Source organism: Arthrobacter sp. Cza30 (assembly GCF_059090765.1).
The window spans coordinates 855,247-1,079,870 of the sequence record NZ_JBNHGA010000001.1; the positions used below are offsets into that span (position 1 = coordinate 855,247).

Sequence of the window (224,624 nt, forward strand, 5' to 3'; positions counted from 1 at the left end):
ACGGTCACCCCGGTGACCTTCGCGCGCAGGCTCGTGCCTCGCCACCACCGGGTGACCATGTCGGGCTTGTCTGCCAGCTCGGTCGCCCCCTTCGCTCGGCGCCCGTCAGGCGGTCTTGCCGGCCTTCAGCATGTAGCCGAAGCCGCGCTTGGTCTGGATGAGCGGCTCCGAGGCGTGCGGGTCGATCTTGCGCCGGAGGTACGAGATGTAGCTCTCCACGATGCCGGCGTCGCCGTTGAAGTCGTACTCCCACACGTGATCGAGGATCTGCGCCTTCGACAGCACGCGGTTGGGGTTGAGCATGAGGTAGCGAAGCAGCTTGAACTCCGTGGGGCTCAGGTCGATCGACACGTCGCCCACCTGCACGTCGTGCGTGTCCTGATCCATCGTCAGCTCGCCGGCGCGGATCACCGACTCCTCGTCGGCCTGCATGGTGCGGCGCAGGATCGCCTGGATGCGGGCGACGATCTCGTCGAGGCTGAACGGCTTGGTGACGTAGTCGTCGCCGCCGGCGTTGAGGCCGGTGATCTTGTCCTCGGTCTCGTCCTTGGCGGTGAGGAACAGGATGGGCGCGGTGTATCCGGCGCCGCGGAGTCGCTTGGTGACGCTGAACCCGTTCATGTCGGGAAGCATGACGTCCAGGATGATGAGGTCCGGTTCCTCTTCCAGCACGGCCGAGATCGTCTGGGCGCCGTTGGAGACGGCGCGCACCTGGTAACCGGCGAATCGCAGGCTCGTGATCAGCAGATCCCGGATGTTCGGCTCGTCGTCCACGACGAGGATGCGCGGTGCGGTCATGCCCTCATTATGTCGAGGGTTGGCATGCGCTGGCTGGATATCGACCGGAACGGCCCGATACGGGGGGTTCAGGCCGCGAGGCAGCCGCGTACCGCAACCGCGACGCTCTCCCGCACGGGCGCAGTCGGATCCACGCTCAGCCGGTGCAGGACGATGCCGTCGCTGAACGCCATGAAGGCGTGAAGCGCGGCGTCCGGATGCCGTGCGCCGAGTGCGACGAGGAGGTTCCTGGCCCACGCCGCCATCCCCTCCCGCTGCGCGCGCAGTGGGGCGAAGAGCTCAGGCTCGGCCGCTGCGTCGAGGAAGAGGGCGTATCGCGCGCGCGTGCGCACCGCGTGCGGGCCGGTGAGGAGTTCGATGGCGGCGCTGTACACGTCGATGAAGCCGTCGAGGTCGTCGAACGGCTGCGAAAGGACGGCGCCGATGTCGCGCGTCTCCTGCTCGGCGATCCAAGCGGTGACGCCGGACAGCAGGGCGGCGCGCGTGCGGAAGTGGTTCGAGGTCGAGCCGCGGGGGAGACCCGCGTGGTCGTCCACCCGGGCATGGGTGAGAGCGCGGATGCCTTGATCGCCTACGAGCCGCACGGCGGCATCCAGGGCGCGTTCGCGGGTGGTCGGCACGAGGCGAGCGTAGCAGGCGGACTACACCTATAGTGACTCGGAACTATAAGCGTAGTAGAATTCGTACGAAACACATCCACCACAGAACTGGAGGGCATCATGGACGCTGCACAGTCGCGTCCCGCTTCCACCGCCCGCTCCGCGAACCGGTCGCCCGCCGTGGCCCCACCGGACATGCCGGTGGTGGCGGGGTTCGGCCACCTGTTCATCGAGACTCCCGGTCTGACGACCCACGTGGCGACCGCCGGCGAGGGGGAGCCGGTCGTGATGCTTCACGGCTTCCCGGAGCACTGGTGGCAGTGGCGCACCGTCGGCGCGGGACTCGCGAAGCGCTATCGCGTGATCTGTCCCGACCTGCGTGGTGCGGGATGGACGCGTGCGGAGGTACGGGGCATGACGCGCCTGACCCAGCTGGACGACCTCCTCGCCCTCATGGATGCCATGCAGCTGGAGCGGGTACGACTCGTCGCACACGACCTGGGAGCACTCACCGCGGCGCACCTGGCGTATGCGCATCCCGAGCGCGTGCAGGCGATGGTGATCCTGTCTGTGCCGCCGCCGTTCATGCCCATCACCGTCGGAATGGTCCCCGCCATGCGCCACATCCCGCCGCTGCTGTTCCATCGCCGGGGCCGGTCCATCGCGCACCTGTTCGAGCCGCCGTACGTGGCGAGGCCGATGTCCCCGGCGACCGTCGAGACGTACCTGGCGCCGCAGCGACGCCCCGAGATCGATGCGGCGACCAACGAGATCTACCGGTGGCTCGTCTTCTCGGAGATGCCCCGCATGGCAGGCGGCAGCTATCGCAGGCAGAGGCTGCGCGTTCCGGCACTGTACGCCTTCGGATCGAAGGACAGGCCGCTCACCGCGGAGTTCGTCCGCGAGCACTGCGGCGACACGGCGCGGTACGCCGACCATGTCGAGTTCGTGGAGGCCCCGGACGCCGCGCATTTCATGACGGACGACAACCCGCACGCAGTCGAGGCGCTGATCCGGGACTTCTTCGAGCGGATGGGGCGTCAGGCCGCCTGAAGCTGGTCGGCGTCGAGGATCGTGTACGCGTAGCCCTGCTCGGCGAGGAAGCGCTGACGGTTCTGCGCGAAGTCCTGGTCGACCGTGTCGCGCGCGATCAGCGTGTAGAAGCTCGCCGTGTGACCCGACTGCTTCGGACGCAGCAGGCGGCCGAGGCGCTGGGCCTCCTCCTGGCGCGAGCCGAACGATCCCGACACCTGAATGGCGACGGATGCCTCCGGCAGGTCGATCGAGAAGTTCGCGACCTTCGAGACCACCAGCACGCTGATCTCGCCTTCACGGAACGCCTGGTACAGCTGCTCGCGCTCGTCGACCGGCGTCTGCCCGGTGATCTTCGGCGCGTCCAGCGCCTCGGCGAGGACGTCGATCTGGTCCAGGTACTGCCCGATGATGAGGATGCGCTCGCCGGCGTGGCGCTCCACCAGCCGGCGCACGACGCCGATCTTGGCCGGCGCCGTGGCCGCGAGACGGTAGCGGTCCTCGTCGGCGGCGGCGGCGTACTCGAGGCGGTCACCGGCGGGAAGGTCGACGCGGACCTCGTAGCAGACGGCCGGCGAGATGAACCCCTGCGCCTCGATCTCCTTCCACGGGGCATCGAAGCGCTTCGGGCCGATGAGGCTGAACACGTCGCCCTCGCGCCCGTCCTCGCGCACGAGCGTCGCCGTGAGGCCCAGGCGGCGGCGCGCCTGCAGATCGGCCGTGAGCTTGAAGACGGGAGCGGGAAGCAGGTGGACCTCGTCATAGACGATCAGGCCCCAGTCCAGGGCGTCCAGCAGCGCCAGGTGGGCGTACTGTCCTTTCCGCTTCGCGGTGAGGATCTGATAGGTCGCGATCGTGACCGGCTTGATCTCCTTGGCCTGTCCCGAGTACTCGCCGATCTCCTCGGGCGACAGCGACGTGCGCTTGAGCAGCTCGTCGCGCCACTGCCGGGCGCTGACGGTGTTCGTGACGAGGATGAGCGTCGTCGTCTTGGTCTCCGCCATGGCGCCGGCGCCCACGAGCGTCTTGCCGGCACCGCAGGGCAGCACCACGACACCGGACCCGCCCTCGGTGAACGTGTCGACCGCCTGACGCTGATACGGGCGCAGGTGCCACCCGTTCTCAGCCAGATCGATCGGATGCGGCGTCCCGGGGGTGTACCCGGCGAGATCCTCGGCGGGCCAGCCGATCTTGAGCAGCTCCTGCTTGATCTGGCCGCGGGCCCACGCATCGATGACGAAGGTGTCCTGTGAGGGATGCCCGATGAGCAGCGGCTGGATCCGCTTGTTCTTCGTCACCTCGGCCAGGACCGCGGCATCCGACGAGCGCAGGATCAGCTCGCCGTCGTCGTTGCGCTCGATGACCAGGCGACCGTATCGCCCGACGGTCTCGGCGATGTCGATCGAGACCGACGGCGGCACGGGGAAGCGCGACCAGCGGTCGAGGGTCGCCAGCATGTCCTCGGCGTCGTGTCCGGCCGCCCGCGCGTTCCACAGGCCGAGCCGCGTGATGCGGTAGGTGTGGATGTGCTCGGGGGCGCGCTCAAGCTCGGCGAAGATCGCCAGCTCGTGGCGGGCGCTCTCCGCATCGGGATGGGCGACCTCGAGCAGCACGGTGCGATCGCTCTGGACGATGAGGGGGCCGTCAGCCATAACGGACCAGTCTACCGGCGCGACCGGGTGGCCGGTTCTGCCCGGCGGCGGATCAGACGGCGTGCACGCTCACGATGCTCGACACGGGGAGGGTGCGCTCGATGTCGGCCGCCCTGTCCCGTCCGCGCAGGCGACCGCCGCCGAGGCCCGCCGCTTCGAGTCTGAGCGACCTCTCGGTGCCGTCGGGCATGCGCACGACCACGACGATCTCGGCCCTGGTGCGCACCGCCTGCTCCAGCGCGCGCCCGAGCCACGCCTCCTCGCCGTCGGTCCCGTGACCGCTGCGCAGGGTGGCGATCAGTCGCCCGTAGTCCTCGGCGGGAGACGTTCCTGCGGCGGCCGCCGGGTCGCCCTCGCGGCGGTTCACCCCCACGGGCCGCCCCGACGCATCCAGCGCGACGACGGGGTACCGGGCGTCGGCGAGCGTCCAGTACACGGCGTCGCGCGCGACGCGCGAGGTCAGCGCGCCGTCGTCCGGCAGCAGTCCCAGCGGGCGCAGCGCCTGATCGACGGCCATGGTGTCGAGCATGCCGGCGTCGGTGCTCTCCACGCGGGTGCGCCCGGACGCGTCGTCCGCGCGTACGCGCACGAGTCCATGCCGAGCCGCGGTGCTGTCGATGAGGTATTCCAGCGGCTGAGGGATGCCGGTGAGCGAGATCCGCGCGAGGAACTCGCGGATCGAGGCGGCGGTCTCGCCCTCCGTCATGCCGGCGCCGAGGGACTCCGCCGTGAAGCGGTACGTGGACGCCTGCGCGCGCGACTCGCGGTGGGCGATCGCCCGCAGGCGCAGGTCGAGGGCAGGCGCCAGGGGACCGGGGGCGATCGCGGTCAGATCGGCCTGGAGGTAGACGCGGTCGATCTCGGCGGGAAGGTGCTGCGCCATCGAGGAGGCATCCGCCGGGGCGCCCCGACGCAGGGGCGCGGTCCACGCGAACTCGGCCCCGTCCGCGCCGAACACACCCCACAGGGTCCCGATGCGCTGGAGTCGCGCAGCGCGGTCCGGCCAGGAGGCATCCAGCGGATACGCGCCGGGCCACGACCCGGGCGGCTGGAAGCCGCCGTCCCCGGTGCGCAGGCCCTCCGGCAGGCTCGCTCGGAAGCCCTCGGCGATGACCGTCCAGCGGGCGCCGGTCGCCGCCCTCAGCCACTGTTCACCGGCCTCGGTCACGAGCCATTCCCGGTCCCGAGGGGCGGCGAGCCCCGCCGCCGCGGCGGACAGGAGCAGATCCTCCAGATCATCGGGCGACGCCAGCGCGCCGCTCTCGGTGAGGCGCTTGCGGTCGGCGGCGCTCACCGCGCCGGTCCCCGTCCGGGCGAGCGGCGTGTGCAGGGTCGCCAGCAGGACGTCGGCGAGCGACCCGGCCGTCGAGAACGCCCGCTCGGCCGCCGCCGCGGCAGCGTGCGGATCGGCCTCCGGCGGTGCGCTCCCGTGCTCGGCCGGCGTGAACGCCTCGGGATGGGATGCCCGCGCCGCGTCGATGCGGTCCCGCACGGGGCCGTAAGGTCGCCCCGACTCGTCGACGAGCAGCAGATCGGCGGTGGGGCCCTCGGCGGGAGCCGCGCCGTCCGCGAGCGCGATCAGCGTGGTGCGGTCGAGGCGCGTGAGGGCGCGGTCGATGGACGAGGCATCCAGCAGCCCTTCCGCGGCGTCGAAGAAGTCGTGCCATGAGGCGGACGGGAGGACGCCGCGCGCCGCGAGAGTCTCGGCCAGCGCCGCATCGTCACGGGCCGCCAGCCTCGTCGCCAGTGCACGCGCGTCCGAGATCACTCAGCTCCCTCGGTTGGCTCGCGCCCTCCGCACGAAGCTCATGATGAGCACAGCCAGCATGAGCGCGAAGGCGACGATGGGCGCGACGTACACCAGGACGCCGACGAGGGGCCAGATGCCCGTGCGCATGTCGGCATCAGCCGACGAGGCGATCATGATCGCGAAGAAGCTGACGATGGAGAGCACCAGCAGGCCCAGCGACATGAACGCCAGGATGCGGTCGATCCGACGGACGGGGACGTCCTCGTTCGATGACTTCGTGCTCATCCGTCCCAGCCTAGCGGCTGCCGTCATCGGAAGGGCGTGCTCGCACCCGGTGCCGTAGGCTGGTGCGGTGGGGACCGAGCTCCCCGCATTCGTCATGCTTTGGTTCGCCGGCGCCCCGACAGGGGCGCCCGTTTTCAGTGAGGTCTTGATGCCCACCGGCAAGGTCAGGTTCTACGACGAGGAGAAGGGGTTCGGCTTCATCACCTCCGATGACGGCCAGGACGTCTTCCTGCACGCCACCGCCCTGCCCGCCGGCACGCCTGCTCCGAAGTCCGGCACGCGGCTCGAGTTCGGCGTGGCCGAAGGCAAGCGCGGCCCGCAGGCGCTGTCGGTGCGCGTGCTCGAGGCGCCCGTGAGCCTCGCCAAGCGCACGCGCAAGCCCGCCGACGACATGGCGATCATCGTCGAGGACCTCGTGAAGCTGCTCGACAACATCGGCGGAGACCTGCGGCGCGGCCGCTACCCCAGCGGCTCGCACGCCAAGAAGGTCGCGGCCGTCCTGCGCAAGGTGGCGGATGAACTCGACGCCTGACCCGGTCGGGGACGACACGCCCCAGGCGGACGTCTCGCCGGCCACCGATGCCGTGGACGAGGCTGCGCCTGCGGACCAGGCTGCTCCTGCGCGAGAGGCTGCTGGTGAGGGAGACGCCGAGGCCGCGAACGACGCGGAGCCCGAGCCGGCCGATGCTGCCGGCGAGGCCGCCTCGCGCGACGAGGTCCTGCCCGACCCCGTGCTGCTGGAGGCGCACGACCTCGCCCTCGCGGCACTGCGGGAGATCACGCCGGAGGCCACGATCGGTGTGCCGGCGGGATACCGCGTGGAAGCCGACGGGGTCGTCTCGCTGCGGTTCACGAACCGTCTCGCCGGGTATCCGGGCTGGTTCTGGACAGTGAGCCTCGCGCGTGTCGAAGGCGCAGAGCCCACGGTCCTCGAGGTCGAGCTGCTCCCGGGCGATGGCGCGCTTCTCGCGCCGGAATGGGTTCCGTGGGCGGTGCGCCTGGCGGAGTACCAGGCCGCGCAGGCGGCGGCCGCCGAGGCGGCCCAGTCGGAGCCGACTGAGGACGATGTCGAGACGGACGAGGATCTCGACGACGTCGATGACCTCGATACGTCCGACTTCGACGACGACGGATCGCCGATCCTGCATGCCGGTGACGTCGACGGTGTCGACATCGACGAGCTCGCCGAGGCAGACGACGAGGCCGACGAGGACGACGACGAGTCCGACGAGGACGACGACGAGTCCGACGAGGACGACGACGACTTCGACGAAGACTTCGACGACGAGGACGACGACGAGTCCGACGAGGACGACGACGAGGACGACGAGGACGACGAGTCTGACCTGTCCGACGAGGACGACGACTTCGAAGACGACGACGAGTCCGATGGTGACGACGAGGAGGACCGGCGGTGACTCGCTGATCCGCTGAAACGTCAGAGGGTGGGCGTCCCGCGCGGGACGGCCCACCCTCTTCTCGTTGGATCGGTGAGGGGATCCGCTGGTTCAGCTCATGCGCTCGACGGTGTAGTCGATGCAGCGGATGAGCTGTCGCACGTCGTCCGGCTCGATCGACACGAACGTCGCGATGCGCAGCTGATTGCGTCCGAGCTTGCGATAGGGCTCGGTGTCGACGATGCCGTTGGCGCGGAGGGTCGCGGCCACGGCGGCGGCATCCACCGACTCGTCGAAGTCGACGGTCACGACGACCGGGGAGCGGTCGGCGGGGTCGGCGACGAAGGGCGTCGCGTAGCGGGATGCCTCGGCCCACTCGTACAGCGCTTGGGAGGATTCGCGGGTGCGGGCATCCGCCCAGGTCAGACCGCCGTTGCCGTTGATCCACCGGAGCTGCTCGTCGAGCAGGAAGAGCGTCGCGAGAGCCGGCGTGTTGAGCGTCTGGTTCAGGCGCGAGTTGTCGAGCGCCTGCTTGAGGCTCAGGAACTCGGGGATGTAGCGATCCGACGCCGCACGACGCTCGATGCGTTCGATGGCGGCGGGGGAGACGACAGCGAACCAGAGGCCGCCGTCGGAGCCGAGGTTCTTCTGCGGCGCGAAGTAGTACACGTCCGTCTCGGTCACGTCGAAGTCGATGCCGCCCGCGGCGCTGGTGGCGTCGATCACGGTCAGCGCGCCCTCGTCGCCGTGGACGCGCTGAATCGGGGCGGACACGCCGGTCGAAGTCTCGTTGTGCGGCCACGCGTAGACGTCGACGCCCTCGATGGGCTCAGGGGCGGTGCGCGTTCCGGCGGGCACCTCGCGGACATCGGGCGCAGTCAGCCAGGGCGCCTTGGCGGCCTTGGCGAACTTGCCGCCGAACTCGCCGAACACGAGGTGCTGACTGCGGTCGTCGATGAGGCCGAAGGCCGCGGCATCCCAGAATGCCGTCGAGCCGCCGTTCCCGAGGATGACCTCGTAGCCCTCGGGTGTCCGGAACAGCTCCGCGACACCGGCGCGCACATCGCCGACGAGGTTCTTGACCGTCGCCTGGCGGTGCGAGGTGCCCATCAGCGCGGCACCGCGGGCTGCCAGCGCGTCCAGGTGCGCCGGGATGATCTTCGACGGCCCGCACCCGAACCGTCCGTCGGCGGGCAGGATGTCGCGGGGGAGCTCGATGTGGGGCATCCTCCGATTCTAGAGAGCGCGCCTCCCTGCCTCGGACGGATGCCTCGCGTCGGTGCCGGTCGCGCCACACGATCTCCCAGCAGGAGATGTGCGCGTGCACAGGAGGGATGAGGCCGAGTCCTCCTGCGGAACGCGACAAGTCCTGTGGGCGTCGCATCCTCCACAGGTGGCCGCCCGGCGCGGCTCTGCACGAGATCGGGGTGGCCGGCTCGACGCAGGCGGCGGCGCGCCGATGCTCGGGTGCGTGAACCGGATCGTCGACGCCGTAGCGCGGCAGGGCGGCGTGGTGCGCACGAGCGCACTAGACATCGCGCACGACGCCGCCCTCATGCTGCTGGGGTATCGCGTGATCCGCGTCACCTCTGTGCAGGTGACCCAGCGGTGGCACGAGGTCCAGGACCTCATCATGCGCGCCGTCGCTCAGGGGCTCCATCGCGCTGTCTGAGCACCGCGTCGCGGCATCTCGACAGGAGATGTGGCCCCGTACAGGAGAACCGCCCGGGAAAGGTCCTGTGCAAGAGCGCATCTCCTGCTTCGGACGGATGCCTCGAGTCGGGCCGTCCGCGGCAGAAGATAGGCTGTCATCAGCCCCTTCCACAGCGAGGACACCGCGATATGACCGACCTGATCGACACCACCGAGATGTACCTGCGCACGATCCTCGAGCTCGAAGAGGAGAACATCGTGCCGCTGCGTGCGCGCATCTCGGAGCGGCTGGGACACTCCGGACCCACGGTGTCGCAGACGATCGGCCGCATGGAGCGCGACGGCCTCGTCGTCGTCTCGGAGGACCGCCGACTCGAGCTCACCGACGCGGGCCGGCAGAAGGCCGTCGACGTCATGCGCAAGCACCGGCTCGCGGAGCGACTGCTCTCCGATGTCATCGGACTTGACTGGGCCTACGTGCACGACGAGGCCTGCCGGTGGGAGCACGTCATGAGCGAGCAGGTCGAGCGACGGCTCGTGGAGCTGCTGGGGCATCCCACCGAGTCTCCGTACGGCAATCCCATCCCGGGCCTCGATCAGCTCGGCGACATCCCGGCCAACGGCTTCGAGCAGGGCGTGGTGGGACTGGTGCGCCGCCTGAACGACGCGGGGGAGCCGATCACCGGCACCGTGCGTCGTCTCGCCGAGCCCGCGCAGGTCGACCCGGAGCTGCTGCAGCAGCTGAAGAACGCCGGCGTGGTCCCCGGCGCGACCGGCGACTACCGCTACAGCGAGGGCTACGTGCTCGTGCAGATGGAAGGCAGCGACGAGGGGCTCGAGCTCCCCGTCGAGGTCGCCTCGCACATCTTCCTCGTCGACGACCGCCGCTGACGGCCAGGCGGTGCGCCCGAGTCGCCCAGGACTCTGCCAGGCGCGGAGCGTGACATATTCGTTACCTTCCGGTAGCCTCGGAAAGTCCACCAGGCGAGAAGCCCGCCAACGGACCCCGCGCGGATTGCCTCTCACGGCTCGTCGTCCACGCGTGGTGAAGCCCGCACACCGTGCCCCGAACACCGAGTGCTGACGAGCCAGCGCCACCCGGCGCAGAGGCGCCGGAGGAAAACTTGGCTGAACACAACGATTCGCTCGCGAGCGAACCCGACAACGACGCGACGAGTCTCACCCGACGTGCACGAAGCCGTCGCACGGCGTCCCGCCACCCGCGCGCGGCGACCCCCGCGACCGTCACGGCCACGACCGCCACGGTCGCCAAGCCGGCGGTCAAGCGCGGCGGCGGCATCCGCAAGCCGCTGCGCAGCGTCGTGATCCTGAGCATGGTCGGCGGCCTGGTCGCCACCGTCGCGATCCCCGCCTTCGCCGCGGCTCGTCCGATCGAGGAGCCGGTGACGATCCAGCAGATGGCCCTGGACGACGCGCAGTCGTTCGTCGCGGCATCCGACGCGACGGCGACCGAGCTGTCGCGAGAGAGCTACTCGGCGACCACGGCCGAGGAGATCGAGAAGAAGAAGGCCGCCGAAGCCGCCGCCGAGCGTGCGCGGCTCGCCGCCAAGACGGCATCCGCGTCGGTCGGCGTCAAGGTCGACCTCAGCATGGTCGCCCCCGGCGACGGCGCGGTCCGCTGGCCGCTGACGAACTTCACCAAGGGTGAGGGCTTCGGCACGCGCGGCGGCGCCCACATGGGCGTCGACATGCTCGCGCCCGGCGGCACGCCGATCTTCGCCGCCGCCTCCGGCGTCGTGAAGGTGTCGCAGGAGAGCTACGGCGGCTACGGCGTCGCCGTCGTCATCGAGCACGTGATCAACGGCCAGCGCGTCGGCACCCTCTACGGGCACATGACCTACGGCAGCCGTCAGGTCGTCCCCGGACAGACCGTCGAGGCGGGCCAGGTCATCGGCCTCGTGGGCAGCACCGGTCGCTCGACCGCGAACCACCTGCACTTCGAGACGTACGTCAACGGCTCCAACGTCGACCCATGGGCGTGGCTTCAGGCCAACGCCGGCTGAGCGTCGTCGATCCCGGACGAACCCTTTCGATCCCGAACGGATGCTCCTTCCGCGGTGCGGAGGGAGCATCCGTTCGTCGACACGCCATAACGGGTTCATCACCGCTCGACCCTCACCCCGCTGTGGTGGGTTAGCCTGATCCCGACGCTGAGAGAGCGGAGGGAGCCGATGGGCTGCACACCACGCATCCGCACCATGGATGCGCTCGGACGCCTCGTCCTTCGGCATTGCACGAGTGGACCCCACGGCCATGCCGTGGCGCCAAGGCGCTGTCTGTAGACAGCGCCTTTTTTCATGCCCCTGCGCGCTCGATCGTCGCTGTTTCGAATACCGAGAAGCCGTCCCGGCCATTCGAGAGGAAGATCGATGCGCACTCTGGTGCTGAACGCGGGCTACGAGCCGCTCGCCGTCGTGTCGTTCAAGCGGGCGCTGGTGCTCGTGATGAACGAGAAGGCCACGGTGATCGAACACACCGAGGCAGATCCGGTGTGGGGCACCAGACGGTCCTATGACAGACCCTCGGTGATCATCCTCACCCGGTACGTGCGCGTGCCGGGAGGGCGACGCGTTCCGGTGACCAGACGCGGCGTGCTGCGGCGCGACAATCACCGGTGCGCATACTGCGGCAAGGCGGCGTCGACCATCGACCACGTCCTGCCGCGGTCGCGGGGCGGTGCGGATTCGTGGGAGAACCTCGTGGCGTGCTGCCTGCGCTGCAACAACATCAAGGGCGACCGCACCCCGCAGGAGATGAACTGGGAGCTGCGGTTCACCCCGCGCCCGCCGCACGGTGCGCAGTGGACGGTGCGGGGCACCGAGCGCACCGATCCGCGGTGGGAACCGTACCTCGCACTCGCCGCCTGAGCAAGCCCTCCTGAGCAATCCCGACTCTCGAACATAACTGTCGGAAGTGGGGGTTACTCTCGTACCCTGCGATTGAAGCAGTAGAACATGTGTTCTATTCTGTGGGGGTGAGAGGGATCGTGCAGCTCACGGCATCGTACGTCGAGGAGCCGGTCCGTCAGGTGACGGGCGAGGTCGCTCGACTGCGGGCTCAGCTCGAGCGGGTGCAGGGGCGCCGGCTCGACCCGACCGTGCTGCCGGTCCACCCCGCCCTCGCCTCGCTCCTTCCCGGCGGCGGACTGCGTCCGGGCTCGGCGTACTCCCTGCCCCGGTCCACGTCGCTCCTCCTGGCTCTGCTCGCGCAGCCATCGCAGTCCGGCTCCTGGTGCGCCGTCGTGGGGATGCCTCGGCTCGGCGCCGAGGCGGCCGAAGGGCTGGGGGTCGACCTGTCACGGCTCGTGCTCGTTCCCGATCCAGGTCCGCGGTGGCTGACGGTCACCGCCACGATCGCCGAGGTGATCCCGGTGGTCGCGGTGCGTCCCACGAGCCGGGTCGCCGACGGCGAGATCGCGCGTCTGGCGGCACGGCTGCGGGACCGCGGCGCGGTGCTGCTGGTGCAGGGGCCCTGGCCGCAGGCCGAGGCGGTGCTCGAGGTCGCCGATCCGGTGTGGTCGGGCGTGGAGCGCGGGCACGGGTATCTCGCCGGTCGCGAGGTGACGCTCACCGCGGCGAGCAAGCGCTGGCCGCGCTCTCGCCGTGCGCGCGTGATGCTGCCCGACGCCGCGGGGCACGTCTCGGCCGCGCCCGGGCATGCCGGGGAGCGCCTGCGGCCCGTCGGCGAGCGCGCCGATGCCGCGGCCGGCGTCGTCGAGGAGCGGTTCGTCCCCCTCGAAGCGAGGGCGGTCGGCTGACATGGCTCTGGAGTCGCCCGTGCGGAGCCTCGTGCTGTGGTTCCCCGACTGGCCGATCACGGCGCTCACGCGGGATGCCACCCCGCCGATCGAGCCCGACCGGCCGGTCGCCGTGGTCGAGCACAACCTCGTCGTGGCCTGCTCCGCCGCCGCGCGCGCCGAAGGGGTGCGCCGCGATCAGCGCCGTCGTGACGCGCAGGCGCGATGTCCGAATCTCGTCATCGTCCCCGCGGACGCCGCGCGCGATCATCGCGCGTTCGCCCCGGTCGTGTCGCTGATCGAGGAGAAGGCTCCCGGGGTGCAGCTGATCCGCCCGGGACTGTGCGCGCTGCGTGCCCGCGGCCCGGCCCGGTACTACGGCGGCGAGATCGAGGCCGCCCGCGTGCTGCTCGGTGCGCTGCGCGACATCGGGCTCGAGGGGGTGCGAGCCGGCATCGCCGACGGCCCGTTCACCGCCGAGCAGGCGGCACGGTACGCCGCTCGGGCGGACGACCCGGTGTTCGCGGTGCCCGCGGGGGGAGCGGCGGGCTTCCTCGCTCCGCTGTCGATCGCGGCGCTGGAGTCGTCGTCGTCTCCCGGCCGCGACGCCGCCGACATGGTGGGACTCCTCGCGCGGCTGGGCATCCAGACGCTGGGCGGCTTCGCGGCGATGGAGCCCGACCGGGTGCGCGAGCGGTTCGGGGAGCGTGGCATCCGGATGCACGCGCTCGCCGCCGGGCGGGATTCCCGTCCCGTCGAGCCGCGCATCCCGCCGCCGGAGCTGCAGCGCGAGGTCGCGTTCGAGCCTCCGCTCGAGATCGCCGATCAGGTCGCGTTCGGGATGCGGCTGACCGCCGACGCGTTCATCTCGGGGCTGGGTGCGGTCGATCTGGTCTGCACCGAGCTGCGGGTCGAGCTCGTCGGCGATCGCGGTGAGCGCAGTGAGCGGGTGTGGCTGCATCCCGGTTCGTTCGACGCCGCCGCGGTGGTCGACCGCGTGCGCTGGCAGCTCGCGGAGGAGCAGGAGGCGCTCCGCAGCGGGGTGGCGCTCGTGCGGATCTCTCCCGAAGCGGTGGACGACGCCTCCCATCACGCCCCCGCCATCTTCGGCGGCGGTCCCGAGGAGCGCGTGCACCACGCGCTGTCGCGCGTGCAGGCGATGCTCGGGCACCGCGGCGTGCTGACCCCCGCGATCGGCGGCGGCCGCTGGCTGACCGAGCGGCAGGTGCTGGTGCCGTGGGGCGACCGTCACCCGAAGGGAGCCGACGGGCTCGCCGCGCAGCGGTCGCGGCCGTGGCCGGGGAGTCTTCCCGACCCGCTGCCGGCGACGGTGTTCGCCGAACCGGTGCCTGTGGACGTGCGGGCGCTGGGCGATGCGCTCATCGACGTCGACGAGCGCGGCAGCGTGTCGGCGGTGCCGGCGTTCCTGATCGAGAGCGGCCGCCGTCGCGCGATCGAGGCGTGGGCGGGTCCCTGGCCCGTGATCGAGAGGGGATGGGATGCCGCGCGCGCCCGCCGTGCGCACCGGTTCCAGGTCGTCGACGTCGAGGGCGGAGCGTGGCTGCTGGTGTGCGAGGGCGACGCCTGGACCGCGGAGGCCGTCTATGACTGAGCAGCGTCGCCCTGTCGAGGGACCGCGCTGATGGGCTTCAACAACCCCGGGGTGTCGTGGTCCGAGCTGGAGCGCGTGCTGAGCGGACGCCGCCGGCCGGGCAGTCCGCCCGCGGGCGCGGACGGCGGGGACAGCCCGGCATGGTCGCACAAACGCGGACCGTACGTCGCCCCGCCGATCGAGCGTCCGGCCGAGGCGATCCCGTACGCCGAGCTGCACGCGCATTCGTCGTTCTCGTTCCTCGACGGCGCTTCCTCCCCCGAGGAGCTCGCGGAGGAGGCCGAGCGCCTGGGGCTGCACGCGCTCGCGATCACCGATCACGACGGCTTCTACGGCATCGTGCATTTCGCCGAGGCCGCCGAGTCGATGCGGTTGAAGACCGTGTTCGGGGCCGAGCTGTCGCTGGGGCTGCCCGGACCTCAGAACGGCGAGGCCGACCCGGTCGGCACGCACCTGCTGGTGCTCGCACGCGGCGAGGAGGGCTACCACCGGCTCGCCGGGGCCATCACCCACGGCCAGCTGCAGGGGCAGGAGAAGGGGCGGCCGCTCTACGACCTCGAGGAGCTCGCCGCGCAGGCGGCGGGGGAGTGGGCCGTGCTCACCGGCTGCCGCAAGGGCGCTGTCCGTCAGGCGCTCGCCGAGCGCGGACCGGATGCCGCCGCCCGCGAGCTGGACCGGCTCATCGCGCTGTTCGGGCGCGATGCGGTGCACGTCGAGCTCATCGACCACGGCAATCCGCTCGACACCCGCGACAACGACGTGCTCGCGGGTCTGGCGCGCGAGCGCGGGCTGCCCCTGCTCGCGACGAACAACGTCCACTACGCCGTGCCGCAGCGGCAGCTGCTGGCCGCCGCCGTCGCGGCGGTGCGCGCCAACCGCGGGCTCGACGAGCTCGACGGCTGGCTGCCCTCGCACGCCGGTGCGCATCTGCGTTCGGGAGCGGAGATGGCGGAGCGGTTCGTCCGGTTCCCCGATGCCGTGGCGCGCACCGTGACCTTGGCTGACGAGCTGGCGTTCCCGCTGCGGCGCGCCAAGCCCGCGCTGCCGCGGCAGCAGGTGCCGGACGGGCACACGCCGATGTCGTGGCTGCGCACGCTCGTCTGGGACGCGGTGCCGCGCAAGTACCCCGATCTCACGCCCGAGGACCGGGACCGCATCGAGCGTGAGCTCGGCGTGATCGAGATGAAGGACTTCCCCGGCTATTTCCTGATCGTGCACGGCATCGTGCAGGAGGCGCGGCGGCGCGGCATCCTGTGCCAGGGGCGCGGCTCGGCGGCCAACAGCGCCGTCTGCTACCTGCTCGACATCACGGCGGTCGATGCGATCGCCTACCGGCTGCCGTTCGAGCGGTTCCTGTCGAGCCTGCGCGACGAGGAGCCCGATATCGACGTGGACTTCGACTCCGACCGCCGGGAGGAGATCATCCAGTGGGTCTATGCCACCTACGGACGCGAGCGGGCGGCGCAGGTCGCGAACGTCATCCAGTACCGGCCCAAGAACGCCGTCCGCGACATGGCCAAGGCGCTCGGGCATTCGCCCGGTCAGCAGGACGCCTGGTCCAAGCAGGTCGAGGGATGGGGTGCTCACCTCGACACGGCCGCGGGCCACGACATCCCCGACCAGGTGATCGAGTTCGCCGGCGAGCTGCTGAAGGCGCCGCGGCACCTGGGCATCCACTCCGGCGGGATGGTGCTCACCGACCGGCCCGTCGGCGAGGTCGTGCCGATCGAGCACGCGCGCATGGAGAACCGCACCGTGATCCAGTGGGACAAGGACGACGCCGCCTGGATGGGACTGGTCAAGTTCGATCTGCTGGGGCTCGGGATGCTGGCGGCTCTGCAGTACTGCTTCGACATGGTCCGCGCCTCGACGGGGGAGGACTGGGAGCTGTCGACGATCCCGAAGGAGGAGAAGGCGGTCTACGACATGCTGTGCCGCGCCGACGCGGTGGGCGTCTTCCAGGTCGAATCGCGTGCGCAGATGGGACTGCTGCCCCGGCTGCAGCCACGCGAGTTCTACGACCTCGCGATCGAGATCGCCCTCATCCGGCCCGGTCCCATCCAGGGCGGTGCGGTGCACCCGTTCGTGCGGCGCAAGCTCGGCGTGGAGCAGACGACGTATCCGCATCCGAAGCTCAAGCCGGTGCTGGAGCGCACGCTGGGTGTGCCGGTGTTCCAGGAGCAGCTCATGCAGATGGGCATGGTCATCGGCGGACTCAGCGGCGAGGACGCGGATCTGCTGCGCCGGGCGATGGGCTCCAAACGCGGCGTGGAGCGCATCGAGTCGCTGAAGGAGAAGCTGTACGCGGGCATGGCCGAGAACGGCCTGGTGGGGGATGCCGCCGACGCGATCTACGCCAAGATCCAGGCATTCGCGAACTTCGGGTTCGCCGAATCGCATTCGCTGTCGTTCGCGCTGCTGGTGTACGCGAGCTCCTGGATCAAGCTGCACTACCCCGCGGCGTTCCTCGCGGGACTGCTGCGCGCGCAGCCGATGGGGTTCTACTCGCCGGCGACCCTGGTGGCCGACGCCCGGCGTCACGGCGTGGACGTGCGCCGCCCCGACCTGCTCGCGTCAGGGGTGGACGCGCTGCTCGAGCCGGAGGACCCAGCGCGTTTCGGCTCGTCGCTGCGCACGCCCGGAGCCACCGGCCTCGACAGCTGCCTTGATCGCCACCAGCCTCCGGTGGGGCTGTTCGACATCGCCGCGCCCGACGAATCCGCCGCGCATCGGCGGGACGGGCATTTCGCGGTGCGGCTGGGCCTGGCGGGAGTGAAGGGGATCGGGAAGGCCGTCGCGCAGCGCATCGTCGCTGAGCGGGAGCGAGGGGGCGACTTCCGCGACCTGCGTGACCTGGTGCGCCGCACCGGCGTCAGCGCCGCGCAGCTGGAGGCGCTCGCGACGGCGGGGGCGTTCGAGTGTCTGGGGCACAGCCGCCGGGAGGCGATCTGGCTCGCCGGCTCCGCCGCGCAGGACCGACCGGAGTTCTTGCCGGACTCCCTCGTGGCGGTGCAGCCGCCGCTGTTCACGGACCAGACGAGCTACGAGATCCTGGCCGCGGATCTGTGGGCCACCGGCATCTCGGCCGACGACCACCCCATGACGCACTACCGCTCCGGATTGGACGCACGGGGGGTGCTCACCTCTCGAGAGCTGCGCGCGCACGAGCCCGGGCGACGCATCGAGGTGGCAGGGCTGGTCACCCATCGGCAGCGGCCGGCGACAGCCTCCGGGGTCACGTTCATCAACCTCGAAGACGAGCACGGGTTGGTCAACATCGTCTGCTCGGTCGGAATGTGGAACAAGTACCGCCGGATCGTGCGGGACGCTCCGGCGCTGATCGTGAGAGGCATCCTGGAACGCTCGACGGAAGGGGTGACCAACCTCGTCGCCGATCGCTTCGAGGACCTGCGGCTGGGAGTGCAGCACCGGGCGCGGGACTTCCGCTGATGGAAGTGCGCGAAACGGATGCCTCCCGTTCGTTTCCGGGGTCAACCCGCACATCTGCGAGCAGGACACGTACAGTGGGACTCAGCTGCACGCACGCGTCCACCCCCAGGGCACGCGTCGGCTGAAGGAGGGCGACATGGGCACCATCTACTACGGCGGTTCGGAAACGCCCATCCACATCGATGATGTCGCGCTGGCGCACCTCAAGGTCGTCATCGCGACGAAGCTGCGTCGCAACGAGAGCTTCACGGTGTCGTGGCGCCACCCCGAGGACCAGCCGCGCGGTCGCAGCACGATCTGGCTGCACCCGTCCATCCCGCTGCGCTTCGTCTTCGACGATCCGGAGCCGGCCCTGCTCAACCGTGCCTGGATCGAGGAGCTGGCGAACTCGGCGCACTCCACGGGCGGCATCACGCTCGTTCCCGAGCACATCGCCTCTCCGATCACGGCGGAGCTGCGGGAGCTGACCGAAGCCGCCAGCCATGAGCCCGCGGTCGCTGCGCCCTGACGCGCTGACGAAGCCCACCGCAGCGCGGTGAGCGCCTCACGTCGGGCGCGAGACCTGGTGCGGTGAGCGTCCGTAACGGGCGCGGTAGTACGCTGCGAACCGCGACGGGTGGTTGAAGCCCCATCGGCGCGCGACCTCGGCCACGGTGCCGGGCGCGCCCGCCATGAGCTCGTCGTGCGCGCCGCTCAGGCGGATCGCCCGAAGGTAGTCGCTCGGCGTGGTTCCCGTCGCCCGGGAGAAAGCGGCTTGCAGGCCGCGCGTGGAGATGCGGACGGCGGCGGCCACGTCGTCGATCGTGATCGGCTCCCGGGCGTGCGCGTCCATGTACGCCATCGCCCGGCGCACCGTCGCGGGCGCCGGCCGCGCCTGTGCTGTCTTCTCGAGGGACTCGAGGAACGACGTGCGGAAAGTCATCAATGTCGTGTGGAGCGCGTGCCGCCGCAGCTCGGCCACGATGATCGGGTCGACGTCGACGCCCGACAAGGGCGCGAACGACGCGAACACGTATTGGTAGACGCGCTCCCAGTGCGCGGCGTGCGCGCGGCTGCGCGGGGCGGCATCCTTCACCCGGAGCATCAGCCCGTCGTCGCCGGTGATCTGGCGTGCGATCTCCTGGGCCGAGTCGATGTCGAACACCAGGGCCCGGACCACCGCGCGGCCGTGCCACGCCGCATCCGCGCTGTCGCCGGTGGCGCACGCCCAGGGCTGGCTGATGTCGAGCTTCTTCCCGCCGGTTCTGACCCATCCGTCGCGTGCCGCCACGCGGCAGGCCACCAGCTCGTTCTCGGGGCTCATCGCCGATCGGACGCGTGCGGTGAGCTCGTAGCCGATCACCGACAGACCCTCGGCCTCCACGGAGGTCCATTCCAGGGCGGCGCTCTCAGCATCCTCGGGGCGCTCCAGACGGGCGGACGGCACGAAACGCCGCCACATCTCCTCGACGGCTTCGAACCCTTCCGATCGAGCGCGGACAACCTCGACCATGACTTCTCCTCGCGGGCCGCCCCTCGTCGGGTGGCAACTCCGTGAGTCGATGATGGCAGGCAGGCGCCGCCGCCGCAGCGATCATCCCCGGCATCGCCGGGCGCGTCCGCTGCGGCCGCGCCACCTGTCACTCGCTCGTGGGTGACTGGGTCTCCGAGATCGCGGGGTCTTCGCCCTCTGCCTGCGACGGGTGGCCGGTCTCCGGCTGGGCCTCGCCCTCCGCCGGACGGTCCGGATCTTCGCCTTCGGCCTGGCTCGGCTTGTCGCTCTGCGTTGCGCTGGGGTCGCTCATCGTGCTGTTCCTTCCGTGGTGGTCTGGTCGCTGGGTGGGTCGGTCGGCTGCTCGACAGTCGGGTCCGTGATCGCGCCGGTGGGCTCAGCCGCTTCCACGATGTGATCGGCGCCGAGTCGGTCTGCGACGGTGCGCCCGGCGTCGATGGCTTCCTCGCGGCTGGTGTGACTGGCCGACAGATCGGGGCGGCCCTCGACGTGGTTCTCCCACTGGCCGCGGTTCGACCGCGTGACAACGGGCGGGGGAGTGTCGGTCATGGAGTCCTCCGATCGTGGCGTGGCCTCCATCATCCACGGAGGCCTCGGCCTGGAGGAGGGGCTTGACCCGTTCGGCTCCGTGCCCCGCGAGTTTCACTATTCAGTGTTGCCAAGTACCAGTACCTAGTGTTACCGTCTAGTGGTAGTCAGCAACACTGAGTAGACCGAAGAGGCGAAGCCATGGGCAACCAGATGACGGAGATGCTGAAGGGCACGCTCGAGGGCATCGTCCTCGCCATCCTGGCCGTGCGCCCGGCGTACGGCTACGAGATCACGGCGCGACTCCGGGAGCAGGGCTTCTCGGACATCGTCGAAGGCACCGTGTACGCGCTGCTCGTGCGGATCGAGCAGAGGGGCTTCGTGGACGTGGAGAAGGTCCCGTCCGAGAAGGGCCCGCCGCGGAAGGTGTACTCGCTCAACGCACAGGGGCGAGAACAGCTCGAGGAGTTCTGGAGCACGTGGAGCTTCCTCTCAGAGCGGATCGAACAGCTCCACGACCGACCGACAGAAGGAGAGAACTGACATGGCTGCGAAGTGGATCGAGGCCCTGACCGGGTCACTGGAACAGAAGAAGCTGTACAAGCAGGCGAAGGCGCGCCTCGAGGCGCTGCCGGAGCCGTACCGCACCGCCGCGAACGCGATGCACCGGTACTTCCTGTACTACGGCGGCGTGACCGACGGCGACACGATCGTGCAGATGTTCGTCGATCTGGCGGACCTCTGGGAGCGGGCCGCGACCGACGGCACGCCCATCCGCGAGATCGTCGGCGGCGACCCCGTCGACTTCGCCGAGACCTTCGCCCAGGCCTACGGCGGCAAGCACTGGATCGACAAGGAGCGCGCTCGCCTGGTCAAGGCCGTCGAAGACGCCGAACGAGAGGAGCAGAGATGAGCACCACGCTGGAGGCGCCGGCGATCCAGGTCTCGGGCCTGGAGAAGTCCTACAAGGATCTGAAGGTCCTCCGCGGCGTCGACTTCGAGGTCGCACGCGGCAGCATCTTCGCCCTGCTGGGATCGAACGGCGCCGGGAAGACGACCGCGGTGAAGATCTTGTCGACGCTGCTGAAGCCCGACGGCGGGTCCGCCCGCATCAACGGCTTCGACGTGGCGTCGCAGCCGCGGAACGTCCGCGAGTCCGTCAGCCTCACGGGTCAGTTCGCCGCGGTCGACGAGGCGCTCACGGGACGGGAGAACCTCGTGCTGGTCGCGCAGCTGCGTCACGTCGCGCAGCCGGGAAAGGTCGCCGACGAGCTGCTGACCCGCTTCTCGCTCACCGACGCGGGGAGCCGTAAGGCCGGCACGTACTCCGGCGGGATGCGCCGGCGTCTGGACATCGCGATGAGCCTCATCGGCGACCCGTCGGTGATCTTCCTCGACGAGCCCACGACGGGCCTTGATCCGCAAGCGCGGATCGAGGTGTGGCAGACGGTGAAGGAGCTCGCCGACCGGGGAACGACGGTCCTGCTGACCACGCAGTACCTCGATGAGGCGGAGCAGCTGGCCGACCGGATCGCGATCCTGCACAAGGGACGCGTCATCGTCGAAGGCACCCTCGCCGAGCTCAAGCGGCTGCTCCCGCCGGCGAAGGTCGAGTACGTCGAGAAGCAGCCGACTCTCGAGGAGATCTTCCTCGCCATCACGGGCGACGACTCCGGCGACGCCGCACCCGTCGAGCCGGCACAGACATCGAAGGAGTCATCATGAGCACCACTCATTTCGTCGGCGACACCGCGGTCCTCACGGGCCGGTCGCTGCGTCACATCCTGCGCAGTCCCGACACGATCATCACAACGGCCGTCACCCCGGTCGCCCTGATGCTGCTGTTCACCTACGTGTTCGGCGGCGCCATGCAGCTGGGGGCGGACCAGTCCTACATCGACTACATGCTTCCCGGCATCCTGCTGATCACGATCGCGTCGGGCATCGCCTACACCTCGTATCGGCTCTTCATGGACATGCAGGGCGGCATCTTCGAACGGTTCCAGTCCATGCCGATCGCCCGGTCGAGCGCGCTGTGGGCGCACGTGCTCACCTCGCTCGTGGCGAACGTCGTCTCACTGGCGATCGTCGTCGGCGTGGCTCTCCTCATGGGGTTCCGCACCGGCGCCGATGTGCTGGGGTGGCTGGCGGTCCTGGGCATCCTCGTCCTGTTCACGCTGGCGCTGACCTGGGTCGCGGTCATCGCGGGCCTCTCGGCGAAGACGGTGGACGGAGCGAGCGCGTTCTCGTACCCGCTCATCTTCCTGCCCTTCATCAGCTCGGCGTTCGCGCCGACGGAGTCCATGCCGGGGCCGGTCCGCTGGTTCGCCGAGAATCAGCCGGTCACCTCGATCGTGAACTCGATTCGCGACATCTTCGCCGGTCAGCCGGTGGGATCCGACATCTGGGTCGCGCTGGCATGGTGCGTGGGCATCCTGGTGGTGGCGTACTTCGGGGCGATGGCGATCTATCGCAAGAGGATCTCCTGAGCGAGCGGATGCCGTGGGCCGGGCGTCGGTGAGACGCCCGGCCCATTCGTCTTCGGCCGCCGGGCGCGGTGCAGCTGACAGGCGCCGCCCGGATGAAAGTCCGATTGTCAAGCCTGTTCGTCCCTGACGCCGTGTCACCCAGCCTGAGTGAATGAAGCACGTGACGTACGGTGACAAAGCGCTTCTGCTGGACGACGAGACGGCCGACGGGCTCCTCGCGTACGCGACCGCGCTCGGGAACCTCGGCGGTGCCGACACCGTCACGGTGCGAGGACTGGATACCTCGGGCAACGAGGTGGAAGCGGCGATGCTGCTCAACGCCAGCACGTCCCTGGTGACGGAGACCACCGCCGGAAGCGCGTCTGCGCCGAAGAACGACGGGGTGGTGGAGTACATGCGCGGGCGGACCGCCATGCTGCTTCATCCGCCCGAGGTGCAGCCCGAGCCGGACGGATCGCCCCTGGCCGAGACGGAACTGCGCGAGGCGTTCTGACGGCCGCGGGTTGCCGGGCCGAGCGCTCCCGTGTCGAGGGGTCAGCCGCCGAAGACCGTGTGGCGGCGTTCGCGGTGTTGGGTGAGAGCTTCCACGATCCGCTCGGCGATGGCGCGATGCCCGTCGTTGTTCACATGACCGTCGGGCAGCAGGAACGCCGGGTCGATCACATTCGGTTCGAGCAGGCTGATGTATCTGGCGCCGACCGACCGCGCGCCCTCGCGAACGGCCGCGTCCAGGGCGACGGCGATCTCGTCCACCGCCCAGGGGGTGGATGGCCCGACCGCCACGAGCATCGCCTCGGGAAGACCCGCCCGAAGACCGCTGTAGGTCTCGAGGACCGCGGCGCGGACGGCGTCCGGAGCCTCGGCGAACGCCGGGAAGTCGTTCTGGCCGCCTGCGACGACCACGATGTCGGGGGCGGCAGCCACCACCTCAGGGACCGTCTCGAGGTACGTCGGACAGTATTCGAGTCCGCAGCCGAGGTAGCTGTTGCTGGTGACGAAGCCGGTGCCGCCGCGTCCGAAGTTCAGCTCCGTCCATCCCAGCGCGGCCGCGGCCACCGTGCTCCAGCGCGCGGTGTCAGGCTCGGCTCCGCCGCCCTGCGTGTAGGAATCGCCGATGAACGCGGCGCGCGGCGCGGGGGCGGGCACGGACGGCGTCGGCGTCGCCGCGCCAGAAGGTGTCGGCGATGCGGACCGGGTGGAGGTGGCAGCGGGATGCTGCGGGGGAGCGGTTCCGGTCGTGGGTGGTCGCTGCCACGCGATGACCGCCACGAGGACTGCCGCCAGAAGCAGGACGGCGATGCCGACGAGCTGCCATCGAGGCGGTTCCATCCAACGGCGCCCGTGCTCCGGAGGTGCTGCCGAACCCATGCTGCTGCCTGTCGGGATCAGCGGGCGGCGACGGTGTCTTCCATGTCCGCACGCTAAGCCGGGCCGGCATGATCGGCATGGGGCTTGCGTTCCCGCTCGTGATCTGGTCGGCCGGTCGTGACGGCGCCAAGGCCTCCGGGTGCTGATCGGAGCCGGTGACGACGAGGCAGCGGCGGTCAGTCGATGATCTCGATGGTGACGTTCCCGCCTTCGAGGAGGGACAGTTCCTCTTCGGTGGCGTTGTAGGTGCCGATGTGGAGTGTGCTGTCGGAGTACCCGACACCGTCGGCGTTGTAGTAGAAGCCCAGGTTCCCCCACGAGGTGAAATAGATCAGATCGCCGTTCTCGGGGTCGGATCCGGGGGACCCGGCGTAGTCGAGTTCCCGGGGGAGGTAGGCGATCTTCTCCCGACCGGCGAACTCCTCGAACGACAGTCGCAGCGGGAGCATCGAGAGGAAGTCGCGGACGCCGGGGCTGTCCTCGCCGATCGTGACATCGATGCTGGTCCGGTCGGAGGTGAAGCGCACGACAGTGCCGATGACCCCGTCGGGGGTTTCGGCCGGTGCGGTGGCCGTCGGCCTCGGCTCCGGCGTGACCGGCGTGGGGGCCGGTGTCGCCGAGACCGCGGAGGGGCTCTGCGTCGGCTGCTCCGAGCGTCCCTGAGAGCACGCTGCGATCGTCGAGATCAGCACGGCGGCGGCGGTGGGAAGGAGACGACGGATCATGAGGCATCCACTCCTGCGCTGCCGGAGGCGGCGGCAGCTCCCGGTGCGGTGCGATCGCCGACGTGACGGCGAACCGCTCCGGCGGGTTCTTCACGGTGGGGAACGGGTTCGATCTTCACGAGGATCCTCCTGAGGGGGCGGCCGGAGCGGGGGGACTCCGGCCGCCCGGTTCGGATCAGACGGTGAGCAGCACCTTGGTGGCGCGGCGCTCGTCCATGGCCTTGTAGCCTTCGGCGGCATCCTCCAGCGGCAGGGTGAGGTCGAACACCTTGCCTGGGTCGATCTTCCGGTCCCAGATCAGCTGGATCAGCTCGGGAAGGTACTGCCGGACGGGTGCCGCACCGCCGTGCAGGTGGATGCCCGCCCCGAACAGTTCGGAACCGTCGAGCGTCACGTCGTGGGAGACGCCCACGAAGCCGACGTGTCCGCCCGCGCGGGTCGCGCGGATCGCCTGGTGCATCGATTCCTGCGTGCCGACGGCTTCGATCACCGAGTGTGCCCCGAGCCCACCGGTGAGCTCCTTGATCCTCGCGACGCCTTCCTCGCCGCGCTCCTCGACGATGTCGGTGGCGCCGAAGTGACGTGCAAGGGCCTGGCGGTCGGCGTGGCGGGACATGACGATGATGCGCTCGGCGCCGAGCTCGCGGGCGGCGAGGACGCCGAGCAGCCCGACCGCGCCGTCGCCCACGACGGCGACGGTCTTGCCCGGCCCCGCCTCGGCCGCGACGGCGGCGAACCAGCCGGTGCCGAGCACGTCGGACGCGGCCAGCAGCGAGGGGATGAGGTCGGCGTCCGGCTGGCCGGGGGTGGCGACCAGCGTGCCGTCGGCGAGCGGGATGCGGGCGTACTCGGCCTGGGTGCCGAGGGTGCCCATGAGAGTGCGGTGCACGCAGTACGACTGGTAGCCCGCCCGGCAGATCTCGCACGTGTTGTCAGACGACCAGAACGAACCGACGACGAAGTCGCCGACCTTCACGTTCTTCACCTCCGAGCCGACCTCGGTGACGACACCGACGTACTCGTGGCCCATCGGCGCGTGATCGACCGGCTCGGCGCCACGATAGGGCCACAGGTCGGATCCGCAGATGCAGGACGCGGACAGTCTGATGATGGCGTCGGTGGGTTCGAGGATGGTGGGGTCCTCGCGATCCTCGACTCGCACGTCTCCCGGGGCGTACATGATGACTCCACGCATGATGGTGTCCTTCCTTCGTTGAGGGGTTCAGGAAACCGTTGCGGTTTCCGAGGGGGTGTCCGCTTCCGCCGGGGTCTTCGCCGACGTGCGGCGGCGGAGAAGGAGAAGGCCGGCGACAGCGGCGAGAACGACCGTGATGACGGTGACCAGGCCCAGCGGCAGGATGCTCAGAGCGCCGGCGACGCCGACGAAAGGGGCGGCGATCGCGCCGAACCCGAATCGGACCATACCCAGCAGGGAGGATGCGGTGCCGGCCGTTCGCGGATGATCCGCCAGGGCCAGGGTCGTGGCGCACGGTGCGGTGACCGCGACGCCGCTGGAGAGGGCGAACAGCGACACGATGACGACCCACAGCGGCGTCGGGGTCAGGCCGGCCACCAGCAGACCGAGGGCACCGAGGCCGGTGACGCCGACACCGGTGGCGAGCGTGCCGGGAATGCTCCACCGTTCGGCGGTGCGTCCGGCGATATAGCCGAACACCATGTGGCCGGCGGAGTTGAGGCCGAACGCGGCGGCGTACCACTGGGGCGACAGCCCGTAGATGTCCTGCAGCACGAAGGTCGACCCGGCGAGGTAGGCGAACAGCGCGGCGTACAGGAACCCCTGGTTGAGCACGGCGCCGAGGAAGACGCGGTCGCTGAGCAGGATGCGGTAGTCGCGGAGGGTCTGGCCGAATCCGCCCGTGGTGCGCCGCGAGGCGGGGAGCGTCTCGCCGAAGATGCCGAGAGTGAGGGCGAGGATCGCCGCTCCGATGACGGCGAGGAAGGCGAACAGGCCGCGCCAGTCGGTGAAGGTGTTCAGCAACCCGCCGAGCAGCGGGCCGACGATCGCGGCGAGCCCGCCGATGACCGTGAGGCTGCCGTAGAAGCGGATCAGCGCGCCGCCGGTGAAGATGTCGCGTCCGGCGGCGGTGGCGATCACGATCCCGACTCCGCCGGACAGCCCCTGCACCACGCGGGCCGCGATCAGCACCTCGATGCTGGGGGACAGTGCACACAGCGCCGACGTGAGGATGTACGCCACGATCCCGATGAGGAGGATCCCGCGCCGCCCGTACCGGTCCGACAGCGGGCCGGCGATCAGCTGGCCCGCTGCCAGGCCGATCAGACAGGCTGTGACGGTCAGCTGCGCGACCGAGGTGACCGCGCCCATCTCGGCGGTGAGGGCGGGAAGCGCCGGCAGGTACAGGTCCATCGAGATCGGGCCGAACACCGTCAGCACCAACAGCAGCGTCGGCAGTGCTCGGCGCACGGCGGGGACGGGGGAATCCGGGGTGGGCATGTACCCAGCCTCAGGTGATCCTCGCGTGCGCGGGAGTCTCTGATGAGAGGTGTACCGACAGGGCACCCCTCGTACGGCGCGAGCGACCTAGCCTCGTCGTATGGACAACCGAGCTGAAGTGCGCGCGTTCTTGATGACCCGCCGCGCCCGGGTCACGCCCGACGCGGCCGGCATCACCGCCGGCGGCAACCGTCGCGTCGCCGGATTGCGTCGCAGCGAGGTCGCGACCCTGGCCGGCGTCAGCGTGGAGTACTACTCCAAGCTCGAACGCGGCGCGATCGCCGGCGCCTCCGCGTCCGTCCTCGACGCCGTCGCCCGCGCGCTCCAGCTGGACGAGACAGAGACCGCGCACCTGCTCGACCTGGCGCGCACCGCTGACGGCATCCCTACCAGCGGCCGCTCCCGCCGTCGCAGCAGCAGGTCCGCCGCGCCGCGGCCGAGCCTGCAGTGGGCTCTCGCCTCGATCACCGAAGGGATCGCGGTCATCCGCGACCCCCGCCAGAACCTGCTGGCTGCGAACGACCTGGGCCGGGCGTTCTACTCCCCGATGATCGGCGACGGCGGCCGCACCCCGAATCTCGCCCGGTTCCAGTTCCTGGACCCGGCCGCCCGCGAGTTCTATCCGGACTGGGAGAAGTTCGCCGAGATGTGCGTCGCCATCATGCGCGCCGAAGCCGGACGTGACCCGCACGACAAAGCGCTGCAGGACCTGGTCGGTGAACTGTCTACGCGCAGCGAGCACTTCCGCAAGCTGTGGGCGGCGCACAACGTCCGCACCCACGGGGCAGGAACCAAGCGGTTCCAGCATCCCATCGTCGGAGAGCTCACCCTCGCATACGAAGAGCTGGCGCTCACCGCCGAACCGGGCAACGTCATGCTCATCTACACCGCCGAACCCGGCTCTCCCTCCGCCGAACGGCTGCGGCTGCTCGCGTCATGGGGCGCGCAGCACCCCACGCAGGCCATCGCCGCCGAGCCGGCGCTGACCGACAACGTCGAAGAGACCCGCTGAGGCCAGCGCGTCGGCTCTGCGCCGTCACGGTCCCACGTCGAGCGATGCGCGCCGGCGGGTTCGATGTGCCGCTGCCGCGAGCAGAAGTGAGTGCTGCCCCTGGAGGGACTCCAGGCTAAGCGAGGCCATCACTAAGGGATTGACGCCGCGGATTATTAGCCCCGGATCCGGGTGCTGGCGATTGCACTCACCCCTGCGCTTGCGAAGCAGCACTTGGTAGTGCGGACGGTTTGATGAGGTTGGCCAGAGCGATCATGCCTGAAACAGAGTCATCCTTCGCGCCATGACCGGTGCCAGATGTCAGATGAGCCTGGAGTACGACCTGGCCCATCATGGTCATGAAGCGCTGCTTTTCCGCTGGGTCGCTTATCTGGTTGCTGTACGAAATCATCGTCCCCATCGCCGTCGACAGGTCATTGGCGCGCTGCGCAGCTTGGTCGCGTGCTCGCGCCCGGGCGAGAAGCACGCCCGCGAAAGTGGCCAACGCGGCTGTGGAAACAAGGTGAAGCCCGATTTGCTCCAGGGCCGAGTATTGCGACCCCACCCCCAAGTAGTGGAGCAGCACCGGAAGGACAGCCACAACGGCTGCGGCTCCAAGCACGACGAGACCAGCGGTCCACGCGCCGCGGGATTCTCTAGCATTGCGTTTTGCATCCGCCTTGAAGAGCGAATTCGTCGCGTCGGAGGATGCGGCGGTGACAAGAAGACCTGCTTGCTTCGCACTTGTCTCGAGGTCGTCGCGAGCTTTCTCGATGGCCGATTTCGCCTCGGATGCAACTGCTTCGACATCAATTGCGCTCCGACGTGCCGCGGCTGCTGCCTCATCTACCTCACGCGTCCGAGTTCTCGCGTGTTTGACCAGAAGATTCAGTTGCGGCTCTGTGACTGGAAGTTGCGCAGGCACGGGGACGCACATGAGCTGAAGCCCGAGCTGTGCCTGGCCTTGAGAGATCAGATTCCATCCCTGGCCGACGAGATCGATTCCGCTCGCCGAGGGAAGCCCGAGCGCAAGAAGTTCCGGCACGTATTGCGCCAGCTGGGGGTTACTCGGAAGATGCGCCAGTAGATTATTCGTCGTGTGCACGAGCGGCGCCGCATTGCCGCTCTGAGCAGCAACGGCTGCCCACTTGACGCTCTCCTCGAGGCCCGGGGGACCCTGCTGCATGAGCAACCACGCGAGCAGCGCCGTGGCCCACTCGTGACCCGATTGAGCATGCGGCCGCAGCGCGTCAACTGCAGCCGCCTGATTGCCACTGTTCCAGTACTGCTGGACCTGTTGCACCGTAGCGACATCTGCTGGATCGGGCGTCGGCATTGGCGATATCGGGTCCATAGCAGGAACATACTGGGTGTTTGCGACAGTGGCTGGTTAGCCGAAGCACCCGTCGGGTGCGCTAGCCCGGCGTCCCGCGCTTCGTCATCCGGCTGGTCGTGATGCCGCGCGGTCGCCGCCGGCACAGGATGATGGGGCATCGAATAGGTCGAACCGTCGCAGATCGCCAGTTCATTAGCGATCACTTCGGGACCTAGACGCAGACTCGGCGCTCCGTCGCTCCATATGACTGGCCCGCGTCTTGCAGATCATGTCACCGAGCGAGTGCTCGTGGCGGTGACTGTGCGCGCAGAGGGGCCGACGGTGCCAGTCGTCGGCTTCGGGGTCAGGGAGACAAGGCGGGTTACGTCATCGTGCCTACACGCACGCCGACGATACTTCTTTCGATCCCAGTGCCCGCACAGGGATCGATCAAGGACCGACGGGTCAGACAACAACCAGAGCCACATCCGTGAACCTGTCAATCACACGTAGGGACGTGATCGGAACCACGAGCGCGGCGCCAGCGAGAAACACGCAATAGCCGGTATGTGAGAGGTGAAGGCTCATCGCAACTTGCCATGGAAGCGGCGATGCTGATTGCGGAGGGCTACCGTCGGGCGATTCGCTCCACAGGCGCAGGGCGGGCGGAAGGCCCAGGCGGCGCCGCGCGTCGAGGATTGCCATCAGCGCGCGAAACCGAGCTGGACGTTCGGCCTGGACTAGCCCCCATGCCAACCACGCAAGGCCGATCATCGCACCGGCTGCAATCACGACGCTGAGGATCATCCAGAGGAGTTCGTAGAAATACGCTGTACTGCTTGCATTTGAAGCGCTGACATGGCTTAGGTCGACGCCGATCAACCCGCCCACCCATGCCCCAAGGCCGAAGATCACGGCAGCCCACAATCCTCGCGCAAGCCAGGCCGCTCTCCGTCCCAGCAGCGATCGGCGTGCAGTGAGGGCCCGATCTGGAAGCTTGCTTGCGACGACACATCCGATCACAACGGGGATGGCAAAGACGATAGCTGCGGCGCAGTCGAGAAGGAAGTCGGCCGCGGCGGTGGAGATGAAGAACGAGCGTTGAAGCAAGACGACCACTGCTGTGAACACGACAGAGCAGAGGACGATGAGTCCGGGAAACGATCGTGCCCAGCGCCGCGCGCGGGCGGCATAGTGTCGCCACTTATCCGAGCCGCTCGGCGCGGCGTGCGTCGAACGATCTGTCAGCCCTTCCTCTGATGTCACGGTCGCGAGCGTAGCGAAGACATCCGACTGCAGGAGTGCCGACCCGCCTGCACGCTGATCTCAACCAAGCACGGACCTCGACTGGGAGTTCTCATTGAACGCCCTCAGCGCAACGACCATCAATCCTTCAGCCGACCTCCGCCCGCTGAATGATGGACGTTTCAATCAGACTGCGATGAGTCTTGCGGTGGGGAAGCCCTTCAATGGCAGCGGAGACTTCGCGCGAACCGCGTCCAGAAAGGGATTCGTTGCGCCGCCGCAATCGAACTTGAATGCCACCTTCGCGACCGACGCCACCTGATCCGCTAGGAGATCGAGTATTCGCAGTGTCTCGAGCTGGCTCAGGGCCACGCCCCTAGCCACGTATGGCTGCGTGGTGAGAACCCACCAACGGCCGTGCGGCGGGGATCCTTAAGGTCTCGTCAGGTTTCGCCAATGCCGCCTCGCATTCGACGCATTCGGGTCGCGAGGCATGGGGTCGGCCGTTAGGGTCGGAGGGATTTTGGGGAGATTCAATGACGACGCAGCCGCCCGGGTGGTATCCCGATCCTGTCAACGCGAGCCGGCAACGCTGGTGGGACGGTGAGGCGTGGAGCCCGCACGTCGCCAGCAACGGCACGAGCTCGGTCGAACCGCTTCCCACCACCCCGACGGCGCCCGCCGCCGAGCGTGGCTCCCGGCGGATGCCGGTGTGGGTATGGGTCCTCATCGGCGCAGTGGCGCTGATCCCGCTCATCCTGCTATCGCCGGTCGTGGCCGTCATCGCGCTGATCGTGCTCATCACCGGCATCGTGGCGCTCGCGAAAGGCACCCGGACTTGGCTTCGTCTCAGATCCCGCAAGGCCGCGATCGTAGTCACAGCGGCAGCCGCCGCAGTGCTGCTGGTGACCGGGAGCGTCAGCGCGGCCGTGCTGCCGAACACCGGCGGTAACTCGAACGTCGAGGCGGCGCACTTCGCGGGAGAGTCATCTTCCACCGAATCGAGTTCCGATGAGTCCCGTTCGACGCCGAAACCGACGCCAACGCCGGTCGCGAGCACGCGGGACGAGGTGGTGACCGAGGCGATCCCGTTCACCGAAACGTGGGTGGACGACGGCGCCTTGGCCGCAGGGCAGACACAGATCCGCACGCCCGGGCAAAACGGAGAAAGGACGCTGACTTACCGCGTGCATCTGCTCGATGGGCAGGAAGTCAGCCGCGAACTGGTCTCCGACGTCGTCACGACACAGCCGACCACCCAGGTGGTTGCGAACGGCACCTACGTCGCACCGCCACCACCCCCTCCAGCGCCCGCGCAGCCGGCAGGGAACTGCGACTCCAACTACGCCGAAGCGTGCGTGCCCGTCGACAGCGATGTCGACTGCGCCGGCGGCAGCGGAAACGGCCCCTCCTACTTCAACGGCATCGCGCGCGTCGTCGGGAGCGACGTCTACGACCTCGACCGCGACGGAGACGGTTTTGCCTGCGAACCCTACTAGTGGGCCGCCCGTTCAAAATCGTGGGTCTGGCTGGCCGTTGTCAGCGCACCGGCGAGTGAGCCCTTCACACCGCGAGCACCCAACTGCGCGACTTCGGGCGCCCACCGCAGCGGTGCAAGGAACCCTGCGCCCTCGCGAGACAGGCGCCGCGCGACACGCCGCCCCAACCGATCTAGCCGCGCAGCGACCACCGCTGCTCTCTGAGCCCTGTCGGCTGATCGACGAGAACCTCGCCGCGGCAAAAGGCACGAGCGATACCGCTCGCCCGCGCGTCGGTCAGTCAGCAAAGAACCGCACTCGCCGGATACCGGGGACCGATGTGCCCGCACACGGGGTCGCGGGTGGCGCTCAAGTTATCGCGAGGACCCGATCGCGAGACGCGCAATCTCCGCCGCGATGAACTCACGCAACGCGGGGTCACACACATAGACGTATGTGCCGCGGATGCCCCTCGTCAGGAGGACCCCGTAGATGTTGCGGATGAACTCCAATAGGTCGTCGTCGGAGTAGGCGATCCCGCGTTGCTTGTTGTTCTCCTTGCCCTTCGCGTCCCGATACGAGGTGCGGTCGATATAGAGCCGTCGGGAGTGGGCGTCGTAGCGGAGGTCGTTGCCGATGATGACACCTGCGTAGTTGAGGTCGTAACCCTGGACGGTATGGATAGACCCGACCTCGTGAATGGATGCCGGACTATTGATCCAGTCCTTGGCTTGGCTGTTCCAGCGAAGGCGCACGCCATCGAGCTCGATATCGAACGCTTCCTTATCGCGATTGCTCTTCCACTCCCATGCGTAGCCGGCGACTAGGCGGGCGAGGCCATGCTCGTCGTTGCGGTTGAAGATCTCGCGTCGCATCGCCACGAGGTTGTCGAAGAACCTCAGGTCGTAGTCACCAAAGTCGTGGCGCGCGGCCGCTTTGGACTCTCCCCGCAGCAGGTCCCGAACGAATTGCACGTAGTCGGCGCCTGCACGCACGCGCATCTGGGTCGACAGCGGATACCGGCGATGTGTCGACCTTGCCTGGTCCACGAGTGAGCGGAGGACACTCTGAGGCAGGTCCGCCGGTCGTACGGTCTGCTCGACGTCGAGCAAGAAAATCTGGTGCCGGCTCTGAGCGCGGATCCAATCCAGCTGGGTCTTCGATGGGTCGTCAGCGCCAAAGAGCTCTTCGTTGATTGTGATGAATCGCCTGTTGTTGACGCCGGACGACTGGTTCGCACGCTGGTTCAGGCGATGAGTCTCGTCGACAATCAGCAGGTCCCATGGCTGATCTGATGCCCCCACGTCGAAGGGCGTCAGGATCTGTGCCTCCGTGAGCTTTGGTGTCTTCTTGAAGACACGCTTGATGGATTCGCGCAAGGACTGCTGAGGTACGACGAAACCGATCCGAAGGCCCGCGAGCAGTTCGCGATTGCCGGGCACGAAGAAGTCGGCGAACATGGAGTCTGGTTCGACTTCGTCTGCATCATCGTGGTCGCGGATGTCTGCGAGGAGCTTCATCAGGAAGATCGCGATGATGGTCTTGCCCGTCCCAGGCTGTCCTTCGATCACACTCGTAGACGACGCTCCGTTGCCGAGGTCGGCAAGGAGTCCCTCCACAATGTCTTCGACCGCGATCGCCTGTTCCGGCGTGAGCACTTTGAACGGCGACAGTTTGAAGAGGTCGCTGTTCTCGATCTCAGGGATGCTGCGCTGGAAGATTCCCTCTGATCGCAACTTGTCGAAGATGTCACGGAAGCTCTCCCGGTAAAGGTCGCGCTCGTAGTACCGGGCGTCGATGATCCCCTCGTTGCCATTCATCACCGTGAACTGTCCGTCGCCGGCGAGCCAGCGGATCAGGTGAGACTCCAGATCGAGGCACGCCGACTTGTTGAAGGTGTCGTCGATGACAACGCGCACGCGCCGGAATGCGTTCTTGGCAGGGTTCGCGAGATGCTGGCGCATGCGCGCAGCGGCGTTGACCGTCTCACCGACGTACACGGCCCCGGCACCAGCCGAGTCGGCACCATCAAGCACGTAGACGACAGGCCAGTTTCTTCGACGCTCGTCGCCAGCCACCCAGTCCGAAATCGCGCCTGACGTAAAGTCCAGGCGCTCGATATCAAAGGGCGTCATACTTTGTGCTCCGTCCCCGGGCCCGATCGGCCGGGTACTTCTCTCCAGTCATGACAAGTTTCTCGAGCACGATCTCATCGAGGTCGACGCCGAGCCGTGCGGCGAGCAGTGTGCAATAGGTCACCACGTCAGCAAGCTCGGCTCGCACCTGCGCCTCGTCTGCATCGTCGCTCCACTGGAAGCACTCCAGTAGCTCGCCCGCCTCAATCGCAATGCTCTTGGCCAGGTTCGCCGGAGTGTGAAACTGGGCCCAGTCACGCTCTCGAACAAAGTCCTCTAGGGCCTTATGAACACGCTCACTCGTCACGATTGCGACCGTATCAGGACCCCGGCGCGGGCTCAGCAAGGCGAGCAGGCCGTGCGTTCGGGCTCGTCGTGGTGGCCCCCCGCTCGCGGAAGATCCTCGCCGCCAACTCGATCTGATCGATAGGTTGATCACGTGCCATCGCCCGCCTTCCGCCTCCGCGCAGGTGACATCGTCACACGTGCAGACCTCGTGGTGGAGTATGGCGGAAGCGTTCAGTCTGGCGGCATCGTTCCGAGCAACACGTCCAACTCCGTCTTTGTGTTCACGGACCCCGCCGAGGGCAGACAGTTTGGCTACGTCTATGACGGTTTCTCCCCGGATGGCACGGTGTTCCACTACACCGGCGCGGGCCGAGATGGGGACCAGAAGCTCAGCGGCAGCAACTCAGCGATCCTGACCCACGCCGCGAAAGGGCGCTCCCTCCACGCGTTCAGCGCAGCGGGCGTCGTGGCGGGGTCGAGCACGAAGCTCCAGCGATACATCGGCGAGTTCATCCTTGACCCCGACGTGCCATTTGAGCGCATGCCAGCGCTCGATCGGAGCGGAGCGCTGCGCACAGTCCTCGTCTTCCGGCTGCTGCCGGTGAGCGTGATCCCGGATGACGTCGTTGAGCTCGTCGGATACTCGGGAGTGACGCGCGAACCGAACGCCATCTCTGTTCCCGTCGAGATCAACTCAACCGAGTTCTTCGAGACGGCGGATCGCGCGGGTGGCGTGGCGGTACGGCGCGAGTCGCAGCTTGTCGACGAATTCATCGCACATCAAGTCGGGCACACCTTCACTCGGTGGGCGATCAACCTCCCCGCCGAGCGCACCCGGCTCCTCACCGACATCTACGACGAAGCCGATCACACCCTCTATGAAGCGAAGGCGATTGCCAGCCGCTCGGACCTCCGTATGGCGGTCGGTCAGCTCTACGACTACCGCCGACACGTGCACGTCGACGACTTACGTTGCTCGGTGCTTCTTCCCGAACGCCCCACCGCTGACCTCCGCGATCTTCTCCGCGATGCCGGACTTGGGCTGGCCTTCCGCGAGCAGACAACCTTCGTACTTGTGCCGCCCGACACCTCACATCGGGGAGAACGGCTGCACCAATGACACGGCGATTCAACGTGGTGGGCGCGGTTATCGTGAGCGACGAACGTGTGCTGGCCGCGATGCGAGGGCCGAGCGGAAGTCTGCCCAACATGTGGGAATTCCCCGGTGGAAAGATCGAGGACGGCGAATCCCCGCAAGAGGCGCTCGCTCGCGAAATCGGCGAGGAGTTGCTCGTCGACATCAAAGTCGGCGACGAGATCCTCACGACAGCTCACGATTACGAGTTCGGGGTCGTGACGCTGACCACCTACTACTGCGAACTCCGTTGCGGAACACCGCAGCCCACAGAGCACGCGGCGCTTCGCTGGCTCACGCCGGACGAACTCTTCTCCGTGGAATGGGCGCCGGCCGACATACCCGCGGTCGAACGTGTCCGCTCGGATCTCCGAACCGAATAGATCAGCCTTCCTCCGGCATCCAGCCTAGACAGCGATCGGGCGCGGCGCAGTCCTCGTCGTCGAACGGCTGCTAAGCGACGCGCGCCAGCGCGGAGTCTGCAAGGAGTGAGCGGCGAGAACGGAGACGCGACCGGTCGCTACACTCTCGGCGTCGGAGGGAGGCGCCGCTTCCACCAACGCCAGTTGACGACGTCTTCCGACATCTGTCCACATCTGTCATCGGCCGCATTGACGGCACCCGATCAGTGTCCGACACTGGCCCGATACTGACCGTCGAGCCGGAGTGAGCGGAGGTCGAGATGGGCAGCATCACCCCGTACGAATCGGCGAAGGGCCGCCGCTACCGCGTGCGGTATCGCAAGCCGGACCGCACCGAGGCCGAGAAGCGCGGCTTCACGACGATGCGCGAGGCGAAGCTGTACCTCTCCATGGTCACGGTGTCGAAGTCGTAGGGCGAGTACATCGACCCGTCCACCTCGCGGGTTCCGGTGCGGATGTTCGCGGATAGATGGCTGCGGTCCAAGCAACCGCCGATGTCGAAGCCCTCGTACTACATGACGCTCGAGCGCGCGTGGAAGAACCACGTCGCGCCGGTGTGGGCCGACAGGGAGATCTCGTCGATCCGTCGCTCTGAAGTCCAGGACTGGGTGTCCGACCTCGCGACGCAGAAGTCGCGCACGGTCGTCCTTCGAGCGCTGGGAGTCCTCGCCGGCATCCTCGACGTCGCGATCGACGATCGGCGCCTCGCGAGCAATCCTGCCCGCAACGTGCGCAACCTGCCTCGGCACGGACCGGGCAAGCGTCGCGTCTACCTCTCGCATGACCAGGTCGCGACGCTGGCGGCATGCTCGGCATATCCGACGCTTGTCCTGACGCTGGCGTACACGGGCCTCCGCTGGGGCGAGGCGACAGGTCTGCGGGTGCGCAGCGTGAACCGGCTGCGTCGGCGCTTCGTCATCGAGGAGAACGCGGTGATGATCGCGTACGAGATCCATGTCGGCACGCCGAAGACGCACGAGAAGCGCTCGGTGCCCTACCCCGAGCGTCTCGCGCCGATGATCGAGCAGGCGTGCGCCGGCAAGGGGCCCGAGGGTCTGCTGTTCGGCGACGGGGTCAATCACATGCGCAACTCGGGCAGCAAGGGATGGTTCGCGAACGCGGTGCGGCGTGCGCAGGAGTTCGATCCATCGATCCCTCGACTCACTCCCCACGACCTTCGGCACACCGCCGCGTCGCTCGCGATCAGCTCCGGCGCGAACGTGAAGGCGGTGCAGCGGATGCTCGGGCACGCGTCGGCGGCGATGACCCTGGACACGTACGCCGATCTCTTCGACGACGATCTGGATGCCGTCGCGACGCGACTGAACGACCAGATGCCGTTGGTGGCGCTGCCGTCAGGACCGCAGACCCGCTACGCGCGACCTCAATGACCACCGAGAGCAGATTGCTCAGTTTTTCGACGAGGCAGATTTCGCCCGAAACGCTCGATTTTGGTGCTCTCAGACGTCGCGCGCAGGCATCTGCAGACGGCAATTTTCGGCTCACCGAATTTTCAGAATGCGGGCAGAAAGCGGGCAAAAACGACTTTCGTGTGGTCTGACCACAGAAAAAAGTCCTGGTCAGAGGCAAAAAGAGACTGTGCCCCTGGAGGGACTCGAACCCCCAACCGTTTCCTTAGGACGGAACTGCTCTTCCATTGAGCTACAGAGGCTGGCCCCGCCAGTCTACGGGGAGAAGAGACCCGGGACGGGATCACCGCGGACGACGACGGCCCCGACGCCGAAGCGCCGAGGCCGCCGATGGGCGCGCGTCAGGCCTGCGCGGCCAGCGCGAAGCGCACGGAGCCGTCCTGCGTGAGTTCGGCGTCGAGCACGCGGTCGTCGAGCGCCACGGCCGCACCCTCGTCGAGGAACACCCGGGCGCCGTCCGTGACGACGATCGTGTCCCGCGGCTCGGGGTCGGGGGCGACACTCAGCTCGAAACCCGACGGGGTGCCCGTGTCGCGGATGCGCACTCCACCGTCCTCGGCCTGCGGGACGCGGGAGATGATCTGCTTGACGGCCTCGGCGGCGGTCTGGGTCAGCGTGAGCATGCTGCTTCCTTTCCGTTGCTGTTCCGGACCGGCCACGATTCCGAGAATCGATCCGCCCTGCAACCTGTGCCCGCCATTGCCAGGTGATTCGGACCTTCCGCTCATACGCGTCTCATGTCTAGGGTCGAAGCACCTGCGGTTCGGCCGACGGGTGATGCACGCGGACGAAGGAGTCCTGTGGTGACGACAGTGAGGGTGCGGTGCGAGCGCGCGCCGGGGGAGAAGCGGGTCGCGGCGACCCCCGACAGCGTGCGCAAGCTGGTCGCGGCCGGTGCGGCCGTCGAGGTCGAAGCGGGCGCCGGCAGCGGCGCGATGATCTCGGATGCCGCCTATCGCGACGCCGGCGCGAGCCTGGTCGAGCCCGCGGCGGTGGTGAGCGGCGGCATCCTCCTCCACGTCCGCCCGCTCACGCCCGACGAGGCCGGGGCGCTGACCGCAGGAACCGTCACGGTCGGCGTGCTCGACCCTTTCCAGAACGCCGCGGGTGTCGCAGCGCTGCGTGAGCGGGGCGTCACGGCGTTCGCGCTGGACCTCCTGCCCCGCATCTCGCGCGCCCAGTCGATGGACGTCCTCTCCTCTCAAGCACTGATCGCCGGCTACCGGCTCGTGACGCTCGCCGCCGGCGCGTTCGGACGCATGTTCGGCATGACGATGACGGCGGCAGGGACACTCGCGCCGGCGCGCGTGCTCGTGCTCGGCGCCGGCGTTGCGGGACTGCAGGCCATCGCGACGGCTAAGAGGCTGGGCGGCGTCGTCTCGGCCAACGACGTTCGCGCGGCGTCCGCCGACGAAGTGCGGTCGGTCGGCGGCACCTTCATCGACCTCGACCTCGGGGCGGCGGACGCGGCCGGCGGCTACGCGAAAGAGCTCGCCGAGGACCGCGCGCGCCGTCAGCAGGAGCTGCTCGCGCCGCACGTCGCGGCCTCCGACATCGTCCTGACCACCGCCGCGGTTCCCGGACGCGCGGCGCCGCGGCTCGTCACGGCCGACATGGTGGCGGCGATGAAGCCGGGCTCGGTGCTCGTCGACCTCGCCGCGGAGTCCGGCGGCAACATCGAGGGCTCGGTGCCGGGCGAGCGTCGCGCCGTTCCGGTGGCGAACGGGGCGGTGACGCTCATCGGCGCGCGCGACATCCAATCGGATCTCGCGCCGGATGCCTCGAAGCTGCTCGCCATGAACTGCGCGAACTTCGTCGCGCTGATCCTCGAGGAAGGAGACCTCGTGCTGGACTTCGACGACGAACTGGTGGTCGGCAGTGCGATCACGCACGAAGGAAGGATCCTCAACGAGCGGGTCGCCGCGGCGACCCAGGCGGTGACGGCGTGATGGACGGCTTCGCCCTCATCACCATCACGATCCTCGCGGTGTTCCTCGGGTTCGAGGTGGTCTCGAAGGTCTCGAGCACGCTGCACACGCCGCTCATGAGCGAGGCGAACGCCATCCACGGCATCATCCTGCTGGGAGCCATCATGGTGGCCGGCACCGCGGAGGACCCGCTCGCGCTCGCCCTCTCGCTGGTCGCGGTGCTGCTGGCGACGATCAACGTGGTCGGAGGATTCGTCGTCACCGACCGCATGCTCGAGATGTTCTCGGCCAAGCCTCGGCGCGCCGAGGTGACGTCGTGAAGCTCCTTCCCGCCGAGGTCGTCGCCGCCTGCTACATCGTCGCCGCCGTCCTGTTCATCCTGGCGCTGAAGGGCCTGGGAACCCCGCGGCTGGCGCGCCGCGCGAACCTCCTGGGAGCGTCGGGCGCCGCGCTCGCCGTCCTCGCCTACTGCCTGAGCGTCGAGCTGCGCAATCTCCTGTGGATCGTCGCGGCCATGGTGATCGGCGCGGTCATCGCGGTGCCCGCCGCGCGGCGCGTGCAGATGACCCAGATGCCGCAGCTCGTGGCGGCGTTCAACGGCGTCGGCGGTGGTGCGGCGGCCCTTGTGGCGCTCGTCGAGGTGACACACACCGACGACCCTTGGGCGCGCGGCGTGGTGGGGTTCACTGTGCTCGTCGGCGGCGTCTCCCTCACCGGTTCCTTCGTGACCTTCGGGAAGCTGCAGGGCATCCTCGCGACCCGGGCTGTGACGTTCCCGGGTCTGCGCATCCTCATGGTGCTGCTGGCTGCGGCGGCACCCGCCGCCGGCGTCGTGCTGATCGTCACCGGCGCCCCGGCGTTCGCCTACGGTCTCCTCGCGGTCGGACTGGTGCTCGGAGTGCTGCTCGTGCTGCCGATCGGCGGCGCCGACGTACCGATCGTCATCTCGCTGCTCAACGCGTTCACGGGGCTCGCCGTGGCGGCATCCGGTCTGGTCCTGAGCAACGTGCTGCTGCTCATCGCCGGAACGCTCGTCGGTGCGAGCGGCACAATCCTCACCATGGCGATGGCCAAGGCCATGGGCCGCACCGTCACCGGCATCGTCTTCGGCGCGTTCCGCACGCGGGCATCGGCGGGCGCCGACGGGGGAGCGGCCCGCGACCGGCCGGTGCGGACCATGGGGACCGACGATGTGGCCATCCTGCTCGACTACGCCCAGCGCGTGGTGATCGTCCCGGGGTACGGGCTCGCTGTCGCCGGTGCGCATCACGCCGCGGCGGAACTGGCCGAGGTGCTCCGATCCCGCGGCGTCGACGTCGTGTTCGGCATCCATCCTGTCGCGGGGCGGATGCCCGGACACATGAATGTGCTGCTCGCCGAGGCGAATGTGCCGTATGACGCGCTCGTGGAAATGGACGATGTCAATCCGCGTTTCAAGACGACCGATCTCGTGCTCGTCGTCGGCGCCAACGACGTCGTCAATCCCGCGGCGAAGACGTCACCGGGATCGCCGATCTACGGGATGCCCATTCTCACGGTGGGCGACGCGCAGCAGATCGTCTTCCTGAAACGCTCGCTCAATCCCGGATTCGCGGGAATCGACAATGAGCTCTTCTTCGACCCGAAAGTGTCGATCGTTCTCGGGGACGCGAAAGCGACCCTGACGAAGCTTCTTTCGACCGTGAAGACGAGCGCGTGAGAAAGCGACGCGACGTCAGTTCGCGGCGTCGTAGGCCTCGAGGACGGATGCCGGAACCCTGCCGCGGTCGGACACCTCGTAGCCGTTCTGCTTGGCCCATTCGCGCACGGCGCTGAAATCCTGCTGCCCGGAGCGCCGGCGCCCGCCACCGCGGCGATTCGGCGACGCGCCGCCGCCGGCACGTCCGGCCGACACCGTGCGCGCCGCCTTCGTGTAGCGCTCGAGAGCCGAACGCAGCGCCGCGGCATTGTCATTGGTGAGGTCGATTTCGTAGGCGATCCCGTCGAGCGAGAAAAGGACGGTCTCGCCTTCGCCGATCTCCAGGACGGTGCCGTCGATGTCGTCGACGAGCTGATGCACGATTCTGCGGGCCATGGAATGCACAATACGCCGGAATGGACGCGCCTGCGGGAATTGCGTCGGCGCATATCCGGTGTCATGTGGCATCGGATAAACACCATTCACGCCGATTCGTGCTGATCGGATTCGGACCGGATGCTCGATTCGGGCTGCCCGGTGCGAAACATCCGAATTCGGCGCGGTGATCCGAATCCGCGACCATGCAATCCCGCCGCATGCGGAGGGAAATGCCGGCCGTCAGGGGAGCAGGCCGGCGCGGCGCGCCGTCGCCACGGCGGCGTGGCGGGTCGAGGCATCCAGTTTCGCCATCGCCGACTGCAGATACGACTTCACCGTGCCTTCGCGCAGCTTCAGGGTCGCTGCGATCTCGGCATTGGTCGCGCCGAGCGCGGCGCATGCGAGCACGTCGACCTCGCGAGGCGACAGGCGCACGTCCATGTCGAGCGGCGGCTCTGCGCCGTCCTGGGCCAGCGCCGCCAGCCGGTGCTCGAGACGCGCCAGCCGGTCGCGAACGGCCGCGTCATCGATCGCGGAGGCGATGCTGCGCAGTTCGGCGTAGCTCTGCCGAAGCTCTTCGCGGGCAGCCGGCGCCATCGTGGCGGCAGGCGAGGTGGGCACGAGAGCCAGGCGGCGCTGCACCTCGTCGTGGATGCGCAGCTCGTGCGAGAGCTCCTCCGCGACCGTCAGGGCCGGGCGGGCGACGACGTCGCCGACGGAGGATTCCGCCCACGAGCCGCAGTAGATCACCCCGCGCGCGCGGCCGCCGACCATCACCGGCACGGCGAAGAGCGTGGAGATCCCCTCACCGAGGACCGCGCGATCGTAGTCGTGTGTGATGGTCCGCGATGAGCGGTAGTCCAGGGCGAGGCGCGGGCGCTTCTCGACGAGAGCGCGGCCGCCCAGGCCACGGGATGCCTGCACCACGAGTCCCTCGAGGTTGCGCGTGCGTGCGCCGACGATCGAGGTGACGTGGATGGCCTGATCGCGGGTGAGGCCGCCGAACGCGACCGGGAAGTGGGTGCGGCGCACGAGGTCGTGGACCGCGCGGTCGAGGATCTGGACGTCGCTGACGGTCGTGCCGGCGTCCGCGAGCGACCGTTCTCGGACCGGCGTGCGCGATGCACTGGGCGCCCGCTCCGGGCGCGGTGCGCGATTCGGAATGGGCGCGCCCACGACTACCTACTTCCGGGGGTGACGGCGTCTTCACCGCTTTTCGTAGCGTCGACCCTACCACCCGGGCAACGGCGGGGAACCGCTTGCCCCGGGGCGGTTCCCGTGGGCGTGAGAGCGCCCTCTCATGAGGCAAGGAGGCCACATGTCAGATCCCCGGACCGATACCGCCCCACCGGGCGGAATCGACTATGTCGCGGTCGAGGAGTCCCCGCGATTCGTCGAGCTGAAGCGCCGGCAGCGCGGCTTCATCTTCCCGATGGCGGTCGCATTCCTCGTCTGGTACTTCGTCTATGTGCTGCTGTCGTCCTTCGCACGCGACTTCATGGCGCAGCGGGTGTGGGGCGACGTCACGGTCGGCCTGCTGTTCGGGCTGGGGCAGTTCGTCACGACCTTCGCGATCACGATGGCCTACGTCTGGTACGCCAACCGCAAGCTCGACCCGATCGCCGAGGAGATCCGCGACGACCTCGAGCGTCAGGAGGCATCGGCGTGAACGAGTTCTTCGGTGCCGTCCACGCGGCCGTCCAGACGGTGGAGAACAACCCCGTCCTCAACATCTCGATCTTCGCGGCGTTCGTCGCGGTGACGCTGTTCATCGTCATCCGCGCGAGCCGCAACAACAAGACCGCCGCCGACTACTACGCCGCCGGTCGTTCGTTCACCGGCCCGCAGAACGGCTTCGCGATCTCGGGCGACTACCTGTCGGCGGCATCCTTCCTGGGGATCTGCGGCGCGATCGCGATCAACGGGTACGACGGGTTCCTGTACTCGATCGGCTTCCTGGTCGCGTGGCTGGTCGCGCTGCTGCTGGTGGCCGAGCTCATGCGCAACACCGGCAAGTTCACGATGGCCGACGTGCTGTCGTTCCGGCTGAAGCAGCGACCCGTGCGCATGGCGGCGGCCATCACGACCCTCGCGGTGTGCTTCTTGTATCTGCTGGCGCAGATGGCAGGCGCCGGCGGCCTGGTGTCGCTGCTGCTGGGCATCGACGAGGCGATCGGGCAGTCCCTCGTCGTGGCGGTGGTCGGCGTGCTCATGATCGTCTACGTGCTCGTCGGCGGCATGAAGGGCACCACGTGGGTGCAGATCGTCAAGGCGTTCCTGCTCATCGGCGGCGCGCTCGCGATGACGATCTGGGTGCTCGCGATCCACGGCTTCAGCCTCAACGGCCTGCTGGAGGCCGCCGTCGCCGAGTCGGTGACGGACCCGGCGGATGCCATCCTCGGTCCCGGTCTGCAGTACGGCGCGAACCCGTGGGACTTCATCTCGCTGGCGCTGGCACTCGTCCTCGGCACCGCGGGGCTCCCGCACGTGCTGATGCGCTTCTACACCGTGCCCACCGCCAAGGAGGCCCGCCGCTCGGTGGTCTGGGCGATCTGGCTCATCGGCCTGTTCTACCTGCTGACGCTGGTGCTCGGCTACGGCGCGGCGGCGCTGGTCGGACCCGAGGTGATCGCGAACGCGCCGGGCGGGGTCAACTCCGCCGCGCCGCTGCTCGCCCTCGCGCTGGGCGGCCCGGTCCTGCTCGGTTTCATCTCGGCGGTGGCCTTCGCCACGATCCTCGCCGTGGTCGCCGGCCTCACCATCACCGCTGCGGCGTCGTTTGCGCACGACATCTACGCGAACGTGGTCAAGAGGGGCGACGTCCCGCCGGACGGCGAGGTCAAGGTCGCGCGGCGCACCGTGATCGTCATCGGCGCGCTGGCGATCCTCGGCGGCATCGCGGTGCAGGGGCAGAACATCGCGTTCCTCGTTGCGCTCGCCTTCGCGGTGGCCGCGTCGGCCAACCTGCCGACGATCCTGTACTCGCTGTTCTGGCGCAGCTTCACCACGCGTGGTGCGGTGTGGAGCATGTACGGGGGGCTCGCCGCGGCGATCATCCTCATCGTGCTCTCACCGGTGTTCTGGGGCGGCGAGACGAGTGTGTTCAAGACGGGCACCGCCCTGTGGCCGCTGAACAACCCCGGCATCGTGTCGATCCCGATCGGGTTCCTCCTCGGCTGGCTCGGATCGGTCACCTCGCGGGCCAAGGAGGACCGCCGCAAGGCGGCCGAGATGGAGGTGCGCTCGCTCACCGGCTTCGGGGCCGAGAAGGCCACACACCACTGACGCGCGCGGCGCAGCGCGCCGGCGGGAGCGTGGCCCGGGCAGGGGGTGTTGCCCGGGCCACGCGGCGTCGCGCGGCCTACACGCCCGACGCCTGCTCGAGGTCGAGCAGGTACCGCTTGACCTCGGGGTGCCCGCCGTACTCGCCGATCGAGCCGTCTGCGCGGACCACGCGGTGCACCGGAACCACCACCGAGAACGGCGTGGTCGCGCACGCCGTGCCGACCGCTCGCGCCGCCCGCGGCACGCCCGCTGCGATCGCGACCTCGCCGTATCCGGCGGTCTGGCCGTAGGGGATGTCGCACACCGCCTCCAGCGCGGCGCGGGTGAATCCGCGCACGAGCCGCCAGTCCAGCGGCAGGTCGAACGCCGTGCGCGTCCTGTCGAAGTACTCGTCGAGCTGCCGTGCGGCCGCCGCCGCCGACGGATCCTCGGCGGCATCGCCCTCGGCATCCTCCGGGGCCGGCAGCGCGCGCAGTCGCAGCGCGACGCGCTCGAGCTCGGCGTGCAGCGGGCCGTCGAAGGGATGCAGCGTCACGATGCCGGCATCGGTCGTCACAATCAGGATGTCGCCCACGGGCGAGGGGTGGACGCGATACCGAGGCGGGTCCTGGGAGGTCATGTCCCCATCCTGGTCCGCCGCCCACTGTTCACGACCGCGTGGCGCCGGTCTGTGGGAACGTCGCCGGCCGAAGCGTCTGGGGAGGAGCCGTCATGACCCGCCGTGCGCCAATACCGCGAAACTCAGGTCCATTGCAAGTGCACCGCGCACCTCGCGCATATGGTGGCTCGTGTGTGGCGAGGAGAAGGCAGCGCCGTGATCGGCCAAGAGAACGCCGTGCACGGGTACGACGTGACCCCCGGCGACCTCGGCCTGGCAGAGCCCGACGTCACGGTGGCGCACATCGCCGAACCCGAGCGCGATCGGCTGCGACGGGAGGCGGCGGCGCTGGGCGGCCGTTCGACGCTGCTGCACTTCTCCGAGAGCGCCGACGCCTGCATCGAGATCACCAAGGCGCACCCGGGCAGCCTTCCGCAGTTCATCACCGGACGCTCGACGCTGCTGTCGAACCTGTTCCGCGACGAGGTGGCGCTGCGCGGCGCGCGCCTGGCGGCGGAGCGCATCACCGCCAAGAACCTCGAGCTGCGCACCGCCCGGGGGCTCGACACCGTCCGTCTCGCCGTCGGCCTGGCGTCATGGCGCCTGGGCGGACTGGCCTGCACCGCGCCGGTGCTGCTGCGCCCGCTCGCCATCCGCCGCCACCACGGAGACTTCGAACTGAAGCTGCACGGCGCCTTCAGCGTCAATCCCGAACTGGTCCGCGCCATGCGCACGCACTTCGGCATCGTCATCGACGCGGGTGGGCTCGCGGCGCTCGCCTACGACGAGGGCGTGTTCAAGCCGCAGCCGGTGATCGATCATCTGCGCGCGCTGACGGCCCACATCCACTCGTACGGCGTCAAACCCCGCCTGCTCGTCTCCAGCTTCGCCGACGTGGGCGGACCGATGTCGGCCGACGCCGCGAACCTCGACCACCCCGTGCTCAATGCGCTCGCGGGGCATGCGGCCGACCGTGAGTCGGTGACCATCCGCCGTGAGACTCCTGCGCTCATCAGCCCCGACGAGCGTCCGCCCGCGGCCGACATGCTGCTTCTCGACGCCGACTCGGAGCAGGAGCGCGTGCTGGCGCGCATCGCGGCCGGACAGTCGGTCGTGGTGCACACCCTGCCCGGGACCGGCGGCACGCAGACGGTGATCAACGCGATCGGGGCGCTCGTGCGCGACGGCAAGCGCGTCCTCGTCGTGAGTGCGCGCCGGTCGACGCTGGACGGGGTGCGCCACCGGCTCGCCGGCATCGGCCTTCCCGGCCTCGCCGTGTCGCCGGATCGTCTGCAGCGAGACCTCATCCGCGCCATCGGCCGCAATGAGAAGGCCCAGCCGCCGAAGGTCGCCGACATCGACGACGCCCTGGTCCGCCTTCGCGGCGTCCTGCGCGACTACCGCACCGCGGTGACGGCGGAGCACCCGTCGTTGGGCGTCTCGGTGCTCGAGATCCTGCGGGCGCTGGCCCGCCTGGCGCAGCACGAGTCGCCGCCGCAGACCACGGCCCGCTTCGACGCCCTGGCGCTGGAACGCCTCGCGGACCGGCGGGCGGATGCCGCCGCCAAGCTCGCGGCGGCTGCGAGACTCGGCGAGTTCCGGTTCGGTCCCGACGATTCGCCCTGGTACGGCGTGACCTTCGCCACCGTCGAGCAGGCGCGCGCCGCGCACGCGCTCGCCGGCAAGCTCCACCGCCAGGACGTTCCCGCGCTCCTCGAGCGCGGCTACGAGCTCATCGCGCAGACGCGCATGCGTCCGTTCCAGACGATCGCCGAGCTCGGCACGTACCTGCGACTGCTGCAGGGCATCCGCGAATCACTGGACCGCTTCAGCCTGACCGTGTTCGAGCGGCCGCTGGGCGAGCTGATCCAGGCGCATGCGCCCCGGCGTGATTCGTCGACGATGACCAACGCGAACCGTCGCCGGCTGCGGCGACTGTCGCGAGAGTACGTGCGTCCGGGCGTGCACGTGCCCGACATGTACGAAGCGCTCGTGCGCATCCAGCAGCAGCGCACCGAGTGGCAGCGCTACGTCGACGCCGGCGTCACGCCCGAGGTGCCGCTGGGTCTCGGCGACGTGCACGTGGCGTGGCAGCGCGTCCAGGCCGAGCTCGCCGAGCTCGACGCGGTGCTGCGGCGCGACGCGAGCGAGAGCCTGACCACGCTTCCGGTCAAGCAGCTGGTGCGCACCCTTGCGGGGCTCGCCGCCGAGTCCGATGTGTTCGACAACCTGCGCGAGCGCGCGACGCTTCGCAGCGAACTGGCCGCACTGGGGCTGGAGCCGCTCCTGCTCGAGCTGTCGGTGCGACACGTGCCCGAGGACCGCGTCGCCGCCGAGCTCGAGTACGCGTGGTGGCAGTCGGCGCTCGAACTGCTGCTGAAGACCGACCGCGCGGTCCTCGGTGCCAACACCGCCGTGGTGGACCGACTCGAGCGCGACTTCCGGCTCGTCGACGAGGCGCATGCCGCGGCATCCGGTCCTCTCCTGGCCGCGCAGCTGGCGACGCAGTGGCGCATCGGGATCGTCGACCACGCCGACGAGGCGGACGCCCTCAAGCGGGCGATCAAGAGCGGCGCGATCACGCCGTCGCAGCTGCTGCGGGTCGCCCCGAACCTGTCGCGAACCATCGCGCCGGTGTGGCTCGCGTCGCCCTACGACGTGCCCCTGATCCCGGACGCGGCCGACATCGACGTGGTCGTGGTGGCCGACGCGGGCGCCCTGTGCCTGGCGGAGGCCGCGCCGGCGCTGCGCCGCGCGCGCCAGGTCGTCGCCTTCGGCGACCCTGTGACCCAGAAGCCGACCCCGTTCCGTGTGGCGGCGACGATGGAGCCGGGGGCGGCGGCGGCGACCCTGGACGAGGAGGACGAGCCCGAGGTGCCCTTCGACGGCACGAGCGTGTTCGAGCGCCTGGCGGAGCTGTTCCCCATCGAGACGCTCACGCGCAGCTACCGCGCCGGGGGCGAGGATCTCGCCGAGCTCGTCAACGACGCGTTCTACGGCGGCGAACTGGTGTCGCTGCCGTGGGCGGGGTCGTATCTCGGACGCGGCAGTCTCACCGTCGACTACGTCGAGGGCGGCCACGGCACGCCCGACCCGGTCACGGGTGCGGTGGAGAGCCCCGATGCCGAGGTGGCCCGCGTGGTGACCCTCGTCGTCGAGCATGCCGTCAACCGGGGGAGCGAGTCCCTCATGGTCGTCACGGCGAGCTCCCGGCACGCCGCCCGCATCCGCGCCGCCGTCGAGGCCGCTTTCGCGGGACGCTCGGATGTCGCCGACTTCGTCTCGCGCGACACCGCCGAGCCGTTCGCGGTGCTGACGCTCGAGGAGTCCGTCGCCGAGAGCCGTGACCGGGTCATCTTCTCGCTCGGCTTCGGTCTCACCAAGCACGGCCGCGTGCTGAGCGACTTCGGCGACCTGTCCACTCCCGACGGCGAGCGGCTGCTCACCGTCGGCATGACCCGCGCGCGCCGTTCCATGGTCATCGTGTCGTCGATCCGCCCGTCGGCGTTCGACGACGGACGGCTGGAGTACGGCGCCGCGACGCTCATGTCGATCCTCGGCGGCATCGCCGCGCGGTCTCGCCAGGCGCGGCTCGAGGACCTGGCCGATCCGCTGACCCTCGCGCTCGCCCGAGAGCTGCGCCGGCTCGGCCTGTCCGTCGACGTGCACTACCGCGGCCTGCTGCCGCTGGTCGCCCAGTACGGCGGCAAGGCGGTCGTCGTCGAGAGCGACCCCGAGACGATCGGCGAATCCCTCCGGGAATCGCTGCGGCTGCGGCCGCAGATCCTGCGGCGGCTCGGATGGCACTACGTGCGCGTGCACTCGTTCGACCTGTACCGCGACCCCGCCGACGTGGCCCAGCGGATCGCCGAGATGCTCGGCGTGCCCCCGGACGCGCCGCGCGTCGACCGCGAGACCCAGCCGATCGATGTCGTCGAGTGACCGTCAGCGGATCGAGCGGGTCCCCGGCTCCCGCCGGGCGAAGCTGACACCGGCGCCGGGCACCGGCTCGGAGCCCGTCCCGGCCGACGACGCCGCGGACGCGGACGCGACGAAGGACGCGGCATCCGGTGCCGTCGAGGGGCCGAATGACGAGCGGATGCGGCGGGACGTCCCGCCGCACTGGTGATTCAGGACCGCGCGGACGCGGACTGCTTCTCGAGCAGGTCCCGGATCTGGATGAGCAGCTCCTGCTCGGTGGGCAGCTTCACCTCGTCCTCGGCGGGCGCCGCGACGCCCTTGCGCGCCTCGGCGCGCTGCTTGAAGAGGTTCATCGGGTGCACGAAGACGAAGTACACGACGACGGCGACGGCGAGGAAGCTGATCACGGCGTTGATGAGGTCGCCGATCGGGAAGGTCACGTCCCCCCAGAAGCCGGGCACGGTGAAGCCGATCTCCCCGTTCGCATCGGGCTTCCAGAAGATCGCGATGAGCGGGTTGATGATGCTCGCGACGATCGCGTTCACCACCGCGGTGAAGGCGGTGCCGATGACGACCGCGACCGCGAGATCGATGACGTTGCCGCGCAGGATGAACTCTTTGAAGCCCTTGATCACGTGATCCTCCTCCGATCGCCGGCGTGCGCCGCTTACGCGCCCGTGGACGCGGGGGAGGCCTTCGCCTCCGACTTCGATGATGTCGAAGACGACTCGGAGCCGCCACCGCCGGAGGACTCCGATGCGGCGGGCTTGGACCCGGCACGCGAGTCGGTGCGGTAGAACCCTGACCCGTTGAAGGTCACCCCGATCGAGCCGTACTCCTTGCGCAGCGGCCCGGAGCACTCCGGGCACTCGGTGAGGGCGGGGTCGGCGAAGGACTGGACGGCGTCGAAGCGGTGTCCGCACTGCTTGCAGGCGTAGGCGTAGGTGGGCATGTCTCTTCCGGTGCTGTCAGCGCCCCGCGGGGGCGAGTGTGATGGTGCGCGTGGGCGTCACGATGCCCGTCACGCGCTGGTCGTGGATGTCGCTGGGAACCTCGTCGACGATCTCGGAGTCGTACACCACGGCGTACACCGGCGGGCAGCGCTCCATCGACCCCAGCGTCTTGTCGAAGAAGCCGCGCCCCCACCCGAGTCGCATCCCCGTCGCGTCGACCGCGGCGGCGGGGATCACGAGCAGATCCACGTCGTTGACCGCGATCGGGCCGAGCAGCTCGCCGACGGGTTCGGGCAGTCCGTGCAGGCCTTCGGCGATGTCGCCGTCGGTCGTCGCGACCGCCCAGTCGAGCAGTCCGTCGCTGCGCGTGACGGGAAGGAGCACGCGGATGCCGCGGCGCACCGCATCCGCCACGAACGACCGGGTCCCCGGTTCGTTCGGCGTGGACAGGAAGCACGACATCGAGCGCACGCCGAGGTCGGCGACCAGGGCGTCGAGCTGCTCGTGGATGCCGGCCTCGGCCGTCTCCCGCGCGCCCTCAGAGAGCATCTGTCGTCGCTCGCGGAGGTCGGCGCGCAGCGCCCGCTTCGCATCGGCGATGGCGTCGGACATGCCTTCGATTCTAGGTGCCGCCGCCGTGTCGACCGCCTTTTCACGGCGCGGCGAGCCTCGGACCCTATGATCGAGTGCATGCCTCACACCTCGATCAAGGCCGTCATCCCGGCCGCAGGACTCGGCACGCGCTTCCTTCCCGCGACGAAGGCCATGCCCAAGGAGATGCTCCCGGTCGTCGACAAGCCTGCGATCCAGTACGTCGTCGAGGAGGCGGCCCACGCCGGTATCGACGACATCCTCGTCATCACCGGACGCAACAAGAACGCGATCTCGAACCACTTCGACTCGGTGCCCGAGCTCGAGGTGAGGCTGAAGGACAAGGGCGACGACGAGCGGCTGCGTCGCGTGGTGGCATCCAGCGATCTCGCCGACATCCACTTCGTGCGTCAGGGCGAGCCCAAGGGACTCGGCCACGCGGTGCTGCGCGCGAAGACCCACGTGGGCGACTCGTCGTTCGCGGTGCTGCTGGGCGATGACCTCATCGACGAGCGCGACGAGCTGCTGACGGTGATGATCGCCGAGCACGAGCGCACGGGCGCCGCGGTCGTCGCCCTCATGGAGGTCGCTCCTGAGCAGATCCACATGTACGGCGTCGCGTCGGCCGAGAAGACCGACTCGGATGACGTCGTGAAGGTCACCGGCCTCGTCGAGAAGCCGAAGGCCGAGGATGCGCCGTCGAACCTCGCCATCATCGGCCGCTACGTGCTCAGCCCGAACGTGTTCGAAATCCTCGAGCGCACCGAGCCGGGTAAGGGCGGTGAGATCCAGCTCACCGACGCCCTGCAGGAGCTCGCCGCCGACCCGAACGGCCCCGGCGTGCGCGGGGTGATTTTCCGTGGCCGCCGCTATGACACCGGCGATAGGGTGGACTACATCAAGGCCATCGTGCAGCTCGCGTCCGATCGTGAAGACCTCGGCCCCGATCTGCGTCCCTGGTTCAAGGAGTTCGCGGCGAGTCTCTGACGCCGCCCGTGCGAGGGGGTCTCGTGGATCTGACGGCGCCCCGCAGGCACGGCCCCATCGCGATCCGGCTCATCCGGCCGCGCGATGCACGTGTGCTGCAGAACGAGCTGCTGAGCAACCGTGACTGGCTGCGGCCGTGGGAGGCGACGAGCCCCGACGGCCCGGTGTCGTTCGACATGCGAATCGGCGTCCGGCGCCTGCTGCAGCAGTACCGCGACGGCGCCGGTGTGCCGTTCGTCATGGAGTACGAGGGGGAGATCGCCGGTCAGCTGAACGTCTGGGGCATCGCTCGCGGGTCCCTGGCATCCGCGACGATCGGCTACTGGGTCAGCGAGCGCTTCGCCGGCCGCGACATCACGCCCACCTCGGTGGCCCTCGCCACCGACGTGTGCTTCAACGAGATGCGCCTGCACCGCATGGAGATCTGCATCCGCCCCGAGAACCGTGCAAGCCTGCGCGTCGTCGAGAAGCTCGGGTTCCGCTACGAGGGTCTGAGGCGCCGGTACATCCACATCGACGGCGACTGGCGCGACCACTACGCGTTCGCCCTCGTCCGCGAGGAGGTGCCGGAGGGCGTGCTCCAGCGCTGGCTCTCGGGACGCGCCCCGCAGGATGCCGCCGTCGTGCCGCCCGCGGATCACCTGCACGCGTAGCGGTCGGTCCAGCCCCTGGCTGGTCGGGTTCTTGCATCGATCGCGGGACGACACGCGAGCGCATCCCTGAGCGCGGGCGCCGCGTCCCCTACCGTGGTGTGCATGGATGGGCAGGTGCTGGGTGGGGGCGTGATCGTCCTCGTCGCCGTCGCCCTGTGGCTGGTGTACCTCCTGCCGTCCTGGTACAGCCGCCGGCAGTACGACGCCGCCGAGCGCAACGCCGTCCGATTGAGTCAGGCGCTGCGCGTGCTGGCCGAGACGAGCGAGACCCCAGAAGAGGTGCGCCTCGAGCTGACCACCCGCACCGCGGCGGCCCAGCAGCGTCTTGCCAAGCGCGCCCTCGCCGAACGCGAGCAGGCCGCGCTCGAAGAGGCGAAGGTGCAGTTGGAGCGCGCCCGCGCCGAGCGCATCGCCGCCGAGGCCGCGGCGCGGGTCGACCTCGAGCGGGCGCGGGCCGAGCGCGCTGCCGCCGAAGCCGCCGCGCGCGCTGAGATCGAAGCCGCCCAGGCCGCGGCGCGGGCCGAGATCGAGGCCGCCGAAGCGGCTGCCCGCGCGGAGATCGAGGCGGCCCGGGCGACGCCGGCTGTGCGCCGCGCGCGTGCTCGGCGCCGATTCCGCCTCATCGCCACGATGGTCGGCGTCGTCGGTTTCGCCGTCGCCGGGTGGGGGACGTTCGAGCTGGTCACGGTCGGCGGCCCCCTCATGCTCTCCATCGGCGCGCCTGTCGTCGCCGCATCCGCTCTCGTCCTGCATCGGATGTCGCGCGTGAGCGCGCGCGCTCGGCAGCGGGTGGTCGAGACCGTCCCCCGTCGCCCATCGGTCGCCGTGGTGCAGGACGTCGCCCTCGAGCGCGAGAACCGGGAGTGGGCGCCTCGCGATCTGCCCCGACCGCTCACCGCCTCGGCCGGCTCACGCGCGGCGGCCGTGCTGGACGCACACGCCGCGCGCGAGGCGCTGCGCCAGGCAGCTCTCGAGGAGGCCATGCGGGCCCGGGCCGAAGCGCAGCGCCCGCCGTCCATCGACACGGCCCGCACGGCTCGCACGACGCCCGCCGCGTCGTCGGGCACCGAGTTCTCGCGCATGGGTTACGTCGAGGACGCCGAGATCGAGGCGCACGTGCGGCGACTGCTCGAGCGTCGGGCATCCGGCCAATAGGCGACCTCCGGCAGGCGCTGCATCACGTCCTCGATTCGGGGGAGCATGCCCGCCCGTGATAGTGTTACTGAGGTTCACGGGCCTGTGGCGCAGTTGGTAGCGCGCTTCGTTCGCAATGAAGAGGTCAGGGGTTCGAATCCCCTCAGGTCCACCGAAAAGGCCCCCGCTCGCGGGGGCCTTCGTCGTCGCCGGCGGCTTCAGCGCGATGTGTGCGACGCCGCGAGCTCCGCGACCGTGTCGACGAGATCGGTCACGCCCGGCGCCTCGATGGGGAAGTGTCCGCACTCGCGTAACACGACGAGCTTGGTCGGTGCCGCCACTCGAGCCAGGACGCGGACGCTGAGCTCCATCGGCGTCCAAGCGTCTGCTGCGGGGTGCACGAGTGTCAGCGGTGTCGTCATCGACTCGGGTGGCGTGTGCCGGTAGCGCAAGTAGGAGGCAAGGAAACCGAGGGGCACCCGGGCTGCGCCCCCGAGCGGGTCCGCGGCGCACAACCGTGACAGCTTCTCGTTCCGGCTCATCTTGGCCAGGTCCGCCACCCAGTTCATCGGGATCATCGCCGAGGCCAGGCGGCCCCGCACGATGCCCGCGAGCGGCTTGCCGAGGATACCCGCGGGCCCGAATCGCGTCATGCGCGCACGCGCGCGCGGGTCCCCGGGATCGAGTAGACACGTAGCGGCGACGGAGGAGACGCGGGCCGATTGCGCCGCCACCTCGAGTGCCAGCATCCCGCCGATGCTGGCACCGAGAAGGACCAGTGGCCGCGCGTCTTGTTCGGCGTCGACAAGGTCGATCAGGAGGCGCACCCAGTCGTCGTACCGCACGGCCCGAGGATTCGGCGATGCGGTCCGGCCGTACAGGGGGAGATCCACGGCGGCGACGTCGATTCCCCGTTCGGCCACGAGAGCCGCGACCGGCCACAGCGCGCCGCTGTGTCCACCTGCCCCGTGGATGACGAGCACCCGGGCCGGGGCATCGGCCTGTCGCGCTCGGGCGATGTGGACGTCGTGCCCCCGCCACGACCACCAGGTGTGCTCTGGGTCACGCGTTGCGGCAGAGCGGTGTTGCAGCGGGAGGAAATCGGCGTACGGGTTCGCTGCCACTGATTCACGGTAGCAACGCCGTGGCACGCACCCCGACCTGTGACCGCCGTGTCAGGCGGGCCCGGCCTCCGCGGCCGCGCGGGCGGCCGCCGGGAGGGCGTCGAGGATCCGGGCGACGGCGTCATCGTCGTGGGCGGCCGAGACGAACCACGCCTCGAACACCGACGGCGGCAGCGAGACGCCCTGCTCGAGCATCGCGCGGAAGAACGGCGGGTAGCGGAACGCGTCCTGCGCCCGCACGGTGTCGTAGTCATGCGGCGCCGTGTCGGTGAACTGGATCGAGAACAGGTTCCCGCTGCGCTGCACCACGTGGGCGACTCCGGCGTCCGTGAGCGCCGTGTCGGCGGCATCCGCGATGGTCGCCGCGGCGCGGTCGATCCGTGCGTACGCGTCGGCGTCCAGGCGGTCCAGCGTCGCGCGGCCGGCTGCAACGGCGAGCGGATTGCCGCTGAGCGTCCCGGCCTGGTACACCGGGCCCAGGGGAGCCAGCAGCTCCATGAGCGCCGTCGGGCCGCCGAGAGCGGCGAGCGGCAGGCCACCGCCGACGACCTTGCCGAACGTGATCAGGTCGGGGGTGAACGGGACCGGGTCGATGCCGTACCAGCCGGCGGTGCCGACGCGGAAGCCGGTGAGCACCTCGTCGAGGATCAGCAGCGCGCCGTAGTCGTGCGCCACGTCGGCGAGGGCGGCGTTGAAGCCGTGCGCGGGCGGGACGATGCCCATGTTGGCCGGCGCCGCCTCGACGATGACCGCGGCGATCTGGTCGCCACGGACGGCGAACAGCTCGTGGACCGCGTCGAGGTCGTTGTAGGGGATCACGACGGTCTGGGCGGCGATGGCGGCCGGGACGCCGGCCGAGCCCGGCATGGCGAGCGTCGCGACGCCGGAGCCGGCGTCGGCGAGCAGCCCATCGGAGTGGCCGTGGTAGTGGCCGGCGAACTTCACCACGAGGTCGCGGCCGGTGGCGCCGCGCGCGAGGCGGATCGCGGTCATGGTCGCTTCCGTGCCGGTCGAGACCAGGCGCACGCGCTCGACCGGCCGCGTCAGGCCGTCCCGCGACACACGGGCGGCGATGAGCTCGGCGAGCTCGGTCTCACCGGGCGTGCTCGCACCGAAGCCGAGGCCGTGGGCCGCGGCATCCTGCACCGCCTTGACGACGTCGGGGTGAGCGTGCCCGAGGATCGCCGGACCCCAGGACCCCACGAGGTCGACATACTGGCGACCCTCGACGTCGGTGACGTAGGGACCGGATGCCTCGACGAAGAACCGGGGCGTCGTGCCCACCGAGCCGAAGGCGCGCACGGGGGAGTTGACGCCGCCGGGCATCGCTGCGCGCGCGCGGTCGAACTCCTGCGCATTCGTCGTCATCGGATCCACTCCGCCAGCTCGATGGCCCAATAGGTGAGGACGGCGTCGGCGCCGGCCCGACGGATGCCGAGCACGGACTCCTCGATCGCGCGCCGACGGTCGATCCACCCGTGGGCGGCGGCCGCCTCGATCATCGCGTACTCGCCCGACACCTGGTACGCCCACACCGGCACGGGGCTGGATACCGCGGCATCGGCCAGGACGTCGAGGTAGCTCATCGCGGGCTTCACCATGACGACATCCGCACCCTCGACGACGTCCAGGTCGATCTCACGGAGGCCTTCGCGACGGTTGGCCGGGTCGAGCTGGTACGTGCGGCGGTCGCCCTGCAGCGACGACTGCACGGCTTCCCGGAACGGTCCGTAGAACGCCGAGGAGTACTTGGCCGCATAGCCGAGGATCGGGATCTCGCCGTGGCCGGCGCCGTCGAGCGCCTCGCGCACCGCCGCGACCTGGCCGTCCATCATGCCCGACAGTCCGAGCAGCTGCGACCCCGCCTCTGCCTGCGCGATCGCCATGTCGCGATAGCGCTCGAGGGTCGCGTCGTTGTCGACATAGCCGTTGCCGTCGAGCACGCCGCAGTGGCCGTGGTCGGTGAACTCGTCGAGGCACAGGTCCGTCTGGACCACGAGCGCATCGCCCGCCTCGGCCGCCGCGATGCGGGTCGCGACGTTCAGGATGCCGTCGGGGTCGGTGGCCCCCGAGCCGGAGGCATCCTTGTGCTCGGGCACGCCGAACAGCATGATCCCGCCGATGCCGGCCGCCGCGGCATCCGTAATCGCGCCCTTGAGGGACTCGGTGGAGTGCTGCACCACGCCGGGCATCGACGAGATGGGCAACGGCTCGGTCGCGCCCTCGCGCACGAACATCGGCAGCACGAGGTCGGCGGGGTGCAGTCGCGTCTCGGCGACGAGGCGGCGCATCGCGGGCGTGGCGCGCAGGCGACGCGGGCGGATGGTCGGGTGCAGCAGGTGATCGGGGGAACGGGTCACGGGCGGGCTTCCGTCAGGCCGGCGGCGCCGGCGTCGAGAAGTTCACGGGCGACGGATGCCGCGACATCGCGGGAGGCGTCGTCCTCGGGCCACGTCGCGGCGTGGGACGAGGTGAGGGCGGTCGCGCCGTCGAGGCTGTAGACGCTGGCCGACAGCAGCAGCAGTCCCGCGTCGACGACGGCGCGCGCGCCGACCGGTGCGGAGCAGCCGGCCTCGAGGAGCGCGAGGACGTGGCGCTCGGCGTCGACGGCGGCGCGGGTCTCGGCGTGGTCGAGCGCGGCGACGAGGTCCTCTTCGCCGCGACGCACCTCGATGCCGAGCGCCCCCTGGCCCGGAGCCGTCGGCCACGCGTCGGCGTCGAGGAACTCGGTCACCACATCGGTGCGGCCGATGCGGTTCAGACCGGCGGCGGCGAGGATCACCGCGTCCAGCTCGCCGTCGGCGACGCGCCCCAGCCGGGTGTCGACGTTGCCGCGGATGTCGACCACCTCGAGGTCGGGGCGGCGCGCCCGCAGCTGCGCCATACGCCGCGGCGAGCCGGTGCCCACCCGCGACCCAGCGGGCAGCTCGGCGAGCGTCAGGCCGTCCCGCGCGCACAGCGCGTCGCGCGGATCCTCGCGGGCGGGGATCGCCGCGATCGTGATCCGATCGTGCGGGGCGGTGGGAAGGTCCTTGAGCGAGTGCACGATGACGTCGCAGCGGCCCTCGAGGAGCGCGTCGCGCAGGGCGCCGGTGAACAAACCGGTGCCGCCGACCCGCGACAGCGGCTCGTTCGACCGGTCGCCGTGGGTGGTGATGGTGACCAGCTCGGTGCTGACGCCGGTGGCGTCGGCCAGGTCGTCGGCGACCATGCCGGTCTGCGCGAGGGCGAGCTTGCTCCCGCGCGTGCCGATGCGCAGCGTCGTCACGCCAGCACCTCGGCGATCTCGTCGATGCCGATGCGGCGCCCGGTGTAGAAGGGGATCTCTTCGCGAACGTGCCGACGGGCCTCGGTCTGCCGGAGGTCCCGCATGAGGTCGACGAGCTCGACGAGCTCGGGCGCCTCCAGGGCGAGGAGCCACTCGTAGTCGCCGAGCGCGAACGAGGCGACCGTGTTGCTCAGCACGGTGCGGTGCTGCGCTCCCTTCCGGCCGTGGTCGGCGAGCATCTGGCGGCGCTCGTCGTCGGGAAGCAGGTACCAGTCGTACGACCGCACGAACGGGTAGACGGTGAGCCATGCCTCAGGCTCCTTGCCGCGCATGAACGCCGGCAGGTGGTTGGCCGTGAACTCGGCATCCCGGTGAACGCCCATCGCGTTCCACACCGGCACGAGCGACGACAGCGGCTGAGACCGGCGCAGCATCCGCAGCGCGGCCTGCAGCGCCTCGGGCGGAGTGCTCCCGCCCGGGGCGCCATGCAGCCAGACCATCAGGTCGGCATCGGCGCGCAGGCCCGACACGTCGTAGAACCCGCGGACCGTGACGCCGGATGCCTCGATGCCGGCCACCGTCGACGCCAGGTCGCCGGCGGGCGCAGGGGCTGGACCGGTCGCGGTCAGCGTGTAGTCGCGGCGGAACACGGCCCACAGGGTGTAGCCGAGCGCGTCGCTCTCGGGTGTCGGGTCAGCCGAGGAATCGCTCATACTCCTATCCTTCCACTCCTGCCTGGACGGTCAGCGAGCGAGCAGAGCAGCCGCCGTGCGCTCGGCATGGGCGACGATGCCGGCGAGGCCCGACCCGGCGACGGCCTCGCCGACGACGGTCGCGCCGTCGGGCGCCGCCGCGGGGGCGGGACGGGTCCACGACACGTGAGCGACGTCGACCACCACGGGGAGCGCGACGCCGAGCAGCGCCTGTGCATCAGCGCGCGCGGCGGCTGCGGGCTCGGACGGCGTGCTGTCGTACGACAGCCGCAGCACGTGACGACCCGCGGCTGCTTCGCGCAGCCAGGTCCATTTCGCCGTCGCGTGCGTGAGCGCCCGTGCTCGGACCGGTGCGCCCTGCGCGACCAGCAGCCCGGTGCCCCGTGGCGCGGCATCCAGTTCGTCCTGCTCGACGACGAGCGTGACCAGGTCGATGCGGCGGCCGGCGGCGGCGGGCCCGGTCACACCGGGGGCGGCGACCACGACCGTCCCGTCGAGCCCGGCCGGATCGTCGACGCGCGCGTGCAGGCGGATGTCTCCGCCGTGGCGCTGCAGGTCCTCGGCGAGCGCCGGCACGAGCCGGTGGATGCCACCGCGGATGCCGGCGACGGCCGAGCCCGGGGGAGCGGCGGCACGCAGACGGGCGACGGCGCTGCCGAGCGCTCCAGTCTCGATGATCGCGTCGCGCAGCCGCGGGTGCGCGCGCTCGACCGGAAGATCGTCGGGATGGTGCGAGTGCACGCCGTGCACGACGGGGGCGACGAGGCGGTCCAGGACCTCGTCCCCGAAGCGCCGGCGGACGAGCGGCCCGAGCGTCGCGGGGATGTCGCCGACCGGTGCGGTGTCGAGCGCGGCCGCGCGGTCCGCGGCGGCGGGCCCGATCACACGGACGACATCGTCGGCGAGCGGGTCGGCCGGGATGCCGAGGAGCGCCGTGGCCGGAAGCGGCACGGGCGGCCCGCTCACCGGCTGCAGCCACGCGGGCCCGGGTGCGGGCTGGACGATGTCGCCGGCCAGCCCGAGCTCGTCGATGAGGGCCGCGACGGCACCCCCGCGCACGGCGAAGCTTTCGGCGCCGGCATCCATCGCGATGCCCGCCACCTCGTGACGTGCGACGGTCCCGCCGAGCCGGCCGGATGCCTCGAAGACCGTCACGCGGGCACCGGAGGCGGCGAGCCGCCGGGCCACGACGAGGCCCGCGACGCCGCCGCCGATGACGGAGAAGTCAGCCATGGGCGTGGACGAACTCCACGAGCCGCGTGAGCACGGTGGGGTCGGTCTCGGGCGGCACGCCGTGCCCGAGGTTCAGGACGTGAGCGCGCGCCGCACGGCCTCGCTCGAGCACATCGCGCACGTGGGCCTCGAGCACCGGCCACGGCGCCTGCAGCAGCGCCGGATCGACGTTGCCCTGCAGCGTCACGCCGGGACCCACCCGCCGCGCCGCCTCGTCCAGCGGCAGCCGCCAATCGACGCCGACCGCGTCCACGCCGACATCGCGCATCGCGGCGAGCAGCTCGCCCGTGCCGACGCCGAAGTGCACCAGCGGCACGCCGAGATCGCGCACGGGTTCGAGCGCGCGACCTGAGAACGGTGCGACATGGTCGGTGTAGTCGGCGAGGCTGAGCGAGCCGGCCCAGGAGTCGAAGAGCTGAGCCGCGGACGCGCCGGATTCGACCTGCGCGGCGAGGAAGGCTCCGGTGATGTCGGCGCACCACGTCAGCAGCGCGGCCCACGTGTCGGGGTCGGCGTGCATGAGAGCGCGGGTGCGCAGCTGCTCCTTCGAAGGGCCACCCTCGACGAGATATGACGCCAGGGTGTAGGGCGCGCCGGCGAAGCCGATCAGGGGCGTGCTGCCGAGCTGGTCGACGGTGAGACGGACGGCCTCGCGGATCGGCGTGAGCGCGTCGGGATCGAGCGGCGGGAGGGCTGCGACATCCTGTGCCGTCCGCACCGGAGTCTCGAGGACCGGGCCCCGGCCCGGGACGATGCGGACGTCGACGCCGGCCAGCCGGACGGGGATGACGATGTCACTGAAGAAGATGCCGGCGTCGACACCGTGTCGGCGCACGGGCTGCAGCGTGATCTCGCTGGCCAGCTCCGGGTTCAGACATGCGTCGAGCATGTCGGTGCCGACGCGCAGTTCGCGGTACTCCGGCAGCGACCGCCCGGCCTGCCTCATGAACCACACCGGGGTGGTGTCGGGGCGCTCGCCGCGGTAAGCGCGGATCAGCGGAGCGGCGACGTCGCGTGCGAGCAGGGGGTGAGACGGGTCGAGCGGCACGGATCAACCTTAGGCGCCGGGCCTGAGCGTCCTCCGTGCCTGCACACAGGAGGCGTGCCTTAAGATTGGGGGGTGCTCCTTTGTCTGACCGCGAACCACCGGAACGCGAGCCTCGACACCCTGGAGCGACTCTCCGTCGGTGCGCCCTCCGCGACACGGGCCCTCGTGCAGGACGAGATCTTCGTCTCCGGGGCCGTCGTGCTCGCGACGTGCAACCGCTTCGAGGCCTACCTCGACATCGATGAGCCGCTGACCGGGGGCGAGGCGGTCGCCGTCGAATCCGTCGTCGAGGCGATGGCCGAGGCATCCGGGATCTCCGCCGACCACCTCCGTTCGTCCGTCGCCGTGCATCAGGGCGCGGATGCCGCCGCGCACCTGTTCGCGGTGACCAGCGGGCTGGAGTCGATGGTCGTCGGCGAGGACGAGATCTCGGGCCAGGTGCGCCGGGCGCTCGACGCTGCCCGCGCCGACGGGCTGACCAGCGGCGAGCTGGAGCGGCTGTTCCAGCGGGCGACGCACACCAGCCGCGGCGTGCGCAACCGCACGCGCCTGCGGGGCGCGCACCGGTCGCTCGTGCGCTTCGCGCTGGAGCTGGCCTCCAGCCGCGTCGCCGACTGGGCCGACGCCCGCGTCCTCCTCGTCGGCACGGGCCGGTACGCGGCGCGGACGGTCGAGGCGCTGCGCGCCCGTGGCGCCCGCGACATCCACGTCTTCTCGCCGTCGGGCCGTGCCGCCGCGTTCGCGGTGAAGCACGCGCTCACCCCTGTGGCCGACTTCCGGGCGGCGGCTGCCGAGGCCGACGTGGTGATCACGTGCACCGCCGACGCCGTCGTCCACGCGGAGGCCTTCGCGCCGGGACACCGCGTGCTGGTGATCGACCTGGGACTGCCCCGCAACGTCGACCCCGAGGTGGGCCTCGTCGAGGGGGTCGAGCTGCTCGATCTCGAGACGATCCGCCTGCACGCGCCGCTGGAGGAGTTCAACGCCCACGCCGACGCGCGCCTCATCGTCGGCGACGCCGCGGTGGAGTTCGCCGCCGACCGCGAGGCGGGTCCTGCCATCACGGCGCTGCGGCGAGACGTGCTCAAGGTCGTCGACGACGAGATCGCCCGCGCCCGCGCCCGTGGTGCCGGTGACGACGTCGAAGCGGCGCTGCGACACCTCGCGGGCGTGCTGCTGCACAAGCCGTCGGTGCGCATCCGCGAGCTCGCGGTCGAAGGGCGGATCGACGAGGCACGCGCCGCCCTCGAACTGCTGCACGGCCTCTCGGTGGATCCGGCGCCCGCGGCCGAAGAGATCGCGGAGGACTGGTCGGCCTCGGCCTGACCTGTTCGGACCCTGGTGGGGCAGCTGGGGTCGCGCGCCTGAACGGTGGGGATCCCGGTGCCGCGGTGCCCACCGATCGCCTCATGGCGTCGCTCGGCATCCGAGTGGGAATGTCGTAGGTATGTTCTAACCTCAGGACATGCTCATCGACCCCGCCCCTGCCTTCGTCGCTCCTTCCGAGCGTGACGACGCGGTCGCCGTCGACGACGCCTACCCACCCGACGTGCCGCTCGAGCTCGATGACTGGGACCGAGCGGACGACTTCGACCCGCCCGACGCGCTGACACTCGTCCTCGATTCGGCCACCATGCTGGCCGGTGCCGCTGCGGACCGGCTGGTGCGCATCGACGCCATGCATCGGGAGCTGATCGCCGAGGCGGCTCATCGCGGCGCGGGCGTCCGCGACATCGTGGAGCGCTCCATCCGGCTCGAGCTGGCCGCGGGGATGCGTATCACCGAGTACGCGGCCGGGCGTCTGCTGCGGCAGGCGGAAGCGCTCGTCCACCGGTACCCCCGGGCGCTGGATTCGCTGTGGCACGGTCGGATCACCGAGGACCACGCCGCGATCCTGGTCGATCTGGTCGATCAGGTCGAGCCCGCGCTGCGTGACCGCGTCGTCGATCGAGCCGTCGCCCTCGCCGAGGCGGAGCCGGTCGGCCGGTTCCGGCGCGCGCTGCAGGCTCTCGCCGACACGGTGCGGTCAGCCACGCTCGAGGAGCGGCACGAGGAAGCGGTGCAGCGGCGGCGCGTCGGTGTCGATCGCGGCGGAGACGGGATGTCGACGTTCTGGCTGCACGGTCCCGACGTCGAGATGAGCGCCATCTACGGCCGCGTCACCGCGATGGGCAAGGCCATCATCGGACGCGACGGTGAGACGCGGACTCTCGATCAGGCACGTGCCGACGTCGTCAGCGACCTTCTGATCGACGGCACGACGGAGAACATGCCGGCTGCCGTGTCGGGGATCCGCGCCACCGTCGTGGTCACCGTGCCGGTGCTGTCGCTTCTCACGGACGAGGCCGCGGAATCGGCGGATCCGCCGGTGGTCGAAGGCCTCGGGCCGATCCCGATGTCTCGCGCGCGAGAGCTGTGCGGCGGCGACGCGAAGTGGATGCGGGTGCTGACGCATCCGGAGACGGGGATGGTGCTGTCGGTCGGCCGTCGGCGGTACGAGGCGCCGGCGGCGCTGCGCAAGCTGGTGGCGTGGCGAGCGGACCGCTGCATGGCTCCTGGATGCGGCATGCCGGCCTCGCGGTGCGAGATCGATCACCAGGTGGCGTGGGCGGACGGCGGCGAGACTTGTCTCGACAACCACGCGCCGTTCTGCAAGAACCATCACATCGTCAAGCACCACGGCGGGTGGTCGGTGCGCCAGATCGAGGGGACCGGCGGAAGCATCGAGTGGATCTCGCCGACCGGGCGGCGTTACGTCGTGCATCCCGAGCGGAGGGTGCCGGTCTTCACCGCATCGGGGCGAGGCGATCCCGGCGCCGATCCGCCGCCGTTCTGACCTGTCGTCGACGCGATCACCCTCGTGACGGGGCCACCGTCGATCGCGGCGCGCTGTCAGCCGGCGAGCTCGTGCAGCAGGAAGGCAGCGAGGAAGCCGATCGTCGCCCACAATCCCGTGAGTGCATGCTGCTCGTCGAACGCCTCGGGGATCATCGTGTTGCAGATCATCGCGAGCAGGCTCCCCGCCGCGATGGTCGTGATGAGTGCGACGAGCTCCGCCGGTGCCGCCTGGAAGACCGCGTATCCGAGCACGGCCGCCACGACGGTGACGGCTGCGATGCCGCCCCACAGCAGCAGCACCGACCGCAGTGACCCGCCGCTGCGCTTCAGGGAGGCGGTCGAGCCGAGGCCCTCGGGGACATTGCTGATCGCGATCGCCGCGACGATCGGGACGCTGATCCCTCCCTCGACGACCGACAGCCCCAGCACGATCGATTCCGGGATGCCGTCGATGAGGGCGCCGATCGCGATGGCGAGGCCCGACCCGCCGGCGAGCGCCGCCGCCGTCCCCGTCCCCGCACTCCCTGAGCTGACTCCGCCGGACGCGACTCCGCTGGACGCCGCCGCGCTGGACGCCGCCGCCCTCGCGCGCGCCGGCGCCCGCGTTCCGCCCGCCCGGACGGTCGTCGAGCGACGCGTGGCCAGCTGCGACACCGCCCTGCGCGCGGTGATGCTGGCCGGGGCATCCGGTCGCTTCGGCCGTGAGACGAGCCAGTCGGCGACGATGTAGATGACCGCACCGGCGAGGAACCCCGTCACAGTGGGGATCAGTCCGCCGTCGGCGGCTGCCTCCTCGACCAGCTCGAACGCCAGCGTCGAGATCAGCACGCCCGCGCCCAACGCCATGACACCGGCGACGACGCGCTGCGGGACGTCGACGAACCACGCCACCGCCGCACCGAGCAGCAGCGTGCCGCCCCCGATCACACCGCTGAGCGCCGCCAGCCAGAGACCGTCCATGGCGCCAACCTAGCCGGACCGGGCGCCGATGTGGCGCGCGTCCGCGCCGCACGGGCACGCCGCGGTCAGTTGGCCAGCGCCGGCTCCCGCCCGGCGGAGGCGAGCCGCTCGGCGGCGAGACCTTCGGCCGCATCCAGCGGCGTGACGTTGCGCGCCTCCGCCTCGTCGAAGACCCGACGGACCGTGTCACCGATGCGGGCCACCCGCTCCAGGATCTCGGCTCGCGTGCCGCGCTTCTTCGCCTCGAGGTCGAGGTAGATCACCCCGCCGGCGTTGACGACGAAGTCGGGCGCGTACAGGATGCCCCGGCGCGCGAGACGCTCCGCCCCGCGGCGCTCGGCGAGGGGGTTGTTGGCCGGCCCGCACACGGACTTCGCCTCGAGCGCATCGATGACGTCGTCGGTGAGGACCCCGCCGATGCCGGCGGGGACGAACACGTCCGCGGGGATAAGGTGCTCCTCGCCGGGCATCACCCACTCCGCGCCGAGCTCGCGAGCCAGGTCGCGCTTGGCGGGGTTGACGTCGGTGACCGCCAGCACGGCGCCCTCGGCCGACAGCCGCACCGCCAGCCGGCTTCCCACCTGTCCGAGCCCGGAGATCGTGATGCGGCGACCGGCGACGTCCGGGGAACCGGTGACGCGCTCGAGGGTCGCCCGCAGAGACTCGTAGACGCCCAGGCTCGTCGGACCGGCCGGCTCGCCCGAGCCGCCCACGGCGTCCGGGAGCCCCACCACGTGCTCGGTGCGCTCGCTCACCACCAGCATGTCGTCGGTGGTGGAGCCGACGTCCTCGGCGGTGCGATAGAGACCGTGCAGCGACTCGACGGCGTCGCCCAGGTCGAGGAACGCCGCCCGGCGGCGCTGTGCATCGAGCGTCGTGCCGGGGGGCAGCGCGATGACGGCCTTGCCGCCGCCGGCGTCGAGACCCGCGGCGGCGTTCTTGAGCGTCATGGCGGCCGACAGGCGCAGGACGTCGCCCAGTGCGTCGCTCCAGTGCGGGTAGGTCCACAGACGGGCACCGCCGAGCGCGGAGCCGAGTGCGGACGAGTGCAGCGCCACGGCGATGAACAATCCGCTGCGACGTCCGGTGATCACCTCCACGCGTTCGTGCGTGAAGTCGGGCAGTGGCAGGGTGTGCGACATCGCGGTACTTCCTTCGGCGGGCCTCGTGGGCAGTGCGCTGCAGATGCCGCGGCGTTGCGGCATCCATTCTCATTGCACACCCAGGCGACGGATTGTTCAACAGGCTGGCCGGCGATTGCGCACATTGCGCGGCCACCGACGGGAGGATCGGGCGGATCGACGCGCCATGAGGGGCGCCTCTAGGCTGGCCGCGTGACTTCCGCCGAGCAGCTCCCCGTCCGCAGTCGTCTCGTCCACGATGCCCTGCGCGCGGCGGGCATCGACGGAGACATCGTGGTGCTTCCGGATGCCGCCGCCACGGCCCCGCTCGCGGCGGCGGCCCTGGGGGTCGAGGTCGGCGCGATCGCGAACAGCCTGGTGTTCTGGTCCGACGGCGAGCCGCTCCTCGTCATGACCAGCGGCGCCCATCGCGTCGACACCACGGCGCTCGCCACTCGTCTGGGACGCGACAGCATCCGCCGCGCGACGCCCGAGCAGGTGCGCGACGCGACCGGTCAGGCCATCGGGGGAGTGGCCCCCACCGGGCACCCGGCGCCTCTCACCACCATCGTGGACGAGGATCTCGCGGCCCATCCGCAGATCTGGGCGGCCGGCGGCACCCCGCACACCGTCTTCCCGCTGACCTTCGAGGAGCTGGTCCGGCTGACCGCCGGGACCGTGGCGAAGGTCGACTGACCCCGCCGCCGCACCGACACGGCGGCGGGGGCGGCTCAGCGGTCGACGCTCACCGGGAAGCGGAGGGTGGCCGCCACCGGCGAGCCGTCCAGAAGGTCCCGCTGCCGCACCGCCCGCACCCGACCGCCGGTGTGCAGCACCCGGGCGGCGAGTTCGTCCACGAGGCGGGGGCAGTCGTCGCCGTCGTCGGGGTGCACCCGGCCGAACTCGTCGATCGTGCCGCACTGCTCGGCATCCATGTCGAAGCGGAGTTCGTCCACGGCCGCCTGGGCGGTCGCCGCGGCCACCTCGACCAGTCGCGTGGTCGCAAGGCCCTGCGCCCGCAGGGTGCCGAACCGCTCCTTCCACTGCGAGGTCTCTTCCGCGCGCAGCCGATCGAGGGCCTCGCGCGCGACGCGCTCGATCTCGGCGTCGTCGAGCGACTGCGGGTGCGCGGCGATGCTGTGCGGCTGCAGCGAGCGATGGGTGTTCACCGACCGGTAGGCGGGCTCCAAGTCCGGCGTCGACGCGAGGATCAGCGGAACGGCGTCCGGGACGACCCGCACGACCTGATCCTGCACGATGCGGCAGAACCGCTCGCGCTCGGTCCGCTCGCCGTCGGTTCCCTGGGCGCGATGCCGGTCGCTGCGCCCCTCGTTCTCGGTGTAGGCCAGCGCGTACGCGTGATCCTCCGGCAGCTCCAGCGGTCGCTCGACGGGCCCGTGGTCGGGGCCGACCTCGGTCAGCCGCACGAGCCCCTCGGCCAGCTGGAGGACGAACGCGCGCGCCGGGTACGCCTTGGCGCGAAGGAGCGGGGCCAGATCGAAGCGATCGTTCACGGTGACGATGTCGCGCAGATGGTTGGCCAGGCGGAAAGCCTCCAGCCGGCCGGGTGCAGCGAGGACGACGATCGAGCGGGACTGGTGCGTCCAGAAGTCGTCGTCGCCGAGCACTCCCTCGAGCGCGCTCTTCATCTGCGTGCGCACGTCCTGCCGGAAGCCGCGCTCGCCGAGGATCCGGTCGACCTCGTCGATGGTGTTGCGGAACGCGATCTTGATGCGCTCATGGTCGAGCGGGAACGGGGAGGAGGCGAGGGCCACCGTCACCGAGGGCTCGGCGCGGAAGTCCATCAGATCGATCAGCTGCGAATCATCGGGGATGTCTGCGGGGAGCATACGGCGACGGTAATCGCGTCCGGATGCGAAGGCGGAGGGGCTTGCGGATGCCGCGCGATCGGTCTATCCGGTGCGGCCGATGCGACGCTCCAGCTCGGCCGCGGCGGTCGTCGTCAGACGGGCGAGCTCACGCGGGTCCGCTCCGGCCTCGCTCGGCCACGTGACCGCGATCGCGGCGGCGGGCCATCCGGCGTGGTCGCGCACGACGGCGCCGACCGAGCGCAGCCCGAGCGTCACCTCGCCGTCCTCGGTCGCGTGCCCCCGCGCCCGCACCTCCCGCAGGAGCTCCCGCAGCTCGGCGGGGCGACGGGGACCCCGCCCGGTCCGGTCGGCGAAGGCGGCGGCATCCGGATACAGCGCCCTCACCTGCTCCCGGGGCAGCGCGGCGAGCATGGCTCGACCGGTGGCGGTGAGGTGCGCGGGCAGGCGCACGCCGACATCCGTCACGAGCGCAGGACGCTTCGGCGCCCGCTCCTCGACGATGTACAGCACGTCGCGCCCGTGCATGACCGCCAGGTGCGCGCTCTCGTGCGCACGGTCGACGAGCTCGGCCAGCACCGGACGCCCCAGGCGTGCGAGCGGCTCCTGTCGCGCGTAGCCGCCGGCCAGCTCGAACGCGGCGATCCCGAGTCCCCATCGGCGCTCCTCGGGCACGTGCACGACGAAGTGGTGCTCGTGCAGCGTCGCGAGCAGGTGATAGACCGTCGAACGCGGAATGCCGAGCGCCGCGGAGATCGTGCGCGCCGGGACGGGACCGCGCTGGCGGCCGAGGAAGGCCAGGATCCGCAGCGTCTGGTCGGCCGCGGGGACCTGCGGCCGAACGGGTGCGGAACTGTCTGGCATGGCAGACACAGGATGCCACGACGCGCTGTCGTCCGCCATCGCGGCGGTGTGGAATCGGTGCATGGCCACCATCACCGAGCCCGCCGTCGATGTCGTCCGGATCGGCACCGCACCCCTGTCGCCGGCCGATGTCATCGCCGTCGCGCGTCACGACGCGCGGGTCGAGCTCGCGCCCGCGGCCCGGGAGCGCATCGCCGCCACGCGCGCTCTCGTGGAGGGCCTCGCCGACGACCCGGAGCCCCACTACGGGATCTCCACCGGCTTCGGAGCGCTCGCCACGACGTTCATCGCTGCGGACCGGCGGCGTCAGCTGCAGGCGAGCCTCATCCGCTCGCATGCCGCGGGCACCGGCGCCCTGATCGAGCGGGAGGTCGTGCGCGCCCTCATGCTGCTGCGGCTGCAGACGCTCGCGACCGGCCGCACGGGCGTGCGGCCGGTGGTCGCGGACACCTACGCCGCGATGCTGAATGCCGGCATCACCCCCATCGTGCGGGAGTACGGCTCCCTGGGATGCTCGGGCGACCTCGCTCCGCTGGCCCATGTGGCGCTCGCCGCGATGGGGGAGGGCCGCGTGCACGCGGGCACGGCCGCCGATGGGGACGGCACGGAGATGACGGCCGCGGAGGCGCTCGGGGCGGCATCTATCGCCCCGCTCGTGCTTCGCGAGAAGGAGGGCCTCGCCCTCATCAACGGCACCGACGGGATGCTCGGGATGCTGCTGCTCGCCCTCCACGATCTGTCGGTCCTCCTCGACACGGCGGACGTCGCCGCGGCGCTGTCGATCGAGTCGCAGCTGGGAACGGACGCGGTCTTCGCAGCCGACCTCATGGCGCTGCGGCCGCAGGTCGGCCAGGCGTCCTCGGCGGCGAACCTGCGGGCGCTGCTCGCCGACTCGGCGATCATGGCCTCGCATCGCGACCCGGCCGTGTGCACGCGCGTGCAGGACGCGTACTCGCTGCGATGCTCGCCGCAGGTGCACGGTGCCGCACGCGACACGCTCGAGCACGCCCGGGTCATCGCTTCGCGCGAGCTCGCCGCCGCGGTCGACAATCCGGTCGTGACCGAAGACGGGCGCGTGGAGTCCAACGGGAACTTCCACGGCGCTCCCGTCGCCTATGTGCTCGACTTCCTCGCCATCGCGGTCGCCGATGTCGCCTCGATCTCGGAGCGGCGCACCGACCGCGCGCTGGATCCGGCGCGCAGCCAGGGCCTGCCGCCGTTCCTCGCGCACGAGGTCGGCGTCGACTCCGGGCTGATGATCGCGCAGTACGCCGCTGCGGGCATCGTCTCCGAGCTCAAGCGGCTGGCGGCGCCGGCCTCGGTCGACTCCATCCCGTCGTCGGCGATGCAGGAGGACCACGTCTCGATGGGCTGGACGGCGGCGCGCAAGCTCCGGCGTGCGATCGACGGGCTGGCCCGCGTCATCGCGATCGAGGTGCTGACCGCGACACGGGCGCTCGACCTTCGCGCTCCGCTGCGTCCGGCGCCTCCGACGGGCGCGGTGCGGGACCTCGTGCGCACGGTGGCAGACGGGCCCGGTCCCGACCGGATCGTGTCGGACGACATCGAGGCGGTCACCGCCCTCGTCGCATCCGGTGAGGTCGCACGTGCGGCCTACGCGGCCGCGCCGCCGGCGGCGGCCGGGTAGGCGGGCCCGGCATCCGGCCGGAGCCGATCAGGAACGCTGCGCGATCCGCATCCAGGGGATCGAGGCATCCGGCCGCGCCGCGGACCCGCGCGCGTCGCCGTCGCAGCGCACCACCACGGCCCAGTCCTCGATCGACGTGCCGGCCGCCTGCAGCCGGTCCTGCAGCCGCCGCACGGCTCTCAGGCTCGGTGCGCCCTGCACGGACACGTGGGCCATGTGCGTGGCGATGATCGCGGAGGCCGCAGCGATGAGCGGATGCGGCAGGCTGAGACGGCGTCCGAGGGTGGCGGCGATGTCGGCTCCGCGCTCGGCGTGGCCGTACGAGGTGATGCGGCCGTTGCGTCGCCGGGTGGTGTCGGGCTTGCCGATGTCGTGCCACAGCGCGGCGAGCACCAGCAGCTCGCGGTGCTCGGGCGAGACACCCGTCTCGTCGGCGTGCCGCGCGGCGAGGTCGGCGGCCCACAGGGAGTGCACGAGGACGTCGCCCTCGGGGTGCCAGCGCGGGTCCTGCGGGGTGCGCGCGAGCGCCGCGAGCTCGGGGATCTCCTCGATGAGACGTTCGCGCTGGAGCTGCTCCGACGGCACAGGCGCGTTCAACGCCGCACGCAGGCGGGCGCCTCGTCCCCGCTCACCCGCGTTCGGCTCGGTCATGCTCTCATTGCACCAACCGCCCCGCGGCAGAGCAAGCGCGCCGTCTGGTATGACAGACAGCGGTCGCCTCGGGGTCGTTGCCCCGGACCGGGGATGACGGTGGAATCGACCCATGACCGATACGACGCAGAGGACGCCGGCGACGATGCCGGACCCGGGGACGGCGCACGGGGACGCTCCCCGCGCTCCGGTGCGGGCAGCGCGCGGAGCCGCGCGGACCGCCAAGAGCTGGGGCGCCGAAGCGGCCAAGCGCATGCTGATGAACAACCTGGATCCCGAGGTCGCCGAGCACCCCGAGGACCTGGTCGTCTACGGCGGGACGGGGCGCGCGGCCCGCAGCTGGGAGGCCTTCGACGCGCTCGTGCGGACGCTCGATGAGCTCGAGCCGGATGAGACGCTCCTGGTGCAGTCCGGCAAGCCGGTCGGCGTGTTCCGCACGCACGAGTGGGCGCCGCGCGTGCTCATCGCCAACTCGAACCTCGTCGGGGACTGGGCGACGTGGCCGGAGTTCCGCCGGCTCGAGCAGCTCGGCCTGACGATGTACGGCCAGATGACCGCGGGCTCGTGGATCTACATCGGCACGCAGGGCATCCTGCAGGGCACGTACGAGACCTTCGCGGCCGTCGCACGCTCACTCGCGCACAAGCGCGGCGCGGATGCCGCGACGGCATCCCTCGCCGGCACGCTGACGCTGACGGCGGGCTGCGGCGGCATGGGCGGGGCGCAGCCGCTCGCGGTGACGCTCAACGGCGGCGCCGTGCTGATCGTCGACGTCGACGAGTCGCGGCTCTCGCGGCGCGTCCAGCACGGCTATCTCGACGAGTACACGACCGACCTCGACGCGGCGCTGGCCCGGGTCGTCGCCGCCAAGACCGCGGGCGAGGCGCTGAGCGTCGGGGTCGTCGGCAACGCCGCAGAGGTCTTCGGCGAGGTGCTGCGCCGCCATCGCGCGGGCGCAATCGAGGTCGACATCGTGACCGACCAGACCAGCGCGCACGACCCGCTTGCCTACCTTCCCGTCGGCATCCCGTTCCCTCAGTGGCGCACGGAAGCCGCTCGCGACCCCGAGACCTTCACCGCTCGCGCGCGCGAGAGCATGGCTGCGCATGTCGCTGCGATGGTCGGCTTCCAGGATGCCGGTGCCGAGGTGTTCGACTACGGCAACTCCATCCGCCGCGAGGCCGAGCTCGGCGGGTGCGATCGCGCTTTCGCGTTCCCGGGCTTCGTGCCGGCGTACATCCGTCCGCAGTTCGCCGAGGGGCGCGGTCCCTTCCGATGGGTCGCCCTCTCCGGCGACCCCGAGGACATCCGCCGCACCGATCGCGCGGTGATGGAGCTCTTCCCCGACAACGCCGGGCTCATCCGGTGGCTCGAGCGCGCCGGCGACGCCGTGCACTTCGAGGGGCTTCCGGCACGGATCTGCTGGCTCGGCTACAAGGAGCGCCACCTCGCCGGTCTGCGGTTCAACGAGATGGTCGCGTCGGGCGAGCTCAGCGGTCCGATCGTGATCGGCCGCGACCACCTCGACGCGGGATCGGTGGCGAGCCCCTACCGTGAGACGGAGGCGATGGCGGACGGCTCGGACGCGATCGCCGACTGGCCGCTGCTGAACGCGCTGCTCAACACCGCGTCCGGGGCCGCGTGGGTGTCGATCCACCATGGCGGCGGCGTCGGCATCGGCCGCAGCATCCATGCCGGTCAGGTGACGGTCGCCGACGGCACGCCGCTGGCGGCCGAGAAGCTCGAGCGGGTGCTGACGAACGATCCGGGCACCGGCGTCATGCGGCATGTCGACGCCGGTTACGACCGTGCCAAGGAGGTCGCGCGCGAGCGCGGCCTCCGCATCCCGATGCTGGAGCCCTGATCGATGTCCGGTGCGACGGATCGTCAACGGGGCGCCGGGGGAGGGACGCCGCGCGCGACGCTGATCACGAACATCGGCGAGCTGACCACGAACGACCATCGCGACGGCGATCCGTGCGGCACGCTCCACGACGCGGCCGTCCTGATCGAGGACGCCCGCATCGCGTGGGTCGGGTCCGCGGCCGACGCCGCGCGCCGCCTCGCGACCCGCGCAGCGACCGCCGCCGACGTGGAGCTGCTCGATGCCGGGGGCCGGGCGGTCATCCCGGGCTTCGTCGACAGCCACACGCACCTGGTGTTCGGCGGCGACCGCGCCGACGAGTTCGAGGCACGCATGACCGGCACGCCCTATGCCGCCGGAGGCATACGGCGCACCGTCGCAGCCACGCGTGACGCGAGCGACGCGGAGCTGCGCGAGCGGCTGGCTCGTCTGGTGACGGAGCTGCACCGCCAGGGCACGACGACCTTCGAGGTGAAGACCGGCTACGGCCTCACCGTGCACGACGAGGCGCGCCTCGCGCGGCTAGCGGCCGAGGTCACGCCGGAGGTCACCTACCTCGGCGCCCATGTCGTTCCGGCCGAGTTCACCGATCGACGGGAGGACTACGTCGAGCTGGTGTGCGGCGACATGCTGCAGGCCTGCGCTGCGCACAGCCGGTGGATCGACGTGTTCTGCGAGCGTGGGGCCTTCACCGGCGACGAGGCGCGCCGGATCCTCGCCGCCGGCGCCGCCCACGGCCTCATGCCGCGGGTCCACGGCAATCAGCTGGGCCCGGGCGACGGGGTGCGGCTGGCCGTCGAGCTGGGCGCGGCGTCGGTCGACCACTGCACGTTCCTCGAGGACGCGGATGTCGCCGCCCTCTCGGGGTCGAGCACGGTGGCGACGCTCCTGCCGGGCGTGGAGTTCTCGACGCGCCAGCCGTATCCCGACGCGCGGCGGCTCATCGACGCCGGCGTGGTCGTGGCACTCGCGAGCGACTGCAATCCGGGTTCGAGCTTCACCAGCTCCATGCCGCTCATGATCGCCCTCGCCGTGCGGGAGATGGGCATGACGCCGGCCGAGGCGGTGTGGGCGGCGACCGCCGGCGGGGCGCGGGCGCTGCGCCGCCACGACGTGGGCGCGATCGCGCCCGGGGCGCGTGCGGACCTGGTGATGCTGGATGCCCCGACGCGGGTCCACCTGGCCTACCGGCCCGGGGTCCCGCTGGTCGCCGGGGTCTTCAAGGACGGCGCGGCGGTCGGCTAATCCTCGGCCGCGGTGCCCCGGCTCGGGGTGTCGAGCGCCCAGTCGTCGGGATCCAGCGCCGTGGCGACGTCCCAGTCGTCCTGGCGCCACACGAAGCGCGCGACAGCGCACGTCGGCATGTGACCGATTCCGCCGCCGGACAATCGTCCGGCGAGGACGGTCATGCCGGGGTCGTGCGCGACGACGAGCACGGATGCGGCGCGCGTGGCGGCCGCCGCGGCGAGGATCGCGTCGGCGGACGCGCCGTAGAGGCCGGGGTCGAGCGCGACCTCGGCACCCAGCGCGCCAGAGAAGGCCTGGGCCGTGGTGCGAGCCCGCAGCGCCGTGCTGGACAGGAGCAGGTCCGGGCGGAAGCCGGTGTCGGCAAGGCGCTGCGCCATGCGCGGGGCATCGCGCCTCCCTCGGTCGTTGAGCGGGCGATCGTGGTCGTCGAGACCGGGGTCGCCCCAGTCGGATTTCGCGTGCCGCACGAGGACGAGCGTGATCATGCCGTCGCCTTGCCCGCCAGGAGCTCCAGCACGCACAGCGCGGCCAGCCGCACCGTGCGCCCGTCCGCGGCGTCGGCGGTCGCGTCGACCTCGACGATGTCGGCGCTGGCCACGCGCGGGTCGGCTGCCGTCGCGCGCACGAGGGCTCGCAGCTCCCACGCCTGCAGTCCTCCGGGCACCGACGCCGGGCAGCCGGGGGCGACCGACCGGTCGCACACGTCGACGTCGATGTCGAGATGGACGCCGCCGCCTGCGGCGCCGGCAACCTCGAGCGCCTGCGACACCACATCGTCGACGCCGCGGCGGCGCACCTCGTCGAGAGGGATCACCGTGATGCCCAGATCGTGGGCGCGGCGAGCGTATGCGGCCGAGTTGGCGAAGTCGGCGATGCCGATCTGCACAGCGCGTCGTGGGTCCAGGCCGTCCTCGATGAGCCGGCGCACCGGCGACCCGTTGGAGACGCCGTCGCGCAGGTCGAAGTGCGCATCGATCGTGATGAGTCCCGCGGCGCCCGCGCCCTGGGCCACCGCGTAGGTGATGGAGTTGTCACCGCCGAGCGCGACGAGGAGCCGCGCCCGCTCGTGCAGGTCCGCGACGGCGGCCCGGACGGATGCCTCGCCCTCCACGCCGTCGGGGTCGCCGACGTCGCCGGCGTCGGCGATCCGCAGCGACTCGGAGAGATCGACGGGAGGAGGGCCGAGAAGGGTCGGGCTGAAGCGCCGCAGCGCCGCGCGGACGGCGGCCGGCGTGGCGTGCGCGCCCGTGGGCGACAGCGACGTCCGGAAGGCGGGGACGCCCAGGAGCGCGGCATCCCACCCGCCGCCGTCCGGCGACGACCAGCCGCCCGCGCGCGGCCACAGCGGATCGTGGGGGAGTGCGTCGGCGGGGCTCACGGCACCGACGCTACCGCCCGCGCGACCGGGGGCGCAGATCCACGCCGTCAGCCGAGCAGGGCGTGCGCGACGGTGAAGATGACCACGCCCGCCAGCGCACCGACGATCGTGCCGTTGAGGCGGATGTACTGGAGGTCGCGGCCCACCATCAGCTCGATCTTCTCGGTGGTCTCGGCGGCGTCCCAGCGCTCGACGGTGTCGGTGATGATCGAGGCGATGTCATGACGGTAGCGGTCGACGAGGAAGACCGCGGCGTCGGTGACCCAGGAGTCGACGCGGTGCTGGAGCGCGGCATCCGTGGTCAGCCGTTCGCCGATCTCGACGAGCGCCTGGGCCGCCCGGCGGCGCAGGCCGCTTGCGGGGTCGCCCAGAGACTGAAGCAGCCCGGCCTTGGCGGTGTTCCACGCCTGACCGGCCAGCTCCCGCACCCGGGGGCTGTCGAACACGGCGAGCTTCGCGTCCTCGAAGCGCCCGATGGTCGCCGGGTCGTGCTGAAGGTTGTGCGCGAGACGCTCGAGGTAGCCGTCGATCGCGACGCGCGCGGGATGCTGCGGGTCGGTCTGCATCGCGGCGACGAGCTTGACCAGCTCGTTGTACACCGTGTCATCCACCAGCCGCTGGGCGACCGAGGGCACCCACGAGGGCAGCCGACGCGAGAACAGTCCTGCGAACGCGGCGCGGTTGGCCTGCAGCCAGGCTCCGATGGTGTCCAGCGCCATGCCGACCGCGCCGTGATGCGCGTCGGCGTCCACGATGCGGGCGAGCCACGCGCCGAGGGGCGGCCCCCACTCCGGGGTGATGAGGTGCTCGCGTGCGAGGCCTTCGAGCACGTCCTGGACGTCGTCGTCGCTCAGGGCCTGCAGCACGCTCGACGCCATGACGGCGCCCTCGGCGGCGACGCGCTCGGCGTGCGGGTGGTGTCCGGCGACGGGTTCGCGCAGCCACTCGCCGAGGCGCGCAGAGATCGAGGTGCCCTCGAGCTTCGCGCGCACCACGTCGCCGCGCAGGAACTCCGTCTCGACGAACTCGCCGAGCGTCCGGCCGATCTCGTCCTTGCGGCTCGGGATGATCGCGGTGTGCGGGATCGGGATGCCGAGCGGATGCCGGAACAGCGCCGTCACCGCGAACCAGTCCGCCAGCGCCCCGACCATGCCGCCCTCGGCCGCCGCACGCACGTAGGCCAGGGCGGGAACGTCCTGCTGGAAGGCGAAGGACACGGCGAACAGCACCGCCATGAACAGCAGGGCGCCCAGGGCGACGCCTTTCATGACGCGCAGCCCGCGGCGACGCTCCTGGTCCGCCGGACTCAGCGAGTGCGTCGGGGTCCGCGCCATGCGGCCATCCTCCCACGTGGCACGAGGTCAGGCCTCGCCGGCAGCCGCGAGTTCGTCGCACCACTGCAGCGCGAGACGGTGGGATCGGATGCCGTAGTCCAGCGTCGCCCGCTGATACGCGGCGACGTCGGCGAGCCCGGAGGGGACCTCGGCGGCGTCCACGAAACCGGCGACGCGGACCAGTTCGGCGAGATCCTGCTCCACGCGCGATCGGATCGACTCCAGCACCCCGCGCCGCTCCTCGGACGCTTCGAGGAGCCCGAGGAAGAACACCTTCGCGAGCATGACCGTCTCCGCGTCCCCGCCCGAGATCGGCTCATGCATCCACGTCCGCCACGCCTCGCGGCCGGCGTCGGTCACGGTGTACGGCTTGCTGCCCCGCGCCGAGCCGGGAGCCGCCGAGGCCGTGATCAGACCGCTGTCGGCCAGCTGCACGAGCGCACGCCGGATGCTGCCGAAGCTCGCGCTGTAGAACAGCGAGATCCCCTGCTGGAAGAGCCGCTGCACGCCGTACAGCGTCAAGGGCCCGTGAAGGATGAGCAGACCGAGGATGACGTGTTGCATCGGACCTCCGACTCGGATATATCTAGAGGATATAACTAAGGGGTATATCGTGATGGAACTCGGAACCGATCTTCGCACGGTGGCACACCCTGAGCGCGTGGCCGCCGCGATGGCTCACGTGGTGGGCACCGCCGATCGCGCGCGCCGGCGTCGCGGCCTGCCGGCCGCTCACGTGCTGGTGAGAGCGCCCGGCCTCGAGTTCTCGAGCGGCGACCGGGCAGGCCTCTTCCACGCCGCGAGCGTCGGCAAGGCCATGACGGCCGTTCTCGCGTTCCGGCTCGCCGAGGCCGGGCGGCTTGACCTCGATGCGCCGATCACCTCGCTGCTCCCGCGCGGGGAGTGGAGGGGGCTGTTCGTGCGGGACGGACGCGACTTCGCCGCCGCCGTGACCCCGAGACACCTGCTGTCGCACACCAGCGGTGCGGCCGACTACTTCCTCGGCCGCACCCGGGGAGCGCCCCCCTTCGAGCGCCTCCTGGCGGAGGAGCCCGACACCCGCTGGACACCGGATGACCTGCTCGCCTTCAGCCGGGATCACCAGCGGCCCGTCGCAGAGCCGGGACGGCGCTTCTCGTACTCCGACACCGGGTACGTGCTGCTCGCGCGCGTCATCGAAGAGGCCGGTCAGGCCCGGCTCGGGACTCAGCTGCACGCCGGGGTGTTCGAGCCTGCGGGGATGAGCTCGTCCTTCCTGCTGTTCCATACGCTGCCCGGTGGCGCGCCGGCGACGTCGGCACCGGCCGACCATCCTGACATCGCTCCGCTCTGGCTCGGCGGCTTCGAGGCCAGCCGCACACAGAGCCTCAGCTGCGACTGGGGCGGTGGGGGAGTGGTGACCACTGTGGACGATCTCGATCGCTTCACGCGCGCCCTCGGCGAGGGCTTCCTGGTGAAGCCGTCATCGCTCGCGCAGATGCGTCGGCCGCTTCACCGGTTCCGCCCCGGCATCCACTGCGGTGCGGGGCTGATGGAGCTGCGTTACGGGGGATTCTCGCCCTTCCTGCGGACACTTCCGCGCCTCATCGGGCACCTGGGTGTGACGGGCGTGCACGCCTTCACAGCGCCGGAGCTCGGGCTGCGCATCGCGATGAACTTCCACTCCACGCGGGAGATGGTGCGAAGCTTCCGCGTTCACATCCGGCTGGTGCAGCTCGTCGCTGCGGCCCTCGAGGGCTGAGGCGCTCAGCCCTCGACAGGCCCCAACCAGGCCGTCGCCACCGTGGCGTGCGCAGACTCCGGGTCCGAGGGGTGGAACAGCCCCGCCAGCACGTCGCGATACAGGCGGCTGAGCTCGCTGGCGGAGAAGTACGACGATCCGCCGGCGACCAGGATGGCCTCGTCGACGATCCCCTTCGCGGCGGTGACGGCTCGGTGCTTCACTCCCGCCAGCAGCGAGAACCAGCGCGGGCCGTGGTCGGCGAGCTCGTCGATGTCGCGGCACAAGGCGCTCAGCTGCGGCGGCAGCGCGTCGTACGCGAGAGCCATGTCGGCGATGCGCCACCGGATGTCGGGATCCTGGCTGTAGGCCTTTCCGGTCTTCTTCGACGTGCGCTTCCCTGCGGCTGCCACGGCAAGGTCGAGCGCGCGCCGGGCGATGCCGGTGTACACCGACGCGAGGAGGAGCTCGAACACGCTGAAGATCCCGAAGACCAGGGGGTCGGGATTCGGCCCGGGGGCGAGGCGCCGGACGACGCGGTCGGCGGGGGCGAGCGCGCCGTGCAGCTCGGTGGTGCGAGACTGCGTGCCTCGCATGCCGAGCGTGTCCCAGTCGTCGCGAACGACGACCCGCCCCGCGGCCTCCTCCGATCGGGGAACGAACGCGTACACCATCTGCGGCGCGTCCGCCGAGGTGGTGTCCAGGCCGTGCAGGCCCAGCTGGGTCCACACCGGAGCGAGGGACGTGAAGATCTTCGTGCCTGTGAACGCGTAGCCGCCTTCCGGCGTCGGAGCCGCGTCGGTGCCGCTGCCGAACAGTACGAGGTCGTTGCCGGCCTCGCTGATGCCGAAGGCGAAGACCTCGCCGTTCGCCGCTGCCTCCTGCACGAAGCGGAGGGCGCCGATGCCGCGGTCGGCGAGCACCTTGGCCACGCCGGTCCACACCAGATGCATGTTGATCGCGAGGGCCGTCGCAGGCGCAGCTCCGGCGAGGCGCTGCTGCAGCGCGGATGCCTGCTCGAGGGTCAGTCCGGCCCCGCCCAGATCACGCGGGACCAGGATCGACAGGTAGCCGGCCTCGGTGAGGTCGACGAGGTCGGCGTCGGGGAAGACGTTTCGCCGGTCGATGTCGGCGGCACGGGCCCGGAGGCGCTCGAGCAAGTCGTCGGGCAGGATCGAGGCCGGGTCGAAGCTCATGACGCCATTGTCCCGCCCCGCGGGCTCATCGGCCCAGCTCCGCCAGCAGCGCGGCGACGGTCGCCTCGGGTGCGTCGCGATGCGGCGAGTGCCCGGCTCCGGTGACCGTCGACATGGTGAACCGCTCGTTGTCCGCCACGACGGCCTCGGCCGGGGTCCCCCGGAAGATGGAGTAGACCGCCGGATCGGATGCGATCACGTGTGTGGGAACCGCCACCCGCAGCGCCGCGTCCCGCACGTCCCACGTGGCGTTCTGAGCGCTGGTCTGCTCGACCGCCCAGCGGCTCGCCTGCTGCGCGGACAGCGCCTTCAGCTCGACGTCCTGCTCGTGCCAGTGCGGATGCTCGGCGCGCACCGCGGCGGCGGTGGGCTCCTCGAACGCCCGCGTCTGACTGTTGCGCACGATCTCACGATCGCGCTCGGTGAGGGCGATCGCGGGGTCGACGAGCACGAGCCGCCGGGTCCACGCCGGATCGTCGGCGACCGCCACGACGGCGGCCGCGCCACCCAGCGAGTGCCCGATGACGAGATCCCACGCCGCGCGGCCGTCGTGCGGGACGGTCGCGGCCAGGTCGGCGGCGTACGCGTCGATCGTGTAGTCCAGCGCGCGAGGCGCTGCGCCGTGGCCGCGCAGGTCCACGGCATCCGCGCGCCATCCGGCATCGGCCAGCGCGACGCCGAAACGCCACATCAGAGCGCCGTTGGAACCGAGTCCGTGGACGAGGAGCGCGCGGCGACCGGCGTCGGCGGCGCCCCAGGAGAGCCGGGGCAGGGTCACGGGTGAGGGCATGCCGCTCAGCCTAGGGCGGCGCGCGATGAGGCAGCCGGCTCAGGCGAGCGCATCGAGCGCGTCGGCGATGCGGGTCAGGACGTCGGCGGCGCACTCCGCCTCGGTATCGGACAGCTGCTCGATGACCCCGACGATCGCGGAGTGGTGGGCGGCGAACGACTGATCGACGCGTTCGATGGCAGCCTCTGTCGGGATGAGAAGGTGAGCGCGTCGATCGTGGGGATGCTGCACACGGGTGAGCAGGCCGCGCGACTCGAGGCGATCGACCACATTCGTGACCGTGGCGCTGGAGGTCTCCAGCATGACGATGAGGTCTTTCGGGCCGAGATCGCGCCCGTCGCGCTTGCCCTGCACGAGGTAGCGCAGGGCGGTGAGGTCCATGTTCGACAGTCCTGACGCGCGCTGCGCGCGCTGGGCCTGTTGACGCTCCGCTCGCCGAAGACGAAGGACGGCTTCGCTCAGCCGCTGCCCCGCCCGGGTGCGGGGCGGTGCGGCGTAGAGGTGCTCACCTTCGTGGCGCACGACGGTCTGGGGCATGGCTACCTCCGCGAGACTCCTGTTCTGTCCGCTTGATGATCGCCTTCTGCGCCAGGCTCAGCGCGGGGTACTCGCCGACGTACCGCCTGACGGCGTCCCGCGCGAAGAAGCGGGACGGCTCGTGCCGCTCGATCGTCCCCAGGAAGGCGCCGTCGGCGTTGCCCACCCAGAAATTCGGCTCGACCTCGTGCCAGGCGGCGACGTCGTCGTGCTTTCCCGTGCGATGCGCGACATCGTCGATCATCGTCATGCTTGTGCGCTCCTCAGCATCACGCGACACGAAGTGTGACGGCTACTGAATTACACAGCGGGTGAGATACAAACGCACCGGGATTGACATGCTGTGGCGGATGTGCATGCGCTGTGGCGTCGCCTTCCGACCGCTGCTGCCGAGGCTCGGGCGAGAATGGACGCATGATCTCGACGGAGCTGGCCATGGCCCTGCGGGATGCCGGACTCATCTGGCATCCGCATTCCGGCGACCGGTTCCAGCTGGAGGAGCCGGAGTTCGAGGCCGACGTGTTCACGGTCAGCGAGATGACGATCGAGCCGCGCGAGTACCCGACGGGGCGGATCCTCGCCTTCAACGGCACGACCGAGTGGGCGCTCGATTCGGTGGCGCTCGAAGACGCCCTGTGGCTGCCGCACGAGCATCAGCTGCGCGAGCTGCTGCGCGGCGCCTTCCGCACGCTGACACGCCTGCCGGACACGCACGAGGTGGTGATCGAGCTCGCGGGGAAGCGGATGACCTTCGAGCATCCCGAACCCGCCGACGCCTACGCGCTGGCGCTGCTGGAGATGCTGCGCCGCATCGCCTGAGCGTCCCCGGCCGCTCGAGGTCAGTGGATCGTCTGCACCGGCTCGGTGTCGGGAATCGGGCTCGCGTCGCGGCCTCGCAGATCCGGGAAGCCGCGCACGCAGGCCACGGCGACCACGAGGCCGGCCGCCGCGAACGCCGCTGCCGCCACGTACGCGCCGGTCGGGCCGATGTCGTCGATGAGGAAGCCCGCGATCGCGGAGCCCGCGGCCGCGCCGATCAGCTGCCCGGTGCCGACCCATCCGAACGCCTCCGCCGTGTCGCTGAACTTCACACTCGCGGAGGTCATCGCGAACAGCACCGCGAGGGCCGGTGCGATGCCGATGCCGGCCAGGATCAGGGTGCCGCCGAGCCACCACACGTTCAGGGACACGATCGTGAGCGTGAGCCCCACCGTCACGATGAGCAGCCGACGGGCCATCGCCCAGCGGCCGATCGGGATGTGACCCAGGGCGAGCCCGCCGGCGAGGCTGCCGATCGAGAAGACGGCGAGGACGAGACCGGCCTCCAGGCCTCCGTGGTCGAAGGTCGCGACGACGCCCGCCTCCACCGCGGCGCACGCGCCGACGAGGAGGAATCCGACGACCGTCGCCAGCAGCACGGCGGGCTTGGCGAGCACTCGGCCCAGCCCCCGGCGGCTGCGGGGGATCCGCACACGCCCGACCTCGGGGGAGAGGATGAACCAGGCGCCGCCGCCGACGAGGATCGCGACGATGAGCAGCAGCCCCGGGACCGTGCCCGCCTGCGTCGCGACGAAGGTGATGAGCACCGGCGCGATGATCCAGATGATCTCCTGCAGCGAGGCGTCCAACGAGAACAGCGGGGTCAGCTGCCGCGCGGTCACCATCTTCGGGTAGATCGTGCGCACGGCGGACTGGACCGGAGGGGTGGCGAGTCCGCCCAGCAGAGCCAGGGCCATGTATCCCGGCACGGGGAGGTCGAGCAGAGCGATGCCGGTCAGCGAGAGCGCGCAGATGATCAGGGTCGTGGTGAGCACGCGGCGCATGCCCCATCGGCCCATCCATCGGCTCGTCACCGGTCCCGCGACCGCCTGGCCGATCGATGTCGCCGCCAGGACGAGGCCGGCCGCGCCGTACGAGCCCGTCACGTGCTCGATGTGGAGCAGGATCGCGAGGCTCGTCATCCCGTTGGGGAAGCGGGCCGCCAGCTGTGCCGCGATGATGCGTCCGACCCCCGGCGTGCGAAGAAGATCCCGGTAGCCAGCCACCCCACAACGGTACTGCCCCGAGCATGCGGCGGCGACGCGCGCGACACGCCGGTGTGCTCCTCCACAGGTCCGATCCGATGTCGGAGGTCGCTCATAGCCTCCGGCTGTGGATGGATCCCGCCGCGGGGAGCGAAAGCCGCGGGTTTCAGCCCTTTTCCGGGGTTCGGATCCGTGGCCGATCTGTGGATGAAACGGTGGACAACCTGTGTTGTATATGGGGAGAGCGGTGGAGAAATCACATTGATGTAACTACTAGCCCTTGTGGTGCTATCCAATGTCTGCACCCATATGTAGTATTGGACTCCCGGTGGGGGGACTGCCGGAGATTCAACCGGATGTGAGGGGAGAGACGGGTCGACATGGCGATCACGGTCTACACGAAGCCCGCGTGCGTTCAGTGCACGGCGACTTATCGAGCGCTGGACTCGAAGGGTATCGAATACGAGGTTCACGACCTCTCCGAGGACCCGGCGGCCCTCGAGCAGGTCAAGGCGCTGGGCTACCTTCAGGCGCCGGTCGTCATCACGGATGAGGACCACTGGTCGGGCTTCCGTCCCGACAAGATCGACGAGCTCGCAGCGCGACTCGCGTAACGCCATGGCAACCGCGACCGCACAGCGAGACGCGGTTGCCGGGCGAGCGACCGCGAAGCCGCTCCTGGTCTACTTCTCGAGCGTGTCCGGCAACACCGCGCGCTTCATCGAGAAGCTGGGAGCCCGGGCGGTGCGGATCCCGATCCACGCGGGCGATCCGCCGCTCCGGGTCGACGAGCCGTACGTTCTCGTCACCCCGACCTATGGCGGAGGCCAGGGGAGGGGTGTCGAGAAGGGCGCCGTCCCCAAGCAGGTGATCCGGTTCCTCAACGACGAGCACAACCGGAGTCTCATCCGCGGCGTCATCTCCGCGGGGAACACCAACTTCGGCGAGCACTTCTGTCTCGCCGGCGACATCATCAGCCGCAAGTGCGCCGTGCCCCACTTGTATCGGCTCGAAGTATTCGGCACGCCAGAAGATGTGGAACGCGTGAACGCGGGATTGGAACGATGGTGGGAACTCTGACGCAGGCCGACTTCAAGACGGACGCGCGCTTCGAGGGGATGGATTACCACGCCCTCAACGCGATGCTGAACCTGTACGACGCGGACGGCAAGATCCAGTTCGACGCGGACAAGCGTGCGGCGCGGGAGTACTTCCTGCAGCACGTGAACCAGAACACGGTGTTCTTCCACTCCCTGAAGGAGCGGCTGGACTACCTGGTCGAGAAGCAGTACTACGAGGCATCCGTCCTGGAGAAGTACCCGTTCGAGTTCATCCAGGAGCTCAACGACCTGGCGTACTCCAAGAAGTTCCGCTTCGAGACGTTCCTCGGCGCGTTCAAGTACTACACCAGCTACACGCTGAAGACCTTCGACGGCAAGCGCTACCTCGAGCGCTTCGAGGACCGCGTCGTCATGACGGCCCTGGGCCTGGCCGACGGCGACCAGAAGCTCGCGATCGAGCTGGTCGAGGAGATCATCTCGGGCCGGTTCCAGCCTGCGACGCCGACGTTCCTCAACACCGGCAAGGCGCAGCGCGGTGAGCTCGTGTCGTGCTTCCTGCTGCGCATCGAGGACAACATGGAGTCGATCGCGCGCGGCATCAACTCCGCGCTGCAGCTGAGCAAGCGCGGCGGCGGCGTCGCGCTCCTGCTGTCGAACATCCGCGAGGCCGGTGCCCCGATCAAGCAGATCGAGAACCAGTCCAGCGGCATCATCCCGGTGATGAAGCTGCTCGAGGACTCGTTCTCGTACGCCAACCAGCTGGGCGCGCGCCAGGGCGCCGGCGCGGTGTACCTGAGCGCCCACCACCCCGACATCCTGCGGTTCCTCGACACCAAGCGCGAGAACGCCGACGAGAAGATCCGCATCAAGACCCTGTCGCTGGGCGTCGTGATCCCCGACATCACGTTCGAGCTGGCCAAGAACGACGAGGACATGTACCTGTTCTCGCCGTACGACGTCGAGCGCGTCTACGGCGTGCCGTTCGGCGACATCTCGGTGACCGAGAAGTACCGCGAGATGGTCGACGACGCGCGGATCAAGAAGACCAAGATCAACGCCCGCGAGTTCTTCCAGACGCTCGCCGAGATCCAGTTCGAGTCCGGCTACCCCTACATCATGTTCGAGGACACGGTGAACAAGGCCAACCCGATCAAGGGCCGGATCAACATGTCGAACCTGTGCTCGGAGATCCTGCAGGTCAACACGCCGACCACCTACAACGAGGACCTGTCGTACGCCCAGATCGGCAAGGACATCTCCTGCAACCTGGGCTCGATGAACATCGCGCTCGCGATGGACGGCAGGAACCTCGGCAAGACCGTCGAGACGGCCATCCGCGCTCTGACGGCGGTGAGCGACCAGAGCCACATCCGCTCGGTGCGCTCCATCGAGGACGGCAACGACCGCTCGCACGCGATCGGCCTCGGCCAGATGAACCTGCACGGATACCTCGCCCGCGAGCACGTCCACTACGGGTCGGAAGAGGGCGTCGACTTCACGAACATCTACTTCTACACGGTGCTGTTCCACGCGCTGCGTGCGTCGAACCTCCTCGCCATCGAGCGCGGCCAGGTCTTCGACGGGTTCTGGGACTCCAAGTACGCCTCGGGGGAGTTCTTCGACAAGTACACCGACCAGGTGTGGGAGCCGAAGACCGACAAGGTCAAGCAGCTCTTCGCCGGCATCCCGATCCCGACGCAGGAGGACTGGAAGCAGCTCAAGGCCAGCATCCAGCAGTACGGCATCTACAACCAGAACCTGCAGGCGGTGCCTCCCACGGGCTCCATCTCGTACATCAACAACTCGACCAGCTCGATCCACCCGATCGCGTCGAAGATCGAGATCCGCAAGGAAGGCAAGCTCGGCCGGGTGTACTACCCGGCGCCGTTCATGACCAACGACAACCTGGAGTACTTCCAGGACGCGTACGAGATCGGCTACGAGAAGGTCATCGACACGTACGCCGCCGCCACGCAGCACGTGGACCAGGGCCTGTCGCTCACGCTGTTCTTCAAGGACACCGTCACCACGCGCGACATCAACAAGGCGCAGATCTACGCGTGGAAGAAGGGCATCAAGACCATCTACTACATCCGCCTGCGGCAGATGGCGCTCGAGGGCACCGAGGTCGAGGGCTGCGTCTCGTGCATGCTGTGACGCACGAGGCCGCCGCGATCTCGACCATCCCTTCGCCGACACGCCCACACACCGAGGAACGACATGGCTGAGAAGCTGCAGCTGCTGGACAAGGTCCAGGCGATCAACTGGAACCGCATCGAGGACGAGAAGGACGTCGAGGTGTGGAACCGCCTCGTCAACAACTTCTGGCTGCCCGAGAAGGTGCCGCTGTCCAACGACATCCAGTCGTGGAACACCCTCACGCCCGAGGAGCAGACGCTCACGATGCGCGTGTTCACCGGGCTGACGCTGTTGGACACCATCCAGGGCACCGTCGGCGCGGTCTCGCTGATCCCCGACGCCGTGACCCCGCACGAGGAGGCGGTGTACACCAACATCGCGTTCATGGAGTCGGTGCACGCGAAGTCGTACTCCTCGATCTTCTCGACGCTGTGCTCGACGAAGGAGATCGAAGAGGCGTTCCGCTGGTCGGTCGAGAACGAGAACCTTCAGAAGAAGGCTCAGATCGTCATGGAGTACTACCGCGGCGACGAGCCCCTCAAGCGCAAGGTCGCCTCGACCCTGCTGGAGTCGTTCCTGTTCTACTCGGGCTTCTACCTGCCGATGCACTGGTCCAGCCGCGCCAAGCTCACCAACACCGCCGACCTGATCCGCCTCATCATCCGCGACGAGGCCGTGCACGGGTACTACATCGGCTACAAGTTCCAGCGCGGCCTGGAGCGCGTCGACGAGGCCACGCGGCAGGACATCAAGGACTACACGTTCTCGCTCCTGTACGAGCTCTACGACAACGAGGTGCAGTACACGCAGGACCTCTACGACGGCGTCGGACTGACCGAGGACGTCAAGAAGTTCCTGCACTACAACGCCAACAAGGCGCTGATGAACCTCGGATACGAGGCGATGTTCCCATCGAGCGTCACGGACGTGAACCCCGCCATCCTGTCCGCCCTGTCTCCGAACGCCGACGAGAACCACGACTTCTTCAGCGGGTCCGGCTCGTCGTACGTCATCGGCAAGGCCGAGGCCACCGAGGACGAGGACTGGGACTTCTAGAACCCCGGGTCGGCGCGGAACCACGCGTCTCCCAGCAACAGGAAGGGCCCCCGCCGCACGGCGGGGGCCCTTCCGCGTGCACCGCCGATGCGCCTCAGCGGATTCGAGGAAGTCGCGTAATAATCGGCCCCTTCCGTCATCTCTGAGTCGGAAGGCGCCGGAGTCCCGGTCCGGCGCCGGTCGCGGAACCGCATCCGCGACCACCCGGGGGCTCGGCTGGTCTGCACCCGAGCCCCCGGGTCATCCGGACCTCGCGCGCGAACGCCTCGCCGTCCGCGACGAGCGCTCCAGCGCATGACCGGGCTGCTGGTCAGCGCTTGACGGACGCGGTCACCGTGAACTTGGCGTTCCGTGCGATCTGACGCGTGGGGCCCACGAGGCGCTCGAGCGTCGGCCGATAGTGGAGGCCCGAGTTCCACACCGTCCACAGTTGGCCGCCGGCGCGCAGCACGCGGGCCGCATCGGCGAACATGCGCGGCGCGATGCCCTCGTGGACGGCGGCGCCGGAGTGGAACGGGGGATTGAGCGCGATGAACGCGGCGCTGCCGTCGCCGCGACCCGACAGCATGTCCTCCCGGACGACGTCGACGCGGTCGGCGACGCCGTTGGCGACCGCCGTCGCACGAGCCGAGGCCACGGCCGCGGCGGACTGATCGCACGCATGGACACGAAGCGACGGATGCCGAAGCGCGAGGGCTGCCGCCACGACGCCGTTGCCGCACGCCAGGTCGATCGCAGGGACGTCCGCGGGGATCTCCGCGGGAAGATTCTCCAGCAGGAACCGCGTGCCGATGTCGAGGGCCGCGCCGGCGAAGACCCCTCCGTAGGCGCACACCACGACGCCGTCGTGCTGCTGCGTCCGCGGCTGCGGATCGTGACCGTCCTGCGGACCGCGCGCGATGAGGACGCGGGACTTCTGCCGGGCGTGCGTGACGTCCACGCGCGCGAAGTGCTCTCCGAGCACGTCGTTCATCGTCGTCGTCATGTGCTTGACCCGTCCGCCGGCGTAGACGACGACATCCGGGGCCGCGTATGCCGCGACCAGCGCCGCCGCGTCGCGCAGGGCGTCCAAGGATCGGGGAAGACGCAGGAGCACCACGCGGGCGTTCCGCACCAGCTCCGCGGTCAGCTCGTGCGAGGCGAACGCACCCGTCAAGCCCAGCCGCTCGGCGTTCGCGACCAGGGCGCGCTCGCCGGTGACGGCGTCCTGATGCACACGGATGCCGCGCGCGCCGGCACTCGCCGCCGCGAGCGTCAGCGCGCCGTAGCCGTCGCCGATCACGACGATCCCGCCGGGCTCGGCCGCCGCTCGCCCGGCCGCGGACTCGTCGAGGATCAGCCGGTCGGCGGCATCCGAGGCGACGAGGTCGGGCGCCTCGACGTCGGGCCAGCGCCGCAGAGCCTCGAACGGGAACGTCACCGCTCCACGCTACCGAGGCTCGAGCCGAGCGACGAGGTCTGCGGCGCGGTCAGGCGCGCGGGGGCAGCTGCTGCAGCGTCCAGCTGTTGCCGTCAGGGTCGTCGAAGGTGACGAAACGCCCCCACGACTGCTCATCGACGCCGTGCGCGTCGACGCCGAGCCGGCGCAGGTGCGCCAGCGCCTCGTCGGCGTCGGGCACGACGACCTGGATGGAATCCTGCTGGCCCGGCTTCAGTCGCCCGCCCAGATCGGTGCCGAAGGCGATCGAGCACGCCGAGCCGGGCGGGGTCATCTGCACGAACCGCAGACCCTCGTACGGCGTGTGATCGTGGTCGGCGTGGAACCCGATGCGGCTGTAGAACTCCTTCGCCCGGTCCACATCGCTCACCGGTACGAAGATGAGCTCGATCCTCCACTCCATGACCCGCTCCGTTCCTGGGGAGACCGCCTCCCTCGGGTCCACGGTAGGCGGCATCCCGGACGCATCATGTCCGCGATCTCGCGGGCTGGGCCGGCATCGCCGCGTGCGCGAACGTCGCGGACAGTTCGGGAGGGCACGCGGCCGTCGCGACCTCGACGCCCGCGCGCTCTGCGAGCGCCTGCAGCGATCGCAGAGCGGCGGCCTCGTCGCCGGCATCGCGATAGGCGGCGACCATGCGCGTGAGTGTCGTGACCTGTCGGGCGGTGTCGTTCGCCGCCGTCGCGATGCCGAGGGCCTCCTCGAGTGCGTGCACGCGCGCCTCGGGGACGCGCGTGCGCGCGGCCCGCAGCAGCAGTCCGCGGTTGACGCAGCGGAGGTCGCCGAGCTGCCGGAACGTGTCGATGAGATCGGTCAGCTCGCTGCCGGCGTCCACGCCGAGCGTCGCCAGCGCCAGCCGGGCGTGCGCCAGCTCGTGCTCGTTGCCCGTGCGCTCGGCGTACTCCGCGCAGCTGGTCGCCCACGCGGCAGCCCGGGCCGTATCGAACCCCGCCTCCGCGGCGGTGAGGGCCATCATGAACCGGACGTTGTTTACATGGACCTCGTCGCCGGCTTCGGCGTAGGCGAGCACCGCCGTCTCGAAGGCGTCGAGGGCCGCGCCGAGCAGGTCGGGGTCGTTGCCGCTCAGCGCCATGGCGCGCAGCGCCACGCCCCGGTGCTGGCGCGTCGCGGCGAGCTGCCATCGCTCGTCGAGAGCGATCGCGAGCCGCTCCGCGATCTCGAGGTGGGCAAGCGCCGAGCGGGGAGCGGGCCCGTGTGCCGCGGCGAGGCCTGCCAGCCGGTGTGCGGCCAGCCGTCCCAGGTCGTCGTCCGCGAGGGCGAGCGCACGACGGGCGAGAGCCGACACCAGGTCGACGTCGATGAACGACAGCGCGTCGCCGAGCGCGAGGAGCTGCCGCGGCGTGGCGTGGGCGAGCACGTTCTCGTCCCGGGCGGCGCGCGCGAGGCCTTCCAGGCTGTCGACATCCGAGCCGTACTGCTCGACGCCCACCGCGAGCGATCCCGCCAGCGACGGAGCAAGCGGACTGGCGGTCGCGATCGCCCAGCGCAGCGCGGCGTTGGCCTCGGGGCACAGCAGCGCCGAGGTCGTCAGCGCCTCGCGGCTGCTGTCGCTGCGCGCCCGATCGGCGAACGCCGACGCGGTGGCCTCGATGTGCGCGGCATGTCGCTCGCGGACCTCGTCGACCAGGGCGGGATCGGTGCGATCCAGCACGAACTCCCGCAGCACGGCCAGCAGCCGCCATCGCGGAGGGCGGACGGACGCCGGCACCACGAGCGACCGGTCCAGCAGCCGCATCACCGTCCCCTCGGCCCGGTCGTGGGTGACGGCGATGGCGAGGTCGATGTCGAAGGTGCGGGGAAGCGAGGCCAGGCGCCGCAGCACGTCCTGCTCGTCGGTCGACAGCAGCTCCCAGCTCCACTCGAACGCGGTGGCCAGGCTGCGGTGACGGCCCTCCGGCGCGGCCCGGTCCAGCATCGCGAAGTCCCGGTCCAGGCGGGCGGCGAGCTCCTCGAGCGGCACGTGACGCGCGGCCGAGGCGGCCAGTTCGAGCGCCAGCGGAAGACCTTCCAGGCGCCTGGCGATGTGGTGCGCCGTCTCGATCCGGTCGGGGTCGACCGTGCCGCCGGACGCCTCGATCCTGTCGAGCAGCACCGCGGTGGCCGGCGCGTCGACGCCGTCGGTGCTCAGCGGCGCGAGCGGGATCACGACCTCGTCTGCTCCTCCCAGCGGAGTTCGGGACGTCGTCAGCACCGTCAGGCGGGGCGCTCGGTCGCGCAGCCGCGACACGACCTCGCCGGTCGCCCGCGCGACATGATCGGCATTGTCCAGGAGCAGGAGCGATTCGTGCGAAGACAAGGCGACGGCCGCCGATTCGATCGCATCCTGCCCCGGCGACGGTTCGAGGCCCAGCGTGCGGGCCAGCCGCTGCACGACGTCCTCGCGTGTCGCGTGCTCGAGCTCGACGATGATCGGCACGCGATCGTGTGCGTTGCGGGCGTACTCGAGGGCGAGCCGCGTCTTGCCGACGCCTCCCGGGCCGACGATCGTGACCTGCGGATGCCCAGCGAGAAGCTCGCGCAATCGTGCCAGGTCGCGACCGCGCCCGCGCAGCGGGTTGGCGGGCGTCCGCACGGCGGACTCGCGGAACTCCCGCGCGCCCGCGACGAGCCCCGCCCGGCTGTCGACGTGCAGCTTGCGGCGGAGGCTCGCGATGTGGCTCTCGACGGTGCGCACCGAGATGAACAACTCCGCGGCGATCTCGGGGTTGCTCAGTCGTCGCTCCACGGCGGCGAGCACCGCGCGTTCGCGCGGTGTGAGGGGCGTGCCCACCACGCCGCCAGTGTACTCACGCATCACCCGGAAGGAGAGGGCGGATGCCGCGCCGCCCCCGGGCGGCGGGCCGTGCGACCGGTTCGGCGCCGGCGTGCGGTGCGCGGGTGCGCCGGGTCTGCTCCGCGCCCCGCTCGCGGATGCGGCGCACGAGCTCGAGGTCCAGCTGCCGCCGCTCGCGCTCCATGAGCCAGAGCGCGAAGGGATCGTACGCGGACATCCGCCCGTCTCCTTCCGGGTTGCGCCGCGTCAGCGCACCGTCGCGGTGAAGAGCAGGAACTCCCACTCCATGGCGCCGTCGGTCCCCACCGCGTCGTCGCCGAGTGCGACCAGCGCGGCATCGAGGGCCGCGATGCGCTCAGGGTCGTCGGCGTTGCGGTTGTAGACGGCGATCGTCGGGCCGTAGTGCGAAGCGAAGTACGCCCGGAACTGCTCGCCGTCGGCGAAACGGTCGATGCGGACGGTTTCGCGGGTGGCCCGGACGTTCTCGACGCGGTCGCCGAGCAGTGCGCGCACGTGCTGCTCGTCGCCCCACAGCGGCGGCGGCTGCGCGCCCGCCGGCGGTGGTGCGTTGAAGGGCTTCATGGTCGCGAACATGCGGCCGATGAAGCCTGCCGGCGTCCAGCTGAGCAGCCCGATGCGGCCGCCGGGCCGCGTGACGCGCAGCAGCTCGGCCGCGGCCCGCTCGTGGTGCGGCGCGAACATCACGCCGACGCACGACAGCACGACATCGAACGCGTCGTCGGGGAACGGCAGCGCCTCGGCGTCGCCTGGCACCCACTCCAGGGTGGCTCCCGCCTCGCTCGCGCGCTGACGTCCGGCCTCGAACAGCTCCGGGGTGAGATCGCTCGCGACCACGTCCGCGCCGCGCAGCGCCGCCGGGATCGCGGCATTGCCGGTGCCGGCGGCGACATCGAGCACCCGCTCGCCGGCGCGCACGTCGACGGCGGCGACAAGGCGGGGCCCGAGCGACCAGATGAGGTCGGAGGCGAGGGCGGGGTAGTCGCCGGACGCCCACATCGCGCGGTGCTTGTCCTTGAGCGCCCTGTCCTCGTTCTCGATGGTGGGGGTCTGGGATTCGGTCATGTCCTTCTCCTTTTCGTCGGTGGACAGTGAAAGCGTCCTCCGGCCGCCGCGGCGGCACATCCGTGCGGGACACGGAAATGCGCGCGGGGGACACGGAATCCGTCTCCGCGACGTTCCGGGAATACCCCCGGCGCGACACGGTTGAACTTGATACGGCTGTGCTCAAGTTCTTAAACTTGACAGCACCGCACTCAAGTTCAGGAGAGATGGAATGCCCGAAGACTTCACACCCTCGAGCGGCGCCGACGACCACGGAAGCTCGTTCGACGAGTTCCTGGCGCGCTACCTCGCGGGGGAGCGCGCTCGCGCGGAGCGGTCGATCGACCTCAGTCGCTTCCTCGGCGCTCGCACGCAGCAGCTGCTGCAGCGCGCCGGCCGTTACGCCCTCGAGCGAGGGCAGCACGAACTGGACGCCCTGCACGTGCTGCGGGTCCTCGCCGCCGAATCGCCGGCCAAGGACGCGATCGAGCGCATCGGCGCCGATCCCCGCGCCATCGTCCGCGCCACCGAGGAGCGGCTGCCCGCGGCATCCCGCCCGGCGGATGTCGACGGCGCGGTCGTGACGCCCTCGGTCCAGCGCGCCCTGTTCCACGCCTTCCAGGTCGCCCGGTCCTCCGGGTCGACCTACGTCGACCCTGAGCACCTGTTCTTCGCGCTCGTGCTCGCGCAGGACACCCCCGCCGGCCAGGTCCTGGCCCGCGCCGGTGTGACCGCGGAGGCGCTGACCCAGGGGGTCCGCGAGACGGTGTCGCCCAGCGGCGCCCCGGAGGCCGACGAGGAGGCCGACGCCGCGGCATCCGACACCCCGATGCTCGACACCTACGGCACCGACCTCACGGCGCGCGCGTCCGCGGGCGAGCTGGACCCGGTGATCGGACGCGCCGACGAGATCGAGCAGACCATCGAGATCCTCAGCCGCCGGACCAAGAACAACCCCGTGCTGGTGGGCGAGGCCGGTGTCGGCAAGACCGCCATCGTCGAGGGCCTGGCCCAGGCCATCGTCGAGGGCACGGTTCCCGAGCAGCTCGTGGGCAAGCGCGTCGTCGCGCTGGATCTGGCCGCCATGCTCGCCGGAACGCGCTACCGCGGCGACTTCGAGGAGCGCCTCACCAAGACGATGGACGAGATCGCCGCGCACAAGGGCGAGCTCATCGTCTTCATCGACGAGATCCACACCGTGGTCGGCGCCGGCGGCGCCGGCGACGGCGCCATGGACGCCGGCAACATCCTCAAGCCGCGTCTGGCCCGCGGCGAGCTGCACCTCGTCGGCGCGACGACGCTGAAGGAGTACCGCGTCATCGAGAAGGATGCCGCGCTCGAGCGCCGCTTCCAGCCGGTGAAGGTGGGCGAGCCCTCGATCGAGGACGCCGTGCTCATCCTGCGCGGGCTGAAGGCCGCCTACGAGGAGCACCACGGCATCGTCTACACCGATGAGGCGCTGCGCGCGGCCGTGGAGCTGAGCGACCGCTACCTGACCGAGCGGGTGCTCCCCGACAAGGCCATCGACCTCATCGATCAGGCGGGCGCCCGGCTGCGCCTGCGACTGGGGGCCCAGGTGGACGTGAGCGCCCTCCTCGAGCGTCTGGCGACGCTCGAGGCGGACAAGAACGCCGCCGTCTCGGCCGAGCACTACGAAGAGGCCTCGCGCATCCGCGACGAGATCACCGAGGTGCAGGCGCGGCTCGAGCGGGCCACCGCCGCCGGCGCCGCCCTGACGCCCGACGCCATCGTGGACGAGCCTGAGATCGCCGCCGTGGTCAGCCGCGCCACCGGCATCCCCGTGAGCCGACTCACCGAGACGGAGCGCGAGCGCCTGTCGCATCTGGAGGACGAGCTGCACGCTCGCGTCATCGGGCAGGACGATGCGGTGACCGCGGTCGCCAAGGCCGTGCGGCGCAACCGCACCGGGATGGGCGACGCGCGCCGTCCGGTCGGCTCGTTCCTCTTCCTCGGGCCCACCGGCGTGGGCAAGACCGAGCTCGCGAAGGCGCTCGCAGCGTCGCTGTTCGACGACGAGGCCGCGGTGATCCGGTTCGACATGAGCGAGTTCGGCGAGCGTCACACCGTCTCGCGCCTGGTCGGAGCCCCTCCCGGATACGTCGGCTACGACGAGGCCGGACAGCTGACCGAGCGCGTCCGCCGCAACCCGTACTCGATCGTGCTGTTCGACGAGATCGAGAAGGCGCACCCGGACGTGTTCAACCTGCTGCTGCAGGTGCTCGATGACGGCCGGCTGACCGACGGGCAGGGGCGCACGGTCGACTTCCGCAACACCGTGGTGGTGATGACCTCCAACCTCGGCTCGGAGTTCCTCGCTTCACGCGCCGGGGCCATCGGCTTCATCGCGGACGGGGGAGGCGCGACCGGCTTCGGATCCGAGAAGGACCTGCGCGACCGCGTCTTCGGCAAGCTCCGCGAGGCGATGCGGCCGGAGTTCCTCAACCGCATCGACGAGATCGTGCTGTTCCGCAAGCTGGAGAAGGAGCAGCTGCGCGACATCGTCCGGCTGCTGCTCGGTGCGACCGAGGGACGGCTGGCCAAGCGCGAGGTCGGCCTCGTCGTGACGGATGCCGCCGTGGCCTGGCTCGCCGAGCACGGCTATGAGCCCGAGTACGGCGCGCGTCCGCTGCGCCGTCTGATCCAGCGCGAGGTCGACGACCGCATCGCGGACCTCTTCGTCACCGGCGAGCTCGCGGAGGGCGGCACCGTCACGGTGGATGCCTCCGACGAGGGGATCCGGGTGCGGGCGGATCAGCTGGCCGCCGCGGCGTAGCAGCCGCAAGGCTGCGAGCATCGAGGGCGTCGCGCCGTCAGGCGCGGCGCTCTCGTCCGTCGCCGCGTCAGCCGCTCAGCATCCCGCGCAGCGTCCACGCGTTGCGCACGGCGCTGCCCTCGCCGCATCAGCCGCTCAGCATCCCGCGCAGCGTCCACGCGTTGCGCACGGCGTTGCCCTCGCCGTCGTTGTTGAAGTACGCGTACACCTCGTGACCGGCCCGTTCCCACTCCCGGATGCGCTCGGCCCACCACGACAGGTCGGCATCCGAGTACGAGCCGCCGTACAGGTGATCCGGGTCCGGCCCGTGGAGCCGCACGTACACCAGGTGCGCGGTGGCCCGCAGGATGCACGGCAGCCGCGCCCCGCTCATGACGCAGTACGCGGCGCCGTGCCGCTCGAGCAGCCGGAACACGTCGTCGTGGTTCCACGAGTCGTGACGGAACTCCACGACGGGTCGGGTCCAGTCCGGGAGCACCCGGAGGAAGTAGTCCAGTCTCGCGTCGTCCCGCTCCATCGTCGGAGGGAGCTGCACGATGAGCGGTCCTCGCCGCCCCGCGAGGGCGTGCAGGCCAGCGGTGACGCGGTCGATCCACACCTCCGGCTCCCGCAGGCGCCGCGCATGCGTGAGCCCGCGCGGCGCCTTGACGGTCATCTCGAAACCCTCGGGCAGTCGTTCTCGCCACGCGCCGAAACGCTGCTCGGACGGCCACCGATAGAAGCTGCCGTTGAGCTCGACGGTGTCGAACTCGCCGACGTAGGTCTGCAGCCAGCGACGCTGGTCGGCCCCGTGGTAGAGCACACCGCGCCAGTGCGGGTAGACCCAACCCGATGTGCCGATCCGTGCCATGCGTCCAGCCTGCTGATCGTCGCAGAGCCGCGCCAGCGGGTTGCCCAATCCGCTGGCTCCCGCTAGCGCCAGCGCAGAATGCACGACACGCCCGGGACGCGCGAAACAAGCAGAAACGGAATTTCCGGATCCCGCGCACCATTTGTTCTCCTGTGATGGTGACAACAGCAACCCTGGTCGAGCACGAGGAATGGATCCGGTCGCGCCACGAGAAGGTGACCGCCCCCGACGGTGCGCTGTCGCTCGTGCTGACGCACTGGTCGCCGGCCGGTGAGCCTCCCGTCGACGAGGCCACGGCACGCGCCGGCCACCCCGCCGACGCCCTGTTCACGCGGCTGCGTCGCGCCGACATCGACTCGGGTCTCCCGCAGGAGGGGTACCGCATCTGGCGGAAAGACTCCCCGGCGCAGCGCGCGTTCCAGGGCATCGAGTACTACGACTACGACCCGGCTTGGGTCATCCCGGGACGGTTCGAGCTCGTCGACGAGCAGCGCGTCGTGCCCTTCGAGCACATCAAGGACGCCGGCGCCACCCGCGGGCTCCCGGTCTCGGGCGATCTCGTGTTCGAGGTCGACGGCACCGAGTACCGGCTGAACGCCTTCGACACCGTCTACGGGGGCACCGCCAAGCTGCAGCTCGTCTTCGGCGACCGCACCAACGGCGCCGAGAGCTACGGCGCCGGGCGGTTCCTCTTCCTCGACCGGCCCGCCCCCGACCGCGAGCTGGCCCCGGGTGACAGCATCCCGATCACGATCGACTTCAACCGCGCCACCGTGCCGCCGTGCGGCTTCTCCAACCAGATGAACTGCCCGCTGCCGCCGCTGCAGAACCGCCTGCCGTTCCCGGTGCGCGCGGGCGAGAAGCGCGTGCGGTTCGCCGACGGCTTCACGCTGTAGCGCCTCCGCGCCGCGCTTGAACGGCCCTCCCTTCCCTTCAGCACCACCCGAAACAGCAAAGGAATCGACGTGTCTTCACGCCTTCGACGACTGGGCACCGCCGCAGCGGCCGTGACCGCCGCCGCGCTCGTGCTCGCCGGCTGCGCCTCCGGCGGCGCGCCCGCCTCCTCGGGCGCCGCCGGCGCTCCCGACCCGGATGCCGAGATCGTCGTCGGCTCGCAGAACGAGCCGACCAACCTCGACCAGATCTTCGGCGGCAGCTCCGGCGTCACCGAGGTGTTCACCGGCAACGTCTACGAGGGTCTGTTCAAGATCACCGACGACGCGACCGTCGAGCCGCTGCTGGCCGCCGAGACCGAGGTCTCCGACGACGGCCTGGTCTACACCTTCACGCTGCAGGACGACGCGACGTTCCACTCCGGCGACCCGGTCGATGCCGAGGCGGTCAAGTACAGCCTGGAGCGCTTCGTCAGCGAGGAGTCGATCGCCGCGCGCAAGCGCCAGCTCAGCGTCATCGACCACGTCGACGTCGTGGACGACAAGACCGTCGCGGTCACCCTGACGCAGCCGTCGATCAGCTTCACCTACAACCTCGGCTACGTCTGGATCGTCAACCCGGCCGCGGGCGACCTCACCGCCAACGAGGACGGCAGCGGCCCGTACCAGCTCGCCGACTACCGCAAGGGCGACTCGATCACCCTCGAGGTGAGCGAGGACTACTGGGGCGAGGCGCCCAAGAACGGCGGGGTCGTCTACCAGTACTACGCCGACCCGACCGCCCTGAACAACGCGCTGCTGACCGGTGCCGTCGACCTCGTCACCAGCCAGTCCAACCCCGACAGCCTCGCCGAGTTCGAAGCGGCCGGCTTCCAGATCATCGAGGGCACCTCGACGACCAAGGAGCTGCTGGCCTTCAACGACCGCATCGCTCCGTTCGACGACGTGCAGGTGCGCAAGGCCGTGTACTCGGCGATCGACCGGGAGAAGCTCCTGGACGCCATCTGGGACGGCCGCGGCCAGCTCATCGGCTCGATGGTGCCGCCGTCGGAGCCCTGGTACATCGACCTCGCCGACAACAATCCGTACGACGTCGAGCTGGCCGAGGAGCTCCTCGCCGAGGCGGGCTACGCCGACGGCTTCACCTTCACGCTGGACACCCCCGACTCGGGCGTGCACTCCACCGTGGCGGAGTTCGTGAAGTCCGAGCTCGCGAAGGTCGGCATCACCGTCGAGATCAACGTCATCACCGACGACGAGTGGTACCAGAAGGTGTACACCGACAAGAACTTCGAGGCGACGCTTCAGGGTCACGTCAACGACCGCGACATCAACTTCTACGGCAACCCGGACTTCTACTGGGGCTACGACAACGCCGACGTGCAGACGTGGCTGGCCGACTCGGAGAAGGCGTCGTCGACCGACGAGCAGACCGAGCTGGTCAAGAAGGCGAACCAGCAGATCTCGGACGACGCGGCCAGCGTGTGGCTCTACCTCAACCCGCAGCTGCGCGTGGCGGCCGAGGGCGTCTCGGGCGTGCCCGAGAACGGCCTGAACTCGCTGTTCTACGTGTACGGCATCGAGAAGGCGGCATCATAGGCCGCTACCTCCTCCGACGGACAGGATTGTTGCTGCTGGCGTTCGCGCTGGCGGCGACGATCCTGTTCGTCGTGCTGCGCGTGCTCGGAAACCCCGTCTTCGCGCTCATCTCGGTCGGCGCGACGGAGGCCGATATCGCCGCCGCCGCGGCTCGGCTGGGCGTGGACCGTCCGATCTGGGAGCAGTACGTCGACTACCTCGGGCAGCTCGTGACGCTCGACCTCGGTGCATCCTTCACCAACCACCTGCCCGTCGGCGACGAGATCCTGCGACGGCTCAACGTCACGCTGCCGCTGACGCTGCTGTCCTTCGTCCTGGCCGTCGTGATCGCCGTCCCCGTGGGCTTCTTCGCGGCGTGGAAGTCGCGCACCTGGTACGGCGCCACCTTCTCCGCGCTGTCCCAGCTCGGGGGAGCGGTGCCGGTCTTCTGGGTCGGGATCCTCCTCATCGCGGTGCTCTCGCTCGGCTGGCGCCTCTTCCCGGCAGGCGGCTTCCCGCGGACGGATTGGGCCGACCCGGGCGCCGCGCTGTACGCCCTCGCACTCCCGGTCACGACGATCGCGCTCGTGGCCGGCAGCGACCTCGCCCGCTACGTCCGCAGCGCGACCCTCGACATCCTCGGACAGCAGTACATGCGCGCAGCGCGCGCGACGGGGCAGAGCTTCGCCACCGCGCTGTGGCGCCACGGCATCCGCAACGGCGTCGTGCCGGTGATCTCGATCCTCGCGATCATGCTGTCGACCACCTTCGTCGGCGCGGTCGTCATCGAGCGGGTGTTCGCGCTGCCGGGCCTCGGCGACATGCTGCTGGTCGGCATCAAGGAGCAGGACTTCCCCAGCGTGCAGGGCGTGCTGCTGTTCTCCACCGCGCTCGTGCTGCTGCTGGGCTTCGCGGCCGACGTGATCCAGCGGATCATCGATCCGCGGCTGCGTGACACGATCTCGGGCAACCGGCGCCGGGCGCCCGTGGAAGCGGAGGTCCCGGCATGACCGTGACCATCCCCACCACCCAGACCGGCTCGGCACCCGTGCCCCGCAGGCCCCGCGCCCGGCGCTCCCTCAACCTGGCGATCGGCGGTGTGCTGTTCGGGGCCATCGCCGTCATCGCGCTGATCTCGCTCGTCTGGACGCCCTACGGTCTCGAGGACACCACCGGCGAGCGGCTCGCTGCACCGTCACCGGAGCATTGGGCGGGGACCGACCGCCTGGGACGCGACCTGTTCTCGCAGCTCATGGTCGGCGCGCGCCTGGCCATGGCCGTCGGGTTCGGCTCCGTCTTCATCGCCGCCGTCGTCGGCGTGGTGCTGGGCTTGGCCGCGGCGATCGCCAAGCGCTGGATCGATGACGCGATCTCGAGCCTCCTCGACATCGCCATCGCGTTCCCCACCCTGCTCCTGGCGATGCTCATCGTCGCGTGGCGGGGCGCTTCGATGGAGTCGGCGATCCTCGCGATCGGCCTCGCCGGCGCGGCCGTGATCGCGCGGCTCACGCGCATCACCGCCACCCGTGTGCTCGCCCAGGACTTCGTCACCGCTTCCCGCACATCGGGAACCGGCCCGCTGCGGCTGATCGGGCTGCACGTGCTGCCGAACGTGTGGCCGACCCTCATCGTCCCGCTCGCGCTGCAGTTCGGCGGTGCCGTCGTGGCCGAGGCATCCCTGTCGTACCTGGGGCTGGGCTCGCCACCCCCGAACGCCTCGTGGGGGCGGATGCTGCAGGAGGCGCAGAGCACGGTGCTCGTCTCGCCCCTCGCAGCGATCCTTCCCGGCATCCTGCTGGTCGCCACCATCATCGGGATGAACCTGCTCGCCGACGGCCTGCGCGATGTCGCCGACCCCTCCTCGAGGAGCATCCGATGACGCCGCTGCTCACACTGGACCGGCTCGGCGTGCGCCTGGAGGCTCCGCAGCCGCGCGACCTCGTCGAGTCGGTGTCGCTGACGCTCCGCCCCGGCGAGCGGCTGGGCATCATCGGCGAATCCGGCTCCGGGAAATCGCTCACGGCCCTGGCGATCCTGGGGCTGCTCGCCCATCCGCTGCGCGCCCGCGGACACGCGCGGCTTGCGGCCGGCGGCGTCGACGTCGACGTCGTCACCGCGCCGCAGCGGCGCCTGGACCGCGTGCGCGGCTCGATCGTCAGCGCGGTGTTCCAAGAGCCGCTGGCATCGCTGGACCCGCTCATGCGGATCGGCAAGCAGCTGTCGTGGCCCCTCGCTCATCACCGCGGCCTGCGCGGAGACGCCCTGCGACGCGCGGTGCTCGACGCGCTCGCAGACGTGCAGCTGCCGCACCCCGAGCGCATCGCGCGCTCGTACATCCACGAGATCTCAGGCGGGCAGCGCCAGCGCGTGGCGATCGCCCTGGCGCTGGCGGCAGGGCCGCAGCTGCTCATCGCCGACGAGCCCACGACGGCGCTGGATGTGACCGTGCAGGCGGGCGTGCTGGAGCTGCTGCAGCGGGAGGTGTCCGAGCGCGGCATGACGCTCGTCTTCATCAGCCACGACCTGCCGGTCGTCGCAGGGATCACCGACCGGGTGCTGGTGATGCGCCAGGGGCGTCAGGTGGAGCTGGCCGACACCGCCACGCTGCTGGCGGCACCGGAGGCGGAGTACACCCGGACGCTCGTGGCGGCTTCGCGCGAGCTGGATGCCTTCCTCCCGACCCCCGAGAAGGAAGGGACGTCATGACGGATGCCGCGCACCCGCCCAGCTCCAGCCGGGGTGCCGCGCTGCTGGCAGCCGAGGACGTGAGCTTCCGCTACCAGCACGACGCGCCGGTGCTGCACGACGTCGGATTCTCCGTGGCCCCCGGGGAGAGCGTCGGGCTGGTCGGCGAGTCCGGCGCGGGGAAGACCACCTTGCTGCGCATCCTGCTGGGCCTGGCGACCCCCACCGCGGGGCGGGTCCTGTTCGCCGGCGCGCCGCTGAACCGCCGCAGCCGCGCGGCGATGCGGGAGTTCCGTCGCGCGGTGCAGCCGGTGTACCAGGACCCGTTCTCGTCACTGGACCCCCGCGTCCGCGTCGGCGACTCGATCGCCGAGCCGCTGCGCTCGCTCGGCCTGGGACTGGACAGGGCCGGCAGGGCCGCGCGGGTCGCAGAGCTCCTGCAGGCCGTGGACCTGCCCGCGGACGCCGCATCCCGATATCCCGACGCGTTCTCGGGCGGGCAGCGGCAGCGCATCGCCATCGCGCGCGCTCTCGCCCCGCGGCCGCGGGTGCTGCTGGCCGACGAGCCGGTGAGCGCGCTGGACACCTCGGTCCGCATGACCGTCATCGAGCTGTTCCAGCGCCTCGCGCGCGAGCGCGGCATCGCCATGGTGCTCGTCTCGCACGACCTCACGATCGTGTCGGCGCTGTGCGCCCGCATGGCGGTGCTGCAGGGCGGTCGCGTGGTGGAGGAGGGGCCGACCCGGCGGGTGCTCGAACGACCCGAGCATCCCTACACGACCCGGCTGCTGTCAGCCGTACCGCGACTGCCGGCGGTCTGAACCCGCGCGCGGCCTGCGCACGCGCGGCCGTCCGCAGGTGAGGGCGTCGGCTCGCGCGGGGCCACGGCGGCTGACAGAGTGGATGCATGACCCGCATCGGCGCGATCTTCCATCCCCACACGCATGCGCCGGATGAGTTCCGCGCCGCCGTGCTGGCCGCCGAGGCGGCCGGCGTCGCCGAACTGTGGGTGTGGGAGGACTGCTTCGGGCAGTCGGCGTTCGCGAGCGTGGGAGCGGCGCTGGCGTGGACCGAGCGCCTGCGCATCGGCATCGGCATCGCACCGATGCCGCTGCGCAACGTCGCGCTGACGGCGATGGAGATCGCGACGCTCGAGCGGCTCTTCCCCGGGCGTCTGTTGCCGGGCGTCGGCCACGGCGTGCAGTCGTGGATGGCCCAGGCGGGCGCACGCGTCCGCTCGCCACTGACCCTCATGCGCGAGTACGTCCCCGCGCTACGCGCGCTGCTCGCCGGGGAACGGATCGAGGTGCAGGGCGACTACGTCACGCTCGCGGATGTGACGCTGGACCACGCGCCGGACACCGCCCCGGCCGTCTACGCCGCGGCCGAGGGACCGCGAACGCTGCGGCTGAGCGGCGAGGTCGCCGACGGCACGGTGCTCGACAGCCGGCACACACCGGCGGAGCTGGCCGCCGCGGTCTCCTCCATCCGCGCCGCGCGCTCCGAGGCCGGCCGGGACGGCGGGCATGACATGGTCGCCTACGTGGTGACCGCCTTCGGAGCGGATGCCGAGGCCCGGGCCGTCGCCGCCGTCGGCGAACGCGATGAACCGGTCGAGCGCGCGCTGTGGGGAGAGCCGGCCGAGGTCGCGGACCGCGCGCGCGCGTTCTTCGACGCCGGTGTCGACGACATCGTCCTGCAGCCGACGTCACGGGTGGATCTTCGCGAGTTCTACGCCGCGGCCGGGGAGGTCGCGCGGCTCGTCGAGGCGTGGTCGCCGGTCAGCGGAGGCGCGTCGTCATGACCGGACTGCTGTCGGTCGGCATCGCCGCGGCGGCGGGCACGGATGTCGCCGCCCGGGTCGCCTCCGAAGCAGAGGCCGCGGGCCTGCACGCCCTGTGGGTCAACGACACTCCGGGGCACGACGCTCTGGAGTCCCTGGCCGCGGCCGCGCGCGTGACGGATCGGCTGGTGCTGGCCACGGGGGTGCTGCCGGTGGACCGCCGTCGCGCCGACGAGGTGATCGCCCGCGTGAGCGAGTTCGGGCTGCCGCCCGCGCGGCTGGTGCTCGGAGTGGGCTCCGGCGCGGGCGCCGTGGGAGCCCTCGCCCGCGTGTGGGACGCCGTGGGCGAGCTGCGCGGCGCGGAGACCCTCCGCGACGCGCGAGTGGTCGTGGGCGCACTGGGTCCGCGGGTGCGGCGGCTCGGTGCGGAGGCATCCCATGGTCTGCTGCTCAGCTGGCTGACGCCCGAGATCGCCGCTGCGCAGCGCCGACGGGCGCGGGCGATCGCGCCGGCGGCGTCGGTGGCGCTGTACGTGCGCGCCGCCGCCGAGCCCGAGGCGCTGTCCCGCCTCGAGGAAGAGGCCTCGCGGTATGCCGGCTACCCCGCGTACGCCGCGAACTTCGCCCGGCTGGGGATCGGCGCCCGCGACACGGTGGTGCGGCCGGACGCCTTCGCGTCCACGGTCGCGGCGTACCGCACGGCCGTCGACGAGGTCGTGCTGCGGGCGGTCACCGCCGGAGAGGCCGCCGACGACTACGTGCGCTTCGTCCGCGTCGCCGCCGCGGCGGCGGCCTCCGTGTGAGGGTCGGCGTCCTCAGCGGCCGACGCGCGGAACCTCCACGTCGACCCACACCAGGCGGTGGTCGCTGCTGGGGAACGGGAACACGCCGGTGAGAGCGGACAGCGGGTCCGACTGGACCGGCCAGAAGACCCCCGCTCCCGCGACGCGCAGCGACCGCGACGGCAGGACGTAGTCGACGCGCAGGTTACCGGGGGCGGTGTCGGCGAAGTCGGCGGTGTCCAGGCTCGGGTCCCCACGGTGGGCGAGGTTCGCCCCGCCCTGCAGCGCCGCCGCCTCGGCGGCTCCCTGCGAGCGCGGCATCGGGTCCTGGATGCGGCGGCTGCTCAGGAGCTGGTCGACCGCGGCGTCCACGGAGTCGCCGTCGAGGGGATCGGCGTTCTGGTCTCCGAGGATGACGAACGACTCCGACGGAGACAGGCCTCCTCGGCCGCCCTGGTCGTCGTAGATGTACCGCGACCGCCCGGGCGTGACATAGTCGGCCCAGAACCGGATCTCGTCGTGGTTGCGTCGGCCGTTGCGGTCCTCGGCCCCGTCGAAGGTCGGAGGCGTCGGGTGCGACGCGAGGACGTGCACCGTCTGCTCGCCGACACGCACCGGGACGTCCCAGTGCGACTTGCTGGACAGGCGCACGACCTGGAGCTCCTCCGGCGAGTACCAGTCCGCGGGTGCGGTCGTGGCCGGGTCGTCGGGCAGGAGGGCGCCGGGCATGTCCTTCCAGAGGAAGTGCTGGAAGGTGCGCACCTCGTCCTGGACGATCGGATGCTTCGACAGCACCGCCATCCCGTACTGTCCTTCGAAGGCGCCGAAGCCGAACGCGTCATCGCCCCCACCGACGGTGCCGTCGTTGTTGAGGTCGAAGCCGCTGGGAACGCCGGTGTTGGACGGTGCGACGAAGGCGTACGGGTACTCGATCGCCGGCGCGCCGTTCTGACTCACCTCCAGATAGTTGTCGCGGAAGGCGTCGACGGCCGCGCGGCTGCCGACGTCGTCGAACTCGTTGAGGAGGATCACGTCCGGATCCGCACGCTGGATGATCTCCGCGACCGTGCGCGCCTGCGCGTTGGTTCCCGTCGACAGATCGGCTAGGAGCTGCCCGGGAGCGTTGCGGTTCAGGGACAGGTTGAACGTGGCCACGCGCAGCGGGTCGGCCTGCGCGGGGCGGGCAGCGGAGGCGGGCGCGGCCGTCGCCGCCGTCGCGCCGGCGGTGCCGGTGACAGCGAGGGCGAGGGCGGCCACGGCCACTGCGGTCGAGCGGAGTCGGCGGGACATCGATTCTCCTTCGGCGTGGATGTCGTCGTATCGGCGCGACCGGCGAGGCGGTCGCAAGCGGACACGGCCACGTTAGACGGCGAAGGTGGCGCGGGGAAGAACGGCAGGCGACCGCACGGGTGCGACACTGTGGAGGTGACCTCGCCCTCCACCGCCGGAACGTCCAGCCCGCGCCCGAGAGCCGTGGTCGCCGGCGCGTCGGGGTTCGTCGGGACCGCGCTGTCGCGTGCCCTCGGCGACGACGGGTTCGAGGTCCGCACCATCGGACGAGCCGGAGCCGATGTGCGCTGGGACGACGACGCGGCCATCGACGCCGCCGTCGACGGCGCCGCGCTGCTGGTGAACCTCGCCGGCAAGAGCGTGAACTGCCGGTACACCGACCGGAATCGCGACGAGATCCTGCGCTCGCGGGTGCAGACGACGCGTCGGCTGCGCCGGGCGGTCGCGGATGCCGTGACGCCGCCCCCGCTCTGGCTCAACGCCGGCACCGCCACCATCTACCGGTACGCCCTCGACCGTCCGCAGACCGAGACCGACGGCGAGCTGGGGGAGGGGTTCTCGGTGGATGTCGCGCGGACCTGGGAGGAGGAGTTCTTCGCCGGGGACCTCCCCGGCACGCGCCGCGTCGCGCTGCGCATGGCCATCGTGCTCGGTGACGGGCCTGCCACCCGCACCCTCATGCGCCTGGCTCGCGTGGGACTGGGCGGACCGCAGCATGACGGGTGGTGGTTCCCGCACGGTCGATACCGCGGCATCGGGCCGGAGCCCACCGGGGCCGCGAGGGCGCCGTGGCACCGATCGCGCGGGCGGCAGCGGTTCAGCTGGATCCACATCGAAGACGTGATCGGCGCGGTGCGGTTCCTCGCGCAGCATCCCGAGATCGAGGGACCGGTCAACCTCGCCGCGCCGCACCCGAGCGACAACCGCACGCTGATGGCGACGCTGCGCCGCGTGGTCGGTGCGCCCGTGGGGCTTCCCGCCTGGCGGTTCATGCTCGAACCGGCGATGTGGGCGCTGCGGACCGAGCCGGAGCTGGTGCTCAAGAGCCGATGGGTCCTTCCCGGCGTGCTCGCCGACGCCGGCTTCCGCTTCTCGTATCCCGACCTCGAACCCGCGCTGCGCGCGGTCGTCCAGCGGACGATGGCCGGGCGGCGCGCATGAGGACGGGTCCTGCGCGGCCGCGGGTCCGCCTTTCCGCGGCGAGCTGATGGGGCGCGCCGTCGGCGCGCGATGGGAGAATTCCGGAATGCTGCTGCACCAGCTCGTCACCGCGACCGAAGCGGTGGCCGCCACGTCGTCGAGGCTGTCGAAGGTGGCGGCGCTCGCCGCGGCGCTGGGTGGCCTGGACGAGGACGAGGTGGCGCCCGCGATCGGCCTGCTCACGGCCACGCCCCGTCAGGGCAGGATCGGGATCGGCTGGCGGAGCCTCGCGGGCCTGGACGTCGGACACGCCGCCGCCCCGGCACTGGAGGTGCGGGATGTCGATGCGGCGCTGGACCGGCTGGCGGCCGCGGACGGACGCGGATCGGTGAGCGCGCGGCGTGCCTCCCTCGAGGAGCTCGCCCGACGTGCCACGGCCCCGGAGTGGGACTTCCTCTCCCGCGTCATCCTCGGTGAGCTCCGCACCGGCGCGCTCGAGGGTGTGCTGATCGACGCCATCGCGAAGGCGGCCGATCGGAGCCCCGCCGCCGTGCGCCGAGCCGCGATGCTGTCGGGAGACCTGGGTCACACCGCGCGGGTCGCGCTCACCGGCGCCCCCGACGACCTCGATGCCATCGGGCTCGAGGTGGGGCGCCCCGTCCTGCCGATGCTCGCCTCGACGGCGGCATCGACCCGCGAGGCGCTGGCGGCGCTCGGCGGCGACGCATCCGTCGAGTACAAGCTGGACGGCGCCCGCATCCAGGTGCACCGCGACGGCGACGACGTGCGAGTGTACACGCGGAGCCTCGCCGACATCACCCACCGCGTCCCCGAGATCGTCGAGGCCGTGCGCGCTCTTCCCGCCGGACGGGTCATCCTCGACGGCGAGACGCTCGCGCTGGACGAGGACGGGGCCCCGCGCCCCTTCCAGGACACCATGGCGCGGTTCGGCTCCGAGACGCCGCCCGCCGTCGCCCTGCGGCCGTGGTTCTTCGACATCCTTCACGTCGACGGGCGTGACCTGATCGATGAGCCCCTGCTGACCCGACTGGCAGAGCTCGAGCGCGTGGCCGGACCCTCGCGCATCCCCGGCATCGTCACCGCCGACACCGAACGTGCCGAGGACTTCTCGCGGGAGGCGCTCGCCGCCGGGCACGAGGGCGTGATGGTGAAGGCCATCGACGCGCCCTACGCCGCCGGCCGGCGCGGGAAGAGCTGGCTCAAGGTCAAGCCCGTGCTGACGTACGATCTGGTCGTGCTCGCGGTCGAGTGGGGATCGGGACGCCGGGCCGGGCTGCTGTCGAACCTTCACCTCGGGGCGCGCGACCCCGACGGAGACTTCGGCGAGGCGGGCGGGTTCGTCATGGTCGGCAAGACCTTCAAGGGCCTGACCGATGAGACCCTGCGGTGGCAGACCGCGCACTTCCCGACCATCCAGACGCACCGTTCCTCGTACGCCGTGCACGTGCGTCCCGAGACCGTCGTGGAGATCGCGATCGACGGCGTGCAGCGCTCCCCGCGCTACCCGGGAGGCGTCGCTCTGCGCTTCGCCCGTGTCAAGGGCTACCGCCCCGACAAGCGCGCGGACGAGGCCGACACCATCGGGACGCTGCGCGCCCTGCTGCGCTGACCATCCCAGCGAGCGACTTAGGATGGCCCGATGATGCAGGCCGCCGTTCCCGCCGCGGACTTCGAGTTCCGCAGCTTCGGGGCGCCGGGCGCCGAGCGCGCGGTGTTCGTGCTTCGTGAAGGGCCCGCCGCCACGACCGACCCCGATCCGGCCGCCACCTCGCGACGAGACGTCCGGGTGATCGCCGTGGGGGTGACGGCCGACGACATCGAGGATCCGTCCTCCTACCGGGGCGCGACGCCGGCCGCCATCGCCGCCGCGGCGCTGGTGAGGATGGTGGACGAGGAGGCGCACGGCAGACCCGTCGGCCTCGTCGGCGTCGGCGCCGCGGGGGAGCTCTCGCTCATGGTCGCGGCGCGACTGGGTGCGGCCGTGGACCGCCTGGTCCTCGTCGGCATCGCCGAGCCGCGTACCGGCCTGGACCGGGAGGAGGTCGCCGAGCTGCTGGGGACCATCCCCGCGCAGACGCTCATCCTCAACAGCCGCGACGACCCCGAGGCGTCCGCCGCCGCCGCGCGCTGGCACGAGGAGCGACTCCCGTCCGCGCGGGTCGAGATGGTTCCGGGGGCCGGTGACACCGACCCGCGCGTGAGCCTCCCCGACGTGTGGGACCGGGTGCTGTCTCATGCGGCGCCCGGCACTGTGCGGCCATGACCCGCATCGTCGTGCTCACCGGCGCCGGCATCTCCGCCGAGAGCGGCGTTCCGACCTTCCGCGGCGCGGAAGGACTGTGGGAGGGTCATCGGATCGAAGACGTGGCCACGCCTGAGGCGTTCGAGGCCGATCCCGACACCGTCCAGCGCTTCTACGACGCGCGACGGCGGGCGCTGCGCACTGTCGGCCCGAACGCCGCGCACCGCGCGCTGGCGCGACTCGAGAGCGCGTACGGCTCGGAGCTTCTCGTGGTGACCCAGAACGTCGACGACCTGCACGAGCGGGCAGGCAGCATCCGGCTGATCCACATGCACGGGGAGCTGCGGCGGGCGCGGTGCACCGCGTGCGGCGCCCGGCCTCGCTGGGACGATGATCTGGCGGACCGACCGCCGTGTCCGGTCTGCCGGCGACCGGCGCTGCGTCCCGACGTCGTGTGGTTCGGTGAGATGCCGTACGAGCTCGCGCGCATCGAGGAGGCCGTGGTGGCGTGCGACGTCTTCTGCGCGATCGGCACATCCGGGGCCGTCTACCCCGCCGCGGGATACGCCGCCCTCGCTTCCGCGTTCGGGGCGCACACCGTCGAGCTGAACCTCGAGCCCACGGATGCCGTCGTCCCGTTCGACGAGGCCCGCACCGGGCTCGCGAGCGAGGCGGTGCCGGCCTGGGTCGACGAGATGCTGGCACGCCGCGCAACGTGAAAGCGCCGGGCGGGAGCATCCGCCCGGCGCTTCCTCGGCCGCCTGCTAGACCCGCATGCCGCCGCCGGCGCGCAGACGGGACACCGCGTCGACGGTCGCCGCGAGGATCAGCACGCCGCCCGTGACGAGCAGGTTGATGCCCGCGGGGAGGTTCAGAAGGCCCAGGCCGTTGGTGATCACGGCGACGACCACCGCGCCGATCGCGGCGTGGATCAGTCGTCCGCGGCCGCCGAAGAGGCTGACGCCGCCCACGACCGCCGCCGCGACGCCGGACAGGACGATGTCGCGTCCGACCGTCGCGTCGACCGAGCCGACGCGCGCGACGCTCAGCAGGGCCGAGAAGACCGCCAGGCTGGAGCCGATGACGAACGCCCACCACTTGATCCAGCGCACCTTGATGCCCGAGCGGCGCGCGGCCTCGGCGTTGCCGCCGATGGCGTAGATGTAGCGTCCGAACTTCGTGCGGTCCAGCACGAACGTGCCGATCCACAGGATGGCGAGCACCACCGGCACGACGACCGGGACGCCGGCGACCTCGACCACGGACTGGCCGCGGTTCTGGTTCAGCACGTACACGACCGCACCGCCGAGGACGGCGATCGTGGCGAGCTTGATCCACACCAGCGAGATCGCGCGGTTGGGAACGCCCGCGCGCGTGCGGCGGGCGCGGTCCCAGAACGACGTGGCGGCCGAGATCGCCAGCATCACGGCCAGCAGCACCCAGCCGCCCCACACCGGGAGGTTGCTGTTCTGCAGGGCGACGATCTCGGGGACCTCGATGCGGAACAGGCCGCCCGGGCCGATGATCACCAGCGCGAGGCCCTGATAGCCGAGGAACAGACCCAGCGTCACGACGAACGACGGGATGCCCACGCGTGCCACGAAGAAGCCTATGAGCGCGCCGGTGAGGAACCCGAAGCCGAAGCCGATGAGCAGGGCGAGCGGCCACGGGATCCCCTGGGCGGCGAGGACCACGAACAGAGCCATGCCGACGCCGCCGGTGACGCCGGCCGACAGGTCGATCTCGCCCAGCAGCAGCACGAAGACGAGCGCCATGGCGAGCACGACGAGCGTCGCCGCCTGGTTCAGGAGGTTGGCGAAGTTGCGCTCGGTGAGGAAGAAGGGGCTGAGGATCGAGAAGAGGATCCCCAGCACCGCCAGTCCGCCTACGGCCGGCAGCGCTCCCATGTCGCCCCCGCGCACGCGCTGCCACCAGCCGCGGATCTGATCGCCCAGGCCGCCTTCGACGCCGCTGCCGATCAGGTCGCTCGCGACCGGATCCGGTGCGGCCTCCGTGCGTGTCGCGTTGCTCATGTCAGACTCCCTCGGTGCGGATGGTCGACGTGTCGACGATGTCGATCCCGCCCATCGTCTTGGTTCCGGTGATGTAGCCGACCACGTCGTCGCGCGTGGTCTCGCGGGTCGGGATCTGCGCGACCATCTGACCCAGGTAGAGCACGGCGATGTCGTCGGCGACCTCGAAGACGTCGGCCAGATTGTGACTGATGAGCACGACGGCGACGCCCTGCTCCGACAGTCGGCGCACGAGGTTGAGCACCTGCTCGGTCTGCGCCACGCCGAGTGCTGCCGTGGGTTCGTCGAGGATCACCACGCGTGCCTTCTTCAGCACAGCGCGCGCGATGGCGACCGTCTGGCGCTGGCCGCCCGACAGGCTCGAGACCTTCTGCCGTACGGATTTCACGGTGCGCACGGACAGGGAGCGGAGCGTGTCGGATGCCTCCTTCTCCATCCGTCCTTCGTCGAACGTCCCGGCCGAGAGCTCCTCGCGACCGAGGAACATGTTCTGGACGATGTCGAGGTTGTCGCACAGCGCGAGGTCCTGGTAGACGACCTCGATGCCCAGGCTCGAGGAGTCCCGGGGCGTATGGAGGTCTCGATGGAGGCCGTCGATGAGGACCTCGCCCTCGTCGTACGGCTGCACGCCGGCGAGACCCTTGATCAGCGTGGACTTGCCCGCGCCGTTGTCGCCGACGAGGGCCGTGACCCTGCCGGGGTGGACCTCGAGGTCGACGCCCTTGAGGACGCTGACCGGTCCGAAGGACTTCTTGACGCCGACGAGCTTGATGATCGGCTCGGTGCCGACCGCGGTGTGTGAGGCGGTGATGGTGTCTGACATGCTCGCTTCCTTGCGATCCGGCGGTGCCCAGCGCGGAGGGCGTCGCGTCTTCGCCGGACGCGACGCCCTCACGGCTGCGGACCGGTGGGTCTTACTCGGTCACTCCGAACTCATCGCACTTGGCCTTGACCTCTGCGGTGCAGACCTCGTCGTACGACGCGTCACCGGCGGCGATGACGTCCTTCACCTTGTCGGGCCCGACGAGGATGGGCGTCACCTGGATGTAGGGCGTGCCGTCCTCGAGCTCCGCGTCGGTCGACACCTCCTCGCCGCTGAGCAGCGCGACCGCGGTGTCCACCGCTGCGGCGGCCTCGTCGGCGACCGGCTTGTACACCGTCGCCGTCTGCCAGCCCAGCAGGATGTTCTGCAGGCCCGCGGCGTTGGCATCCTGACCGGACACCGCGACACCCGTGAGGTTGTTGTCCTGCAGCACCTTGATCACGCCCGCGGCGTTGGTGTCGTTGGCTGCCCAGACGCCGTCGACCCTGCCGCCGAGCGAAGTCAGGGCCTGCTCGAAGTTGGTCTGCGACTTGCGCTGATCCCACACGCCCGGAGGCTCGGCGGCCGGCTTGATGCCCGCGGCCTCCATGACCTCGACCGCACCCTCCTTGAACATCGCGGCGTTGCCGTCGGTGGGATCGCCGCCCATGTAGACCACGACCGCGGTGGCGGGGTCCTTGCCGGCGGCGGCGAGGCCGTCGAGCACCGCCTGGCCCTGGAGACGGCCCACCTCGACGTTGTCGAACGAGACGTAGTAGTCGGCGCCCGCGAACGGGCGGTCATAGGCGATGACCGGGATGCCCTCGGCCTTGGCCTTGTCGGCGACCGCTTCGGCGGCGCCCTGGTAGTCCACGAGCAGCATGACGCCGCAGCCCTGCGTGAGCTGCTGGTCGGCGATGGTCGAGAACTTGTTCACGTCGCCCTGCGCGTTCTGGATGTCGACCTCGAAGCCGGCGCCCTCCAGGCCCTCCTGAAGGTACCTGCGGTCGAAGTTCTCCCAGCGCGGCGAGGAGGCCGCGTCGGGGAGGATCACGCATGCGCGACCGGCCGCGTCCCCGCCGCCGTTGCCGCCGTCCCCGCCGCCGTTGCCGCCGCCGCCGTTGCCGCCGCCGCCTCCGCCGGCACAGCCGGCGAGCATCACTGCGGCAGCGCCCGAGAAGGCCGCCACAGCCAGGAGTGAAGACTTCTTCATCATTCGCCTTTCGTCATTGAAAACCGCGCTCCCCAGGAACGCCCCTGGCGCACATCGCGCTGCCACCGATCCTGACGATCACCGTTCTTGGCGTCAAGAGTTGAACGTAACGCTTTCGCAACGGGCGCACACCGCTGGCCCACGCGGAATGGCTCAGCTTGCCGCAGGGCGCGAGACCGAGCAATATGTGCCATTGGGTGGGATGAATCAAAGCAGATCGCTGATGCGTATCGTTTCAACGCGGTTCCGAGTGGCGCGCGCGTTCGTGAAATGAAGCCAGGTGTCAGGCGCGACCGGTCGCGGCGCGCGTCCGGCGAGAGATCGAATCCACGATGACCGCCAGCACCAGCACCACGCCGGTCACCATGAACTGCACCGACGAGTCGAGGTTCAGAAGCGTCAGTCCGGATGAGATCGACTGGATCACGACGACCCCGAGCAGCGCCGCGAAGGCGGAGCCGCGGCCGCCGAACAAACTCGTGCCGCCGATCACCGCGGCGGCGATCGCATTGAGGTTGACGTCCCCCGTGCCCGAGCTCTGGTTCGCCGACGCCAGACGTGCCGCAGCCAGGATGCCTCCGACCGCCGCGAGCGTCGAGCACAGCGCGAAGACCGACAGGTAGACGCGGTCGACGCGGATTCCGGCTCGCCGCGCGGCCTCCACCGAGCCGCCCACCGCGTACACCGCGCGCCCCCATCGGGTTCTCGTGAGCGCGAAGTCGAGGACGACGACGAGCGCGAGGAAGAAGAGGAACATCGCGCCCACGCCGCGGTGGAGATCGAGGTACCACACCGCGACGAGCAGGAACGCCAGGAGCGCCGCGCTGCGAACGGCGATCTGGGTGTAGCTCTGACTCACGAGGTCGGCAGCAGCGCGTCTGCGTGCCCGCCGCACGAGCGACCACGCGAAGGCCGCGACGGCGAGGATGGCGACCGCGTACGACGCCCACGCCGGAAGGTACAGCTGCTGGGCGAACTGCACGATCCAGGAGTCGAAGGGGATCGCGATGGAGCCCGTCTCGCCCAGCACCCACAGCTGGAGTCCCAGGAAGCCCAGCAGTCCCGCAAGGGTGATGACGAAGCTCGGCAGCCCGAAGCGCGTGAACAGGTAGCCGTAGAGAAGACCGACGAGGCACCCGATGCCGGTCGCGGCGACGAGGGCGAGGGCGAGATGCCATTGCAGCTGCACGAACGTCACCGCGAGCACCGCCGCCGACAAGCCGGACACCGACCCGACCGACAGGTCGATCTCGCCGACCAGCAGCACCACGACGATCCCGAGCGCGATGGTCCCGATCGCGGCGCACTGCATGGTGAGGTTGACGAGGTTCTCGCTGGAGAGGAACACCGGGTTCAGTGCCTGGAACACGGTCCAGATCACGATCAGGCCGAGGACCACGGGCAGGGCTCCGAGGTCGCCGCCACGCACGCGCGCCAGGAACGCCCCGGCTGTCCCGCGCCAGCGGCCAGGGGTTCCCAGGCCGTCCTCCGCGTGGCCCATCACGCGTGCACCGCCTCCCGCGGTCATCGGCGTCTCGTCCCGCGCGGGTCGGGGTCCGCCCGGCGCTCGGGCATCCGGATCACCGTGCCCCCTTCCGTGGCGGCATCGTGGTGTGACGGGGTGTCCATCGGCGCCGGATGCCCGGGCTCGGCGGCATCGTTCCGGACGCCGCCGTCCGCGCGTCGCCCCGTGAAGGTGTCGGCCGCCCCGGTGATGGCGGCGATGAGGGTCTCGCTCGTGATGTCGGCGATGTTGTAGACGCCGTTGTTCCGCCCCAGCCGCAGGACGACCGCGCGATCGGCGACGGCCATGACATCGGCCATGTTGTGGCTGATCAGGATCACGCCGTGGCCGCGCTCGCGCAGTCGCTCGATGAGGTTGAGCACTTCGGCGGTCTGGGCCACCCCCAGAGCGGCCGTGGGCTCGTCGAGGATCACGATCCGCGGGTCCCCGATCAGCGATCGAGCGATCGCCACGGTCTGGCGCTGACCTCCCGACAGCGACGCCACCGGCACGCGCACCGAGGGGATCTTGGCCGACAGCTCACGCAGCAGCGTCCACGTCCGCTGCTCCATCGCGACCTCGTCGAGCCGTCCGCCCTCACGCAGCTCCCGCCCCAGCCACAGGTTGGCCACCACGTCGAGGTTGTCGCACAGGGCGAGGTCCTGGAAGATCGTCTCGATCCCCAGCCGCTGCGCGTCGGCCGGCGTGTCGATGCGCACCGACTCGCCGTCGAACTCGATGGTTCCCGCATCCGGGGCATGCACACCGGCGAGCACCTTCACCAGCGTCGACTTCCCCGCGCCGTTGTCGCCGACCAGCGCGACGACCTCGCCCTCGTTGACCCAGAAGTCGACGTCGGTGAGCGCTCGCACGGCGCCGAAGCGCTTGCCGATCCCGCGCATGGTGAGCACGCGCTCGTGCTGTCGTCCCGTCCTCGGGTGCGTCATCGACATGATCGCCCTGCCCTCATCGCCATCGGCTTCAGGACACTACCCGATGCCCGCGGCCGCGCACGCATCGGCGTAGGCCGGGGTGCAGATCTCGTCGACGGTCCAGAACCCGTCGGCGATCACCGTGTCGGCGATGTTGTCGATGGTGACCGCGACCGGCTCCAGCAGCGTCGCCGGCGTGCCCTCGATCTCCATCGGCGCACTCACGTCCTCGCCCTCGAGAAGGGCGACGGCGACGTTCGCGGCGAGCTCGGCCTGCGGCTTGATCGCCTTGTAGACGGTCATGTGCTGGTCGCCGGTGAGGATGCGCTGAATGGCGGACAGCTCGGCATCCTGGCCGGTCACGATGGGCATCGGGTCGACGCCGGCGACGCGGAGCGCGGCGACGACGCCACCTGCGGTGGCATCGTTGGCCGCGTAGACCCCGGCGATCGCGTCGCCGTGCTGCGCGATCTGGCCTGCGACCCACTCCTGCGCGCGTTCGGGGCTCCATCCCGGCGTGTCGTACTCGCCGAGCAGTTCCAGCCCGCTGCTGTCGATGACGCTGTGCGCGCCGCGCTTGAACAGCGCCGCGTTGCTGTCGGTGGGGGAGCCGTTGACCATCAGGATGCCGTCGCCCTCGGCCATGCTCGTCATCGCGTCGACGAACGCGGTCGCCTGCAGCACGCCCACTTTCTCGTTGTCGAACGAGACGTAATACGCCAGGTCGCCGCCCGCGACGAGACGGTCGTACGAGATCACGGGCACCCCCTCGGCGTTGGCCGACGTGACGATGCTCACCGCCGCATTCGCGTCGACGGGGTCGAGCACGAGCACGCCGGCTCCGGCGGCGAGCGCGGACTCGGCCTGCTGCTGCTGCTTGGCTGCATCCTGGTCGGCGTTGGCGTACAGCACCTCGTGATCGCCGAGCTCGGCCACGCGCGCCTCGAACAGCGGACGATCGAACGTCTCGTAGCGCGCGGTGTTGGCGTCCGGCAGCAGCAGCGCGATCGAGTCGCCCGGCGGAGCGAACGCTCCGGGCGGCGGGCCCGTGGTGCACCCGACCAGCCAGGCGGCCACCAAAATCAGTGCCGAGATCCCGGCCATCGCGCGCAGCGGCGCCCGCCCGGTCGCCTTCGTGGTCGGCATCGGATGAGCCTACGCCGTGATGGGAAGGGCCTGGGCGTCCACGCTGACGTGGTCGAGGGCGATCGCGATGGCGCCGCGGGTCTCGGCCCATTCGCCGAACGAGGCGCCGACGACCTCGGGCAGGGCGCCCGCCGAGGGCAGTGCGGTGCGGTCCAGCGAATGGCGCATCGGCGCCATCAGGATCTCGCCCGCCTGCCCGAGCTCGCCGCCGACGATGATGAGCTCCGGGTCGAACAGGTTGCACAGGCTCGCCGCCGCGACGCCGATGTGCCGTCCGGCATCGGCGATCACCCGCCGTGCGCTGCCGTCGCCGGCCTCGGCGGCGTGCAGCAGGTCACCGAGGCGGTGCATGCCCTCGCTCGGCGGGAAGAGGGACAGCAGCGCCGGCCCGCCGGCGTAGGTCTCGAGGCATCCGCGATTGCTGCATCGGCAGATCGGGCCGTTCTCGTCGAGGGTGACGTGTCCGATCTGACCCGCCTTGCCGTTGACGCCGCGGAAGAGGTCGCCGCCGACGACGAGTCCGGCGCTGATGGTGTGGCCGACGCGGATGAACACCGACGAGGACGCTGCGCGCCCGTTGCCCTCGCGCGCTTCGGCGAGGCCGCCGAGATTCGCCTCGCTGTCGACGTAGACGGGGCGTCCGATGCGGCTCGACAGGCTCGCAGCGACGTCCACGCCCTCCCACCCGCGCAGCAGCCCCGGCGTCGAGATCATTCCTGTGCGCGGGTCGATGGGGGCCGGCAGGGCGAGCCCGACGGCGAGCAGGTCCGCCAGCGCGCCGCCGAGGGTGTCCATCATGTCGCCCAGCAGCAGCGCGAGGCGATCCAGCTCGGCGTCGTGCCGGTGGTCCAGGGGCAGCGGCAGTGAGGTCTGGGTCACGATCGTCCGCGCGGTGTCGGCGATCGCGATGTGCAGGTGGCGCGAGCTGTAGTGGACGCCGGCGACGAGTCCCAGCTGACGTGCGAGCGAGACCAGCGTCGCACGCCGGCCGCTGCGCGAGGTGAACGACGTGTGCAGCAGGCCCGACGCCGTCAGCTCCTTGACGATGTTCGACACCGTCGCGGGGGACAGACCCGTGCTGCCCGCCAGCTCGATCTGCGTCAGCCGCCCGTGCCGCTTCAGCGACTCCACGACGCGCGCGCGGTTGGCCTCGCGCAGCGAGGTCTGCGAGCCCGGCGGCGGGTTTCGGCGTGCCACGAACGACACTGTACCGGACGCGGGTTTTGCCTGGTCGGGGCGGGTTCGCGCGGGTGGGGTCGCGGGAGCCGGCCGACCGCGTCGACTCGGCGGATGCCCCGCCCGCAGCGGGCGAGGCATCCGCTCGGAGCTCACCCGCCGGTGCGGGCGTCCGCAGCCTCGGGCGAGCCCAAGCGCTCCTGGTCGAGGCGGTCGAGGTCGTGCAGCGACGCCCCCTGGGTCTCACGCAGCGACACCACGAAGGATTCAGGTCTTCAAGAGTCGGCGACGGCCGGTCGGAGGCGGATCAGCACGACGTTGCCGGACTCGTCCACTTCCGCCACGCTCGGATGGGCCTTGACGAACTCCGAGAAGCTGCGGTGCCCGAGCGCCTTCTCGCTGAAGGAGGGGTCGAGGCGCTTGATGAGGCTCTTCACCGCGGACGCATGCTGCCATTCGGCATCGTCCTTGTCGCTCTCCAGACGCAGTGCGCGCTCGAGCAGCGCGCCGGCGGGGTCGACGGCGGCGCGCTTGCTGCGACGGCGCTGCGGCGCGGCATCCTTCTTGTCGATCACCGGTGCTGCCACGCCGGGCAGCGCGTCGTACGAGTCGAACTGATCGCAGGCGGCGGCCAGCGCCTTGGCCGTCGATCCGGCGACCCCCACGCCGACCACGAACCGGCCCAGACGCTTGCAGCGCTGGGCGAGCGGCACGTAGTCGGAGTCGCCGGCGACGATCACGACGTGGGTGAGGTCGGGCAGCCGGAACATGTCCTCGACGGCGTCGACGGCCAGGCGGATGTCGGCGCCGTTCTTGGCGTAGGCCGCGGTGGGGAACAGCTGCACGAGGTCCACGGCACGTGCGACCAGCTGCGAGCGGTAGACCGCGTTGACCGGCGAGGACCAGTCGGCGTAGGCGCGCGTGAGGACCAGCGTGCCGAAAGAGGCCGCGTAGTCGATGATCGCGCCGACGTCGATCGTGGCCGCCTGCAGGCGCGCGGCGATCTCGGACTCCAGCGGATCCTCGGCGATCCTCTGGCGGTCACGCGCATAGGAGTTCTTGCCGTGCACCCGGTCGTACCAGGACATCACGATGTTGTCGAAGTCGAGGTAGACCGCCACGCGCGGATTCTGCGGATCGGGCACGTCACACCTCGCTCGGGTAGCGGACGCCGATGAGGGCGCGCACCTCGTCGAGCGTCCCCATGATCGCGACGGTCTCGTCGATCGGCAGCACGTCCGAGTCGATCCGCCCCTCGGCGAGATACCGCTCGGCGGCGATCGCCTGGTACTGCATGCCGCGACCGGTGATGTCGGACGCGAAGTCCTCGAGTACGGTCCCGTCGGGCGCGGTGACGCGGAACGACGTCGGGGTGTACCAGACCCGCGCGATGTCGATGCGCGCCTCCGTGCCGATCACGGATGCCGCGTTCGGTCCCGCCGCGCGGGAGGCCGAGAGCGTCGTCGACAGCGCGCCCGAGGCGTGCGCCATGATGGTGGCCACCTCCGTGTCGGCGCCCGTCTCGCCCAGGCGCGCGGACGCCGCGACCGACACGGGCTCGCCGAGGATGTCCCAAGCGAAGGAGATCGGGTAGACGCCCAGATCCAGCAGCGCCCCGCCACCGAGCTCGAGGTCGTTCAGGCGGTGGCCGGGATCGCTCGTGATGCGCTGGCTGTGGTCGGCCGTGACCGCGCGGATCTCGCCCAGTGTTCCCTCCGCGACGATCTGGCGGATCCGCTCCATGTGCGGCAAGTACCGCGTCCACATCGCCTCCATCGCCAGCAGGCCCCGCTCCGCGGCGGCATCACGGACGGCGGCGGCTTCGACGGCGTTGAGCGTGAAGGGCTTCTCGACCAGGACGTGCTTGCCGGCTTCGAGCGCGAGCAGGGCGTTCTCGGCGTGCATCGGATGCGGCGTCGCGACGTAGACGATGTCCACGTCGGGGTCGGCGACGAGGTCCTGGTAGGAGCCGTGGGCGTGGGGGATGTCGAAGTCCTCGGCGAAGGCGGCGGCGCTGTCGTGCCGCCGCGACCCGACCGCGGTGACGTCGAGGCCGGCCGTGCGCAGGTCTTTCGTGAACGCGCGCGCGATGCCGCCGGGGCCGAGGATTCCCCAGCGGAGCCCGGGGGAGGAGGCATTGGTCATGAGACCGAGGCTAGTGCGTGAGCGTTCTGTCGTCGGTGCGAGCGGGTACGGCGACCGGTGCATCGGCGGCGAGCGGGGCCAGCGCCTGGGCGAGGTCGTCGACGAGATCGCGCGGGTCCTCGAGGCCGATCGACAGGCGGACGGTGGTGGGTCCGATGTGCGCCTGGGCCAGCTGCGCGCCGGTCAGATGGCTGTGGGTCATCGAGGCCGGATGGGCGACGAGGCTCCGGGCATCCCCGATGTTGGCGACGAGCTTGATCGCTCGCAGGCGCGCGATGAACTCCTCCACACGCCCGAAGTCGTCGGCCGCGTCGACGCCGCGGTGCAGGTCGAAGGCGAACACGCTGCCGGTTCCGCGCGGCAGGTACGCGCGCGCGCTGCCATGCCACGGGCTGGACGCCAGGCCGGGGTGGTGGACGTGCGCCACGGCCGGATGCGCCTCCAGGAAGCGGGCGACCTCGAGCGCGCTCGCGCTGTGACGGGCGACGCGCAGGTCGAGCGTCTCGATCCCCTGCAGCAGCTGGAAGGCGTTGAACGCCGACAGCGAAGGCCCGAGGTCGTGCACGTACTTCGTCTTGACCAGTGCGATGTACGGCGATCCCCGTCCGCCGAACCGGTCGATGAGGCTGCCTTCGGGCACGCGCTTGTACGGGCGCGTGAGCTGCGGCCATCGCTCGGGCTCGGCTGCGAAGTCGAAGGTTCCGAGATCCACCACGACACCGCCCAGGGACGTGCCGTGGCCGCCCAGGAACTTCGTGGCCGAGTGCACGACGATGTCGGCGCCGAAGTCCTTGGCACGCTGCAGGTACGGCGTGGCGATGGTGTTGTCGATGACGAGCGGCACGCCGGCGCCGCGCGCCACCTCGGCGACCGCCGGAAGATCGAGGACCTGCGCGATGGGGTTGGAGATCGACTCGGCGAACAGCGCCCGGGTGGTGGGGCGGACGGCCGCCGCCCACGCGTCGATGTCGTCCTGATCGACGAAGGTGACCTCGATGCCCCAGTCGGCGACCGTGTCCTGCAGCAGGTCGACGGTGCCCCCGTAGAGCTGCCGCGCGGCGACGATGTGCTCACCGTGCTTGGCCAGCGCCAGCAGCGCCACCGCCACGGCGGCCTGACCCGACGCGACGCCCGCCGCCGCGATGCCGCCCTCGAGCTCGGCCACGCGCCGCTCGAACACCAGCACCGTGGGATTGGCGGCACGGCTGTAGATGTTGCCGTCCCGGCGCAGCGCGAAGAGGTCGCGCGCCTCGCTCAGGGAGGAGAACTCGAACGCGTTGGACTGATGGATGGGCGGGACGGCGGTGCGCTCGACGCTGCCGGGGTCGAACCCCGCCTGCACCTGCGTCGTCGCGAAGCTGCGCGGGGAATCGGCCATGCGTTCCATTGTCGAGGCGGGTGGCGGCGGCGCCCGCGGTCTGTGTCGAACTGTTGCACTCGCGCGCGCGCCCGGGCGGGCCCGCGGGCTCGCGCAGAATGGAGGCGTGGCGCAGCTGATCACCCCGAATGAACTCGACGTCCTCCTCGGCACTTCTCGCGGCGTGCGGGTGCTCGATGTCCGGTACCGCCTCGACCGCCCCGACGGCAGACCCGAGTACCTCGAGGCGCACATCCCCGGCGCCGTCTACGTCGACCTCGAGACCGAGCTGTCACGGCACGGTCGGCCCGACGAGGGACGCCACCCGCTGCCGTCCGCGCCACAGCTGCAGGAGGCGGCGCGCCGGTGGGGCGTGAACGACGGAGACACCGTCGTGGTGTACGACGACGCCCGGTCGCTCGGCGCATCGCGGGCGTGGTGGCTGCTCAAACGGAGCGGACTGGATGACGTCCGTGTGCTCGACGGCGGCCTGAGCGCGTGGCGCAGCGCGGGCCTCCCGCTCGCCGACGGCGACGTGACGGTCCCGGCGGGCGCGGTGACGCTGCGCGAGATCGAGGAGCCGGTGCTGACGATCGACGAGGCCGCAGCCCTTCCGGCTTCGGGTGTGCTGCTGGATGTCCGCGCCCGCGAGCGCTACCGCGGCGATGTCGAGCCGATCGACCCGCACGCGGGGCACATCCCCGGCGCCGTGAACCTGCCCACGACGGAGTACATGGACGGGGAGCGCTTCCGCGACGCCGCGGCCCTGCGAGCCCTGTTCGCGGCGGCCGGCGTGCAGCCGGGAACCGCGGCAGCGGCCTACTGCGGGTCCGGTGTCACCGCGGCGCAGGCCGCGTTCGCCGCCGAGCGTGCCGGCCTGCGCCTGCGGCTGTTCCCCGGCTCTTGGAGCCAGTGGTCCAACACGCCGGGCCGCCCGATCGCCACAGGGCCGGAGGCGGCGCGCATCACCGGAACGGTGTGAGGCCGGTCACGGCACGAGCGTGATCTTTCCGTCGATGCCCTTCTCGAGGGCGCGATGCGCCTCGACGGCGTCGGCGAGCGCGAACGACGGGCCCTCCTCGACCGAGAAGGCTCCCGCCGCCAGGAGGGCGAGCGTCACGGGGATCGCCTCACCGCGCCATGCCTGCTGCTGCGCCGTCAGCGGCGTGGGCGATCCGCCTGAGAACGCGCGGATGCCGAAGCCGGCGGCATCCCGCCCACGCACGAGGGTGGCGATCCGCTCGTGATCGGCGACGAGTTCGAGGGAGGTCCGCACGGCTTCGTCCGTGCCCGCGGCGTCGATGGCGACGGTGACGCCGTCCGGTGACGCCGCGCGCACCCGGTCGAGGAGTCCGTCGCCGTACGCGACAGGCGTCGCACCGAGCTCGCGCACCCGATCGAACCGCCGCGGCGAGGAGGTCGCCACGACGGTGGCCCCCCACAGCACGGCGTACTGGATGAGGGCCTGCCCGACCGCGCCGGATCCGGCGTGCACCAGCACGACGTCGCCGTCGCCCACCCCCAGCGAGCGCAGCGTCTGGTAGGCCGTCCCCACGGGGATGCCCAGAGCCGCGGCTTCCGCCGCGCTGACCTGCGGCGGCCGGACGTGCACCGCCGATGCCGGTGCGACGACATCGGTGGCGTAGGCCCCGGCGACGCCGCCGAAGGCCACAGGATCGCCCGCGCGGAAGCCGTCGACGCCGTCGCCCACCGCTGTCACGACGCCCGCACCGTCGCTGCCCACGCGCCGCGGCTCGGTGATGGGCGCGGATGCCCGCGCGCCCGAACGCAGCTTCGCGTCGATCGGGTTCACGCCCGCCGCCTCGACGCGGATCGCCACCTCGCCGGGGCCGGGGACGGGGTCGGGAACCTCGATCATGCGCAGGACCTCGGGTCCACCCAGCTCGGTGTATGCGATCGCGATGCTCATGTGCGGGGCAACCCCTTCCCGCGCGGCGGCTATTCCCGCAGCGCCTTCTGGATCCGCTGCAGCGACGCCGGCTCGGCGGTCCCCAGCGGCTGGGCGAACAGGCTCACGCGGTACTCCTCCAGGAGCCACCGCGCGTGCACGAGCGCGGGCGCGGCATCCGGGTCCGGCGGGACGGTGCCGCCCGCGTCGGCGTACAGCGCGGCCGCGCGCTCGAACTCCGTCATGCGCTGCCGGTCGCGCCCCGGGTTGTCCGCGAGCGCCCGGACCCGGTCGAGCGCGCCGCGCAGATACCGCGGCAGGTGGGCGAGTCGGGTGACCCCGATCGCGGAGACGAAGCCCGGGAAGACCAGCCCGGCGAGCTGCCCCTTGATGTCCCCGAGCGCGCCGAGGAGCGTCAGCGAGTTCTGGTCGCGCAGGGCCCGCTCGACCTCCCGCGACGCGGTGAGAATGCGCGCCGCGAGGGACACCGTCTGGAAGAGCTCGTCGACGACCGCGGCCGAGAACGCGGCGCGGACGGCGTCGAAGCCGGTGCGCGTGCGGACGACCTCGCCGGGGGCCGTGCGGGCGATCACGGCATCCGCGACGGCGAGGCGGCAGTCCTCCACGAGCGCCTTGGCCGACGGATAGGGGGATGCCGCCAGCGCGAGCTTCTCGGCGGCGGTGAGGTGACCCAGCACATACGTCGCGGGAGAGGGGACCGACAGCAGCACCAGGCGGCGCACCCCCGCGCGCGTCGCTCGCGCGGCCGCCTCCGGCGTCGCCTCGATGCGCAGCGCGACTGAGGACTGCTCGTCCACGATGGCGGGATAGCCGCGCACGACGCCTCCCGCGACCCTGGTGTCCACGACCTCAGGCAGGTCGCCGAACGACCACTCGGTGATCCCGCCGCGCTCGCCGAAGGCGGCGGCGCCGGCGGGCGCCGGAGGACGCGGTCCCGGCGCCCCGGCATCACCGCGTCCGTCCGGTCGGACAGCCTCGGCGCGCGCGACCGATCGCGCCACCGACGCGCGTGCGCGCCCGGCGAGCCGCTCCTGCAGCGCACGCAGATCCCGGTCGGTGCCGACGGTCCTGCCGCGTTCGTCGACGGCGCGGAAGGACATGCGCAGGTGGGCCGGCACGCGGTCCATGTCGAAGTCCGACGGCGCGACGGGCTGGCTCGCCACCCGCTGGATGCGTGCCGCGAGCGCTTCGCGCAGGCCGGTCCGGGGGAGCCCCTCGTGCGCCTCGGGTCCCGCATCGGCAAGATCCGCCGAGAAGGTGGCCGCCCAGTCCGCGGCCGGGACGACGTGCCGGCGGATCGCCTTGGGAAGCGACCGGATGAGCGCCGTGATCAGCTCGTCGCGCATGCCGGGCACCTGCCAGTCGAATCCGTCGGGCCGCAGCTGGGCCAGGAGCGCGAGCGGGACGACGACGGTGACGCCGTCGTCGGGCGCACCCGGTTCGAACCGGTAGGCGAGCGAGAGCACCTGGTCGCCCTGCCGCCAGCGCGCGGGGAAATCGCGCTCGTCCCCTCGCGACGCCTCGTCGACGAGGTCCGCCTCGGTCATGTCCAGCAGCCGCGGCGTCCGGGTGGCGGCATCCCGCCACCACGTCTCGAAGGAGCGCACGTCGAACACGTCGCGGGGGATGCGGGCGTCGTAGAACCGGTACACGGCCTCGTCGCCCACCAGGATGTCGCGACGCCGTTCCCGCTCCTCGACCTTCTCCAGCCGACGCCGCAGCTCGAGGTTGCGGCGCTCGAACGCCGTCAGCCGCTTGTCCAGGTGCGACCCGTCCCATTCGCCCTCCACGAGGGCGTGGCGCAGGAACAGCTCTCGGGCCAGCGGCCGGTCGAAGCGCGCGAGCTGCACCCGGCGCCGGGGAACGATCTCGACCCCGAACAGCGTGACCTTCTCGTACGCGGCCGCCGCGCCGGCGTCCTTGGACCAGTGCGGCTCGCTCAGTCGCCGCTTGGCGAGGTCGCCCGCGAGGGGCTCGGCCCACGACGGGTCGATCGCGGCCACGGTGCGGGCGAACAGCCTGCTGGTCTCGACGATCTCGCCCGCCATGACCGCCTGCGGCCGCTTCTTGCGCAGTCCCGAGCCGGGGAAGATGGCGAAGCGGGTGCCGCGAGAGCCCAGGTACTCCGCCGACCGGCGCTGCTCGGGCCGGTCGCCGGTTCCCGCCCGGCCGCGCTGCGGCCCCTTGGCGGGCGCGCGCTCGTCGAGGACGCCGATATGCGACAGCAGCCCGGCGAGGATCGCCCGGTGGATCTGGTCCGGGTCGGCGGTGCCGCGCGCCGGCGCGCGACGGAGGTTCATGAGGGCGCTCAGCTGACGGTGGACATCCGCCCATTCGCGCACCCGGACGTAGTTGAGGTGCTCGGAGCGGCAGAGCCGGCGGAAAGCGCTCGATCCGAGCTCGGCCTGCTTCTGCTGCAGGTGGTTCCACAGGTTCAGCAGGCTCAGGAAGTCGCTGGTGGGGTCGGTGAAGCGCGCGTGCAGCCGATCGGCCTCCTCACGGCGCTCCTCCGGACGTTCCCGCACATCCTGGATGGACATCCCGGCGACGATCGCGAGCACCTCCGGAAGCACATCCGTGCTGCGCGCCTGGAGCAGCATGCGCGCGAACCGCGGATCGATCGGCAGCCGCGCGATCTCGCGGCCGATGTCGGTGAGCCGCACCTGCTCGCCGCGACCCGTGCTCCTGCCCTCGCCGTGCTCGCCCCCCGACCGCACCGCGCCGAGCTCGACGAGCAGGTCCAGCGCGGCTCTGACGCCGCGGGAGTCCGGCGGGGTCAGGAACGGGAAGGACGACACGTCGCCGAACCCCAGCGACAGCATCTGCAGCACGACCGACGCCAGGCTCGTCCGCAGGATCTCCGGCTCGGTGAACTCGTCGCGGCGCTCGAAGTCCTCCTCGGCGTACAGCCGGATCGCGACGCCGGGGCTGGTGCGGCCCGCGCGGCCCGAGCGCTGCTGGGCCGACGCCTGCGACACCGGCTCGATCGGCAGCCGCTGCACCTTGCTGCGGGTGCTGTAGCGCGAGATGCGCGCGGTGCCCGTGTCGATGACGTACCGGATGCCGGGCACCGTGAGGCTCGTCTCGGCGACGTTCGTGGCCAGCACGACGCGGCGGCGGACGCCGGCGACCGACGACGGCTCGAAGACGCGGTGCTGCTCCGCGGCGGAGAGGCGCCCGTACAGGGGAAGCACCTCCGTCGGGACGGCGTCCTTGGCGTAGAGGCCGCGCACCGCGTCCATCGCGTCGCGGATCTCCGCCTCGCCGGGAAGGAACACCAGCACATCGCCCGCAGGCTCGCGGTCGAGTTCGCGCAGCGCCGCGGTGATCCCGTCGACGTCGTCGGCACCGTCGAGGTCGCCGTCGCGCCCGGTCGCCGGGGGTCGGTAGCGGATCTCCACCGGGTAGGTGCGGCCGGAGACCTCGACGACGGGCGCCGGCGCACCCGTGCGCGGGTCTGCGAAGTGCTTCGCGAAGCTCTCGGGATCGATGGTCGCGCTCGTGATGACGACCTTGAGGTCGGGGCGGCGCGGCAGGATGCGCTTCAGGTAGCCCAGAAGGAAGTCGACGTTCAGGGAGCGCTCGTGCGCCTCGTCGACGATGATCGTGTCGTAGCGGCGCAGCAGGCGGTCGCGATGGATCTCGTTGAGGAGGATCCCGTCGGTCATGAGCGCGATGCGGGTGTCGGCCGAGACCTTGTCGGTGAAGCGGACCTTGTAGCCGACGGTCGAGCCCAGCGGCACCTGCAGCTCCTCGGCGACGCGCTCGGCGATCGAGCGGGCCGCGATGCGGCGCGGCTGCGTGTGCGCGATGCCGGTACGGCCGAGCTCGAGCGCGATCTTGGGCAGCTGCGTCGTCTTGCCCGACCCCGTGGCCCCCGCGACGATGACCACCTGGTGGTCGCGCACAGCGCGCGCGATTTCGTCGCGCGCCGCGCTGACGGGCAGCTCCGGCGGGTACGTGATCACGGGTGCGGGCGCGGACATAGCCTTCGATCGTATCCCGCCGCCCGTGGGTGCCGCCTCCTCCGCCCCCAGGCGAGCTCGCGCTCGTAGGCTGGGACGCATGGCGAACATCCCCACTCTGACGCTCAACGACGGCATCACGATCCCCCAGCTCGGCTACGGCGTGTTCAAGGTGCCGCCGGCTGACACCGAGCGTGCCGTCTCGGAGGCGCTCGAGATCGGCTACCGGCACATCGACACCGCGGCGATCTACGGCAACGAGGAAGGCGTGGGCGCGGCGATCGCAGCCAGCGGCATCCCGCGCGAGGAGCTGTTCATCACCACGAAGCTGTGGAACGACCGCCATGACGGCGACGAGCCGAACGCCGCGATCGCCGAGAGCCTCGAGCGGCTCGGCCTGGACCGCGTCGACCTGTACCTCGTGCACTGGCCGACGCCGGCCCGCGACAACTACGTGCACGCGTGGGAGAAGATGATCGAGCTGCGCGATGCGGGCCTGACCCGCAGCATCGGCGTCTCCAATCACCTGGTGCCCCACCTCGAGCGCATCGTCGAGGCGACCGGCGTGGTGCCGTCGGTCAACCAGATCGAGCTGCATCCGGCCTACCAGCAGCGCGACATCACGGCATGGGCGGCCGAGCACGATGTGAAGATCGAGTCGTGGGGGCCCCTCGGACAGGGCAAGTACGACCTGTTCGGCGCCGAACCGGTGGCGGCGGCCGCGCAGGCCCACGGCAAGACGCCCGCCCAGGCGGTGCTGCGCTGGCACCTGCAGAAGGGCTACATCGTCTTCCCCAAGTCGGTGCGCCGCGAGCGGCTGGAGGAGAACCTCGACGTGTTCGACTTCGAGCTCACCGACGCCGAGGTCGCGGCGATCGACGCCCTGGACGCCGGCGACGGCTCGGGCCGCGTCAGCGCTCATCCCGACGAGGTCAACTGACGGGCCCGTGCCATGAACCCGCGCCTCGCGGAAGCGACCAGCCCGTACCTGAGATCCCACGCCGGCAACCCGGTGGCGTGGTTCCCGTGGGGCGCGGAGGCGTTCGACGAGGCGCGCCGGCGCGACGTCCCTGTGATGGTCTCGATCGGGTACTCGACGTGCCACTGGTGCCACGTGATGGCGCGGGAGTCGTTCGAGGACGCCCAGACGGCGGCCGACCTCGACGCCGGGTTCGTCTCGATCAAGGTCGACCGCGAGGAGCATCCCGAGGTGGATGCGGCCTACATGGCCGCTGCGGCGGCGTTCACACGCAACCTCGGATGGCCGCTGACGGTGTTCGTCACGCCCGAAGGCCGGCCGTTCTACGCGGGGACGTACTTCCCGCCGCAGCCTCGGGCGGGCATGCCGTCGTTCCGGCAGGTGCTGGCGGCGGTGCGGGAGGCGTGGACCGAGCGCCGGGAGCAGATCGACGGCACCGCGGACGCGATCGTGGCGGCGCTGGCGGACGTACGCGCGGGTGCGATCTCGGACGACGCGCCCGCGTCCGCGGCGCCGTCCCGCGATGAGCTGATCGCCGCTGCCCGGGCGCTCGCCGGCCAGGAGGACCCGCGCTACGGCGGGTTCGGCGACCCGAACGTCGCGGCACCGAAGTTCCCCGTGGCGACCGCCTTGCGCTTCCTGCAGGCCCCGCTCGTGCGGGATGCCGCGCCGGAGGCATCCGCCGTGGCCGACCGAGCGCTGGCCGCGATGGCCGGCTCGCCGCTGCGCGACGACATCGAGGGCGGGTTCTTCCGCTATGCCACGCGGCCGGACTGGACGGTGCCGCATTACGAGCGGATGCTCACCGACAACGCCCAGCTGCTCGACGTCGCGCGTGACGCCGGTGCGGACGGGGTCGCGCGCGGTGTGGCGGGGTTCCTCATCGATGTGCTGCAGCAGCCCGGCGGCGGGTTCGGCGCGGCGCAGGACTCGGAGTCGTGGATCGAGGGCGTGCGCAGCGAGGGCGGCTACTACCGCCTGGATGCCGACGCCCGCTCCCGGCTGCAGCCGCCTGCGGTGGACGGCAAGGTGGTGACGGGCTGGAACGGGCTGGCGATCGGGGCGCTCGCGCGCGCGGGAAGCCGCTACGGCGAGCCGCGCTGGATCGAGGCGGCGCGGTGGGCTGCCGAGGCGGTGCTCCAGACGAACGTCGCCGCGGACGGCCGACTGGTGCGGGCGTCGCTCGACGAGATCCCGTCGCGGGCGGCGGCGACGACCGCCGACTACGGGCAGCTCGCCTCGGGTCTGGCGGCGCTCGCGGCGGCGACGGGGGAGCCGGCGTACGCCCGACGCGCCCGCGAGCTCGTCGACGCGTGCGCGCCCGACGGCGCGCGCATCGGCGTCCCCGGCGGCGGCGACCCGGTGCTGGCCTCGCAGGGCGTCGGCGCCCCCGATGCGGCCTCCGACGGCGATGAGCCCTCCGGCGTCGCAGCGATCGCCGACGCCGCCGAAGCGCTGTGGCTGCTCGGGGCCGGCGACCGCTACCGGGCGCTCGCGGAGAGGCTTCTCGCGTCCCACGGCGGGGCGGCGCTCGTGCAGCCGCTGGCCCACGGGGCGCTGCTGCGCGCCGCGGCGTCGCTGCAGACCGCGCCCCGACAGCTCGTCGTGGTCACGGCGGACACCGGCGCGCCGCTCGCAGCCGCCGCGCGGCGGCTCCCGGCCGACGTGGTCGCCGTCGTCACGCCGGAGCAGGTCGCCGCGTGGGTCGACGCCGGGTTCTCGCTGTTCGCCGAGAAGGGGATGCGTGGGGACGCGCCGACCGCGTACGACTGCCACGACTTCGCGTGCCGCCTGCCGGTCACCGATCCGGCCGAGCTCACCGCCTGAGCCTGCGGCCGGCCTGGCGCACTCAGATCCAGCCCTGCATCCAGTTGTGGAGCCGCCAGAAGTCGTACGGCACCGTCATCGCCGAGATCACGGGGTACCAGAAGGCGGCGAGTGCGAGCGCGACGAGCAGGAAGACCAGGACCAGCCGCTGGCCGGTGAGGCGCCGATGCGGGTCGGTGCGGTGGGACCCCGCGATGTCGCGCAGCGCGAAGGCGAGCGCCAGCAGCAGGAACGGCAGGATCAGCACGGTGTAGAACTGGAACACCGTGCGCGCCGGGAAGAACAGCCACGGCACGTACGTGACCACGACCCCGGTGAGGACGAGGGCGAATCGCCAGTCCCGTGTCACGACGAAGCGGTAGACGAGATACAGCACCGCAGCGACGCCGGCGTACCAGACGAGCGGGTTGGGGATGCTCGAGATCACCGCCGAGCAGCCGTTCACAGCGGTGCACCCGTCGACGCCGAAGGCGTCGTGGTGGTAGTACATGCCGGTCGGCCGCAGCAGCAGCGGCCACTGCCACGCGGGACTGGCGTAGGTGTGGCCCGCCGTGATCTGCGCCGCCGAGTTGTACATCGTCACGTGGTACTGCCACAGGCTCTGCAGGGGCAGGGGCACCCACGACCACAGGCCGCCAGCCGGGTTCGCCTCCGCGACGTGACGGTCGTAGCCCCCGTCGGTGACGAGCCATCCCGTCCACGATGCGAGGTAGACCGCGACGGCGACGGGAACCAGGAGGACGAAGGTCACGGCGCCCTGGCGCAGGGCGTCCGTCGGCCACAGCAGCACGCCCGCCCGTCGACGTGCGAGGGCGTCGGTGAGGACGAGGTAGATCCCCAGGCCCGCGAGCACCCACACGCCGGACCACTTCACCGCCGTGGCCGCGCCGAGCGCGGCGCCGGCGGCCACGATCCACGGCCGATTCCACAGCACCGGACCCCATGCCGGCGGCTCCTCGCCGTCGAAGCGCGCCGCTACCGTGCGGGCGATCGCCGTCATGGTGCGCTCGCGGTCCCGCAGCACGAACAGGAACGCCAGCAGCACGAAGAAGGTCAGCGACATGTCCAGCAGCGCGACGCGGCTCATCGAGATCGCCAGACCGTCGACGGCCATGAGCAGGCCCGCCACAACCGCGAACGTCGTGGATCCGGTGAGGCGCTTGGCGATGAGCATCAGCACCAGCACGGCGGCGGTGCCCAGCAGCGCCGTCGTGATCCGCCAGCCCCACCCCGAATCCGGCCCGAGCGCCAGCATCCCCACGGCGATGATCCACTTCCCCAGCGGCGGATGGATGACGAAGGCGGGTTCGGCGGTGAAGATGTCGGCCTCGCCGCGCAGGAACCGCTCGTTGGCATTCTCCGGCCACGAGCCCTCGTACCCCAGGTGCGCCAGCGACCACGCGTCTTTGACGTAGTACGTCTCGTCGAACTGGTTCATCAGGTCGTGCGCCGCGGCGAGGTTCCACAGCCGCAGCGCGGCAGCGAGCACGACGACGAGCGCCGGCGCGAGCCACGCGTACCGTCGCCGCGCACGGTCATCGCGGGTGATGCGCGCGGCGAACCGGTCGTAGAGGCTCCGCCGCGTCGCGGGAGGCAGCCGCTCGGCGGGCGGATCGGCCTCGAGCCGCGGGGCGTCCGTCACGCGGCCAAGTCTAGGCTGAGGGGGTGATCATCCTCGCGGCGACGCCGATCGGGAACCTCGGCGACGCGTCCCGGCGGCTGGTCGAGGCGCTCGCCTCGGCGACGGTCGTCGCGGCCGAGGACACCCGCACCACGCAGCGGCTCCTGACGGCCCTCGGCATCGACAACCGCCCGCGGCTGGTCGCACTGCACGACCACAACGAGAAGGACCGGGCGCCGGAGCTGGTGGAGCTCGCGCGCGACCAGGACGTGCTGGTGCTCAGCGATGCCGGCATGCCCACCGTCAGCGACCCCGGCTACGGCGTCGTCGTCGCCGCAGCCGCCGCGGGCGTGGAGGTGACCGTGATCCCCGGCCCGAGCGCCGTCGTGACCGCTCTCGCGGTGTCGGCCCTGCCCACCGATCGGTTCACCTTCGAGGGCTTCCTCCCGCGCCGGCAGGGGGAGCGGGAGGCGGCGCTGCGTGCCCTGGCCGCCGAGCCGCGCACCATGGTGTTCTTCGAGGCCCCCTCGCGCATCGCCGCGACGCTCGCCGACATGGCCGCCGCATTCGGCGCCGACCGGCGTGCCGCGGTGTGCCGTGAGCTGACGAAGCTGCACGAGGAGGTCGCCCGCGGCACCCTGGACGAGCTGACGGCGTGGGCGGAGCCCGGCGTGCGAGGCGAGATCGTCGTGGTCGTCGCCGGTGCAGCCGCCCGCCACGTGGCGTTCGCCGACGGGCTCGCGCAGGTGCGAGAGCTCGTCGCGACCGGGATGCGGCTGAAGGACGCCGCCGCGGAGGTCGCAGCCGAGACCGGCCACTCCCGCCGGGAGCTCTATCAGGCGGCGCTCGCGCACCGAGCGGCGTCCGGCAGCGGATCCTGACCGGCTGTCACACCGGCAGGCGGTGGCATCCGTGCTGACTAGAATTCTCGGGTGACTTCCGGGCCCCGTTCCTTCTACATCACGACGCCGATCTACTATCCGAGCGACGTGCCCCACATCGGCCACGGCTACACCACCGTGGCGGTGGACACCCTGGCACGCTGGCACCGCCAGGCCGGCGATGACACGTGGATGCTCACGGGCACGGACGAGCACGGGCAGAAGATGCTGCGCGCCGCCGCCGCCAACGGCGTCACACCGCAGGAATGGGTCGACCGCCTCGTCGGCGAGTCCTGGTTCCCGCTGCTGGAGACGCTCGACGTCGCCAACGACGACTTCATCCGCACGACGCAGGAGCGCCACGAGCGCAACGTGCAGAAGTTCTTCCAGGCCCTCTACGACCGCGGCTACATCTACGCGGGCGAGTACGAGGCGCTCTACTGCGTGGGCTGCGAGGAGTTCAAGCCGGAGTCCGAGATCGTCGACGGCACCGGCGCCTTCGAAGGCCTGAAGGTGTGCGCGATCCACTCCAAGCCGCTGGAGCTGCTGCAGGAGAAGAACTACTTCTTCAAGCTCAGCGAGTTCCAGGACAGGCTGCTCGAGCTTTACCGGAGCGTCCCCGACTTCGTCCGCCCCGAGTCGGCGCGCAACGAGGTCGTCTCGTTCGTGAAGAACGGCCTGAAGGACCTGTCCATCTCGCGCTCCACCTTCGACTGGGGCATCCCGCTGCCGTGGGACGAGTCGCACGTCATCTACGTGTGGGTGGACGCCCTGCTGAACTACGCCACCGCGATCGGCTACGGCGCCGACCCCGAGCAGTTCGCGCGCCGCTGGCCCGGCTACCACGTGGTCGGCAAGGACATCCTGCGCTTCCACGCCGTCATCTGGCCGGCGATGCTGATGGCGGCCGGCATCGACGTGCCCCGCGGCGTGTTCGCGCACGGCTGGCTGCTGGTGGGCGGCGAGAAGATGTCGAAGTCCAAGCTCACCGGCATCGCGCCCACCGAGATCACCGACGTCTTCGGCTCCGACGCGTACCGCTTCTACTTCCTCTCGGCGATCGCGTTCGGGCAGGACGGCTCGTTCTCCTGGGAGGACCTGTCCGCCCGGTACCAGGCGGAGCTGGCGAACGGCTTCGGGAACCTCGCCTCGCGCACCACCGCGATGATCGAGCGGTACTTCGAGGGGATCGTGCCCGCGCCGGGGCAGTACTCCGACGCGGACCTCGCGATCCAGCGGACGGTGGCCGACGCCGCCGCTGCCGCCGATGCCGCCATCGAGCGCTTCCGCATCGACGAGGCGATCACCTCGATCTGGACCATCGTCGACGCGCTGAACTCGTACATCACCGAGAACGAGCCGTGGGCGCTGGCCAAGGACGACGCGCAGCGCGAGCGCCTGGGCACCGTGCTGTACACCGCCGCGGACGGTCTGCGGGCGCTCGCGGTGCTGCTGTCGCCGGTCATGCCGATCGCGACCGAGAAGCTGTGGATCGCGCTGGGTGCCGCCGAGGTCCTCGGCCGGCTGCAGGACCAGCCGATCCGGGCAGCCGGCGGGTGGGGCATCCTGCCGTCGGGCACGTCCGTCAACGGCCTCGCGCCGCTGTTCCCGCGCGTCGAGCAGACCGTCTGACCGATCACGCGTCCTCCATGTCCCGATCCCGCGGGCTCATGTCCCGAAAACGCGGCCTGGGGGGGCGTTTCGAACCGTGAAAGTGGGACACGCTCATGAGTGAGCCCAACGGGGCCGACCCGTCGAACTACGTCCGCACGCGCTCGCAGGAGGGACGCGGCGATGTGAGGTGGCCGCAGGCGCCCGAGCCGCTCGCCGTGCCGGTGTACGACAACCACGCGCACCTGGAGATCGAGGACGGCGATGCGTCGCTGTCGCTGGACGAGCAGCTCGAGCGGGCCGGCGCAGTGGGCGTCGCCGGCGTCGTGCAGGCCGGCGGCGACATCGAGTCCAGCCGCTGGTCGGCGTGGGCTGCGGCATCCCATCCTCGCGTGCTCGCCGCCGTGGCGATCCATCCGAACGAGGCGCCCGCGTACGCCGCGGCCGGGCGGCTCGACGAGGCCATCGCCGTCATCGACGAGCTCGCCGCGCAGCCGCGCGTGCGGGCCATCGGCGAGACGGGGCTGGACTTCTTCCGCACCGACCAGGCAGGGCTGCCCGCGCAGCAGGAGAGCTTCGAGGCGCACATCGCGCTGTCGAAGAAGCACGGCATCGCCATGCAGATCCACGACCGCGACGCCCACGACGCCGTCCTCGAGACGCTGCAGCGCGTCGGAGCGCCCGAGCGCACCGTCTTCCACTGCTTCTCCGGGGATGCCGAGATGGCGAGGATCGCCGCCGACCGCGGCTACTACCTCTCGTTCGCCGGGAACGTGACGTTCAAGAACGCACAGAATCTGCGCGACGCGCTCGCCGTCACGCCGCGCGCGCGGATCCTCGTCGAGACGGATGCCCCGTTCCTCACGCCGACGCCGCACCGCGGCCGGCCCAACGCACCGTACCTCGTCCCGGTGACGGTGCGCTTCATGGCCGGCGAGCTGGGGGTGGACGTCGACGAGCTGTGCGCGCAGCTGGCGGCCAACACCGTCGAGGTGTACGGCGCCTTCGAGGACTGACCGCCCGGACTACCGAGTGTCTTCGGCCGTGGCGGAGACGCCCACCACGGGGGGCGCGGCGGCGATGTGCGAGATGGAGCGCCAGACCAGGACGAGGGTGACCGCGGAACCGGCGAACGCGAACCACCACGGCGCCGTCAGGCCCCACGCCTCAGCGATCACGCCACCCAGCAGCTGACCGATCACGAGGCCGGCGAACACGCCCACCATGTTGACGGCGGCGATCCGTCCCTGCAGCTCGAGGGGCACCAGGCGCTGGCGCACCGTGGTGGAGATCGTGCCCCACACGAAGGCGTACGCCCCGAAGCCGAACATCAGGGCCAGCGCCACCGGGCTCCAGGTCGTCAGAGCGAAGCCGAGGTGCATGAGCACCTCCAGTGCGAGGCAGATGCGCATCAGGGTCGAGAACGACACGTGCCGCTCCAGCCACCCGAAGCTCGTCGTCGAGATCAGCCCGCCGAGGGCGGCCGCCGTCGTCAGCGCGCCGAAGCCGACGGCCCCCATGTGCAGGTGCTCGGTGGCGTACAGCACCAGGACGCTCCACGGCGCGGCCCAGGTGACGTTGAAGACGAGGATGATGAGCACGAGCGTGCGCACCGGCGGGTTGCCGCGCAGCCAGCGCAGCCCGTCGCGAATCGGATGCGGCTTCGGACCGGCAGCGCCGGCGGCATCCCGCGCCGGGATCGGCGTCCGCCCCATCCGCGCGATGAGGACCACCGCGAGCAGGACGCACACGACCTGGAGCAGGAACGGCCAGAAGGATCCGAGCGCGAACAGGAAGGCTCCCAGCGGCGGCCCCGCGAGCTGGTTGCCCACGAGGTAGCCGGTCTGCAGCCGGGCGTTGCCGACGCCGAGGTCGGCGGGCCGCACGAGCATCGGCAGCAGCGTGTTGCCGGCGGTGTCCGCGAACACCTCGGCCGTGCCGTACAGGAACGCCGCCACCAGCACCATCCACACCGACGCGTGACCGGTGACGAGGAAGCCGACGAGTCCGAGGACGACGACCGCACGCAGCGCATCGGCGAGCATGACCAGGCGTCGACGGTCGTGGTGGTCGGCCACGGAGCCGGCCAGCAGGCCGAACAGCAGCCACGGCAGGAACTGCATCATCGCCCCCGCCGCGACCAGGATCGGAGACGAGGTCAGTGAGGCGATGAGCAGGGGCGCCGCGGACAGGGCGATGCCGTCGCCGAGGTTGCTGGTCCACGAGGAGGCGAGCAGCCAGCGGAAATCCCTGCCGAGCCGGCGCGGCACGACGAGTTCACCGAGCGAGGGCATCGCGTCAGCTTACAAGCGGGCGCCCCGTTCCCCGCGCCGCCCGGGCCGCGTCAGCGGGTGGCGGCCCCGCTCGGCTTGCGCACGAAGAGCGTCTCGGTCTGCTCCAGCTCCATGCCCTTGGTCTCGGGGATCTTCATCGCCACGTAGACGAACGACAGCGCGGCGAACAGCGCGTACATGCCGTACGTGAGCGGCAGCGACCATCCCGACATGGGCGGGAAGGTCACGGTGATGAGGAAGTTCGCGAGCCACTGCGCGCCCGCGGCGACACCGAGCGCCTTGCCGCGGATGCGGCTGGGGAAGATCTCGCCGAGCAGCACCCACACCAGTGGGCCCCACGACGCGCCGAAACCGACGACGAACAGGTTCGCGGCGACGAGGGCTACCGGGCCCCACGCGCCCGGCAGCGTCACGTCCTGACCGCTGCCCTCCGCGAAGGCGAACGCGAGCGCCATCGTGGCCAGCGACACCGTCATCACCACCGATCCGGTGAGCAGGATCGGCTTGCGTCCCACGCGATCGACGAGCCAAATCGCGATGAGCGTCACGACGACGTTGGTGACGCTCGTGATGACGCTCACCAGCAGCGCGTCGCCCTCGTCGAAGCCGACGGCGCGCCACAGCGTCGTGGAGTAGTAGAAGATCACGTTGATGCCGACGAACTGCTGGAAGACGGACAGGACGATGCCCACCCACACGATCGGCTGAAGTCCGAGCGCCGGGCCGCGCAGGCTCACGCCCGAGTTCCGGCGGTCGGTCTCGATCGCGTTCCTCAGCTCGTTCATCGTCTTGTCGAGGTCGGCCGGGGGCACCAGCCGCGAGAAGATTTCGCGAGCCTCGTCGAACCGTCCCTTCGCGATCAGGTAGCGCGGCGACTCCGGCACCGTGAAGGAGAGGATGCCGTAGACGGCCGCCGGGACGACGCCGACGAGGAACATCCAGCGCCACGCCTCCATCCCGAGCCACAGCATCTCCGCTGCGCCGCCCGCGGTCGTCGCCAGCAGCGCGTCCGACAGCAGCGCGGCGAAGATGCCGAGGGTGATCGCCAGCTGCTGCAGCGATGCCAGCGACCCGCGGATCTGACGCGGTGCGATCTCGGCGATGTACGCCGGCGCGACCACCGACGCGATTCCGATCCCGAGTCCGCCGATGACGCGCCACACGATGAGGTCCGGCACGCTGAAGGTCAGCGCCGAGCCGATCGACGAGACCAGGAACATGATCGCGCCCAGGAGCATCACCCGGAGCCGCCCCCATCGGTCGGACAGGCCGCCGGCGATCACCGCTCCGGCCGCGCAGCCGAGGAGGGCGACGGCCACGACGAGACCGGTAAGGAAGTCGTTGAGCTCGAAGTGCCCCTCGATGGAGTCCACCGCGCCGTTGATCACGGACGAGTCGAAGCCGAAGAGGAAGCCGCCGACGGCTGCCGCGACCGACAGGCCGACGGCGCGGCGCCCGAACGGACTCCGAAGCGAGAACGCGTCGGCGGGGATGGTTCCGGTTGTGCTCATGACTGGAAACGCTACTCCTCGCCGGCGCCCTGACCGGAAGGCTTGCGCCTCGCTGGCTTAGGGTGAAGGGATGCCCGTCTCCCTCCTCGGTGCGGCCGAGATCCGCGCGCTGGCCGCCGAGCTGGACGTCACTCCCACCAAGAAGCTCGGTCAGAACTTCGTCGTCGACGCGAACACCGTGCGCAAGATCGTCCATGTCGCCGAGGTCGCCGAGGGCGACCGGGTCGTCGAGGTCGGGCCGGGCCTGGGGTCGCTGACCCTTGCGATCCTGGAGGCCGGCGCCACGGTGACCGCAGTGGAGATCGACCATCGCCTCGCGCGGCGGCTGCCGGCGACGGCGGCGGCCCACGGCGTGTCGGACGGCGCGCTCACCGTCGTGGATGCCGACGCGCTGCGGGTGACCGAGCTGCCCGGCGACCCCTCGGTGCTCGTCGCCAACCTTCCCTACAACGTCTCGGTGCCGGTGCTGCTGCACTTCCTCGAGACCTTCCCTGCCCTCTCCCGCGGCGTCGTGATGGTGCAGGCGGAGGTGGGGGAGCGGCTCGCCGCCCCGCCGGGCTCCAAGGCGTACGGCGCCCCCAGCGTGAAGGCCGCCTGGTACGGGCCGTGGCGGCTGGCCGGCACCGTGTCACGCCAGGTCTTCTGGCCCGTCCCCAACGTCGACAGCGTTCTGGTGGGCTTCCGTCGTGACCCCGTCCCGCGCGGCAGCGACGACGAGCGCCGGGCGACGTTCCGCATCGTGGATGCCGCGTTCGGGCAGCGCCGCAAGATGCTCCGGCAGGCGCTGGCGGGCGTCCTCGGCGGCAGCGCGGCGGAGGCATCCGCCGTACTGGAGAGCGTGGGCATCGCCCCGACCGCACGCGGCGAGGAGCTGTTCGTCGACGACTTCGTCCGCATCGCCCGAGCGCTGTGACGGTATTCACGGAACGTTCACCGTGTTGCCAGGGGCCTTTCGCCTCCCGCGGGTAGCCTGCGGGCAAGGCCTGGAGGATCAGGCCGGGAAGACGAGATGATGCGCAGCGCCGAATACTCCGCACCCGAACGGATCCTGCTGCATGTGAGCGACACCCACCTCCGCGCGGGCGGCTCGATGCTCTTCGACCTGGTGGACGGCTCGGCGCGGCTGAACCGCGCGCTCGCCGCGATCCGCGCCAGTGGCATCCGCCCCGACGCCATCGTGTTCACCGGCGACCTCGCCGACCTCGGTGAGCCGGCCGCGTACGACCAGCTGCGCGCGCTCGTCGAGCCGTTCGCGCAGGAGCTCGGTGCGCGTGTGCTCTGGGTGATGGGCAATCACGACGACCGCGCCGCGTTCCGCGAGACGCTGCTGGACGAGACGGCGGACCTCGGCCCGGTCGACCGCGTCGACGAGCTGGACGGCCTGCGGGTGATCACGCTCGATTCCACCGTGCCGGGCGAACACCACGGCGAGCTGCGCGACGAGCAGCTGGACTGGCTCCGTGAGGTGCTGGCGACGCCGGCGCCCCTGGGGACGATCCTCGCGATGCATCATCCGCCGGTGCCGAGCGTGCTGCCGCTGGCTGCCAGCGTCGAGCTCAGGGACCAGTCCCGCCTGGCCACGGTGCTGCGCGGCACGGACGTGCGGGCCATCATCGCCGGTCACCTCCACTACTCGACGTTCGCGACGTTCGCGGGCATCCCGGTCTCGGTGGCCTCCTCCACCTGCTACGCGCAGGACCTCACGGTGCCCACCGGCGGAAGCCGCCCGCAGGACGGCGCCCAGGCGTTCAACCTCGTGCACGTCTACGACGACACGGTCGTGCACTCCGTCGTCCCCGTCGACGCGCCCGACGTGCTCGAGCACATCGACGCCGAGGAGGCGCGCCGACGGCTCGTCGCCGCCGGGATCAGGCCTCTTGGCGGCGCGCCGACGGGTGAGCCGACCGAGCCGATCGCTCTGCTTCGCTGAGGTCGGACCGCTCCCACGGTGCACGCACCGGGAACATCCGCTCGAGAGCACCGCGGAGGGCGGCGACCCGCACTTCTTCGGGCACCTCGGTCTCGCCGCCGTCGTTGAGGCAGAACATGTCGACGTCGGTGCGCTCGGCCAGTCTCTCCATGCGACGAAGGTTGCGTGCGATCGTCGTCTGCACGTAGCGGACCCGGGGGCGACGCGTGACCACCGCGCGCCCCGTCAGGAGGGCGTAGTAGTGGTACAGGCTGTTGGTCACCGAGATGTCGGTCGCGGAACGGAACCGGGATGCCGCAGTGCGGGCGAAGTCCTCCGGGAACTCCCGCTCGAGCTCGGCCATGACGCTGCGGCGCAGCGGCGCCGCGCAGTGCTCGAGGTCCCGGACGATGGTGCGCCCGAACCGCTCCCTCAGCAGGGCGCGATTCACGCGCAGGCCGTTGTCGTGGCCGCTGCGGTGCATGGCCGGCTCGCCCGTGCCGATGCGTACGCCGCACTCGACGAACTTCGACACGCCCGCGGGCGTGAAGAACAGCTCGGGCTCCACAAGACGGCCGAAGAACATGTCGTCGTTCGAGTAGAGGAAGTGCTCGGCCAGTCCCGGGATCCGGTGCAGCTGCGCCTCGACGGCGTGGGAGTTGTGCGTGGGCAGGACCGAGGGGTCGGCGAAGAACTCCTCGCTGCGCACGATTTTCACCTTCGGGTGGTCCGCGAGCCACGCCGGCGCCGGCGAGTCGGTCGCGATGAAGATGCGCCGCACCCAGGGCGCGTACATGTGGACGCTGCGCAGCGCGTACTTCAGCTCGTCGACGTGGCGGTACCGGGCAGGACCGTCGTCGCCCTCGCCGACGACGTACTCGGCCATGCGGGCCGCGCGCTGACGCTGGAACTCGCTGGAGGAGCCGTCGACCCACGAGAAGACGATGTCGATGTCATCGGTGAACTCGTCCGGCTGCGGGTCGAACATGCCCGCGATCGTGCGCCAGCTGCGGCCGTAGCGCTCGATCGTCGTGTAGGCGAGGTCGGCACGGGCGATGGTGCGGCGTGTGAGCGCGTTGGCACTGGGCGCTTCGACGAGATCGCCCGACAACCGCCAGAACTCCAGGCGGACGCCGAGCGCGGCGCCATAGCGACGTGCGCCGTTCCTGGTGATGCGCGGACGGTAGACGCGCACCGCCGACGGTTCGGCGCCGGGCACCTCGGCGAGCGTCGCGAGGGCGGCGGACCGCCCCTTCGCCTTGATGTAGACCGGCTCACGGTCGCACAGGGCGGCGAGGGCCGCGAAGGCCACATCGCGTGCGGCCACATCGACGACGACCGCCGGAACGACCCGATCGTGCCGGATCAGCGTGACCTCGAGTCCCGCGCGCTCCAGGGCCGACGCGACCAGCTGGAGATCGTCCAGCTGCGCCTGACGGGGCGTCACGGTGTCATGCACCAGGTGCAGGACGCCGCGATCGAGGACGACGTCCCCCCGCTCCAGCAGATCGGACCAGGGATCCGGCTGCGGCGGAACGACCGAGAGTGTGGGCATCGATACCTCCTTCGCACGACGGGGAAGGCTGCGGCAGGGGCGCCGTGATCGGCGCGACCGGCCTGGCCGCAACGATTCACCATAAGCACTTTTCATTACAACGGCATTTCGGGCGGGGCTCTTCCCTTCCGCGTCCGCCATGGTGTACCCGCCTGCGCGGACCGTCCGACTGCCCGTGGAAGGCTCGCCGCCGATAGCCTGGTGCGGTGACCGAGTCCCGCTACCGCTCCCGTGGAGGAGATCTCCACCGCCCGTACGTCGCCGCCGATGACCGGTACGACCTCGCCGAGTACCGGCGAGTCGGCAGCTCGGGGCTCACGCTTCCGCCGGTCTCGCTGGGCCTGTGGTGGAACTTCGGCGACAACATCCCGTTCGACGATCAGCGGGAGCTGCTGCGGCACGCGTTCGACCGGGGCATCACCCATTTCGACCTCGCGAACAACTACGGGCCGCCGTACGGCTCCGCCGAGACCAACTTCGGCCGGATGATGCGGGAGGACTTCGCGCCCTACCGCGACGAGCTCATCATCTCGTCCAAGGCCGGTTACGACATGTGGGACGGCCCGTACGGGAACGGCGGCTCGCGCAAGTACCTCATCGCCAGCGCCGAGCAGTCGCTGCGCCGCATGGGCCTGGATCACGTCGACATCTTCTACTCGCACCGCGTGGATCCGGAGGTGCCGATCGAGGAGACCGTGGCGGCGCTGGACACGCTGGTCCGGCAGGGCAAGGCCCTGTACGTGGGCATCTCGTCGTACAGCGCCGAGCGCACGGCGGCCGCCGCAGCCGTGGCCCGATCCCTGGGGACGCCGCTGGTGATCCATCAGCCGGCGTACTCGATCCTCAACCGCTGGGTCGAGGACGGCCTGACGGAGGTGCTGCGCCAGGAGGGCATGGGCGCCATCGCGTTCACGCCGCTCGCGCAGGGTCTGCTGACGGACAAGTACCTGGGCGGCGGGCCCGCCGAGCGTGCCCAGAAGCGACGGTCGCTGCCTGACGAGCCGCTGACGGACGACGGTCTGGAGACGCTCCGCGCGCTCGACCTGATCGCGCGCGAGCGTGGTCAGTCGCTCGCGCAGATGGCGATCCAGTGGGTGCTGCGCGACCCGGTGGTCGCCTCCGCCCTCATCGGCGCGTCGCGCCCGGCTCAGCTCGATGAGAACCTGCGGGCGCTGGAGGGGCCGGCGTTCACCGCAGAGGAGCTCGAGCGCATCGACGCGCTGTCCGACGGCATCGACGTCGACCTCTGGGCGGAATCGGCGAAGCGGTGAGTCACGCCGTCGTGACCCCCGGCGTCCGCGTGCGGGCGCCGGGCAAGCTGAACCTCTTCTTCGAGGTCGGCGGTGTCCAGGACGACGGCTACCACGACGTGGCATCGGCCTACCAGGCGGTGTCGCTGTACGAGGAGGTGTGGGCCACCCCCTCCGACGAGTTCACCGTCGCCATCTCGGGAACGGTCGATGTCACCACCGTCCCGGCCGACGACCGCAACCTGGCCGTGCGCGCGGCGCGGCTCGTCGCGCAGCGCATCGGCCACGACGGCGGCGTCCACCTCGACATCGTCAAGAACGTCCCCGTCGCCGGAGGCATGGGCGGCGGGTCCGCCGACGCCGCCGCGGCGCTGGTCGCCTGCGACGCGCTCTGGGGCGCGGACCTCGGCAGCGGCGAGCTGCACAAGCTCGCCACGCGGCTCGGCGCGGACGTGCCGTTCGCGCTCATGGGAGGCACCGCGATCGGCACCGGACGAGGCGACCAGCTGAGCCCTGCGCTGGCGAAGGGGCGCTTCGACTGGGTGATCGTGCCGGCTGATGAGGGGCTGTCGACGCCGGAGGTGTACGCGCAGCTGGACGCGCTGCGTGCCCGGCACGACATCGTGGGCGTGCCCGGCGTCCCCGATGTCGCGCCGGCCGTGCTGCAGGCGCTGCGCGCAGGCGACGCCGTCGCGCTGGCCGAGCACACCCGCAACGACCTGCAGGTGGCCGCGCTGTCGCTGCGGCCCGAGCTGCGTGATGTGCTCGAACTCGGCGAGGAGTCCGGTGCGCTCACGGGCATGGTGTCGGGGTCAGGGCCTACGCTGGCCTTCCTGGCCGCCGACGCCGAATCGGCGCTCGAGCTGCAGGTCACGCTCTCGGCCGCAGGACTGCAGGCGCTGCACGTCCATGGCCCCGTCCCAGGGGCCCGCGTCCTGCCGAACTGACCGCAGCCTCGCCACGACGACGGCGAGACGGGGTACGAAGCAGCCACTTCGAGGGAAGGAATCCAGATGAGCACGCTCGCCGCATCCACCGCCGTCGCGGGAGACTCCGATCGCGCCGCCTTCCGCGCGGCGCCGCTGGACGAGGTGTCCCGTGACCGACTCGCCACCCAGGGACTGGACTACCGGCTCGTCCCGGTCGACAGCGACGCGTTCGGCGCGTGGCTGCAGGTCGTGGCGCGGGGCTTCCAGGACCCCGAGCGCTCCGAGCAGCAGGTCGCGGCCGCCCGCGAGCGCAGCGGCTACCGCCGGGTGACGGGCGTCTACGACCCGGCGGCGCCGATGGCCGACGCGCCGGCGTCGACGATCGCGTCGTGGCTCGGCGAACTGACCGTGCCGGGCGGCACCGCGATCCCCTCATGCGCGATCTCCGCGGTGACGGTCGCCCCCACGCACCGCCGCCGTGGGATCGCGCGCGCGATGCTCGAGGGCGAGCTGCGCACCGCCCACGCCGCCGGCATCCCGATGGCGATGCTGACCGTGAGCGAATCCACCCTCTACGGCCGCTACGGTTTCGCGCCCGCCGCCGCCAGCGCCTCGTGGCGCATCGAGACGCGCCGCGCGGCGTGGACGGGCCCTCGCCCCGAAGGTCGGATCGACTTCATCCCGCGCACGCGGCTGCGCGAGCTGCTCCCCGAGCTGCACGAGCGCTCCCACCTGCGGGTGCCCGGCGAGATCGACGTGCCCGCGGGGCACTGGGACAACTTCGCCGGCACCCGCCCCGACGCCGAGAAGGCCGGCGAGAAGCGGGCCGTGCAGTACACCGACGCCGCCGGCGAGGTGCGGGGCGTCGCGGTGTACTCGGTGCGCGAGAACCACGACGACTTCACCAAGGGCACGGTCAGGGTGTCGTATCTGCTCGCAGACACCGACGACGCGTATGCGGCGCTGTGGCGCTTCCTGCTGGAGCTCGACCTCGTCGCCGAGGTCCACGCGAGCGAGCTGTCGCCCGATGAGCCGCTGCTGTGGATGATCGCCGACCAGCGAGCGGCCACCGTGACCGTGCGCGACCACCAGTACGTCCGGATCCTCGACGTTCGCGCTGCCCTTCAGGCCCGCCGGTACGGCGCGGCCGGTGCGATCGCACTCGACGTGCACGATCCGCTCGGTCTGGCGGGCGGCCGCTTCCTCCTCGAAGCCGACCAGGACGGACGAGGCCGGGTGACGCCGCTCGAGGATGCGGATGCGCGGCCGGACGCCGTGACGGTGGCGCTGGGGATCGAGGAGCTGTCGGCGGCGTACCTCGGAGGCGTGTCACTGGCGACGCTCGCCGCGGCGGGGCGCGTCACCACGACCGATGCCGCCACGGCGGCGCGCGTCCTCGGCTGGCATATCGCGCCGCGCCTGAGCATCTGGTACTGAGCGGACGGCTCCTCTCCCGGGCTCGCCTAGCCTGGAAGGGACATGGCACATCTTCTGGGGGCCGAGGCCCTGCACCTGGAGTTTCCGACCAAGGTCGTCTTCGACCGGGTGTCGCTCGGCATCGACGAGGGCGACCGGATCGGCATCGTCGGCCGCAACGGCGACGGGAAGTCGAGCCTGATGGCGATGCTCGCCGGCCGGCTGGAACCGGACTCCGGACGGGTCACCGTGCGCGGCGGGACGCGCATCGGCGTCCTCGACCAGGCGGACCGCCTCGACGAGGCGGTCACCGTCCGGTATGCGGTCGTGGGCGACCGTCCCGACCATGAATGGGCCGGTGACGCGCGCATCCGCGACGTGATCGCGGGCCTTTTGGCGGACATCCCCTGGGACGGGCCGGTGGCCGGCCTCTCCGGCGGTCAGCGGCGGCGCATCTCGCTGGCCGCGCTCCTCGTCGGGGACTACGACGTGCTGTTCCTCGACGAGCCGACCAACCACCTGGATGTCGAGGCGATCGCGTGGCTCGCCGAGCACATCAAACGGCGATGGCCTGCGGGACAGGGCGGGCTTCTCGTGGTGACGCACGATCGCTGGTTCCTCGACGAGGTCTGCACCATGACGTGGGAGGTGCACGACCGCATCGTGGAGCCGTTCGAGGGCGGGTACGCGGCGTACATCCTGCAGCGCGTGGAGCGCGACCGGCAGGCCGCTGCGATCGAGGCGCGCCGGCAGAACCTCGCGCGCAAGGAGCTGGCATGGCTGCGCCGAGGAGCCCCCGCCCGCACCTCGAAGCCGAAGTTCCGCATCGACGCGGCCAACGCGCTCATCTCCGACGTGCCCGAGATCCGCGACCGCACCGAGCTGCAGTCCCTCGCGGTGTCGCGGCTGGGCAAGGACGTCGTGGACCTTCTCGACGCGGCCGTGAGCTACGACGGCCGGGAAGTGCTGCATCCGATCGAGTGGCGGATCGCGCCGGGGGAGCGCACCGGCATCCTCGGCGTCAACGGCGCCGGCAAATCGACGCTGCTCGGGCTGGTGTCCGGCGACGTGACACCCACGGGCGGGCGCGTCAAACGCGGGAAGACGGTCAAGGTCGCCACGCTGTCGCAGCGGATGGACGAGCTCGCCGAACACCTCGACGAGCCGGTCCGCGTGGTCGTCTCCCGCCTGCGCACGACGTACACCTTCGGCACCGGATCCAAGGCGCAGGAGCTGACGCCCGGACAGCTCCTCGAGCGCATGGGGTTCTCCAGCGCCCAGCTGTCGACCCCGGTGAAGGACCTCTCGGGCGGTCAGAAGCGCCGCCTCCAGCTGCTGCTCATCCTGCTGGAGCAGCCAAACGTCCTCATCCTCGACGAGCCCACGAACGACCTGGACACCGACATGCTGGCCGCGATCGAGGACCTGCTGGACAGCTGGCCGGGGACCCTGCTGGTGGTCTCCCACGACCGCTACTTCCTCGAGCGCGTCACCGATCAGCAGTACGCCATCCTCGACGGTCACCTCCGCCACCTTCCCGGCGGTGTGGAGGAGTACCTTCGCCTGCGGGCCCGTGCGCTGAGCGCTCGCGCCGCAGCCACCGGCGGCGCCGACGGCGCTTCCTCGACGACGACGGATGCCGCGGCATCCGGGCGGTCCGCCGCGCTCACCGGCGCGGACCTGCGCGCGGCGCAGAAGGAGGCCACGGCCCTGGAGCGACGCCTGGAGAAGCTCGAGGCGCAGATCGACGCGGCGCGAACGGCTCTGGCCGATCACGACCAGTCCGACTACGTGGGCCTCGGAGCGGAGATGGCGCGCATCGGCGAGCTCGAGAAGGAGCGCGACGGCATCGAGGAGCGCTGGTTCGAGCTGACGGAGCAGATCGGCTGAACCGGTCCGCCGGCGGCGGGGAACCGGACGCAGGCGGTTCGGCGTCCGTTCATCCGACGTCTCCCTCCCGGACACCGCGTCACGGTGTTCTCGAACACCGTGACGACCCGTGTCCCGGCGCGACCGCGCGCCGCCCTCGCCTCCCTTGCCGCCGCCGCGATCGCCCTCACCGGCGTCGGCGTGGCCGCTCCCGCCGCTGCCGCTTCCGAGGAGCCGCTGCCGCCCCTGCTCATCACGGAGGTGACGCAGGACAACGCCGGCACGCCGGGCGACCAGGACTGGTTCGAGTTCTTCGAGGTGACCAACACCACGGCGGAGGCGATCGACTTCGCCGACTACCGGCTGCAGTACAACGACGCCTCGTTCATCCAGGCGGTCGAGCCCGGCACGACCACCGCGCTCGCCGACGCGGTGATCCCCGCCCACGGCACGGCCGTGTTCTGGCTGCGCTACGCCGTCGGAACGGGTGACGCGGCCGTCGAGCAGTGGCAGCTGACCGAGGCGGAGTTCCGCGGGCACTACGGCGACGCCGCCTCGGAGTACCCGCTGTTCCACGCCGTCGGCCAGAGCGGGTTCGCCAACTCCGGCGCCCGGTCGCTGCGCCTGTTCGCCGGGGACGGGACCACGCTCGTCTCGGGATCCGACTACAGCCGCGCGGTGGCGAACAAGGGCAACGCGGACCACTTCCGCGTGCCGGCGACCGGCAACCTGCTGACCGATCCCACCGCGGGCACGCCGACCCCGGGCGCGATCCTTCCCGAGCAGCTCGTCCGGCCCGAGCCTGCTCCCCAGCCCGACCCGACCGAGCCGACGGACCCGACCGAGCCGGCCGAGCCGGGGCCCGGAGCGAGCGGCAACGCGGGGGAGTACTTCCCGCTCGCGATCACCGAGATCCACGGCGACAACCCCGGCACGGACCTCTACGAGTTCGTCGAGGTGACCAACACCACCACCGCGGCGATCGACCTCACGGCGGCCGGCATCGGGCTCCGCTACCACACGAGCCAGTGGAACGCCGGAACGCCTCAGCCGATCGTCCACCTCGACGGTGAGAACGACGCGCCCGTCGTGATCCCGGCCGGCGGCTCGGCCCTGTTCTGGCTCAACTACGCCGAGGGCGCGCAGCAGCGGGCGATCACGAAGGAGCAGTTCCGCGCGGCCGTGGGCGCCGACGCCGGTACGCCGGTCTTCCGCTTCGGTCCGCAGGCCGGCATCGCGAACGCCGGTGGCCGGGGCTTCAGCCTCGTCGACGCCGCCGGCACCGCTCTGAACCGCGCGTGGGTGCCCGCCATCGTGAACCCGACAACGAACTGGAACGCGCACTTCGCCGTGCCGAGCACCATCGGCAGTGTCGACGCGGTGCTCGGGGAGGCCGGCCCGGACGTCGCGACGACCGCCGGCACCGTCACGGTCGAGCAAGTCACCAGCGCCCTCACCCGGGCGACCGACCCCGCGCTCGCCGCGCCGCTGCTGCAGATCACCGAGATCGCGCCGGACACCGCGAACGTGGGCGGAGGCGACGCCTACGAGTTCATCGAGGTCTACAACGCCTCGGACGCGCCGATCGACTTCGGCGACTACACGCTGTCGTACCTCTACACCGACAACGCCCTCTCGGGGCCGGTGACCACGAGCTCGACCCTGTGGCCCGCCCAGCCGAACGAGGTCACGATCGCCGCGGGCGGCACGCTGGTGCTGTGGGTGAAGAACCCCGCCGGCGTCACCGCGGGACTGACGGTCGCCGACTTCAACCAGGCGTTCGGGAGCGACCTCGTGCTCGGCGAGGACATCGTCGAGCTGTACAACGGCGGCATGGCCAACGGCGGGTCGCGCGGCATCCAGGTGCGCACGAACACCGGCCATGACATCAGCCGCGCGTACTACTTCACCGACGACCAGACCACCGCGAGCACGGCGATCCAGTACGGCTGGAACCCGGGCGCGACCGCCCCCCTGTGGGCGCCGCCCACGCCGGACGGCACCGTGCAGACGCTCATGCGCCTTGCCGCGCCGACCCCCGGCTCGGTGAGTGCCGACCAGGTGCCGACGGCGTTCGTCGCCGCGCCGGCGCCCGGCAGCGCGCCCGTGATCACAGACCTCACGGGAAGCTCGGACGTGCCGGACACAGCCGATCTCGACCTGGGCTTCGACGTGACCGATGACGTGCTCGTGCGCACGGTGACCCTGAGCCTGACCGACAACCTCGGTGCGACCGAGACCCGCAGCCTCGCCTTCGAGGCGGCGAACCGCTACTACTACACCGTTCCGGCCGCCGACCTGTTCGGCAAGCGCTGGATCGAGTACACACTGCTGGCGAGCGATGGTTCGCAGACGTCCACGCTGGGCCCCGTGCGCGTGGACCTGGCCGAAGGCGAGCCGGACCCGGTCCGGATCAACCTGGTCGAGGGCCAGTTCCTCGGCGGCCAGACGCGCATCTCGGCGACCGGCGACAGCGGCACGGACCTCGCGCTCACGATCGACGGGACTCCGGTCGTCGACGCGGTCGCCTCGCTCGAGACCGGGCCGGTCTTCGCCTTCGAGGCGACGAACACCGACGCGTTCTTCCGCAACGGGGTCAAGCTCGGCGACGAGGTGCTGCGGATCTTCGACGAGGGGTACTACTCCCGCATCGTCACGGTCGACGCGACCGTTCCGGTCGAGCGGGTCGTTCCCGGTCAGCCGCTCACCCTCACCATCGTCGCGGGCACCAAGGCCTGGCCCGAAGCCGACGTCAACGAGAACAACGACGACTTCACGAGCATGAACCTCCGGCTGGCGCTCCCGGACGGGCGCGTGCTGAGGCCGGACTACTGCGCCACGACGAAGGAGCAGTCGGGCGCCGTCACGGCCCCCGCCTTCGTCGAGTGCCCGGCGCCGGATGCGCGCATCTCGTACTCCGACGCGAACCTGGTCTCGTTCCTGGCGACGTTCACGATTCCCGACGACGCGTTCACGTCGGTGTCGACCGTGTGGGACACCACCGCGGTCGCGGACGGCACGCACGTCATCGCGGCGACCGACGGCTCGTCCACCGCGTCGCGCACCGTTCAGGTCGACAACACCGGGCCGGTGATCGAGAGCCCGCTCGTGGAGGGCCAGCGCTACCGAGGCCACTTCGCCGTGGACGCCACGGCCGACGACGCCGGATCGGGCGTGGCCTCGCTCACAGCGACGCTCGACGGCGACCCGATCTCGCTTCCGCTCGCGACCAGCTCGCTCGCGCTCGAGCCGGGTTCGCACGTCGCGGAGTTCACCGCCACCGACGAGGTGGGGAACACGGGGACGCACACCGTCACGTTCGAGACGGCTGATGAGCAGCCCGGCATCGAGCTGAACGGGCCCTCCGACGGTGAGATCGTCGAGGGGGACAGCGCCGACCTCATCGCGACCCCGAGCTCGCCCGAGCAGGATGCCCTGAACCTCAGCTTCCGGGAGGGGTACCGCTACGCGCCGGGAGACGCCGAGATGACTGTGACCACCGGCACGGTGACCGACTCCGGCACTGGCGATCGCAGCGCAGGCGTGGCGCTGGGAGCGGAGGACCTGGCGAAGCTGCTCGGCACGGACGGCGTGAACGTCGAGACCACGAGCGAGACGGCGCTGCCGTACCAGCTGTTCACGGTGGCGGCGCCTCAAGGTGCCGGCCCCGGCTCGCAGGTGCGCGTGGACTGGCGCGGGAGCGCGAATGCGAACGCGAAGGTGACCCTCTACGCCCGGACGGTCGACGGCGGGTGGGAAGCGGTCGACCAGGTGCTGACCACGGGCGGCGCGGCGACGGAGTTCACGCTGGAGGCGCTCGTGCCCGTCGACGGACACGTCGCCGACGGCACGCTCACCTTCCTCGTGCAGCACTCGGAGGGCTTCGCGGCGACGGACCTGTCCACGCGCGAGAGCCGGGTGGAGCCCTTCCACGCCGGCGCCACGCCGCGGTCGGAGTACGACTTCACGGTCGCGATCGAGTCCGACACGCAGTACTACAACGAGACCGCCGAGTACTACCCGCATCAGGTCGCGATCCACGAGTTCCTGCGCCAGCAGCGCGAGAACCTCAACCTGCAGTACATGATCCACAACGGCGACATCGTCAACGTCCACACGCAGCCGCACCAGTGGGCCAATGCCGACGCCGCCTATCGGATGCTCGACGAGGCCGGCCTGCCCTACGGCGTGCTCGCGGGCAACCACGACGTGGGCGGGTTCGCCGCGGACTACACCCAGTACTCGCAGTTCTTCGGCGAGGCCCGCTTCGCCGGCAACCCCTGGTACGGCGGCTCGTACAAGGACAACCGCGGCCACTACGACCTCGTGTCGGTGGGAGGCGTGGACTTCCTGTTCCTCTACATGGGCTGGCCGACGCCGAACGACGCCGCGGCCAACACCGAGGACATCGCCTGGATGAACCAGGTCATCCGGCAGCATCCCGAGCGGAAGGTGTGGCTGAACCTCCACGAGTACATGCTGACCACCGGCGGTCTCGGCCCGTTCCCGCAGCGCGTCTTCGACGAGGTGGTGGCGCCGAACCCGAACGTGTTCGCGGTGAGCTCGGGCCACTATCACGACGCCTACACGCGCACCGACGAGTTCGACGACGACGGCGACGGGCTGGCCGACCGCACGGTCTACTCGATGCTGTTCGACTACCAGGGTCTGCCGGAGGGCGGCCAGGGCTACCTGCGCCTGGCCCACTTCGACAACGACGGCGGGCGGATCGTCTTCCGCACCTACTCGCCGTCGCTGCAGGACTTCGACTCCGACGATGCGTCCCTGAACGACCCGCCGGGCATGCAGGAGTTCGAGATCCCGTACGCCGCCGTGGGCATCGCGCCGCAGGCCAAGACCCTCGCGACCGACTCGTTCCGGGCGGAGATCCTGACGGCGAGCGAGATCGGCGCCGTCGCCGGGGCCGCGTCTGGTGAACCGGCGACGGTGACGTGGCGGGGCCTGACCGAGGGCGAGCACGGCTGGTACGTGATCGCGGCGGGACCGCACGGCGGCATCCAGTACTCGCCGGTCCGCTCGTTCACGACGGTTCCGACGCAGACCGACCCGGGCGGGGGCGATCCCGGTGAGGGCGACCCGGGCGAGGGGGACCCGGGCGAGGGGGACCCCGGCGAGGGCGACCCCGGCGAGGGCGATCCGGGTGCGGGCGACCCCGGCGACGGTGAGGCGATCGAGCCGTCCGGGCGCGTGTGGGCCGCTTTCGGATCCGCTCTGGTCCCCGGCGGCCGCATGCAGGTGGAGTTCCGCGGCTTCCAGGCCGGCGAGGAGGTGCGCTTCGTGCTGCACTCCGACCCGACGGCGCTGGGCGAGGTGCTCACCGCGGGCGCAGACGGCACCGTCACCGGGGTCCTGCCGATCCCGGCCGACGCGACGGCCGGCGCGCACCGGCTGGAAGCGATCGGGGCCTCCGGTCTGTCGGTGATGTCCGATCCGTTCACGATCTCCGTCCCCGCCGCCGCGGGGCAGGGCGTGCTGCCCTTCACCGGAGTGGACGTGATGCCGGCGCTGCAGGCAGCGCTCGTCCTGCTCGCGGTCGGCGCCGCCGTCGTGGTCGTCGCCCGTCGCCGGCGGATGGTGCGATAGTCCGACGCCGGCGTCGCTCGGCCCTGCGCCTTCCCCGTGCGGATCCGTCCCACGGGGGAGGCGCAGCCGTATCGTGCCGCCCGGCGAATCGCCGACGCCGGGTCAGGTGTCGAACCCGAGGCTGAGTTTGCGCAGCAGACCCGCGAGGCGGTCGCGGTCCGCCCGCGACAGCGTCGACAGCAGCACGGCCTCTGCGTCGACGAGGCGCGTGATCGCGGCGTCCACGCGGGTCCTGCCGTCGTCGGTGAGGGTCACCAGGACGCTGCGGCCGTCGCCCGGATCCGCTTCGCGGCGCACCAGCCGGCGTCCGACCAGCCGGTCGATGCGGTTCGTCATCGTGCCGCTGGAGACGAGCGTCTGCTGCAGCAGCTGCTTGGGGCTGAGCTGGAAGGGCTCGCCGGCGCGGCGCAGCGCCGACAGCACGTCCCATTCCCAGGGCTCCAGGTCGCTGCGGCGGAACGCCTCGCGCCGCGCACGGTCGAGGTGGCGCGACAGTCGGTCGACCCGCGAGAGCACTCCCAGGGGCGAGAAATCGAGGTCGGGGCGCTGCGCGATCCACGCTTCGACGATGCGGTCGACCTCGTCGCTCTGCTGGGCCATGCACCCATTATCCGGGCGGGTGGCGATGACCGATCATGGCAGACTTGACGGGCGGCCTTCCCGATCGCGGATCGTCGCGGTCCGCCGTGGTGTAATGGCAGCACGACAGCCTTTGGAGCTGTGAGGTCTAGGTTCGAGTCCTGGCGGCGGAGCATGACCGAGACCATCGCCGACACCCGCCTGGCCGTCATCGTGCTCGCCGCGGGACAGGGCACCCGCATGAAGTCCTCGCTGCCGAAGGTGCTGCACCGCATCGGCGGGCGCCCGCTGGTGGGCCACGTGCTCGACACCGCCCTGGCTCTCGAGCCTGAGCGCGTCGTGGTCGTGGTGCGCCATGAGCGCGAGCTCGTCGCGTCGGCGGTCGAGCAGGCCGCGCCGGGCGTCGTGGTCGTCGACCAGGACGAGGTCCCCGGCACCGGCCGCGCGGTCGAGGTCGCCCTCGACGCGCTCGAGGACTTCACCGGCGACGTGCTCGTGCTCAGCGGTGACGTGCCGCTGCTCGAATCCGACACGCTCGGCCGCCTGATCGATGCGCATCGCGCGGGCGCCGCGGCCGCGACGGTGCTCAGCGCGATCGTGGACGACGCGACGGGCTACGGCCGGGTGATCCGCGACGCCGAGGGCGCCGTGGCCCGGATCGTCGAGCAGCGGGACGCCACCGACGAAGAGGCATCCGTCACCGAGATCAACGCCGGCGTCTACGTGTTCCAGGCGTCGGCGCTGCGCCGGCACCTTCCCCTGGTGGGCACCGCCAACGCGCAGGGGGAGAAGTACCTCACCGACGTCGTGGCGCTCCTGCGGGACGCGCGACTGCCCGTGTCGGCCACGCCCGCACCGGATGCCGCCGCCGCCCTGGGCGTGAACGACCGTGTGCAGCTGGCCGAGGCGGCACGCGTGCTGAACGCACGTGTGGTGCGTCGCTGGCAGCTGGAGGGGGCGACGATCCTGGATCCCGCGACGACGTGGATCGACGTCACCGCCACGCTCGCACCGGACGTCACGGTGCTTCCCAACACCCACATCCTGCGGGCGACGGTCGTCGCCGAGGGTGCGACGATCGGACCCGACACGAGCCTGGTGGACTGCGAAGTCGGCGAGAACGCGACGGTCACCCGCACCGACGCGACCCTGGCCGTCATCGGCGCGGGCGCGACCGTGGGTCCCTTCGCCTACCTGCGCCCGGGAACGTACCTGGGTGACAAGGGCAAGATCGGCACGTTCGTCGAGACGAAGAACTCCACGATCGGGGAGCGCAGCAAGGTGCCGCACCTGTCGTACATCGGCGACACCACGATCGGCACCGGCGTCAACCTCGGCGCGGGCGCCATCACGGCGAACTACGACGACCTCACCAAGCACCGCACCGAGATCGGCGACGAGGTGCACACCGGCTCGCACAACGTCTTCGTCGCGCCCGTTAGGATCGGAGACGGAGCGAAGACGGGGGCGGGAGCGGTCATCCGCAAGGATGTGCCCGCCGGTGCCCTCGCTCTCAGCGTCGCCCCCCAGCGCAACGTCGAGGGGTGGGTCGAGAAGAACAGGCCGGGTACCGGCGCGGCAGAGGTCGCGGCGCGGGCCCGCAGCGCACAGAAGGCGGACGATGGCGCGCAAGAACAAGACCGTTGAGCTCGACCGGGCGAATGACATCGCCCCCGGTCTTGTCGCGAAGACGAAGAAGCGCCTGGTCGTCGCGCGCGGCAGCTCCCACCCCGAGCTCGCGGAGGCCGTCGCCGCGCAGCTGGGCACCGAGCTCGTCCCGACGGAGTACCGCACGTTCGCGTCCGGCGAGATCCTGACCCGTTTCGAGGTCTCCATCCGCGGCTGCGATCTGTTCCTCGTGCAGAGCTTCGGGCCTCCGGTGAACGAGTGGATCATGGAGACGCTCATCATGCTCGACGCCGCCAAGCGCGCGTCGGCGAAGCGCATCACCGTGGTCGCGCCGTACTTCCCCTACTCGCGGCAGGACAAGAAGGGCCGCGGTCGCGAGCCGATCAGCGCACGGCTGGTCGCGGACCTGTTCAAGACGGCGGGAGCCGACCGCGTCATGAGCGTGGACCTGCACGCGGCGCAGATCCAGGGCTTCTTCGACGGTCCGGTCGATCACCTCTTCGCCAAGCCGGTGCTGCTGGAGTACTTCCGGCGCACGCTCAGCGCCGACGACCGCGAGCAGCTGACCGTCGTATCGCCCGACACCGGACGCGTGCGCGTGGCCGACACCTGGTCCGACAGCCTCGGCGCACCGCTGGCCATCATCCACAAGCGGCGCGACCCCAACGTCGCCAACCAGGTCACGGTGAACGAGATCGTCGGCAAGGTCGACGGCCGCGTCTGCCTCCTGGTGGACGACATGATCGACACCGGCGGCACGATCGTGAAGGCGGCCGAGGCGCTGAAGGCCAACGGCGCGACCCGCGTCATCGTCGCGGCGACCCACGCCATCTTCAGCGACCCCGCGGCGCAGCGCCTCCAGAGCGAAGCCATCGATCAGGTGGTCGTCACGGACACCGTCCCGATCCCCGAGGCCAAGCGCTTCCCGAACCTGACGATCCTGCCCATCGCTCCGCTGCTGGCACGCGCGATCCACGAGGTCTTCGAGGACGGCTCGGTCACGAGCATGTTCGACGGGGCCGCCTGACCGGCCTCCCGCCCGCAGAGCCCTCGTCGGCGGGGCTCCGAGGTGTTTCATAGGCGCCGCTGCGAGGATGCCTCGTGCACGCACGCGCTGCTCGAGCCTGGAGGTTCACGTGACCCGCACCGCCCTCGTCGCCCGCCCCGTCCGGACCGGCGCCACCCTCGCCGCCGCAGCGGGGATCGCGCTGCTGGCCGGCTGCGCGCCTGCCGCTCCGGACGCCTCCGAGGAGGGGACCGGACCCGGCTCCGACAGCTCGTCCTCGAACGGGTCGACGTCCGGTGCGAGCGGCTCCGCGGCGTACGCCGACGGCACGTACACGGCCGAGGGGTCGTACGCCACGCCCGAGAGCGTGGAGACGATCAGCGTCACCGTGACGCTCGAGGGTGACGTCATCACGGACGTGCAGGTGACCGGCGATCCGCAGAAGCGCGAGTCCGAGCAGTATCAGGGACAGTTCATCGGCGGCATCGCCGACGTCGTGGTCGGTCAGGACATCGATGAGATCCAGGTCAGCCGTGTCGCGGGGTCGTCCCTGACCAGCGGCGGCTTCAACGACGCGATCGAGGCCATCAAGGCCGAAGCCGCCGCGTAGATGATGGGCGCCTCCGACGGTCCGACGCCGCACGCGTGGGCGTTCGAGGCCATCGGCACGGCGTGGGAGATCGTCACGAGCGACGCTCTTCCCTTGCCGGTCCGCGATGCCGTCACGGGGACCATCGCGGCGTTCGACCGGGACTGGTCGCGCTTCCGGCCCGACTCGACGGTGAGCGCGCTCGCCGCGCGCGGCGGGCACGTTCCCGCGCCGCCGGATGCCGGCCCGATGCTCGACGCGTACGCGGAGCTGTCGGAGGCGACCGGCGGCGCCGTGAACCCGCTCGTCGGGGCATCCCTCGAGGCCCTGGGATACGACGCGACGTACTCGCTGCGGGATCGCGGGTCGCGGCCTGCGCCCGAGCGGTGGCGGGATGTCCTCTCATGGCAGGGCGGCTCGCTCACGCTCGCGCAGCCCGCCTCGATCGACGTCGGCGCGATCGGCAAGGGCCGGCTCGTCGACCGGGTCATGGCGGTCGTGGCCGCCGCGATGCCCGGTGACGCCGTCGTCGACGCGGGCGGCGACATCGCCGTCCGCGGCACCCAGCGCATCGGCCTCGAGCACCCGTTCGACCGTCGCCGGGCGATCGGCGTGTGGGAGGTCACCGATGCCGCGCTGTGCGCGTCGGCGACGAACCGGCGCGCGTGGCCGTCGGCGACCGGCGCCGAGGGACTGCACCACGTGCTCGACGCCCGCACGGGCATGCCGGTGCGGACGATCGCCGCGACGTGGGCGGTCGCCGAGGACGCGATGACGGCCGACGCGATCGCCACCGCGCTCTTCTTCGACGGCGGACCGGCCCTGGCCTTCCATCGCCGCGTGGAATGGGTGCGGATGACCACCGACGGACGCGTGGAATGGTCGCCCGGATGCCGCGCCGAGCTGTTCGTCCGACCCGATACCGTGGGATCGTGACCGACTCCCCGGGAGAAGTCCTCGCCGTCGCCCGCGACGACGGGCACCGCTTCAGCAAGCCCACGCGCGAGAGCGTCACGTTGATCGCCGGCTGCGGCGTCGAAGGCGACGGGCAGTCACGAGCCGCTGCGGGCGGTGCGAGGTGACCGGAACACTGACGGCCGTCTGGAACCGCGTCTTCGCGGTGCTCGGCCGCGTCTCGATGTACCGCCTGGTCTACCTCGCCCTTGCCGCGCTCGCCGTCATCGCGTTCGTCCTGTCGCTGCTGGGGCGCGTCGCGCCGGGACCGCTGGAGCTGCTGGCGACCCTCGCGGTGCTCAGCGCCGTGTGCGTCGGCGTGGACGCCGCCGCCCAGCGGCTTCTCGGACTTCCGTGGCGCATCGAGTCCTCGCTCATCACCGCGCACATCCTGCTGTTCGTCCTGCGGCCCACGCTGGTGCCCGCCGGGCTCGCGGGCATCGTCCTCGCCGCAGCCGTGGCATCGCTGTCGAAGTACGTGCTGGCATGGCGGGGCCGCCACATCTTCAACCCGGCGGCCGTCGGGGCGACGGTGCTGACGCTGCTGAGCCTGGCGTGGCCGGAGCTGGGCGCGTCGGCGTGGTGGGTGGGCACGCCCGAACTGGCCGGCCCCGTGCTGGTACTGGGGATCGCGGTGCTGATGCGGACCGAGAAGCTGCGCGTGGCGGCCGTGTTCGTCGTGGTGGCGGTCGGCGTCGCGTTCGTGCGGACGGCGTCGCAGTATCAGGCCGCCGGCATCCAGATCACCGGGTTCGAGATCCTGTGGCCGGTGCTGTGGTCATCGCCCTTCCTGTTCCTCGGGGCGTTCATGCTGTCCGAGCCTCTCACTCTGCCGCCGCGCCGGTGGCAGCAGCTCACGGTCGCCGCCGTCGTCGGCGTCCTGGCCGGCTGGCCGATCCCCGTCGGGGAGATCACCCTCGGACAGGAGCGCGCCCTGCTCATCGGCAACCTCGTCGCCTTCGCGTTCGCCGTGCGCACCGCCGTGCGCCTCACGCTGACCTCTCGCCGCGCGCCGACACCGACGGTGCGTGAGATCACCTTCCACGTGCACGACCGACTGGCGTTCCGGCCCGGGCAGTATCTCGAGCTCGAGGTGCCGCACCGCCATCCCGACGCGCGGGGCACGCGCCGGGAGTTCAGCATCGCCTCGGCGCCGGAGGACCTGCCGCAGCTGAAGGTCGCCTTCAAGGAGGGAGGCAGCAGCAAGCCGCAGAGCTCCTACAAGCGCGCACTCGCGGCGGTGCCCGAGGGCGGGAGGCTCGCGACCACGGGAGTGTGGGGGGACTTCCTGCTCCCCACCCGGTCCACCGCGCCGGTGCTCATGGTGGCGGCCGGCATCGGCGTGACCCCGTTCGTGTCGCAGCTGCGCCATATGCGCCTGACCGGCCAGGAGCGCGACGTCGTCCTGATCTACGTCGCGTCGGATGCCTCGGAGCTGGCGTACCGTGACGAGATCGAGGCATCCGGGGCGCGCGTCATCGTGTTCACGCGGGACGAGCCGGCGGACCTGCCCCCGCACTGGCAGTGGGCGCGCGGCGTGCGCCTGGACGCCGAGGGCCTGCTGCGCGTCGTGCCCGACATCTCGTCGCGTCACGCCTACATCTCCGGTCCCGCCGGCCTCATCGCCGCTCTGGCGCCCGCGCTCGAGCGCGCCCGGTCGATCACGACCGACGCCTTCAGCGGCTACTGACCCTCCTCGCCCGTCTCCGTCCTCGCCCGTCTCCGTCCGCTTCCATCCCGCGAGACAGCATCCGGGCGCCGAGACCGCAGTCGTGCGACTGCCGTCTCGGCGCCCCAGTGCTGTCTCGCGTGCATGCCGCGGGGGTCAGACCGCCGGGTCGAGGGGGCGGGCGGGAAGACGGACCTCGAACGTGGTGTCGCCGGGGGCGCTGTCGACGGTGATGGTGCCGCCGTGGGCCTGGACGATCGCGCGCGCGATCGACAGGCCGAGGCCCGTGCCGCCGGTCTGCCGGGCCCGTGACCGGTCGGCGCGCGCGAAGCGCTCGAACAGCTCGTCCTTGATGCCCGGGTCGATGCCCGGGCCGTCGTCGTGCACGCGCAGGACGGCGCTGCCGCCCTCGCGCGTCACGCTGACGGTCACCGTGGTGCCGGCGGGGGTGTGGGCACGGGCGTTGGCGAGCAGGTTGCCGGCGACCTGATGGAGACGGCCCGCATCTCCGGCGATGAGCACAGGCTCCTCGTCGACGTCGAGCACCCACGCGTGGTCGGGGCCGGCCGCGCGCGCATCGCCGACCGCGTCGATCGCGAGGCGGGTGAGGTCGACGGTGCCGAAGACGAGCTCCTGCCCCTCGTCCAGCCGTGCCAGCAGCAGCAGGTCTTCGACGAGGGACGTCATCCGCAGCGACTGCGCCTGGATGCGCTCGAGGGACGACTCCGCCGTCTCCACGGTCGCCGTGTCGTGGCCGCGCGTGAGCGCGCGCAGCGACAGCTCCGAGTAGCCGCGGATCGACGCCAGCGGAGTGCGCAGCTCGTGGCTGGCATCCGCGACGAACGCACGCATGCGCTCCTCGTTGCGCTGCCGCGCCGTCAGGGAGTCCCCGACGTGGTCGAGAAGGGTGTTGAGCGCCTCGCCGACCCGCCCGACTTCCGTGCGCGGGTCGGCCTGGTGGGCGGGGACGCGTTCGGGGATCGACACCTCGCCCTGCGACAGCGGCATCCTCGAGACCCGCTCGGCGGTGTCGGCGACCGCCCGCAGCGGCGCGAGCCCCGCGCGGATCGTCCACGCCGTCGCTGTGGCGAGGAGGACCAGCCCGCCCGCCGTGAGCAGCCCGATGGTCGTCAGCATCTGCCCCGTCGTGTGCGCGACCTCTGCCCGGGAGATCCCCACGATGGCGACGGAGTTCCCGATGCGGACCCCCTCGACGCCGTAGGTGCCCACACCGTCGATCGACACGACCAGCGGCCCCTGCTGATCCTCGAGGCTGCGCGTGATCTCGCGGATCTGCGCGTCGGTCAGCGCGACGACGTCGGCGGAGGAGTCCGTGACCGCCGCCGTCGGAAGGCTCGGCGGCGTCTCGACGGCCAGCAGGAACCCGGCCTGCTGGGGCCGCTGCTGGAGGATCTCCTCCGCGGTGAACCCCTGCGTGATGAGCGGGCGCATCCACACCGAGGAGAGCGCCGACGTGTGCACCCGCTCGGCGAGCTGCTGCTCGAGCACGCCGGCGAGGATCGCATTGGTGGTGACGGCGACCAGGACGAGGATGAGCGAGGTGATCGACACGACGGTGACGATCAGCCGGCGCTGCAGCGTCCACGGCGGGCCGGCGGATGCTTTGCCCGCGGCATCCGCGCGCGCCGTAGCATCCGGGGCGGGCGCCTGCGGCGCGTCCTCGGGTGTCACTGCGGTGCCTTGATCATGTAGCCGACGCCGCGGACGGTGTGGATCAGGGGCTCCCGCCCCGCGTCGATCTTCTTCCGGAGGTACGAGATGTACAGCTCGACGACGCTCGATCGTCCACCGAAGTCGTAGTTCCAGACCCGGTCGAGGATCTGCGCCTTCGACACGACGCGACGCTGATTGCGCATCAGGTAGCGCAGCAGCTCGAACTCCGTGGCCGTCAGCTCGATCTCCTCGCCGCCCCGCTCCACCTCGTGGCTGTCCTCGTTGAGCGAGAGGTCGCCCACGCGCAGGATCGGCTCCGCGCCGGCGGCGTGCGCCGTCCCGGCGCGTCGCATGAGGCCGCGGAGGCGGGCGACCACCTCCTCGAGGCTGAAGGGCTTCGTCACGTAGTCGTCGCCGCCGGCTGTCAGGCCCGCCACGCGGTCGCCGACGGCATCCTTCGCGGTGAGGAACAGCACCGGCACGTCGTCGCCGGACTGCCGCAGGCGCTGGAGCACCGCCATGCCGTCGAGGTCGGGCATCATGATGTCGAGCACCATGGCGTCGGGGCCGAACTCCCGCGCAGCCTGCAGCGCCTCGAATCCGGAGCCGGCGGTGCGCACGTCCCAGCCCTCCATCCGCAGAGCCATCGAAAGCAGGTCGGTCAGCATCTGCTCGTCGTCGACGACGAGGACGCGGAGAGCCGAGCCGTCGGGGCGGGAGAGTGCGGGCGCAGGGCTGGTCATGCTCTCATTGTCGCGCTCACCCTATGAGTTCCCTATGGCGCCGGCTATGCCGCGGCTGTGAATCGCTTCCGGTGGGCTCGCTCGGCCGCCGTGTTCATAGTCCTCCCATACTCGTCCCTGCACGTTCCCATCGGGGCGGCTCCTACCGTCTCGACAGCCGGCATCCGATCCGGCGGGAGGAGACACATGTACGGACGGTATCTGCGGCAGGAACTGCTCGGCCGCAAGAAGCAGACGATCATCGTGGCGGCCGGGCTGGCGATCGCCATCGCGCTCGTGATGGTGGTGAACGCGCTCGCCGCCGGTGTGCGCGACGCGCAGTCCGAGGCCCTGGACTCGGTGTACGGCGTCGGCACGGACCTCACCGTCACCGGCGCGACGGCGGCGCCGGGCGAGGGCCGGATGCAGCGTTTCGAGTTCGGCGAGGACAGCGGCCAGGCAGGTGAGGACGGGACGACGGAACTCAGCCAGTCGCGCCTGGTCACCGAGCCGATGCGCGCGACCCTCGACGCCGGCGTGCTCGAGACGGTGACGGACATCGACGGGGTGGCCGCAGCCTCGGCCGCCCTCAGCCTGACGAACATGACGTTCTCGGGCAAACTGCCGCAGCGGCCCGCCGACGGAGACGACCAGGTCACATCCGACCAGGCGCCGCCGAGCGCCGACGCCGGGCAGGGCGGCTTCGGCGGCGGCTCGTTCGGGGTCGACTCCTTCACCGTGCTCGGAATCGATCCGTCCGGTGCCGACGTGGGCCCTCTCTCGGCGGTCGAGATCACGCAGGGCAGGGCGGTGGAGGCCTCGGACGCGGGCGAGCACGTCGCCGTGCTGGATGCGACCTACGCGTCGGGTGCGGAGCTGACGGTCGGAGACGCGCTCGACATCGGCGGCGAGCAGTTCGAGGTCGTCGGCATCGCCGCATCGACGTCCGACGCGGCCGACACGGCATCGAACGTCTACATCCCCCTCGATGTGGCGCAGACGCTGTCGGGTGCCGGAGATGTCGTCTCGACCGTGTACGTCCGGGCGTCGTCGTCCGACGCCATCGCCGAGGTGCAGGCGGACCTGGAGGAGGCGCTGCCCGACGCGACGGTGAGCTCGCAGTCCGAGCTCGCCTCGACGGTGTCGGGATCCCTCGCCAGCGCGTCTTCGCTCATCACGAACCTCGGCACGTGGCTCTCGCTTGTCGTGCTGGCGGTCGCCCTCGGGCTCGCGGTCCTCTTCACCATCTCGGGCATCTCCCGTCGCACGAGGGAGTTCGGCACGCTCAAAGCCATCGGCTGGTCGAACGGCCGCGTCGTCGGGCAGGTGGCCGGGGAGTCGGCCGTGCAGGGGCTCCTCGGTGGCGCCGTCGGACTCGTGCTCGGCTTCGGCGGCATCCTCGCGATCAACCTTCTGGCGCCGACGATCTCCAGCGCGCCCTTGGCCGACGTCCTCGGCCCCGGTCAGGGCGGCCCGGCGGGCGGTGCCGCGCCCGGGGGAGGAGGACTGGCCGACGTCCTGTCCCCGCAGGGTGCGAGCGAGATCGTGCTGCACGCGCCGGTCACGCCGTGGGTCGTCGTCGCCGCCGTCGGGATCGCGATCCTCGGCGGCCTGGTGGCCGGCGCGTTCGGCGGCTGGCGCGCCGCCCGCCTCAGCCCCGCCGAGGCGCTGCGAGCGGTCGGATGACAGGCGTCACGCCCACGCCGCAGCGGGATGCCGTATCCCGCACCACGACGAAAGGACAGACTATGACCCTCACCGACACCGGCTTCGAAGCGGAGCCGGATGCCGCGCCCGCAGTGCTCTTCCGACTGGCGGGCGTGACCCGCACGTACACCGGTAAGGGGCGTGCCGTGACGGCGCTGGACGGCGTCGACCTCGACATCCACGAAGGCGACTTCGTGACCATCCAGGGCCCGACCGGCGGCGGCAAGTCCACGCTGCTGCAGCTGCTCGGGGCGCTCGACCGGCCGACCAGCGGTTCGGTCGCACTCGGCGACATCGACATCGCGACGGCGGGCGGCGCCGCGCTGAGCCGGATCCGCGCCCATGAGATCGGCTTCGTGTTCCAGGGCTTCAACCTCATCCCGACGCTCACCGCGCACGAGAACGTCGACATGGCGCTCGAGCCGCTGCGGCTTGCCGCTGACGAGCGCGCCGCGCGCGTGCGCGAGGCGCTGGCCCACGTGGGTCTGGCCGACCGCGCTGGCCACCGTCCGGGGGAGCTGTCCGGCGGTCAGCAGCAGCGGGTGGCCATCGCGCGGGCGATCGTCAAGCGGCCGCGTGTGCTGCTGGCAGACGAGCCCACCGGCAATCTGGATGAGAGCATGCGCGACGACATCCTCGACCTGCTGCAGGCGCTCAACGACGAGGGGCTCACCCTGATCGTGGTCACGCACGACTCCGCGGTCGCCCGCCGCGCCCGTCGCCGTCTGCGACTGGAGAAGGGAGCGGTGCGGGACATCACCCGCTGATGGTCACCCGGCGCTGCGGGCGTGGGCCGCGATGCGATCGAACAGCGCATCGCGGTCCGCGTCCACGCGCTGCTGGTCCGGGTGGGCGTCGTAGTGGGCGAGGATCCGCCGTGCACCCTCGTCGAAGGTGATGGTCGTGCGGAAGTCGGGCACGAGCGCGGTCACCTTCGAGACATCGAACAGCATCGAGTGGGCCTTGTCGCCGATGAGCGTGGGCCCGAGGTCCGGCGCCAAGGCGGCGATGGTCTCCGAGGCGACGTGGACGAACTCCGGCGCCGCGACGCCGGCCGCGTCCGCGAGCCACCCGTAGATCTGGTTCCACGTGGGCGCGTGGCTGCCGGTGATGGTGAAGGCGTCGCCGATCGCGGCGGGATTGGCCACGAGCCCGGTGAAGGCGACCGCGAAGTCGTCGCTGTGGGTGATGGTCCACAGGCTCGTGCCGTCGCCGTGGATCACGACGGGCCTGCCCGCCCGCATGCGGGCGATGTCGGTCCACCCGCCGAGCGTGGGCAGCATCCGCTCGTCGTACGTGTGGGAGGGGCGGATGATCGTCACCGGGAGCCCGCGCTCGCGGTGGGCCGCCACCAGCAGGTCCTCGCACGCGATCTTGTCGCGGGAGTAGCGCCAGAACGGGTTGCGCAGCGGCGTCGACTCCGTCACGGGGAGCCGGCGCGGGGGCTTTTCATAGGCCGAGGCGGAGCTGATGAAGACGTACTGCCCGGTGCGGCCTTCGAACAGCTCCAGATCCGCCGCGACCTGATCGGGGGTGAACGCCAGGAACTGCGCCACGACGTCGAACGCGGCATCCGCGAGCGCGTCGCGCACAGCGTCGCGATCGTGCACATCGGCCTCGATCCGCCGCACCCCATCGGGGAGCGGGCGCCGGCCGGTGCCGCGATTGAGCACGGTGACGTCGTGTCCCACGGCGACGGACCTGCGCACGCAGGCCGCGCTGATCGTGCCGGTGCCGCCGATGTACAGGATGCTCGTCACGACGACGAGCCTACGGGCACGTCTGGGCCCTGTCGTCTGTCCGCCGCCGTCGCTAGTGTGACGCGCATGACACTCGACGAGCTCTCCACCGCCACCGGCGGTACCGTCATCCGTCCCGGCGATCCCGACTGGGACGCCGCCCGCCGCTTCCACTCCGGCATCGGCGAGCCCGCCGCCGTGATCCGCGTCTCCTCGGTCGACGACGTCCGTGGCGCCCTCCGCTACGCCGCGGCCGAGCGGCTGGAGATCCTGGTTCGCAGCGGCGGTCACAGCGCCTGGGGCACCCTTCCCGGCGGCCTCACCATCGACATCTCGGCCCTCGCCGACGTGACCGTCGACGGCACGCGGGTGCGCGTCGGCGGCGGCGCGCACTGGGGCGACGTGGCGCGCACCCTCGCCCGGCACGGCCTGGGCATCAGCTCCGGCGACACCGCGTCGGTCGGCGTCGGGGGCCTCACCCTGGGCGGGGGCATCGGCTGGATGGTGCGCGCATGGGGACTGGCAGCTGACCAGCTCGTCGGCGCGCAGGTGGTCACCGCGCGCGGCGAGGTGGTGGAGGTCTCCGAGTCCTCGCATCCCGACCTGCTGTGGGCGCTGCGCGGCGGCGGCGGCAACTTCGGGGTCGTCACGCGCTTCGACTTCGAGGCACACCCCCTCGACGGGGTCGTGTTCGCGACGCTCGGCATCGACGGCGACGTGCGGACCGCGCTGCGGATGGTGCGCGACGTCCTCGCCGCCGCCCCGCGCGAGCTGACCGTCACCTACATGGACGTGCCAGCCATGGACCCCAGTGCGCCCGCCGGCGCATCCCTCACCGCGGTGTGGATCGGAACCGACGAGCAGGCCGCGCGCACCGCCCTGGCGCCGCTGCTGGATGCCCCCGGCATCAGCGTGCGGGAACTGGGGGTCAAGAGCTATCCGGACGTCCTGCTCGAGGTGCCGGAGTTCGATCCCGAGCAGCCGATGCCGGGGTTCGTGGGCGGGAACACGCTGCTTCACGACCTCGATGAGGGCACGATCGACGCGCTGGTGTCCTTCCACGAGCAGAACCCGGCCTCGGTGCTCTTCCTGCGCTCGCTGGGCGGCGCGTTCGGTGACGTCGCCCAGGACGCCACGCCCTTCCCCGCGCGCGACGCGACGTGGTTCGCGATGGCAGGTGCGTTCGACATCCCCGGCATGCTCGACGACGCCCGGCGCGCCGACATCCTGGCTGCGTGGGACGCCATCGAGGCCCGCGGCGCGGGCGTGTACGGCAACTTCACCACGTCGACGGATCGCTCGTGGGTCCAGCGCATGTACCCGCCCGAGACGATGGCGCGGCTGGCGGCGGTCAAGCGGGAGTGGGATCCGGCGAACCTCTTCTGCCGGAACCACAACGTCGTGCCCGCCTGACACGAGGAGGGCGGGCTCCCCGGGGGAGCCCGCCCTCCGCGCATGCGGGTCGGCGTCGCGCGCCGTCCCGTCAGTGGGTGTCTTCGGCCTCGACCTCGGTGCGGTCGCCGGACCACAGCGTGTGGAAGGTGCCGTCCTTGTCGATGCGGCGGTAGGTGTGGGCGCCGAAGAAGTCGCGCTGACCCTGGATGAGGGCGGCGGGGAGCCGCTCGGCGCGGAGGCCGTCGTAGTAGGCCAGCGAGGAGGAGAACGCCGGTGCCGGGATGCCGGCGGTCGCGGCCGTCGAGACGATCCGGCGCCAGGCGTCCTGGGCGCGGCCGAGGGCGTCGACGAAGTAGGGCGCGGTCAGCAGCACGGGCAGGTCGGGCGTCTGCGCGTACGCGTCGGTGATGCGGTTGAGGAACTGCGCGCGGATGATGCACCCGCCGCGCCAGATCTTCGCGACCTGGCCGAGGTCGATGTTCCAGCCGTACTCGGCCGCGCCGGCGCGGATCTCGTCGAAGCCCTGGCTGTAGGCGACGATCTTCGACGCGTACAGCGCCAGGCGCACGTCCTCGATGAACGCGTCGACATCCTCGACCTGCAGCGCCTCCACCGGGCCGGGCAGGTCGCGGGAGACCGCGCGCTGCTCGGGGTGCGACGACAGCGACCGGGCGAAGGTGGCCTCGGCGATGCCGGACACCGGGACGCCCAGCGACAGCGCGGTCTGCACCGTCCACGCGCCGGTGCCCTTGGCGCCGGCCTGGTCGACGATGACGTCCACGAGCGGCCGCCCGGTGGCGGCGTCGGTCTGGCGCAGCACCTCGGCCGTGATCTCGATGAGGTACGACTCCAGCTCGCCGCGGTTCCACTCGGCGAACACCTCGGCGATCTCGGCCGGGCTCTTGCCGGTGCCGCGGCGGATGAGGTCGTACGCCTCGGCGATCAGCTGCATGTCGGCGTACTCGATGCCGTTGTGCACCATCTTCACGAAGTGCCCGGCGCCGTCGTGGCCGACGTGCGTCACGCACGGCTCGCCCTCGGCGACTGCCGCGATGGACTTCAGGATCGGCCCGAGGGTGATCCAGGACTCGTCCGAGCCGCCGGGCATGAGCGACGGCCCGAGGAGGGCGCCCTCCTCGCCGCCGGAGACGCCCATGCCGACGAAGTTGATGCCGGTCTCGCGGACCGCCTTCTCGCGCCGGATGGTGTCGCTGAACAGGGCGTTGCCGCCGTCGACGATGATGTCGCCCGGCTCGAAGACCTGCACCAGCGCATCGATGACCGCATCCGTCGCCGGTCCCGCCTTGACCATGATCACGGCGGTGCGCGGCTTCTGCAGCGACGCGGCGAACTCCTCGTACGAGTACGCCGGCACGAACTCCGCCTCGGGGTGCTCGGCGAGCACGGCGTCGGTCTTGACGCGGCTGCGGTTGAAGATCGCCACGGTGTTGCCCTCACGGCTGGCGAGGTTGCGGGCGAGGTTGGAGCCCATCACGGCCAGGCCGACCACGCCGATGTTCGCCGTCGCCGTCACCGGGGCAGCAGGTCCCTGCGGCTCGGGCGTGGGACGAGCCACGTCCTCCGGTGCCGGGGCCCCCTCGTGAGCGATCGCCGCTTCGTCAGGCGCCTGGTCCTGATCGGTCGAGATGTTCGTTCGGGCCTGATCGCCGTGCAGCGAAAGATCGTTCGAGGACACACGCTCTCCTGGATTCGTCGGGGGTCGTTCTCAGCCTAGAGTCTGGCGTTCGGGTGTTACGTCGCGCGTCAGCGGGCGACGCGCGCCGCCGCGGTGTCGGCGCCCGCCGAGCGGGGCCGCAGGCGCGCAGCGAGGGCGACCGCCTCGCCGGTGGCAGCCGTGACCTCCGACCACGCGCCGCGCGCGATCGCCGACGCCGGCAGCATCCACGAGCCGCCGACGGCGACCACCTGCGGGATCGCGAGGTAGTCGGCGAGGTTGGCCGGTCCGACGCCGCCGGTCGGGAGGAACGTCACATCGCCGAACGGCGCGGCGAGCGCCCGGATGGCGGCAGCGCCGCCGGAGGTCTGCGCCGGGAAGAACTTGACGGTCGACAGCCCCAGCTCCAGCACCGTCTGGATCTCGGACGCGGTGACGGCACCCGGGAGCACGGGCACGCCGTGCTCGAGGGCGCGCTCGATCACGGCGCGCGAGGTGCCCGGCGACACGATGTACTGCGCGCCGGCGGTCACCGCATCGTCCACCTGCTTCGACGTGGTGACAGTCCCGGCGCCCAGCAGGATGTCGCCGCGTTCGGCGATGCGGGCGATGGCGTCGCGAGCGGCGGGGGTGCGGAAGGTCACCTCGGCGACGGGCAGGCCGCCCGATGCGAGGGCGTCGGCGATGGCCGCTCCCTCCTGTGCCGAGTCCGCGACGACGACCGGAACGATCGCGGCCAGTGAGATGCGCTCGAGAATGCTCATATCCGCCTTCGGGGGTGGGACGCTGAGGGAAAAGATCATATCATTTGGAGCGCAGGCTCCACGGTCTGTGAACCACCGACGACGGACACCGACATGATCATTCTCGCCCTGGAATCCAGCACGACATCGGCCAAGACGCTGCTGTTCGACACCGACAGCGGAAGCGTGGCCGTGCGGAGCCGACGGTTCGAGGTGCCCGGGCCCGACTCGTCGGTGCGCGACCCCGACGCGATCTACACGCAGACGATGGCCCTCGGCCGCGAGAGCGCGGCCGGGCAGCCGGTGGACATGATCGTCCTCAGCGGCACCTGGCATGGCTTGACGCTGATGGACCGCGACCTGCGGGCGGTCACGCCGGTGCGCGAGTGGCCGGACACGAGCGCCCAGGACCTCTCGGCGCGCGAGCGGACGGATCACGAGTTCACGTGGTGGTTCTACGAGCGCACGGGGTGCATGGTCAACGCGATCTATCCGGCGTTCAAGGCCATGTACCTCAAGGAGCAGGGCCTGTCCCTGGACGGGCTGACCGCGATGGACCAGCCGTCCCTCAACTTCGCGCGACTGACCGGCGAGGTCGCGACCACCCCGTCCCTGGCTTCGGGCACGGGACTGCTCGCCGCCGACACGCTCACGTGGGATGCCGACGTCCGTGCCCGCCTGGGACTGACCGAGCTCGGGCTGCCGGAGCTGCGCGAGAGCACCGCGACGGCGCCGCTGTCACCCGAGGCCGCCGTCCTGCTCGGTCTGAAGGCGGGCATCCCCGTGCTGATGCCCGGCCCGGACGGCGGGCTCAGCCAGGTCGGGGACCTCGCCACCGAGCCGGGCGACATGACCTTCTCGATGGGCACGAGCGGGGCCCTCCGGGTCGCGACGCGCCATCCCGCGTTCTCGCCCGCTCTCAGCACCTGGTCGTACCGGTCGCCGCTGGGAGCGCTCAGCGGCGCAGCCACCTCCGGGTGCGGCAACTGCGTCGACTGGGCGCGCGAGCGCCTGTTCGGACTGAGCACGGACTACTCCGAGATCGAGCCGCTGCTGTCGGCGGACCGGGACGACCTTCCCGTCTTCCTGCCGTTCCTCTTCGGCGAGCGCAGCCCGGGCTGGCAGGACCAGCGACGTGGTGGTCTGGTCGAGCTTCAGCCCCACCACGGCCGTGCCGACATGTACCAGGCGGTGCTCGAGGGCATCGTCTTCTCGTTGTACCACTGCTTCAAGGAGCTGACCGCCCTCAACGGGATGCCCCGGCGCATCATCCTCTCCGGCGGCGTCCTGTCCTCGCCTTTCTGGACCCAGCTGACGGCCGACGTGTTCGGTCAGGAGATGGAGGTGTCGCCGCTGCAGCACAGCTCGGTGACCGGCGCCGTCCGCATGGGCCTCATCGCCGCGGGTCTGCCCGCGCAGCACCCCGCGTTCGACGGCCGCCGGCCGCGCCGAATCCAGCCCCGCCTCGAGCGCCGGGAGCAGTACGACGCCGGGTTCGCCCGGTATCTCGACCACTACTCGCAGACACGCCCCGGAACGGAGGCCGCCCGATGAAGGTGCTCGTCACGCCCACCTCCCTGTGCCGCAACCCCGACGCGCCGGTGCTCGACGCGCTGCGGGAAGCGGTCGACGAGGTCGTGTTCAACCCGTTCGGCCGGCCCATGACCGAGGATGAGCTGATCGCAGTCCTCCCCGGCGTCGACGGCGTGCTCGCCGGCGTGGACGACTTCGGTGCGCGGGCGCTGCGCGCCGCCGACACGCTGCGCGTCGTGGCCCGCTACGGGGTCGGCGTCGACAACGTCGACCTCGCCGTGGCGGCCGAGCGCGGCATCGTGGTGACCCGCGCGCCGGGGGCGAACGCCCTCGCGGTGGCGGAGCTTGCCATCGGTCTGGCATTCGCCGTGGCACGCGGCATCCCGCTGCTGGACGCCGGGGTGCGAGCGGGGGAGTGGCCACGGCGCGAGGGCCGGGAGCTCACCGGAGGCGTGATGGGGGTCGTCGGATTCGGCGCCATCGGCCGGCTCGTCGCCGAGCGCGCGCGAGGCATCGGCATGGCGGTCGTCGCGTACGATCCGATGCTGCCGGACGACGCGTTCGAGGCGGCCGGCGTGGAGCGGTGCGAGCTGGACGACCTGTGCCGGCGCAGCGACGTGGTGAGTCTGCACGTTCCGCTGACCCCGCAGACGCGCCACCTCATCGACGAGCGACGTCTGGATCTCCTGCCCGACCGCGCCATCGTCGTCAACACCGCGCGCGGGGGCCTGATCGACGAGGACGCCGCGCGTCGCGCGCTGGACGAGGGCCGGCTCTTCGGCGTCGCGCTCGACGCCTACGAGACCGAGCCGCCGTCGGCGTCGCCGCTGGTGGGGCATCCCCACGTGGTCTCCACGCCGCACAGCGGTGCGCACACCTCCGAGGCCGTCGCCCGTGTCGCCGCGCAGTCCATCGCGGACCTGCTCACGGTGCTCGGCGGCGGCGTGTCGGCGAACGCCGTCAGGGCGACTGCCTGACCTCGGCCAGCACCGCGTCGACGTAGCGCCGCGTGTGATGCTCCGCGGCCTGCGCGTCGCCGCGGGCGATCGCCGCGGCGGTCTGCACGTGATTGTGCAGCGCCTCGCTGTCGGGGACGGGCGGGGTGAGACCGACGCGGGACCGGCCGGCGATGACGGCGGCGATCGCCTGCTTCGTCGCCGCCAGCATCAGGTTGCCGCTCGCGTCCAGGATGAGGTCGTGGAACGCGATGTCGGCGGCGAGGTACTCCTCGGAGTCGCCACGGCCGTCGTGTCCCAGCTGCTCGAGGAGCGTCGCGAGCCGCATGATCTCGGCCCTCTGCACGTCGCTCGCGCGCACGGCGCTGAGCCGGGCGGCGACCGGCTCGATCGCGGCACGCAGCTCGGTCACCACCACGAGCTGCTGTGCGCGGCGAGGACCCGCCAGCTGCCAGCCGATCAGACGCGTGTCCAGCGCGCTCCACGACGTCATCGGCTGCACCGTCACGCCCACCCGGCGCCGGGATGCCAGCATCCCCATCGCCTCGAGCACCCGGACGGCCTCGCGGATCACGGTCCGCGAGACGCGATAGTCCGTCTCGAGCCCCGCGAGCGTCAGCACGGTGCCCGGCGCGAGCGCGCCGGAGGCGATCCGGACGCCGAGATCGTCCAGCACCGAGTCGTGCGATGCCTGTGCCACGGCCCACTCCTGACAAATACGATGTTCTGTTAGTAAAGATACGATCTTTGTGCTTAGATCGCTATGGCCTGCGCGGGGAGACCCGCCGAGCCGCTCGCATAGTACACGCGGAGCACCGGCGAGAACGCCGGTGCGCTCCGGAACGTCAATGGAGAAACGCCGATGGAAGATTGGACCCAGACCCTGGGGACCGCACCGCTTCTGCTCATCGCAGCAGGAGCGATCGCACTCATCCTGCTGCTGATCATCGTCTTCAAGGTCCACGCCTTCCTGACGCTGATCATCGTGTCGCTGCTGACGGCGATCGCCGCGCAGATCCCGGTGGGGGTGATCGCCAAGACCCTGACGGATGGACTGGGCGCCACCCTGGGCACCGTCGCGCTGCTGGTGGCGCTCGGGGCCATGCTGGGCCGACTGATCGAGCACTCCGGCGGCGCGAAGGCGCTGGCGGACAAGTTCGTCGACATCTTCGGCGAGAAGCGCGCGCCGTTCGCCCTCGGCATCGCCTCGCTGATCCTCGGCTTCCCGATGTTCTTCGACGCGGGCCTGGTCATGATGCTGCCCATCGTCTTCGCCGTGGCCCGTCGCGTGTCCAAGGGGAACGTGCTTCTCTTCGGCATCCCGGCCGCCGCCGCCTTCTCGGTGATGCACGTGTTCCTGCCGCCGCACCCGGGTCCCGTCACGGCGACCGAGCTGTACGGCGCGAACCTCGGCATCGTGCTGCTGGTGGGCCTGCTGATCGCCTTCCCCGTCTGGTACGTGTCCGGCTACCTGTGGGGCAGGTTCATCGCCGCGCGTCTGCCCCTTCCGGTGCCCACCCTCTTCGGCGAGATCGACGAGGACCAGCCGGTCAACCCGCCGAAGCCGCGCACGGTCATCCTGCTGCTGCTCCTGCCGATGTTCCTCATCTTCCTCAACACCGGGCTGACGACCCTCTCGACGATCGGCGCGGTGTCGGCCGACGCGCTCTGGGTGCAGCTGCTCGTGCTGCTGGGCAACTCGCCGGTGGCCCTCCTGATCACCGTGCTCGTGGCGATGTTCGTCCTCGGCACCCGCCGCGGCGAGAACGGCACGGCGCTGGAGAAGCTCGTCGACTCGGCGCTGGGCCCCGTGGCCTCGGTCATCCTCATCACCGGCGCCGGCGGCATGTTCGGTGCGGTCCTGCGCGCCTCGGGCATCGGCGACGCCCTCGCCGACACCCTCGGCGCGATGGGACTGCCGGTCATCGTGGCGGCGTACATCATCGCGGTCGTCATCCGCCTCGCGCAGGGCTCCGCCACGGTCGCCCTCGTGACCGCCGCCGGTCTCGCGGCGCCCGCCGTCATCGCCGGCGACTTCAACCCGGTCCAGGTCGCGGCGATCACGCTCGCCACCGCCGCGGGCTCGGTGTTCGCCGGTCACGTCAACGACTCCGGCTTCTGGCTCGTCGGCCGGCTCATGGGCATGGACGTCAAGACGACGCTGAAGACGTGGACCGTGCAGCAGACCATCGAGTCGGTGCTGGCGTTCGGTCTCGTGCTGATCGTCTTCGCCGTCGGCTCGCTGTTCTGATCCACCGGCCTCTTCCATCCACCGTCACCTGGAGATCCCTCTCATGACCGACCTCTTCGACGTCTCCGACCGCCTCGCCCTCGTCACCGGCTCCACCCGCGGGCTCGGGCGCTCCCTCGCTCTGGGCCTGGCCCGTGCGGGAGCGCGCGTCATCGTGCACGGCCGGGACGCGGCGGCGGCGGAGGCGACGGCGGCGGAGGCGGCGGAGCTCTCGGGTCGACCCGCCGCATCGGTCTCGTTCGACGTGACCGATGCGGCGGCGGTGGAGGCCGGCGTCGCCGACCTCGTCGCCCGCTTCGGTGTGCCGGACATCCTCGTGAACAACGCCGGGGTGCAGCGCCGGGCGCCGATCGCGGAGTTCTCGGTCGCCGACTGGGACAACATCATCGCCGCGAACCTCAGCGGCGCCTTCTACGTGTCCCGCTTCGTCGCTCCGGGGATGATCGAGCGCGGCTCGGGCAAGATCGTCAACATCGCCTCGGTCCAGTCGCTGCTGGCGCGCCAGACGATCGCGCCGTACTCGGCGTCCAAGGGCGGCATCGCGCAGCTGACCAAGGGCATGGCGGCGGACCTTGCCCGCCACGGCATCCAGGTCAACGCGCTGTCGCCGGGCTACTTCGCCACCGAGATGAACCGCGACCTCGTCGAGGACGAGGCCTTCACCTCGTGGCTCGTCCAGCGCACCCCGGCGCAGCGCTGGGGCCACTTCTCCGAGCTCGACGGCGCCCTGCGCTTCCTCGTCTCGGATGCCTCGAGCTTCGTCTCGGGCCAGAACCTCTTCGTCGACGGCGGCATGACCGCCGTCGTGTGACCCGCGCCTTCAGGAGAGCAGCATGCGCGCAGCATTCATCGACGGTCCCCGATCCATCCGCGTGGAGGACGTCCCCGTTCCCGAGCCCACCAGCGACCAGGTGCGCATCCGCATCGACTACGTCGGCATCTGCGGCTCGGACCTGCACTACTACTTCGAAGGCGCCAACGGCGCGTTCGTGGTGCGGGAGCCGCTGAGCCCCGGGCACGAGGTGTCCGGGCGCGTCGACTTCGATCCCGCCGGGGAGTGGGAGCCCGGGACGCCGGTCACCGTCCACCCCGCGACCTTCGGTCAGCCGCACCCCGACTTCCCCGACGACCCGCATCTGTGGCCGGGCGGGGCGTACCTCGGCAGCGCGTCGACGTGGCCGCACACGCAGGGGGCCCTCGTCGAGCACCTCCTGGTCGATCGCGCCATGGTCCGCCCGCTGCCAGCGTCCCTTCCGGTGCGGCGGGCCGTGCTCGCCGAACCGCTCGCGGTCGCGCTGCACGGTCTGTCCAAGGCCGGCGACGTCCGTGGGCGTCGTGTGCTGGTGACGGGGTCCGGGCCCATCGGACTCCTCGCCGTCGCCGCGGCGCGGATCGCCGGCGCCGCTGAGATCACGGCGACCGACGTCCTGGCCGAGCCGCTCGAACGCGCCGCGGCCCTCGGCGCCGCGCACACGATCGACGTCACCCGCGATCAGGTGCCCGACAGCGCGTACGACGTCGTGCTGGAGTGCTCCGGGGCGGCGGCGTCGATCTCGACCGCGCTCAGGGCGGCGCGGCAGGCGGGGACGGTCGTGCAGGTGGGCATGGTGCCCGACGAAGCGCGTCCGATCAACATCGCGCCCTTCATCTCGAAGGAGCTGCGCTGGTACGGCACCTTCCGGTTCAAGGACGAGATCGATCAGGCGATCGTGCTGCTGGACGAGAATCCCGAGATCGAGCGGGTGGTCACCCACGAGGCATCCGCCGACGACCTCGAAGCGGCCTTCGCTCTCGCGAAGGACTCGCGCGCCTCGGGCAAGGTCATCGTCGCCGTGTGGCCGGAAGAGCGAACCGGCCCGGACGCCGGTCAGTCCTTGTAGTACGCCTGGCGGCCCAGTCCCCAGAACGCCAGCATCGTCCCGATCCAGCCGACGGCGGTGATGCCGCCGATCAGCCACAGCAGCGCGTGCGACCAGAAGCCGTGCTCGAACTCCATCGGGTCCTCCGTCGTGTCTCGGGTTCGTTCTCATCGTACCGGGCGCGCTGGTAGACTCGGAGCGAACTTCGGCGAGGGATGCCTCGCGCCCGGCGTACGCGGCGGGCTGCGGCATCCGTGATCGACGCGGTGATGCAGGCCTGGCGGCTTTCCTCACGCACGCGCGTTCGAGTCGAGAACAGACCCCCCATACCAGGCCCGCCACCGAGCGAGCCTCCGATCGAACGGGCCAGCGGCCCGCAAGGAGCAACCATGTCGACCGAGCTTGACACCCGAGTCCAGGCCGAGATCCGCGAGAACTTCGGCAAGGGCTTCGCCCGCCGCCTCCGCGCAGCCGGCAAGATCCCCGCCGTCATCTACGGTCACGGCACCGACCCCGTCCACGTCGCGCTCCCCGGCCACCAGGTGTCGCTGCTGGTCCGCCGCGCCAACGCGCTGCTCGAGCTCGACATCGCCGGCACGCAGCACCTGACCCTCGTCAAGGACGTGCAGAAGGACCCGGTGCACCAGATCATCGAGCACATCGACCTGCTCGTGGTGCAGCGGGGCGAGAAGCTCCAGGTGGAGGTGCCCGTCGTCGTCGTCGGCGAGCCCGTCTCGGGCACGATCGCCACGCTCGACGCGCAGACCATCGCGCTCGAGGTCGAGGCCACGGACATCCCCGAGCACATCGAGGTCGACGTCGAGGGTCTCGAGGACGGCACGCACATCACCGCCGCCGAGCTGAAGCTGCCCCGCGGCGCTTCGCTGGCCGCGGACCCCGAGCTCCTCGTGGTCGCCGTCTCGGTTCCGGCCGCCACCCTCGCCGCGGAGGACGAGATCGCCGCGGCCGACGCCGAGGTCGCCGCCGAGCAGTCCGGAGAGGCTGCCGGAGAGTAAGCCACAGCTGTGAGCGAGGGGGTGCGGATGCCGCGCCCCCTCGCCGCGTTGTGAGGGGGCGCGCCGCGGGGCACGCGCGCGCAGAACAGGATGGACTCATGGCACAGACGTGGCTGATCGTCGGGCTGGGCAATCCCGGACCGCGCTACGAGCTGACCCGCCACAACGTCGGGCAGCTGGTCGTGGATGAGCTGGCGGCGCGGCGGGGCGAGGCATTCCGAGCGCACAAGGCCAACGCGCGTGTGGCGGAGACGTGGCTGCGTCCGGGCGGCGCCAAGCTCGTCCTCGCCAAGCCGAACACCTTCATGAACGTCTCCGGCGGGCCGGTCGCCGGACTGACGAGGTTCTACGGCATCGCTCCCGAGCATGTCGTCGTCGTGCACGACGAGCTCGACATCCCCTTCGACACCATCAAGCTCAAGGCCGGCGGCGGACACGGCGGGCACAACGGCGTGCGGGATGTGGCCAAGGCTCTGGATTCCACGGCGTTCGCCCGTGTGCGCGTGGGGATCGGACGCCCGAACGGCCGCCAGGATCCGGCGGACTGGGTGCTCGACCCGTTCGGGCCCGCCGAGCGCAAGAACCTGCCGATCCTCGTCGGCGACGCGGCGGACGCCGTCGAGCTCCTCGTCGAGGAAGGCCTCGTCACCGCTCAGCAGAAGCATCACGCCCCGCGGGTCTGAATCCCGCGAGGTCGTCGCTCGTCGCCGCGATCGGGCGGCGGTCGGCGCGGACGTCGACCCGTCAGGCGGTGACGCCGTTGCCCGAGGCGAACCCGGCGGTGACCAGCGCCTGGACCACGACGGCGAATGCGACGGGGCCGAGCGCCGAGATGACGACGGCCGCGATGCCCGGTCCTCTTCCCCGCGCGGTCGCGATCGCGACGATGCCCTGCACGAATGCCCAGACGCCCAGGACCGTGCCCATCCAGAAGGACACCTCGGCCAGGAGCACCCAGTCCCGCACCGGGGTGAGGATCGACCAGTCGAAGTCCGCTGCGAACGGCCGCACTGCCATCTCGCGTCCTGCGCCGAGCCCGATGTTGAACGCCGCGAGCGCGCCCATCAGCGCCGCGCCGACGGTGGCGGCGAGTGCCAGGATGAGCGCCACGCGACCGGTGACAGGCGGGCGCGGCGCCGCCGCACCTCCGAGCGGTCCCGTCGGAGATCCGGCGACCGGGCCGTATCCGGCGGGCACCGGGTACCCGGCCGGCGGGGCGTACGCGCGCTGCTGCGGGAAGCCGCCGGGCGGCGCGAAGCCGCCGGGCGGAACGGGCGTCGTCGACGGTCCGTGGCCGGCCGGGGGAGTGCGGGGCTCGGGGGCGTCGGTCACGGTCTCATCCTAGAAGCCGGGCGACCGCCGCCGAGGCGTCGGCGCGCGACGTAGACTCGTGCGGTGACAGTTCCCGGGATCGTGCGCGCCCTCGAACACGCTGAGCCGTTCCGGGATGCCGTCGCCGCGGCATCCGTCGACGCCGACTTCTCGCTGGTCGAGGGTCTGGACGCACCGCTGCTGGCAGCGCTCGTGGAGCGCCGACGCGCGGCGGGCAAGCCGCCGGCGGTCCTACTCGTCGCGCCCACCGGGCGCCGCGCCGAGTCGCTCGGACCCGCGGTGGAAGCCCTGCTTCCCGGCGCGGAGGTCCTGCACTTCCCGGCATGGGAGACGCTGCCGCACGAGCGCCTGAGCCCGAGCGCCGAGACGGTCGGAACGCGTCTCGCGGTGCTGGGGCGCATCGCCGCGTGGGACGGCGATTCGCCGCTCGTCGTGACGGCCTCCGTCCGATCGGCGATCCAGCCGCTCGCGGCCGGTCTCACCGACGCCGCGGCGATCGACCTGGTCGCGGGCGCTCGCGGGCACGACCTGGGCGATGTGGCCGCGCGCCTGGTGGACCTGGCCTATCAGCGCGTCGACATGGTGTCGCGGCGCGGCGAGTTCGCCGTGCGCGGCGGCATCCTCGACGTCTTCCCTCCCACCGCCCCGCACCCCTACCGCGTGGAGTTCTTCGGCGACGAGGTGGACGAGATCCGCGCGTTCTCGGTGGCCGATCAGCGGTCCCTCCCGGGCGATGTGCGCGAGGTCTCGCTGCTGCCCAGTCGCGAGCTGCTGCTCACCGACGCGGTGCGGGGTCGTGCGCGGCAGCTGAAGGACGAGTTCCCGGGCCTGGCCGGCATGCTCGAGAAGATGTCCGCGGGCATCCCGGTCGAAGGCATGGAGTCTCTCCTTCCCGCAGTCGTGGACCGACTGGTGACTCTGGTGGACTATCTGCCGCGCGCATCCGCGGTCGCGCTCATCGATCCCGAGCGGTCCGTGACACGCGCCATCACGCTCGGCGATACCAACCGCGAGTTCCTCGAGGCCGCGTGGAGCGCCGCGACCGCGGGCGCGAAGACGCCCGTCGATCTCGGAGCGGGCGACTTCCTGACCCTTCCCGAGCTGCGCGAGGCCGCGCACGCCCGCGAGGGCGTGTGGTGGACGCTGAGCGCTTTCGACTCCGGCGAAGCGGATGCCGTAGCCGAGCTCCGCGAGGCGCAGCAGGCGCGAGCCGATGACGACATCGACGTCGCGCTCGAAGCGGCGGCGACGATCCGCGTGCCCGCAACGGCGGTCCCGTCGTTCCACGGCAACGTCGACGGTGCGACCGCCCATGTGGGGGAGCTGCTCGCCGCCGGCTGGCGCGTCGTGGTCGCAGCATCCGGCACGGGTCTGGTCGAGCGCGCCCGGGATGTGCTCGCCGAGCGCGGGATCGCCGCCCGCAGGGTCGACGCGGTGACGGACGCCCCCGACCCGGGGGTCGCCCTCCTCGTCCCCTGCGCTCTCGAGCGCGGATTCGAGTCCCACGAGGCTCGACTGGCGGTCCTCACCGAGACCGAGTTCTACGGCCGCACCATCGGCGGCGACAATCGGGTGGTCAAGAAGCTGGCGTCGCGGCGCAAGGCCGTGGTCGACCCGCTGCAGCTGAAAGCCGGGGACTATGTCGTGCATGCCACACACGGCATCGGCAGGTTCGTGGAGCTGACGCAGCGCGAGGTGTCGACCGGCGGACGCAACGCCGTCAAGAGCACCCGCGAGTATCTGGTCCTGGAATACGCGCCCTCCAAGCGCGGCTATCCCGGCGACAAGCTGTTCGTGCCGACCGATCAGCTCGACCTGCTGTCGCGCTACGTCGGCGGCGAGGCGCCGACGCTGTCGAAGATGGGCGGCAGCGACTGGGCGCAGGCCAAGAGCCGGGCTCGCAAAGCCGTGCGCGACATCGCCGTCGAGCTGGTCAAGCTGTACTCGGCGCGCATGGCGGCCCGAGGGCACGCCTTCGGCCCCGACACGCCGTGGCAGCGCGAGCTGGAGGAGGCGTTCCCCTTCGCCGAGACCCCCGATCAGCTGCAGACCATCGACGAGATCAAGGCCGACATGGAGAAGCCGATCCCGATGGACCGGCTGCTCTCGGGCGACGTCGGCTTCGGCAAGACCGAGGTGGCCGTCCGCGCCGCGTTCAAGGCCATCCAGGACGGCAAGCAGGTCGCGATGCTCGTGCCCACGACGCTGCTGGTCAAGCAGCACCTCGAGACCTTCACCGAGCGCTTCGCGGGCTTCCCCGTCAAGGTGCGCGCACTGTCGCGCTTCCAGACCGACAAGCAGGCCCGCGAGGTGGTCGCCGGGCTCGCCGACGGCACGATCGACATGGTCATCGGCACGCACCGCATCCTCACCGAGAAGGTCGTGTTCAAGGACCTCGGCCTGCTCATCATCGACGAGGAGCAGCGGTTCGGCGTCGAGCACAAGGACGCGCTGAAGAAGCTGAAGACGAACGTCGACATCCTGGCCATGAGCGCGACGCCCATCCCGCGCACGCTCGAGATGGCGGTCACCGGCATCCGCGAGATGTCGACGCTGCAGACGCCGCCCGAGGACAGGCATCCGATCCTGTCGTACGTCGGGCCCCGCAACGACAAGCAGATCGCCGCGGCCATCCGCCGCGAGCTGCTGCGCGAGGGCCAGGTGTTCTACGTGCACAATCGCGTGTCGTCGATCCAGCGGGTGGCTGCGCATCTGGCCGAGCTCGTGCCCGAGGCGCGCATCGCGGTCGCCCACGGCCAGATGGGCGAGCACCAGCTCGAGCAGGTCGTCGACGATTTCTGGGAGCGCCGCGCCGATGTGCTGGTGTGCACCACGATCGTCGAGACGGGCCTGGACATCTCCAACGCCAACACGATCATCATCGACCGCGCGGACAAGTACGGACTGTCGCAGCTGCACCAGCTGCGCGGCCGCGTGGGACGAGCCCGCGAGCGTGCGTACGCGTACTTCCTCTACGACGAGAACAAGCCGCTGTCCGAGACGGCGGCCGACCGCCTCGAGACCATCGCCGTCAACAACGACCTGGGGTCGGGCATGCAGGTCGCCCTGAAGGACCTCGAGATCCGCGGCGCGGGGAACCTCCTGGGAGCCGAGCAGGCCGGTCACATCGCCGGTGTCGGCTTCGACCTGTATCTGCGCATGATCGGCGAGGCCGTCGCGACGTTCCGCGGCGAGGAGGCGGAGGGCCCGACGGAGCTCCGCCTGGAGCTGCCGGTCGAGGCGCGCATTCCCGAGTCGTACATCGACAGCGAGCGCCTGCGCCTCGAGGCCTACCAGAAGCTGTCGGCCGCCGCCTCCGTCACGGCCTCCGACGACGCGATCGACGCCGTGCTCGAGGAGCTGGCCGACCGCTACGGCGACCCGCCGGCCGAGGTCGACGGGCTGATCGCCGTCGCACGCCTGCGGCGGCGCGCGGGTCAGGCGGGCCTCGGCGACGTCGTGGCCATGGGTCCGAACCTGCGCCTCGCGCCGGCCAACCTCCCGGACTCCATGCGGGTCCGCCTGCAGCGGCTGTACCCGAAGGCGAAGCTGCTGGCGGGGGGAGAGGCGCTGGTCGTGCCGCTGCCGTCCGCCGGCGGCGAAGTGCTCCGCGACGGCGAGCTCATCGCGTGGGTGGCGCAGCTGCTGGATCAGCTGTGGCCGCCGAAGAAGGCCGAATCGGATGCCACGTCGGAGGCCGCTGCTCGAGCGTGAGGCCGGGCTGAGGCCCGGCGGAGGCGGTCAGGCCCGGAACAGACCGGCGTTGAGGAAGTCGTATCCGAAGGCGCCGTCGACGTCGGGTCTCACCGGGCGCAGCTCGAGGGGCTGCCACGGCCGGAAGATCCGCTCGAGGTCCTCGAGCAGGAACGAGGTGCCGCCGGCGGTGTCTCCGGAAGCGAGGATGTCGGCGTCGCCGGGACTGGGCTGACGCTCGTGGGAGAACGCCACGATCCCGTAGCGACCCCCCGGCGCGAGGAGGGGCATCACGCGCTCGAGGTACGTGAAGCGGCGGTGAGGGGCGAGATGGTGGAAGCACCCCGAATCGTAGATCAGGTCGAACGGGCCCCTCGGCAGCTCGTCGCGCAGCACGTCGACGGCTTGCACGGTCATGCGCGCGGGCAGCGTGGGGCGAACCGCATCCAGCAGGGCCGCGGCGAGGTCGATGCCGACGACCTCGGCCCCGCGCTCGGCGAGCCATCCGCCGTTGCGGCCGTTCCCGCAGCCGACGTCCAGGACGCGGGCGCCGGAGAGCGTGCCGAGCAGGCCACGCTCATGCCAGTCGACGAGCGGCTCGTCGGGGCGGTCGGTGTTCAGCGGGTGGCCGTCGCGCTGAAGCAGCTCCTCCCAGAATTCGGCCGCCGAAGCGCTCGTCCGGTCGCCGCCCTCCCGCTCGGCGAATCGTCGGTCGAGCAGTTCGAAGAGCTCATCGAGCGTCGCGGCACGCACACTCGATTCTACGATCGGCGGGCCCACCCCGTCCGGCTGCGGTCAGATGACGCCCTGCGCGAGCATGGCGTGCGCCACGCGCTCGAAGCCGGCGGCGTTCGCGCCGACGACGTAGTCGCCCGGACGCCCGTAGCGCTCGGCGGCATGGAAAGCCGCGTCGTGCACGTCCGTCATGATCGCGCGGAGCTTGTCCTCGCTGTCGGTGAAGCTCCACCGCTGGCGTGACGCGTTCTGGCTCATCTCGAGCGCGGACGTCGCCACACCGCCGGCGTTGGCGGCCTTTCCGGGCCCGAACAGGACGCCGGCGTCGTGGAACGCCGCGACGGCGGCCGGGGTGGACGGCATGTTCGCGCCTTCCGCGACCGCACGGATGCCGCCGCCGATCAGCGCCGCCGCGTCGTCCTCGTCCAGCTCGTTCTGCGTCGCCGACGGGATCGCGATGTCGACGGGGACCTCCCACGGCCGGGCTCCCTCGACGAAGCGGGCACCGGGGCGGCGCGCCGCGTACTCGGCGATGCGGGCGCGCTCGACCTCCTTGACCTCGCGAAGCAGCCCGACGTCGATGCCGGCGTCGTCGACGACGTACCCGGAGGAGTCCGACGCGGTCACCGGGATGCCTCCCAGCTGATGGATCTTGTCGATCGCGTAGATCGCGACGTTGCCCGACCCCGACACCGCCACGCGGCGGCCGGCGATCGACTCGCCGTGGACGCCGAGCATGTTCTGCACGAAGAAGACCGCGCCGTAGCCGGTCGCCTCGGTGCGCACCTCGGCGCCGCCCCACTGCACGCCCTTGCCGGTGAACATGCCCGACTCGTGGCGGTTGGTGATCTTGCGGTACTGACCGAACAGGTAGCCGATCTCGCGGGCGCCCACGCCGATGTCTCCGGCGGGGACGTCGGTGTGCTCGCCGAGGTGACGGTAGAGCTCGTTCATGAACGACTGGCAGAAGCGCATGATCTCGGCATCCGACCGCCCGTGCGGGTCGAAGTCGCTGCCGCCCTTGGCGCCGCCGATGCCCTGCCCGGTGAGGGCGTTCTTGAAGATCTGCTCGAAGCCGAGGAACTTGATGATCGACAGGTTCACCGACGAGTGGAAGCGCAGACCGCCCTTGTACGGGCCGAGCACCGAGGAGAACTGCACGCGGAATCCGCGGTTGACCTGCAGCCGCCCCGCATCGTCGATCCACGGCACGCGGAAGAGGATCTGCCGCTCGGGCTCGACGATGCGCTCGACGATGCCGCCGTCGACGAACTCCGGGTGGCGCTCGAGGACGGGGACGATCGAGTCGAGCACTTCGTGCACGGCCTGCTGGAACTCCGGCTCGTGCGGGTTGCGCGCCAGCACGGTGTCGAAGACGTCACGGACGGCAGAGGGAAGGGCGACGAGAGTGTCGGTCACGGAGGTGGAGCTTTCTTTCCGGAAGACGGGGACGTCCGCAGCCATGGAGAGCCTCGCGGGTCGCGGGGCATCCCGCCGCCACGCGGATCGCGAGGCGGCCGGGTCGCGCGGCGAACGCGCGGCTCGGAGAGTACAGCCTAACGCGCTCGGAATGGGGTGTGACGAGTGCGGGTCCGGTCGCGCTACGCTGGCGCCCACCGAGGAGGACCGATGCGCTTTCAGCACCTCGGGGCCCAGCCCCGCATCCATCCGGATGCCGTCGTCGCGGCGACGGCCGTGATCAGCGGCGACGTGCGCATCGGCGCCGGCTGCCGGATCCTGCACGGCGCGGTGATCACCGCCGAAGGGGGAGCGCTCACGCTCGGCGAGAGCGTCATCGTGATGGAGAACGCGCTCATCCGCTCCACATCTACCAACCCCGTGCACGTCGGCGACCACGTGCTGATCGGCCCGATGGCGAGCGTCTCGGGTGCGGTGATCGAGGAGGAGGTGTTCCTCGCCACGGGCACGCGCGTGTTCAACGGCGCCCGGATCGGCGCGCGCAGCGAGGTGCGCATCAACGCCGTGGTGCACCTGCGCACCACGCTCCCTCCCGAGAGCGTCGTTCCGATCGGCTGGGTCGCCGTCGGCGATCCCGTCCGGATCCTCTCCCCGGACCGGCACGAGGAGATCTGGGCCGCCCAGCGCGAGCTGGACTTCCCGGGCTACGTCTTCGGTCTGGATCGCGAGACGCCTGACCTGATGGTGCAGCTCACCGAGCGCTACGGCCGCAGCCTCGCCCGCCACGCGGACGACCGGCGCCTGGACTGACGACGCTCGAGCGCCGGCGCCGACGTCGCATCACGCCGTGCCGGTCGTCAGCCCCACACGAGTCGGCAGTCCCGGCACTCGAACTCGAGGCGCTCGAGCACGCCGTCGTCGAGGTCGGCGCGACGGTCGAGCTCGACGCGGAACCAGCCCGGCTCGCCGGCTCGCACCTCGAGCGACCCGCAGCCGGGGCAGACTTCGGTGACGATCATTCCTGCCATGGCGCCACCGTAACTCCGCCACGCGAGAGGACTGGAAGCGACGCGCGGCGCGTCGCGACTCACCCGGTGTTCTGCAGGCCCGCGGCGACGCCGCTGACCGACAGCAGCAGGAGCCGCTGCTGCTCGGGGTCCACCGGCGCTCCCTCCGGGGCCTCACGCAGGGCGCGCAGAGCCCGCAGCTGCAGCAGGGACAGTGCGTCGACGTACGGGCTGCGCATCTTCACGGCGCGCTGGAGCACCGGCTTGTTGCCCAGCAGCTCGGTGCCGCCTGTCACGCGGATCACCCATGAGCGCGTCAGCGCCATCTCTTCGCGCACGAGCGCCGCGAGGTCCTCGCGGTCGCCGAGCTCGAGATAGTGACGGGCGATCCGGTCGTCGGCCTTCGCCAGGCTCATCGCGACGTTGTCGATCAGCGTGCGGAACAGCGGCCACTCCGTGTACGCGGTCTGCAGCAGCACTTCGTCGCCGACCGCCTCGAGGGCCGTTCCCAGTCCGAACCAGCCGGCGAGGTTGATGCGGGCCTGCGTCCACGCGAACACCCACGGGATGGCGCGCAGGTCCTCGAGCGACTCGACCGACAGCCCCCGGCGCGCCGGACGCGAGCCCAGGGCGAGCAGGCCGATCTCCTCCATCGGCGTCACGCGAGCGAACCACGGCGCGAACCCCGGCGCCTTCACGAGCGAGAAGAATCGCTCACGGGATGCCGCGTCCATCGTCGCGGCGACCGGCGCGTAGCGCTCCGCGGCGGCACGGTTGCGCTCCTCGTTCGACGGGGCCGAGGCGAGCAGGATCGCCGCGGCGACCTGGTCGATGTGACGCATCGCGATCGCCGGGTCGCCGTAGCGGGCGAAGATGACCTCGCCCTGCTCGGTCAGCTTGAACCGGCCGTCGACGGAGTGCGGCGGTTGGGCCAGGATCGCGGAGTTCGCCGGGCCGCCGCCGCGTCCGAGCGCCCCGCCGCGGCCGTGGAAAAGCGTCAGCTCGATGCGGTTCTCGCGCGCCCAGGCCGAGATCGCGGCCTGCGCTTCGTACAGTGCGAGGTTCGCCGCCACCGGGCCGACGTCCTTGGAGGAGTCGGAGTAGCCGAGCATGACCTCCAGCCGGCGGCCGGTGGCCTCCAGCCGCGCGGCGAACTCGGGGTGCAGCGCGATCTCGGCGAGGATGCGCGGGGCGGCCTGCAGGTCGGCGAAGGTCTCGAACAGCGGGATGACATCGAGCACGGGCGGAGTGCCGTCCGGCCCGACGGCGTAGCGGGCGAGGCGGTGGACGGCCGCGAGGTCGTCGGCCGACCGGGTGAACGAGACGATGTAGCGGCCCGCGGCGCGCGGTCCGTAGCGCTCCTGCAGGAAGCCGATCGTCCGGAACACCTCGAGCACCTCTTCGGTCAGCTCGGACCGCGGCCCGCCCGCATCGAGCTCGGCCAGCACCTTCGCGTGCACGGCGGAGTGCTGACGCACCTCCAGTTCGGTGAGATGGAACCCGTAGCTCTCGACCTGCCACAGCAGCTGCTGCAGGTGCCCGTACGCCTGCCGCGACGCGCCGGCGGCGACGAGGGAGTCCTGCACGGTGCGAAGGTCTGCCAGCAGATGCTCCGGGTCGCCGTACGCCAGATCGGCGTTGCGCTCACGCGTCGCGGCGATCTTGCGGGCGATGAGCAGCAGGATGCGGCGGTGGGGTTCGTCGGGGCTGCGCTTGGCGATCTCGTTCGCGGCGTCCTCGTCGGCGGCCCTGAGCCGGTGCCACAGCGCCATCAGCTCGGCGCTCGGCGGCGTCGTGGTGGCGTCGAGCGTGAGGGTGCGGCCGATGCGGCTGGCCGCATTCTCCAGGCCCAGCAGCACGTGCTCGCTGGCGATCTTGGCGGCCTTGCGCGTGACCGACGCCGTCACGAACGGGTTGCCGTCTCGGTCGCCGCCCACCCACGAGCCCACGCGGACGAAGGGCCGCACGATCGGTGCGCGTCCGCCGGCTGCCGGGCCCTGCAGCGCGTCATCGACGCGGCGGTACACGTGGGGGACCGCGGTGAACAGCGTCTCGTCGAACACCGCCATCACAGCGCGCACCTCGTCGACCGGCGACGGCTTCTCGGGCCGGAGCGGAGCGGTGCGCCACAGGGTGTCGATCTCCTCGAGCATGCGCCGCTCGGCGCGCCGCTCGTCGGCGCCGTTGCGCAGTGACGCGTCGTGCTCCTCGAGCAGCGTCGCGAGCCGCCGGATGCTCGACGAGACCGCGCGCCGCCGGGCCTCCGTCGGATGCGCGGTGAACACGGGGTGGAAGCGCATGCGCTGCAGCCGTGCGAGCGCGGTGTCGTCGCCCACCTCCGCGGCCAGACGCACGAACGCCGCCGCGACCGAATCGGTCGCGTGCTCTCGGTCGGGCCGGCCGTCGCGCTCGCGCAGGACCCGCACGCGCTGGTGCTCCTCCGCGAGGTTGACCAGGTGGAAATAGGCGGTGAAGGCGCGTGCCACCTCTTCGGCGCGGGCGACCGTGAACGAATCCGCGATCGCCGCCGCACGCGCGAACGCCTCGGGCGTCTCGTCCGTGTACGCCTGGATCGTCGCGGTGCGCAGGCGTTCGACGTCCTCGTACAGACCAGGCGAGCCGCTCTCGCGCAGGACGCGGCCCAGCAGTGCGCCCAGCATGCGCACGTCGGCGCGCATGCGCTCGGGAATCTCCTGCTCCGCCTCGTAGCGGCCCACGAGGTCGATCGCTTCGGTTCGGGTCAGTTCGCGCATCGCTCCAGGCTATCCGGGCTCGGGAAGGCCGGAACGACGCGAGACCTCGTGTGACGCCGACCCCCGCCGTCGCGCGTGAGGTCGCCCCGGTAGACTGGATGCCTGGTGTGCCGGGAAGTCTGGTCGGCGATGCGCGATCGCGCCACGCTCCGACTCGACGAAAGGACCCCCGTGTCCCTGCTCCGCTCCGCCCGCTTTCCGGCGGTCGTCCTCCTCGCCGCCGCCGTGCTCGCCCTGATCGTGGCCAACTCGCCGCTGGGTCCCACCGCGGAAGCCGCGAAGAACGCGTACGTCGGCATCCCGGGCGTCTTCGAGATGTCGGTGGGGCATTGGATCCAAGACGCGCTGCTGGCGGTGTTCTTCTTCGTCGTCGCGGTCGAGCTGCAGTTCGAGCTGACCAACGGTCAGCTGAACTCGGCGCGCAAAGCCCTTCAGCCGGCCATCGCCGCGGCGGGCGGCGTCATCGTCCCCGTCGCGGTCTTCCTCGTGTTCACGTTCGGCACCGACGCCGTGGACGGCTGGCCCATCCCCACCGCCACCGACATCGCCTTCGCGCTGGGGGTGCTCGCGGTCTTCGGGAAGGGGCTGCCGTCCGGCATCCGGATCTTCCTCCTGGCCCTGGCGATCCTCGACGACATCGTGGGCATCGTCTTCATCGCCGTGCTGTTCACCAGCGACGTCGATCTGGGCCTCCTCGCTCTCGCGGCGCTCACCGTCATCCTCTTCGGAATCCTCAGCCGCTTCCTCGACACACGGGCGCGGCTGCCGATCGCGATCGCCCTGGGCGCCCTGGCCATCACGACGTGGGTGCTGGTGTACCTCTCGGGCGTCCACGCGACGATCGCGGGCGTCGTCCTCGGTCTCGCCATGGCGCAGCAGCCCGCCCTGCGCGTGCGTCACGAGCTCGAGCCGTGGGTGAACGGCATCGTCCTGCCCCTGTTCGCGTTCTCGGCCGCGCTCGTGGCGATTCCGGCGGTCTCGCCCACCGAGCTGTCGCCGGCCTTCTGGGGCATCCTCGTCGCCCTGCCGCTGGGGAAGATCGTCGGCATCTCGATCGCCGGGTGGATCTCGCTGCGCGTGGGGAACCGCGGAACGCCGCCGCACCTGTCGCTGCTGGACCTGATCGCCGCCGGCGCGCTGGGCGGGATCGGCTTCACCGTGTCGCTGCTGCTGTCGGAGCTGGCCTTCGCGGATGCCCCGGTGGTCCGGGACGAGGCCACGCTCGGGGTGCTCGGCGGCTCCGCGATCTCGATCGTCCTCGGCGCGTTCCTCGTCGCACAGCGTGCCCGCCACTATCGCAGGACGCAGCCGTCGGCGCGAGAGGATGAGGTGCCGCCGCCCTCGGCGACGAAGGGACAGATCGCATGAGCACAACGGGTGACGCCGCCGGTCCGGATGCCCTGCGAGAGGCGGCCGACACGATGCGCGCGGTGCGGGACCGGTGCGTGTGGACGCAGCGCATCGACCATCGCGCCCTCGTGCCGTATCTGGTCGAGGAGAGCGCGGAGCTCATCGACGCGGTCGAAGAGGGCACACGCGACGAGCTGCGCGAAGAGCTCGGCGATCTGCTCTGGCAGGTGCTGTTCCACGCCGAGATCGCCTCGCGCGACCCCGACGACCCGTTCGACATCGACGACGTCGCCCGCGGCCTCACCGAGAAGATGGTGCGGCGGCATCCCCATGTCTTCGGCGACGCCGTGGCCACGACGCCCGAAGAGGTGCTCGTGCACTGGAACGCCGCCAAGGCGGCCGAGAAGAGCACGCGGACGAGCGTCCTCGACGGCGTGAGCGAGCGGATGCCGGGCCTCGCACTCGCCCAGAAGCTCGTGGGCAAGGCGGCGCAGGCGGGCGTGGACGTCCCGCACGCCGAGGACGGACCGGCGTCGGAGGAGGAGCTCGGCGAGGCGCTGCTCGTCCTCGCCGCCACGGCGCGCCGGCGCGGCTGGGACGCCGAGCGCGCGCTGCGCGAGCGGCTGCGGTCCCTGACCGCCACCATCCGCGACGCCGAGGCCGGCGCCGCGGGAGATCGGTCCTGACCGACCTGGGAAGATAGCTGCGTGGCATCGGTCAATCCGCCGCGCGGCATGCGCGACTTCCTCCCGGCAGACAAGGCCCGTCGCGAGCGCGTGCTCGCCGTAATCCGCGAGCGGTATCGCGCGCACGGCTTCGACGAGATCGAGACGCCGGTGATGGAGGAGTACGGGCGCCTGCACGCCGGCATCGGCGGCGACAATGAGAAGCTCGCGTACAACGTGCTCAAGCGCGGACTGGACCCCGAGGCGATCCGCGCGGCGGCCGACGAGCCGTCGGCACTGACCGACCTCGGTCTGCGCTACGACCTCACGGTGCCATTGGCGCGGTTCTACGCCACCAACCGCGGTCAGCTGCCGAGCGTCTTCCGGTCCATCCAGATCGCGCCGGTGTGGCGTGCCGAGCGGCCGCAGAAGGGCCGCTACCGCCAGTTCATGCAGTGCGACATCGACATCATCGGCGACGAGTCCGCGCGCGCCGAGGCGGAGCTCGTCGTCGCGACGCTCGACACGCTCGACGCCCTCGACCTCGAGGGCGGCAGCGTGCGCATCAACGACCGCCGGGCGCTGGACTGGATGCTCGAGGACTTCGGCTTCGCACCGGAGGAGCGCCCCGGTGTCCTCATCACGATCGACAAGCTCGACAAGGTCGGGCCCGCCGGTGTCGTGGCGGAGCTGCGGGAGCGCGCCGCGACGCCGGCCGCCGTCGACGCCTTCGCGGAGTTCCTCGACCGGCCGCAGACGGATGGGCACCGGCCCTACGGCGAGGCGCAGGTCCGCGCGGCCCTTCCGGACGGTGCTCCGGGCGACGTCGTGGCCCACCTCGTCGGCATCGGCGAGGCGGTGGCCGCGGCGCGGGGCATCGAAGGCGACATCCCGCTCGTGTTCGACCCGTTCCTCGTGCGCGGCATGGGGTACTACACCGGCACCATCTTCGAGCTCGCCCACCCCTCGGTGGGCTACTCGCTCGGCGGCGGGGGCCGCTACGACGGCATGATCGGCCGCTTCCTCGGGCAGGACGTGCCCGCGGTCGGGTTCTCGATCGGCTTCGAGCGCATCGTGGACCTCGTTCCCGAGCGCGCCGACGCCGCGACGCCCGCGGTCGTGCTCGTCCACGACCGCGACGTGAGCGAGGGGGCGCTGCTCGCGCTGAAGGCGGCCCTCGTCGCCGAGGGGTCCCGCGTCCGCCTGGAGCGCCGGACGAAGAACCTCAAGGCGCTGCTCGAGCGGGCGGCCGCAGACGGGTACACGGCATTCGCCACCGTCTCGGCCGGCACCGGCCGCGACGGACTGGAGATCAAGCCGCTGTCGTGAGGCGCCGCTGCAGCCACAGCCGCACCCCGCGGTAGGCCACGCCGGCGAGCACGACGGCCACGCCCGCCACCACGCTCTGCCAAGGGAGCGTGGCGCACAGCAGGAGGCATCCTGCCGCTCCCACGATCTGCAGCACGCGCGGGTACCGGCGGGCCGGCGGGCGCTGGCGGAATGCAGCGACGTTGGCGACGAGGTAGTACAGCAGCACGCCGAAGGACGAGAACCCGATCGCCCCGCGCAGGTCCAGCAGCGCCACCAGCAGCACGACGGCGGCGGTCACCGCCAGCTCCGCGCGGTGGGGCACGTGCCAGCGCGGGTGCACCGCCGCGAGCACGCGGGGGAGATCCCGCTCCCGCGCCATCGCGAGCGTGGTCCGGCTGACCCCGGCGATGAGCGCGAGAAGCGCGCCGAGCGACGCCGCCGCGGCGCCGGCGATCACGACGGGGCGCGCCCACGCAGCCGCGGCGTCCGCGAGCGGCTGGTCCGAGTCCGCCGCACCCGCCGGGCCGAGGGCGGCGAGGACGGCGACGGCGACGAGGGCGTACACGACGAGCGCGATCGTGAAGGCGATCACGATCGCGCGCGGGATGACGCGCTGCGGATCACGCACCTCCTCGCCCATGGTGGCGATGCGCGCGTACCCTGCGAACGCGAAGAACAGCAGACCCGCCGACTGGAGGATGCCGTACCACCCGTCGGCGAACACGCCGCCGGGCACGGTCCACGCGCCGCTGCCGTCGTCTGCGAACGCGCTCGCCGATGCGACCGCGAGGGCGAGCAGCACGACGACCACGAGCACGCGCGCGAGCGTCGCCGTGCGCGTGATGCCGAACCAGTTGACGGCGGCGAGGACGATGACCGCCGCGATCGCCACCGGCCTCTCCCACGCGGCCGGAGCGACGTAGGCGGCGACCGTGAGCGCCATCGCGGCGCAGCTGGCGGTCTTGCCGATGACGAAGCCCCATCCCGCGACGAAACCCCACCAGGGCCCGAGCTCGGCGCGACCGTAGGCGTAGGTCCCGCCCGAGGTCGGGTGCGCCGCCGCCAGCTGCGCCGACGAGGTCGCGTTCCCGAACGCCACGATCGCGGCGATGCCCAGCCCGACGAGCAGGCCCGCGCCCGCGGCGTCCGCGGCGGGCGCCCACACCGCGAAGACGCCGGCGCCGATCATCGAGCCGAGACCGATGAAGACGGCGTCGCCGAGGCCGAGGCGTCGCTGCAGGGAGGGGGTCGTCACGGCGCGCACTCTACCGGGCTCGCCGGTCGCCCAGGTGGCCGGGACCGCCCGGCCGCGCGTGGGCGGCCGGCCGGACGTCCCGCGAGGTCGGCCGAGAGGCGGGACGTCACCGCGGCGACGGCATCCGTTCACCCGCAGAAGGTGGGATGGCGCCATGCCGGACGCCCGCCGATCGCCCCGCACGACCCTCGCCGTCGCCGCGTGGAGCGCCGCGGGCGGCGCCGTCGTCGCCGCATCCGCGGGGCGGATGCTGCTGCGACGGCAGGCCGCCCTGGCCCGCCGCCGCATCGGCAAGCCGCTGGGGGAGGAGGCGCTGGACGCCGACCGGGTGTGGCGGCGCCGCTACGACGGCGAGCCCCTCGAGCTGCTCGTGCTCGGCGACTCCATCGCCGCGGGACTGGGAGCGGAGCGGCGCAAGGACACGCTGGGCGCGCGGCTGGCCAAAGGCTGGGCGCGTCGGGCCCATCGGCCGGTGCGCCTGCGCACCGCCGCCGTCGTCGGGGCGGAGTCGTCGATGCTCGAGGCGCAGCTGGACGGGCTTCCGGACGGATACCGGCCGGACGTCGCCGTGGTGATCGTCGGCGGCAACGACGTCACCCACCGCGTGCCGATCGCGACATCCGTCCGTCACCTCGAGGAGGCCATCCGCGAGCTGACGGCACGCGGGGCGGGGGTCGTCGTCGGGACGTGTCCGGACCTCGGCGCGCTGCGGCCGGTGCCCCAGCCGCTGCGCAGCCTCGGATCCAGGCTCTCACGCCAGCTCGCCGACGCCCAGGCCACGGCGGCCGAGCGGCTCGGAGCCCGCGCGGTGTCGCTGCGTCGTGCCGTCGGCCCCTTCTTCATCACCCAGCCGGACGAGATGTTCAGCCTGGACCGGTTCCACCCGAGCGCCCTGGGCTACCGTCGCACCGCGGAGGCGCTGCTTCCCGCGGTGATGGACGCGTTCGCGCGGCCGGACCGCTGAGCGTCGCGAGAGCCGGCAGCGTCCTCGTCAGCCCTCGCCGACGGATGCCGCCCACTCGGCGACGCGCGCGGCGCTCTCCTCCTCGGAGAGGTCCTCGACGCGGGTCATGATCGACCAGCGCACGCCGAACGGATCGCGGATGCTCGAGAACCGGTCGCCGGACACGAACGTCGAGGGCTCCTCGCGCACGGTGGCGCCGGCGGCGACCGCGCGGGCGGTCACCGCGTCGACATCCGGGACGTAGACACCCAGGGAATAGCAGTCGTCCTCGCCCTCGGGTGCCGGCACCAGGCGGTACTGCGGCGACGGCTCGCCGATCTGGAGCAGTCCCATGCCGAAGTCCAGGCTCGCGTGCACGACGATCCCGTCGAACTCGGTCACGTCGGCGATGCGCGCTCCGAACACGTCACGGTAGAACTCCAGCGCCTCCTTGGCGCGCGGGATCGCGAGGAAGGGCGTGAGGGTCGTCGCGACGTTCGGGCGTCCGTTCGTGGTGTGTGCACCGGTCACGCCGGTGATCTGCGTCGTGGTCATGCCGTCATACTCCGCCTCCGCCGACGCTGCGGGCTTGGAGATTCGCGACAGTTCCGCGATTGTCGGCGCGCCTGGCTACGGTGGCACGCGTGACCGACCCGACGCGCGGCGTCCTCTACCCCGAGCGGCTCCCGCGCTTCACGCGCGTGCCGCCCCCGGCCGAGGCATCCGAGCTGGTCGCATGGTTCTGGATCCCCGAGTGGGATCTTCCCGAGGACGTCGAGTCCCGTCAGCCGATCCTGGGCTATCCGGCCGCCAACCTCGTCGTCGATCCGGGCGGCGTGACGCTGTGGGGTGCGACGACGCGCGCGTCGGAGCGCGTGCTGCGAGGGAGCGGCTGGGCGGTGGGCGCCCTGCTGCGCCCGGCCGCGCTGTCGCGCCTGAGCAGCGCGCCGCGCGAGCTCGTCGACGCCCACACGACGCTGGAGGCCGTCGACCTCCATCGCGGCGTCGTCGACGCGATGCCCGAGCACGCCGCGGCGACGGCGGTGGTCGCGACGTGGCTGGCGGAGCGCGTCGGACCGCCGACGGCCGAGGGACGACTGGCGAACGCCATGGCTGATCTGCTGATGACGGATGCCACCATCCGCCACGTCGATGACGCCGCCGAACGCCTGCGCGTCTCGGTCCGCACCCTCCAGCGCCTGGCTCACCGGACGGTCGGGCTGTCTCCCGCGGCGATGATCCGTCGCCGGCGGCTGCAGGAAGCCGCTCAGCGGGTGCGCGAGGATCCCTCCGTGTCGCTGGCCGTCGTCGCGGCGGAGCTCGGCTACGCCGACCAGGCGCACCTCGCGAACGACTTCCGGGCGGTGCTCGGCCTCACCGCGTCGCAGTACCGCGGCGCACGGTGAGCGGCCCATCCTCGGAACGGACCCGGCGGCCGACCGGGGCAGCGCGACGCTTGACGCGCGCGCGGCATCCCGGTTGGCTGGCGGCATGGCCGACCCCACACCGCAGAGCTGGCACCGCGTCGACGCCTATCTCACCGACACCCTCGTCGGCCACGAGCCGACGCTCGAGCAGGCGGTGGCGCAGCAGAACGCGGCCGGGCTGCCGCCGATCGAGGTGGCTCCCGTCAACGGCAAGCTGCTGCATCTGCTCGCGCGCATCTCGGGCGCTCGCCGGGTGCTCGAGATCGGGACGCTGGGGGCGTACTCGACGATCTGGCTCGCGCGCGCCCTTCCCGACGACGGCCGCGTCGTCACGGTGGAAGCCGAGCCGCACATCGCCGACATCGCACGCGCCAACCTCGAGCGGGCGGGCGTGGCCGAGAAGGTGGAGATCGTGCTCGGGCGCGCCGCCGACGTGCTGCCGACGCTCGAGGGCGGCGACCCGTTCGACCTGGTCTTCATCGACGCCGACAAGGAGTCGAACACGATCTACCTCGACTGGGCCGCGCGCCTCGGACGGCCGGGCACCGTCGTGGTCGTCGACAACACCGTCCGCGGGGGCGAGGTCGCCAACCCCGCGACCGAGAATCCTCAGATCATCGGCGTGCAGCGGGGCCTGGAGATGCTCGGCCGCGACCCGCGCTTCGACGCGACCGCGATCCAGACGCTCGACGCCAAGGGCTGGGACGGCATCGCGGTCGCGATCGTGGTGTGACGGCGCCCCCATGCCGGTCACTAGGCTGGGGACCGGACCGACGACGCTCCGACGAACCACCCTCCACAAGCAAGGAGACCCCCTGTGGCACTGATCGAGGCTGTAGGCGCGCGCGAGATCCTGGATTCGCGCGGAAACCCGACCGTCGAGGTGGAGGTGCTGCTCGATGACGGCATCGTCCAGCGCGCCGCCGTTCCCTCCGGCGCGTCCACCGGCGCCTTCGAGGCGTACGAGCTCCGCGACGGCGACAAGGGCCGTTACGGCGGCAAGGGCGTGCTGAAGGCCGTCGCGGCGGTCATAGACGAGCTCGGCCCGGCCGTGGAGGGCGTGGAGGCCAGCGAGCAGCGCCTCGTCGACGAGATCCTCATCGGCACCGACGGCACCGAGAACAAGTCGCGCACCGGTGCGAACGCCATCCTCGGCGTGTCGCTCGCGGTCGCCAAGGCCGCCGCGGACTCGGCGGACCTGCCGCTGTTCCGCTACCTCGGCGGACCCAACGCGCACGTGCTGCCCGTGCCCCTGTTCAACGTCATCAACGGCGGCGAGCACGCCGACAACGGCATCGACTTCCAGGAGTTCTTCCTGGCCCCCATCGGCGCCGAGACCTACGCGGAGTCGTTGCGGTGGGGCACCGAGGTGTACCACGTCCTCAAGGGCGAGCTGAAGGCCGCCGGGTTCGCCACCGGCCTCGGCGACGAGGGCGGCTTCGCGCCGGACCTGCCGAGCAACCGCGAGGGGCTGGACTTCCTGATCCGCGCGATCGAGAAGGCCGGCTTCACCCCGGGAACGGACATCGCCGTCGGCCTCGACGTCGCCGCGACGGAGTTCTTCGACAACGGCGTCTACACCGTCGAGGGCAAGCCCTGGAGCGCCGAGCAGCTCACCGCGTACTTCGCCGACCTCGTCGCGAACTACCCCATCGTCACGATCGAGGACGCCCTCGCCGAGGACGACTGGGACGCCTGGAAGGCGCTCACGGACGCGATCGGCTCGAAGGTGCAGCTCGTCGGCGACGACCTCTTCGTCACGAACCCGACCCGCCTCCAGCGCGGCATCGACCTCGGCGTCGCCAACGCGCTGCTGGTGAAGGTGAACCAGATCGGCACGCTGTCCGAGACGCTCGACGCGATCGCGCTCGCGACGCAGAACGGCTACCGCTCGATGCTGTCGCACCGGTCGGGTGAGACCGAGGACACCACGATCGCCGACCTCGCCGTCGCGGTGAACTGCGGTCAGATCAAGACCGGCGCGCCCGCCCGCAGCGAGCGGGTCGCGAAATACAATCAGCTTCTGCGCATCGAGGAGGAGCTCGGCGACGCCGCGGTGTTCGCGGGTCGCTCGGCGTTCCCCCGTTTCAAGGGCTGATGCGCTGAGGACGTTCTGACAGGAAGGGGGAGCCGTGGCGAGATCGACGGCTCCCTCTTCTCGTTCCTCGAAGGCAGCGCGTCCCGCGCGACGGCCCCCGCGCGGGCGGGTCGACGTCCGCGAATGGCTCGGCGGCATCCGGCTGTCCGGATTCATGGTGATCATGCTCGGGCTGGTCGTCCTGGCCGCGTTCGTGCTCGTGCCGACCATCGGCACCTACGTGGATCAGCGGCAGCGCATCACCGCCCTCGAGAAGGCGGTGCAGCTCAGCCGCGAGGAGGTGGCGGAGCTGGAGTCCCAGCGCGAGCGCTGGCGGGATCCGGCGTACATCACCACCCAGGCGCGCGAGCGGCTCTACTACGTCCGGCCGGGCGAGGTGGTGTATCTCGTCGACGACGACCTGCCGCCGGAGCAGAAGCCGCAGGAGCAGGCGCCGGTGAGCGAGGACGTCGAGCAGACCCGGACCGACTGGATGACCCAGCTGGTGCGCTCGGTCACCGAGGCCGGCCTCGCACAGACCGTCGCCCCGCTGACCATCGGCGTACCCGACCCCGCACCCAGCACCACGCCCGCGCCGTGACGGCTGCCGGTCGGCGCTCGATCCAGCGCCGTCCCAGCGGGCGCCGGTAGCCTGACGGGGTGACGACCCCGCCCTTCCCCCCTGTCAGCGATGCCGACCTGGCCGTTCTGCGAGAACAGCTCGGCCGTCCCGCACGCGGGGTCGTGGGGATCGCCGCCCGATGCGTCTGCGGCAATCCGACGGTGGTGGCGACCTCGCCCCGGCTTCCGGACGGCACGCCCTTCCCGACGTTCTACTACCTGACCCATCCGGCGGCGACCGCGGCGATGTCGGTGCTCGAAGCGGACCACGTGATGCGCGAGCTGAGCGAGGAGCTGGCCGCCGACGAGGAGCTGGCGGCGGGGTACGCGCGAGCACACGAGGCGTATCTCCGCGACCGCGCGGCCTACGGCGAGGTGGGCGAGATCGAGGGCATCTCCGCGGGCGGGATGCCGACCCGGGTCAAGTGCCTCCATGCCCTCGCCGGCCACGCGCTGGCCGCCGGCCGCGGCGTCAACCCGATCGGGGACCGCGCGCTCGAGCTGTCCGCCTGGTCTCCCGATCGGTGCGTGTGCGTCCAGCCCGGGTCGGGCGGATGAGCGTGCGCGCCCTGGCCGCGGCGGCGGTGGTCGCGGCGACCTTGACGGCGGCTTCGCCGATGCCCGACGTCGCGCCGTCGCCCGCCGCGCAGACGGATCCGGTGCGCGCGGCCGAGTACTGGCTGACCGACTACGGCGTCCAGAAGGCGTGGGAGACCACGCGCGGCGCGGGCGTCAGGATCGCCGTGATCGACACCGGCATCGGACGCGGTCCCGTCGAGCTGGACGGTGCCGTCGTCGGCGGCACGGACGTGTCGGGAGCCGGCAGTCCCGACGGCCGGACGCCGGTCGGCGCCGTCGATGCCGATCACGGCAGCTGGGTGGCCTCGCTCGCCGCCGGTCGGGGGACCGGCCCCGACACCGGCATGATCGGGGTGGCCCCCGAAGCGGAGCTGCTGTCGGTCTCGGTCGGCTTCGGGTCCGCCGCGACACGGTCGTTCGCCGATCAGATGTCCGAGGCGATCCGCTGGTCCGTCGACCACGGCGCCGACATCATCAACCTCTCGCTCACGACGAACGTGCCCGATTGGCCCGAGAGCTGGGACGACGCGTTCCTGTACGCCTTCGAGAACGACGTCGTGGTGGTGGTGGCCGCGGGGAACCGCGGCAGCGGGACGACGCGCGTCGGCGCCCCGGCGACCATTCCGGGGGTGCTCACCGTCGCCGGCGTCGATCCGCAGGGGAACGCCAGCGTCGAAGCGTCGACACAGGGGATCACGCTCGGGGTCGCCGCGCCCAGCGAGAAGCTCATCGGCGTGTCCGCCGACGGGCGGCTGGTGCAGTGGAACGGCACGAGCGGCGCAGCCCCCATCGTCGCCGGCATCGCAGCGCTCGTGCGCGCGGCGCACCCGGATCTGGACGCGAACAACGTCATCAACCGCATCATCCGCACCACGCGGCCCGCACCGACCGCGTCCGCGAACCCCGAGCTGCTCTACGGGCACGGTCTCGTGGATGCCGCCGCGGCGGTGTCGGCGAACGTTCCCACCGTCAGCGCGAACCCGATGGGAAGTCTCGAGGACTGGATCCGCCTCTATCGGCGTGCGGACAGCGAACCCCGCCCGTCGGCATCCGCACAGCCGGTGGAGATCGAGCCGCTGCCGCGCGCCGACGAGGCGCCGCAGCCGCGCTCACCGCTGCTTCCGTCGCAGGAGACGCTGCTGTATGGCACGCTGCCGCTCTCCCTGGTCACCGCGACGGCTATACTGGTGGCGCTCGGCGTCACCGCAGCTGTCCGACGCATCCGATTGGCGTCCCGCGCGCCGAGCCGCTGACACAGGAGGAGTACTCCAAACCGTGACCAACACCGTGCCCAAGATCCTCATCGTCGGTGGCGGATACGCAGGCTTCTATACGGCCTGGAAGCTCGAGAAGCGACTTCGCAAGAACGAGGCCGACGTGACGATCGTCGACCCGCTGCCGTACATGACGTACCAGCCGTTCCTCCCCGAGGTCGCGGCGGGCTCCATCGAGGCTCGTCACTCCGTCGTGGCGTTGCGCCGTCACCTCAAGCGCACGAACATCGTGGCGGCCAAGGTCACGGGCATCAACCACGCGAACAAGGTCGCGACGATCACGCCGATCGTCGGCGAGCCCTACGAGTTCGAGTACGACCAGATCGTCGTGACGGCCGGCGCCGTCTCGCGCACGTTCCCGATCCCGGGCATCGCCGACAACGCGATCGGCCTCAAGACGATCGAAGAGGCCGTCGCCATCCGTGACCGCCTGATGTCGAACTTCGACAAGGCCTCGGTCCTGCCTCCCGGGCCCGAGCGCGACCGGCTCCTCACCGTGGTCGTCGTCGGCGGCGGCTTCGCGGGCATCGAGGTCTTCGCCGAGCTGCGCTCGCTCGCCTCGGCACTGGTGAAGAGCTACCCGCAGATCACCTTCGACGACACGCACTTCCACCTCGTCGAGGCCATGAGCCGCATCATGCCCGAGGTGTCGCTCAAGACCAGCGAGTGGGTCCTCAAGGATCTGGCCAAGCGGGGCGCGTACGTCCACCTCGACACGCAGGTCACCGGCGCCGTCGGCGGGAACGTCGAGCTGTCCACGGGTGAGACGATCCCCACCGATCTCATCATCTGGACCGCCGGCGTCATGGCGAACCCGACGGTGGTCCGCGGCGGCGACCTACCCGTCGAGGAGCGCGGCCGTATCCGCGCCCGCGCCGACCTGCGCGTCGGCACCGACGAGGAGTTCGTCGAGGGCGCCTGGGCGGCCGGCGATGTCGCGGCGGTGCCCGACCTCTCCGGCGGCGGCGTGGGCGGCTACTGCGTGCCCAACGCGCAGCACGCCGTCCGCCAGGGCAAGCTCCTCGCCCAGAACATCGTGGCCGTCCTGCGCGGCGAGCTTCCGCGCGAGTACGTCCACAAGAACCTCGGCGCCGTCGCCGGCCTCGGTCTCTACAACGGCGTCTTCCAGTCCGGCAAGATCGCGCTCAAGGGCATCGTCGCGTGGGTCGCGCACCGCGGATACCACGGCCTGGCCATGCCGACGTGGGAGCGCAAGTGGCGCGTCCTGTGGGGCTGGTGGAACAACCTCTGGCTCGGCCGTGACCTGGTGAACCTGTCCACGGTGCAGAACCCGCGGTACGTGTTCGAGGAGTTCGCCGCGCGTCCGCGTCCGACCCAGCCGGCCGTCACGCCGCCGGCCGAGCCGCGCGAGCAGGGCAAGAAGGCGGACAAGCCCGAGCAGGTCGAAGCGGACAAGGCCACGGCCGAGGCATCGGCGGCGAAGGCGGGCGCCGGTCGCTGACGGTAGCGTGGGAGCGACCGGACCGGTCGCGCCCCCGTAGCCCAATCGGCAGAGGCAGGCGACTTAAAATCGCTTCAGTCTGGGTTCGAGTCCCAGCGGGGGTACGGCTCCGGTGATCGCCGCGAGGCGCTCGACCGACGCGGCGCCACCCGGGTCGCGTCCGGTGCTGCCTCTAGGCTGATCGCATGCGCGCGCACCCTCGGCGGGGCGGATGAGCCTCGACCTGCTGTCGACACCGGCGGCGACGAGGCCCTGGACAGACGCGGCGTCCTACTGGGGCGGCATGACGCGCGCGGTCGGGGACCGCAGCGGTCCGGTGGCCGCCGTGAACGTCGACGCGCTCCGCTACAACGCCCTGGATCTTCTCGTGCGCGCCGGTGGCGTGCCCATCCGGGTGGCGAGCAAGTCCGTGCGCGTCCGCGAGATCCTCGATGCGGTCCTCGCGCTTCCGGGCTATCGAGGCATCCTCGCCTTCACGCTGCCCGAAGCCCTGTGGCTGGCCGAGACCCACGACGACATCGTCGTGGGCTATCCCACGGCCGATCGCGAGGCGGTGCAGGAGCTCGTTCGGGACGAGCTGTCGGCGTCGCGCATCACGCTCATGGTCGACGATCCCGCGCAGCTCGATCTCATCGACGCGGTGGCGCCGCCGGGGAGCCGGCCGGAGCTGCGGATCGCCGTCGACGCCGACGCGTCATGGCGCGCTCCCGGCCTCGGCCGCATCGGCGTGCTGCGCTCACCGGTCCACGACCCGGCGGAGGTCGCGTCCCTTGCCCGCGCGATCGCGTACCGCGTGGGCTTCCGGCTGGTCGGCCTGATGATGTACGAGGCGCAGATCGCCGGTCAGGGGGACGCCGGTCCCGGCGCGGCGGCGATCCGGTGGGTCCAGCACCGATCCGCGGCCGAGCTGTTCGAGCGGCGCGCGGCGATCGTGGCGGCGCTGCGCGACATCGCCCCCCTGGAGTTCGTCAACGGCGGCGGCACGGGCTCGCTGGAGCTGACCGCATCCGATCAATCCGTCACCGAGGTGACCGCGGGCAGCGGCCTGCTGGCGGGGCACCTCTTCGACGACTACCGGGCGTTCACTCCCGCCCCGGCCGCGGCCTTCGCGCTCGAGGTGGTGCGCAAGCCCGAGCCCGACGTCGCCACGGTGCTCGGGGGCGGCTGGATCGCGTCCGGACCCCCGGCGGCCACACGGCAGCCGGTCGCGGTGTGGCCTCGAGGACTTCACACCGTGCCCCGCGAGGGCGCGGGTGAGGTGCAGACGCCGCTGCGCGGCGGAGCCGCGCGCATGCTGCACGTCGGCGATCGGGTGTGGTTCCGGCACGCCAAGAGCGGCGAGCTCGCCGAGCGGATCGACAGCTATCACCTCGTGGACGGGAACGGCCGGGTCGGATCGGTGCGGACCTACCGCGGCGAGGGGAAGGCCTTCCTGTGACGCGGCCCGGCGGTCGGTGGGAGAACTGGGGGCGTTCGCAGTCCGCTCGACCGCAGCGCGTCGAGTTCCCCCGCACCGTGGAGGCGGTCCAGCGCGCGGTCGCCGCGGCGGTGGCTCATCGTCTTCCCATCAAGGCGGTAGGCGCCGGCCACAGCTTCAACGGCATCGCCGTCGCGCCGGGAGTGCTGCTGGATCTGCGGGACCTCACCGGCCTGGTCGCGGTCGACGTGGACCGGTCCGAGGCCACCTTCCTCGCCGGGACACGGCTGCACCGGATCCCGGCGCTTCTCGCGCCGTTCGGGCTCGCGATGGAGAACCTGGGCGACATCGACCGTCAGTCGATCGCCGGCGCCATCTCCACGGGCACGCATGGCACCGGCTCCCGCTTCGGCGGCATCGCGACGCAGATCGTCGGAGCCACGCTGGTCACCGCGTCAGGCGAGCTGCTGCGCGTCGACGAGGACGACAGCCCCGGCCTGCTGCCGGCCGTGGCCCTGGCGCTCGGGGCGCTCGGCATCCTCGTCGAGGTCACGGTGCGGTGCGTGCGGGCGTTCGCCCTGCACGCGGTCGAGCGCCCCGAGCCGCTCGACGCGGTCCTGGACGACCTCGACGGCCGCGTGGACGCCTCCGATCACTTCGAGTTCTACTGGTTCCCGCATACCGATCGGGCGATGACGAAGACCAACACGCGGCTGCCGGAGAGCGCGCCGCGGCATCCGCTGTCCTCCGCGCGCAGATGGGTGGACGACACCCTCGTCGGCAACGGGCTGCACCGACTCGCGTGCGGCGTCGCCCACGTCGTCCCCGCGGCGACTCCGCCGATCAACGAGCTCTCGGTCAGGCTGTGGGGCGACCGGGAGTACACGGACCTCTCGCCGAGGGTCTTCGCCTCGGAGCGCGGCGTGCGCTTCCGGGAGATGGAGTACGCGCTGCCGGTCGAGAACGTGCGCGCCGCCTTCGCAGAGCTGCGCGAGCTCATCCGGCAGCGTCGGTGGCGCATCTCGTTCCCGGTGGAGGTCCGATTCGCCGCGGCCGACGACCTGTGGCTCTCGACCGCACACGGACGGGCCTCCGGCTACATCGCGGTGCACCGGTACTGGCGCGACGACCCCACCGCGTACTTCGCGGCGGTGGAGGAGATCATGCTCCACCACGGCGGCCGACCGCACTGGGGGAAGATGCACACGCTCGGAGCCGAGGCGCTGCGCGAGCGGTATCCGCGATTCGACGACTTCCTCGCCCTGCGCGATCGCCTCGATCCCGAGCGGGTCTTCCGCAACCCCCATCTCGAGCGGGTCCTGGGTGGGTAACGGCTGGGAGTCCCGGCACCGACCCGGGAGCGCGAGTGGCCGCTGGATAGGATGAGGGGGATTCGAACGGAGAACTCGGCTATGGAATGGCTGATCCCAGTCATCATCGTGGTGGCGCTCGTCCTCGTCGCCGGCATCTATCTCTGGGCGACGTACAACTCCCTCGTGCAGCTGAACGTCCGCGTCGATGAGGCGTGGAGCGATATCACCGTGCAGCTCAAGCGCCGGGCCGATCTCCTTCCGAACCTCATCGAATCGGTCAAGGGATACGCGGCACATGAGAAGGCCGTCTTCGAGAACGTGACCCGGGCGAGGGCTGAGACGCTCACCGCCGGAGGACCAGCGGAAGCCGGCCTCGCCGAGGGACACATGCAGCGGGCGCTCAGATCGCTGTTCGCCGTCGCCGAGGCGTACCCGCAGCTGCAGGCCAGTCAGAACTTCCTTCAGCTGCAGCAGTCGATCGTCGATGCTGAGGACAAGATCCAGGCGTCCCGCCGGTTCTACAACGGCGGCGTGCGGGAGCTGAACACGAAGATCAAGGTGTTCCCGAACAACCTGTTCGCTCGCAACCTCGGATTCTCCGAGCGCGAGTTCTTCGAGGTCGTGGACGGCGCGGCCGTGTCGGAGCCGCCTCGCGTGCAGTTCTGACCAGGCGCGCGCAGCGGCGGGAGCGTTCCGGACCGGTGCGACGCTGCCGCCGGTGTCGCCGGCGCGCGCTAGCGTCGGGGCATGCCCCTCCGGCTCTCCCGTGAACAGGCGCGCCGCATCGCCGTGCGCGCGCAGCTGCTGACGGCGCAGCGGCCGTCGGGGATCGTCGAGACCGTCGACGGGCTCACCGTGGTGAACATCGAGCCGACGGCGGCCATCGCTCCCAGCGCGGATCTCATCCTGTGGAGCAGGCTCGGCTGGCCGTACCAGCCCGCCGATCTGCAGCGTCTGGTCGAGCAGGACCGTGCCATCTTCGAGTGGGGCGGGTTCTACCGCACCATGGCGGACCTTCCGCTGCTCCTGCCCGAGATGCGGCAGCGGCCGCACTCGGCGCAGGCCCGCGAGTGGCTGGCGGCCAACGACCGCTTCCGGCGCGACGTCCTCACCCGCCTCCGGGCAGAGGGGCCTCTGCGGCCGACGGACATCCCCGACACCGCGCAGGTGTCCTGGAGCTCGTCGGGGTGGACGAACAACCGCAACACGCTGCAGCTGCTGGAGATGCTGGTGCTGCGCGGCGAGGTGGCCGTGTCGGCCCGGGATGCCGCCGGGCGCCTGTTCGACGTGGCGGAGAGGGTGTACCCGGCCGACGTCGAAGAGCTCGCGCCGGATGACGCGGCGCGCGAGAGGGCTGAGCGTCGCCTTGCGGCGCTCGGGATCGCGCGGGTCAGGACAGTGGCGCAGCCGATCGAGCCGATCGACGTCGGCGAGATCGGCGAGGAGGCGGTCGTCGAAGGCGTCGACGGCATCTGGCGCGTGGATCCGGCTGCCCTGGGCGATGACGACGTCCGTCCGCGCACGGCGCTGCTGTCGCCCTTCGACCGGCTGGTGTTCGATCGCCGGCGTCTCGAGGAGCTCTTCGGATACGAGTATCTGCTCGAGATGTACAAGCCTGCTGCCAAGCGGCGGTGGGGGTACTTCGCGCTGCCGATCCTGCACGGCGACCGGTTCATCGGCAAGCTGGATGCCAAGGCGGACCGCAAGGCGGGCGTCCTCCACGTCTTCGCCGTCCACGAGGACGAGCCCTTCACCGAGGACCAGGAGGCAGCGGTCACCCGGGAGATCGACGAGCTCGGGCGCTGGCTGGGACTGGAGGTGCGGCAGGGCGGCCGCTGAGGGTCGCCCGCGTCACCGGACGGTGAGCACCATGATTCCGTCGTCGAAGCCGAAGGCGCCGCGCAGGGCCCACTGGTCGGTCCGGTAGGTGAAGAAGCCGTCGCGGCCGTCGTGGCCCGTCCCATGCGCGGTAGCGACGATGACGCCCTCTGTCGCGGCGAAGGACCCGTTCTCGGGAAGGAGGGTGACGCTGGGCAGCCGTTCGACGCGGAAGGCGATCCGCTCGAGCCGCGCGAGGTCGGCAGCCCACGGGATCACGAGCCCGCAGTTCTCCGGCACGGTCTCGGCCGCCTCGGCGCACGCGGACGCATAGGCGTTCAGCTGCTCCTGCGCGGACGCGGCGGCGTCGGGGGAGAGGGTGACCTCGAGGGCGAGCTGCTCGGCGCGATCATTGCTGACGGCGAGGGTTGATGTTCCGCTGAGGAGCTCGCGCGGTCCGGCGGTGACCGGATAGACGGCGGGCAGGAGCGGCGTCGCGGTCCCGGCGCCCACGAGGGCGCCCCCGATGCGCACGTCGCCCACGGCGACGTCCGATCCGGCGAGCACCACCTCGACCGTGGCGGATGCCAGGTAGTCGCCGGCGAGAGACCACCGGTCGCCGGACCGTCGGAGGTCGAAGAGGAGGTCACGGCGCGTGCCGTCGACCTCGGCGGTCGCATGCACCGAGACGAGGTCGGCCTTCCGCTCGCGCATCTCCTCGATGCGCGCGTCGACGAGGTATGAGGTCGCGCCCGCGAACGACTCCTCGATGATCCGATCCGTCTCTTCATCGAGGGGAGCGCGCATCGCCTGGATGGCGGCGAGGTCGCCGGTCTCCAGCGCCCGCAGATACGTGCCGGCGGCATCCTGCGCCGTCGGCGGGCGGAAGCCGAACCACCACGCTGCGACGGCGACCGCCACGAGAGCGACGGCGCCGACCACGATGCCGATCACCACCGGTCGCCGCCTCACCCGTCTACGTTATCCGGCCGGCTCCTCGGCGGCGAGCGCGACCGGCTCGGCAGGACCGGCCTCGTGACGCCCGGCTTCGGGAAGCGCCCGCGCGAGATCGTCGACCGCGTCGCCCCACCTCGAGACGGAGATCGATCCGAGTCCCTGCCAGGCGGCGGCCGTGCGCAGCTCGTCCGCGAGCCGTGCGGCGGCGTGGGCCGGGCGTCCGTGCTCCCACCATGCCGACTGCACGAGCAGGGTGGACGCCGCGCGGTCGGCTTTCAGGTCGACGCGGCCGACCAGGTCGTCATCCACCAGCACCGGAAGCGAGTAGTAGCCGAATCGTCGCTTGTGCGCCGGGGTGTAGATCTCGATGCGATACGCGAAGTCGAAAAGGCGCTCGGCCCGGTCCCGGAACCACACGACCGGGTCGAACGGCGTCAGGATCGCCGCCGCGTCGATGCGCCGAGGAAGGGCGGCGCTGTCGTGGAGCCATGCCTTCGCGGGGCGCCCTGCGGCGGTCCACCCGTCGACGGTCACCGGATGCAGCTCGCCGCTGTCGGTGAGCTCCCCGATCGCCGCCATCACGGCCTTGCGGTCGGTCAGGCGCCAGTAGTCGGCGAGGTCGGCGGCGGTCGCGACGCCGTACGCCCTGGCGGCCCTGCGCACCAGTTCACGGATGGCGTCGGCTCGCTCGACGCGGATGTTCAGCGCGTCCGCCGGCAGCACGTGCTCGGCCAGACCGTAGCGGCGCTCGAAACCGCGACGCCCGGCGATGGCCACCTCGCCGAACAGCCACAGATACTCGAGGGCCCGCTTGACCACGTCCCAGTCCCACCAGGGACCGCGTGCGCCCCGCTTGGCGTCGTGCTCGATCTGGGCGGGCCTCAGGGGCCCGCGCGCGGCGAGCTCTGCACGGACCCAGTCGACGGTCTCGCGATGCTGCCGGAACCAGCCGTCTTGTGCGGACCCGTACTTGGCGCGCATCTCGTCCATGCGGAACCGGAAGAGGCCCCAGTCCGTCGCCGGGATGAACGCCGCGACGTGCGCCCAGTACTCGACGTACGGTGCCCGCCGTGCGAACAGCAGGCGGTCCAGAGCCGCCGGATCGTAGGCCCCGACCCGCGAGAACAGCGGCATGTAGTGCGAGCGCGCGAAGACGTTCACCGAGTCGATCTGAAGGGTCGCCATCCGCGAGAGTGCGGCAGCGAGCTGCCGTGTTCCCGGCTGGGCGGGTCGTGGCTTGGCCAAGCCCTGTGCGGACAAGGCGATCCGCCGGGCCTCCGGCAGGCTGAGGGACGACTTCACGCGCGTCAGCCTAGCCACGGCGTCCGACACCGGACGCGCCGCGTGACGACCGGTCACATGAGCGTCGAGGCATGCGGCCGACCTAGACTGGCGGGATGAGCGGCACCGACGGCAAGCCTCGCGGTTCGCTCCTCGACGCCGTCCGCGATCGGCGCAGAGTCGTCTCCACCGAGCTGTCCGGCACGGTCCCGCGGGGCCTGCGGGTCGCCACGGCCTACGCGTGGCGGCTGCTGGTCGTCGCTGCGGCCGTGGGTGTGGCGGTGTGGCTGATCATCCAGCTGAAGCTGCTGGTCATTCCGCTTTTCATCGCGATCCTGCTCACCGCGCTGCTGTGGCCGTCGTTCGCGTGGATGCTGCGCCACCGCTTCCCCCGTTGGCTGGCCATCGTCCTGTCGGTGCTGGTCACGATCGCCGTCGTCACGGGACTGCTGTGGCTGGCGGTGTGGCAGATCACGCGGCAGTGGCCGTCGGTTCAGGAGCGGACGGTGCAGGCCGTCCAGGACTTCCGCGAGTACCTGATCCAGGGGCCTCTCCACCTCAGCGCCGACCAGATCGACGATCTGCTGGCGCAGGCGTGGGCCTTCGCGCAGGAGCAGGCGGAGCTGCTGTGGTCCGGTGCGCTCGCCATCGGCTCGACGCTCGGACACGTCGCGGCCGGCGCGCTGCTGACGCTGTTCATCCTGCTGTGCCTGCTCGCGGACGGCGCCGGCATCTGGCGCTGGACCGTGCGGATGTTCCCGCGCAAGGCACGTCCCGCCGCGGACGGCGCCGGTCGGGCAGGGTGGGTGACGGTCGTCAACTACGCTCGCACGCAGCTGCTGGTGGCCACGATCGACGCCATCGGAATCGGGCTGGGGGCGTTCCTCTTGGGCGTGCCGCTGGCCGTCCCGGTCGCCGTCCTGGTCTTCCTGGGCGCCTTCGTCCCCTTCGTCGGCGCGGTCGTCACCGGCGCGGTCGCCGTGTTCCTGGCCCTGGTCTACAACGGCCCGTGGATCGCGCTGTGGATGCTCGTGGTGGTGCTGGGCGTCCAGCAGCTGGAGGGGCACGTGCTGCAGCCGCTGCTCATGGGCTCCGCCGTGAAGGTGCACCCGCTCGCGGTGGTCCTGGTCGTCGCCGGGGGAGCGATGGTCGCCGGCATCCCGGGCGCCCTGTTCGCCGTGCCGCTCGCCGCGTTCGTCAACGTCGTCGCCGTCTACCTCAGCGAACGGGCGTGGGAGACCGGCGCGAGACCCCGAGGAGACCTCATCTGGAGCACCGTCCCCCGACCGAGGAGAACCCCGTCGTGACCACGACCATGCCCCCCGCCCCCGGCAGCGCCGCCGCGCCGAGCCTCGCCGATTACGAGGACGCCGCCGCTGCGCTCGAGGGCGTGATCTCGCGCACGCCGCTGGACGAGTCCCAGCACCTGACAGACCTGCTGGGCGTTCCCGTGCACCTGAAGCTCGAGAACCTGCAGCGCACGGGCTCGTTCAAGATCCGCGGTGCGACCTACCGGCTGTCGCGGCTGACCGAGGAGGAGCGCGCCCGCGGCGTCGTGGCCGCGTCTGCGGGGAACCACGCGCAGGGGGTCGCGCTGGCGGCGAAGGCGCTCGGCATCCCCGCGACCATCTTCATGCCGCTCGGGGTGCCGGTTCCCAAGCTGCTGGCCACGCGCGGCTACGGCGCCGACGTCATCCTCGAGGGGTCGACCGTCGAGACGCCGCTGCGGATGGCGGCCGAGTTCGCCGAGCGCACCGGCGCCGTCTTCATCCACCCGTTCGACCACCCGGACATCATCGCGGGGCAGGGGACGCTGGGGCTGGAGCTCATGGATCAGCTCCCCGACCTCGACACGGTGATGGTCGGCATCGGAGGAGGCGGCCTGATCGCCGGCGTCGCGGGTGCGGTGAAGGCGCGCGCGGCGGCCCGAGGACGCGCCGTCCGGGTGATCGGCGTCCAGGCCGAGAACTCGGCGGCGTACCCGCCGTCGCTGCGGGCGGGGCATCCGGTGGATGTCGCCACGACGCCGACCATCGCGGACGGCATCGCGGTCGCGCGGCCGGGTCAGCTGCCGTTCGCGATCGTCCGCGACCTCGTCGACGAGGTCGTCACCGTGTCGGATGACGACATCGCCCGCGCTCTGCTGGTGCTGCTCGAGCGCGCCAAGCAGGTCGTCGAACCCGCCGGCGCGGTCGGCGTCGCGGCGATCCTCGCGGGCAAGGTCGTGCCGACCGGACCGACCGTGAGCATCCTCTCCGGCGGCAACATCGACCCGCTGCTGCTCCAGCGCGTCGTCGCGCACGGGCTGGCGGCATCCGGTCGGTACATGACCCTGCGGATCCCGCTGCCCGATCGCCCCGGCCAGCTCGCGCGTGTCTCCGAGCTGCTGGCCGCCGCGGGCGCGAACGTGATGGAGGTGCTGCACACCCGCCACGGGCAGGGGCTGCAGATCGACGAGGTGTTCCTGCAGCTGAGCGTCGAGACGCGCGGGCAGGAGCACCGGGCGCACGTCATCGCGGTGCTCGAGGAAGCCGGCTACGCGCCGACGGTCATCCGCGACTAGGACCGCGGAGACACCGGCTCACTGGCCGTTGTAGGTCTCGACCTTCAGGATCTCGACGGTGATCTCGCGCCCGTTCGGGGCGGTGTACAAGGTCTTCTCGCCTTCCTTGCGGCCGATGATCGCCTCGCCCAGCGGCGAGGCCTCGCTGTAGACGTCCAGCTCGGAGCCGGCGGCGATCTCGCGGCTGCCGAGCAGGAAGACCTCCTCGCCGCCGGCCACGATGGCGGTCACGACGGTGCCGGGCTCGACCACGCCGGTGCTCTCGGGCGCCTCGCCGACCTTGGCGTTCTTCAGCAGCTCCTGCAGGGTGCGGATCCGGGCCTCCTGCTTGCCCTGCTCGTCCTTGGCCGCGTGGTAGCCGCCGTTCTCCTTGAGGTCGCCTTCTTCGCGAGCGGCCTCGATGCGCTTGGCGATCTCTTCGCGTCCGGTGGTCGAGAGGTGCTCGAGCTCGGCGGCGAGGCGGTCGTAGGCCTCCTGGGTCAGGAACGTCACGGGGGCGTCGTTCGACACGGGTGTCTCCTTGTCTGCAGGACGTGCGATAAGTCAAACGCCCCGGCTCAGGGCCAGGGCGCATGTGGATCGCAGTGCCGACAGACTACGTCACCCAGCAGGAGTTGACAAAACCCGTGGTCGCCTCCGCCGTGGTCGGGATGGCCTCCCTGAAGGCACGCGCGTGCTGCGGGGAGGCCGGGATCTCGACGACGCGCCACCCCACGATGCCGTGATCCTCGTCCTGCGCTTCGATCGCGCAGGCGACCGACCGGCCCGCCGGCGCGGTGATCTGGAAGCCGAGCATCACGGTGTGCTCGTCGATCACCTCGAACGACGTCGTGTCCGCATCGACGCTGCCCAGGGAGCTCTGAACGGTGGTCCAGCCGAACCAGCCGACGGCCGCGATCGCTGCCAGGATGCCCGCCAGCACGAGCCACCGGCGTCCGGGCGACCGCCGACGCCCGTAGCGGTCGTCGAGCATGTCCTGCGTCGTCATGGACGGTCCCATCGGAGAATAGGGTGGAAGTCCAGGCTATGCGTTGGTGCGCATCGCCGCTGACCACCGACGCCCGCACGCGGGCAGAGCGAGGACCCCCATGCACGATGCGCTCGCGGCACTCGCCGGCGTGGCGGCCACGCCGACGCCGAGCCCCACGCAGCAGGTCGACCCCGACCTCGTGACGCCCGGGCCGTGGGGGTTTGCGATCATCGTGTTCATCGCGCTGGCGGTCATCCTGCTGGTGTGGGACATGATGCGCCGCATCCGACGAGGGCGCGTGCGTGCCGACCTCGACGAGCAGCTCGAAGCCGAGGCACAGGCGCAGCGCGCAGCCGCCGCCACGGGCGTCGACGACGAGCGCGCGGACGGCGGAACCCGGGACGTCGGAGGCGACGACACGCCCACACGCTGACGGCGCGCGGCTCGCGTGCCCGTCAGGCGCCGCCGCGTCAGCCCGACGCGCCCAGCGAGGGAGTGAGCGGCGCCAGCGCGATGAGCAGGCACGCGGTCCAGTGGCACACGAAGGCCAGCACGGTGCACACGTGGAAGATCTCGTGGAAGCCGAAGTGGCCGGGCCACGGGTTGGGGCGCTTGAGCGCGTAGATCACGGCCCCGACGGTGTAGAGCACGCCGCCGACGATCACCAGGATCATCATCGCGGCGTTGGCCTGGAACAGGTCGGCGATGTACATGATCGCCGCCCACCCGAGCACCAGGTACAGCGCGACGTACAGCCACCGGGGCGCGTGGATCCAGAAGACGCGGAAGAGGATGCCCAGGAGCGCGCCGCTCCACACCACGGACAGCAGCAGGACGCCCTTGTCGGGGGGAAGGCCGAGGGCGGCGATGGGGGTGTACGTGCCGGCGATCAGCAGGAGGATGTTGGCGTGGTCGATCCGCTTGAGGATCGCCTTCGTGCGCGGCTGCCAGTCGAACCGGTGATACATGGCCGAGTTGCCGAACAGCAGCAGAGACGTCGCCATGAACACCGCGCAGGCCCACTTCGCCGGCGCGCCCTCGGCGAAGACGATGAGCACCACCCCGGCGGCGATCGCGACCGGGAAGGTGCCGGCATGGATCCAGCCGCGCCAGCTGGGCTTGAGCTCCGGGCGCGCGGCGTCGACCGCGGCGGCATCCAGGAGCGGGAGCACGGGGACCTCGGGTGCTTGAGGCAGGCGCGCACGACGGCTCATCCGTCCAGCGTAGGCGGCGTCGTATGCCGCTCGGTACATACCACGCACCCTGTCTCGGCGGCATGCGGGTGACCGCTCTGCGGTTCTCGCGGCTCGCGGGGTAGCGTAGGCGTGTGGCGCGCGCAGGGTCGAACGAGGGCAGAGGACCGCTCTACCGCCTCTACATCAACCGCCTCCGCCGGCGTCTGGATCCGGCGACGGTGCCCGGCCACGTCGCGATGATGATCGACGGGAACCGCCGGTGGGCGCGGCAGCTCGGGTACGAATCGGCGGCACACGGTCACCGTGCCGGCGCCGCGAAGATGAGGGAGTTCCTGCGCTGGTGCGACGACGTCGGCGTCAAGGTGGCGTCGCTGTACCTGCTGTCGACCGACAACCTGCGCAAGCGCGACACCCAGGAGCTGTCCGACCTGATCGAGATCATCGCCGAGCTCGCCGACGAGCTCTCACGTGAGCGGGATTGGCGCGTCCGACATGTCGGACGCGCTGACGTGCTGCCGCCCGACCTCGCCCGTGTGCTGGCGGAGGTCGGGGAGCGCACGAAGGACAACCCCGGCATGCACGTGAACCTCGCCGTCGGCTACGGGGGTCGCAGCGAGATCGTCGACGCCGTGCGCAGCATCATCGCCAAGCATCACGAGAGCGGCGGCTCGCTCGAGGAGCTCGCCGCCAGCCTCACCCCGGAGCAGATCGGCGAGCACCTCTACACCGGAGGCCAGCCCGACCCGGATCTGGTGATCCGCACGTCGGGCGAGCAGCGGTTGAGCGACTTCCTGCTGTGGCAGAGCGCCCACAGCGAGTTCTACTTCGTCGAAGCCCTGGGGCCGGACCTGCGCGAGGTGGACTTCCTGCGGGCGATCCGCGACTTCTCGTCGCGGGACCGCCGGTTCGGGGGCTGAGCCCGGCTCGGAGCGAAATCCGCCCGTCATCAGGGCATCTGGCCGTCTCCGTCGTCGCTCTGCCAGAATGACGCGGATGGGGGATCTCGAGACGTATCTGCAGTCGTTCGATGGGGAACCGGGCTACCTGGACTGGGCTGCCTTCGGACCGCTCGCTCCCGCCGTCCGCGAAGAGGCTCAGGGCGACACCGAGCTGCTGGGATCGGGACGGAGCGCCGGCATCCGCCTGGTCACCGATCACGTGCGCGAAGCACGCGAGCTCGTGGCCGACCTCATGGACGTCGCCATGGATCAGGTCGTGCTGCAGCCGTCCGCGACCTACGGGCTCATGCATGCCGTCTACGGTCTGGAGGGCGGGCTGATGCTGGGGCGGGGGGAGTTCCCGAGTCTCACCGTCGCCGCAACGCGAGCGGCCGACGCGCTCGGGTCCCTCGAGCTCCAGTGGCTGGAGCCGCCGGACGGCCGGATCACGCCCGATGTGGTGCGGGCTGCGCTCACCGAGCGGACGCGAGCGCTCGCGGTCAGCCTCGTCGACTTCCGCACCGGATATCGCGCCGATCTCGCCGGTCTGCGCGAGGTCATCGGCGACCGCCTGCTCATCGTCGACGCCGTCCAGGCATTCGGCATGGTGGACGTCGACTACGGCGCGGCCGATGTGGTGTGCGGGCACGGGTACAAGTGGCTGCGCGCCGGCCGCGGCACCGGCTTCGCGTGGTTCGGCGACCGCGCCCTCAATCGCATCACGCCGGTGCTCTCGGGCTTCCGCGGCGTCGAGGGCGACCTGCCCGTCGACGAGGTGCCGGCGCCGGCGCGATCCGCGCAGGCGTACACCGTCTCCGGACCGGACACGCTGGCCGCCGCACGACTGGCCACGGCGCTGCGCGACGTCGCCGACGTGGGCGTGGCGGCCATCGAGACGGAGCTGGCCGCCCGCACGGGCGATGTCATCTTCTTCGCCGACCGCTACGGCATCCCGGTCATCACGCCGCGCGAGCCCGAGCAGCGGGCGGGCATCGTGACGCTGGAGCCGGCGCCGCGGGATGCCGCGCCGCTGGCGGCATCCCTTGCCAACCACGGCCTCACCGTGACGGTGCGGGCCGGGCGCATCCGGGTGGCGCCGCACGTCGGCACGGGAGCCGACACGCTGCGGCTGTTCGGCGACGCGCTCGCGGCCTTCTCCTCGGCACGGACGTGGTGACGCACCCGGGCTTCGCACTCGCCCGCGACACGGCATCCGGAATTCACCTCTCCGTCACGAATTGCGGGCGTGTCGAGGTCCCGGGATGTCGTCGCCGAGTCGTACGGTCATGACATCGGGCAAGGCGCCCGGTCGAGTCGGCCTCTCGGATCACGACTCGTGGCCCACGGCCGACTCGTGACTGCCGGGTTTCCGACCCGGGGCGGGAGTGGGTTGTGACCACATCAGCACCACACAAGCAGCGCCGTCAGGACTTCGAGCAGGTCGACGGGACGGATCAGCAGCTTCGCACCTACGTGCTCGACACGTCGGTGCTGCTGAGCGATCCGCGCGCGTTCTTCCGGTTCGCCGAGCACAACGTCGTGATCCCCGTCGTGGTGATCACCGAGCTCGAGGGCAAGCGCCATGATCCTGAGATCGGGTACTTCGCCCGCCAGGCGCTGCGTCATCTCGACGAGCTGCGGGTCGAACACGGACGACTGGACTTCCCGGTCCCCGTCGGCGCGGGCGGCACGCTGCGCGTCGAGCTGAACAACACCGATCCCACGGTGCTGCCCTCCGGCATGCGGCTCGGCGACAACGACAGCCGGATCCTCGCCGTGGCCATGCACCTCGCCCAGGACGGGCAGGAGGTCACCGTCGTCTCCAAGGACCTGCCGATGCGCGTCAAGGCGGCCTCCCTCGGTGTGATCGCCGAGGAGTACCTGGCCGAGCAGGCCGTCGACTCCGGCTGGACCGGCATCGCCGAGCTCGACGTCTCGGGCGATGAGATCAGCGACCTGTACGAGAGCGAGGTCGCGGCGAGCGACGAGGTGCGCGGGCTCCCGGTCAACACCGGGCTGATCATCCACTCCGAGCGCGGCTCCGCTCTGGGGCGCGTCGTCGGCGACGGCGAGTACCGCCTGGTGCGCGGGGATCGGGACGTGTTCGGCCTGCACGGTCGCTCCGCCGAGCAGCGCATCGCGATCGACCTCCTGCTGGACCCGGAGGTCGGCATCGTCTCGCTCGGAGGGCGAGCGGGCACCGGCAAGTCGGCGCTCGCCCTGTGCGCGGCGCTGGAGGCGGTCCTCGAGCGGCAGCAGCAGCGCAAGATCATCGTCTTCCGCCCGCTGTTCGCCGTCGGCGGCCAGGAGCTGGGGTACCTCCCCGGCGATCAGCAGGAGAAGATGAACCCGTGGGGGCAGGCGGTCTTCGACACCCTCGGCTCGGTGGTCTCGACGAACGTCCTCGATGAGGTGATCGAGCGCGGGCTGCTCGAGGTGCTGCCGCTCACGCACATCCGCGGACGATCGCTGCACGACGCCTTCGTGATCGTCGACGAGGCCCAGTCGCTGGAGCGCAACGTCCTGCTGACGGTGCTCAGCCGCATCGGGCAGAACTCCCGCGTGGTGCTCACCCACGATGTCGGCCAGCGCGACAACCTGCGAGTGGGCCGCCACGACGGCGTCGCGTCGGTGATCGAGACGCTCAAGGGGCACGGGCTGTTCGGGCACGTGACCCTCGTCCGCTCCGAGCGGTCGGCGATCGCCGCCCTGGTGACGGATCTGCTGGAGGCCGGCGAGCTGGCCTGAGCCGACGGAGGGGGCCGGGATGCCGCATCCCGGCCCCTTCCGGGTCCCGGACACCGCGCGAAGAGGTGCTTCGCAATGAGAAGAGTCTCACTCGTGGTGTCGGGAACCACTCCGACGGTCTGGCACGATTGATGAGGCGCTTCCCGGGCGCAGATCTTCGGGGTGCAGCGCTCTTGGCGCGCGGAGAGGAAGGATGACCGTGGACGGACGCACGGGGCTCGTGGTCGGCGGCGTGTCCGCCGTCGCGGCGAGCGTCGCCGTCATCTGCGCGGTCGCGCTGACCACCTCCGCAGCGCTCGCCGACTCGTCCGGCTCCGACATGGCCGCGGCCCGGGTGCTGGTACCGGCCGCCGCGATGAACGAGGACTCCGGCGCGGGCACGGACGGGGTCTCCGCATCGACGTCGCGTCCCGAGACGGTGCAGGCGCCGGACCCGTACGTCGTGGACGCGCAGCGGCCGTCCGACCCGACCCCGCCGGCGCCCGCGAACCCGGCGCCGGCGCCGCCGGCGCCGCCTGCCCCCGCTCCTGCCGCGCCCCAGACGCCGTCGGCGCCGCAGGCGCCCGCGACCCGCGAGGAGGCGGAGGCGGCATCCGTGGCAGCCGGCTCGTGGGACGCCGTCCGTGCGTGGGCTGCGGCACGCGGCTGGTCGCCCGAGCGGGTGGAGGAGTGGATCGCTCGCCTCGAGGAGCGCTACACCAAGGCCGACGGCGGCAACGGCCGCGGGTCCGAGAAGCGGTCCGCCTCCGGCGAGGACGGCGCCGGCCGGCTCGTCGGCACTCTGCAGAGACTTCCCGCGATCGCGGGTTCGAACGGCGACGACCGGTGGCATGCCCCCGGCGGCGACGTGAATCAGGATCAGTCGCGCGAATCCCCAGTCTGGCGCGACTGAGACGGCCGGATCCCCCAGTCCGGCCTTTCCAGCCCCCGGTGTCCCCCAACACCGGGGGCTTCTTCTCCGTCAGGGGCCGGCGGCAGGTTGCGAGCGCGTCACTCCCAGCGATAGCCGGCGCCGCGCACCGTCACGATGTGATCGGCACCGAGCTTCCCTCGCAGATATCGCACATAGACATCGACGACGTTCGAGCCCGGGTCGAAGTCCAGCCCCCACACCCGGCTCAGGAGCAGTTCGCGGCTGAGCACCCGGCCGGGGTTGCGCAGGAACTGCTCCGCGAGCGCGAACTCGCGGGCCGAGAGGTCGACCTCGCGGTCATCGACCGTCGCGCGCCGCGCGAGCACGTCGAGCACGACGCCGCCGTGCGAGATGGATACGCTCGGCTGCGGCATGTTCTCGCGCAGCCGCGACCGGACCCGTGCCAGCAGCTCCTCGAAGGTGAACGGCTTCGAGACGTAGTCGTTCGCACCCGCCTCGAGGCCCTCGACGGTGTCCCGTGTGCTGGAGCGGGCGGTCAGCATGATCACCGGGATGGCCGACCCGCGGGCGCGCAGCTCCCGCAGCACCTCGAACCCGTCCATGCTCGGCAGGCCGACGTCCAGCAGCACGAGGTCGCCGTCGCCGCGCAGGGCCGCGGCCAGGCCCTCCGCGCCGTCCTCGATGCGCACGGTCTCGTATCCCGCCGCTTCAAGCCCGCGACTGACGAACGAGGCGATGCGCGGTTCGTCCTCGACGATGAGGATCTTCGTCATCCGGCGGCCTCCCGTTGCAGCACGACATCGCCTGCCCGCACGGGCGCCGGCAGCTCCGCCGTGGTCGGCGGCAGATGGATCGTGAAGGTCGCTCCGCCGCCGGGTGTGTCGGTCACGGCGCACTGACCGCCGTGCGACTTGGCGATCGCATCGACGATCGCCAGCCCCAGCCCCGAGCCCCCGATCGTCCGCTTGCCGTGGGCGCGGTCGAACCGGCGGAAGATGCGGTGGCGTGCGCCGTGCGGGATGCCGGCGCCGTGGTCGCGCACCCACAGCCGCGCACCGCCGGCATCCAGTGCGCTTCCGATCTCGATCGGCGACCCGGCGGGCGTGTACTTCGCGGCGTTGTCGGCGAGCTGGAGCCACGCCTGCAGCAGCCGGTCCTGGTCGCCGACGGTGACGCCCTCAGCGTGGGCCTCGACGGTCCACGTGTGCCCGGGGATCACGGCGACGAGTTCCCCGACACGCGCGGTCAGCGCCGCCAGGTCGACCTCGCGCATCGTGTACGAGTCGCCCTCGGCCGCGGCCAGCAGGTCGATGTCCTCCACCAGTCGCGCGAGCCGGTCGAGTTCGGCCATGCCGATCTCGCGGGCGGAGGCGACGTCATCGGCGTCTCGCGGGTCCATCAGCTCGAGGTGGCCGCGCACGATCGTGATCGGCGTCTTCAGCTCGTGCCGCACATCGTCCAGCAGCTGCCGCTGCACGTCGACGGACCCCTCCAGGCGGTCGAGCATCGAGTTGACGGTGCGCGACAGGTCGGCGATGTCGTCGTTGCCCTCGGCGGACAGGCGCGGCGACAGGTCGGTGATCGAGATGGCGTTCGCCGTCTCGCGGAGATGCCGGATGGGGGAGAGGAGCCTGCCCGTCACGAACCAGCCCACCACGGCGATGGCGCCGAGCACGATGAGCGCCGCGATGACGTACGTGATCATCGCGACGGTGACCGGCTCGAGCTCGGCGCCGAGGTCGACGACGCGCACGTACAGTCCCGTGCGGGGGTCCCCCGGCATCGTGACCGGGATGGCGACGTAGCGCAGCGACCCCTGATCGGTGACCGCCGTCCCCTTCTTGGCCGTGCCGCCCGCCGTCTCGTCGAGAACGCGTTCGATGAACGCCGTGTTGTCGGAGATGTCGAAGCCCGACAGCGTCGCCGGCTTGTAGCGCGCCACCCCGTCGATGAGAGCGAGGGATGCCTCGTTGCGAGCCGGAACGAGGCGGGCTACGACGGCCCGGAGGTAGTCGTCGATCGACGCGTAATCGCTGACGTCGGCGTCCTCGGTGGCGGGTTCCGCGCCCGAGCCGGTCTCCTCGACGCTGCTGCGGTCGGCGACCCCGCGCAGGGACTGCACCTGGGCGTCCAGGCGAGCGTTCACGCCGGCGATGACCTGCTCGCGCTGCACCATGAATGTGACGCTGCCCACGATGGCCAGGCCCACGCACGCCACGGCCAGGATCGCCGAGAGGATCCTGACGCGCGCGGGGATGGGGCGGGGTGTCCGAGCCACCCCCCGATTATTGCGCCCGAACCGCTCCTGGGGCACGTGGTGCGACTCAGCCCGGGTGCGTCATCGAGAGCAGATCGAGTTTGTCGTCGAGCTGCTCGAGGGTGAGTTCGCCGCGCTCGACGTAGCCGAGGTCGATGACGGCCTCGCGCACGGTGATGCCCTTGGCGACCGAGTGCTTGGCGATCTTGGCCGCCGCCTCGTACCCGATGAGCTTGTTCAGCGGCGTCACGATCGACGGCGACATCCCCGCGTACGCCGCGGCGCGCTCCACGTTGGCCTCGAGGCCGTCGATGGTCTTGTCCGCGAGGATGCGCGTCGCGTTGGCCAGCAGGCTGATGGATTCCAGCACCGCGGTGCCCATGACGGGGATCGCCACGTTCAGCTCGAACGAGCCCGACGCGCCGGCCCACGCCACGGTCGCGTCATTGCCGATCACGCGGGCGCACACCATCAGCGTGGCCTCCGGGATCACCGGGTTCACCTTGCCCGGCATGATCGACGAGCCCGGCTGCAGATCGGGGATGTGCAGCTCGCCCAGACCTGTGTTGGGGCCCGAACCCATCCAGCGCAGGTCGTTGTTGATCTTGGTGAGCGACACGGCGATGGTGCGCAGCGCGCCGGATGCCTCGACGAGGCCGTCCCGGTTGGCCTGGGCCTCGAAATGGTCCTTCGCCTCGGTGATCGGAAGCTCCGTCTCGGCCACGATGAGCTCGAGGACCCGCTGCGGGAACCCCAGCGGCGTGTTGATGCCGGTCCCGACGGCCGTGCCGCCCAGCGGCACCTCGGCGACGCGCGGCAGCACCGCCTGCACGCGCTCGATGCCCAGCCGGATCTGCCGGGCGTACCCGCCGAACTCCTGCCCGAGGGTCACCGGGGTGGCATCCATCAGGTGCGTGCGCCCCGACTTGACGACGTCCTTCCAGGCCTCGGCCTTCGCCTCGAGCGCGACGGCCAGGTGGTCCAGTGCCGGGATGAGGTCGTCGATGAGCTCCTGCGTGACGGCGATGTGCACGGAGGTGGGGAAGACGTCGTTGGAGGACTGCGACGCGTTCACGTGATCGTTCGGGTGCACCGTGGCCCCGAGCGCCTGCGAGGCGAGGGTCGCGAGGACCTCGTTCATGTTCATGTTCGACGACGTGCCGCTGCCGGTCTGGTAGACGTCGATCGGGAACTGGTCGAGGAACTCACCGCCGATGATGCGGTCGGCGGCGCCGGCGATGGCATCCGCGATGTCCGCGTCGAGCGTGCCGAGCTCCTTGTTCGCGAGCGCGGCGGCCTTCTTGATGCGCGCGAGCGCGATGATCTGCGCCGGCTCCAACGGGTCGCCCGAGATGGGGAAGTTCTCCACGGCGCGCTGGGTCTGGGCGGCATAGAGCGCGTTCCTGGGCACGCGGACCTCGCCCATGGTGTCGTGCTCGATGCGGTACTCGATGTCGGTCACGTCGTCGTTTTCCTTATGTTCGGTACGGGATCGGGTCACGCCTGCGCCGCGAGCCCCACGGCGACGTGGGGGACCGCGGTGCCTTCGGCGAGACGGTAGTTGGCGCCGACGATCGCCAGGCGCCCCTCGGCGACCGCGTCGCTGATCAGCTCCGACGAGTGCAGGAGCTCGGTGACGGTGTCGCGGAGGTGCTCACGGCCGACCTCTTCGGCGTCGATGCTGTCGGGCGCGACGCCGTCGACCGCGCTCGCGCGCTGCACGCGCCGCACGGCGGGCACGATCGGCGCGATCAGACGCCAGATGTGCGGCGGCAGCGCCGGGGAGTCGGCGTCGGTGCTGTCGATCGCGGCCTGCACCGCTCCGCACGCGTCGTGCGCGAGCACCACGATGAGGGGGACGTTCAGGACGGCGACGGCGTACTCCAGACTGCCGATGACCGAGTCCGAGACGACCTGACCCGCGTTGCGCACGACGAACAGGTCGCCCAGGCCCTTGTCGAAGATGATCTCGGCGGCCAGTCGTGAGTCGGCGCATCCGAACAGCGCGGCCCGCGGCCGCTGTCCGTTCGCGAGCTCATGCCGGCGGTCGGCGTCCTGGCGGGGATGACGTGGTTCTCCGGCGACGAAGCGCGCGTTGCCGCGGCGCATCTCCTCCCACACCTGATCCGGCGTCGGCTTTTCGCTCACTCGGCCTCCTCACGCAGGGTGATGATCTGGTCGGAGACCGCCTCGGCAGCGGTCTCGAGGGTCTGTGCGTCGGCGACGCCGTAGATCACGACCGTGTCGGCACCGGCCCGTGCGGCCAGGGCCACCGAGACGTTTCCGGTCCGTCCGGCGTCGAGCTGGTACGAGTCCCACACGATGCCGTCGATCGTCGTCGAGTCCTCGGGCGCCGATCCGGCCAGCAGCCGCGTCGCCCAGCCCTCGTCGGCGTCGAAGCCCTGCGCGATCCGCAGGAACGGGGCGCCGTCGCCGGGGGGAGCGTAGACGACGGTCCACGCCCGCACCGACTCGTCGCTCTCGACGGCCGCACGGTTGACGCGCCAGGTCTCGGGCACCTCAGGTGCGATGACCGTGCGCTTCTCGGCGGCTGCGACCCGCTCGGCCTCGGCCGTCACGTCGATCGGCTCGCGCTCGGGCGGCGTGCCCCGCGGCACGGCGAAGACGATGACGGCGACGACGGCGAGGGTGACCAGGAGCGCCGCGATGAGGTTGCGCGTGTTCTGGCTCGCGCGGTACACCCGGGACGCCTCGGCCTTGCGGTTCGCGGTCTCCTCGGGCGTCTCGGGTCGTCCGAGCTCCGCGACGATGCGTCGCTGGTCGGCCATCAGGGCGCTCCGTTCCCGTCCGAGGAACCGGCGGTCGACGCGCGGGCGGCATCCAGGCGACGCTTGGCTCCCAGCAGCCACTCTTCGCAGCGCGCGGCGAGGGCTTCGCCCCGCTCCCACAGCGCGAGGGCCTGCTCCAGCGTGGGTGCTCCCTGCTCCAGCTCCGCGACGACGCGGACGAGCTCGTCGCGCGCCTGCTCGAACGTCAGCGACGCGACGTCGGTCACGGCGCCGCGGGTGTCGGTCATGGCTCCCATCCTAGTTCTCAGCCGCATCGGGCTCTGCCGGTTCGCGCCCGCCGACGCCTTCGCCGGGCTCGTCGAGCAGCGATGGGTGCGAATCCTCGATCGGACCCTCCGAGACGGCCGCGAACGCGCCGCGTCCGACGGTCACGACGACCGGCGTCGACGCGGGCGCCTGCGCCGCATCCCGAACGATCGCGCCGTCGGTGAGCTGGGCGATGGCGTAGCCCCGGGCGAGCGTCGACGCGGGGGAGAGGGCCCGCAGCGTCGCGCGCAGCTCCGCGGTGCGGCGGCCGTGCGCGTCGAGCGTCCGGTCGATCCGCTCCCGCCCGCGGGCCGCGAGGAGCTCCACCTCGTGTGCGCGCGTGGTCAGGAGGGACTCGGGCGTCCGGAGCACCGGGCGGGACCGCAGCTGCTCGAGCTGGGCGATGTCGTGCGTGACCCGCTGGGTGAGGCGCGAGGTGAGGCGGGCGCGCAGCTGGGCCACGAGCGCCCTCTGCTCGGCCACATCGGGAACGACGCGTTTGGCCGCATCCGTCGGCGTCGACGCGCGCAGGTCTGCGACGTCATCCAGGAGCGGGTGGTCGTTCTCGTGGCCGATCGCGCTGACCACCGGCGTCGACGAGGCCGCCACCGCCCGCAGCAGCCTCTCGTCGCTGAAGCCGAGCAGGGTCTGCGGGTCGCCGCCGCCGCGCGCGATGATGATGACGTCGACGTCCGGGGCTGCGTCCAGCGCCTTGAGCGCGGCGATCGTCTCGGGCACGCAGCGGTCGCCCTGCACTGCGGCGTACTTCGTTCGGAACCGCACCTGCGGCCAGCGCAGCTCGGCGTTGCGGTGGACGTCCTTCTCGGCGTCGGAGTTCTCCCCGGTGATCAGTCCGATGACATGAGGAAGGAACGGAAGCGGTCGCTTGCGCGCGGCGTCGAACAGGCCCTCGGCGCGCAGCTGCACCCGCAGCCGCTCGAGCTTCTCGAGCTGGTCGCCCAGCCCGACGTGCCGCATCGCCGACACCGCGAAGGTGAAGTCGCCGGTGCGCGCGAAGAAGTCGGCCTTGACGCACACGACGACGTGATCGCCGACCTTGAGGTCGCGTGGCAGCCGCTCCCGGGTGGACGACCAGATCCGGAACGAGATCGTGGCGTCGGTGACCAGATCCTTGAGGCGCCCGAAGACGTTGCCGCCACGCAGGTTCCACGCCGTGATCTCGCCCTCGACCCATACCGAGCCCCACGTCTGGATGAAGCCGCGGATGGTGTCGTTCAGCCGTGACACCGAGGTCGGCGCTTGCGCCGTGGAGTCGCGGGGCGGCACGGAGTCCGGCGGGGGCGGCTGGCCGGGGATCGCGGCCGGCTGGAACGTCGTCATGCGATCTCCTCGTGCGCGGGGGGTTCTGTCCGCGCGGAGCTTGCGTTCAGGGGCCGATCGTAGAATCGAGGGGTGACCATCAGCACCCTGGGTACGACCCGTGTGAGCATGCCCGTTCCCCGCATTCCGCGGCGGCGCGAACCGCTCCAGGATATCCCGGTGCAGGGACACAAGAAGGTGCTCCTGGCAGCCCCCCGTGGATACTGCGCGGGTGTGGACCGCGCCGTGATCGCGGTCGAGAAGGCGCTCGAGCGTTTCGGTGCACCGGTGTACGTGCGCAAGCAGATCGTGCACAACATCCACGTCGTCACCGAGCTGGAGGCCAAGGGCGCGATCTTCGTCGACGAGGTCGACGAGGTTCCCGAGGGCGCGCACGTCGTCTTCAGCGCGCACGGCGTGTCCCCTGCCGTCGTGAACGCCGCCGCCGATCGGGGCCTGCGTGCCATCGACGCGACGTGTCCCCTGGTCACCAAGGTGCACCGGGAGGCCGTGCGCTTCGCGCGCGACGACTTCGAGATCCTCCTCATCGGCCACGAGGGGCACGAGGAGGTCGAGGGGACCGCCGGCGAGGCGCCCGAGCACGTGACCGTCGTGAACTCGCCCGACGAGGCGGACACCATCGAGGTCCGCGACCCGTCCAAGGTCGTGTGGCTGTCGCAGACGACGCTGTCGGTCGACGAGACGATGGAGACGGTGCGGCGGTTGCGCGACCGCTTCCCGCAGCTGCAGGATCCGCCGTCGGACGACATCTGCTACGCGACCCAGAACCGCCAGGTCGCCATCAAAAAGGTCGCGAAGGACGCCGACCTCGTCATCGTCGTCGGCTCGGCGAACTCGTCGAACAGCGTGCGTCTGGTCGAGGTCGCCCGGGAGTACGGCGCGAAGGCCGCTTACCGGGTCGATTACGCCGACGAGGTGAAGCAGGAGTGGCTCGAGGGCGTCGAGACCGTCGGCGTGACCAGCGGCGCGTCCGTGCCGGACGTCCTGGTGCAGGAGGTGCTGCGCGAGCTCGCCGGGGCCGGGTACCGCGACGTCGAAGAGGTGCGCACCGCGGAGGAGGATCTGATGTTCTCCCTGCCCAAGGAGCTGCGACAGGATGCCGCCGGCAAGCGCGACGAGCGCGCGCTCGGTGGCAGGGCGCGCGCGTGAGCCAGCCGGATCCGTTCACGGCCGCCGCGGGGCCCACGGGCGCCGACGCACCGGGGGGAGCAGCCCGGCCGCGGCCTCAGTACGGCGAGTACGCCACCCCGGAGGAGCAGCGCGCCCGGATCCGTCAGCCGGATGTCACGTGGGCGCTGGAGACGGGTCAGCCCGCAGCGGCGCCGACACCGCCCGTCGCTCCCGCACAGGCGGGAGACCCCGTACGGCCGCCGCGCCTCGCCGACCGCATCGCCACGATCGCCCTCCTGACGTACGGGCTGTTCAACGTGCTGTCGTCCTTCCCGGCGTTCACCGACTACGCCGCGTACGCCGACACGATGTTCTCGGTCCTGGGCGTCGACGCCGAACTCACCGACCCGGCGGCCGGCCGGCCGTGGGGCATCGCCGCCGCCCTCGTCTTGGCGGTCGGCTGGATCGGAACCGCTCTGCTGTCGTGGCGCAGCCTGCGGCGTGGCCGCCTGACCTGGTGGATCCCGCTCGTGGCCGGTGTCGTGTTCACCTTCATCGCCGGAACGCTCATGGCGGTCCCCCTCATGGGGGATCCGGGCGTGTGGCAGGCCCTCACCGACAGCATCCGCTGAACCCGACCGCGAGCGGGCGGAAGCGGCGGTCCCGGCCCGAACGCCGGATGCCTCGGCTCGCGCCCCTTGACGGGGCGGTGCCGAGGCATCCGGGAAGCCGCTGCGCGGGAGGCGTCAGGCGGCGAGGCTCTTGCCGGCCGAGCCCAGCTGCTGGGTGGCCTCGACGACGCGCGCCGCCATCGCCGACTCGGCGATCTTGCCCCAGGCGCGCGGGTCGTACTGCTTCTTGTTGCCGACCTCGCCGTCGACCTTCAGCACGCCCTCGTAGTTGGTGAACATGAATCCGGCGATCGACCGCGTGAAGGCGTACTGCGTGTCGGTGTCGATGTTCATCTTCACCACGCCGTTGGCCACGGCCAGCGCGATCTCCTCGTCGCTCGAGCCGCTGCCGCCGTGGAAGACGAGGTCGAGGGGCTTCGGACCCGTGCCGAACTGCGCGGCGATCCCCTCCTGGATCTCGCCGAGCAGCTCCGGGCGCAGCTTCACGTTG

Annotated in this window: 209 protein-coding genes, 4 tRNA genes and 1 pseudogene (2 of these 214 only partly in view); 116 read left to right on the forward strand and 98 right to left on the reverse strand. The window is 71.1% G+C overall.

The genetic code is table 11. The features are described from left to right. From AC5RVZ_RS03865 to AC5RVZ_RS03875, 3 genes are all read right to left on the reverse strand, one after another. Positions 1–59 carry the 5' end (the start) of a sensor histidine kinase gene (locus AC5RVZ_RS03865; protein WP_494064445.1) on the reverse strand. It extends 1,693 nt beyond the left edge of the window, so 59 of the gene's 1,752 nt are visible here — the first part of the coding sequence; it begins with the start codon at positions 57–59; its stop codon lies off the left edge, out of view. 46 nt (positions 60–105) lie between these two features. Then, entirely contained in the window at positions 106–798 is a 693-nt protein-coding gene (locus AC5RVZ_RS03870; protein WP_494064446.1) for a response regulator transcription factor, read from the reverse strand. A gap of 68 nt (positions 799–866) precedes the next feature. Beyond that, positions 867–1,418, reverse strand: coding sequence for a TetR/AcrR family transcriptional regulator (locus tag AC5RVZ_RS03875; protein ID WP_494064447.1), 552 nt, complete (start codon positions 1,416–1,418; stop codon positions 867–869). A gap of 99 nt (positions 1,419–1,517) precedes the next feature. Between AC5RVZ_RS03875 and AC5RVZ_RS03880 the strand changes: the two genes are divergently transcribed. Then, a complete protein-coding gene (locus AC5RVZ_RS03880; RefSeq protein ID WP_494064448.1) occupies positions 1,518–2,450 on the forward strand; it encodes an alpha/beta fold hydrolase in 933 nt (310 codons plus the stop codon). Here AC5RVZ_RS03880 and AC5RVZ_RS03885 read toward each other — a convergent pair. From AC5RVZ_RS03885 to AC5RVZ_RS03895, 3 genes are read right to left on the reverse strand one after another with little or no spacing between them, the layout of a single operon-like run. Further along, positions 2,438–4,081 (reverse strand): DNA repair helicase XPB, encoded by a 1,644-nt coding sequence (locus AC5RVZ_RS03885; protein WP_494064449.1) that lies wholly within the window; start codon positions 4,079–4,081, stop codon positions 2,438–2,440. The two genes, AC5RVZ_RS03880 and AC5RVZ_RS03885, sit on opposite strands and share 13 nt — an antisense overlap. A gap of 52 nt (positions 4,082–4,133) precedes the next feature. Then, positions 4,134–5,849, reverse strand: a complete 1,716-nt coding sequence (locus tag AC5RVZ_RS03890; RefSeq protein ID WP_494064450.1) for a helicase-associated domain-containing protein — start codon at positions 5,847–5,849, stop codon at positions 4,134–4,136. Further along, positions 5,850–6,116 (reverse strand): multidrug ABC transporter ATPase, encoded by a 267-nt coding sequence (locus tag AC5RVZ_RS03895; protein WP_494064451.1) that lies wholly within the window; start codon positions 6,114–6,116, stop codon positions 5,850–5,852. Between the two features lie 148 nt (positions 6,117–6,264). On the opposite strand from AC5RVZ_RS03895, the gene AC5RVZ_RS03900 reads away from it, so the two are divergent. Both AC5RVZ_RS03900 and AC5RVZ_RS03905 read left to right on the forward strand, forming a co-directional pair. After that, positions 6,265–6,648: a cold-shock protein gene (locus tag AC5RVZ_RS03900; protein WP_494064731.1), complete on the forward strand. Its 384-nt coding sequence runs from the start codon at positions 6,265–6,267 to the stop codon at positions 6,646–6,648. Beyond that, on the forward strand, positions 6,632–7,534 hold the full coding sequence (locus AC5RVZ_RS03905; protein ID WP_494064452.1) for a DUF3027 domain-containing protein: 903 nt from the start codon (positions 6,632–6,634) through the stop codon (positions 7,532–7,534). The genes AC5RVZ_RS03900 and AC5RVZ_RS03905 overlap by 17 nt, the downstream gene beginning before the upstream one ends. Positions 7,535–7,624: 90 nt before the next feature. Here the strand turns inward: AC5RVZ_RS03905 and serC are convergent, their stop codons facing one another. Continuing rightward, positions 7,625–8,740 (reverse strand): phosphoserine transaminase, encoded by a 1,116-nt coding sequence (serC, locus tag AC5RVZ_RS03910; RefSeq protein ID WP_494064453.1) that lies wholly within the window; start codon positions 8,738–8,740, stop codon positions 7,625–7,627. 244 nt (positions 8,741–8,984) lie between these two features. Here serC and AC5RVZ_RS03915 point away from each other — a divergent pair, with 244 nt between their 5' ends. From AC5RVZ_RS03915 to AC5RVZ_RS03950, 8 genes are all read left to right on the forward strand, one after another. Continuing rightward, a complete protein-coding gene (locus AC5RVZ_RS03915; protein WP_494064454.1) occupies positions 8,985–9,185 on the forward strand; it encodes a putative endonuclease domain-containing protein in 201 nt (66 codons plus the stop codon). 170 nt (positions 9,186–9,355) lie between these two features. Then, positions 9,356–10,057 (forward strand): iron-dependent transcriptional repressor DtxR, encoded by a 702-nt coding sequence (locus AC5RVZ_RS03920; RefSeq protein ID WP_494064455.1) that lies wholly within the window; start codon positions 9,356–9,358, stop codon positions 10,055–10,057. Positions 10,058–10,290: 233 nt separating this feature from the next. Beyond that, positions 10,291–11,190 carry a M23 family metallopeptidase gene (locus AC5RVZ_RS03925; RefSeq protein WP_494064456.1) on the forward strand — a complete coding sequence of 300 codons (900 nt, stop codon included), beginning with the start codon at positions 10,291–10,293 and terminating at the stop codon, positions 11,188–11,190. A gap of 366 nt (positions 11,191–11,556) precedes the next feature. Then, positions 11,557–12,054 (forward strand): HNH endonuclease, encoded by a 498-nt coding sequence (locus tag AC5RVZ_RS03930; protein ID WP_494064457.1) that lies wholly within the window; start codon positions 11,557–11,559, stop codon positions 12,052–12,054. A gap of 116 nt (positions 12,055–12,170) precedes the next feature. Continuing rightward, positions 12,171–12,944 (forward strand): DnaE2-dependent mutagenesis accessory factor ImuA', encoded by a 774-nt coding sequence (gene imuA' / locus AC5RVZ_RS03935; RefSeq protein WP_494064732.1) that lies wholly within the window; start codon positions 12,171–12,173, stop codon positions 12,942–12,944. Between the two features lies 1 nt (position 12,945). After that, a complete protein-coding gene (locus AC5RVZ_RS03940) occupies positions 12,946–14,535 on the forward strand; it encodes a DNA polymerase Y family protein (protein WP_494064458.1) in 1,590 nt (529 codons plus the stop codon). 30 nt (positions 14,536–14,565) lie between these two features. Next, on the forward strand, positions 14,566–17,985 hold the full coding sequence (locus tag AC5RVZ_RS03945) for an error-prone DNA polymerase (RefSeq protein WP_494064459.1): 3,420 nt from the start codon (positions 14,566–14,568) through the stop codon (positions 17,983–17,985). 136 nt (positions 17,986–18,121) lie between these two features. Next, positions 18,122–18,493: a DUF7882 family protein gene (locus AC5RVZ_RS03950; protein ID WP_494064460.1), complete on the forward strand. Its 372-nt coding sequence runs from the start codon at positions 18,122–18,124 to the stop codon at positions 18,491–18,493. A 36-nt stretch (positions 18,494–18,529) separates the two neighbouring features. Here the strand turns inward: AC5RVZ_RS03950 and AC5RVZ_RS03955 are convergent, their stop codons facing one another. The 3 genes from AC5RVZ_RS03955 to AC5RVZ_RS03965 all read right to left on the reverse strand — a co-directional run bounded on the left by AC5RVZ_RS03955 (position 18,530) and on the right by AC5RVZ_RS03965 (position 20,026). Further along, on the reverse strand, positions 18,530–19,477 hold the full coding sequence (locus AC5RVZ_RS03955) for a helix-turn-helix transcriptional regulator (protein WP_494064461.1): 948 nt from the start codon (positions 19,475–19,477) through the stop codon (positions 18,530–18,532). Between the two features lie 127 nt (positions 19,478–19,604). Then, on the reverse strand, positions 19,605–19,769 hold the full coding sequence (locus AC5RVZ_RS03960; protein ID WP_494064462.1) for a hypothetical protein: 165 nt from the start codon (positions 19,767–19,769) through the stop codon (positions 19,605–19,607). Continuing rightward, positions 19,766–20,026 carry a DUF2188 domain-containing protein gene (locus tag AC5RVZ_RS03965; protein WP_494064463.1) on the reverse strand — a complete coding sequence of 87 codons (261 nt, stop codon included), beginning with the start codon at positions 20,024–20,026 and terminating at the stop codon, positions 19,766–19,768. The genes AC5RVZ_RS03960 and AC5RVZ_RS03965 overlap by 4 nt, the downstream gene beginning before the upstream one ends. Positions 20,027–20,206: 180 nt before the next feature. On the opposite strand from AC5RVZ_RS03965, the gene AC5RVZ_RS03970 reads away from it, so the two are divergent. The 5 genes from AC5RVZ_RS03970 to AC5RVZ_RS03990 all read left to right on the forward strand — a co-directional run bounded on the left by AC5RVZ_RS03970 (position 20,207) and on the right by AC5RVZ_RS03990 (position 22,987). Further along, positions 20,207–20,548, forward strand: a complete 342-nt coding sequence (locus AC5RVZ_RS03970; RefSeq protein WP_494064464.1) for a PadR family transcriptional regulator — start codon at positions 20,207–20,209, stop codon at positions 20,546–20,548. Position 20,549: 1 nt separating this feature from the next. Then, positions 20,550–20,918 carry a DUF1048 domain-containing protein gene (locus AC5RVZ_RS03975; RefSeq protein ID WP_494064465.1) on the forward strand — a complete coding sequence of 123 codons (369 nt, stop codon included), beginning with the start codon at positions 20,550–20,552 and terminating at the stop codon, positions 20,916–20,918. Next, positions 20,915–21,730, forward strand: a complete 816-nt coding sequence (locus tag AC5RVZ_RS03980) for an ABC transporter ATP-binding protein (protein ID WP_494064466.1) — start codon at positions 20,915–20,917, stop codon at positions 21,728–21,730. Before AC5RVZ_RS03975 ends, AC5RVZ_RS03980 begins: the two co-directional genes overlap by 4 nt. Further along, a complete protein-coding gene (locus AC5RVZ_RS03985; RefSeq protein WP_494064467.1) occupies positions 21,727–22,494 on the forward strand; it encodes an ABC transporter permease in 768 nt (255 codons plus the stop codon). Before AC5RVZ_RS03980 ends, AC5RVZ_RS03985 begins: the two co-directional genes overlap by 4 nt. A gap of 151 nt (positions 22,495–22,645) precedes the next feature. Continuing rightward, entirely contained in the window at positions 22,646–22,987 is a 342-nt protein-coding gene (locus AC5RVZ_RS03990) for a hypothetical protein (protein WP_494064468.1), read from the forward strand. A gap of 41 nt (positions 22,988–23,028) precedes the next feature. Here AC5RVZ_RS03990 and AC5RVZ_RS03995 read toward each other — a convergent pair whose 3' ends face one another. From AC5RVZ_RS03995 to AC5RVZ_RS04010, 4 genes are all read right to left on the reverse strand, one after another. After that, positions 23,029–23,823: an SGNH/GDSL hydrolase family protein gene (locus AC5RVZ_RS03995; protein WP_494064469.1), complete on the reverse strand. Its 795-nt coding sequence runs from the start codon at positions 23,821–23,823 to the stop codon at positions 23,029–23,031. A gap of 215 nt (positions 23,824–24,038) precedes the next feature. Next, entirely contained in the window at positions 24,039–24,587 is a 549-nt protein-coding gene (locus AC5RVZ_RS04000) for a cyclophilin-like fold protein (protein WP_494064470.1), read from the reverse strand. A 175-nt stretch (positions 24,588–24,762) separates the two neighbouring features. Beyond that, entirely contained in the window at positions 24,763–25,782 is a 1,020-nt protein-coding gene (locus AC5RVZ_RS04005; protein ID WP_494064471.1) for a zinc-dependent alcohol dehydrogenase family protein, read from the reverse strand. A 27-nt stretch (positions 25,783–25,809) separates the two neighbouring features. Continuing rightward, positions 25,810–27,063 carry a multidrug effflux MFS transporter gene (locus AC5RVZ_RS04010; protein ID WP_494064472.1) on the reverse strand — a complete coding sequence of 418 codons (1,254 nt, stop codon included), beginning with the start codon at positions 27,061–27,063 and terminating at the stop codon, positions 25,810–25,812. A gap of 100 nt (positions 27,064–27,163) precedes the next feature. Here AC5RVZ_RS04010 and AC5RVZ_RS04015 point away from each other — a divergent pair, with 100 nt between their 5' ends. After that, positions 27,164–28,075, forward strand: a complete 912-nt coding sequence (locus tag AC5RVZ_RS04015; RefSeq protein WP_494064473.1) for a helix-turn-helix transcriptional regulator — start codon at positions 27,164–27,166, stop codon at positions 28,073–28,075. A gap of 187 nt (positions 28,076–28,262) precedes the next feature. On the opposite strand, the gene AC5RVZ_RS04020 is transcribed toward AC5RVZ_RS04015, so the two are convergent. Next, positions 28,263–29,408 (reverse strand): hypothetical protein, encoded by a 1,146-nt coding sequence (locus AC5RVZ_RS04020; RefSeq protein ID WP_494064474.1) that lies wholly within the window; start codon positions 29,406–29,408, stop codon positions 28,263–28,265. A gap of 426 nt (positions 29,409–29,834) precedes the next feature. Next, a complete protein-coding gene (locus AC5RVZ_RS04025; RefSeq protein ID WP_494064475.1) occupies positions 29,835–30,635 on the reverse strand; it encodes a hypothetical protein in 801 nt (266 codons plus the stop codon). A 94-nt stretch (positions 30,636–30,729) separates the two neighbouring features. Between AC5RVZ_RS04025 and AC5RVZ_RS04030 the strand changes: the two genes are divergently transcribed. Together AC5RVZ_RS04030 and AC5RVZ_RS04035 are read left to right on the forward strand one after the other, a co-directional pair. Further along, the gene (locus AC5RVZ_RS04030; protein WP_494064476.1) at positions 30,730–30,936 is read left to right on the forward strand and encodes a hypothetical protein; all 207 of its coding nucleotides are present in this window, start codon (positions 30,730–30,732) and stop codon (positions 30,934–30,936) included. A 214-nt stretch (positions 30,937–31,150) separates the two neighbouring features. Beyond that, positions 31,151–32,113, forward strand: a complete 963-nt coding sequence (locus AC5RVZ_RS04035) for a G5 domain-containing protein (protein ID WP_494064477.1) — start codon at positions 31,151–31,153, stop codon at positions 32,111–32,113. Positions 32,114–32,466: 353 nt separating this feature from the next. On the opposite strand, the gene AC5RVZ_RS04040 is transcribed toward AC5RVZ_RS04035, so the two are convergent. After that, positions 32,467–34,227 (reverse strand): DNA/RNA helicase domain-containing protein, encoded by a 1,761-nt coding sequence (locus AC5RVZ_RS04040; RefSeq protein ID WP_494064478.1) that lies wholly within the window; start codon positions 34,225–34,227, stop codon positions 32,467–32,469. Next, entirely contained in the window at positions 34,214–34,534 is a 321-nt protein-coding gene (locus tag AC5RVZ_RS04045) for a nucleotide pyrophosphohydrolase (protein ID WP_494064479.1), read from the reverse strand. The genes AC5RVZ_RS04040 and AC5RVZ_RS04045 overlap by 14 nt, the downstream gene beginning before the upstream one ends. A gap of 132 nt (positions 34,535–34,666) precedes the next feature. On the opposite strand from AC5RVZ_RS04045, the gene AC5RVZ_RS04050 reads away from it, so the two are divergent. The 4 genes and pseudogenes from AC5RVZ_RS04050 to AC5RVZ_RS04065 all read left to right on the forward strand — a co-directional run bounded on the left by AC5RVZ_RS04050 (position 34,667) and on the right by AC5RVZ_RS04065 (position 37,633). After that, the gene (locus tag AC5RVZ_RS04050; RefSeq protein WP_494064480.1) at positions 34,667–35,635 is read left to right on the forward strand and encodes an SRA domain-containing endonuclease; all 969 of its coding nucleotides are present in this window, start codon (positions 34,667–34,669) and stop codon (positions 35,633–35,635) included. After that, positions 35,632–36,033, forward strand: coding sequence for a (deoxy)nucleoside triphosphate pyrophosphohydrolase (locus tag AC5RVZ_RS04055; RefSeq protein WP_494064481.1), 402 nt, complete (start codon positions 35,632–35,634; stop codon positions 36,031–36,033). Before AC5RVZ_RS04050 ends, AC5RVZ_RS04055 begins: the two co-directional genes overlap by 4 nt. Positions 36,034–36,332: 299 nt before the next feature. Then, positions 36,333–37,463, forward strand: a pseudogene (locus tag AC5RVZ_RS04060) (tyrosine-type recombinase/integrase). Further along, entirely contained in the window at positions 37,460–37,633 is a 174-nt protein-coding gene (locus AC5RVZ_RS04065) for a hypothetical protein (protein WP_494064482.1), read from the forward strand. The pseudogene AC5RVZ_RS04060 and the gene AC5RVZ_RS04065 overlap by 4 nt, the downstream one beginning before the upstream one ends. Before the next feature lie 39 nt (positions 37,634–37,672). Here the strand turns inward: AC5RVZ_RS04065 and AC5RVZ_RS04070 are convergent. Then, a tRNA-Arg gene (locus AC5RVZ_RS04070) sits at positions 37,673–37,744 on the reverse strand. A gap of 99 nt (positions 37,745–37,843) precedes the next feature. Continuing rightward, positions 37,844–38,125, reverse strand: a complete 282-nt coding sequence (locus AC5RVZ_RS04075) for a Fe-S cluster assembly protein HesB (RefSeq protein ID WP_494064483.1) — start codon at positions 38,123–38,125, stop codon at positions 37,844–37,846. A 180-nt stretch (positions 38,126–38,305) separates the two neighbouring features. On the opposite strand from AC5RVZ_RS04075, the gene AC5RVZ_RS04080 reads away from it, so the two are divergent. From AC5RVZ_RS04080 to AC5RVZ_RS04090, 3 genes are read left to right on the forward strand one after another with little or no spacing between them, the layout of a single operon-like run. Beyond that, positions 38,306–39,451 (forward strand): NAD(P) transhydrogenase subunit alpha, encoded by a 1,146-nt coding sequence (locus AC5RVZ_RS04080; protein ID WP_494064484.1) that lies wholly within the window; start codon positions 38,306–38,308, stop codon positions 39,449–39,451. Then, a complete protein-coding gene (locus tag AC5RVZ_RS04085) occupies positions 39,451–39,750 on the forward strand; it encodes an NAD(P) transhydrogenase subunit alpha part 2 (RefSeq protein ID WP_494064733.1) in 300 nt (99 codons plus the stop codon). The genes AC5RVZ_RS04080 and AC5RVZ_RS04085 overlap by 1 nt, the downstream gene beginning before the upstream one ends. Further along, the gene (locus tag AC5RVZ_RS04090) at positions 39,747–41,129 is read left to right on the forward strand and encodes an NAD(P)(+) transhydrogenase (Re/Si-specific) subunit beta (RefSeq protein WP_494064485.1); all 1,383 of its coding nucleotides are present in this window, start codon (positions 39,747–39,749) and stop codon (positions 41,127–41,129) included. The genes AC5RVZ_RS04085 and AC5RVZ_RS04090 overlap by 4 nt, the downstream gene beginning before the upstream one ends. A 15-nt stretch (positions 41,130–41,144) precedes the next feature. Here the strand turns inward: AC5RVZ_RS04090 and AC5RVZ_RS04095 are convergent, their stop codons facing one another. Together AC5RVZ_RS04095 and AC5RVZ_RS04100 are read right to left on the reverse strand one after the other, a co-directional pair. After that, a complete protein-coding gene (locus tag AC5RVZ_RS04095) occupies positions 41,145–41,504 on the reverse strand; it encodes a histone-like nucleoid-structuring protein Lsr2 (RefSeq protein ID WP_494064486.1) in 360 nt (119 codons plus the stop codon). 222 nt (positions 41,505–41,726) lie between these two features. Continuing rightward, on the reverse strand, positions 41,727–42,545 hold the full coding sequence (locus AC5RVZ_RS04100; protein WP_494064734.1) for a helix-turn-helix transcriptional regulator: 819 nt from the start codon (positions 42,543–42,545) through the stop codon (positions 41,727–41,729). 259 nt (positions 42,546–42,804) lie between these two features. Between AC5RVZ_RS04100 and AC5RVZ_RS04105 the strand changes: the two genes are divergently transcribed. After that, the gene (locus AC5RVZ_RS04105) at positions 42,805–43,155 is read left to right on the forward strand and encodes a DUF485 domain-containing protein (RefSeq protein WP_494064487.1); all 351 of its coding nucleotides are present in this window, start codon (positions 42,805–42,807) and stop codon (positions 43,153–43,155) included. Then, a complete protein-coding gene (locus AC5RVZ_RS04110) occupies positions 43,152–44,771 on the forward strand; it encodes a monocarboxylic acid transporter (protein WP_494064488.1) in 1,620 nt (539 codons plus the stop codon). Before AC5RVZ_RS04105 ends, AC5RVZ_RS04110 begins: the two co-directional genes overlap by 4 nt. Positions 44,772–44,847: 76 nt before the next feature. Here AC5RVZ_RS04110 and AC5RVZ_RS04115 read toward each other — a convergent pair whose 3' ends face one another. Then, entirely contained in the window at positions 44,848–45,390 is a 543-nt protein-coding gene (locus AC5RVZ_RS04115; RefSeq protein ID WP_494064489.1) for a methylated-DNA--[protein]-cysteine S-methyltransferase, read from the reverse strand. Positions 45,391–45,549: 159 nt separating this feature from the next. On the opposite strand from AC5RVZ_RS04115, the gene AC5RVZ_RS04120 reads away from it, so the two are divergent. Next, complete coding sequence (locus AC5RVZ_RS04120) at positions 45,550–49,311, forward strand: AAA family ATPase (RefSeq protein ID WP_494064490.1); 3,762 nt, start codon at positions 45,550–45,552, stop codon at positions 49,309–49,311. Then, entirely contained in the window at positions 49,298–49,498 is a 201-nt protein-coding gene (locus AC5RVZ_RS04125; RefSeq protein WP_494064491.1) for a hypothetical protein, read from the forward strand. The genes AC5RVZ_RS04120 and AC5RVZ_RS04125 overlap by 14 nt, the downstream gene beginning before the upstream one ends. A gap of 1 nt (position 49,499) precedes the next feature. Here AC5RVZ_RS04125 and mscL read toward each other — a convergent pair whose 3' ends face one another. From mscL to AC5RVZ_RS04140, 3 genes are read right to left on the reverse strand one after another with little or no spacing between them, the layout of a single operon-like run. Further along, complete coding sequence (gene mscL / locus AC5RVZ_RS04130) at positions 49,500–49,925, reverse strand: large conductance mechanosensitive channel protein MscL (protein ID WP_494064492.1); 426 nt, start codon at positions 49,923–49,925, stop codon at positions 49,500–49,502. A gap of 32 nt (positions 49,926–49,957) precedes the next feature. Then, on the reverse strand, positions 49,958–50,242 hold the full coding sequence (locus tag AC5RVZ_RS04135; RefSeq protein WP_494064493.1) for an FmdB family zinc ribbon protein: 285 nt from the start codon (positions 50,240–50,242) through the stop codon (positions 49,958–49,960). 16 nt (positions 50,243–50,258) lie between these two features. After that, positions 50,259–50,855, reverse strand: a complete 597-nt coding sequence (locus AC5RVZ_RS04140; protein WP_494064494.1) for a 5-formyltetrahydrofolate cyclo-ligase — start codon at positions 50,853–50,855, stop codon at positions 50,259–50,261. A gap of 78 nt (positions 50,856–50,933) precedes the next feature. Here AC5RVZ_RS04140 and galU point away from each other — a divergent pair, with 78 nt between their 5' ends. From galU to AC5RVZ_RS04160, 4 genes are all read left to right on the forward strand, one after another. Further along, complete coding sequence (gene galU, locus AC5RVZ_RS04145) at positions 50,934–51,821, forward strand: UTP--glucose-1-phosphate uridylyltransferase GalU (protein ID WP_494064495.1); 888 nt, start codon at positions 50,934–50,936, stop codon at positions 51,819–51,821. 23 nt (positions 51,822–51,844) lie between these two features. Further along, the gene (locus AC5RVZ_RS04150; protein WP_494064496.1) at positions 51,845–52,474 is read left to right on the forward strand and encodes a GNAT family N-acetyltransferase; all 630 of its coding nucleotides are present in this window, start codon (positions 51,845–51,847) and stop codon (positions 52,472–52,474) included. Between the two features lie 102 nt (positions 52,475–52,576). Further along, positions 52,577–53,629, forward strand: coding sequence for a large exoprotein (locus AC5RVZ_RS04155; RefSeq protein ID WP_494064497.1), 1,053 nt, complete (start codon positions 52,577–52,579; stop codon positions 53,627–53,629). A gap of 78 nt (positions 53,630–53,707) precedes the next feature. After that, a tRNA-Ala gene (locus AC5RVZ_RS04160) sits at positions 53,708–53,780 on the forward strand. A 46-nt stretch (positions 53,781–53,826) separates the two neighbouring features. Here the strand turns inward: AC5RVZ_RS04160 and AC5RVZ_RS04165 are convergent. From AC5RVZ_RS04165 to hemE, 7 genes are read right to left on the reverse strand one after another with little or no spacing between them, the layout of a single operon-like run. Next, the gene (locus tag AC5RVZ_RS04165) at positions 53,827–54,732 is read right to left on the reverse strand and encodes an alpha/beta hydrolase (RefSeq protein WP_494064498.1); all 906 of its coding nucleotides are present in this window, start codon (positions 54,730–54,732) and stop codon (positions 53,827–53,829) included. Between the two features lie 51 nt (positions 54,733–54,783). Next, positions 54,784–56,100 (reverse strand): glutamate-1-semialdehyde 2,1-aminomutase, encoded by a 1,317-nt coding sequence (gene hemL, locus AC5RVZ_RS04170; protein ID WP_494064499.1) that lies wholly within the window; start codon positions 56,098–56,100, stop codon positions 54,784–54,786. Beyond that, positions 56,097–57,092, reverse strand: coding sequence for a porphobilinogen synthase (gene hemB / locus AC5RVZ_RS04175; protein WP_494064500.1), 996 nt, complete (start codon positions 57,090–57,092; stop codon positions 56,097–56,099). Before hemB ends, hemL begins: the two co-directional genes overlap by 4 nt. Continuing rightward, positions 57,089–58,000, reverse strand: a complete 912-nt coding sequence (gene hemC / locus AC5RVZ_RS04180; protein ID WP_494064501.1) for a hydroxymethylbilane synthase — start codon at positions 57,998–58,000, stop codon at positions 57,089–57,091. Before hemC ends, hemB begins: the two co-directional genes overlap by 4 nt. Next, the gene (gene hemQ / locus AC5RVZ_RS04185) at positions 57,997–58,713 is read right to left on the reverse strand and encodes a hydrogen peroxide-dependent heme synthase (RefSeq protein ID WP_494064502.1); all 717 of its coding nucleotides are present in this window, start codon (positions 58,711–58,713) and stop codon (positions 57,997–57,999) included. The genes hemC and hemQ overlap by 4 nt, the downstream gene beginning before the upstream one ends. Positions 58,714–58,743: 30 nt before the next feature. Next, entirely contained in the window at positions 58,744–59,946 is a 1,203-nt protein-coding gene (locus AC5RVZ_RS04190; protein ID WP_494064503.1) for a protoporphyrinogen/coproporphyrinogen oxidase, read from the reverse strand. Next, positions 59,939–60,994 carry a uroporphyrinogen decarboxylase gene (hemE, locus tag AC5RVZ_RS04195; RefSeq protein WP_494064504.1) on the reverse strand — a complete coding sequence of 352 codons (1,056 nt, stop codon included), beginning with the start codon at positions 60,992–60,994 and terminating at the stop codon, positions 59,939–59,941. The genes AC5RVZ_RS04190 and hemE overlap by 8 nt, the downstream gene beginning before the upstream one ends. Before the next feature lie 72 nt (positions 60,995–61,066). Between hemE and AC5RVZ_RS04200 the strand changes: the two genes are divergently transcribed. Together AC5RVZ_RS04200 and AC5RVZ_RS04205 are read left to right on the forward strand one after the other, a co-directional pair. After that, the gene (locus AC5RVZ_RS04200; RefSeq protein WP_494064505.1) at positions 61,067–62,320 is read left to right on the forward strand and encodes a glutamyl-tRNA reductase; all 1,254 of its coding nucleotides are present in this window, start codon (positions 61,067–61,069) and stop codon (positions 62,318–62,320) included. Positions 62,321–62,459: 139 nt separating this feature from the next. Continuing rightward, positions 62,460–63,830 carry an HNH endonuclease signature motif containing protein gene (locus AC5RVZ_RS04205; protein ID WP_494064506.1) on the forward strand — a complete coding sequence of 457 codons (1,371 nt, stop codon included), beginning with the start codon at positions 62,460–62,462 and terminating at the stop codon, positions 63,828–63,830. Positions 63,831–63,886: 56 nt separating this feature from the next. Here AC5RVZ_RS04205 and AC5RVZ_RS04210 read toward each other — a convergent pair whose 3' ends face one another. Both AC5RVZ_RS04210 and AC5RVZ_RS04215 read right to left on the reverse strand, forming a co-directional pair. Further along, positions 63,887–64,792 carry a ZIP family metal transporter gene (locus AC5RVZ_RS04210; protein ID WP_494064507.1) on the reverse strand — a complete coding sequence of 302 codons (906 nt, stop codon included), beginning with the start codon at positions 64,790–64,792 and terminating at the stop codon, positions 63,887–63,889. Positions 64,793–64,857: 65 nt separating this feature from the next. Next, positions 64,858–65,934: a Glu/Leu/Phe/Val dehydrogenase family protein gene (locus AC5RVZ_RS04215; protein WP_494064508.1), complete on the reverse strand. Its 1,077-nt coding sequence runs from the start codon at positions 65,932–65,934 to the stop codon at positions 64,858–64,860. 192 nt (positions 65,935–66,126) lie between these two features. Between AC5RVZ_RS04215 and AC5RVZ_RS04220 the strand changes: the two genes are divergently transcribed. Then, complete coding sequence (locus AC5RVZ_RS04220; RefSeq protein WP_494064509.1) at positions 66,127–66,609, forward strand: YbaK/EbsC family protein; 483 nt, start codon at positions 66,127–66,129, stop codon at positions 66,607–66,609. 35 nt (positions 66,610–66,644) lie between these two features. On the opposite strand, the gene AC5RVZ_RS04225 is transcribed toward AC5RVZ_RS04220, so the two are convergent. Together AC5RVZ_RS04225 and AC5RVZ_RS04230 are read right to left on the reverse strand one after the other, a co-directional pair. Next, positions 66,645–67,763, reverse strand: a complete 1,119-nt coding sequence (locus AC5RVZ_RS04225) for a baeRF11 domain-containing protein (protein ID WP_494064510.1) — start codon at positions 67,761–67,763, stop codon at positions 66,645–66,647. 63 nt (positions 67,764–67,826) lie between these two features. Then, entirely contained in the window at positions 67,827–68,606 is a 780-nt protein-coding gene (locus tag AC5RVZ_RS04230) for an IclR family transcriptional regulator (RefSeq protein ID WP_494064511.1), read from the reverse strand. A gap of 61 nt (positions 68,607–68,667) precedes the next feature. Here AC5RVZ_RS04230 and hutH point away from each other — a divergent pair, with 61 nt between their 5' ends. Next, a complete protein-coding gene (hutH, locus tag AC5RVZ_RS04235; RefSeq protein WP_494064512.1) occupies positions 68,668–70,254 on the forward strand; it encodes a histidine ammonia-lyase in 1,587 nt (528 codons plus the stop codon). Between the two features lie 27 nt (positions 70,255–70,281). On the opposite strand, the gene AC5RVZ_RS04240 is transcribed toward hutH, so the two are convergent. Then, positions 70,282–70,905, reverse strand: a complete 624-nt coding sequence (locus AC5RVZ_RS04240; protein WP_494064513.1) for an HDIG domain-containing metalloprotein — start codon at positions 70,903–70,905, stop codon at positions 70,282–70,284. 145 nt (positions 70,906–71,050) lie between these two features. Here AC5RVZ_RS04240 and hutU point away from each other — a divergent pair, with 145 nt between their 5' ends. Next, complete coding sequence (gene hutU, locus AC5RVZ_RS04245) at positions 71,051–72,769, forward strand: urocanate hydratase (RefSeq protein ID WP_494064735.1); 1,719 nt, start codon at positions 71,051–71,053, stop codon at positions 72,767–72,769. A 3-nt stretch (positions 72,770–72,772) separates the two neighbouring features. Next, complete coding sequence (hutI, locus tag AC5RVZ_RS04250; protein WP_494064514.1) at positions 72,773–74,014, forward strand: imidazolonepropionase; 1,242 nt, start codon at positions 72,773–72,775, stop codon at positions 74,012–74,014. Here hutI and AC5RVZ_RS04255 read toward each other — a convergent pair. Genes AC5RVZ_RS04255 through AC5RVZ_RS04270 form a run of 4 tightly spaced genes read right to left on the reverse strand, consistent with a single transcriptional unit; the run spans position 74,011 to position 77,293 of the window. Further along, complete coding sequence (locus tag AC5RVZ_RS04255; protein ID WP_494064515.1) at positions 74,011–74,502, reverse strand: SixA phosphatase family protein; 492 nt, start codon at positions 74,500–74,502, stop codon at positions 74,011–74,013. The genes hutI and AC5RVZ_RS04255 overlap by 4 nt on opposite strands. Beyond that, on the reverse strand, positions 74,499–75,395 hold the full coding sequence (locus AC5RVZ_RS04260) for an agmatinase family protein (RefSeq protein ID WP_494064516.1): 897 nt from the start codon (positions 75,393–75,395) through the stop codon (positions 74,499–74,501). Before AC5RVZ_RS04260 ends, AC5RVZ_RS04255 begins: the two co-directional genes overlap by 4 nt. 47 nt (positions 75,396–75,442) lie before the next feature. Then, positions 75,443–76,729: a DUF445 domain-containing protein gene (locus AC5RVZ_RS04265; protein ID WP_494064517.1), complete on the reverse strand. Its 1,287-nt coding sequence runs from the start codon at positions 76,727–76,729 to the stop codon at positions 75,443–75,445. 27 nt (positions 76,730–76,756) lie between these two features. Beyond that, positions 76,757–77,293: a PadR family transcriptional regulator gene (locus tag AC5RVZ_RS04270; RefSeq protein ID WP_494064518.1), complete on the reverse strand. Its 537-nt coding sequence runs from the start codon at positions 77,291–77,293 to the stop codon at positions 76,757–76,759. 52 nt (positions 77,294–77,345) lie between these two features. Here AC5RVZ_RS04270 and AC5RVZ_RS04275 point away from each other — a divergent pair, with 52 nt between their 5' ends. Next, positions 77,346–78,470, forward strand: coding sequence for a serine hydrolase domain-containing protein (locus tag AC5RVZ_RS04275; protein WP_494064736.1), 1,125 nt, complete (start codon positions 77,346–77,348; stop codon positions 78,468–78,470). Positions 78,471–78,475: 5 nt separating this feature from the next. Here the strand turns inward: AC5RVZ_RS04275 and AC5RVZ_RS04280 are convergent, their stop codons facing one another. From AC5RVZ_RS04280 to AC5RVZ_RS04295, 4 genes are read right to left on the reverse strand one after another with little or no spacing between them, the layout of a single operon-like run. Further along, positions 78,476–79,645, reverse strand: a complete 1,170-nt coding sequence (locus AC5RVZ_RS04280) for an acyl-CoA dehydrogenase family protein (RefSeq protein ID WP_494064519.1) — start codon at positions 79,643–79,645, stop codon at positions 78,476–78,478. Positions 79,646–79,670: 25 nt separating this feature from the next. Then, a complete protein-coding gene (locus AC5RVZ_RS04285) occupies positions 79,671–80,435 on the reverse strand; it encodes an alpha/beta fold hydrolase (protein ID WP_494064520.1) in 765 nt (254 codons plus the stop codon). 39 nt (positions 80,436–80,474) lie between these two features. Further along, positions 80,475–80,972: a MarR family winged helix-turn-helix transcriptional regulator gene (locus AC5RVZ_RS04290; protein ID WP_494064521.1), complete on the reverse strand. Its 498-nt coding sequence runs from the start codon at positions 80,970–80,972 to the stop codon at positions 80,475–80,477. Continuing rightward, positions 80,941–81,222 carry a hypothetical protein gene (locus tag AC5RVZ_RS04295; protein WP_494064522.1) on the reverse strand — a complete coding sequence of 94 codons (282 nt, stop codon included), beginning with the start codon at positions 81,220–81,222 and terminating at the stop codon, positions 80,941–80,943. Before AC5RVZ_RS04295 ends, AC5RVZ_RS04290 begins: the two co-directional genes overlap by 32 nt. Before the next feature lie 164 nt (positions 81,223–81,386). Between AC5RVZ_RS04295 and AC5RVZ_RS04300 the strand changes: the two genes are divergently transcribed. Next, positions 81,387–81,791, forward strand: a complete 405-nt coding sequence (locus AC5RVZ_RS04300; RefSeq protein WP_494064523.1) for a pilus assembly protein CpaE — start codon at positions 81,387–81,389, stop codon at positions 81,789–81,791. 20 nt (positions 81,792–81,811) lie between these two features. Here AC5RVZ_RS04300 and AC5RVZ_RS04305 read toward each other — a convergent pair whose 3' ends face one another. Beyond that, positions 81,812–83,017 carry an MFS transporter gene (locus AC5RVZ_RS04305; protein WP_494064524.1) on the reverse strand — a complete coding sequence of 402 codons (1,206 nt, stop codon included), beginning with the start codon at positions 83,015–83,017 and terminating at the stop codon, positions 81,812–81,814. Positions 83,018–83,376: 359 nt separating this feature from the next. On the opposite strand from AC5RVZ_RS04305, the gene nrdH reads away from it, so the two are divergent. The 4 genes from nrdH to nrdF all read left to right on the forward strand — a co-directional run bounded on the left by nrdH (position 83,377) and on the right by nrdF (position 87,252). Next, positions 83,377–83,610, forward strand: a complete 234-nt coding sequence (nrdH, locus tag AC5RVZ_RS04310) for a glutaredoxin-like protein NrdH (RefSeq protein ID WP_179489201.1) — start codon at positions 83,377–83,379, stop codon at positions 83,608–83,610. A 4-nt stretch (positions 83,611–83,614) separates the two neighbouring features. After that, positions 83,615–84,076 (forward strand): class Ib ribonucleoside-diphosphate reductase assembly flavoprotein NrdI, encoded by a 462-nt coding sequence (gene nrdI / locus AC5RVZ_RS04315; protein ID WP_494064525.1) that lies wholly within the window; start codon positions 83,615–83,617, stop codon positions 84,074–84,076. Beyond that, entirely contained in the window at positions 84,061–86,214 is a 2,154-nt protein-coding gene (gene nrdE / locus AC5RVZ_RS04320; RefSeq protein WP_494064526.1) for a class 1b ribonucleoside-diphosphate reductase subunit alpha, read from the forward strand. Before nrdI ends, nrdE begins: the two co-directional genes overlap by 16 nt. 63 nt (positions 86,215–86,277) lie before the next feature. Beyond that, positions 86,278–87,252, forward strand: coding sequence for a class 1b ribonucleoside-diphosphate reductase subunit beta (nrdF, locus tag AC5RVZ_RS04325; RefSeq protein WP_494064527.1), 975 nt, complete (start codon positions 86,278–86,280; stop codon positions 87,250–87,252). Between the two features lie 310 nt (positions 87,253–87,562). On the opposite strand, the gene AC5RVZ_RS04330 is transcribed toward nrdF, so the two are convergent. The 5 genes from AC5RVZ_RS04330 to AC5RVZ_RS04350 all read right to left on the reverse strand — a co-directional run bounded on the left by AC5RVZ_RS04330 (position 87,563) and on the right by AC5RVZ_RS04350 (position 92,568). Then, entirely contained in the window at positions 87,563–88,672 is a 1,110-nt protein-coding gene (locus tag AC5RVZ_RS04330; protein ID WP_494064528.1) for a class I SAM-dependent methyltransferase, read from the reverse strand. A gap of 49 nt (positions 88,673–88,721) precedes the next feature. Further along, positions 88,722–89,093, reverse strand: coding sequence for a VOC family protein (locus AC5RVZ_RS04335; protein WP_494064529.1), 372 nt, complete (start codon positions 89,091–89,093; stop codon positions 88,722–88,724). A gap of 64 nt (positions 89,094–89,157) precedes the next feature. Beyond that, a complete protein-coding gene (locus AC5RVZ_RS04340) occupies positions 89,158–91,485 on the reverse strand; it encodes an ATP-binding protein (RefSeq protein ID WP_494064530.1) in 2,328 nt (775 codons plus the stop codon). Positions 91,486–91,498: 13 nt separating this feature from the next. Then, positions 91,499–91,702 (reverse strand): hypothetical protein, encoded by a 204-nt coding sequence (locus tag AC5RVZ_RS04345; protein ID WP_494064531.1) that lies wholly within the window; start codon positions 91,700–91,702, stop codon positions 91,499–91,501. Positions 91,703–91,731: 29 nt separating this feature from the next. Continuing rightward, a complete protein-coding gene (locus AC5RVZ_RS04350) occupies positions 91,732–92,568 on the reverse strand; it encodes a class I SAM-dependent methyltransferase (RefSeq protein ID WP_494064532.1) in 837 nt (278 codons plus the stop codon). Positions 92,569–92,779: 211 nt separating this feature from the next. Here AC5RVZ_RS04350 and AC5RVZ_RS04355 point away from each other — a divergent pair, with 211 nt between their 5' ends. After that, positions 92,780–95,341, forward strand: a complete 2,562-nt coding sequence (locus tag AC5RVZ_RS04355) for an ATP-dependent Clp protease ATP-binding subunit (protein ID WP_494064533.1) — start codon at positions 92,780–92,782, stop codon at positions 95,339–95,341. Positions 95,342–95,468: 127 nt separating this feature from the next. On the opposite strand, the gene AC5RVZ_RS04360 is transcribed toward AC5RVZ_RS04355, so the two are convergent. Beyond that, positions 95,469–96,191, reverse strand: coding sequence for a DUF72 domain-containing protein (locus AC5RVZ_RS04360; RefSeq protein ID WP_494064534.1), 723 nt, complete (start codon positions 96,189–96,191; stop codon positions 95,469–95,471). A 155-nt stretch (positions 96,192–96,346) separates the two neighbouring features. On the opposite strand from AC5RVZ_RS04360, the gene AC5RVZ_RS04365 reads away from it, so the two are divergent. The 8 genes from AC5RVZ_RS04365 to AC5RVZ_RS04400 all read left to right on the forward strand — a co-directional run bounded on the left by AC5RVZ_RS04365 (position 96,347) and on the right by AC5RVZ_RS04400 (position 103,933). Continuing rightward, entirely contained in the window at positions 96,347–97,087 is a 741-nt protein-coding gene (locus AC5RVZ_RS04365) for a DUF1684 domain-containing protein (protein ID WP_494064535.1), read from the forward strand. A 69-nt stretch (positions 97,088–97,156) separates the two neighbouring features. Continuing rightward, positions 97,157–98,683, forward strand: a complete 1,527-nt coding sequence (locus tag AC5RVZ_RS04370) for an ABC transporter substrate-binding protein (protein WP_494064536.1) — start codon at positions 97,157–97,159, stop codon at positions 98,681–98,683. 29 nt (positions 98,684–98,712) lie between these two features. Beyond that, positions 98,713–99,672, forward strand: a complete 960-nt coding sequence (locus AC5RVZ_RS04375) for an ABC transporter permease (RefSeq protein WP_494064537.1) — start codon at positions 98,713–98,715, stop codon at positions 99,670–99,672. After that, the gene (locus AC5RVZ_RS04380; protein ID WP_494064538.1) at positions 99,669–100,541 is read left to right on the forward strand and encodes an ABC transporter permease; all 873 of its coding nucleotides are present in this window, start codon (positions 99,669–99,671) and stop codon (positions 100,539–100,541) included. The genes AC5RVZ_RS04375 and AC5RVZ_RS04380 overlap by 4 nt, the downstream gene beginning before the upstream one ends. After that, on the forward strand, positions 100,538–101,368 hold the full coding sequence (locus AC5RVZ_RS04385) for an ATP-binding cassette domain-containing protein (RefSeq protein ID WP_494064539.1): 831 nt from the start codon (positions 100,538–100,540) through the stop codon (positions 101,366–101,368). The genes AC5RVZ_RS04380 and AC5RVZ_RS04385 overlap by 4 nt, the downstream gene beginning before the upstream one ends. Then, positions 101,365–102,168 (forward strand): ABC transporter ATP-binding protein, encoded by an 804-nt coding sequence (locus AC5RVZ_RS04390; RefSeq protein WP_494064540.1) that lies wholly within the window; start codon positions 101,365–101,367, stop codon positions 102,166–102,168. Before AC5RVZ_RS04385 ends, AC5RVZ_RS04390 begins: the two co-directional genes overlap by 4 nt. An 86-nt stretch (positions 102,169–102,254) precedes the next feature. Then, complete coding sequence (locus AC5RVZ_RS04395; protein ID WP_494064541.1) at positions 102,255–103,151, forward strand: LLM class flavin-dependent oxidoreductase; 897 nt, start codon at positions 102,255–102,257, stop codon at positions 103,149–103,151. Beyond that, positions 103,148–103,933: an LLM class oxidoreductase gene (locus AC5RVZ_RS04400; protein ID WP_494064542.1), complete on the forward strand. Its 786-nt coding sequence runs from the start codon at positions 103,148–103,150 to the stop codon at positions 103,931–103,933. Before AC5RVZ_RS04395 ends, AC5RVZ_RS04400 begins: the two co-directional genes overlap by 4 nt. A gap of 12 nt (positions 103,934–103,945) precedes the next feature. Here the strand turns inward: AC5RVZ_RS04400 and AC5RVZ_RS04405 are convergent, their stop codons facing one another. Further along, a complete protein-coding gene (locus AC5RVZ_RS04405) occupies positions 103,946–105,202 on the reverse strand; it encodes an endonuclease/exonuclease/phosphatase family protein (protein WP_494064543.1) in 1,257 nt (418 codons plus the stop codon). Between the two features lie 135 nt (positions 105,203–105,337). Here AC5RVZ_RS04405 and AC5RVZ_RS04410 point away from each other — a divergent pair, with 135 nt between their 5' ends. From AC5RVZ_RS04410 to AC5RVZ_RS04425, 4 genes are all read left to right on the forward strand, one after another. Next, positions 105,338–106,363, forward strand: coding sequence for an epimerase (locus tag AC5RVZ_RS04410; protein ID WP_494064544.1), 1,026 nt, complete (start codon positions 105,338–105,340; stop codon positions 106,361–106,363). Positions 106,364–106,448: 85 nt separating this feature from the next. Continuing rightward, positions 106,449–107,972, forward strand: coding sequence for an ATP-dependent DNA ligase (locus AC5RVZ_RS04415; protein ID WP_494064545.1), 1,524 nt, complete (start codon positions 106,449–106,451; stop codon positions 107,970–107,972). 30 nt (positions 107,973–108,002) lie between these two features. Further along, on the forward strand, positions 108,003–108,626 hold the full coding sequence (locus AC5RVZ_RS04420; protein WP_494064546.1) for an alpha/beta fold hydrolase: 624 nt from the start codon (positions 108,003–108,005) through the stop codon (positions 108,624–108,626). Continuing rightward, positions 108,623–109,324: an NAD-dependent deacylase gene (locus tag AC5RVZ_RS04425; RefSeq protein ID WP_494064547.1), complete on the forward strand. Its 702-nt coding sequence runs from the start codon at positions 108,623–108,625 to the stop codon at positions 109,322–109,324. The genes AC5RVZ_RS04420 and AC5RVZ_RS04425 overlap by 4 nt, the downstream gene beginning before the upstream one ends. Before the next feature lie 45 nt (positions 109,325–109,369). Here AC5RVZ_RS04425 and AC5RVZ_RS04430 read toward each other — a convergent pair whose 3' ends face one another. The 10 genes from AC5RVZ_RS04430 to AC5RVZ_RS04475 all read right to left on the reverse strand — a co-directional run bounded on the left by AC5RVZ_RS04430 (position 109,370) and on the right by AC5RVZ_RS04475 (position 120,934). Next, complete coding sequence (locus AC5RVZ_RS04430; RefSeq protein ID WP_494064548.1) at positions 109,370–110,638, reverse strand: sugar ABC transporter permease; 1,269 nt, start codon at positions 110,636–110,638, stop codon at positions 109,370–109,372. Position 110,639: 1 nt separating this feature from the next. Beyond that, the gene (locus tag AC5RVZ_RS04435; RefSeq protein WP_494064549.1) at positions 110,640–111,461 is read right to left on the reverse strand and encodes an ATP-binding cassette domain-containing protein; all 822 of its coding nucleotides are present in this window, start codon (positions 111,459–111,461) and stop codon (positions 110,640–110,642) included. Between the two features lie 91 nt (positions 111,462–111,552). Next, a complete protein-coding gene (locus AC5RVZ_RS04440) occupies positions 111,553–112,656 on the reverse strand; it encodes a sugar ABC transporter substrate-binding protein (RefSeq protein WP_494064550.1) in 1,104 nt (367 codons plus the stop codon). Positions 112,657–112,936: 280 nt separating this feature from the next. Next, positions 112,937–114,154 carry a sugar ABC transporter permease gene (locus AC5RVZ_RS04445; RefSeq protein WP_494064737.1) on the reverse strand — a complete coding sequence of 406 codons (1,218 nt, stop codon included), beginning with the start codon at positions 114,152–114,154 and terminating at the stop codon, positions 112,937–112,939. A 23-nt stretch (positions 114,155–114,177) separates the two neighbouring features. After that, the gene (locus tag AC5RVZ_RS04450) at positions 114,178–115,110 is read right to left on the reverse strand and encodes an ATP-binding cassette domain-containing protein (protein WP_494064551.1); all 933 of its coding nucleotides are present in this window, start codon (positions 115,108–115,110) and stop codon (positions 114,178–114,180) included. A 36-nt stretch (positions 115,111–115,146) separates the two neighbouring features. Next, positions 115,147–116,235, reverse strand: a complete 1,089-nt coding sequence (locus AC5RVZ_RS04455; protein WP_494064552.1) for a sugar ABC transporter substrate-binding protein — start codon at positions 116,233–116,235, stop codon at positions 115,147–115,149. Positions 116,236–116,244: 9 nt separating this feature from the next. Continuing rightward, positions 116,245–117,432, reverse strand: coding sequence for an ROK family transcriptional regulator (locus AC5RVZ_RS04460; RefSeq protein ID WP_494064553.1), 1,188 nt, complete (start codon positions 117,430–117,432; stop codon positions 116,245–116,247). 254 nt (positions 117,433–117,686) lie between these two features. Continuing rightward, on the reverse strand, positions 117,687–118,556 hold the full coding sequence (locus AC5RVZ_RS04465) for an NYN domain-containing protein (RefSeq protein WP_494064554.1): 870 nt from the start codon (positions 118,554–118,556) through the stop codon (positions 117,687–117,689). A gap of 1 nt (position 118,557) precedes the next feature. Next, positions 118,558–119,556, reverse strand: coding sequence for a Gfo/Idh/MocA family protein (locus tag AC5RVZ_RS04470; protein ID WP_494064555.1), 999 nt, complete (start codon positions 119,554–119,556; stop codon positions 118,558–118,560). Positions 119,557–119,566: 10 nt separating this feature from the next. Further along, on the reverse strand, positions 119,567–120,934 hold the full coding sequence (locus tag AC5RVZ_RS04475) for an O-acetylhomoserine aminocarboxypropyltransferase/cysteine synthase family protein (RefSeq protein WP_494064556.1): 1,368 nt from the start codon (positions 120,932–120,934) through the stop codon (positions 119,567–119,569). Between the two features lie 106 nt (positions 120,935–121,040). Between AC5RVZ_RS04475 and AC5RVZ_RS04480 the strand changes: the two genes are divergently transcribed. Further along, positions 121,041–121,895, forward strand: a complete 855-nt coding sequence (locus AC5RVZ_RS04480; protein WP_494064557.1) for a sulfurtransferase — start codon at positions 121,041–121,043, stop codon at positions 121,893–121,895. A gap of 6 nt (positions 121,896–121,901) precedes the next feature. Here AC5RVZ_RS04480 and AC5RVZ_RS04485 read toward each other — a convergent pair whose 3' ends face one another. Continuing rightward, positions 121,902–122,843, reverse strand: coding sequence for a quinone oxidoreductase family protein (locus AC5RVZ_RS04485; RefSeq protein WP_494064558.1), 942 nt, complete (start codon positions 122,841–122,843; stop codon positions 121,902–121,904). A 29-nt stretch (positions 122,844–122,872) separates the two neighbouring features. After that, a complete protein-coding gene (gene hrpA / locus AC5RVZ_RS04490; RefSeq protein WP_494064559.1) occupies positions 122,873–126,829 on the reverse strand; it encodes an ATP-dependent RNA helicase HrpA in 3,957 nt (1,318 codons plus the stop codon). 79 nt (positions 126,830–126,908) lie between these two features. Here hrpA and AC5RVZ_RS04495 point away from each other — a divergent pair, with 79 nt between their 5' ends. Then, on the forward strand, positions 126,909–127,748 hold the full coding sequence (locus tag AC5RVZ_RS04495; RefSeq protein WP_494064560.1) for an aldo/keto reductase: 840 nt from the start codon (positions 126,909–126,911) through the stop codon (positions 127,746–127,748). Between the two features lie 12 nt (positions 127,749–127,760). Beyond that, a complete protein-coding gene (locus AC5RVZ_RS04500; protein WP_494064561.1) occupies positions 127,761–129,614 on the forward strand; it encodes a thioredoxin domain-containing protein in 1,854 nt (617 codons plus the stop codon). 22 nt (positions 129,615–129,636) lie between these two features. Here AC5RVZ_RS04500 and AC5RVZ_RS04505 read toward each other — a convergent pair whose 3' ends face one another. Beyond that, complete coding sequence (locus tag AC5RVZ_RS04505) at positions 129,637–131,256, reverse strand: dolichyl-phosphate-mannose--protein mannosyltransferase (RefSeq protein WP_494064562.1); 1,620 nt, start codon at positions 131,254–131,256, stop codon at positions 129,637–129,639. Between the two features lie 23 nt (positions 131,257–131,279). On the opposite strand from AC5RVZ_RS04505, the gene rsmI reads away from it, so the two are divergent. The 3 genes from rsmI to AC5RVZ_RS04520 all read left to right on the forward strand — a co-directional run bounded on the left by rsmI (position 131,280) and on the right by AC5RVZ_RS04520 (position 134,743). Then, positions 131,280–132,116 carry a 16S rRNA (cytidine(1402)-2'-O)-methyltransferase gene (rsmI, locus tag AC5RVZ_RS04510; protein ID WP_494064563.1) on the forward strand — a complete coding sequence of 279 codons (837 nt, stop codon included), beginning with the start codon at positions 131,280–131,282 and terminating at the stop codon, positions 132,114–132,116. 51 nt (positions 132,117–132,167) lie between these two features. Further along, on the forward strand, positions 132,168–133,748 hold the full coding sequence (gene metG, locus AC5RVZ_RS04515; protein ID WP_494064564.1) for a methionine--tRNA ligase: 1,581 nt from the start codon (positions 132,168–132,170) through the stop codon (positions 133,746–133,748). A 95-nt stretch (positions 133,749–133,843) separates the two neighbouring features. After that, positions 133,844–134,743: a TatD family hydrolase gene (locus tag AC5RVZ_RS04520; RefSeq protein WP_494064565.1), complete on the forward strand. Its 900-nt coding sequence runs from the start codon at positions 133,844–133,846 to the stop codon at positions 134,741–134,743. A 9-nt stretch (positions 134,744–134,752) separates the two neighbouring features. On the opposite strand, the gene AC5RVZ_RS04525 is transcribed toward AC5RVZ_RS04520, so the two are convergent. Both AC5RVZ_RS04525 and AC5RVZ_RS04530 read right to left on the reverse strand, forming a co-directional pair. Beyond that, on the reverse strand, positions 134,753–136,021 hold the full coding sequence (locus AC5RVZ_RS04525; RefSeq protein ID WP_494064566.1) for an MFS transporter: 1,269 nt from the start codon (positions 136,019–136,021) through the stop codon (positions 134,753–134,755). A gap of 50 nt (positions 136,022–136,071) precedes the next feature. Then, the gene (locus tag AC5RVZ_RS04530; RefSeq protein WP_494064567.1) at positions 136,072–137,532 is read right to left on the reverse strand and encodes a sugar porter family MFS transporter; all 1,461 of its coding nucleotides are present in this window, start codon (positions 137,530–137,532) and stop codon (positions 136,072–136,074) included. Between the two features lie 70 nt (positions 137,533–137,602). On the opposite strand from AC5RVZ_RS04530, the gene rsmA reads away from it, so the two are divergent. Both rsmA and AC5RVZ_RS04540 read left to right on the forward strand, forming a co-directional pair. After that, a complete protein-coding gene (gene rsmA, locus AC5RVZ_RS04535; protein WP_494064568.1) occupies positions 137,603–138,445 on the forward strand; it encodes a 16S rRNA (adenine(1518)-N(6)/adenine(1519)-N(6))-dimethyltransferase RsmA in 843 nt (280 codons plus the stop codon). A gap of 99 nt (positions 138,446–138,544) precedes the next feature. Beyond that, a complete protein-coding gene (locus AC5RVZ_RS04540; protein ID WP_494064738.1) occupies positions 138,545–139,462 on the forward strand; it encodes a phosphodiesterase in 918 nt (305 codons plus the stop codon). Here AC5RVZ_RS04540 and AC5RVZ_RS04545 read toward each other — a convergent pair. Beyond that, a complete protein-coding gene (locus AC5RVZ_RS04545; protein WP_494064569.1) occupies positions 139,401–140,996 on the reverse strand; it encodes a stealth family protein in 1,596 nt (531 codons plus the stop codon). The genes AC5RVZ_RS04540 and AC5RVZ_RS04545 overlap by 62 nt on opposite strands. A gap of 206 nt (positions 140,997–141,202) precedes the next feature. On the opposite strand from AC5RVZ_RS04545, the gene mgrA reads away from it, so the two are divergent. From mgrA to AC5RVZ_RS04570, 5 genes are all read left to right on the forward strand, one after another. Continuing rightward, entirely contained in the window at positions 141,203–142,267 is a 1,065-nt protein-coding gene (gene mgrA / locus AC5RVZ_RS04550; protein WP_494064570.1) for an L-glyceraldehyde 3-phosphate reductase, read from the forward strand. Beyond that, positions 142,264–143,193, forward strand: a complete 930-nt coding sequence (locus AC5RVZ_RS04555) for a 4-(cytidine 5'-diphospho)-2-C-methyl-D-erythritol kinase (RefSeq protein WP_494064571.1) — start codon at positions 142,264–142,266, stop codon at positions 143,191–143,193. The genes mgrA and AC5RVZ_RS04555 overlap by 4 nt, the downstream gene beginning before the upstream one ends. A 66-nt stretch (positions 143,194–143,259) precedes the next feature. Beyond that, complete coding sequence (locus AC5RVZ_RS04560; protein ID WP_494064572.1) at positions 143,260–144,612, forward strand: GNAT family N-acetyltransferase; 1,353 nt, start codon at positions 143,260–143,262, stop codon at positions 144,610–144,612. Between the two features lie 42 nt (positions 144,613–144,654). Then, positions 144,655–146,481, forward strand: coding sequence for an ABC-F family ATP-binding cassette domain-containing protein (locus tag AC5RVZ_RS04565; protein WP_494064573.1), 1,827 nt, complete (start codon positions 144,655–144,657; stop codon positions 146,479–146,481). Between the two features lie 99 nt (positions 146,482–146,580). Continuing rightward, positions 146,581–152,064: a lamin tail domain-containing protein gene (locus AC5RVZ_RS04570; protein ID WP_494064574.1), complete on the forward strand. Its 5,484-nt coding sequence runs from the start codon at positions 146,581–146,583 to the stop codon at positions 152,062–152,064. 102 nt (positions 152,065–152,166) lie between these two features. Here the strand turns inward: AC5RVZ_RS04570 and AC5RVZ_RS04575 are convergent, their stop codons facing one another. Continuing rightward, the gene (locus AC5RVZ_RS04575) at positions 152,167–152,664 is read right to left on the reverse strand and encodes a MarR family winged helix-turn-helix transcriptional regulator (protein ID WP_494064575.1); all 498 of its coding nucleotides are present in this window, start codon (positions 152,662–152,664) and stop codon (positions 152,167–152,169) included. Between the two features lie 80 nt (positions 152,665–152,744). Here AC5RVZ_RS04575 and AC5RVZ_RS04580 point away from each other — a divergent pair. The 7 genes from AC5RVZ_RS04580 to AC5RVZ_RS04610 all read left to right on the forward strand — a co-directional run bounded on the left by AC5RVZ_RS04580 (position 152,745) and on the right by AC5RVZ_RS04610 (position 158,511). Then, a tRNA-Gln gene (locus AC5RVZ_RS04580) sits at positions 152,745–152,816 on the forward strand. Between the two features lies 1 nt (position 152,817). Then, positions 152,818–154,290: a bifunctional UDP-N-acetylglucosamine diphosphorylase/glucosamine-1-phosphate N-acetyltransferase GlmU gene (gene glmU, locus AC5RVZ_RS04585; RefSeq protein WP_494064576.1), complete on the forward strand. Its 1,473-nt coding sequence runs from the start codon at positions 152,818–152,820 to the stop codon at positions 154,288–154,290. Further along, a complete protein-coding gene (locus AC5RVZ_RS04590; RefSeq protein WP_494064577.1) occupies positions 154,265–155,299 on the forward strand; it encodes a ribose-phosphate diphosphokinase in 1,035 nt (344 codons plus the stop codon). The genes glmU and AC5RVZ_RS04590 overlap by 26 nt, the downstream gene beginning before the upstream one ends. 109 nt (positions 155,300–155,408) lie before the next feature. After that, complete coding sequence (locus AC5RVZ_RS04595; RefSeq protein WP_494064578.1) at positions 155,409–155,888, forward strand: FMN-binding protein; 480 nt, start codon at positions 155,409–155,411, stop codon at positions 155,886–155,888. Then, on the forward strand, positions 155,889–156,803 hold the full coding sequence (locus AC5RVZ_RS04600) for an FAD:protein FMN transferase (protein WP_494064579.1): 915 nt from the start codon (positions 155,889–155,891) through the stop codon (positions 156,801–156,803). It begins immediately after the preceding gene. Beyond that, the gene (locus AC5RVZ_RS04605) at positions 156,800–156,949 is read left to right on the forward strand and encodes a hypothetical protein (RefSeq protein WP_494064580.1); all 150 of its coding nucleotides are present in this window, start codon (positions 156,800–156,802) and stop codon (positions 156,947–156,949) included. The genes AC5RVZ_RS04600 and AC5RVZ_RS04605 overlap by 4 nt, the downstream gene beginning before the upstream one ends. Next, positions 156,946–158,511 (forward strand): FAD-dependent oxidoreductase, encoded by a 1,566-nt coding sequence (locus AC5RVZ_RS04610; RefSeq protein ID WP_494064581.1) that lies wholly within the window; start codon positions 156,946–156,948, stop codon positions 158,509–158,511. Before AC5RVZ_RS04605 ends, AC5RVZ_RS04610 begins: the two co-directional genes overlap by 4 nt. 135 nt (positions 158,512–158,646) lie before the next feature. On the opposite strand, the gene AC5RVZ_RS04615 is transcribed toward AC5RVZ_RS04610, so the two are convergent. Next, a complete protein-coding gene (locus AC5RVZ_RS04615; protein ID WP_494064582.1) occupies positions 158,647–160,182 on the reverse strand; it encodes a sensor histidine kinase in 1,536 nt (511 codons plus the stop codon). Continuing rightward, positions 160,179–160,907: a response regulator transcription factor gene (locus AC5RVZ_RS04620; protein WP_494064583.1), complete on the reverse strand. Its 729-nt coding sequence runs from the start codon at positions 160,905–160,907 to the stop codon at positions 160,179–160,181. Before AC5RVZ_RS04620 ends, AC5RVZ_RS04615 begins: the two co-directional genes overlap by 4 nt. A 186-nt stretch (positions 160,908–161,093) precedes the next feature. On the opposite strand from AC5RVZ_RS04620, the gene AC5RVZ_RS04625 reads away from it, so the two are divergent. Together AC5RVZ_RS04625 and AC5RVZ_RS04630 are read left to right on the forward strand one after the other, a co-directional pair. After that, complete coding sequence (locus AC5RVZ_RS04625) at positions 161,094–162,572, forward strand: ABC transporter permease (RefSeq protein WP_494064584.1); 1,479 nt, start codon at positions 161,094–161,096, stop codon at positions 162,570–162,572. A 62-nt stretch (positions 162,573–162,634) separates the two neighbouring features. Then, a complete protein-coding gene (locus AC5RVZ_RS04630) occupies positions 162,635–163,360 on the forward strand; it encodes an ABC transporter ATP-binding protein (RefSeq protein WP_494064585.1) in 726 nt (241 codons plus the stop codon). A gap of 3 nt (positions 163,361–163,363) precedes the next feature. On the opposite strand, the gene AC5RVZ_RS04635 is transcribed toward AC5RVZ_RS04630, so the two are convergent. Further along, positions 163,364–164,353, reverse strand: a complete 990-nt coding sequence (locus AC5RVZ_RS04635) for an SDR family oxidoreductase (RefSeq protein WP_494064586.1) — start codon at positions 164,351–164,353, stop codon at positions 163,364–163,366. Between the two features lie 66 nt (positions 164,354–164,419). On the opposite strand from AC5RVZ_RS04635, the gene AC5RVZ_RS04640 reads away from it, so the two are divergent. Next, a complete protein-coding gene (locus AC5RVZ_RS04640) occupies positions 164,420–165,745 on the forward strand; it encodes an FAD-binding oxidoreductase (protein WP_494064587.1) in 1,326 nt (441 codons plus the stop codon). 70 nt (positions 165,746–165,815) lie between these two features. Here the strand turns inward: AC5RVZ_RS04640 and gnd are convergent, their stop codons facing one another. Both gnd and eda read right to left on the reverse strand, forming a co-directional pair. Beyond that, positions 165,816–167,261 carry an NADP-dependent phosphogluconate dehydrogenase gene (gene gnd / locus AC5RVZ_RS04645; protein WP_494064739.1) on the reverse strand — a complete coding sequence of 482 codons (1,446 nt, stop codon included), beginning with the start codon at positions 167,259–167,261 and terminating at the stop codon, positions 165,816–165,818. A gap of 230 nt (positions 167,262–167,491) precedes the next feature. Then, positions 167,492–168,166: a bifunctional 4-hydroxy-2-oxoglutarate aldolase/2-dehydro-3-deoxy-phosphogluconate aldolase gene (eda, locus tag AC5RVZ_RS04650; RefSeq protein WP_494064588.1), complete on the reverse strand. Its 675-nt coding sequence runs from the start codon at positions 168,164–168,166 to the stop codon at positions 167,492–167,494. Positions 168,167–168,259: 93 nt separating this feature from the next. On the opposite strand from eda, the gene AC5RVZ_RS04655 reads away from it, so the two are divergent. Then, positions 168,260–169,699: a gluconokinase gene (locus tag AC5RVZ_RS04655; RefSeq protein WP_494064589.1), complete on the forward strand. Its 1,440-nt coding sequence runs from the start codon at positions 168,260–168,262 to the stop codon at positions 169,697–169,699. Continuing rightward, entirely contained in the window at positions 169,696–170,655 is a 960-nt protein-coding gene (locus AC5RVZ_RS04660) for a phosphoglycerate dehydrogenase (RefSeq protein ID WP_494064590.1), read from the forward strand. The genes AC5RVZ_RS04655 and AC5RVZ_RS04660 overlap by 4 nt, the downstream gene beginning before the upstream one ends. Here the strand turns inward: AC5RVZ_RS04660 and AC5RVZ_RS04665 are convergent. Next, positions 170,639–171,334 carry a FadR/GntR family transcriptional regulator gene (locus AC5RVZ_RS04665; protein WP_494064591.1) on the reverse strand — a complete coding sequence of 232 codons (696 nt, stop codon included), beginning with the start codon at positions 171,332–171,334 and terminating at the stop codon, positions 170,639–170,641. The two genes, AC5RVZ_RS04660 and AC5RVZ_RS04665, sit on opposite strands and share 17 nt — an antisense overlap. A 162-nt stretch (positions 171,335–171,496) precedes the next feature. On the opposite strand from AC5RVZ_RS04665, the gene AC5RVZ_RS04670 reads away from it, so the two are divergent. The 3 genes from AC5RVZ_RS04670 to AC5RVZ_RS04680 are packed head-to-tail and all read left to right on the forward strand — an operon-like array spanning position 171,497 to position 174,765. After that, positions 171,497–172,885, forward strand: coding sequence for a GntP family permease (locus AC5RVZ_RS04670; protein WP_494064592.1), 1,389 nt, complete (start codon positions 171,497–171,499; stop codon positions 172,883–172,885). Between the two features lie 43 nt (positions 172,886–172,928). After that, on the forward strand, positions 172,929–173,696 hold the full coding sequence (locus AC5RVZ_RS04675; RefSeq protein WP_494064593.1) for an SDR family oxidoreductase: 768 nt from the start codon (positions 172,929–172,931) through the stop codon (positions 173,694–173,696). A 22-nt stretch (positions 173,697–173,718) separates the two neighbouring features. Continuing rightward, positions 173,719–174,765, forward strand: coding sequence for a zinc-binding dehydrogenase (locus tag AC5RVZ_RS04680; RefSeq protein ID WP_494064594.1), 1,047 nt, complete (start codon positions 173,719–173,721; stop codon positions 174,763–174,765). On the opposite strand, the gene AC5RVZ_RS04685 is transcribed toward AC5RVZ_RS04680, so the two are convergent. Beyond that, entirely contained in the window at positions 174,753–174,881 is a 129-nt protein-coding gene (locus AC5RVZ_RS04685) for a hypothetical protein (protein WP_494064595.1), read from the reverse strand. The two genes, AC5RVZ_RS04680 and AC5RVZ_RS04685, sit on opposite strands and share 13 nt — an antisense overlap. 252 nt (positions 174,882–175,133) lie before the next feature. Here AC5RVZ_RS04685 and AC5RVZ_RS04690 point away from each other — a divergent pair, with 252 nt between their 5' ends. Then, positions 175,134–175,760: a 50S ribosomal protein L25/general stress protein Ctc gene (locus AC5RVZ_RS04690; protein WP_494064596.1), complete on the forward strand. Its 627-nt coding sequence runs from the start codon at positions 175,134–175,136 to the stop codon at positions 175,758–175,760. A gap of 98 nt (positions 175,761–175,858) precedes the next feature. Then, on the forward strand, positions 175,859–176,443 hold the full coding sequence (pth, locus tag AC5RVZ_RS04695) for an aminoacyl-tRNA hydrolase (RefSeq protein ID WP_494064597.1): 585 nt from the start codon (positions 175,859–175,861) through the stop codon (positions 176,441–176,443). Between the two features lie 61 nt (positions 176,444–176,504). Here the strand turns inward: pth and AC5RVZ_RS04700 are convergent, their stop codons facing one another. Then, entirely contained in the window at positions 176,505–177,092 is a 588-nt protein-coding gene (locus AC5RVZ_RS04700; RefSeq protein ID WP_494064598.1) for a hypothetical protein, read from the reverse strand. 63 nt (positions 177,093–177,155) lie between these two features. Here AC5RVZ_RS04700 and mfd point away from each other — a divergent pair, with 63 nt between their 5' ends. Further along, positions 177,156–180,806, forward strand: coding sequence for a transcription-repair coupling factor (mfd, locus tag AC5RVZ_RS04705; RefSeq protein WP_494064599.1), 3,651 nt, complete (start codon positions 177,156–177,158; stop codon positions 180,804–180,806). 27 nt (positions 180,807–180,833) lie between these two features. On the opposite strand, the gene AC5RVZ_RS04710 is transcribed toward mfd, so the two are convergent. Both AC5RVZ_RS04710 and gdhA read right to left on the reverse strand, forming a co-directional pair. Next, positions 180,834–181,538: a class I SAM-dependent methyltransferase gene (locus AC5RVZ_RS04710; protein ID WP_494064600.1), complete on the reverse strand. Its 705-nt coding sequence runs from the start codon at positions 181,536–181,538 to the stop codon at positions 180,834–180,836. Between the two features lie 42 nt (positions 181,539–181,580). Beyond that, positions 181,581–182,939, reverse strand: coding sequence for an NADP-specific glutamate dehydrogenase (gdhA, locus tag AC5RVZ_RS04715; protein WP_494064601.1), 1,359 nt, complete (start codon positions 182,937–182,939; stop codon positions 181,581–181,583). A 210-nt stretch (positions 182,940–183,149) separates the two neighbouring features. Between gdhA and AC5RVZ_RS04720 the strand changes: the two genes are divergently transcribed. Then, on the forward strand, positions 183,150–183,749 hold the full coding sequence (locus AC5RVZ_RS04720; protein ID WP_494064602.1) for a gamma carbonic anhydrase family protein: 600 nt from the start codon (positions 183,150–183,152) through the stop codon (positions 183,747–183,749). 47 nt (positions 183,750–183,796) lie between these two features. On the opposite strand, the gene AC5RVZ_RS04725 is transcribed toward AC5RVZ_RS04720, so the two are convergent. Continuing rightward, on the reverse strand, positions 183,797–183,967 hold the full coding sequence (locus tag AC5RVZ_RS04725) for a hypothetical protein (RefSeq protein ID WP_494064603.1): 171 nt from the start codon (positions 183,965–183,967) through the stop codon (positions 183,797–183,799). Between the two features lie 59 nt (positions 183,968–184,026). Continuing rightward, a complete protein-coding gene (locus AC5RVZ_RS04730) occupies positions 184,027–186,699 on the reverse strand; it encodes a phosphoenolpyruvate carboxylase (protein WP_494064604.1) in 2,673 nt (890 codons plus the stop codon). A 171-nt stretch (positions 186,700–186,870) separates the two neighbouring features. Here AC5RVZ_RS04730 and AC5RVZ_RS04735 point away from each other — a divergent pair, with 171 nt between their 5' ends. The 3 genes from AC5RVZ_RS04735 to hisS are packed head-to-tail and all read left to right on the forward strand — an operon-like array spanning position 186,871 to position 190,043. After that, positions 186,871–188,067 (forward strand): Na+/H+ antiporter NhaA, encoded by a 1,197-nt coding sequence (locus tag AC5RVZ_RS04735; protein WP_494064605.1) that lies wholly within the window; start codon positions 186,871–186,873, stop codon positions 188,065–188,067. Next, positions 188,064–188,735 (forward strand): nucleoside triphosphate pyrophosphohydrolase, encoded by a 672-nt coding sequence (locus AC5RVZ_RS04740; protein WP_494064606.1) that lies wholly within the window; start codon positions 188,064–188,066, stop codon positions 188,733–188,735. Before AC5RVZ_RS04735 ends, AC5RVZ_RS04740 begins: the two co-directional genes overlap by 4 nt. Positions 188,736–188,783: 48 nt before the next feature. Next, positions 188,784–190,043, forward strand: coding sequence for a histidine--tRNA ligase (gene hisS, locus AC5RVZ_RS04745; protein ID WP_494064740.1), 1,260 nt, complete (start codon positions 188,784–188,786; stop codon positions 190,041–190,043). On the opposite strand, the gene AC5RVZ_RS04750 is transcribed toward hisS, so the two are convergent. Next, positions 190,027–191,280 carry an APC family permease gene (locus AC5RVZ_RS04750; RefSeq protein ID WP_494064607.1) on the reverse strand — a complete coding sequence of 418 codons (1,254 nt, stop codon included), beginning with the start codon at positions 191,278–191,280 and terminating at the stop codon, positions 190,027–190,029. The two genes, hisS and AC5RVZ_RS04750, sit on opposite strands and share 17 nt — an antisense overlap. A 154-nt stretch (positions 191,281–191,434) precedes the next feature. Here AC5RVZ_RS04750 and AC5RVZ_RS04755 point away from each other — a divergent pair, with 154 nt between their 5' ends. Continuing rightward, complete coding sequence (locus AC5RVZ_RS04755; RefSeq protein ID WP_494064608.1) at positions 191,435–192,244, forward strand: SGNH/GDSL hydrolase family protein; 810 nt, start codon at positions 191,435–191,437, stop codon at positions 192,242–192,244. Positions 192,245–192,271: 27 nt separating this feature from the next. Here AC5RVZ_RS04755 and AC5RVZ_RS04760 read toward each other — a convergent pair whose 3' ends face one another. Beyond that, positions 192,272–192,778, reverse strand: a complete 507-nt coding sequence (locus tag AC5RVZ_RS04760) for a VOC family protein (RefSeq protein WP_494064609.1) — start codon at positions 192,776–192,778, stop codon at positions 192,272–192,274. 89 nt (positions 192,779–192,867) lie between these two features. Here AC5RVZ_RS04760 and AC5RVZ_RS04765 point away from each other — a divergent pair, with 89 nt between their 5' ends. From AC5RVZ_RS04765 to AC5RVZ_RS04820, 12 genes are all read left to right on the forward strand, one after another. Further along, complete coding sequence (locus AC5RVZ_RS04765; RefSeq protein WP_494064610.1) at positions 192,868–193,629, forward strand: helix-turn-helix domain-containing protein; 762 nt, start codon at positions 192,868–192,870, stop codon at positions 193,627–193,629. 85 nt (positions 193,630–193,714) lie between these two features. Further along, positions 193,715–194,383, forward strand: a complete 669-nt coding sequence (locus tag AC5RVZ_RS04770; RefSeq protein ID WP_494064611.1) for an O-methyltransferase — start codon at positions 193,715–193,717, stop codon at positions 194,381–194,383. Between the two features lie 84 nt (positions 194,384–194,467). Then, entirely contained in the window at positions 194,468–195,748 is a 1,281-nt protein-coding gene (gene eno / locus AC5RVZ_RS04775) for a phosphopyruvate hydratase (RefSeq protein WP_494064612.1), read from the forward strand. 34 nt (positions 195,749–195,782) lie between these two features. Beyond that, on the forward strand, positions 195,783–196,328 hold the full coding sequence (locus AC5RVZ_RS04780; RefSeq protein WP_494064613.1) for an FtsB family cell division protein: 546 nt from the start codon (positions 195,783–195,785) through the stop codon (positions 196,326–196,328). Positions 196,329–196,387: 59 nt separating this feature from the next. Then, a complete protein-coding gene (locus AC5RVZ_RS04785) occupies positions 196,388–196,906 on the forward strand; it encodes a DUF501 domain-containing protein (RefSeq protein WP_494064614.1) in 519 nt (172 codons plus the stop codon). Further along, a complete protein-coding gene (locus AC5RVZ_RS04790; protein ID WP_494064615.1) occupies positions 196,903–198,180 on the forward strand; it encodes a S8 family serine peptidase in 1,278 nt (425 codons plus the stop codon). The genes AC5RVZ_RS04785 and AC5RVZ_RS04790 overlap by 4 nt, the downstream gene beginning before the upstream one ends. Positions 198,181–198,214: 34 nt before the next feature. Further along, the gene (locus AC5RVZ_RS04795) at positions 198,215–199,663 is read left to right on the forward strand and encodes an NAD(P)/FAD-dependent oxidoreductase (RefSeq protein WP_494064741.1); all 1,449 of its coding nucleotides are present in this window, start codon (positions 198,215–198,217) and stop codon (positions 199,661–199,663) included. A 30-nt stretch (positions 199,664–199,693) separates the two neighbouring features. Next, a tRNA-Leu gene (locus AC5RVZ_RS04800) sits at positions 199,694–199,767 on the forward strand. Between the two features lie 107 nt (positions 199,768–199,874). Next, positions 199,875–201,101, forward strand: a complete 1,227-nt coding sequence (locus AC5RVZ_RS04805) for an alanine racemase (protein ID WP_494064616.1) — start codon at positions 199,875–199,877, stop codon at positions 201,099–201,101. Continuing rightward, entirely contained in the window at positions 201,098–202,411 is a 1,314-nt protein-coding gene (locus tag AC5RVZ_RS04810; protein WP_494064617.1) for a D-arabinono-1,4-lactone oxidase, read from the forward strand. The genes AC5RVZ_RS04805 and AC5RVZ_RS04810 overlap by 4 nt, the downstream gene beginning before the upstream one ends. 81 nt (positions 202,412–202,492) lie before the next feature. Then, the gene (locus tag AC5RVZ_RS04815) at positions 202,493–203,059 is read left to right on the forward strand and encodes a LemA family protein (RefSeq protein WP_494064618.1); all 567 of its coding nucleotides are present in this window, start codon (positions 202,493–202,495) and stop codon (positions 203,057–203,059) included. Positions 203,060–203,140: 81 nt separating this feature from the next. Next, the gene (locus AC5RVZ_RS04820; RefSeq protein WP_494064619.1) at positions 203,141–204,232 is read left to right on the forward strand and encodes a DNA glycosylase AlkZ-like family protein; all 1,092 of its coding nucleotides are present in this window, start codon (positions 203,141–203,143) and stop codon (positions 204,230–204,232) included. 12 nt (positions 204,233–204,244) lie between these two features. Here AC5RVZ_RS04820 and AC5RVZ_RS04825 read toward each other — a convergent pair whose 3' ends face one another. After that, the gene (locus AC5RVZ_RS04825) at positions 204,245–205,183 is read right to left on the reverse strand and encodes a hypothetical protein (protein ID WP_494064620.1); all 939 of its coding nucleotides are present in this window, start codon (positions 205,181–205,183) and stop codon (positions 204,245–204,247) included. A 9-nt stretch (positions 205,184–205,192) separates the two neighbouring features. Continuing rightward, complete coding sequence (locus tag AC5RVZ_RS04830; RefSeq protein ID WP_494064621.1) at positions 205,193–206,470, reverse strand: winged helix-turn-helix domain-containing protein; 1,278 nt, start codon at positions 206,468–206,470, stop codon at positions 205,193–205,195. A gap of 95 nt (positions 206,471–206,565) precedes the next feature. On the opposite strand from AC5RVZ_RS04830, the gene AC5RVZ_RS04835 reads away from it, so the two are divergent. Beyond that, entirely contained in the window at positions 206,566–207,756 is a 1,191-nt protein-coding gene (locus AC5RVZ_RS04835; protein WP_494064622.1) for an AI-2E family transporter, read from the forward strand. Between the two features lie 8 nt (positions 207,757–207,764). After that, positions 207,765–209,012 carry a threonine ammonia-lyase gene (ilvA, locus tag AC5RVZ_RS04840; protein WP_494064742.1) on the forward strand — a complete coding sequence of 416 codons (1,248 nt, stop codon included), beginning with the start codon at positions 207,765–207,767 and terminating at the stop codon, positions 209,010–209,012. 18 nt (positions 209,013–209,030) lie between these two features. Here ilvA and greA read toward each other — a convergent pair whose 3' ends face one another. Together greA and AC5RVZ_RS04850 are read right to left on the reverse strand one after the other, a co-directional pair. After that, positions 209,031–209,522 carry a transcription elongation factor GreA gene (gene greA, locus AC5RVZ_RS04845; protein ID WP_494064623.1) on the reverse strand — a complete coding sequence of 164 codons (492 nt, stop codon included), beginning with the start codon at positions 209,520–209,522 and terminating at the stop codon, positions 209,031–209,033. Between the two features lie 85 nt (positions 209,523–209,607). Further along, positions 209,608–210,000 (reverse strand): DUF4307 domain-containing protein, encoded by a 393-nt coding sequence (locus AC5RVZ_RS04850; protein ID WP_494064624.1) that lies wholly within the window; start codon positions 209,998–210,000, stop codon positions 209,608–209,610. Between the two features lie 100 nt (positions 210,001–210,100). Here AC5RVZ_RS04850 and AC5RVZ_RS04855 point away from each other — a divergent pair, with 100 nt between their 5' ends. After that, the gene (locus AC5RVZ_RS04855; protein WP_494064625.1) at positions 210,101–210,415 is read left to right on the forward strand and encodes a hypothetical protein; all 315 of its coding nucleotides are present in this window, start codon (positions 210,101–210,103) and stop codon (positions 210,413–210,415) included. 37 nt (positions 210,416–210,452) lie between these two features. On the opposite strand, the gene trhA is transcribed toward AC5RVZ_RS04855, so the two are convergent. Further along, complete coding sequence (gene trhA / locus AC5RVZ_RS04860) at positions 210,453–211,196, reverse strand: PAQR family membrane homeostasis protein TrhA (protein WP_494064626.1); 744 nt, start codon at positions 211,194–211,196, stop codon at positions 210,453–210,455. 113 nt (positions 211,197–211,309) lie between these two features. Between trhA and AC5RVZ_RS04865 the strand changes: the two genes are divergently transcribed. From AC5RVZ_RS04865 to AC5RVZ_RS04880, 4 genes are all read left to right on the forward strand, one after another. After that, positions 211,310–212,095, forward strand: a complete 786-nt coding sequence (locus tag AC5RVZ_RS04865) for an isoprenyl transferase (protein ID WP_494064627.1) — start codon at positions 211,310–211,312, stop codon at positions 212,093–212,095. Between the two features lie 76 nt (positions 212,096–212,171). Then, a complete protein-coding gene (locus AC5RVZ_RS04870) occupies positions 212,172–213,293 on the forward strand; it encodes an aminotransferase class V-fold PLP-dependent enzyme (protein ID WP_494064628.1) in 1,122 nt (373 codons plus the stop codon). 215 nt (positions 213,294–213,508) lie between these two features. Further along, entirely contained in the window at positions 213,509–214,864 is a 1,356-nt protein-coding gene (gene phoH2 / locus AC5RVZ_RS04875; protein ID WP_494064629.1) for an RNA 5'-3' helicase PhoH2, read from the forward strand. A 199-nt stretch (positions 214,865–215,063) separates the two neighbouring features. Then, on the forward strand, positions 215,064–215,756 hold the full coding sequence (locus AC5RVZ_RS04880) for a hypothetical protein (RefSeq protein ID WP_494064630.1): 693 nt from the start codon (positions 215,064–215,066) through the stop codon (positions 215,754–215,756). 98 nt (positions 215,757–215,854) lie between these two features. On the opposite strand, the gene AC5RVZ_RS04885 is transcribed toward AC5RVZ_RS04880, so the two are convergent. From AC5RVZ_RS04885 to xseA, 7 genes are read right to left on the reverse strand one after another with little or no spacing between them, the layout of a single operon-like run. Continuing rightward, positions 215,855–216,511, reverse strand: coding sequence for a response regulator transcription factor (locus AC5RVZ_RS04885; RefSeq protein ID WP_494064631.1), 657 nt, complete (start codon positions 216,509–216,511; stop codon positions 215,855–215,857). Continuing rightward, the gene (locus AC5RVZ_RS04890) at positions 216,508–218,016 is read right to left on the reverse strand and encodes a sensor histidine kinase (protein ID WP_494064632.1); all 1,509 of its coding nucleotides are present in this window, start codon (positions 218,014–218,016) and stop codon (positions 216,508–216,510) included. The genes AC5RVZ_RS04885 and AC5RVZ_RS04890 overlap by 4 nt, the downstream gene beginning before the upstream one ends. A 46-nt stretch (positions 218,017–218,062) precedes the next feature. Then, on the reverse strand, positions 218,063–219,457 hold the full coding sequence (locus tag AC5RVZ_RS04895) for a class II fumarate hydratase (protein ID WP_494064633.1): 1,395 nt from the start codon (positions 219,455–219,457) through the stop codon (positions 218,063–218,065). Between the two features lie 35 nt (positions 219,458–219,492). Continuing rightward, a complete protein-coding gene (locus tag AC5RVZ_RS04900) occupies positions 219,493–220,104 on the reverse strand; it encodes a carbonic anhydrase (RefSeq protein ID WP_494064743.1) in 612 nt (203 codons plus the stop codon). Positions 220,105–220,139: 35 nt separating this feature from the next. After that, positions 220,140–220,784 (reverse strand): DUF4245 family protein, encoded by a 645-nt coding sequence (locus AC5RVZ_RS04905; RefSeq protein WP_494064634.1) that lies wholly within the window; start codon positions 220,782–220,784, stop codon positions 220,140–220,142. Then, positions 220,784–221,041, reverse strand: a complete 258-nt coding sequence (locus tag AC5RVZ_RS04910; RefSeq protein WP_494064635.1) for an exodeoxyribonuclease VII small subunit — start codon at positions 221,039–221,041, stop codon at positions 220,784–220,786. The genes AC5RVZ_RS04905 and AC5RVZ_RS04910 overlap by 1 nt, the downstream gene beginning before the upstream one ends. A gap of 1 nt (position 221,042) precedes the next feature. Then, positions 221,043–222,392, reverse strand: a complete 1,350-nt coding sequence (gene xseA, locus AC5RVZ_RS04915; RefSeq protein WP_494064636.1) for an exodeoxyribonuclease VII large subunit — start codon at positions 222,390–222,392, stop codon at positions 221,043–221,045. A gap of 108 nt (positions 222,393–222,500) precedes the next feature. Here xseA and AC5RVZ_RS04920 point away from each other — a divergent pair, with 108 nt between their 5' ends. Then, entirely contained in the window at positions 222,501–223,541 is a 1,041-nt protein-coding gene (locus AC5RVZ_RS04920) for a 4-hydroxy-3-methylbut-2-enyl diphosphate reductase (RefSeq protein WP_494064744.1), read from the forward strand. Continuing rightward, positions 223,538–224,134: a DUF6264 family protein gene (locus AC5RVZ_RS04925; RefSeq protein ID WP_494064637.1), complete on the forward strand. Its 597-nt coding sequence runs from the start codon at positions 223,538–223,540 to the stop codon at positions 224,132–224,134. The genes AC5RVZ_RS04920 and AC5RVZ_RS04925 overlap by 4 nt, the downstream gene beginning before the upstream one ends. Before the next feature lie 114 nt (positions 224,135–224,248). On the opposite strand, the gene fbaA is transcribed toward AC5RVZ_RS04925, so the two are convergent. Further along, positions 224,249–224,624: the end of a class II fructose-bisphosphate aldolase gene (fbaA, locus tag AC5RVZ_RS04930; RefSeq protein ID WP_494064638.1), read on the reverse strand. 656 nt of this gene lie beyond the right edge of the window; the window shows 376 of its 1,032 coding nt (coding positions 657–1,032); its start codon lies off the right edge, out of view — the gene reads right to left on this strand; it ends in the stop codon at positions 224,249–224,251.

Bases quoted from the DNA above. Each gene is read 5' to 3' on its own strand.
- AC5RVZ_RS03870 (WP_494064446.1), bottom strand. From the start codon at position 798: ATGACCGCACCGCGCATCCTCGTCGTGGACGACGAGCCGAACATCCGG.
- AC5RVZ_RS03880 (WP_494064448.1), top strand. From the start codon at position 1,518: ATGGACGCTGCACAGTCGCGTCCCGCTTCCACCGCCCGCTCCGCGAAC.
- AC5RVZ_RS03885 (WP_494064449.1), bottom strand. From the start codon at position 4,081: ATGGCTGACGGCCCCCTCATCGTCCAGAGCGATCGCACCGTGCTGCTC.
- AC5RVZ_RS03895 (WP_494064451.1), bottom strand. From the start codon at position 6,116: ATGAGCACGAAGTCATCGAACGAGGACGTCCCCGTCCGTCGGATCGAC.
- AC5RVZ_RS03900 (WP_494064731.1), top strand. From the start codon at position 6,265: ATGCCCACCGGCAAGGTCAGGTTCTACGACGAGGAGAAGGGGTTCGGC.
- AC5RVZ_RS03905 (WP_494064452.1), top strand. From the start codon at position 6,632: ATGAACTCGACGCCTGACCCGGTCGGGGACGACACGCCCCAGGCGGAC.
- serC (WP_494064453.1), bottom strand. From the start codon at position 8,740: ATGCCCCACATCGAGCTCCCCCGCGACATCCTGCCCGCCGACGGACGG.
- AC5RVZ_RS03920 (WP_494064455.1), top strand. From the start codon at position 9,356: ATGACCGACCTGATCGACACCACCGAGATGTACCTGCGCACGATCCTC.
- AC5RVZ_RS03930 (WP_494064457.1), top strand. From the start codon at position 11,557: ATGCGCACTCTGGTGCTGAACGCGGGCTACGAGCCGCTCGCCGTCGTG.
- AC5RVZ_RS03940 (WP_494064458.1), top strand. From the start codon at position 12,946: ATGGCTCTGGAGTCGCCCGTGCGGAGCCTCGTGCTGTGGTTCCCCGAC.
- AC5RVZ_RS03945 (WP_494064459.1), top strand. From the start codon at position 14,566: ATGGGCTTCAACAACCCCGGGGTGTCGTGGTCCGAGCTGGAGCGCGTG.
- AC5RVZ_RS03950 (WP_494064460.1), top strand. From the start codon at position 18,122: ATGGGCACCATCTACTACGGCGGTTCGGAAACGCCCATCCACATCGAT.
- AC5RVZ_RS03955 (WP_494064461.1), bottom strand. From the start codon at position 19,477: ATGGTCGAGGTTGTCCGCGCTCGATCGGAAGGGTTCGAAGCCGTCGAG.
- AC5RVZ_RS03960 (WP_494064462.1), bottom strand. From the start codon at position 19,769: ATGAGCGACCCCAGCGCAACGCAGAGCGACAAGCCGAGCCAGGCCGAA.
- AC5RVZ_RS03965 (WP_494064463.1), bottom strand. From the start codon at position 20,026: ATGACCGACACTCCCCCGCCCGTTGTCACGCGGTCGAACCGCGGCCAG.
- AC5RVZ_RS03970 (WP_494064464.1), top strand. From the start codon at position 20,207: ATGGGCAACCAGATGACGGAGATGCTGAAGGGCACGCTCGAGGGCATC.
- AC5RVZ_RS03975 (WP_494064465.1), top strand. From the start codon at position 20,550: ATGGCTGCGAAGTGGATCGAGGCCCTGACCGGGTCACTGGAACAGAAG.
- AC5RVZ_RS03980 (WP_494064466.1), top strand. From the start codon at position 20,915: ATGAGCACCACGCTGGAGGCGCCGGCGATCCAGGTCTCGGGCCTGGAG.
- AC5RVZ_RS03985 (WP_494064467.1), top strand. From the start codon at position 21,727: ATGAGCACCACTCATTTCGTCGGCGACACCGCGGTCCTCACGGGCCGG.
- AC5RVZ_RS03990 (WP_494064468.1), top strand. From the start codon at position 22,646: ATGAAGCACGTGACGTACGGTGACAAAGCGCTTCTGCTGGACGACGAG.
- AC5RVZ_RS03995 (WP_494064469.1), bottom strand. From the start codon at position 23,823: ATGGAACCGCCTCGATGGCAGCTCGTCGGCATCGCCGTCCTGCTTCTG.
- AC5RVZ_RS04000 (WP_494064470.1), bottom strand. From the start codon at position 24,587: ATGATCCGTCGTCTCCTTCCCACCGCCGCCGCCGTGCTGATCTCGACG.
- AC5RVZ_RS04005 (WP_494064471.1), bottom strand. From the start codon at position 25,782: ATGCGTGGAGTCATCATGTACGCCCCGGGAGACGTGCGAGTCGAGGAT.
- AC5RVZ_RS04010 (WP_494064472.1), bottom strand. From the start codon at position 27,063: ATGCCCACCCCGGATTCCCCCGTCCCCGCCGTGCGCCGAGCACTGCCG.
- AC5RVZ_RS04015 (WP_494064473.1), top strand. From the start codon at position 27,164: ATGGACAACCGAGCTGAAGTGCGCGCGTTCTTGATGACCCGCCGCGCC.
- AC5RVZ_RS04020 (WP_494064474.1), bottom strand. From the start codon at position 29,408: ATGGACCCGATATCGCCAATGCCGACGCCCGATCCAGCAGATGTCGCT.
- AC5RVZ_RS04035 (WP_494064477.1), top strand. From the start codon at position 31,151: ATGACGACGCAGCCGCCCGGGTGGTATCCCGATCCTGTCAACGCGAGC.
- AC5RVZ_RS04040 (WP_494064478.1), bottom strand. From the start codon at position 34,227: ATGACGCCCTTTGATATCGAGCGCCTGGACTTTACGTCAGGCGCGATT.
- AC5RVZ_RS04055 (WP_494064481.1), top strand. From the start codon at position 35,632: ATGACACGGCGATTCAACGTGGTGGGCGCGGTTATCGTGAGCGACGAA.
- AC5RVZ_RS04065 (WP_494064482.1), top strand. From the start codon at position 37,460: ATGACCACCGAGAGCAGATTGCTCAGTTTTTCGACGAGGCAGATTTCG.
- AC5RVZ_RS04075 (WP_494064483.1), bottom strand. From the start codon at position 38,125: ATGCTCACGCTGACCCAGACCGCCGCCGAGGCCGTCAAGCAGATCATC.
- AC5RVZ_RS04085 (WP_494064733.1), top strand. From the start codon at position 39,451: ATGGACGGCTTCGCCCTCATCACCATCACGATCCTCGCGGTGTTCCTC.
- AC5RVZ_RS04095 (WP_494064486.1), bottom strand. From the start codon at position 41,504: ATGGCCCGCAGAATCGTGCATCAGCTCGTCGACGACATCGACGGCACC.
- AC5RVZ_RS04105 (WP_494064487.1), top strand. From the start codon at position 42,805: ATGTCAGATCCCCGGACCGATACCGCCCCACCGGGCGGAATCGACTAT.
- AC5RVZ_RS04115 (WP_494064489.1), bottom strand. From the start codon at position 45,390: ATGACCTCCCAGGACCCGCCTCGGTATCGCGTCCACCCCTCGCCCGTG.
- AC5RVZ_RS04120 (WP_494064490.1), top strand. From the start codon at position 45,550: ATGGTGGCTCGTGTGTGGCGAGGAGAAGGCAGCGCCGTGATCGGCCAA.
- AC5RVZ_RS04125 (WP_494064491.1), top strand. From the start codon at position 49,298: ATGTCGTCGAGTGACCGTCAGCGGATCGAGCGGGTCCCCGGCTCCCGC.
- AC5RVZ_RS04135 (WP_494064493.1), bottom strand. From the start codon at position 50,242: ATGCCCACCTACGCCTACGCCTGCAAGCAGTGCGGACACCGCTTCGAC.
- AC5RVZ_RS04140 (WP_494064494.1), bottom strand. From the start codon at position 50,855: ATGTCCGACGCCATCGCCGATGCGAAGCGGGCGCTGCGCGCCGACCTC.
- galU (WP_494064495.1), top strand. From the start codon at position 50,934: ATGCCTCACACCTCGATCAAGGCCGTCATCCCGGCCGCAGGACTCGGC.
- AC5RVZ_RS04155 (WP_494064497.1), top strand. From the start codon at position 52,577: ATGGATGGGCAGGTGCTGGGTGGGGGCGTGATCGTCCTCGTCGCCGTC.
- hemL (WP_494064499.1), bottom strand. From the start codon at position 56,100: ATGACGACGAATGCGCAGGAGTTCGACCGCGCGCGCGCAGCGATGCCC.
- hemQ (WP_494064502.1), bottom strand. From the start codon at position 58,713: ATGAGCGATTCCTCGGCTGACCCGACACCCGAGAGCGACGCGCTCGGC.
- AC5RVZ_RS04190 (WP_494064503.1), bottom strand. From the start codon at position 59,946: ATGGCTGACTTCTCCGTCATCGGCGGCGGCGTCGCGGGCCTCGTCGTG.
- AC5RVZ_RS04205 (WP_494064506.1), top strand. From the start codon at position 62,460: ATGCTCATCGACCCCGCCCCTGCCTTCGTCGCTCCTTCCGAGCGTGAC.
- AC5RVZ_RS04210 (WP_494064507.1), bottom strand. From the start codon at position 64,792: ATGGACGGTCTCTGGCTGGCGGCGCTCAGCGGTGTGATCGGGGGCGGC.
- AC5RVZ_RS04215 (WP_494064508.1), bottom strand. From the start codon at position 65,934: ATGTCGCACACCCTGCCACTGCCCGACTTCACGCACGAACGCGTGGAG.
- AC5RVZ_RS04225 (WP_494064510.1), bottom strand. From the start codon at position 67,763: ATGCTCCCCGCAGACATCCCCGATGATTCGCAGCTGATCGATCTGATG.
- AC5RVZ_RS04230 (WP_494064511.1), bottom strand. From the start codon at position 68,606: ATGCCAGACAGTTCCGCACCCGTTCGGCCGCAGGTCCCCGCGGCCGAC.
- hutH (WP_494064512.1), top strand. From the start codon at position 68,668: ATGGCCACCATCACCGAGCCCGCCGTCGATGTCGTCCGGATCGGCACC.
- AC5RVZ_RS04240 (WP_494064513.1), bottom strand. From the start codon at position 70,905: ATGACCGAGCCGAACGCGGGTGAGCGGGGACGAGGCGCCCGCCTGCGT.
- hutU (WP_494064735.1), top strand. From the start codon at position 71,051: ATGCCGGACCCGGGGACGGCGCACGGGGACGCTCCCCGCGCTCCGGTG.
- hutI (WP_494064514.1), top strand. From the start codon at position 72,773: ATGTCCGGTGCGACGGATCGTCAACGGGGCGCCGGGGGAGGGACGCCG.
- AC5RVZ_RS04255 (WP_494064515.1), bottom strand. From the start codon at position 74,502: ATGATCACGCTCGTCCTCGTGCGGCACGCGAAATCCGACTGGGGCGAC.
- AC5RVZ_RS04265 (WP_494064517.1), bottom strand. From the start codon at position 76,729: ATGGCGCGGACCCCGACGCACTCGCTGAGTCCGGCGGACCAGGAGCGT.
- AC5RVZ_RS04270 (WP_494064518.1), bottom strand. From the start codon at position 77,293: ATGCAACACGTCATCCTCGGTCTGCTCATCCTTCACGGGCCCTTGACG.
- AC5RVZ_RS04275 (WP_494064736.1), top strand. From the start codon at position 77,346: ATGGAACTCGGAACCGATCTTCGCACGGTGGCACACCCTGAGCGCGTG.
- AC5RVZ_RS04280 (WP_494064519.1), bottom strand. From the start codon at position 79,645: ATGAGCTTCGACCCGGCCTCGATCCTGCCCGACGACTTGCTCGAGCGC.
- AC5RVZ_RS04285 (WP_494064520.1), bottom strand. From the start codon at position 80,435: ATGCCCTCACCCGTGACCCTGCCCCGGCTCTCCTGGGGCGCCGCCGAC.
- AC5RVZ_RS04290 (WP_494064521.1), bottom strand. From the start codon at position 80,972: ATGCCCCAGACCGTCGTGCGCCACGAAGGTGAGCACCTCTACGCCGCA.
- AC5RVZ_RS04295 (WP_494064522.1), bottom strand. From the start codon at position 81,222: ATGACGATGATCGACGATGTCGCGCATCGCACGGGAAAGCACGACGAC.
- AC5RVZ_RS04300 (WP_494064523.1), top strand. From the start codon at position 81,387: ATGATCTCGACGGAGCTGGCCATGGCCCTGCGGGATGCCGGACTCATC.
- nrdH (WP_179489201.1), top strand. From the start codon at position 83,377: ATGGCGATCACGGTCTACACGAAGCCCGCGTGCGTTCAGTGCACGGCG.
- nrdI (WP_494064525.1), top strand. From the start codon at position 83,615: ATGGCAACCGCGACCGCACAGCGAGACGCGGTTGCCGGGCGAGCGACC.
- nrdE (WP_494064526.1), top strand. From the start codon at position 84,061: ATGGTGGGAACTCTGACGCAGGCCGACTTCAAGACGGACGCGCGCTTC.
- nrdF (WP_494064527.1), top strand. From the start codon at position 86,278: ATGGCTGAGAAGCTGCAGCTGCTGGACAAGGTCCAGGCGATCAACTGG.
- AC5RVZ_RS04335 (WP_494064529.1), bottom strand. From the start codon at position 89,093: ATGGAGTGGAGGATCGAGCTCATCTTCGTACCGGTGAGCGATGTGGAC.
- AC5RVZ_RS04345 (WP_494064531.1), bottom strand. From the start codon at position 91,702: ATGTCCGCGTACGATCCCTTCGCGCTCTGGCTCATGGAGCGCGAGCGG.
- AC5RVZ_RS04350 (WP_494064532.1), bottom strand. From the start codon at position 92,568: ATGACCGAATCCCAGACCCCCACCATCGAGAACGAGGACAGGGCGCTC.
- AC5RVZ_RS04355 (WP_494064533.1), top strand. From the start codon at position 92,780: ATGCCCGAAGACTTCACACCCTCGAGCGGCGCCGACGACCACGGAAGC.
- AC5RVZ_RS04360 (WP_494064534.1), bottom strand. From the start codon at position 96,191: ATGGCACGGATCGGCACATCGGGTTGGGTCTACCCGCACTGGCGCGGT.
- AC5RVZ_RS04365 (WP_494064535.1), top strand. From the start codon at position 96,347: ATGGTGACAACAGCAACCCTGGTCGAGCACGAGGAATGGATCCGGTCG.
- AC5RVZ_RS04380 (WP_494064538.1), top strand. From the start codon at position 99,669: ATGACCGTGACCATCCCCACCACCCAGACCGGCTCGGCACCCGTGCCC.
- AC5RVZ_RS04385 (WP_494064539.1), top strand. From the start codon at position 100,538: ATGACGCCGCTGCTCACACTGGACCGGCTCGGCGTGCGCCTGGAGGCT.
- AC5RVZ_RS04390 (WP_494064540.1), top strand. From the start codon at position 101,365: ATGACGGATGCCGCGCACCCGCCCAGCTCCAGCCGGGGTGCCGCGCTG.
- AC5RVZ_RS04395 (WP_494064541.1), top strand. From the start codon at position 102,255: ATGACCCGCATCGGCGCGATCTTCCATCCCCACACGCATGCGCCGGAT.
- AC5RVZ_RS04400 (WP_494064542.1), top strand. From the start codon at position 103,148: ATGACCGGACTGCTGTCGGTCGGCATCGCCGCGGCGGCGGGCACGGAT.
- AC5RVZ_RS04405 (WP_494064543.1), bottom strand. From the start codon at position 105,202: ATGTCCCGCCGACTCCGCTCGACCGCAGTGGCCGTGGCCGCCCTCGCC.
- AC5RVZ_RS04415 (WP_494064545.1), top strand. From the start codon at position 106,449: ATGCTGCTGCACCAGCTCGTCACCGCGACCGAAGCGGTGGCCGCCACG.
- AC5RVZ_RS04420 (WP_494064546.1), top strand. From the start codon at position 108,003: ATGATGCAGGCCGCCGTTCCCGCCGCGGACTTCGAGTTCCGCAGCTTC.
- AC5RVZ_RS04425 (WP_494064547.1), top strand. From the start codon at position 108,623: ATGACCCGCATCGTCGTGCTCACCGGCGCCGGCATCTCCGCCGAGAGC.
- AC5RVZ_RS04430 (WP_494064548.1), bottom strand. From the start codon at position 110,638: ATGAGCAACGCGACACGCACGGAGGCCGCACCGGATCCGGTCGCGAGC.
- AC5RVZ_RS04435 (WP_494064549.1), bottom strand. From the start codon at position 111,461: ATGTCAGACACCATCACCGCCTCACACACCGCGGTCGGCACCGAGCCG.
- AC5RVZ_RS04440 (WP_494064550.1), bottom strand. From the start codon at position 112,656: ATGATGAAGAAGTCTTCACTCCTGGCTGTGGCGGCCTTCTCGGGCGCT.
- AC5RVZ_RS04445 (WP_494064737.1), bottom strand. From the start codon at position 114,154: ATGGGCCACGCGGAGGACGGCCTGGGAACCCCTGGCCGCTGGCGCGGG.
- AC5RVZ_RS04450 (WP_494064551.1), bottom strand. From the start codon at position 115,110: ATGTCGATGACGCACCCGAGGACGGGACGACAGCACGAGCGCGTGCTC.
- AC5RVZ_RS04455 (WP_494064552.1), bottom strand. From the start codon at position 116,235: ATGCCGACCACGAAGGCGACCGGGCGGGCGCCGCTGCGCGCGATGGCC.
- AC5RVZ_RS04470 (WP_494064555.1), bottom strand. From the start codon at position 119,556: ATGACCAATGCCTCCTCCCCCGGGCTCCGCTGGGGAATCCTCGGCCCC.
- AC5RVZ_RS04475 (WP_494064556.1), bottom strand. From the start codon at position 120,934: ATGGCCGATTCCCCGCGCAGCTTCGCGACGACGCAGGTGCAGGCGGGG.
- AC5RVZ_RS04485 (WP_494064558.1), bottom strand. From the start codon at position 122,843: ATGAGCATCGCGATCGCATACACCGAGCTGGGTGGACCCGAGGTCCTG.
- hrpA (WP_494064559.1), bottom strand. From the start codon at position 126,829: ATGTCCGCGCCCGCACCCGTGATCACGTACCCGCCGGAGCTGCCCGTC.
- AC5RVZ_RS04495 (WP_494064560.1), top strand. From the start codon at position 126,909: ATGGCGAACATCCCCACTCTGACGCTCAACGACGGCATCACGATCCCC.
- AC5RVZ_RS04500 (WP_494064561.1), top strand. From the start codon at position 127,761: ATGAACCCGCGCCTCGCGGAAGCGACCAGCCCGTACCTGAGATCCCAC.
- AC5RVZ_RS04520 (WP_494064565.1), top strand. From the start codon at position 133,844: ATGAGTGAGCCCAACGGGGCCGACCCGTCGAACTACGTCCGCACGCGC.
- AC5RVZ_RS04525 (WP_494064566.1), bottom strand. From the start codon at position 136,021: ATGCCCTCGCTCGGTGAACTCGTCGTGCCGCGCCGGCTCGGCAGGGAT.
- AC5RVZ_RS04530 (WP_494064567.1), bottom strand. From the start codon at position 137,532: ATGAGCACAACCGGAACCATCCCCGCCGACGCGTTCTCGCTTCGGAGT.
- rsmA (WP_494064568.1), top strand. From the start codon at position 137,603: ATGCCCGTCTCCCTCCTCGGTGCGGCCGAGATCCGCGCGCTGGCCGCC.
- AC5RVZ_RS04540 (WP_494064738.1), top strand. From the start codon at position 138,545: ATGCGCAGCGCCGAATACTCCGCACCCGAACGGATCCTGCTGCATGTG.
- AC5RVZ_RS04545 (WP_494064569.1), bottom strand. From the start codon at position 140,996: ATGCCCACACTCTCGGTCGTTCCGCCGCAGCCGGATCCCTGGTCCGAT.
- AC5RVZ_RS04560 (WP_494064572.1), top strand. From the start codon at position 143,260: ATGAGCACGCTCGCCGCATCCACCGCCGTCGCGGGAGACTCCGATCGC.
- AC5RVZ_RS04565 (WP_494064573.1), top strand. From the start codon at position 144,655: ATGGCACATCTTCTGGGGGCCGAGGCCCTGCACCTGGAGTTTCCGACC.
- AC5RVZ_RS04575 (WP_494064575.1), bottom strand. From the start codon at position 152,664: ATGGCCCAGCAGAGCGACGAGGTCGACCGCATCGTCGAAGCGTGGATC.
- glmU (WP_494064576.1), top strand. From the start codon at position 152,818: ATGACCGAGACCATCGCCGACACCCGCCTGGCCGTCATCGTGCTCGCC.
- AC5RVZ_RS04590 (WP_494064577.1), top strand. From the start codon at position 154,265: ATGGCGCGCAAGAACAAGACCGTTGAGCTCGACCGGGCGAATGACATC.
- AC5RVZ_RS04600 (WP_494064579.1), top strand. From the start codon at position 155,889: ATGATGGGCGCCTCCGACGGTCCGACGCCGCACGCGTGGGCGTTCGAG.
- AC5RVZ_RS04620 (WP_494064583.1), bottom strand. From the start codon at position 160,907: ATGACCAGCCCTGCGCCCGCACTCTCCCGCCCCGACGGCTCGGCTCTC.
- AC5RVZ_RS04625 (WP_494064584.1), top strand. From the start codon at position 161,094: ATGTACGGACGGTATCTGCGGCAGGAACTGCTCGGCCGCAAGAAGCAG.
- AC5RVZ_RS04630 (WP_494064585.1), top strand. From the start codon at position 162,635: ATGACCCTCACCGACACCGGCTTCGAAGCGGAGCCGGATGCCGCGCCC.
- AC5RVZ_RS04640 (WP_494064587.1), top strand. From the start codon at position 164,420: ATGACACTCGACGAGCTCTCCACCGCCACCGGCGGTACCGTCATCCGT.
- eda (WP_494064588.1), bottom strand. From the start codon at position 168,166: ATGAGCATTCTCGAGCGCATCTCACTGGCCGCGATCGTTCCGGTCGTC.
- AC5RVZ_RS04655 (WP_494064589.1), top strand. From the start codon at position 168,260: ATGATCATTCTCGCCCTGGAATCCAGCACGACATCGGCCAAGACGCTG.
- AC5RVZ_RS04660 (WP_494064590.1), top strand. From the start codon at position 169,696: ATGAAGGTGCTCGTCACGCCCACCTCCCTGTGCCGCAACCCCGACGCG.
- AC5RVZ_RS04670 (WP_494064592.1), top strand. From the start codon at position 171,497: ATGGAAGATTGGACCCAGACCCTGGGGACCGCACCGCTTCTGCTCATC.
- AC5RVZ_RS04675 (WP_494064593.1), top strand. From the start codon at position 172,929: ATGACCGACCTCTTCGACGTCTCCGACCGCCTCGCCCTCGTCACCGGC.
- AC5RVZ_RS04680 (WP_494064594.1), top strand. From the start codon at position 173,719: ATGCGCGCAGCATTCATCGACGGTCCCCGATCCATCCGCGTGGAGGAC.
- AC5RVZ_RS04685 (WP_494064595.1), bottom strand. From the start codon at position 174,881: ATGGAGTTCGAGCACGGCTTCTGGTCGCACGCGCTGCTGTGGCTGATC.
- AC5RVZ_RS04690 (WP_494064596.1), top strand. From the start codon at position 175,134: ATGTCGACCGAGCTTGACACCCGAGTCCAGGCCGAGATCCGCGAGAAC.
- pth (WP_494064597.1), top strand. From the start codon at position 175,859: ATGGCACAGACGTGGCTGATCGTCGGGCTGGGCAATCCCGGACCGCGC.
- AC5RVZ_RS04720 (WP_494064602.1), top strand. From the start codon at position 183,150: ATGCGCTTTCAGCACCTCGGGGCCCAGCCCCGCATCCATCCGGATGCC.
- AC5RVZ_RS04725 (WP_494064603.1), bottom strand. From the start codon at position 183,967: ATGGCAGGAATGATCGTCACCGAAGTCTGCCCCGGCTGCGGGTCGCTC.
- AC5RVZ_RS04730 (WP_494064604.1), bottom strand. From the start codon at position 186,699: ATGCGCGAACTGACCCGAACCGAAGCGATCGACCTCGTGGGCCGCTAC.
- AC5RVZ_RS04740 (WP_494064606.1), top strand. From the start codon at position 188,064: ATGAGCACAACGGGTGACGCCGCCGGTCCGGATGCCCTGCGAGAGGCG.
- hisS (WP_494064740.1), top strand. From the start codon at position 188,784: ATGCGCGACTTCCTCCCGGCAGACAAGGCCCGTCGCGAGCGCGTGCTC.
- AC5RVZ_RS04755 (WP_494064608.1), top strand. From the start codon at position 191,435: ATGCCGGACGCCCGCCGATCGCCCCGCACGACCCTCGCCGTCGCCGCG.
- AC5RVZ_RS04760 (WP_494064609.1), bottom strand. From the start codon at position 192,778: ATGACCACGACGCAGATCACCGGCGTGACCGGTGCACACACCACGAAC.
- AC5RVZ_RS04770 (WP_494064611.1), top strand. From the start codon at position 193,715: ATGGCCGACCCCACACCGCAGAGCTGGCACCGCGTCGACGCCTATCTC.
- AC5RVZ_RS04790 (WP_494064615.1), top strand. From the start codon at position 196,903: ATGAGCGTGCGCGCCCTGGCCGCGGCGGCGGTGGTCGCGGCGACCTTG.
- AC5RVZ_RS04805 (WP_494064616.1), top strand. From the start codon at position 199,875: ATGAGCCTCGACCTGCTGTCGACACCGGCGGCGACGAGGCCCTGGACA.
- AC5RVZ_RS04815 (WP_494064618.1), top strand. From the start codon at position 202,493: ATGGAATGGCTGATCCCAGTCATCATCGTGGTGGCGCTCGTCCTCGTC.
- AC5RVZ_RS04820 (WP_494064619.1), top strand. From the start codon at position 203,141: ATGCCCCTCCGGCTCTCCCGTGAACAGGCGCGCCGCATCGCCGTGCGC.
- AC5RVZ_RS04835 (WP_494064622.1), top strand. From the start codon at position 206,566: ATGAGCGGCACCGACGGCAAGCCTCGCGGTTCGCTCCTCGACGCCGTC.
- ilvA (WP_494064742.1), top strand. From the start codon at position 207,765: ATGCCCCCCGCCCCCGGCAGCGCCGCCGCGCCGAGCCTCGCCGATTAC.
- AC5RVZ_RS04850 (WP_494064624.1), bottom strand. From the start codon at position 210,000: ATGACGACGCAGGACATGCTCGACGACCGCTACGGGCGTCGGCGGTCG.
- AC5RVZ_RS04855 (WP_494064625.1), top strand. From the start codon at position 210,101: ATGCACGATGCGCTCGCGGCACTCGCCGGCGTGGCGGCCACGCCGACG.
- trhA (WP_494064626.1), bottom strand. From the start codon at position 211,196: ATGAGCCGTCGTGCGCGCCTGCCTCAAGCACCCGAGGTCCCCGTGCTC.
- AC5RVZ_RS04870 (WP_494064628.1), top strand. From the start codon at position 212,172: ATGGGGGATCTCGAGACGTATCTGCAGTCGTTCGATGGGGAACCGGGC.
- AC5RVZ_RS04885 (WP_494064631.1), bottom strand. From the start codon at position 216,511: ATGACGAAGATCCTCATCGTCGAGGACGAACCGCGCATCGCCTCGTTC.
- AC5RVZ_RS04900 (WP_494064743.1), bottom strand. From the start codon at position 220,104: ATGCGCCGCGGCAACGCGCGCTTCGTCGCCGGAGAACCACGTCATCCC.
- AC5RVZ_RS04905 (WP_494064634.1), bottom strand. From the start codon at position 220,784: ATGGCCGACCAGCGACGCATCGTCGCGGAGCTCGGACGACCCGAGACG.
- AC5RVZ_RS04910 (WP_494064635.1), bottom strand. From the start codon at position 221,041: ATGGGAGCCATGACCGACACCCGCGGCGCCGTGACCGACGTCGCGTCG.
- xseA (WP_494064636.1), bottom strand. From the start codon at position 222,392: ATGACGACGTTCCAGCCGGCCGCGATCCCCGGCCAGCCGCCCCCGCCG.
- AC5RVZ_RS04920 (WP_494064744.1), top strand. From the start codon at position 222,501: ATGCCCGTTCCCCGCATTCCGCGGCGGCGCGAACCGCTCCAGGATATC.